Source organism: Streptomyces sp. PSU-S4-23, from assembly GCF_055632315.1.
In genome coordinates, this window is sequence record NZ_JBVMUU010000002.1 from 7,231,504 (window position 1) to 7,462,189 (window position 230,686).

Annotated in this window: 185 protein-coding genes and 6 pseudogenes (2 of these 191 running past the window's edge); 121 read left to right on the plus strand and 70 right to left on the minus strand. The window is 71.5% G+C overall.

The window, feature by feature from the left end; translation table 11 throughout:
* The 3 genes in view from ACZ79I_RS32805 to ACZ79I_RS32815 are tightly spaced (at most 11 nt apart) and all read left to right on the plus strand, a layout consistent with a single transcriptional unit that may run on beyond the window.
* On the plus strand, positions 1-405 hold the 3' end of the coding sequence (locus ACZ79I_RS32805; protein ID WP_471502271.1) for a glutamate ABC transporter substrate-binding protein. It extends 504 nt beyond the left edge of the window; the window shows 405 of its 909 coding nt (coding positions 505-909); its start codon lies off the left edge, out of view; the stop codon is at positions 403-405.
* A gap of 11 nt (positions 406-416) precedes the next feature.
* Positions 417-1,061, plus strand: a complete 645-nt coding sequence (locus ACZ79I_RS32810) for an amino acid ABC transporter permease (protein WP_471502273.1) — start codon at positions 417-419, stop codon at positions 1,059-1,061.
* Entirely contained in the window at positions 1,058-1,948 is an 891-nt protein-coding gene (locus ACZ79I_RS32815) for an amino acid ABC transporter permease (protein WP_471502275.1), read from the plus strand. Before ACZ79I_RS32810 ends, ACZ79I_RS32815 begins: the two co-directional genes overlap by 4 nt.
* A gap of 203 nt (positions 1,949-2,151) precedes the next feature.
* Here ACZ79I_RS32815 and ACZ79I_RS32820 read toward each other — a convergent pair whose 3' ends face one another.
* Positions 2,152-2,907 carry a hypothetical protein gene (locus ACZ79I_RS32820; RefSeq protein WP_471502277.1) on the minus strand — a complete coding sequence of 252 codons (756 nt, stop codon included), beginning with the start codon at positions 2,905-2,907 and terminating at the stop codon, positions 2,152-2,154.
* Positions 2,908-3,011: 104 nt separating this feature from the next.
* Between ACZ79I_RS32820 and ggt the strand changes: the two genes are divergently transcribed.
* Positions 3,012-4,808 (plus strand): gamma-glutamyltransferase, encoded by a 1,797-nt coding sequence (gene ggt, locus ACZ79I_RS32825; RefSeq protein ID WP_471502279.1) that lies wholly within the window; start codon positions 3,012-3,014, stop codon positions 4,806-4,808.
* A gap of 12 nt (positions 4,809-4,820) precedes the next feature.
* On the opposite strand, the gene ACZ79I_RS32830 is transcribed toward ggt, so the two are convergent.
* On the minus strand, positions 4,821-7,451 hold the full coding sequence (locus ACZ79I_RS32830) for an ATP-dependent Clp protease ATP-binding subunit (RefSeq protein WP_471502281.1): 2,631 nt from the start codon (positions 7,449-7,451) through the stop codon (positions 4,821-4,823).
* 374 nt (positions 7,452-7,825) lie between these two features.
* A complete protein-coding gene (gene map, locus ACZ79I_RS32835; RefSeq protein ID WP_471502283.1) occupies positions 7,826-8,611 on the minus strand; it encodes a type I methionyl aminopeptidase in 786 nt (261 codons plus the stop codon).
* A 73-nt stretch (positions 8,612-8,684) separates the two neighbouring features.
* On the opposite strand from map, the gene ACZ79I_RS32840 reads away from it, so the two are divergent.
* The 9 genes from ACZ79I_RS32840 (at position 8,685) to ACZ79I_RS32880 (ending at position 20,290) form a co-directional block, all read left to right on the plus strand.
* Positions 8,685-8,936 (plus strand): helix-turn-helix domain-containing protein, encoded by a 252-nt coding sequence (locus tag ACZ79I_RS32840; RefSeq protein WP_471502285.1) that lies wholly within the window; start codon positions 8,685-8,687, stop codon positions 8,934-8,936.
* A gap of 138 nt (positions 8,937-9,074) precedes the next feature.
* Positions 9,075-10,826, plus strand: coding sequence for a hypothetical protein (locus ACZ79I_RS32845; RefSeq protein WP_471502287.1), 1,752 nt, complete (start codon positions 9,075-9,077; stop codon positions 10,824-10,826).
* 185 nt (positions 10,827-11,011) lie between these two features.
* Complete coding sequence (locus ACZ79I_RS32850; RefSeq protein ID WP_471502289.1) at positions 11,012-11,854, plus strand: nitrilase-related carbon-nitrogen hydrolase; 843 nt, start codon at positions 11,012-11,014, stop codon at positions 11,852-11,854.
* Positions 11,851-13,137 (plus strand): aspartate aminotransferase family protein, encoded by a 1,287-nt coding sequence (locus ACZ79I_RS32855; RefSeq protein WP_471502291.1) that lies wholly within the window; start codon positions 11,851-11,853, stop codon positions 13,135-13,137. Before ACZ79I_RS32850 ends, ACZ79I_RS32855 begins: the two co-directional genes overlap by 4 nt.
* A gap of 149 nt (positions 13,138-13,286) precedes the next feature.
* Positions 13,287-14,846, plus strand: a complete 1,560-nt coding sequence (locus tag ACZ79I_RS32860) for a PucR family transcriptional regulator (protein WP_471502293.1) — start codon at positions 13,287-13,289, stop codon at positions 14,844-14,846.
* A 358-nt stretch (positions 14,847-15,204) separates the two neighbouring features.
* A complete protein-coding gene (locus ACZ79I_RS32865; protein WP_471502295.1) occupies positions 15,205-16,047 on the plus strand; it encodes a nitrilase-related carbon-nitrogen hydrolase in 843 nt (280 codons plus the stop codon).
* A 136-nt stretch (positions 16,048-16,183) separates the two neighbouring features.
* On the plus strand, positions 16,184-17,587 hold the full coding sequence (gene hydA / locus ACZ79I_RS32870) for a dihydropyrimidinase (protein WP_471502297.1): 1,404 nt from the start codon (positions 16,184-16,186) through the stop codon (positions 17,585-17,587).
* A 12-nt stretch (positions 17,588-17,599) separates the two neighbouring features.
* Positions 17,600-18,619 (plus strand): TIGR03842 family LLM class F420-dependent oxidoreductase, encoded by a 1,020-nt coding sequence (locus ACZ79I_RS32875; RefSeq protein WP_471502299.1) that lies wholly within the window; start codon positions 17,600-17,602, stop codon positions 18,617-18,619.
* A gap of 144 nt (positions 18,620-18,763) precedes the next feature.
* On the plus strand, positions 18,764-20,290 hold the full coding sequence (locus ACZ79I_RS32880) for an NCS1 family nucleobase:cation symporter-1 (RefSeq protein WP_471502301.1): 1,527 nt from the start codon (positions 18,764-18,766) through the stop codon (positions 20,288-20,290).
* Positions 20,291-20,312: 22 nt separating this feature from the next.
* On the opposite strand, the gene ACZ79I_RS32885 is transcribed toward ACZ79I_RS32880, so the two are convergent.
* Positions 20,313-21,005 carry a hypothetical protein gene (locus tag ACZ79I_RS32885; RefSeq protein ID WP_471502303.1) on the minus strand — a complete coding sequence of 231 codons (693 nt, stop codon included), beginning with the start codon at positions 21,003-21,005 and terminating at the stop codon, positions 20,313-20,315.
* A gap of 240 nt (positions 21,006-21,245) precedes the next feature.
* A complete protein-coding gene (locus ACZ79I_RS32890; protein WP_471502305.1) occupies positions 21,246-22,244 on the minus strand; it encodes a carboxymuconolactone decarboxylase family protein in 999 nt (332 codons plus the stop codon).
* A 166-nt stretch (positions 22,245-22,410) separates the two neighbouring features.
* Here ACZ79I_RS32890 and ACZ79I_RS32895 point away from each other — a divergent pair, with 166 nt between their 5' ends.
* Positions 22,411-23,526, plus strand: a complete 1,116-nt coding sequence (locus tag ACZ79I_RS32895) for a sensor histidine kinase (RefSeq protein ID WP_471502307.1) — start codon at positions 22,411-22,413, stop codon at positions 23,524-23,526.
* Positions 23,527-23,585: 59 nt separating this feature from the next.
* Entirely contained in the window at positions 23,586-24,212 is a 627-nt protein-coding gene (locus ACZ79I_RS32900) for a response regulator (RefSeq protein ID WP_471505350.1), read from the plus strand.
* A gap of 58 nt (positions 24,213-24,270) precedes the next feature.
* Here the strand turns inward: ACZ79I_RS32900 and ACZ79I_RS32905 are convergent, their stop codons facing one another.
* Entirely contained in the window at positions 24,271-24,570 is a 300-nt protein-coding gene (locus ACZ79I_RS32905) for a DUF6480 family protein (protein WP_471502309.1), read from the minus strand.
* A 230-nt stretch (positions 24,571-24,800) separates the two neighbouring features.
* Between ACZ79I_RS32905 and ACZ79I_RS32910 the strand changes: the two genes are divergently transcribed.
* The 4 genes from ACZ79I_RS32910 (at position 24,801) to ACZ79I_RS32925 (ending at position 29,659) form a co-directional block, all read left to right on the plus strand.
* Complete coding sequence (locus ACZ79I_RS32910) at positions 24,801-26,621, plus strand: gamma-glutamyltransferase family protein (protein ID WP_471502311.1); 1,821 nt, start codon at positions 24,801-24,803, stop codon at positions 26,619-26,621.
* 115 nt (positions 26,622-26,736) lie between these two features.
* Positions 26,737-27,582: an inositol monophosphatase family protein gene (locus tag ACZ79I_RS32915; protein ID WP_471502313.1), complete on the plus strand. Its 846-nt coding sequence runs from the start codon at positions 26,737-26,739 to the stop codon at positions 27,580-27,582.
* Between the two features lie 161 nt (positions 27,583-27,743).
* Positions 27,744-29,153 carry a phytoene desaturase family protein gene (locus ACZ79I_RS32920; protein ID WP_471502315.1) on the plus strand — a complete coding sequence of 470 codons (1,410 nt, stop codon included), beginning with the start codon at positions 27,744-27,746 and terminating at the stop codon, positions 29,151-29,153.
* The gene (locus ACZ79I_RS32925; protein WP_471502317.1) at positions 29,150-29,659 is read left to right on the plus strand and encodes an O-acetyl-ADP-ribose deacetylase; all 510 of its coding nucleotides are present in this window, start codon (positions 29,150-29,152) and stop codon (positions 29,657-29,659) included. The genes ACZ79I_RS32920 and ACZ79I_RS32925 overlap by 4 nt, the downstream gene beginning before the upstream one ends.
* A gap of 728 nt (positions 29,660-30,387) precedes the next feature.
* On the opposite strand, the gene ACZ79I_RS32930 is transcribed toward ACZ79I_RS32925, so the two are convergent.
* The gene (locus tag ACZ79I_RS32930) at positions 30,388-31,866 is read right to left on the minus strand and encodes a hypothetical protein (RefSeq protein ID WP_471502319.1); all 1,479 of its coding nucleotides are present in this window, start codon (positions 31,864-31,866) and stop codon (positions 30,388-30,390) included.
* A 101-nt stretch (positions 31,867-31,967) separates the two neighbouring features.
* Between ACZ79I_RS32930 and ACZ79I_RS32935 the strand changes: the two genes are divergently transcribed.
* The 9 genes from ACZ79I_RS32935 (at position 31,968) to ACZ79I_RS32975 (ending at position 41,702) form a co-directional block, all read left to right on the plus strand.
* Complete coding sequence (locus ACZ79I_RS32935; protein ID WP_471502321.1) at positions 31,968-33,716, plus strand: FHA domain-containing protein; 1,749 nt, start codon at positions 31,968-31,970, stop codon at positions 33,714-33,716.
* Positions 33,713-34,378: a serine/threonine-protein kinase gene (locus tag ACZ79I_RS32940; protein ID WP_471502323.1), complete on the plus strand. Its 666-nt coding sequence runs from the start codon at positions 33,713-33,715 to the stop codon at positions 34,376-34,378. Before ACZ79I_RS32935 ends, ACZ79I_RS32940 begins: the two co-directional genes overlap by 4 nt.
* Positions 34,309-35,346, plus strand: coding sequence for a serine/threonine-protein kinase (locus tag ACZ79I_RS32945; protein WP_471502325.1), 1,038 nt, complete (start codon positions 34,309-34,311; stop codon positions 35,344-35,346). The genes ACZ79I_RS32940 and ACZ79I_RS32945 overlap by 70 nt, the downstream gene beginning before the upstream one ends.
* 52 nt (positions 35,347-35,398) lie before the next feature.
* The gene (locus tag ACZ79I_RS32950) at positions 35,399-37,156 is read left to right on the plus strand and encodes a hypothetical protein (protein ID WP_471502327.1); all 1,758 of its coding nucleotides are present in this window, start codon (positions 35,399-35,401) and stop codon (positions 37,154-37,156) included.
* 107 nt (positions 37,157-37,263) lie between these two features.
* Positions 37,264-38,742, plus strand: a complete 1,479-nt coding sequence (locus tag ACZ79I_RS32955; RefSeq protein WP_471502329.1) for an AlkA N-terminal domain-containing protein — start codon at positions 37,264-37,266, stop codon at positions 38,740-38,742.
* Positions 38,743-38,751: 9 nt separating this feature from the next.
* A complete protein-coding gene (locus tag ACZ79I_RS32960) occupies positions 38,752-39,234 on the plus strand; it encodes a methylated-DNA--[protein]-cysteine S-methyltransferase (protein WP_471502331.1) in 483 nt (160 codons plus the stop codon).
* A gap of 369 nt (positions 39,235-39,603) precedes the next feature.
* The gene (locus tag ACZ79I_RS32965; protein ID WP_471502333.1) at positions 39,604-40,380 is read left to right on the plus strand and encodes a class I SAM-dependent methyltransferase; all 777 of its coding nucleotides are present in this window, start codon (positions 39,604-39,606) and stop codon (positions 40,378-40,380) included.
* Positions 40,381-40,485: 105 nt separating this feature from the next.
* Positions 40,486-41,190, plus strand: coding sequence for a pentapeptide repeat-containing protein (locus tag ACZ79I_RS32970; protein WP_471502335.1), 705 nt, complete (start codon positions 40,486-40,488; stop codon positions 41,188-41,190).
* A 2-nt stretch (positions 41,191-41,192) separates the two neighbouring features.
* Positions 41,193-41,702: a hypothetical protein gene (locus ACZ79I_RS32975; RefSeq protein WP_471502337.1), complete on the plus strand. Its 510-nt coding sequence runs from the start codon at positions 41,193-41,195 to the stop codon at positions 41,700-41,702.
* Positions 41,703-41,803: 101 nt separating this feature from the next.
* Here the strand turns inward: ACZ79I_RS32975 and ACZ79I_RS32980 are convergent, their stop codons facing one another.
* Both ACZ79I_RS32980 and ACZ79I_RS32985 read right to left on the minus strand, forming a co-directional pair.
* A complete protein-coding gene (locus ACZ79I_RS32980; protein WP_471502339.1) occupies positions 41,804-42,499 on the minus strand; it encodes an SIR2 family NAD-dependent protein deacylase in 696 nt (231 codons plus the stop codon).
* A gap of 1,224 nt (positions 42,500-43,723) precedes the next feature.
* Positions 43,724-43,963, minus strand: a pseudogene (locus ACZ79I_RS32985) (NAD-dependent deacetylase); the annotation flags it as partial.
* 322 nt (positions 43,964-44,285) lie between these two features.
* On the opposite strand from ACZ79I_RS32985, the gene ACZ79I_RS32990 reads away from it, so the two are divergent.
* The gene (locus tag ACZ79I_RS32990; protein WP_471502341.1) at positions 44,286-45,911 is read left to right on the plus strand and encodes a hypothetical protein; all 1,626 of its coding nucleotides are present in this window, start codon (positions 44,286-44,288) and stop codon (positions 45,909-45,911) included.
* Between the two features lie 305 nt (positions 45,912-46,216).
* On the opposite strand, the gene ACZ79I_RS32995 is transcribed toward ACZ79I_RS32990, so the two are convergent.
* On the minus strand, positions 46,217-47,644 hold the full coding sequence (locus ACZ79I_RS32995) for a hypothetical protein (RefSeq protein ID WP_471502343.1): 1,428 nt from the start codon (positions 47,642-47,644) through the stop codon (positions 46,217-46,219).
* A gap of 245 nt (positions 47,645-47,889) precedes the next feature.
* Here ACZ79I_RS32995 and ACZ79I_RS33000 point away from each other — a divergent pair, with 245 nt between their 5' ends.
* Positions 47,890-48,804: an aminoglycoside phosphotransferase family protein gene (locus ACZ79I_RS33000; RefSeq protein WP_471502345.1), complete on the plus strand. Its 915-nt coding sequence runs from the start codon at positions 47,890-47,892 to the stop codon at positions 48,802-48,804.
* Positions 48,805-48,807: 3 nt separating this feature from the next.
* On the opposite strand, the gene ACZ79I_RS33005 is transcribed toward ACZ79I_RS33000, so the two are convergent.
* Positions 48,808-50,187 (minus strand): sporulation protein, encoded by a 1,380-nt coding sequence (locus ACZ79I_RS33005; protein ID WP_471502347.1) that lies wholly within the window; start codon positions 50,185-50,187, stop codon positions 48,808-48,810.
* A 212-nt stretch (positions 50,188-50,399) separates the two neighbouring features.
* Here ACZ79I_RS33005 and ACZ79I_RS33010 point away from each other — a divergent pair, with 212 nt between their 5' ends.
* Positions 50,400-50,957 (plus strand): ATP-binding protein, encoded by a 558-nt coding sequence (locus ACZ79I_RS33010; RefSeq protein ID WP_471502349.1) that lies wholly within the window; start codon positions 50,400-50,402, stop codon positions 50,955-50,957.
* 314 nt (positions 50,958-51,271) lie between these two features.
* Entirely contained in the window at positions 51,272-51,577 is a 306-nt protein-coding gene (locus tag ACZ79I_RS33015) for a hypothetical protein (protein ID WP_471502351.1), read from the plus strand.
* Between the two features lie 410 nt (positions 51,578-51,987).
* On the opposite strand, the gene ACZ79I_RS33020 is transcribed toward ACZ79I_RS33015, so the two are convergent.
* The gene (locus ACZ79I_RS33020) at positions 51,988-52,767 is read right to left on the minus strand and encodes a GntR family transcriptional regulator (RefSeq protein WP_471502353.1); all 780 of its coding nucleotides are present in this window, start codon (positions 52,765-52,767) and stop codon (positions 51,988-51,990) included.
* Positions 52,768-52,935: 168 nt separating this feature from the next.
* Between ACZ79I_RS33020 and ACZ79I_RS33025 the strand changes: the two genes are divergently transcribed.
* The 4 genes and pseudogenes from ACZ79I_RS33025 to ACZ79I_RS33040 all read left to right on the plus strand — a co-directional run.
* Positions 52,936-53,283, plus strand: coding sequence for an SCO3933 family regulatory protein (locus ACZ79I_RS33025; RefSeq protein ID WP_471502355.1), 348 nt, complete (start codon positions 52,936-52,938; stop codon positions 53,281-53,283).
* The gene (locus ACZ79I_RS33030) at positions 53,283-54,584 is read left to right on the plus strand and encodes an FtsK/SpoIIIE domain-containing protein (protein ID WP_471505352.1); all 1,302 of its coding nucleotides are present in this window, start codon (positions 53,283-53,285) and stop codon (positions 54,582-54,584) included. Before ACZ79I_RS33025 ends, ACZ79I_RS33030 begins: the two co-directional genes overlap by 1 nt.
* Positions 54,581-54,778, plus strand: coding sequence for a hypothetical protein (locus tag ACZ79I_RS33035; protein WP_471502357.1), 198 nt, complete (start codon positions 54,581-54,583; stop codon positions 54,776-54,778). The genes ACZ79I_RS33030 and ACZ79I_RS33035 overlap by 4 nt, the downstream gene beginning before the upstream one ends.
* Before the next feature lie 300 nt (positions 54,779-55,078).
* Positions 55,079-55,495, plus strand: a pseudogene (locus ACZ79I_RS33040) (replication initiator); the annotation flags it as partial.
* Positions 55,496-55,878: 383 nt separating this feature from the next.
* Here ACZ79I_RS33040 and istB read toward each other — a convergent pair.
* From istB to ACZ79I_RS33055, 3 genes are all read right to left on the minus strand, one after another.
* Entirely contained in the window at positions 55,879-56,691 is an 813-nt protein-coding gene (istB, locus tag ACZ79I_RS33045) for an IS21-like element helper ATPase IstB (protein WP_471502359.1), read from the minus strand.
* Positions 56,688-58,322, minus strand: coding sequence for an IS21 family transposase (gene istA / locus ACZ79I_RS33050; RefSeq protein ID WP_471502361.1), 1,635 nt, complete (start codon positions 58,320-58,322; stop codon positions 56,688-56,690). Before istA ends, istB begins: the two co-directional genes overlap by 4 nt.
* 166 nt (positions 58,323-58,488) lie before the next feature.
* On the minus strand, positions 58,489-59,049 hold the full coding sequence (locus ACZ79I_RS33055) for a GNAT family N-acetyltransferase (protein ID WP_471502363.1): 561 nt from the start codon (positions 59,047-59,049) through the stop codon (positions 58,489-58,491).
* 23 nt (positions 59,050-59,072) lie between these two features.
* Between ACZ79I_RS33055 and ACZ79I_RS33060 the strand changes: the two genes are divergently transcribed.
* Positions 59,073-60,149, plus strand: coding sequence for a replication initiator (locus tag ACZ79I_RS33060; protein ID WP_471502365.1), 1,077 nt, complete (start codon positions 59,073-59,075; stop codon positions 60,147-60,149).
* A gap of 190 nt (positions 60,150-60,339) precedes the next feature.
* On the opposite strand, the gene ACZ79I_RS33065 is transcribed toward ACZ79I_RS33060, so the two are convergent.
* The gene (locus ACZ79I_RS33065; RefSeq protein WP_471502367.1) at positions 60,340-61,989 is read right to left on the minus strand and encodes a recombinase family protein; all 1,650 of its coding nucleotides are present in this window, start codon (positions 61,987-61,989) and stop codon (positions 60,340-60,342) included.
* A 171-nt stretch (positions 61,990-62,160) separates the two neighbouring features.
* Positions 62,161-62,652, minus strand: coding sequence for an NUDIX domain-containing protein (locus tag ACZ79I_RS33070; protein ID WP_471502369.1), 492 nt, complete (start codon positions 62,650-62,652; stop codon positions 62,161-62,163).
* Positions 62,653-62,832: 180 nt separating this feature from the next.
* Between ACZ79I_RS33070 and ACZ79I_RS33075 the strand changes: the two genes are divergently transcribed.
* Positions 62,833-63,051: a hypothetical protein gene (locus ACZ79I_RS33075; RefSeq protein WP_471502371.1), complete on the plus strand. Its 219-nt coding sequence runs from the start codon at positions 62,833-62,835 to the stop codon at positions 63,049-63,051.
* A gap of 219 nt (positions 63,052-63,270) precedes the next feature.
* Positions 63,271-63,414: a hypothetical protein gene (locus tag ACZ79I_RS33080; RefSeq protein ID WP_471502373.1), complete on the plus strand. Its 144-nt coding sequence runs from the start codon at positions 63,271-63,273 to the stop codon at positions 63,412-63,414.
* A gap of 247 nt (positions 63,415-63,661) precedes the next feature.
* Here the strand turns inward: ACZ79I_RS33080 and ACZ79I_RS33085 are convergent, their stop codons facing one another.
* From ACZ79I_RS33085 to ACZ79I_RS33105, 5 genes are read right to left on the minus strand one after another with little or no spacing between them, the layout of a single operon-like run.
* On the minus strand, positions 63,662-64,294 hold the full coding sequence (locus ACZ79I_RS33085; RefSeq protein WP_471502375.1) for a DUF6875 domain-containing protein: 633 nt from the start codon (positions 64,292-64,294) through the stop codon (positions 63,662-63,664).
* Positions 64,291-64,854, minus strand: a complete 564-nt coding sequence (locus ACZ79I_RS33090) for a hypothetical protein (RefSeq protein ID WP_471502377.1) — start codon at positions 64,852-64,854, stop codon at positions 64,291-64,293. Before ACZ79I_RS33090 ends, ACZ79I_RS33085 begins: the two co-directional genes overlap by 4 nt.
* 9 nt (positions 64,855-64,863) lie before the next feature.
* Positions 64,864-65,064, minus strand: coding sequence for an MbtH family protein (locus tag ACZ79I_RS33095; protein WP_043382691.1), 201 nt, complete (start codon positions 65,062-65,064; stop codon positions 64,864-64,866).
* Between the two features lie 45 nt (positions 65,065-65,109).
* Positions 65,110-65,346, minus strand: coding sequence for an acyl carrier protein (locus tag ACZ79I_RS33100; RefSeq protein ID WP_471502379.1), 237 nt, complete (start codon positions 65,344-65,346; stop codon positions 65,110-65,112).
* Positions 65,343-66,746: a class I adenylate-forming enzyme family protein gene (locus tag ACZ79I_RS33105; RefSeq protein ID WP_471502381.1), complete on the minus strand. Its 1,404-nt coding sequence runs from the start codon at positions 66,744-66,746 to the stop codon at positions 65,343-65,345. The genes ACZ79I_RS33100 and ACZ79I_RS33105 overlap by 4 nt, the downstream gene beginning before the upstream one ends.
* A gap of 617 nt (positions 66,747-67,363) precedes the next feature.
* On the opposite strand from ACZ79I_RS33105, the gene ACZ79I_RS33110 reads away from it, so the two are divergent.
* The 8 genes from ACZ79I_RS33110 to ACZ79I_RS33145 all read left to right on the plus strand — a co-directional run bounded on the left by ACZ79I_RS33110 (position 67,364) and on the right by ACZ79I_RS33145 (position 94,085).
* Positions 67,364-75,190, plus strand: a complete 7,827-nt coding sequence (locus tag ACZ79I_RS33110) for an amino acid adenylation domain-containing protein (RefSeq protein WP_471502383.1) — start codon at positions 67,364-67,366, stop codon at positions 75,188-75,190.
* Entirely contained in the window at positions 75,187-87,900 is a 12,714-nt protein-coding gene (locus ACZ79I_RS33115; RefSeq protein WP_471502385.1) for an amino acid adenylation domain-containing protein, read from the plus strand. Before ACZ79I_RS33110 ends, ACZ79I_RS33115 begins: the two co-directional genes overlap by 4 nt.
* A gap of 71 nt (positions 87,901-87,971) precedes the next feature.
* On the plus strand, positions 87,972-88,601 hold the full coding sequence (locus tag ACZ79I_RS33120) for a DUF6875 domain-containing protein (RefSeq protein WP_471502387.1): 630 nt from the start codon (positions 87,972-87,974) through the stop codon (positions 88,599-88,601).
* Positions 88,602-88,605: 4 nt separating this feature from the next.
* Entirely contained in the window at positions 88,606-89,499 is an 894-nt protein-coding gene (locus ACZ79I_RS33125; protein WP_471502389.1) for an alpha/beta hydrolase, read from the plus strand.
* The gene (locus ACZ79I_RS33130) at positions 89,496-90,338 is read left to right on the plus strand and encodes a tryptophan 2,3-dioxygenase (RefSeq protein ID WP_471502390.1); all 843 of its coding nucleotides are present in this window, start codon (positions 89,496-89,498) and stop codon (positions 90,336-90,338) included. Before ACZ79I_RS33125 ends, ACZ79I_RS33130 begins: the two co-directional genes overlap by 4 nt.
* 72 nt (positions 90,339-90,410) lie before the next feature.
* A complete protein-coding gene (locus ACZ79I_RS33135) occupies positions 90,411-91,673 on the plus strand; it encodes a kynureninase (RefSeq protein ID WP_471502391.1) in 1,263 nt (420 codons plus the stop codon).
* Positions 91,674-91,725: 52 nt separating this feature from the next.
* A complete protein-coding gene (gene acmL, locus ACZ79I_RS33140) occupies positions 91,726-92,766 on the plus strand; it encodes a 3-hydroxy-D-kynurenine methyltransferase AcmL (RefSeq protein WP_471502392.1) in 1,041 nt (346 codons plus the stop codon).
* 26 nt (positions 92,767-92,792) lie between these two features.
* A complete protein-coding gene (locus tag ACZ79I_RS33145) occupies positions 92,793-94,085 on the plus strand; it encodes a cytochrome P450 family protein (RefSeq protein WP_471502394.1) in 1,293 nt (430 codons plus the stop codon).
* A gap of 73 nt (positions 94,086-94,158) precedes the next feature.
* Here the strand turns inward: ACZ79I_RS33145 and ACZ79I_RS33150 are convergent, their stop codons facing one another.
* The 3 genes from ACZ79I_RS33150 to ACZ79I_RS33160 all read right to left on the minus strand — a co-directional run bounded on the left by ACZ79I_RS33150 (position 94,159) and on the right by ACZ79I_RS33160 (position 96,110).
* Positions 94,159-94,365, minus strand: coding sequence for a ferredoxin (locus tag ACZ79I_RS33150; protein WP_399370310.1), 207 nt, complete (start codon positions 94,363-94,365; stop codon positions 94,159-94,161).
* 28 nt (positions 94,366-94,393) lie between these two features.
* The gene (locus ACZ79I_RS33155; protein ID WP_471502396.1) at positions 94,394-95,041 is read right to left on the minus strand and encodes an LmbU family transcriptional regulator; all 648 of its coding nucleotides are present in this window, start codon (positions 95,039-95,041) and stop codon (positions 94,394-94,396) included.
* Between the two features lie 226 nt (positions 95,042-95,267).
* On the minus strand, positions 95,268-96,110 hold the full coding sequence (locus ACZ79I_RS33160; RefSeq protein ID WP_471502398.1) for a TetR/AcrR family transcriptional regulator C-terminal domain-containing protein: 843 nt from the start codon (positions 96,108-96,110) through the stop codon (positions 95,268-95,270).
* 115 nt (positions 96,111-96,225) lie between these two features.
* On the opposite strand from ACZ79I_RS33160, the gene ACZ79I_RS33165 reads away from it, so the two are divergent.
* From ACZ79I_RS33165 to ACZ79I_RS33180, 4 genes are all read left to right on the plus strand, one after another.
* On the plus strand, positions 96,226-97,110 hold the full coding sequence (locus tag ACZ79I_RS33165; protein WP_471502400.1) for a siderophore-interacting protein: 885 nt from the start codon (positions 96,226-96,228) through the stop codon (positions 97,108-97,110).
* Positions 97,111-97,189: 79 nt separating this feature from the next.
* Entirely contained in the window at positions 97,190-98,173 is a 984-nt protein-coding gene (locus ACZ79I_RS33170; protein WP_471502402.1) for an ATP-binding cassette domain-containing protein, read from the plus strand.
* Positions 98,163-98,930 (plus strand): ABC transporter permease, encoded by a 768-nt coding sequence (locus ACZ79I_RS33175; RefSeq protein WP_471502404.1) that lies wholly within the window; start codon positions 98,163-98,165, stop codon positions 98,928-98,930. The genes ACZ79I_RS33170 and ACZ79I_RS33175 overlap by 11 nt, the downstream gene beginning before the upstream one ends.
* An 86-nt stretch (positions 98,931-99,016) precedes the next feature.
* Positions 99,017-101,287, plus strand: coding sequence for an ATP-binding cassette domain-containing protein (locus ACZ79I_RS33180; protein WP_471502406.1), 2,271 nt, complete (start codon positions 99,017-99,019; stop codon positions 101,285-101,287).
* A 369-nt stretch (positions 101,288-101,656) separates the two neighbouring features.
* On the opposite strand, the pseudogene ACZ79I_RS33185 reads toward ACZ79I_RS33180, so the two are convergent.
* Positions 101,657-101,863, minus strand: a pseudogene (locus ACZ79I_RS33185) (IS256 family transposase); the annotation flags it as partial.
* 434 nt (positions 101,864-102,297) lie between these two features.
* Here ACZ79I_RS33185 and ACZ79I_RS33190 point away from each other — a divergent pair.
* The gene (locus ACZ79I_RS33190; RefSeq protein ID WP_471502408.1) at positions 102,298-103,473 is read left to right on the plus strand and encodes a glycerate kinase; all 1,176 of its coding nucleotides are present in this window, start codon (positions 102,298-102,300) and stop codon (positions 103,471-103,473) included.
* A 126-nt stretch (positions 103,474-103,599) separates the two neighbouring features.
* Here ACZ79I_RS33190 and pssA read toward each other — a convergent pair whose 3' ends face one another.
* From pssA to ACZ79I_RS33235, 9 genes are all read right to left on the minus strand, one after another.
* Positions 103,600-104,418 (minus strand): CDP-diacylglycerol--serine O-phosphatidyltransferase, encoded by an 819-nt coding sequence (gene pssA / locus ACZ79I_RS33195; RefSeq protein WP_471505354.1) that lies wholly within the window; start codon positions 104,416-104,418, stop codon positions 103,600-103,602.
* 22 nt (positions 104,419-104,440) lie between these two features.
* Positions 104,441-105,097, minus strand: a complete 657-nt coding sequence (locus tag ACZ79I_RS33200) for a phosphatidylserine decarboxylase (RefSeq protein ID WP_471502410.1) — start codon at positions 105,095-105,097, stop codon at positions 104,441-104,443.
* 170 nt (positions 105,098-105,267) lie between these two features.
* Positions 105,268-106,473 carry an acyl-CoA dehydrogenase family protein gene (locus ACZ79I_RS33205; protein WP_471502412.1) on the minus strand — a complete coding sequence of 402 codons (1,206 nt, stop codon included), beginning with the start codon at positions 106,471-106,473 and terminating at the stop codon, positions 105,268-105,270.
* Between the two features lie 2 nt (positions 106,474-106,475).
* Complete coding sequence (locus tag ACZ79I_RS33210; RefSeq protein ID WP_019757884.1) at positions 106,476-106,988, minus strand: MaoC family dehydratase; 513 nt, start codon at positions 106,986-106,988, stop codon at positions 106,476-106,478.
* A 4-nt stretch (positions 106,989-106,992) separates the two neighbouring features.
* Entirely contained in the window at positions 106,993-107,958 is a 966-nt protein-coding gene (locus ACZ79I_RS33215; RefSeq protein ID WP_471502414.1) for an HpcH/HpaI aldolase/citrate lyase family protein, read from the minus strand.
* Positions 107,955-109,982, minus strand: coding sequence for a protein meaA (locus ACZ79I_RS33220; protein WP_471502416.1), 2,028 nt, complete (start codon positions 109,980-109,982; stop codon positions 107,955-107,957). The genes ACZ79I_RS33215 and ACZ79I_RS33220 overlap by 4 nt, the downstream gene beginning before the upstream one ends.
* An 8-nt stretch (positions 109,983-109,990) precedes the next feature.
* On the minus strand, positions 109,991-111,328 hold the full coding sequence (ccrA, locus tag ACZ79I_RS33225; protein ID WP_471502418.1) for a crotonyl-CoA carboxylase/reductase: 1,338 nt from the start codon (positions 111,326-111,328) through the stop codon (positions 109,991-109,993).
* Between the two features lie 416 nt (positions 111,329-111,744).
* Positions 111,745-112,557 carry a TetR family transcriptional regulator gene (locus ACZ79I_RS33230; RefSeq protein ID WP_471502420.1) on the minus strand — a complete coding sequence of 271 codons (813 nt, stop codon included), beginning with the start codon at positions 112,555-112,557 and terminating at the stop codon, positions 111,745-111,747.
* A gap of 136 nt (positions 112,558-112,693) precedes the next feature.
* Positions 112,694-114,499 carry a 3-hydroxyacyl-CoA dehydrogenase family protein gene (locus ACZ79I_RS33235; protein ID WP_471502422.1) on the minus strand — a complete coding sequence of 602 codons (1,806 nt, stop codon included), beginning with the start codon at positions 114,497-114,499 and terminating at the stop codon, positions 112,694-112,696.
* Between the two features lie 389 nt (positions 114,500-114,888).
* Here ACZ79I_RS33235 and ACZ79I_RS33240 point away from each other — a divergent pair, with 389 nt between their 5' ends.
* Entirely contained in the window at positions 114,889-115,464 is a 576-nt protein-coding gene (locus tag ACZ79I_RS33240) for an adenylosuccinate lyase (RefSeq protein WP_471502424.1), read from the plus strand.
* A gap of 43 nt (positions 115,465-115,507) precedes the next feature.
* On the opposite strand, the gene ACZ79I_RS33245 is transcribed toward ACZ79I_RS33240, so the two are convergent.
* The 3 genes from ACZ79I_RS33245 to ACZ79I_RS33255 all read right to left on the minus strand — a co-directional run bounded on the left by ACZ79I_RS33245 (position 115,508) and on the right by ACZ79I_RS33255 (position 118,856).
* Positions 115,508-115,906: a RidA family protein gene (locus ACZ79I_RS33245; protein ID WP_471502426.1), complete on the minus strand. Its 399-nt coding sequence runs from the start codon at positions 115,904-115,906 to the stop codon at positions 115,508-115,510.
* Between the two features lie 46 nt (positions 115,907-115,952).
* Positions 115,953-117,557, minus strand: a complete 1,605-nt coding sequence (locus tag ACZ79I_RS33250) for an alpha/beta hydrolase (protein WP_471502428.1) — start codon at positions 117,555-117,557, stop codon at positions 115,953-115,955.
* Between the two features lie 171 nt (positions 117,558-117,728).
* Entirely contained in the window at positions 117,729-118,856 is a 1,128-nt protein-coding gene (locus ACZ79I_RS33255) for an Rv2578c family radical SAM protein (RefSeq protein ID WP_471502430.1), read from the minus strand.
* A 156-nt stretch (positions 118,857-119,012) separates the two neighbouring features.
* Here ACZ79I_RS33255 and ACZ79I_RS33260 point away from each other — a divergent pair, with 156 nt between their 5' ends.
* Complete coding sequence (locus ACZ79I_RS33260) at positions 119,013-119,963, plus strand: alpha/beta hydrolase (RefSeq protein WP_471502432.1); 951 nt, start codon at positions 119,013-119,015, stop codon at positions 119,961-119,963.
* Positions 119,964-119,997: 34 nt separating this feature from the next.
* On the opposite strand, the gene ACZ79I_RS33265 is transcribed toward ACZ79I_RS33260, so the two are convergent.
* Positions 119,998-120,444 carry a cupin domain-containing protein gene (locus ACZ79I_RS33265; RefSeq protein ID WP_471505356.1) on the minus strand — a complete coding sequence of 149 codons (447 nt, stop codon included), beginning with the start codon at positions 120,442-120,444 and terminating at the stop codon, positions 119,998-120,000.
* Between the two features lie 135 nt (positions 120,445-120,579).
* On the opposite strand from ACZ79I_RS33265, the gene fdxA reads away from it, so the two are divergent.
* The 5 genes from fdxA to ACZ79I_RS33290 all read left to right on the plus strand — a co-directional run bounded on the left by fdxA (position 120,580) and on the right by ACZ79I_RS33290 (position 127,088).
* Positions 120,580-120,903, plus strand: a complete 324-nt coding sequence (gene fdxA, locus ACZ79I_RS33270) for a ferredoxin (RefSeq protein WP_471502434.1) — start codon at positions 120,580-120,582, stop codon at positions 120,901-120,903.
* A 298-nt stretch (positions 120,904-121,201) separates the two neighbouring features.
* Positions 121,202-122,557, plus strand: coding sequence for a PP2C family protein-serine/threonine phosphatase (locus ACZ79I_RS33275; RefSeq protein ID WP_471502436.1), 1,356 nt, complete (start codon positions 121,202-121,204; stop codon positions 122,555-122,557).
* Positions 122,558-122,681: 124 nt separating this feature from the next.
* Positions 122,682-123,125, plus strand: coding sequence for an SRPBCC family protein (locus ACZ79I_RS33280; RefSeq protein WP_471502438.1), 444 nt, complete (start codon positions 122,682-122,684; stop codon positions 123,123-123,125).
* A gap of 280 nt (positions 123,126-123,405) precedes the next feature.
* Complete coding sequence (locus ACZ79I_RS33285) at positions 123,406-125,802, plus strand: MFS transporter (RefSeq protein WP_471502440.1); 2,397 nt, start codon at positions 123,406-123,408, stop codon at positions 125,800-125,802.
* Positions 125,803-125,933: 131 nt separating this feature from the next.
* Positions 125,934-127,088, plus strand: coding sequence for a Gfo/Idh/MocA family protein (locus ACZ79I_RS33290; RefSeq protein ID WP_471502442.1), 1,155 nt, complete (start codon positions 125,934-125,936; stop codon positions 127,086-127,088).
* A gap of 184 nt (positions 127,089-127,272) precedes the next feature.
* On the opposite strand, the gene iolD is transcribed toward ACZ79I_RS33290, so the two are convergent.
* From iolD to iolC, 3 genes are all read right to left on the minus strand, one after another.
* The gene (iolD, locus tag ACZ79I_RS33295; RefSeq protein WP_471502444.1) at positions 127,273-129,147 is read right to left on the minus strand and encodes a 3D-(3,5/4)-trihydroxycyclohexane-1,2-dione acylhydrolase (decyclizing); all 1,875 of its coding nucleotides are present in this window, start codon (positions 129,145-129,147) and stop codon (positions 127,273-127,275) included.
* Positions 129,148-129,696: 549 nt separating this feature from the next.
* The gene (locus ACZ79I_RS33300; protein ID WP_471502446.1) at positions 129,697-130,575 is read right to left on the minus strand and encodes a Cgl0159 family (beta/alpha)8-fold protein; all 879 of its coding nucleotides are present in this window, start codon (positions 130,573-130,575) and stop codon (positions 129,697-129,699) included.
* 63 nt (positions 130,576-130,638) lie between these two features.
* Positions 130,639-131,595, minus strand: coding sequence for a 5-dehydro-2-deoxygluconokinase (iolC, locus tag ACZ79I_RS33305; protein ID WP_471502448.1), 957 nt, complete (start codon positions 131,593-131,595; stop codon positions 130,639-130,641).
* A gap of 320 nt (positions 131,596-131,915) precedes the next feature.
* On the opposite strand from iolC, the gene ACZ79I_RS33310 reads away from it, so the two are divergent.
* The 16 genes from ACZ79I_RS33310 (at position 131,916) to ACZ79I_RS33385 (ending at position 149,353) form a co-directional block, all read left to right on the plus strand.
* Complete coding sequence (locus tag ACZ79I_RS33310; protein ID WP_471502450.1) at positions 131,916-132,938, plus strand: sugar ABC transporter substrate-binding protein; 1,023 nt, start codon at positions 131,916-131,918, stop codon at positions 132,936-132,938.
* Complete coding sequence (locus tag ACZ79I_RS33315) at positions 132,938-134,014, plus strand: ABC transporter permease (RefSeq protein WP_471505357.1); 1,077 nt, start codon at positions 132,938-132,940, stop codon at positions 134,012-134,014. The genes ACZ79I_RS33310 and ACZ79I_RS33315 overlap by 1 nt, the downstream gene beginning before the upstream one ends.
* A 6-nt stretch (positions 134,015-134,020) precedes the next feature.
* Positions 134,021-134,923 carry an ATP-binding cassette domain-containing protein gene (locus ACZ79I_RS33320; protein ID WP_471502452.1) on the plus strand — a complete coding sequence of 301 codons (903 nt, stop codon included), beginning with the start codon at positions 134,021-134,023 and terminating at the stop codon, positions 134,921-134,923.
* Between the two features lies 1 nt (position 134,924).
* The gene (locus tag ACZ79I_RS33325; RefSeq protein ID WP_471502454.1) at positions 134,925-135,827 is read left to right on the plus strand and encodes a sugar phosphate isomerase/epimerase family protein; all 903 of its coding nucleotides are present in this window, start codon (positions 134,925-134,927) and stop codon (positions 135,825-135,827) included.
* A 24-nt stretch (positions 135,828-135,851) separates the two neighbouring features.
* On the plus strand, positions 135,852-136,871 hold the full coding sequence (locus ACZ79I_RS33330) for a Gfo/Idh/MocA family protein (RefSeq protein ID WP_471502456.1): 1,020 nt from the start codon (positions 135,852-135,854) through the stop codon (positions 136,869-136,871).
* A 172-nt stretch (positions 136,872-137,043) separates the two neighbouring features.
* Positions 137,044-137,283: a hypothetical protein gene (locus ACZ79I_RS33335; RefSeq protein WP_471502458.1), complete on the plus strand. Its 240-nt coding sequence runs from the start codon at positions 137,044-137,046 to the stop codon at positions 137,281-137,283.
* Complete coding sequence (locus ACZ79I_RS33340; RefSeq protein WP_471502460.1) at positions 137,283-139,544, plus strand: heavy metal translocating P-type ATPase; 2,262 nt, start codon at positions 137,283-137,285, stop codon at positions 139,542-139,544. Before ACZ79I_RS33335 ends, ACZ79I_RS33340 begins: the two co-directional genes overlap by 1 nt.
* Positions 139,541-140,062 carry a copper chaperone PCu(A)C gene (locus ACZ79I_RS33345; protein ID WP_471502462.1) on the plus strand — a complete coding sequence of 174 codons (522 nt, stop codon included), beginning with the start codon at positions 139,541-139,543 and terminating at the stop codon, positions 140,060-140,062. The genes ACZ79I_RS33340 and ACZ79I_RS33345 overlap by 4 nt, the downstream gene beginning before the upstream one ends.
* A gap of 173 nt (positions 140,063-140,235) precedes the next feature.
* Entirely contained in the window at positions 140,236-140,919 is a 684-nt protein-coding gene (locus ACZ79I_RS33350; protein WP_471502464.1) for a hypothetical protein, read from the plus strand.
* 174 nt (positions 140,920-141,093) lie between these two features.
* Positions 141,094-141,753 (plus strand): sigma-70 family RNA polymerase sigma factor, encoded by a 660-nt coding sequence (locus tag ACZ79I_RS33355; protein ID WP_471502466.1) that lies wholly within the window; start codon positions 141,094-141,096, stop codon positions 141,751-141,753.
* A 267-nt stretch (positions 141,754-142,020) separates the two neighbouring features.
* Positions 142,021-143,100 carry an ABC transporter substrate-binding protein gene (locus ACZ79I_RS33360; RefSeq protein WP_471502468.1) on the plus strand — a complete coding sequence of 360 codons (1,080 nt, stop codon included), beginning with the start codon at positions 142,021-142,023 and terminating at the stop codon, positions 143,098-143,100.
* Positions 143,101-143,108: 8 nt separating this feature from the next.
* Positions 143,109-144,179, plus strand: a complete 1,071-nt coding sequence (locus ACZ79I_RS33365) for a FecCD family ABC transporter permease (protein ID WP_471505359.1) — start codon at positions 143,109-143,111, stop codon at positions 144,177-144,179.
* Positions 144,176-144,973 (plus strand): ABC transporter ATP-binding protein, encoded by a 798-nt coding sequence (locus ACZ79I_RS33370; RefSeq protein ID WP_471502470.1) that lies wholly within the window; start codon positions 144,176-144,178, stop codon positions 144,971-144,973. The genes ACZ79I_RS33365 and ACZ79I_RS33370 overlap by 4 nt, the downstream gene beginning before the upstream one ends.
* Before the next feature lie 469 nt (positions 144,974-145,442).
* Positions 145,443-146,852: an MFS transporter gene (locus tag ACZ79I_RS33375; protein WP_471502472.1), complete on the plus strand. Its 1,410-nt coding sequence runs from the start codon at positions 145,443-145,445 to the stop codon at positions 146,850-146,852.
* Positions 146,853-146,979: 127 nt separating this feature from the next.
* Positions 146,980-148,242: a cytochrome P450 family protein gene (locus tag ACZ79I_RS33380; protein WP_471502474.1), complete on the plus strand. Its 1,263-nt coding sequence runs from the start codon at positions 146,980-146,982 to the stop codon at positions 148,240-148,242.
* A gap of 178 nt (positions 148,243-148,420) precedes the next feature.
* Positions 148,421-149,353, plus strand: coding sequence for an L-tyrosine/L-tryptophan isonitrile synthase family protein (locus ACZ79I_RS33385; protein WP_471502476.1), 933 nt, complete (start codon positions 148,421-148,423; stop codon positions 149,351-149,353).
* A gap of 42 nt (positions 149,354-149,395) precedes the next feature.
* On the opposite strand, the gene ACZ79I_RS33390 is transcribed toward ACZ79I_RS33385, so the two are convergent.
* The 3 genes from ACZ79I_RS33390 to ACZ79I_RS33400 are packed head-to-tail and all read right to left on the minus strand — an operon-like array spanning position 149,396 to position 152,982.
* Positions 149,396-151,147, minus strand: a complete 1,752-nt coding sequence (locus tag ACZ79I_RS33390) for a CocE/NonD family hydrolase (protein WP_471502478.1) — start codon at positions 151,145-151,147, stop codon at positions 149,396-149,398.
* Positions 151,137-151,583 (minus strand): ester cyclase, encoded by a 447-nt coding sequence (locus ACZ79I_RS33395; RefSeq protein ID WP_471502480.1) that lies wholly within the window; start codon positions 151,581-151,583, stop codon positions 151,137-151,139. The genes ACZ79I_RS33390 and ACZ79I_RS33395 overlap by 11 nt, the downstream gene beginning before the upstream one ends.
* A gap of 16 nt (positions 151,584-151,599) precedes the next feature.
* Positions 151,600-152,982, minus strand: coding sequence for a flavin-containing monooxygenase (locus ACZ79I_RS33400; RefSeq protein WP_471502482.1), 1,383 nt, complete (start codon positions 152,980-152,982; stop codon positions 151,600-151,602).
* 390 nt (positions 152,983-153,372) lie between these two features.
* Here ACZ79I_RS33400 and ACZ79I_RS33405 point away from each other — a divergent pair, with 390 nt between their 5' ends.
* The 6 genes from ACZ79I_RS33405 to ACZ79I_RS33430 all read left to right on the plus strand — a co-directional run bounded on the left by ACZ79I_RS33405 (position 153,373) and on the right by ACZ79I_RS33430 (position 161,149).
* The gene (locus ACZ79I_RS33405) at positions 153,373-154,206 is read left to right on the plus strand and encodes a M55 family metallopeptidase (RefSeq protein ID WP_471502483.1); all 834 of its coding nucleotides are present in this window, start codon (positions 153,373-153,375) and stop codon (positions 154,204-154,206) included.
* Positions 154,199-155,503, plus strand: a complete 1,305-nt coding sequence (locus ACZ79I_RS33410) for a M20/M25/M40 family metallo-hydrolase (protein WP_471502485.1) — start codon at positions 154,199-154,201, stop codon at positions 155,501-155,503. The genes ACZ79I_RS33405 and ACZ79I_RS33410 overlap by 8 nt, the downstream gene beginning before the upstream one ends.
* Positions 155,504-155,520: 17 nt before the next feature.
* Entirely contained in the window at positions 155,521-157,485 is a 1,965-nt protein-coding gene (locus ACZ79I_RS33415; RefSeq protein WP_471502487.1) for a prolyl oligopeptidase family serine peptidase, read from the plus strand.
* Complete coding sequence (locus ACZ79I_RS33420; protein ID WP_471502489.1) at positions 157,482-158,405, plus strand: S66 peptidase family protein; 924 nt, start codon at positions 157,482-157,484, stop codon at positions 158,403-158,405. Before ACZ79I_RS33415 ends, ACZ79I_RS33420 begins: the two co-directional genes overlap by 4 nt.
* A gap of 108 nt (positions 158,406-158,513) precedes the next feature.
* Entirely contained in the window at positions 158,514-159,083 is a 570-nt protein-coding gene (locus ACZ79I_RS33425) for a GNAT family N-acetyltransferase (protein WP_471502491.1), read from the plus strand.
* 92 nt (positions 159,084-159,175) lie between these two features.
* Positions 159,176-161,149, plus strand: coding sequence for a DUF5107 domain-containing protein (locus ACZ79I_RS33430; RefSeq protein ID WP_471502493.1), 1,974 nt, complete (start codon positions 159,176-159,178; stop codon positions 161,147-161,149).
* A gap of 13 nt (positions 161,150-161,162) precedes the next feature.
* Here ACZ79I_RS33430 and ACZ79I_RS33435 read toward each other — a convergent pair whose 3' ends face one another.
* Entirely contained in the window at positions 161,163-161,489 is a 327-nt protein-coding gene (locus ACZ79I_RS33435; RefSeq protein ID WP_471505361.1) for a VOC family protein, read from the minus strand.
* A gap of 201 nt (positions 161,490-161,690) precedes the next feature.
* Between ACZ79I_RS33435 and ACZ79I_RS33440 the strand changes: the two genes are divergently transcribed.
* Positions 161,691-162,206: a phage holin family protein gene (locus ACZ79I_RS33440; RefSeq protein WP_471502495.1), complete on the plus strand. Its 516-nt coding sequence runs from the start codon at positions 161,691-161,693 to the stop codon at positions 162,204-162,206.
* 3 nt (positions 162,207-162,209) lie between these two features.
* Complete coding sequence (locus ACZ79I_RS33445; RefSeq protein WP_471502497.1) at positions 162,210-163,247, plus strand: SDR family oxidoreductase; 1,038 nt, start codon at positions 162,210-162,212, stop codon at positions 163,245-163,247.
* A 34-nt stretch (positions 163,248-163,281) separates the two neighbouring features.
* Here ACZ79I_RS33445 and ACZ79I_RS33450 read toward each other — a convergent pair whose 3' ends face one another.
* Entirely contained in the window at positions 163,282-164,238 is a 957-nt protein-coding gene (locus ACZ79I_RS33450; RefSeq protein ID WP_471502499.1) for a TIGR03557 family F420-dependent LLM class oxidoreductase, read from the minus strand.
* Between the two features lie 185 nt (positions 164,239-164,423).
* On the opposite strand from ACZ79I_RS33450, the gene ACZ79I_RS33455 reads away from it, so the two are divergent.
* From ACZ79I_RS33455 to ACZ79I_RS33510, 12 genes are all read left to right on the plus strand, one after another.
* Entirely contained in the window at positions 164,424-165,764 is a 1,341-nt protein-coding gene (locus tag ACZ79I_RS33455) for an NAD(P)/FAD-dependent oxidoreductase (protein ID WP_471502501.1), read from the plus strand.
* Positions 165,761-167,608, plus strand: coding sequence for a transketolase (locus ACZ79I_RS33460; RefSeq protein ID WP_471502503.1), 1,848 nt, complete (start codon positions 165,761-165,763; stop codon positions 167,606-167,608). The genes ACZ79I_RS33455 and ACZ79I_RS33460 overlap by 4 nt, the downstream gene beginning before the upstream one ends.
* A gap of 123 nt (positions 167,609-167,731) precedes the next feature.
* The gene (locus ACZ79I_RS33465) at positions 167,732-168,079 is read left to right on the plus strand and encodes a gas vesicle protein GvpO (RefSeq protein ID WP_471502505.1); all 348 of its coding nucleotides are present in this window, start codon (positions 167,732-167,734) and stop codon (positions 168,077-168,079) included.
* Between the two features lie 48 nt (positions 168,080-168,127).
* Positions 168,128-168,556: a gas vesicle structural protein GvpA gene (locus ACZ79I_RS33470; protein WP_471502507.1), complete on the plus strand. Its 429-nt coding sequence runs from the start codon at positions 168,128-168,130 to the stop codon at positions 168,554-168,556.
* A complete protein-coding gene (locus ACZ79I_RS33475; RefSeq protein ID WP_471502509.1) occupies positions 168,553-169,341 on the plus strand; it encodes a GvpL/GvpF family gas vesicle protein in 789 nt (262 codons plus the stop codon). The genes ACZ79I_RS33470 and ACZ79I_RS33475 overlap by 4 nt, the downstream gene beginning before the upstream one ends.
* A gap of 3 nt (positions 169,342-169,344) precedes the next feature.
* The gene (locus ACZ79I_RS33480) at positions 169,345-169,608 is read left to right on the plus strand and encodes a gas vesicle protein GvpG (protein ID WP_471502511.1); all 264 of its coding nucleotides are present in this window, start codon (positions 169,345-169,347) and stop codon (positions 169,606-169,608) included.
* Positions 169,605-170,249: a DNA primase gene (locus ACZ79I_RS33485; protein WP_471502513.1), complete on the plus strand. Its 645-nt coding sequence runs from the start codon at positions 169,605-169,607 to the stop codon at positions 170,247-170,249. The genes ACZ79I_RS33480 and ACZ79I_RS33485 overlap by 4 nt, the downstream gene beginning before the upstream one ends.
* Before the next feature lie 2 nt (positions 170,250-170,251).
* Positions 170,252-171,352 (plus strand): SRPBCC family protein, encoded by a 1,101-nt coding sequence (locus ACZ79I_RS33490; protein ID WP_471502515.1) that lies wholly within the window; start codon positions 170,252-170,254, stop codon positions 171,350-171,352.
* Positions 171,349-171,714 carry a gas vesicle protein gene (locus ACZ79I_RS33495; protein WP_471502517.1) on the plus strand — a complete coding sequence of 122 codons (366 nt, stop codon included), beginning with the start codon at positions 171,349-171,351 and terminating at the stop codon, positions 171,712-171,714. Before ACZ79I_RS33490 ends, ACZ79I_RS33495 begins: the two co-directional genes overlap by 4 nt.
* Positions 171,711-172,487, plus strand: a complete 777-nt coding sequence (locus tag ACZ79I_RS33500; protein WP_471502519.1) for a GvpL/GvpF family gas vesicle protein — start codon at positions 171,711-171,713, stop codon at positions 172,485-172,487. The genes ACZ79I_RS33495 and ACZ79I_RS33500 overlap by 4 nt, the downstream gene beginning before the upstream one ends.
* Complete coding sequence (locus ACZ79I_RS33505; RefSeq protein WP_471502521.1) at positions 172,484-172,678, plus strand: gas vesicle protein; 195 nt, start codon at positions 172,484-172,486, stop codon at positions 172,676-172,678. The genes ACZ79I_RS33500 and ACZ79I_RS33505 overlap by 4 nt, the downstream gene beginning before the upstream one ends.
* Positions 172,675-172,974 carry a gas vesicle protein K gene (locus tag ACZ79I_RS33510; RefSeq protein ID WP_471502523.1) on the plus strand — a complete coding sequence of 100 codons (300 nt, stop codon included), beginning with the start codon at positions 172,675-172,677 and terminating at the stop codon, positions 172,972-172,974. Before ACZ79I_RS33505 ends, ACZ79I_RS33510 begins: the two co-directional genes overlap by 4 nt.
* 262 nt (positions 172,975-173,236) lie before the next feature.
* Here the strand turns inward: ACZ79I_RS33510 and ACZ79I_RS33515 are convergent, their stop codons facing one another.
* Positions 173,237-176,377 carry a DNRLRE domain-containing protein gene (locus ACZ79I_RS33515; RefSeq protein WP_471502525.1) on the minus strand — a complete coding sequence of 1,047 codons (3,141 nt, stop codon included), beginning with the start codon at positions 176,375-176,377 and terminating at the stop codon, positions 173,237-173,239.
* Between the two features lie 551 nt (positions 176,378-176,928).
* Between ACZ79I_RS33515 and ACZ79I_RS33520 the strand changes: the two genes are divergently transcribed.
* The 4 genes and pseudogenes from ACZ79I_RS33520 (at position 176,929) to ACZ79I_RS33535 (ending at position 186,724) form a co-directional block, all read left to right on the plus strand.
* On the plus strand, positions 176,929-184,770 hold the full coding sequence (locus ACZ79I_RS33520; RefSeq protein WP_471502527.1) for a ricin-type beta-trefoil lectin domain protein: 7,842 nt from the start codon (positions 176,929-176,931) through the stop codon (positions 184,768-184,770).
* 155 nt (positions 184,771-184,925) lie between these two features.
* A complete protein-coding gene (locus ACZ79I_RS33525; protein ID WP_471502529.1) occupies positions 184,926-185,294 on the plus strand; it encodes a hypothetical protein in 369 nt (122 codons plus the stop codon).
* Between the two features lie 178 nt (positions 185,295-185,472).
* Positions 185,473-185,694 (plus strand): annotated as a pseudogene (locus ACZ79I_RS33530) (helix-turn-helix domain-containing protein); the annotation flags it as partial.
* A gap of 73 nt (positions 185,695-185,767) precedes the next feature.
* Positions 185,768-186,724 (plus strand): IS481 family transposase, encoded by a 957-nt coding sequence (locus ACZ79I_RS33535; RefSeq protein WP_471502531.1) that lies wholly within the window; start codon positions 185,768-185,770, stop codon positions 186,722-186,724.
* Positions 186,725-187,003: 279 nt separating this feature from the next.
* On the opposite strand, the gene ACZ79I_RS33540 is transcribed toward ACZ79I_RS33535, so the two are convergent.
* The 3 genes from ACZ79I_RS33540 to ACZ79I_RS33550 all read right to left on the minus strand — a co-directional run bounded on the left by ACZ79I_RS33540 (position 187,004) and on the right by ACZ79I_RS33550 (position 189,661).
* Positions 187,004-187,174, minus strand: coding sequence for a hydrophobic protein (locus ACZ79I_RS33540; RefSeq protein WP_471502533.1), 171 nt, complete (start codon positions 187,172-187,174; stop codon positions 187,004-187,006).
* Between the two features lie 42 nt (positions 187,175-187,216).
* Positions 187,217-188,032 carry a class I SAM-dependent methyltransferase gene (locus ACZ79I_RS33545; protein WP_471502535.1) on the minus strand — a complete coding sequence of 272 codons (816 nt, stop codon included), beginning with the start codon at positions 188,030-188,032 and terminating at the stop codon, positions 187,217-187,219.
* A gap of 138 nt (positions 188,033-188,170) precedes the next feature.
* Complete coding sequence (locus ACZ79I_RS33550) at positions 188,171-189,661, minus strand: phosphatase PAP2 family protein (protein ID WP_471502537.1); 1,491 nt, start codon at positions 189,659-189,661, stop codon at positions 188,171-188,173.
* Positions 189,662-189,720: 59 nt separating this feature from the next.
* Between ACZ79I_RS33550 and ACZ79I_RS33555 the strand changes: the two genes are divergently transcribed.
* Positions 189,721-190,026, plus strand: coding sequence for a hypothetical protein (locus ACZ79I_RS33555; protein ID WP_471502539.1), 306 nt, complete (start codon positions 189,721-189,723; stop codon positions 190,024-190,026).
* On the plus strand, positions 189,962-191,581 hold the full coding sequence (locus ACZ79I_RS33560; RefSeq protein WP_471502541.1) for an ABC-F family ATP-binding cassette domain-containing protein: 1,620 nt from the start codon (positions 189,962-189,964) through the stop codon (positions 191,579-191,581). Before ACZ79I_RS33555 ends, ACZ79I_RS33560 begins: the two co-directional genes overlap by 65 nt.
* A 17-nt stretch (positions 191,582-191,598) precedes the next feature.
* Here the strand turns inward: ACZ79I_RS33560 and ACZ79I_RS33565 are convergent, their stop codons facing one another.
* Positions 191,599-192,705 carry a baeRF2 domain-containing protein gene (locus ACZ79I_RS33565; protein WP_471502543.1) on the minus strand — a complete coding sequence of 369 codons (1,107 nt, stop codon included), beginning with the start codon at positions 192,703-192,705 and terminating at the stop codon, positions 191,599-191,601.
* A gap of 88 nt (positions 192,706-192,793) precedes the next feature.
* Between ACZ79I_RS33565 and ACZ79I_RS33570 the strand changes: the two genes are divergently transcribed.
* A complete protein-coding gene (locus tag ACZ79I_RS33570; RefSeq protein ID WP_471502545.1) occupies positions 192,794-193,057 on the plus strand; it encodes a DUF6158 family protein in 264 nt (87 codons plus the stop codon).
* A 95-nt stretch (positions 193,058-193,152) separates the two neighbouring features.
* Here ACZ79I_RS33570 and ACZ79I_RS33575 read toward each other — a convergent pair whose 3' ends face one another.
* The 4 genes from ACZ79I_RS33575 to ACZ79I_RS33590 form a co-directional block, all read right to left on the minus strand.
* Positions 193,153-193,692 (minus strand): type 1 glutamine amidotransferase domain-containing protein, encoded by a 540-nt coding sequence (locus ACZ79I_RS33575; RefSeq protein ID WP_471502547.1) that lies wholly within the window; start codon positions 193,690-193,692, stop codon positions 193,153-193,155.
* Positions 193,693-193,750: 58 nt separating this feature from the next.
* A complete protein-coding gene (locus tag ACZ79I_RS33580) occupies positions 193,751-194,191 on the minus strand; it encodes a CBS domain-containing protein (protein WP_471502549.1) in 441 nt (146 codons plus the stop codon).
* 39 nt (positions 194,192-194,230) lie between these two features.
* The gene (locus ACZ79I_RS33585) at positions 194,231-194,623 is read right to left on the minus strand and encodes a DUF2795 domain-containing protein (protein ID WP_471502551.1); all 393 of its coding nucleotides are present in this window, start codon (positions 194,621-194,623) and stop codon (positions 194,231-194,233) included.
* 78 nt (positions 194,624-194,701) lie between these two features.
* Positions 194,702-196,495 (minus strand): thiamine pyrophosphate-requiring protein, encoded by a 1,794-nt coding sequence (locus ACZ79I_RS33590; protein WP_471502553.1) that lies wholly within the window; start codon positions 196,493-196,495, stop codon positions 194,702-194,704.
* A gap of 316 nt (positions 196,496-196,811) precedes the next feature.
* Here ACZ79I_RS33590 and ACZ79I_RS33595 point away from each other — a divergent pair, with 316 nt between their 5' ends.
* Positions 196,812-197,606 (plus strand): RNA polymerase sigma factor SigF, encoded by a 795-nt coding sequence (locus ACZ79I_RS33595; RefSeq protein ID WP_471502555.1) that lies wholly within the window; start codon positions 196,812-196,814, stop codon positions 197,604-197,606.
* Here the strand turns inward: ACZ79I_RS33595 and ACZ79I_RS33600 are convergent.
* A complete protein-coding gene (locus tag ACZ79I_RS33600; protein WP_471502557.1) occupies positions 197,603-198,709 on the minus strand; it encodes a GAF domain-containing protein in 1,107 nt (368 codons plus the stop codon). The two genes, ACZ79I_RS33595 and ACZ79I_RS33600, sit on opposite strands and share 4 nt — an antisense overlap.
* A 109-nt stretch (positions 198,710-198,818) precedes the next feature.
* Here ACZ79I_RS33600 and ACZ79I_RS33605 point away from each other — a divergent pair, with 109 nt between their 5' ends.
* Positions 198,819-199,580: an ANTAR domain-containing response regulator gene (locus tag ACZ79I_RS33605; protein WP_471502559.1), complete on the plus strand. Its 762-nt coding sequence runs from the start codon at positions 198,819-198,821 to the stop codon at positions 199,578-199,580.
* Here the strand turns inward: ACZ79I_RS33605 and ACZ79I_RS33610 are convergent.
* Positions 199,557-200,678 carry a hypothetical protein gene (locus ACZ79I_RS33610; RefSeq protein WP_471502561.1) on the minus strand — a complete coding sequence of 374 codons (1,122 nt, stop codon included), beginning with the start codon at positions 200,676-200,678 and terminating at the stop codon, positions 199,557-199,559. The two genes, ACZ79I_RS33605 and ACZ79I_RS33610, sit on opposite strands and share 24 nt — an antisense overlap.
* 221 nt (positions 200,679-200,899) lie before the next feature.
* On the opposite strand from ACZ79I_RS33610, the gene ACZ79I_RS33615 reads away from it, so the two are divergent.
* Both ACZ79I_RS33615 and ACZ79I_RS33620 read left to right on the plus strand, forming a co-directional pair.
* Entirely contained in the window at positions 200,900-202,147 is a 1,248-nt protein-coding gene (locus ACZ79I_RS33615) for an aminotransferase class I/II-fold pyridoxal phosphate-dependent enzyme (protein ID WP_471502563.1), read from the plus strand.
* Positions 202,144-203,223, plus strand: coding sequence for an MBL fold metallo-hydrolase (locus tag ACZ79I_RS33620; RefSeq protein ID WP_471502565.1), 1,080 nt, complete (start codon positions 202,144-202,146; stop codon positions 203,221-203,223). The genes ACZ79I_RS33615 and ACZ79I_RS33620 overlap by 4 nt, the downstream gene beginning before the upstream one ends.
* A 14-nt stretch (positions 203,224-203,237) precedes the next feature.
* Here ACZ79I_RS33620 and ACZ79I_RS33625 read toward each other — a convergent pair whose 3' ends face one another.
* Both ACZ79I_RS33625 and ACZ79I_RS33630 read right to left on the minus strand, forming a co-directional pair.
* Complete coding sequence (locus ACZ79I_RS33625; protein ID WP_471502567.1) at positions 203,238-203,861, minus strand: DedA family protein; 624 nt, start codon at positions 203,859-203,861, stop codon at positions 203,238-203,240.
* Complete coding sequence (locus tag ACZ79I_RS33630) at positions 203,861-204,634, minus strand: MBL fold metallo-hydrolase (RefSeq protein ID WP_471502569.1); 774 nt, start codon at positions 204,632-204,634, stop codon at positions 203,861-203,863. The genes ACZ79I_RS33625 and ACZ79I_RS33630 overlap by 1 nt, the downstream gene beginning before the upstream one ends.
* An 83-nt stretch (positions 204,635-204,717) precedes the next feature.
* Between ACZ79I_RS33630 and ACZ79I_RS33635 the strand changes: the two genes are divergently transcribed.
* The 4 genes from ACZ79I_RS33635 (at position 204,718) to dnaK (ending at position 210,048) form a co-directional block, all read left to right on the plus strand.
* The gene (locus ACZ79I_RS33635) at positions 204,718-205,170 is read left to right on the plus strand and encodes a hypothetical protein (RefSeq protein WP_471502571.1); all 453 of its coding nucleotides are present in this window, start codon (positions 204,718-204,720) and stop codon (positions 205,168-205,170) included.
* Between the two features lie 160 nt (positions 205,171-205,330).
* Entirely contained in the window at positions 205,331-207,391 is a 2,061-nt protein-coding gene (locus ACZ79I_RS33640; protein ID WP_471502573.1) for an alkaline phosphatase family protein, read from the plus strand.
* 185 nt (positions 207,392-207,576) lie between these two features.
* Entirely contained in the window at positions 207,577-208,002 is a 426-nt protein-coding gene (locus tag ACZ79I_RS33645; protein WP_471502575.1) for an OsmC family protein, read from the plus strand.
* A gap of 171 nt (positions 208,003-208,173) precedes the next feature.
* Positions 208,174-210,048 (plus strand): molecular chaperone DnaK, encoded by a 1,875-nt coding sequence (gene dnaK / locus ACZ79I_RS33650; protein WP_471502577.1) that lies wholly within the window; start codon positions 208,174-208,176, stop codon positions 210,046-210,048.
* 95 nt (positions 210,049-210,143) lie between these two features.
* Here dnaK and ACZ79I_RS33655 read toward each other — a convergent pair whose 3' ends face one another.
* Together ACZ79I_RS33655 and ACZ79I_RS33660 are read right to left on the minus strand one after the other, a co-directional pair.
* Entirely contained in the window at positions 210,144-210,947 is an 804-nt protein-coding gene (locus tag ACZ79I_RS33655; protein WP_471502579.1) for an SAM-dependent methyltransferase, read from the minus strand.
* Positions 210,948-210,999: 52 nt separating this feature from the next.
* Entirely contained in the window at positions 211,000-211,863 is an 864-nt protein-coding gene (locus ACZ79I_RS33660) for a helix-turn-helix domain-containing protein (protein WP_471502581.1), read from the minus strand.
* 145 nt (positions 211,864-212,008) lie between these two features.
* Between ACZ79I_RS33660 and ACZ79I_RS33665 the strand changes: the two genes are divergently transcribed.
* Complete coding sequence (locus ACZ79I_RS33665) at positions 212,009-212,836, plus strand: hypothetical protein (RefSeq protein WP_471502583.1); 828 nt, start codon at positions 212,009-212,011, stop codon at positions 212,834-212,836.
* Here the strand turns inward: ACZ79I_RS33665 and ACZ79I_RS33670 are convergent.
* On the minus strand, positions 212,822-213,649 hold the full coding sequence (locus ACZ79I_RS33670) for a helix-turn-helix domain-containing protein (protein ID WP_471502585.1): 828 nt from the start codon (positions 213,647-213,649) through the stop codon (positions 212,822-212,824). The genes ACZ79I_RS33665 and ACZ79I_RS33670 overlap by 15 nt on opposite strands.
* 27 nt (positions 213,650-213,676) lie before the next feature.
* Here ACZ79I_RS33670 and ACZ79I_RS33675 point away from each other — a divergent pair, with 27 nt between their 5' ends.
* From ACZ79I_RS33675 to ACZ79I_RS33690, 4 genes are all read left to right on the plus strand, one after another.
* Positions 213,677-214,744, plus strand: coding sequence for an ADP-ribosylglycohydrolase family protein (locus tag ACZ79I_RS33675; RefSeq protein ID WP_471502587.1), 1,068 nt, complete (start codon positions 213,677-213,679; stop codon positions 214,742-214,744).
* An 88-nt stretch (positions 214,745-214,832) separates the two neighbouring features.
* Positions 214,833-215,135: a 4a-hydroxytetrahydrobiopterin dehydratase gene (locus ACZ79I_RS33680; protein ID WP_471502589.1), complete on the plus strand. Its 303-nt coding sequence runs from the start codon at positions 214,833-214,835 to the stop codon at positions 215,133-215,135.
* 11 nt (positions 215,136-215,146) lie between these two features.
* Positions 215,147-215,902, plus strand: a complete 756-nt coding sequence (locus tag ACZ79I_RS33685) for a class I SAM-dependent methyltransferase (RefSeq protein ID WP_471505363.1) — start codon at positions 215,147-215,149, stop codon at positions 215,900-215,902.
* A gap of 12 nt (positions 215,903-215,914) precedes the next feature.
* Positions 215,915-216,859, plus strand: a complete 945-nt coding sequence (locus ACZ79I_RS33690; RefSeq protein WP_471502591.1) for a helix-turn-helix transcriptional regulator — start codon at positions 215,915-215,917, stop codon at positions 216,857-216,859.
* Between the two features lie 70 nt (positions 216,860-216,929).
* Here the strand turns inward: ACZ79I_RS33690 and ACZ79I_RS33695 are convergent.
* Positions 216,930-217,718 (minus strand): annotated as a pseudogene (locus ACZ79I_RS33695) (glycoside hydrolase family 48 protein); the annotation flags it as partial.
* 407 nt (positions 217,719-218,125) lie between these two features.
* Between ACZ79I_RS33695 and ACZ79I_RS33700 the strand changes: the two are divergent.
* The 4 genes and pseudogenes from ACZ79I_RS33700 (at position 218,126) to ACZ79I_RS33715 (ending at position 222,831) form a co-directional block, all read left to right on the plus strand.
* Complete coding sequence (locus ACZ79I_RS33700; RefSeq protein ID WP_471502593.1) at positions 218,126-219,595, plus strand: cellulose binding domain-containing protein; 1,470 nt, start codon at positions 218,126-218,128, stop codon at positions 219,593-219,595.
* Positions 219,596-219,642: 47 nt separating this feature from the next.
* On the plus strand, positions 219,643-221,385 hold the full coding sequence (locus ACZ79I_RS33705; RefSeq protein ID WP_471502595.1) for a glycoside hydrolase family 6 protein: 1,743 nt from the start codon (positions 219,643-219,645) through the stop codon (positions 221,383-221,385).
* 153 nt (positions 221,386-221,538) lie between these two features.
* Positions 221,539-222,450, plus strand: coding sequence for a class I SAM-dependent methyltransferase (locus tag ACZ79I_RS33710; RefSeq protein WP_471502597.1), 912 nt, complete (start codon positions 221,539-221,541; stop codon positions 222,448-222,450).
* Positions 222,451-222,468: 18 nt separating this feature from the next.
* Positions 222,469-222,831, plus strand: a pseudogene (locus ACZ79I_RS33715) (SDR family NAD(P)-dependent oxidoreductase).
* A gap of 147 nt (positions 222,832-222,978) precedes the next feature.
* On the opposite strand, the gene ACZ79I_RS33720 reads toward ACZ79I_RS33715, so the two are convergent.
* The 3 genes from ACZ79I_RS33720 to ACZ79I_RS33730 form a co-directional block, all read right to left on the minus strand.
* Entirely contained in the window at positions 222,979-223,815 is an 837-nt protein-coding gene (locus ACZ79I_RS33720) for an aldo/keto reductase (protein WP_471502599.1), read from the minus strand.
* A 185-nt stretch (positions 223,816-224,000) separates the two neighbouring features.
* On the minus strand, positions 224,001-225,827 hold the full coding sequence (locus ACZ79I_RS33725) for an AMP-dependent synthetase/ligase (RefSeq protein WP_471502601.1): 1,827 nt from the start codon (positions 225,825-225,827) through the stop codon (positions 224,001-224,003).
* Positions 225,828-226,256: 429 nt separating this feature from the next.
* Positions 226,257-227,120 carry a LysR substrate-binding domain-containing protein gene (locus tag ACZ79I_RS33730; RefSeq protein ID WP_471502603.1) on the minus strand — a complete coding sequence of 288 codons (864 nt, stop codon included), beginning with the start codon at positions 227,118-227,120 and terminating at the stop codon, positions 226,257-226,259.
* A 133-nt stretch (positions 227,121-227,253) separates the two neighbouring features.
* Between ACZ79I_RS33730 and ACZ79I_RS33735 the strand changes: the two genes are divergently transcribed.
* Positions 227,254-228,294 carry a bile acid:sodium symporter family protein gene (locus ACZ79I_RS33735; protein ID WP_471502605.1) on the plus strand — a complete coding sequence of 347 codons (1,041 nt, stop codon included), beginning with the start codon at positions 227,254-227,256 and terminating at the stop codon, positions 228,292-228,294.
* Between the two features lie 148 nt (positions 228,295-228,442).
* Here ACZ79I_RS33735 and ACZ79I_RS33740 read toward each other — a convergent pair whose 3' ends face one another.
* Positions 228,443-228,634: a hypothetical protein gene (locus tag ACZ79I_RS33740; RefSeq protein WP_471502607.1), complete on the minus strand. Its 192-nt coding sequence runs from the start codon at positions 228,632-228,634 to the stop codon at positions 228,443-228,445.
* 56 nt (positions 228,635-228,690) lie between these two features.
* On the opposite strand from ACZ79I_RS33740, the gene ACZ79I_RS33745 reads away from it, so the two are divergent.
* Positions 228,691-229,218, plus strand: a complete 528-nt coding sequence (locus tag ACZ79I_RS33745) for an isochorismatase family protein (protein ID WP_471502609.1) — start codon at positions 228,691-228,693, stop codon at positions 229,216-229,218.
* Between the two features lie 239 nt (positions 229,219-229,457).
* Here the strand turns inward: ACZ79I_RS33745 and fdhD are convergent, their stop codons facing one another.
* Together fdhD and ACZ79I_RS33755 are read right to left on the minus strand one after the other, a co-directional pair.
* Positions 229,458-230,342: a formate dehydrogenase accessory sulfurtransferase FdhD gene (fdhD, locus tag ACZ79I_RS33750; protein ID WP_471502611.1), complete on the minus strand. Its 885-nt coding sequence runs from the start codon at positions 230,340-230,342 to the stop codon at positions 229,458-229,460.
* A 7-nt stretch (positions 230,343-230,349) separates the two neighbouring features.
* A protein-coding gene (locus ACZ79I_RS33755) for a 2Fe-2S iron-sulfur cluster-binding protein (protein WP_471502613.1) crosses the window boundary here: on the minus strand, positions 230,350-230,686 show its 3' end. It continues 524 nt past the right edge of the window; the window shows 337 of its 861 coding nt (coding positions 525-861); its start codon lies off the right edge, out of view; its stop codon occupies positions 230,350-230,352.

Consider the following 230,686-nt stretch of genomic DNA (forward strand, 5'->3'; position numbering starts at 1 on the left):
GACCTCGACGGCAAACGGGTCTGCTCGGCGGCCGGTTCGACCCCCTACCAGCGCATCCGGAAGGACTACCCGAAGGCGGTCCTCGTCGCGTACGACACCTACTCCGTCTGTGTCGACAATCTGCTCACCTACCAGGTCGACGCCGTCACCACCGACGACGCCATCCTCATCGGCTACGCGGCGAAGGTCCCCGACGAACTCCGCGTCGCCGGCAGGCCCTTCTCCAAGGAGCCGTACGGCATCGGCGTCCCGCGCGGCGACACCGCACTCCGGTTCGCCCTGGACGACGCCCTGCGGGCCCGCGAGAAGAACGGCGACTGGCGAAAGGCGTACGAGGCGACGCTCGGCCTGTCCGGCGTGCCCGCGCCCGCCCCGCCCGTGATCGACCGCTATCCGGCGAGCTGAGCGAGGTACCCGTGAACGTACTGACGGACAACTTCCCCACCTTCGCCGAGGGATTCCTCGGCACCGTCGAACTCACCGTCTACTCCTCCCTGCTGGCGCTCGCGCTCGGCTTCGTGACGGCCTCCTGCCGGGTCGCCCCCGTCCGCCCGCTCAGGGCGTTCGGCACCGCATGGGTGACGGTCCTGCGCAACACCCCCCTCACCCTGCTGTTCTTCGCGGTGCTGCTCGGACTGCCGCGCTTCGGTCTCGTGCTGCCCTTCCAGCTGTTCGCGGTGCTGGCGCTCGGCTGCTACACCTCGGCGTTCGTCTGCGAGGCGCTGCGCTCCGGCATCAACACCGTGCCCGCGGGACAGGGGGAGGCGGCCCGCAGCCTCGGCATGACCTTCGGGCAGACCCTCACACTGGTGGTCCTGCCGCAGGCGTTCCGCACGGTCGTCCCGCCGGTCGGGTCGATCCTGATCGCGCTGGTCAAGAACTCGGCGATCGCGGGGGCGTTCAGCGTCACGGAACTGCTCGGCACATACCGGACCCTCAGCGAGCTGGGGTACAACATCATCTGGACGTTCGTCTGGATCGCCGTCGGCTATCTGATCATCACCCTCGCCATCAGCGCGCTCTTCAATCTGATGGAACGCCACTGGGGAGTCGCCCGATGACCGCCTCCGGCGCCGAGGCCCCGGCCCTGTACGACATCCCGGGCCCCCGTGCCCGGCGACGGCACCGCGTCTACGGCACCCTGGCCACCGCCGCCCTCGCCGGGACGGCCGCCTGGGTCGTGTACCTGCTGCTGGCCACCGGCCAGTTCACCTACACGAAGTGGATGCCCTTCGAGTACCGGGGAGTCCAGGAGCTGCTGCTGCGGGGCCTCGGCAACACGCTCAAGGCGTTCGCGACGGCCGCGGTGCTGTCACTGGCCCTCGGCGGGCTGCTCGCCGCCGGACGGCTCTCCGACCATGCTCCGCTGCGGTGGACGTCCACGCTCGTCGTCGAGTTCTTCCGCGCCATGCCGCTGCTGGTGATGATCTTCTTCATCTTCGTGGCGCTCAAGGTGCAGCCCCTGCCCGCGCTGGTCGCCGGGCTCACCCTCTACAACGGCTCGGTGCTCGCCGAGGTCTTCCGCTCCGGCGTCAACTCCGTGGACCGCGGCCAGCGGGAGGCCGCCTACGCGCTGGGCATGCGCAAGACGCAGGTGATGTCGTACGTCCTCGTGCCCCAGGCCGTGCGGGCGATGCTGCCCGCCATCATCAGCCAGTTGGTGGTCGCCCTGAAGGACACCTCGCTCGGCTATTTGATCACATACGAGGAATTCCTCCACGCCGGGAAGCTCATCGCGTCGAACCTCGACTACGATTTGCCGTTCATCCCCGTGGTGATGGTGATCTCGCCGATCTACATCGGGATGTGCATGCTGCTCTCCTGGTTCGCCCGGTGGGTGTCCCGGTGGGAGCGGCACAGTCCCAAGACCGGGGCCGTGGACGTCGCGGCGGCCGAACCGGGGACGCTGCTGCCGGGCGAGGCTCCCCCCACGGGCCTGAGACCGTAGGGGAGAAGAGCGGCGGCTCACAGGGCCAGGCCCGGCCGGCCGCAGCCGGAGATCACTGCTCGCGCAGCGGAACGGACACGCAGGACGGTCGCCCGCCGGTGAGGAGAAGGTCAGCTGCGCGCCGGACGGGTTGTGCCCGGTACCCGGTACACCCGCCATGCCGATGTACCGCACCACCGGCCGCGGCCGGCCGCAGGCATCCCCTAGGAGGCGCGGTGGGAGGTGCGGGCGGCCGGCACCGGAGCGGGCGCCTGCGCGGCCCGGGTCACGTCCCCCACCAGCTCCACCACGTCCGGGCCGTACGCCTGCGAGTTGACGACCTTCAGCAGCAGCACGAAGGAGCCCGAGCCGTACTTGCGGTGCAGACGCTCGTGGTGGCGGGCCAGGTAGCGGGTCGCCGCCTGGTTGGTGATCGCGCGCTGGCCGCAGAAGAGGAAGACGGGCCGCGCACCGCGCCCCTGGTCCGCGGTGAGCCGGGCGAGGATCACGTACTCGGACGTCCCGGGCTCCAGCCGGTAACGCTCGCCGCCGATCTGGAACGCGGCGCGGTCCGGGCCGGGTTCGCTGTCGGTGTTGACCTGGACGCCGGGCAGCAGGGACTGCAGATGGGCCGCCATACGGCGGTTGGAGGAGGGGCCGCCGACACAGAACTCCGTGCGCTCGCCGAAGCCCTGCTGGGCCGCGTCGTGCGGCACGACCTGGGCCTTCGCGCCGCAGTCCTTGATGAGGGCGGAGAGCTCCAGCAGGGCGAACACGTCGTGGCGATGGACCGTCAGCTCCACGGCGCCCGCCTCGCGGTTGACCACCAGCAGCGACTCGGCGTTGTCCGGCAGGCCGAAGAATGCCTGCTTGCGGCGGAGTTTCCGCTTCCACAGATACGTACGGGCGAGCCAGCCGAGCGCGGCGCTGATACCGGCGGCGATCAGCCCGAGGACGATGTTGCGCACGTCGTCGTTCATGGGGGCGCATGGTAGCGGGCCGCCGCGCACCGGTGTTCGATGGGACTGACGGGACCATGGCCATGCGGTTACGCTGCGCGGACTGTCGTTGACTGGAGGTACGAATGCGTCGCCCTGTCACGCGGAATCTGGCGGTGCCGGCGGTCTTAGCCGCCGTGGTCTCGGTGGGAGCGGCGGCGCCGCCCCGGGCCACGTCCGCCCCGGAGAAGGTGCCCGTCGCCGTGGGGTACGGCGGCGCCGTGGCAAGCGTCGACGCGGACGCGTCGGCCGCCGGCATCGAGGTCCTCAGAAAGGGCGGCAACGCGGTGGACGCGGCCGTCGCCACGGCCGCCGCGCTCGGCGTCACCGAGCCCTACTCCGCGGGCATCGGCGGAGGCGGCTACTTCGTCTACTACGACGCCAAGACGCGTACGGTGCACACGATCGACGGCCGCGAGACGGCCCCGCTGACCGCAGACTCCCGGCTCTTCGTGGAGAACGGCAAGCCGCTCGCCTTCGCCGACGCCGTCAGCAGCGGGCTGAGCGTCGGCACCCCGGGCACGCCCGCCACCTGGCAGAAGGCGCTGGACACCTGGGGCACCAAACGCCTCGGCACGGTCCTGAAACCGGCCGAACGCATCGCGCGCGACGGCTTCACCGTGGACAGCACCTTCCGCTCGCAGACCGCGGCGAACGAGACCCGCTTCCGCTACTTCCCGGCCACGGCCCGGCTGTTCCTGCCGGGCGGCGCGCTCCCCGTCGTCGGCTCCACCTTCAAGAACCCCGACCTCGCCCGCACCTACCGGGAGCTGGGCAGCAAGGGCATGGGCGCCCTCTACCACGGCGACCTCGGCAAGGACATCGTCGCCACCGTCGACAAGCCGCCCGTGGACCCGGCGTCGGGCTGGAAGGCGCGCCCGGGCGGGCTGTCGGCGGCGGACCTCGCCGCATACCGGGCGAAGCTCCAGGCGCCCACGAAGATCTCGTACCGCGGTCTCGACGTGTACTCCATCGCGCCCTCGTCGTCCGGTGGCACCACGGTCGGTGAGGCGCTCAACATCCTGGAGGAAACGGATCTCTCCAAGGCGAGCGAGGCGCAGTACCTGCACCACTTCATCGAGGCGAGCCGTGTCGCGTTCGCGGACCGCGGGCGCTGGGTCGGCGACCCCGCCTTCGAGGACGTACCGACCAGGGAACTGCTGTCGCAGCCCTACGCCGACTCCCGAGCGTGCCTGATCAAGGACGACGCGGTGCTCACCAGCCCGCTCGCGCCCGGCGACCCGCGCCACCCGGCGGCCTGCGCGGCCGGAGGCACGGCGGCCCCGACGACGTACGAGGGCGAGAACACCACCCACCTCACGGTGGCCGACAAGTGGGGCAACGTCGTCTCCTACACGCTCACCATCGAGCAGACCGGAGGCAGCGGCATCACCGTCCCCGGCCGTGGTTTCCTCCTCAACAACGAGCTGACCGACTTCTCCTTCACCCCCGCCAACCCGGCCGTGCACGACCCCAACCTGCCCGGCCCGGGCAAGCGCCCGCGCTCCTCGATCTCGCCGACGATCGTGCTCGACCGGCACGGCAGGCCCGTCGTCGCCCTCGGCTCGCCCGGCGGCGCCAGCATCATCACGACCGTGCTGCAGACGCTGACCGAGTTCCTCGACCGGCGGCTGCCGCTCGTCGACGCGATCGCCGCGCCGCGCGCCAGCCAGCGCAACACCGCGCAGACGGAACTCGAACCGGGCCTGTACGACAGCGCCCTGCGCGCTCGGCTGGAGGCGATCGGGCACTCCTTCAAGGTGAACCCGGAGATCGGCGCGGCCACCGGTGTGCAGCGGCTGCCCGGCGGCAGGTGGCTGGCCGCCGCCGAGACGGTGCGCCGCGGCGGCGGTTCCGCGATGGTGGTGCAGCCGGCGCCGTAGTGGTCGCGCGGCTCACTCGGGGCGGGCGGCCTCGTCCCCGGCTCCTTCGGGGCGGGCCGGGGTGCCGCCCGGCGCCTTCGGGGCGGCACCCCCCTCACCCGCGGCCTTCGGGGCGGGCGGCTCCGCGCGGATGGTGAGTTCGCCGTCCTCGGTGTCCACCACGGCCAGGCCCCCGCGCCCGATCCGGCCGTCGAGCAGCAGCCGGGAGAGCCGGTTGTCGACCTCCCGCTGGATGGTGCGGCGCAGCGGCCGGGCGCCGTACTCCGGCTGGTAGCCGCGCTGCGCCAGCCAGTCGACGGCCCGCTCGGTGAACGTGACGGCGACGTCCTGGGCCTGCAGCCGGCGCCGGGTCCTGTCCAGCAGCAGGTCGGTGATGCGCCGCAGCTGGTCCGACGTCAGCTGGCGGAAGACGACGATCTCGTCGATGCGGTTCAGGAACTCGGGCCGGAAGTGCTCGCGCAGCGGACGCAGGATCTGCTCGCGCCGCGCCTCCTCGTCCGCCTCGGCGCCGCCCGCCCCGAACCCGATGCCGGCGCCGCGCCGGGTGATCGCCTCGGAGCCGAGGTTGCTGGTCATCACCACGACGGTGTTCGCGAAGTCCACGGTGCGGCCCTGGGCGTCGGTGAGCCGGCCGTCGTCGAGGACCTGCAGCAGGATGTTGAAGACATCCGGGTGCGCCTTCTCCACCTCGTCGAGCAGCAGCAGCGAGTACGGGTGGCGCCGCACCACCTCGGTGAGCTGGCCCGCCTCCTCGTGACCGACGTACCCGGGCGGGGCGCCCACGAGCCGGCTGACGGTGTGCCGCTCCTGGTACTCGCTCATGTCGAGCCGGACCATGCGCTCCTCGCTGCCGAACAGCGCCTCCGCGAGCGCACGCGCCAGCTCCGTCTTGCCGACGCCGGTCGGGCCGAGGAAGAGGAAGCTGCCGATCGGCCGGTCGGGACTGGACAGCCCGGCACGCGAGCGCAGCACCGCGTCGGCGACCGCGCTCACCGCCTCCTCCTGCCCGACGATCCGCTGGTGCAGATGCTCCTCCAGGCCGAGCAGCCGTTCCTTCTCCTCCTCGGTGAGCCGGCTGACCGGGATGCCGGTGAGCCGGGAGATGACCTCGGCGACGGCCTCGGCGGTGACCTCCAGGTGCTGCCCCTCGTCGGCCTCGCTCTCGCCGCTGGCCTGCTCGATCCGCTCCTTCAGTTCGGCGATGCGGTCGCGCAGCGCCGTGGCCTGCTCGTACTGCTCGTCCGCCACCGCCTGGTCCTTGTCCCGGGTCAGCCGCTCCATCTCGCGCTCCAGCGCCCGTACGTCCGTGCCCTTCGTCCGGGCGCGCAGCCGCACCCGGGCGCCGGCCTGGTCGATCAGGTCGATCGCCTTGTCGGGCAGATGGCGGTCGGTCAGATAGCGGTCGGACAGCTCCACGGCGGCCATCAGCGCCTCGTCGCTGTAGCGGACCTGGTGGTGGGCCTCGTAGCGGTCGCGCAGCCCGCGCAGGATCTCGACCGCGTCCGCGACGGACGGCTCCGGCACCAGGATCGGCTGGAAGCGTCGGGCCAGGGCCGCGTCCTTCTCGATCCGGCGGTACTCCTCCAGCGTGGTGGCGCCCACCACGTGCAGCTCGCCGCGGGCCAGGGCGGGCTTGAGGATGTTGCCCGCGTCCATGGACCCGCCCTCCGCGCCGCTGCCGCCGGCGCCGACGACGGTGTGCAGTTCGTCGATGAAGACGATGAGTTCGTCCGAGTGCGACCGGATCTCGCTCACGATGGTGGTGAGCCGTTCCTCGAAGTCGCCGCGGTAGCGGGTGCCGGCGACCACCCCGGCCATGTCCAGGGCGAACACCCGGCGGCCGAGGAGCACGTCGGGCACGTCGCCGTCGGCGATGCGCTGGGCGAGCCCCTCGACGATGGCGGTCTTGCCGACGCCCGCGTCGCCGATGAGGACCGGGTTGTTCTTGCCGCGGCGGGAGAGCACCTCGATGGTCTGCTCGATCTCCTCGTCCCGCCCGATCACCGGGTCGATACGGCCCTGGCGCGCCGTCTCGGTCAGATCGCGGCCGTACTTGTCCAGCGTGGGGGTGGAGGTGGGGCGACGCCGCTCCGGGCGCGCCTGCGTGGTGTCCCCGGGCTCCGGAGGCAGGGAGGAGCGGGTGAAGCGGGCGGAGTGGAGGATGTGCCCGGCGGCCGAGTCGGGGTTCGCGGCGAGGGCGCTGAGCACGTGCTCGGGGCCGATGTAGCCGGTGCCGCTCGTACGGGCCAGTTCGTGGGCGTCCAGCAGGGCGCGCTTGACCGCGGGCGTCAGGGACAGGGAGGTCGGCGGCTGCGCTGCTGCGGCGTCCTGCTGGACCGGCCCGGAGCGCTCGTCGATCTCCGTCGCCAGCGAGTCGGGATCCGCGCCGGCGCGGCTCAGCAGGCTTCTGGTCGGCTCGGTGGCGACCGCGGCGCGCAGCAGATGCTGGGTGTCCAGGTCACGGCTGCCGTGCTCGACGGCGTACCGCGCGGCACCGGCGACCAGTTGCCGGGCCGGCTCGCTCATCAGCCGGCCGAGGTCGATCTGCCGGGGACCGCGACGCTGTCCGCCGAAGATACGTGCGAAGAACTCTGCGAAGGGGTCCGAGCCGTAGCCCTGCGGACCCGTGAACCCGCTGGTCATGGCCATCCGTTCCGGCGTCCCGATGGGGGTCCCCTGTTCGAGCGAAGCCAAGAACGCAGGGAGCCCGGGACACGCTCGCTGGGTCGACGTGCCGGTGCCGGGTGCCCGGACCGGACCCGGTCACACCTCGGGGCGCTTCCGGCGCTGCACGTATCACGATGGCACGATCGCCCCCGGCGGGCACCTCCAGAATGGCCGGCCGGGCCGTGCACGGTCCTGCACGCCCGTACGGGGCACGCCGCACCGAGGCGCGCCTGCGCCCTGGCGAGGCACGCCGTGCGCCGTCTCAGCCTCCGTCTCCGCCTCCGACGGGGGTACGGCGTCACGGGGCACGGCGTCCCGGGACAGCCGGCGTCCCGGCGGCCCGGCGGCCCTCATCCCGTGCGGACCTCCGCGCGGGCCGTGAGGACGCGCGGTCCCGCATCCGTGATCGCCACCGTGTGTTCCACATGGGCCGCGCGGGAGCCGTCGTCCGTGCGGAGGGTCCAGCCGTCGGGGGCCGCGTGGTAGCCGTCGGTGCCGCCGCCGATGAGCATGGGCTCGATGGCCAGGACCATGCCGTGGCGCAGCGGCATGCCGCGGCCCGGGCGGCCCTCGTTGGGGACGGGCGGGTCCTCGTGCATGCGGCGGCCCACGCCGTGCCCGCCGAAGCCCTGCGGGATGCCGTACCCCGCGGCCCGGCACACCGCGCCGACCGCGTGTGCGACGTCCCCGATGCGGTTGCCGACCACGGCCGCCGCGATGCCCGCCGCCAGCGCCCGTTCCGCGGTGTCGACGAGCCGCAGGTCGGCGGGGCGCGGCACGCCCACCACGAAGCTGATCGCCGAGTCGCCCGCCCAGCCGCCCAGTTCGGCCCCGCAGTCGATGGAGACCAGGTCGCCGTCGCGCAGCCGGTAGGCGTCCGGGATGCCGTGCACGATCGCGTCGTTGACGGACGCGCAGACGACCGCCGGGAAGGGGGTCGGCGCGAAGGAGGGGCGGTAGCCCAGGAACGGCGAGGTGGCACCCGCGTCGCGCAGGACCCCGCGTGCCACCTCGTCGAGTTCGAGCAGGGAGACGCCCACGCGGGCGGCGTTCCGGACCGCGGTGAGGGCGCGGCCCACGACCTGGCCCGCGGTGTGCATCGCGTCGATCGATCGATCCGTCTTCAGTTCCACCATGCCAATTACTATACCGCTTCCACCCAATTACTATACCGGTCACGGAAGAGGGGTCCGGTATTAGAATGGGCGCATGGTGCGTACCCCGCTGACCCCCGAAGAGCGCGAACGCGGCGAGCGGCTCGGACGGTTGCTGCGCGAGGCGCGCGGTGGCCGCAGCATGGCGGAGGTGGCGGCGAGCGCCGGTCTGTCCGCCGAGACCCTGCGCAAGATCGAGACGGGGCGCGCGCCCACCCCGGCGTTCTTCACGGTCGCGGCGCTGGCGCGGGTGCTCGGGCTGTCCCTGGACGAACTCGCCGGGCTCTGCGTGCCGGTCGCGGCCTGAGCCGCGGGGGGCGCGCACGGCCCACGGACGCTCCCGTGGAGCGCTCCGCGTCCGGTCTGAAAACTCGCTGTAGCCCTTCCGTAACACGCCTGGTGTTTTCTACGGAACGGAGAACTCCAGTCGGGCGGGAGCTGGGCGATGGCTGTTGATCAACTCCCGGGTCGGGTGAGGGAGTTCGCGAGCTACCTGAACGGGCTGCTGACGCGGCTCGACCAGGGTGGCGGCTGGTGCGGGGTGTTCTGGCGGCGCGACCCGGACGGGATGCGGGCCTGCCTGGAGGGGCGGGAGGTACCGCCCTGGGACGTCGTGGAGGCGCTCCTGCAGGACCTCACCGCGGCATACGGCACCGCGGTGGCCGTGCAGGAGGCCGAGCGGGCGCGGGCGCTGCACGATGCCTCGCTCGCCGCGTACGACGCCCGGCCCGGCGGCCGGGACGCCCTCGGCGACCGGCTCGATGTGATGCTCCGCGAGCAGCGCTACGCGGCCGAGCGCCGGGCGGACCTCGGCCACCGGCTCGGGGCCGCGGCCGACCCGGCCGAGGCCGAGTCGCTCCGCCTCGACCTGGCCTGGGCCGAGGACGACCACGAACGTGCCACGGCCCGGTGCGCGGAACTCCGCCGCCGCATGGAAGCCCTCGACGGCCGCGCCCTGCGCACTCGGGCGCCGGGCGCTCCCGGCGCCGGGGACGGCCGGGCCGGGGAGGTGTTCCGGGCCGGGGCCCCGGTGGGCGCACCGGCCGGGGCCCCGGAGGGCACGCGGGCGGCCCCGGCCGGTGCGCCCGCCGGCCGCGGTGCGCCGCGGCCGCCGGACGGGGACACAGCGGCGGGGCACTCCCGCGACGGCGCCGGGTGGCCGCAGGACGCGCCGGCGGGCGGGCCCGCGGCACGCGACGGCGCGGCGTGGGCCGGCGCCCCGGCCGACGGCGGTTTCTTCGGGGCGCCGCAGCCGAGGGCCGGTGGGGCCGGCCACGCCACCGCCCCGCCGGGGGGACAGCACCGCGGCGGACGGCCCGGCAGCGACGCCCGGCGGCCCGGCGACCGTCCCGGGGACCCGTACGCCGACTCCGCGCCGCAGGCCGCCCGTTCCGCGCCGGACGCCCCCGCCGCCCCTGCCGTGGACGAACCCGCAGCCGCCGAGGGACCCACCCCGGTCCCCGACCCCCCGGCCAGGCAGCGCAGGCGCCGTCCCCGGGGCAGTGCCCGGTTCGCCGGGGTGATGGATGTGCAGGAGGCGCCCCCGAGGGCCCCGGCCGCCGCCGCTCCCGCCCCGAGTGGCCACGGCCCCCGTGGCGCGCGGTTCGCCGGGGCCGCCGCCACCGAGGCGGACCCGGCGAACCGGCCGCGCCGGGAGGCCCTCGGTGAGGGGGACCGGCGGATCATCGCCGAGACCGTCGCGGCCCTCACCCGGCTGCGCGCCCAGGGCCTCAGCGGCGAGGCCCACGCCCTGCTCGTCGAGGCCGTACACTGGCCCGCCGCCCGCTACCCGCTGCTGGCCGCCGAGCTGCACCGCGCGGGTCTCGGCGCCGACTGGGCCACCCTCCTGTGGGAGGCCGCATCGCTGCCCGCCGACCGCCTGGTCGCCGCCGCGGACGCGCTCACCGCCGTGGGCCGTGCCGAGGACGGCGAGCAGATGCTGCGCCAGGGCGTCGTACGGCCCGCGGGCGAGATCGGGGAAGCCGTGCTCGGCCTCGGCGCCGACGGCCGTCATCGCGAGGCCCGCGCCCTCCTCGACGCGTACGTCCGCATCCGTACGCCCGAGGAGGCGGCCCGCAGTGCCGCCGTGGACCCGCAGCGCCTCGTACCGCTGCTCCTGGAGGCCGCCCGCGGTGTCTCCGAGGAGCGGCGCTGGGACCTCGTCCACGCCCTGCGGGTCGCCGGATTCACCACGTGAGCGGCCCACCGACAATCCGACCACTCACCCGCAGGAGTGCGAAACATGATCGACTCCGCGGGTTGGCGACGATGGTCTTGGCAAGGCCGTCCCCGAGGCTTACGTTCAAGCCTCTGCAGTCGTGTCTACAGGCGTAGAGGCTCTCTGACGTCCCCACCAGGACAACAGGCAGAAGGAGCGGCACCATGGCCCACGTCGTACGCGCCGCGCTGGTCCAGGCGACCTGGACCGGTGACACCGAATCCATGATCGCCAAGCATGTGGAGCACGCCCGCGACGCGGCCGCGCAGGGCGCGCAGGTCATCGGATTCCAGGAAGTCTTCAACGCCCCCTACTTCTGCCAGGTCCAGGAACCCGAGCACTACCGCTGGGCCGAGCCCGTGCCCGGCGGTCCCACCATCACCCGGATGCGCGAACTGGCGCGTGAGACCGGCATGGTGATCGTCGTACCCGTCTTCGAGATCGAACAGTCCGGCCTCTACTACAACACCGCCGCCGTGATCGACGCCGACGGCACCGTCCTCGGCAAGTACCGCAAGCACCACATCCCGCAGCTCAAGGGCTTCTGGGAGAAGTACTACTTCAAACCGGGCAACCTCGGCTGGCCCGTCTTCGACACCGCGGCCGGCAAGGTCGCCGTGTACATCTGCTACGACCGCCACTTCCCGGAGGGCTGGCGGCAACTCGGCCTGGGCGGCGCCCAGCTGGTCTACAACCCGTCCGCCACCTCGCGCGGCCTGTCCGCCCACCTCTGGCAGCTGGAACAGCCCGCGGCCGCCGTCGCCAACGAGTACTTCGTCGCCGCGATCAACCGCGTCGGCCGGGAGGAGTACGGCGACAACGACTTCTACGGCACGAGCTACTTCGTCGACCCGCGTGGGCAGTTCGTAGGGGACGTCGCCAGCGACAAGGAGGAGGAACTCGTGGTCCGCGACCTCGACTTCGGCCTCATCGAAGAAGTGCGGCAGCAGTGGGCGTTCTACCGCGACCGCCGCCCCGACGCGTACGAAGGACTGGTGAAGCCGTGAGCGACCTGTACGCCCGTCACAAGGCCGTCCTGCCCGACTGGCTCGCCCTGTACTACGAGGAGCCGCTGGAGATCACCCACGGCGAGGGCCGCCACGTCTGGGACGCCGACGGGAAGAAGTACCTGGACTTCTTCGGCGGCATCCTCACCACGATGACCGCGCACGCGCTGCCCGAGGTCACCAAGGCGGTGACCGAGCAGGCCGGACGGATCCTGCACTCCTCGACCCTCTACCTCAACCGGCCGATGGTCGACCTCGCCGAGCAGATCGCCCGGTTGAGCGGCATCCCGGACGCCCGCGTGTTCTTCACCACCTCCGGCACCGAGGCCAACGACACCGCGCTGCTGCTGGCGACGACGTACCGGCGCAGCAACCAGATCCTCGCGATGCGCAACAGCTACCACGGCCGCTCGTTCAGCGCGGTCGGCATCACCGGCAACCGCGGCTGGTCGCCGACGTCCCTGTCGCCGCTGGGGACCCTCTACGTCCACGGCGGCGTCCGCACCCGCGGCCCGTTCGCGCACCTGAGCGACGCCGACTTCATCGCGGCCTGCGTCGAGGACCTCAAGGACCTGCTCGGGCACACACGCCCGCCGGCGGCCCTGATCGCCGAGCCCGTCCAGGGCGTCGGCGGCTTCACCTCGCCGCCCGACGGGCTGTACGCCGCCTTCCGCGAGGTGCTCCAGGAACACGGCATCCTGTGGATCTCCGACGAGGTGCAGACCGGCTGGGGCCGCACCGGCGACCACTTCTGGGGCTGGCAGGCACACGGTGCCTCCGGGCCTCCCGACATCCTCACCTTCGCCAAGGGCATCGGCAACGGCATGTCCATCGGCGGCGTCGTCGCCCGCCCCGAGATCATGAACTGCCTGGACGCCAACTCCATCTCGACGTTCGGCGGCACCCAGATCACCATGGCCGCCGGCCTCGCCAACCTCACCTACCTGCTGGAGCACGACCTCCAGGGCAACGCCCGGCGCGTGGGCAGGCTGCTCGGCGAACGGCTGCGGACCGCCGCCGCGCGGCTTCCGGGGGTGCGGGAGGTGCGCGGGCGCGGGCTGATGATCGGGGTCGAACTGGTGCGGCCCGGCACGGACGAGGCCGATCCGCAGGCGGCGGCGGCCGTGCTGGAGGCCGCCCGCGCGGACGGCCTGCTGATCGGCAAGGGGGGCGGGCACAACACCAGTGTGCTGCGCATCGCCCCGCCGCTCACGCTCACCGTCCCGGAGGCGGAGGAGGGCGCCGCGATCCTCGAACGTGCCCTCCGGACCGTCCACGAATGACCCACCCCGTCGGCCCCGTCGGCCCCTCGGCCCCCGACCCCTTCCCCTCGTCCGTCCCTTCGGCCGATCCGCCCACCGGTCGGTCAGCCCCTCGACAGCGCCGTCCATGAGGTGTCGTCCGTAAGAACCTGAGCAAGGGAACGTTCGCCATGAGCACCGCCTTGGAACCCGCCCTGTCGGTACGCCAAGTCCTCACACTGGACCGGGTGCTCGCCGGAGAGCCCGAGGTGGTGGCCGGTGCCGGTCACCTCGACCGCCCGGTGCGCTGGGTGCACGTCGCCGAGGCCGCCGACGTCGGTGTGATGCTCAGCGGTGGCGAGATGGTCCTCACCACCGGCGTCCTGCTCGCCGGCGACGAGGACAAGCAGGCCGAGTACATCCGGTCCCTGCACCGCGCGGAGGCCGCGGCCGTCGTCCTCGGACTCGGCCGCGCCTTCCCCACACCCCCCGATGTGATGCGCCGGGCCGCCGAACGCTGCGGGCTGCCCATGGTGGTGCTCCACCGCCCCTTCCCCTTCGCCGAACTGACCGAGGAGGTCCAGTCCCGGCTGGTGCGGCGGAAGTTCGCGGCCGTGAGCCTGTCGGAGTCCGTCCGCACGGCTCTGACGGGGCTCATCACCGCGGGCGCCCCGCTGCAGCGGCTGCTCGACGAGATCGCCGTGCACGCCGGCTGCCCGGTGATCCTCACCAACCTCGCCCACCGTGTGCTCGCCACGGCGGGGGAGCGGTCCGCGGTCGACGACGTGCTGCGCGACTGGGAACGGATCGCCCGGCAGGCCGGCGGAAGCGAGGGCGACGGCTGGGTCCGCGCCGAACTGGGCGCCTGCGGCGAGCGCTGGGGCCGGATCGTGCTGTGCGGCCACCGAGGCGACAGCCCCATCGGGCGGCTCCTCGCCGAGCGGGCGGCCGAGGCCCTGGTCCTGCACCGCATGCTCCACGGCTCGGTGCACTCCTGGGAGGAGCAGTCGGCGCAGAGCCTGCTGACGGACCTCGTCTCCGGCGTCGTACCGGCCCGCCAGCTCCTTCCGCGGGCGCGCGCGGCCGGGCTGCCCGTCAACCGCCGTACCTTCGTGCCCCTCGTCGTGGGCGAGGGCGAACCGGCCGCGCTCGACCGCGTCCTGCGCCTGCTCGGGCTTCCGGGACTGGTCGCCGAACTGGGCGACGGGGCCACCGCCGTGCTGCTCAGCCTCGCCCGCGACCAGGACGCCGAGGCGCTGACCGCGCACTTCGCGGCCCGGCTGCGCACGGAGTCGGGACGGTGCCAGGCGGTCGTCGCCGCTGCCGACGCGCGCGTCGCCTGGGAGGACGTGCCCGCCGGTCTGCGGGAGGCCCAGCACGTGGCCGACGCCGTCACCGAGCACTCGGCGGCGATGGACCTCCCGGCGGTCGTACGCCTCAGGGACGTCCATCTGCGCGGGCTGATCCGGCTGCTGCGCGACGACCCGCACGTCCAGTCCTTCGCCGAGCGGGAGCTCGACGGTCTGCTGCGCGGCCGCGACGCCGAGCACGATCTGCTGCCCGTGCTGCGGACCTATCTGGCCACCGGCCGCAACAAGTCGCGCACCGCCCAGCTCCACCACGTCAGCCGGCCCGCACTCTACCGCAGGCTGGAGGCCATCCAGGCCCGCCTCGGGGTCGACCTGGACGACTTCGAGCAGGCCGCCTCCGTGCACATCGCGCTGCTCGCCCACGACGCCCAACAGGGGTGAAACACCGTGGAGAAGAGCGGGAAACACACGCGCACGGGACGGGGTGACACGGTGGAACGCCGGGCGCCCGCAGACGTGACACGGTGCAACTCAAACCGTCCCGCCCGGCTTCCTAGGCTCCTGGGGCGAGCGCCGGAAGTCCCGTCTGCCCTGCGACGCCCTGCACGCACTCTCGCCGCACCGGGCGCAAGCCCAAGTACATCCAGTACGTGGGCTCGCGCCCGGCGCGCCGAGAGCACGCTCCCCCACTGCCTCAAGGGCGTGGGAGGTGCCCCCAGGACGCCGCAGGGCCCGTCCTTCGGCCGGACGACGGGATTTTTGGCGCTCGCCCCAGCACACCGAGCGACCGGAGGTCCCGATGAGCAGAGTGATCCGTGCGGCCGTCTTCCAGACCGCGTGGACGGGCGACAAGGAATCGATGATCCAGGTCCACGAGCGGGCGGCCCGCGACGCGGCCGCGCAGGGTGCTCAGGTGCTGTGCTTCCAGGAGCTGTTCTACGGACCGTACTTCTGCCAGGTCCAGGACCCGGCCTTCTACGAGTACGCCGAGCGGATTCCGGACGGCCCCGTCGTCAAGCGCTTCCAGGCGCTGGCGAAGGAGCTGGGCCTCGTGCTCGTGCTGCCCATGTACGAGGAGGAGCAGCCCGGCGTCCTCTACAACACGGCCGCGGTGATCGACGCCGACGGCTCCTACCTCGGCAAGTACCGCAAGACACACATCCCGCAGGTCAAGGGCTTCTGGGAGAAGTTCTACTTCCGCCCGGGCAACTCCGGCTGGCCCGTCTTCGACACGGCGGCCGGCAGGATCGGCGTGTACATCTGCTACGACCGGCACTTCCCGGAGGGCTGGCGGGCGCTGGGCCTCGCGGGCGCCGAGATCGTGTTCAACCCGTCGGCCACCTCGCGCGGTCTCTCCGGCTACCTGTGGCAGCTGGAGCAGCCGGCCGCGGCCGTCGCCAACGAGTACTTCATCGGCGCGATCAACCGCGTGGGCGTCGAGGAACTGGGCGACAACGACTTCTACGGGACCTCGTACTTCGTGGACCCCCAGGCGCAGTTCGTCGGCGAGGTGGCGAGCGACAAGGAGTCCGAGCTCGTCGTCCGCGACCTGGACATGGCCACGCTGCGGGAGGTGCGTGACCGGTGGCAGTTCTACCGCGACCGCGCGCCCGGCGCCTACACCCCGCTGACCGCGCCCTGACCCGGCGGCACCCGCGCCCCGACCCGGCGGCACCCGCGCCCCGGCCGGGGCGCGGGCGACCGAGCGGCAACAGACAACCGGCACCGTCCGACCGCACCCGGCGGAGCGTCCACGCAGGCAAGGGAGCAGAGGGAGCATGAGCAGCCGTACCGTCATCCGCGGTGGCCTCGTCGTCACCGCGTCCGACGAGATCCACGCCGACGTCCTGATCGAGGACGGCCGCATCGCCGCCCTCGCCGCGTCCGGCACCCCGGCCGCCGGGGCATGGACGGCCGAGCGCACCATCGACGCCACGGGCAGGTATGTGATCCCGGGCGGCGTCGACGCCCACACCCACATGGAGCTGCCGTTCGGCGGCACCTTCGCCTCCGACACCTTCGAGACCGGCACCCGGGCCGCCGCCTGGGGCGGCACGACCACGATCGTCGACTTCGCCGTGCAGAGCGTCGGCCACACCCTGCGCGAGGGACTGGACGCCTGGCACGCCAAGGCCGAGGGCAACTGCGCCGTCGACTACGCCTTCCACATGATCGTCTCCGATGTGAACCAGGAGACGCTCAAGGAGATGGACCTGCTGGTCGAGGAGGGCGTCACCTCCTTCAAGCAGTTCATGGCCTATCCGGGAGTCTTCTACAGCGACGACGGCCAGATCCTGCGCGCCATGCAGCGCTCCGCCGGCAACGGCGGCCTGATCATGATGCACGCCGAGAACGGCATCGCCATCGACGTGCTCGTCGAACAGGCGCTGGCCCGAGGCGAGACGGACCCGCGCCACCACGGCGAGGTCCGCAAGGCCCTGCTGGAGGCCGAGGCCACGCACCGCGCGATCCGGCTCGCCCAGGTCGCGGGCGCCCCCCTGTACGTCGTGCACGTCTCGGCGCAGGAAGCGGTCGCCGAGCTGGCCAGGGCACGCGACGAGGGCCTGCCCGTCTTCGGCGAGACCTGTCCCCAGTACCTGTTCCTGTCCACCGACAACCTCGCCGAGCCGGACTTCGAGGGTGCCAAGTACGTGTGCTCGACGCCGCTGCGGCCCAAGGAGCACCAGGCGGCCCTGTGGAAGGGCCTGCGCACCAACGACCTCCAGGTGGTCTCCACCGACCACTGCCCCTTCTGCTTCGTGGGCCAGAAGGAGCTGGGACGGGGCGACTTCTCCAAGATCCCCAACGGTCTGCCGGGCGTCGAGAACCGCATGGACCTGCTCCACCAGGCCGTCGTCGACGGGCACATCTCGCGCCGCCGCTGGATCGAGATCGCCTGCGCCACCCCGGCCCGGATGTTCGGCCTCTACCCGAAGAAGGGCACCATCGCCCCCGGCGCGGACGCCGACGTCGTCATCTACGACCCGCACGCCGAGCAGGTCATGTCCGCGAAGACGCACCACATGAACGTCGACTACTCGGCGTACGAGGGCAAGCGGACCACCGGCCGGGTCGAGACCGTCCTCTCGCGGGGCGAACCCGTCATCAGCGGGCGGGAGTTCACCGGACACGCCGGTCACGGCGTCTACACCCCCCGCTCCACCTGCCAGTACCTCGACTAGGAGTGGCGCACCATGGACTTCGGACTCGTCCTGCAGACCGACCCGCCGGCCTCGCGTGTCATCAGCCTGATGCAGCGGGCCGAGCGCAACGGCTTCCGCTACGGCTGGACCTTCGACTCGGCCGTGCTGTGGCAGGAACCGTTCGTGATCTACAGCCAGATCCTGGCGAACACCGAGCACCTGACGGTCGGCCCGATGGTGACGAACCCGGGGACCCGCACCTGGGAGGTCACCGCCTCCACCTTCGCCACGCTCAACGACATGTTCGGCAACCGCACGGTGTGCGGCATCGGCCGCGGTGACTCGGCGATGCGCGTCGCCGGCCGCAAGCCCAACACCCTGGCCCGCATCAGCGAGGCCATGAAGGTCATCCGGGCGCTGGGCCGCGGCGAGGAGGCCGACCTCGGCGGCACCGTGATCAGCTTTCCGTGGATCAGGCCCGGCGCCGAACTCCCGGTCTGGATGGCCGCGTACGGGCCCAAGGCCCTGAAGATGACCGGAGAGGAGGCCGACGGCTTCATCCTCCAGCTGTCCGACCTGTATCTGACCGAGTACATGGTCAAGGCCGTCAAGGACGCGGCCGCGGCCTCCGGGCGCGACCCGTCCGAGGTCACGATCTGCGTGGCCGCCCCCGCCTACGTCACCGAGGACGACTCGCCCGAGGCCCTCGCCCACGCGCGGGAGCAGTGCCGCTGGTTCGGCGGCATGGTCGGCAACCATGTGGCCGACCTCGTCGCCCGATACGGCGAGCACTCCTCCGCCGTCCCCGACGAACTGACCGACTACATCAAGGCCCGCGAGGGCTACGACTACGCCCACCACGGGCGCAGCGGCAACCCCGACACCGCGTTCGTGCCCGACTCGATCGTCGACCGGTTCTGTGTCATCGGCCCGGTCGAGAGGCACATCGAGAAACTGACCGCACTGCGCGATCTGGGCGTCGACCAGTTCGCCGTCTACGACATGCACGACGCGCAGGAAGCCGTCATCGACGCGTACGGAAGGGAGGTCATTCCCGCCGTCAACGGCTAGTGTCCCCAGGGCCTTCGGCCCGCCGCCCCTCCCGCTCGTCCCCTTCCCACCTCCCCGGGAAGGGGCCCAGGGCGCTTCTCGCGCACCCCCCATCGGCGCCGCCCCGCACGGCCTTTCCCGACCCACCTCATGATTGGCCTGCTCATGACCGACACCGCTCCCACGGCGATACCGCCGTCCGCCCAAGTCACCCTTCCCGACGGACGCGTGGAGATCGCCCCGGACTCCCCGCCGCCGAGTGGCCCGTACGCCAACGAGGACCTGCTTCCGGTCCCCGTCGGGAGGCGCACCTGGACCACGTACAACTTCTCCGCGCTGTGGGTCGGCATGGCCCACAACACGGCCTCCTGGACCCTCGCCTCCGGTCTGATCGCCGTCGGCATGGACTGGAAGCAGGCGGTGTTCACCATCGCCCTGGCCAATGTGATCGTGCTGGTCCCGATGCTGCTCACCGGGCACGCGGGACCCAAGTACGGCATCCCCTTCCCCGTCTTCGCCCGCGCCTCCTTCGGCGTGCGCGGCGCCAACCTGCCCGCCGTCGTGAGGGCGTTGGTGGCATGCGGCTGGTTCGGCATCCAGACCTGGATCGGCGGCGAGGCGATCTACTTCCTCGCCGGCAAGCTCATCGGCGACAGCTGGGCGAACGCGTCGAAGATCGGCGGCTACGCCTGGACGATGTGGCTGTCCTTCGCGATCTTCTGGGCGCTGCAGGTCGTCATCATCTACCGCGGCATGGAGACCATCCGCCGCTTCGAGAACTGGGCGGCGCCCTTCGTGCTCGTCGGCGCCTTCGTGATGCTGTGGTGGATGAGCGACAAGGCGGGCGGCCTCGGCCCGCTGTTCGACCAGCCGTCCAGGCTGGGCTGGGGCGGCGACTTCTGGAAGCTGTTCGCCCCCTCGCTCATGGGCATGATCGGCTTCTGGTCCACGCTGTCGCTGAACATCCCGGACTTCACCCGCTACGGCAGAAGCCAGAAGGCCCAGACCTGGGGCCAGTCGCTCGGCCTGCCGACCACGATGACCCTGTTCGCGTTCCTGTCGGTGCTGGTCACCTCGGGCTCGCAGGCCGTGTACGGCCAACCCGTCTGGGACCCGGTGCAGTTGGCCGCCAAGACGGACAACGAGGTCGGTCTGCTCTACGCCCTGGTGACCGTCCTCGTGGCGACCCTGTCCGTGAACATCGCGGCCAACATGGTCTCGCCGGCGTTCGACTTCTCCAACATCGCGCCCCGGCGCATCAGTTTCCGCGCCGGTGCCCTCGCCACCTGTGTCCTCGGCGTGCTGATCTTCCCGTGGAAGCTGTACTCCGACCCGCAGGGCTACATCTTCACCTGGCTCGGCCTGGTCGGCGGTCTGCTCGGCACGGTGGCCGGCATCCTCATCGCCGACTACTGGATCCTGCGCCGCACCCGGCTGGACCTGTCCGACCTGTACCGCACGGGCGGCCGCTACTGGTACGAGGGCGGCTGGAACTGGCGCGCCGTGGTGGCTTTCCTGGCGGGCGGCGTGCTGGCGATCGGCGGCGCGGACTTCCATCCGCTGATCGACGGCCGCCTGGTCCCCGCACTCAAGCCGCTCGCCGACTACGGCTGGGCGGTCGGCCTCGGCACCTCGATGCTGCTGTACGTACTGCTCATGCTGGCGCGCGGCCGGGAGGAGGCCACGGCCTGACCCGCACCGGGCGGGAGGACGGTCAGCTCGTCTTCTGACCGTCCTCCGGCGCGGCCAGCGCGGCCACCGCGTCCTTCGCGGCCTTGATGGCCCCCTTGTTGATCTCCTCCGTGGCGGGCGCCTTCTTCGTCTCGAAGTCGCTGCCGTTGTACGTGAGGGCCACCAGCGCGTTGGACGCGCGGACCAGCACGACCCCCTCACGCGTCTGCTGCTTGTCCTCGGTGCTGAGGTTCACCACGGAGTAGGCCGCGTCGCCGAGACCGGGCACCGTCCCTCCGCCGCTCTTCTCCGAGATGCGCTCCGCGTAGGACTTCTTCGCCTGCGCCTCCGATTCCATGATCTCGAAGGTCACGTCGAGCCACCGGTAGTCGTAGCCCTTGAGCGCGTTCCAGGAGCAGGTGCGCCGTACCGACCTGTCCGTGGAGGGGATCTCCTCGCCCGCCGGCTTGGCGCCCGGAACCAGCGACTTGATCGTCGCCGCGGGCAGGCTCGGGCACGGTGCGGGCGCGACGGCGTACTTCTTGGCCGCTGGGGACGCCCCGGGCGCGGAGGCACCGCCGGAGTCCCGGGCGCTCTGGGTGGAGTGCCCCGATGAGTGGTCGGTGGCCGGGGCCGCGGCGAGCGGCCCGGACGACAGGGCCCAGCCCGCGGAGGCGAGCACGGCGACCGGCAGCAGTCGCGCGGTCAGGGCGAGCGGCAGCGGAAGAGAATGCACGGCGCACTTCTCGTGGGGGGACGGTGCGGAGTGAGTCCACACTGCGGACGGGGACGCCAGTGTCACATGACTCTCTGTGGGGCGGAAGGGCGAACTCGCTCCGTGCCTGTGCGGTGACTGTGCATCATGCCGCCGCGGCCGCACCCGCCGTGCCCGGTTCGCTCGGCAGTGTCCCGATCGGTCCGGCACCGGATCCGCCGCAGCGCGGCAGCCGCCCCCGGCGGGAGCCGGCGGCTGCGCTCATCGCGACTCCCGGGCGGCCGGCAGGGGGAGCGCGGACTCGACGCGGTCGACGGCGGCGAAGGCGCCGTACGCGACCAGGCGCACCAGACACCGGTCGGTGCGGTCCGGCGCACGCCAGGCGGCCACGTCCTCATCGGCGATCCGGTACGGGGCGAGCGCCGCCAGCAGCGCGAGCCGGGCCCCGGGCCGGGAGCGGCCGGGCAGTTCTTCCCACGCGAGCGGCGGGTGCGCACCGTCCCATGTCCGGACGGCCTCCCGCACCAGGGCCCGGTCGGCCTCGTCGAGCAGGTCCCCGCCCGCCGAGGCGGCCGAGCGCAGCGCGGCGTAGGCGGGACCGACGGGTGTCCCGGCCGCCCAGGCCGGCCCCGGCCCGGGGCCGTCGAGCAGGGGCAGCGCCGCGCCGGGCACGGCACGCCGGCGCACGGTCCCGGCGATCGCCCGGCCGGCGATGCTCCGTACCGGCCGCAGCCGCTGCGCGTTTCCCGGCAGCAGCCGTTCGGTGACCAGGGCCGAGACGATCCGGTTGATGAAGTGGAAGGCGAACGCGGTGCCCAGATAGGCGGGGGCGTGCTCGCCCGGGAACGGGTAAGGCTCCAGCGGCGCGCCCGGGATCCGGGTGGTGCGGCCCCAGGCCAGGACGCGCGCGTGCTCCTCGCTCTGTGGCGCCACGCCACGGGCCAGGCGCTCGGCGAGCGCATGGTCGCCGGTGGCGTGCAGCAGCACGGTGTGCGCGTCCACGCAGAACGGGCACTTGTTGGCGATCGACACCCCGAGCGCCGCCAGCTCCCTGCCCGTGCGGCTGCCGGCTCCCGCGATCAGGGACTCGCGCATCAACGCCCAGGTGGGAGCGAGGATCTCGGGCGCGGAGGAGAGCACGACGAAGGTGGCCGGCCGGTCGATGCCGAAGTCCCGGGAGATCTGCCGGTAGACCTCGGCGACGCGGCCGGTGGCCGCCTTGGGCGGCAGGGGATCGGTGTAGCGGAATGCTGTGGTCATGGGAGGCAGCGTGCGCCTCGGCGGCGCGCGCGGTCGTCGTACCGCCGGAGGCAGTCGGGCTTACGGCAGAAGAAGCCGCCGGTGCGGGCACTACTGCGCGGGGAGTAGCCCGGGAGCCGTCCACAGGGCTGACGCCGGTGCCGGCACGGCGGTCTACTGTGCGGGCATGAGCGGGCTCCGGGTCACACGCACGCTTCTCGCCGACGCCGCCCTCGCGGTCGTGGTCGGCGCCCTCGTCGCGACCGCGGCCGCCTTCCGCCCGGCCACCACCGCCGTCGACTACGTGCTCGTCGCCCTGTCCGCGGCCGCCCTGGCGTGCTACCGCGCCGCCCCGCGCGCGGTGCTGGCCGCGACCACGGTGACCGGCACCGCGTACGTGCTGCACGCCCACCCGGGGCCGATCGCGGCGCTCCCCGTGCTGGGCGCCGTGCACACCGCGGCCCGCGCGGGGCACCGGGGCGTCGCGGCCGTGGCGGGCGGTGTGTTCCTCGCGGGGTACGTGGCGACGGGTCCGGCCGTCCAGGAGGCGGTGGAGCGGGCCGCGCTGCTCACGGGCTGGTTCCTGTGTGCGGTCGTCACGGGCCTGGCCGACCGCAACTGGCAGGCGTATCTGCGCCAGACCGAGCAGCGCGCCCTGGAGGCGGAGCGCACCCGGGAGGAGACGGCGCTGCGCCGCGCCGGTGAGGAACGTCTGCGCATCGCACGGGACTTGCACGACTCCCTCACGCACAGCATCTCGATCGTCAAGCTCCAGGCGGGCGTTGCCGTCCATCTCGCCCGCAAGCGCGGTCAGGAGGTGCCGCCCGCGCTGCTCGCCATCCAGGAGGCGAGCGGCGAGGCGATGCGGGAACTGCGCGCCACGCTGGACGTGCTGCGCACCGACGAGGGCGGCACCGGCACGCCCGCGCTGCTCGTCGAGCGGGCCCGCGCGGCGGGCCTGGCCGCCGAGTTGACGGTCACGGGGGACGAACGCCCGCTGCCGGCGGCCGTGGACCGCGCCGCGTACCGCATCGTCCAGGAGGCGCTGACGAACGCGGCGCGGCACGCCGGCCCCGCCAGGGTCACCGTCCATCTCGCCTACGGCCGTGAGACGTTGGCCGTCCGGGTCGACGACGACGGCTCCGCCTCCCCGTCGCGGCCGCCCACCCCCGGCACCGGACTGACCGGCATGCGCGAACGGGTCACCGCCCTGGGCGGCACCCTGCACGCCGCGCCCCGGGCGCAGGGCGGCTTCTCGGTGCGGGCCGCACTGCCGCTGGCGCCGGCGGAGGGGGCATCGTGAACGCGGCGGATGGACCGAGGGCCCGCATCAGGGTCGCGCTCGTCGACGACCAGGCCCTGATGCGCGCCGGCTTCCGGGCACTGCTGGACGCCGAGGACGGCATCGAGGTGGTGGGGGAGGCGGCCGACGGTGAGCGGGGGCTGGCGCTGGTGCGCGCGCAGGTGCCCGACATCGCGCTGATCGACGTGCAGATGCCGGTCATGACGGGTATCGAGGCGACCCGCCGGATAGCCGCCGACCCGGCGCTCGCGGCCGTCCGCGTGGTGATCCTCACCAACTACGGCCTGGACGAGTATGTCTTCGAGGCGCTGCGGGCCGGCGCCAGCGGGTTCCTGCTGAAGGACACCGAGCCCGCCGACCTGCTGCAGGCGATCGAGGTGGTCGCGCGCGGCGGGGCGCTGTTGTCGCCGTCCGTCACCCGCACCCTCATCGGAGAGTTCGTGGCCCGGCCCCCGGACCGGGCGACGGCACCGGGCCTGGAGACCCTGACGCCCCGCGAACGCGAGGTCACGGCGCTGGCCGCCCGCGGCCTGACGAACGAGGAGATCGCCGCGCACATGGTCATCAGTCCGTTCACGGCCAAGACGCACATCAGCCACGCCATGACCAAGCTGGGCGCCCGTGACCGTGCCCAGCTCGTGGTGTTCGCCTACGAGTCCGGCCTGGTGCGGGTGCGCACGACATGACCCCCGGGCGCCGGGCCGCCACCCGGCGCCCGGACCGGTCTCCCGGCCGCGGCACCGCTCACACCGCGAGCATCACCGCGAAGGCCAGGAAGAACGCGGCCACCAGCACCGTGAGGACGAGGATCGCGGTCAGCGGTGCCTTGGCCCAACCGCGTGTGCGGTCATAGCTCTGCTTCGGGGCGGCACCCGAGATGCAGCTCTCGCCGGGCGGGGTCTCGCCCGGCGGCACCCCGCCGGGCTCCACGCCCAGGGGCCGCGCCGGCTCGGGGCCGGGCGCGGCCCTGGGCTCCGGCTCGGGGGCGCGGTAGCGCACGTCCTGCGTGCCGCCCGCTTCCCTGTCCTGGTCCATGTGGTTCATACCCACTGAATACCCCCACTATGGGATATCACCCTCCTATTACTGAATGAACCGCATGAACCGCATGAACAGGCTGAACCGCATGAACAGGAGGAAAGCCATGAACAGGACGGCCCCCTCTTCACCGGAGGCGCCATGGTGGCCGCCGTCCCCGTCGCCGTACCGTGTTCGCGTCCCGTCCCCGCCCGGCAGCCAGGACAGACCGCCGCGCGCGACCATCGAGGTGAGAGATGCCGTTCACCACCCGGCCCACGCTCCAGGGCACCTTCGGCATGGTGTCCTCCACCCACTGGCTGGCCTCCCAGTCGGCGATGGCCGTGCTGGAGAGCGGCGGCAACGCGTACGACGCGGCCGTGGCGGGAGCCTTCGTCCTCCACGTAGTGGAGCCGCACCTGAACGGGCCCGCCGGTGAGGTCCCGATCCTCCTCGCCCCGGCGGGCGGCGAGGTGCGGGTGCTGTGCGGGCAGGGAGTCGCTCCCGCCGCGGCCACGATCGATCACTACCGGGGACTGGGTCTGGACCTCGTCCCCGGCACCGGGCCGCTCGCCGCGGCCGTGCCGGGCGCGTTCGACGCCTGGATGCTCCTGCTGCGCGACCACGGAACCAAGTCCCTCGCCGACGTCCTGGCCTACGCCATCGGCTACGCCGAACACGGGCACGCCCCCGTGGAGCGCGTCGGCGAGACCGTCGAGAGCGTGCGCCGGCTGTTCGAGACGGAGTGGGCGTCGTCGGCCGAGGTGTACCTGCCGGGCGGGCGGCCGCCGCGCCCCGGCGCGCTGCTGCGCAATCCCGCGCTGGCCGCCACCTGGAAGCGGCTGCTCGCCGAGGTGTCACAGGCGGGCGACCGGACGGCGCAGATCGAGGCGGCACGGGAGGTGTGGCGGTCCGGCTTCATCGCCGAGGCCCTGGTGCGCCAGGCGCGGCGGCCCACCATGGACACCAGCGGTGAGCGGCACGAGGGCACCCTGACGGCCGCAGACCTGGCGGGCTGGTCCGCCTCCTACGAGGCTCCGGCGACGTACGACTGGAACGGCTGGACCGTGTGCAAGGCGGGCCCCTGGAGCCAGGGCCCCGCCCTGCTGCAGCAGCTCGCACTGCTCCCGCCCGAGCTGCCGCCGTACGGCTCCGCGCAGTACGTCCACCTGCTGATCGAGGGCTGCAAGCTCGCCATGGCCGACCGCGAGGCGTGGTACGGCGACGCGGCCGACGTGCCGCTCGGGGAGCTGCTGTCGGACGCCTACAACGCCGAGCGGCGCGCCCTGATCGGCGACAAGGCGTCGTACGAGCTGCGGCCCGGGGCCCCCGGGGGCCGCGTTCCGCGCCTGAGCGAGTACGCGCGCGTGGTGGCCGGCGGCGAGCCGGGCTTCGATGCCCTGGGGGCCGGCGAGCCCACGGTGGCCCGTGCGACCGGGAGCGGGGAGCCGTCCGTGGCGGCGGACGGGAGCACCCGCGGCGACACCTGCCATCTGGACGTCGTCGACCGCTGGGGCAACATGGTCGCGGCCACGCCCAGCGGCGGCTGGCTGCAGTCCAACCCGGTGGTGCCCGAACTCGGCTTTCCGCTCGGCACCCGACTCCAGATGACCTGGCTGGACGAGGGCCTGCCCAACTCCCTGACACCCGGCCGCCGCCCTCGGACCACCCTCACCCCGTCGATCGCGCTGCGTGACGGGGAACCGGTACTCGCGTTCGGCACACCGGGCGGCGACCAGCAGGACCAGTGGCAGACGCACTTCTTCCTTGCGGCCGTGCTGCGCCCGCCGGTCCGTGGCGGCCTCGACCTCCAGGGCGCCGTCGACGCCCCGAACTGGCACAACGACGGTTTCCCGGGATCCTTCTACCCGCGCGGGATGCGCCCCGGCAGCGTCACCGTCGAGTCCCGCATGGACCCCGAGGTCGTCGAGGAACTGCGCCGCCGCGGCCATGACGTCACCGTCGGTGACCCCTGGTCCGAGGGGCGGCTGTGCGCGGTGGCCCGGGACCCGGAGACGGGTGTGCTGTCGGCGGCGGCGAATCCCCGCGGCATGCAGGGCTACGCGGTCGGCCGCTGAGCCCGGGCGCCGTGACGCCCCGTCCTCATGCCGATTCCACCCGTGTTCATGCCGATTCCACCCGCGGTACACCGGCTCGGCGAGGAATGTCAGGGGCGCGTGCTCTCATGGAGTCATGATCGAAGACATGGAAACCATCGAGGAGTTTCTCGCCCGCGGCACGTCCGACGTCGAGGAGGCCGTCCGCAGGGCAGCCGGCACGGAGATCATGCCGCGCTTCCGGCAGCTCGCCGCGCACGAGGTCGACGAGAAGAACGGCCCGCACGACCTGGTCACGGACGCCGACCGCAAGGCCGAGGCGTATCTGACCGAGGCGCTCGCCAAGATGCTGCCCGGCTCGGTCGTGGTGGGCGAGGAGGCGGTCCACGCCAATCCGGCGACCTACGACGCGATCCGGGGCGAGGCACCGGTCTGGATCATCGACCCGGTCGACGGCACCCGCCAGTTCGTCCACGGCGATCCCGGATTCTGCACGCTGGTGGCGCTCGCCCAGCGGGGCGTCGTGCACGCCTCGTGGATGTACGCGCCGGCCCTGGACCGGTTCGCCACGGCGACGCGGGGCGGGGGCGCGTTCCTCGACGGCGAGCGCCTGCGGTCCGGCTCGCCCGCGCCGGGCCGTGACCTGGAGGTGGCCACGTCCCACCCGTTCTACACGACGGACGAGCAGAAGCGCGCCCTCCTCGGCCTGCAGACGGAGGGCGTCCGCCCGCGCTCGTGCGGCTCGGCGGGCCTGGAGTACCTCCACATCGCGCAGGGCCGGCTGGACGCGACGGCCTTCTCATGGGAGGCGGCATGGGATCACGCGGCGGGACTCCTCCTGGTCGAGGAGGCGGGCGGCGCACACCTGACGCTGACGGGCGAACGGTTCCGCGTCACGGGCGGCAACGCCCTGCCGTTCACCGCCGCCCGGGACGAGGCCACGGCACGCCGGGTGGTGGAGCTGCTCTCCGACACCGTTTGATCCCGGGCCCGGGACACCGCCCGACCGGCGCGTACAAGACCGCCCGAGCGGGACCGTCGCTTCATCAGGAGGTGCCCCCGCGCCCCGCGGGGTGTCGGTCCACCGGCATATCCTGATCCTCAGTGGCCACCGGCTGACGAAGGAGTCCGAAGGTGCCGTCGATGCTCGATGCGGTCGTGGTGGGGGCGGGGCCCAACGGGCTGACGGCTGCCGTGGAGCTGGCCCGCCGCGGCTTCTCCGTGGCGGTCTTCGAGGCCCGCGACACCATCGGCGGAGGCGCTTGCACCGAGGAGCTGACGCTGCCCGGCTTCCGGCACGACCCGTGCTCCGCGGCGCACCCCCTCGGCATCAACTCGCCCGCGTTCAGGGCGCTGCCCCTGCAGCGCTACGGACTCGAGTGGCTGCACGCCGAACTGCCGATGGCGCATCCCTTCCCCGACGGCACGGCCGCCGTGCTGTCCCGGTCCGTGGCCGAGACGGCCGCCTCGTTCGGACCGCGCGACGCGGGGACGTACCGGCGGCTGGTGGAGCCCTTCCTGCACCGCTGGGACACGCTGGCCCGCGACTTCATGTCCCTGCCGCTCACGGCCCTCCCACGGGACCCGGTCACCCTGGCCCGCTTCGGCCTCGCCGGCCTGCCCCCGTCGACGTGGCTGATGCGCCGCTTCCGCGACGAGCGGGCGAAAACGCTGTTCTCCGGGCTCGTCGCCCATGTGATCGCACCGCTCGACGGGTTCGCCACCGGCGCGATCGGCCTGGTCTTCGCGCTGGCCGCGCACGCCCGCGGCTGGCCGGTGGCCCGCGGCGGCTCCCAGTCCGTCTCGGACGCCCTCGCCGCCTATCTCAAGGACCTCGGCGGCGCCCTGCACACCGACTACGAGGTCAAGCGTCTCGACGACCTGCCCCCGGCCCGCGCGTACGTCTTCGACACCTCGCCCACCGCCCTGGCCCGCATCGCGGGCTTCGGCAGGTACTACGAGGGCTACCGCTACGGCCCCGGAGTTTTCAAGATTGACTACGCCCTCGACGGCCCCGTGCCGTGGACCGCGGAGGAGGCGCGCGTCGCCGGCACCGTGCAGATCGGGGCGGACAGCGCGGAGATCGGCGCGGCCCTGCGCGCGGTGTCCAGAGAGGGGCGCGCGCCGGACAGGCCGTTCCTGATCACCGTGCAGCCCAGCGTCGCCGACCCCACCCGCGCCCCCGAGGGCAAGCAGGTCTTCTGGGTGTACGGCCATGTGCCGAACGGCTGGACCGGCGACCTCACCGACGCCATGGAACGCCAACTGGAGCGCTTCGCACCGGGTTTCCGCGACCGGGTCCTGGCCCGCGCCACCGCGGGCCCGCCCGAACTGGCCGCCCGCAACGCCAACTACGTCGGCGGTGACATCGCCTCCGGCGCGGCGTCCGGACTCCAGCTCCTCCTCCGTCCCAAGCTCTCCCTTTTCCCCTACGGCACCCCTCACCCTGCCGTCTTCATCTGCTCGTCGGCCACCCCGCCGGGGCCCGGCGTGCACGGCATGTCGGGCCACAACGCGGCGAAGGCCGTATGGCGCAGGCTGCGGCAGACATGACCACCATCACGCTCCTCCAGGGCGACATCACCCGGCAGAGCGCCGACGCGATCGTCAACGCGGCCAACTCCTCGCTGCTGGGCGGGGGAGGGGTGGACGGGGCGATCCACCGGCGCGGCGGCCCCGCGATCCTGGAGGACTGCCGCAGACTCCGTGCCTCTCGGTACGGCAAAGGGCTGCGGACGGGTCAGGCCGTCGCGACCACGGCGGGCGACCTGGACGCGCACTGGGTGATCCACACGGTGGGCCCGCGATTCTCCACCCAGGAGGACCGCTCGGCACTGCTGGCCTCGTGCTACCGGGAAGCCCTGCGCGTCGCCGACGAACTCGGCGCCCGCACGGTCGCGTTCCCGGCCGTCTCCGCCGGTATCTACGGCTGGCCGCTGGAGGACGCGGCCCGGATCGCGGTGGAGACGGTCAGGGCCGCGGCGACGGAGGTCGAGGAGGTCAGGTTCGTCCTCTTCGACGAACGGGCCTACGAGGCGTTCGCCGCGCAACTGGCCTGAAGCCCTGGCGTTCTGAAGCCCTGTCGGCCTGTCGGCCTGTCGGCCTGTCGGCCTGTCGGCCTGTCGGCCTGTCGGCCTGTCGGCCTGGCGGTCTGACGTCCTGGCGGCCCGGCGGTCTGAAGGGACCGCGTCCGACCGGCCGCCCCATAGCGTTGCCGACCATGGGATGGAGATCTCGGGGCAGGAAGAAGCCCGCTTCCCCCGCCGGCCGGGGGGACCTCGCGGAGTCCTACGTGCTGGGCCTGGTGGCACAGTGGCGCGAAGGGCTCAGCGGCCTGCGCCGGCAGCTCGCGGGCGACCGGGTCCAGGCGTCCGCGGCGCTGCTCACCGCGGACTGGCCGCGGCCGCGGACGGGGGGCTCCTACGCGCGGACGTACGCCGTCCTGGTGCACCCGGCTCAGCCGGGGACAGGTCTGGCCGTATTGCATCGGAGCGCGGGAGCCGGGGCCGGGCCGGCGACGCACCGCGAGGCGGAGACAGGCTGTTCAGCCCTTGCGCCGGTCGGGCCGCCCCCTCTATAACGATCCTGCAGGCTTCGGTGGGGATGGCCGGAAATGGCAGCCAGCCGCCGGCCAGGGGGGTCCTCAACTCCGCCGGGTTCAGCACCAGAACACGCAGACCGACGGAGACGTGAGGACATGACCGACAACGCCTTTCGCGATGCCATGACCCGCCTTGCGGTCGACCCGGCGTTCAGGGCCGAGCTCGACGGCGACACCGACGAGGTGTCACGAAGACTCGGGCTGACGCCCGAACAGGTGGCCGAACTCCGTGAGCTTCGTGTCGAATCCGGCACCGCCGCGGGGCCGGCCGCGCTCGACGCCAGGCTGTCCAAGTCGTCCCTTTTCTTCGGTGGCGCGGCCCACGCACTGGCCCACCACGATGTGTCCGCGGACCATGTGCCGGTCGATCACGCCCCGGTCGACCACGGCGCGCCGGACGCCGGGGCGCCGGACGCCGTTGCCCACGCTGCCGACCCCGGAGACTACCGGGGCCAGGGTGGTGCGCTGGACGGGGCGGCGTCCGACAGCCTCAGCCTGATCGGCCGGACGCTCGACGGCACGTCCCCGGGCAGCGGGCACGATGCGATGGGCGATCCCGGCGGCTCGGCTGACTTCGGCGCCTTCGGTTCGTTCGACGACGTGACCGCCTCGCCGGGCGGTACGGGACATGACGCCGCGGGGATCGCCGGGGCCTTTGGAGGAGAAGGCGGCCTCGACGGCGGGCCGGACGGCGGTTTCGGCGGCACCGGGGCCGACTTCGGTGGCTTCGGTGACGGAGGCGCGGACGGTTTCGGCGGCGGAGACGGCGGTCCCGGCGACTTCGGTGGGGGCGAAGGCGGTTTCGGCGGCTTCGGGGGTCCCGGTGGCGGCGCTGAAGGCGGCTTCGGGGGCTTCGGCGGCCTCGACGGCGGGGACGGCGGTTCCGGAGGCGGCTTCGGCGGTTCCGGAGGCGGCTTCGGCGGTTTCGGTGGGCACGGCGGCGAGGGCGGTTTCGGCGGCGGCGAGGGCGGTTTTGACGGCGGCGAGGGTGGTTTCGGCGGCGGGCACGGGGGCGACGCCGGTCACTTCGGCCATGGCGGCCTCTACGAGCGCGGCGAGGGCGGGGACGGCGGCGGCGAAGGCGGGGGTGGTGAAGGCGGCGGTGGTGAAGGCGGCGGTGGCGGCGACCAGGAGAACACCGGCCGGCGACCCGGCGGCGGTGGCGAAGGCGGGGGCGGCGAAGGCGGCAGCGGCGGTGGTGAAGGCGGGGGCGGTGACAGCGGCGGCGGTGACGAGGGTTCCGGTCACGGTCACGGCGGGTCGTCCGGCGGTGGTGAAGGCGGGGGCGACGGCGGTGGCGGTGGCGGTGACGAGGGTTCCGGCCACGGACACGGCGGCGGTTCCTCCGGTGGCGGTGAGGGCGGCGGCGAAGGCGGCGGTGGTGAGGGCGGTGACGGTGGCAGCCAGGAGAACACCGGTCGCCGGCCCGGCGGCGGTTCCTCCGGCGGCGGTGAGGGCGGCGGCGAAGGCGGCGGTGGTGAGGGCGGTGACGGTGGCAGCCAGGAGAACACCGGTCGCCGGCCCGGCGGCGGCTCCTCCGGTGGCGGCGAAGGCGGCGGCGACGGCGGTGGCGGTGAGGGCGGCGGTCGGGCAGACGTCCCCGGCGGTTTCGAGGCCACGCGCGGTGGAGTGACGACCCCCGGGACCGACGGTCTGCGCGGGCACCTGTCGCCCTCCGGCCCCGGCAGCGCAGCGTCCGGAGGCGGCCTCTCCGGCGGCGCGTTCACCAGCGGTGCCGGAGCAGGCTGAGCCGCATGCTGTGCCATGTGTGTCGCGTTCACGTACGGCGCGACTTCCCGTACTGCCTGCACTGCGGCACGCTCCGCCGCGGCGCGGCGCCGACGTCCTTCGCCGCGCCGCAACTGCGCGGCGTGGACGACCCCACCCTGCTCGTACCGCTGACGGGTCCGGTGACGACGCTGGGCCGGGGCGCGGACAACGACGTCGTCCTGGCCGACGGCAGCGTGTCGCGCCGGCATGCCCGGATCGTGCGCACCGAGGGGGGCTTCCGGATCGAGGACCTGGACTCGTTCAACGGCACGGCCGTCGGCGGTGTGGACCTGCACGGCGGTTCGGCGCGTCTCGCCGACGGCGCCCACCTGTCCGTCGGCGACGTCCGCCTGGTGTTCGAGCAGCCCCGCGATGCCCGGATCGGCTCGCGCACCGTGGTCGCCGGTACCCAGCTGACCCAACTGCCCGTCGCGCTCCAGGAAGAGGCGCCGGAGGCCGCCGGCCCCCTCACCGCGCGACCCCGCCGTCGCTCCGGGTGGGCGCTCAAGCAGGTGCCCACGGACCGTGGGGAACCCCACTGGGTGCTGAACAACACCCGCACCGGCGTCTATCTGCGGCTGGACGAGCGCGAGGTGTTCCTCTGGAACGCCGTGGACGGCGAGAACACCGTACGGGACCTGCTGTTCGCCTACGCGGACCGCTTCGGTGAGCTGGCGCTGCCGCGGATCGAGGCCGCGCTGGCGGCGTTCGCGGACGCGGGGCTGCTGCGCGGCCTGCCCGGCCGCCCCGGACAGGAGAAGACCACGGGCTGGCGGCGGGCCGGGCGGGCGCTGTACCGGGCCCTGCTGAGGCTGGAGGTGTCCGTACGGGGCCTCGACGGCGTCGTGACCCGCCTCTACGGCGCGTTCGGCTGGAGGTTCTTCACCCGGACCGGGGTGACACTCGTCTGGCTGTCCGTGGTCGGCGGCGTGGTCGCGTTCTTCACGGCGCAGCGGAGGCAGCACCTGCTGGACTTCGCCGGAGCCGGGGCCTGGGGCCCGGTGGCGCTGGCCGCGGGGTACGTCTCGGCCCTGGTGGTGCACGAGCTGACCCACGCCCTGGCCGTGAAGTCGTACGGCCGCAGGGTCCGGCGCGGCGGCTTCATGCTCATGATGGGGATGCCCTTCGCGTTCGTGGACACGAGCGACATGTGGTTCGGCACCCGCTGGTCGCGTGTCGTGGTGGCGCTGTCGGGTCCGGTCGCGACGGCGGCCCTGGCCGGCTGGTGCGCCGCGGGGGCGGCGTACCTTCCGGCCGGCCCGGCCTCGGCCGTCCTGTTCCATCTGGCCTTCGGGCTGTACCTGAACACCCTCTACAACTTCAATCCCCTGATGCCGCTGGACGGTTACCAGGCGCTGACCGACGCGCTGCGTGTGCCACGGCTGCGTGAGGAGGCGAGCGCCTACTTCCGCAGGGGTCTCTGGCAGGATCTGCGGGCGGGGCGCAGGCCGGGACCGCGCCAGACGGGCATGGCCGCCTACGGACTCGCGGTCGTCGTCGGGACGTACGGCTTCCTGGTCCTGGCCCTGCTGGCGTGGCGTTCCCGGCTGGGGGACCTGCTGCACGGGCGGGTGCCTCCGCCGTGGGACTCGGTGATCGTGGCGGTCGTGGTCGGCCTGGTGGCGTTCCCGGTGTGGGCCGGGCCGGTGCGGTGGCTGGTACGCCTCGTGCGACGGCGTCGCGGAGCCGACGGCGGCCCGGTGTCGCCCGCGGTGGCCGGCACCGCCGTGGAGGGCGCGGCATGACCCGTGGCGGCATGGCGGAAGGCGCGGACCGCGCCGGTGGACAGGACGGCGCGCAGGCCGGTGCGCGGGGTGACGGACAGTGGGCCGTCCCCGGGTACCTCGCCGTGCGTACGCTCGGCGAGGGCGCGGGCGGCCGCGTCGTACTGGCCCGGCACACGGCGACGGGCGTACCGGTCGCGGTCAAGTACCTCAGTGACCGTCTCCGCGGTGACCAGGAGTTCCTCGCCCGCTTCCGGGCCGAGGCCCGGCTGCTCGGCGACCTGCGGCACCCGTGTGTGGTGCGGCTGTACGAATACGTGGAGGCGCGGCGGGGCGCGGCGATCGTCATGGAGGCGGTGAACGGGGTCAGCCTCCGTGAACTGCTGCGCACGCGCGGCGCGACCGGCCCGGAGGCCGCCCTGGTCCTGCTGAAGGGCTCCTTGCTGGGGCTCGGCGCGGCCCACGCGGCCGGAGTGGTGCACCGCGACTACAAGCCGGAGAACGTGCTGGTCCGCGCCGACGGTTCCAGTGCCCTCGCCGACTTCGGCATCGCCGTACGCGCCGGCCGCGAGACGGAGGCCGCGGGCACGCCCGCCTACATGGCGCCCGAGCAGTGGCGGGGGAGCCCGCGGGACCGGCGGGCGACGTGTACGCCGCGGCGGCGGTGTTCTTCGAGTGCCTGACCGGCCGGCGGCCGTTCACCGGTGACGACGCGTCGGCGCTGCGACTTCAGCACCTGCGGGCCCCCGTCGCGCTGGACGACGTACCCGCCCCGGTACGCGGCCTGCTGCGCGAGGGCCTGGCCAAGGACCCGGCGGACCGGCCCGGGATCGAGGCGTTCCTGGCCGATCTCGAACGGGCCGCCACCGAGGGCTACGGCGTCGGCTGGGAGGAGCGCGGACGCCGACGGCTCGCCGAACTCGCCGCCCTGGCACCTCTGTTGTTCTCCTTCGCCACCACAGCGGCCGTCCACGAGTCCACCCGCGCGCTGACCCTGCTGGGCCGGCTGAAGCGTGGCGGCTGGAAGGCGGCTGCCGGGGCGGCCGCGCTGGCGGTGGTCGCCGGCGCGGTGACCTCCGCGACGGCCGGTGCGCACGACACCACGACGACGGTGGCCGGTTCAACACCGTCGGCGTCTTCCGGCGTGACCTCTTCCCCCTCGGCCTCGCCTTCACCCTCGTCGTCCGCCTCGCCCGGCACGGCCACGCCGACGGCCGGCGGATCCCCCTCCGGCACGGCCCCGGTGGGCCCCGCGCCGAGCGACTCGCCGGCCACGCCTTCCACGACCGGCGCACCGCCCTCCCCGACGGCGGCGGCCGTGACCCCGGTCGCGCCGACGCCGGGCACGGTGACCATCACCATCGACTCCTGGCGCCGGGGGCAGAACCCCGGCACGCTGGTCGCCGACGTCACCGTCCGCACCACCGGCACCGGCCCCCTGACGCTGACGGCGGACTTCTACGTCGGCACGCCCGCCAACCCCTACGGTTCCCGGACACAAACGCTGTCGGGCGGCACGCAGTACACCGCGAGCTTCGAGGCCGACTTCTCCAACCACCCGTGCGGGGGCACATGGGACGTCGCCCTCACGAGCAGTCCGCAGGCCGCGAACGGATCGCAGACGGCCTCCGCGGACGCGCCACCGTGCTGAGCGACCACGTCATCGGGGCGCCGGTACCGCGCACCAAGGAGAGCAGACCGACATGACGACAGCTGCCGCGGTCGCCGGACGACCTCTTTCGGTCTGGTCACGCGACACCCGTTGGGGCACCTGGTACGCCCTGTGCCCGAAGCCGGCCGGCGCACGGCCGCTCGGCGCACTGCGGATCGACCGCGCCCTGCTCACGCCGGAGGGCGCACGCGAGCGGCTGGCGGCCGCGGTGCTCGCCGTGGACGAACTCCGGCTGCCCGGTGTGCTGGGCACGGTCGACCTCGTCGCGGAGGCCGGGGAGGTGTGGCTGATCACCGCCCGCCCGCCCGCTCCCACGCTCGCCGACATCCTGTCCGCCGACGGACCGCGACCGGACGCGGGCAGCGTGGCGAGCGTCCTCAACGAGACCGCGCAGACACTGCTCGCCCTGCACGCGGCCGGACTGGCGCATGGATCACTCGCCGCGGACACCGTGGTACTCGCCCCGGACGGCACCGCCCTGCTCGCCGAGCCGGCGCTGGCCGGCACGCTGGGCGACGCGCGCGCGGCATCCGCCCGGCACGACGACATCGCGGCGTGGGCCGCGCTCGCCCGGACGCTCGGCGACGCCTGGGCGGTGGCCGGCACACCGGCGGCGGACCTGTTCGCCCGCTGCTCCGGCACCGCCGGGTCCGAGGGCCTGGCCGCCGCGCGGGCGGTGCTCGTCGCCGGGCGCGAGGCGCTCCCCGCGGGCTTCCTGCGGCGCACCGCGCTGCGCGCGGCGGCAGCCACCGCCTTCCCGGACATCGCCCCGCCACCGGTGGAGGACACGCGGCCGGCGACGAGCACCGCACCCGCCTCGCGGGCCTCCCTTCCGGCGCCGGCGCCGTCCCCGTCCGGAGCCCCGGCAACGCCCTCGTCCTCGGCTTCCGTCCCGTCCCCATCCTCGGGGCCGTCCCCGGCCCCGAAGCCCGAGGCCGCGGTCCTGGGCCGGACCGGTGATCCGGGAGGCTCTGCAGCCCCGGACGAGCAGGTCACCGTCGCAGACGGGCGGGTCCCGGTCGCCGGCGGGCAGGGCAGGGCAGAGGACCGACGGGTCCCGGTCGCCGGCGGGCAGGGCACCTCAGTGGACGGGCGGGTCACCGGTCCGGGCGAGCAAGTCACCGGCCCGGGGCGGCGCGACCGCGGCCCGGGTCCTGGCGCCCCGGACGAGCAGGCGACCGTCCTGGGCAGGCGAAACCGCACGTCCGACGCGATGCGCGCTCCGGCCTCAGACGGGGACAGAGGCCGGGACGGCGACGGCGACGGGGAGATCCTGCTGCGCTTCGGACCCGGTGTCCCCGTCGACGAGCAGGAGACCCTCCACGCCACGTGGCAGGAGGCCACCCAGGCAACCGGCAGCCGCCGCCGACGACGACGCCGACGCGCATGGTTCGGGGTGACCGTGATCCTTACGGCCATCGCCGTCGTCCTCTGGCTGTCGCTGCTGCGCCCGACCGCAGGACCGGCCGTCACGGCCGCCGTCGTACAGGCGCCCACCCGGCAGCTGCACTGCGGCCAGACCGCCGACGTCATCGGCGTCATGACCACCGACGGCCGCGCCGGCCCGGTGACCTACCGCTGGCTGCGCAGCGACGGCCACGACACCGGTGAGCTCACCTACACGGCCGGCCGCGGCGACCGGACGGCCACCGTGCACCTCCGCTGGACGGTCCGGGGCCCCGGCCGCTTCCGGGGCACCGCCCGCCTCCAGGTCCTGCGCCCGCGCGGTACCGGCCGCGCGAGCGCCCCGATCGAGGCGGAGGGAACCATCCGGTACTCCTGCCCCTGAGCGGCGGCGCCGGGAGGCCCGGCGGTGATCCCGGTAACGGCTGGTCCGGCCACGTACATGTCGCATTCCCGCCAGCCCGGCCCCCTCCCATGCCCGATGCTGGAGCCATGCGGAACGGGATGCACCACGACAGGGAGCGTTGCCTGAGAGCCGTCCGGTCCAAGGACGCGCGCTTCGACGGCTGGTTCTTCACGGCGGTCCTGACCACGCGGATCTACTGCCGGCCCAGCTGCCCGGCCGTGCCGCCGAAGCCGGAGAACATGACGTTCCACCCGAGCGCGGCCGCCTGCCAGCAGGCCGGGTTCCGGGCCTGCAAGCGCTGCCGCCCCGACACCAGTCCCGGCTCCCCCGAGTGGAACCAGCGCGCCGACCTCGTCGCCCGCGCCATGCGGCTCATCGCCGACGGCGTCGTCGACCGCGAGGGCGTGCCGGGTCTCGCCGCCCGTCTCGGATACAGCACCCGCCAGATCGAGCGCCAGCTGTTCACCGAACTCGGCGCCGGACCCCTCGCACTCGCCCGGGCCCAGCGCGCCCAGACCGCCCGGCTGCTCATCGAGACGACCGCGCTGCCGATGGCCGAGATCGCGTTCGCGGCCGGGTTCTCCTCGATCCGCACCTTCAACGAGACCGTCCGTGAGGTCTTCGCGCTCTCCCCGAGCGAACTGCGCGACCGCCTGCCGCGGACGACGGCGATCGCCCCGGGGGTCCTGAGCCTGCGGCTGCCGTTCCGCGCCCCGCTCAACCCCGACAACCTCTTCGGCCACCTCGCCGCGACCGCCGTACCCGGCGTGGAGGAGTGGCGGGACGGCGCGTACCGGCGCACGCTGCGGCTGCCGTTCGGCCACGGAATCGTGGCGCTGACCCCGCAGGCCGACCACATCGCCTGCCGTCTCACCCTCAGCGACCTGCGCGACCTGCCCGTCGCCATCAGCCGCTGCCGCCGCATGCTCGACCTGGACGCGGATCCGGTCGCGGTCGACGACCAACTGCGCACGGATCCGGTGCTCGCGCCCCTGGTCGACAAGGCCCCCGGGCGCCGGGTGCCGCGCACCGTCGACGAGGCCGAGTTCGCCGTACGGGCCGTTCTGGGCCAGCAGGTCTCCACGGCCGCCGCCCGCACCCACGCAGGCCGCCTTGTCACCGCCCACGGCGAACCGGTCCACGACCCCGAAGGCGGCCTCACCCACCTGTTCCCCGCGCCCGAGGCACTCGCGGTGCTCGACCCGGCGACGCTGGCGATGCCGCGCACCCGCCGCACCACGTTCGCCACACTCGTCAGCCGGCTCGCCGACGGATCACTTCACCTGGGCATCGAGAGCGACTGGGAGGACGCCCGCGCCCGGCTGCTGTCCCTGCCCGGCTTCGGCCCCTGGACGGTCGATGTGATCGCCATGCGCGCGCTCGGCGATCCCGACGCGTTCCTGCCGACCGACCTCGGCATCCGGCGTGCCGCACAGGAACTGGGACTGCCGTCCACCCCGGCCGCGCTCACGGCGCGCGCGGCGGCCTGGCGGCCGTGGCGGGCGTACGCGGTCCAGTACCTGTGGGCGGCGGACGGTCACCCGATCAACTTCCTTCCCGTGTGAGGACGTTCCATGAAGCAGCACACCGTGATCGACAGCCCGTACGGCCCCCTGACCCTGGTCGCCACGGACGGCGTCCTGTCCGGTCTCTACATGGTGGCCCAGCGTCACCGCCCGCCCGAGGAGACCTTCGGCGAGCGCGACGACACGCCCTTCGACGAGGCGGCCGAGCAGCTGGCGGCCTATTTCGCAGGTGAGTTGAAGGAGTTCACCCTGGAACTGCGCCTGCAGGGCACGCCCTTCCAGCGCAGCGTCTGGGAACAGTTGCGCCTGATCCCCTACGGCGAGACCCGCTCGTACGGCGAACTCGCCGACGCCCTGGGCAATCCGGGCGCCTCGCGCGCGGTCGGCCTCGCCAACGGCAAGAACCCGATCGGCATCATCGTGCCCTGCCACCGCGTGGTGGGCGCGAACGGCGGCCTGACGGGCTACGGCGGCGGCCTGGACCGCAAGAAGCGCCTGCTGGACTTCGAGAGCGGCACGGCCCTCTGCTGAGCGCCGTGAGGGCGAGCCGAACCACCCGGACGGCCGAAACGAAGCCCAGCCGGGCCGGACGGCGGACGGCGTGCGGGCTGACGCGAGAGGGGGCGCGGGTTCCGCGCCGGTCCGGATCGGCGCACGGCCTTCTCGTGTCCGTCTCACCGCCTCCTCCGCGCAGGGGACGACTTGCGCGTCGCCCTCCCGTGTTCCACGCTGCACACGTCGGCCCGCATCAGCCGATCGGCCGATGGGGGATCGTCCGAACCGCCTCGGGACCGCGGCCCGCCGAGCAGGATCTGCCGCCCATGCACCGGGGCCCGCATCAGGACCGTGGGGTGCGGCGGTCGGCCGCCGCGTCCGTGCCAGCCGGGAAGGAAGAACCGCGTGCCGGCCAAGAACGTCAGCGCCAACCGCGCCGCCCTCGGGCACCGCATCGCCTACGCCCTGCGCCACCCGGAGCGGGTGCCGCGCCACGCGGCCCGCGCCGCCCGGGACATGTGGCTGCGTCACCGCTCGCCGGACCACATCTCCTACTACCGCGCCGTGATGCGGTCCGACACCCGCGCCGACCCGGACGCCGCCGTCGGCAGCCGCAGCCGTGAGCGGTGGCTGGCACTGGGGGCGATGCAGTTCGACTACCTGCTCGGCCACGGTCTGCTCCCGCGGCACCGCATGCTGGAGATCGGCTGCGGCAATCTGCGCGGCGGCTGGCGGTTCATCCGCCACCTGGAGCCGGGGCACTACTACGGCATCGACATCTCGCCCGACATCCTCTTCGCCGCGCACGACACGATCGTGGAGATGGGGCTGCAGAAACGGCTCCCCACCCTGACTCCCGTACGGGACCTGACGCTGCGCTTCCTGCCGGACGCCCACTTCGACGTGGTGCATGCGCACAGCGTCTTCTCGCACTCGCCGCTGCCAGTCATCGAGGAGTGCCTGGCCAACGTCGGCCGGGTGCTCGCACCGGGCGGCTGGTTCGACTTCACCTTCGACCGCACCGAGGGCGAGGAACACCACGTGCTGCGGGAGGACTTCTACTACCGCACCGAAACACTCCTCGCCCTGGCCCGGAACCACGGCCTTGCGGCCCGCTTCATGGAGGACTGGGAGGAACTGCCCCACGGCCAGTCCAAGATCCGCGTCACCCGCTCCCCGTAGCGCCGGGAGGCCGCCGCCGAGCACCTTGTATGGTCACGCGCGTGCGGACGCGACCCGGCTCGCCCGGGGCGTACCGCAGAACGCGACCTTGACAGTAGGGGTGGTATGGCGGCAAGTGACGTGCAGGTCTGGACTGGAATCGTCGGAACCTTCGCCACGGTCGGGGTCAGTGTTCTCGGGGTGCTGAACTTCCAGCGGAAGCGGGACAGGTCTGCAGCGGTCGGGGCGGCATTCAAAGACGTGGTGGAGTCCCTGGCGTCGGACAACGCGACGCAACAGATGGCGGCGGCGATCCTGATGCGCCGGTTCTTCGACAACAATTCAGAACAGGGCGCGGGCCGGACGCCCTACGCGAATGAGGCTGTCGCGGTGATTGCCGGACTGCTGCGGGAATCCGAAACGGGCCGGATCCAGAAAGTCCTCGCCGACGGCCTGCGATACGCACCCTCGCTCTCGCAGGCGGACCTGCAGGGGTGCAACTTGGTGCGCGCCTACCTCGGCGTCAGGGAGGGCGACAGGAAGGTCGTCGATCTCGCGAACGCCGACCTCTTCGAAGCCGATCTGACAGGTGCCTCTTTGAGGGGAGTCACGGCACCCGGCGCGGTCTTCTACCGCGCAACGCTTGTGAACACGGTCCTGGCCGATGCGGTCCTGACCGGCGCTGATTTCCGGGAGACTCGGTTAGCCGGCGCCAACTTCGACGGGGCGGAGCTCGTCGGTGCGCAGTTCTCGGGGGCCTACGACATTCCCGCACACATAGTCCCCCTGCTGGATTCGAACGGAAAAGTAGTGAGCGAAGAACCTGCATGAAGATGAGTGACACCGGCTTCGCCCGCGTCTTCCTCGGTGCGCCGTCCATCCTCACTCCTGATCAGCAGACGAAGCTGGGGCAATGGGTGGCCTGGCTCGAGCGCCAGTCCTTCCGGGTCGTCCGGCTAGGGCGGGACAGCCATGGCGAAGATCCGTGGCGCACACTGCCCCGCCTGCTGTCGCATGTCGACGGCGTGGTGCTGCTCGGATTCAGGCAACTCGACGCACGGGAGTCCGTCTGGCGGCCGGACACCGAAGAGGAGGCGCCGTCGTCGAGTTGGTGGACTTCTCCCTGGCTGCAACTGGAGGCTGGGATGGCGGTGGCGTCGACGCTACCGGTCCTCGTCGCGCCCGAGGCCGGAGTGGAGGAGGGCGTGTTCAACCCGGACGTCTGGAAGGGGCAGGTCAGCGGAACGGAGCTGAGCACGCCGGGAACGGCGACCGGCGACTGGCTGGGCGCGGTCCAGAAGCGCTGGGAACGCCGCGAAGGATCGGCACCCGGCCCGGCCTGACGTGCAGCCCGCGGACCGGCGACGGCGTGCGGTCACGACGACGGCTCGGTGACCCGCACCACCGAAGCCCCCTGGACCAGTACGACGGCAGGCGGGACCGTTCAGGAACCGGTCTCGCGGAGACCGCGCAGCAGCCCGGGCAGGGCGGTGCCGATGGGTTCGCGGATCACCTCGTCGGCCAGGTCGTCGTACGGTGTCGGTTCGGCGTTGACGATGACCAGCCGCGCGCCGTGGTCGGCGGCCACGCCCGCGAGCCCGGCGGCGGGCTGGACCTGGAGGCTGCTGCCGACGGCGATGAACACGGTGCACGCCTTGGTGATGGCGACGGCCTCGCCGAGGACGACGGGGTCGAGCCGTTCGCCGAACATCACCGTGGCCGACTTGAGGATCCCGCCGCACTCCAGGCATGGCGGGTCGTCCTCGCCGGCCTCGACACGGGCGAGCGCGTCCTCCATGGGTCCGCGCCGATGACAGCGTGTGCAGACGACGCTGCGGACCGTGCCGTGCAGTTCGAGCACCTTGCGGGCGGGCATCCCGGCGAGCTGGTGCAGCCCGTCGACGTTCTGCGTGATCACGCGCACGGCCACCCCGGACTGCTCCAGCTCGGCCAGGGCCCGGTGCGCGGCGTTCGGCTCGGCCGTCAGCGCCCGGTTCTCGCGCCGCATCTGCCATGAGCGCCGCCGGATCTCCGGATCGTCCATGTAGTACTGGTACGTCACGAGCTTCTCGGCCTCGGGATCCCGGCGCCACAGACCGTTGGGCCCGCGGTAGTCGGGGATCCCGGAATCGCAAGGCATGGGTAGATGTAACACAGACTGAACGGCTGTGTTGGGCCATCCTGCGCGGGTTCGATTGGGGAGTCTCGTCCCGGTAGTATGGGAACAGGCTGAGTTGAGAGGAGGCGCCGTGAGTTACTACACCAACTCTGCGGCGCTGTGGCCTTGGTGTAGGTCCGAGGTGTGCCCGGAAGCAGCTGGTGTCATTCATCTCGGGCATGGAACTGCACTCTCGCCGGTTAACCAGCGGCTCCTCGGCGGCGCGTACGTAGCGATGGCGGAGCCCTTGACTTGCTCAGCCTCGCCTTCCGTGCCAGTGATCTCGGTGATCACGGTCGGGCCTCTAGAGCTTGACTTCATGCAGGCATCGCCGAACGGTGCGGTCACTCGCGGCTTTGAGGCAGTGCGAGCTGCTTCGGTTCTGCATGAACTTGCGCATGCTGAGGCAGCTTTTGACAACACCACGCCTGCGGCTGATGGAGCGGACGAGGCCGTTGGAACCGCGGGCTTGGGGAAGTCACACTTTTTCTTGCGGTTGATGGCGCGAATGGCGCGTACGGGGTTCATGCGTCCTCTGCACGACGCGGCGGAAGTCGACCGTATCGTGCAGTCTGTGTTCAAGGCGGTGTACTCGTCGTGGATCTCCCCTCTTGAGTACCTGATCCGGCAGTTCCGAGAAACCCTAGGGCTCAACCGTGCCAGTAGCAGGAATCTGCGTGCTGCGCTACTACTTGTCGTTGGGCTCCGCTGTCTCGTCTTTGCCCTGCACCGTGATCGGCTTAACGCCGTTGGCTCCAAGGGGCGGGTCTATCTCCGTACGGCCCTGACAGGGTCCGGTACGCGCAACGCACCACCGGTGGACCGTACGGTGCGGAGGTCCGGGACGACCGGGACCCGAAACCTGCCGCCTATGCAACTCGCAGCGTGATCATGAATTCCTAGGCTGCGCCCGGTCCGCAGCTGAAGGAATGGTCATGGCATTTTGGGGTGCCGTCGGGCGCATCCTGGCAGATCCGGGACCAGCGTGGCTGGTGCTGGGATTGCTCGCCTGCTTCTTCTTGGCACTGGCACTAGTTATTGGCTGGGCGGTCTCTGTTGCCCTGTTCCGTGCTGAGCGTAAGGACATCGTGGACGTCCTTGAGGCCGGGGCTAATTGGTGGCCGTGGCGCCCGCGGAATCGCAACCGTCGGCGCTGAATGAGCCCGGGTCCGTCCTAAACTGGACGGGCCCGGGTTGCTACGGATCTTAGGCGTAGCCGCTGCCACTCAGGGTGCGCAGCAATCTGGGAAGCGCGGTGCCGATCGGTTCGCGGATGATCTCGTCGGCCCGTTCGTCGTACGGCGTCGGCTCGGCGTTGACGATGACGAGCCGTGCCCCGTGGTCGGCGGCGACGCCGGCGAGTCCTGCGGCCGGCTGCATCTGGAGGCTGCTGCCCACGGCGAAGAACACCTGGCACGCCTTGCTGATGGCGACGGCCTCGCCGAGGGACGACAGGGTCGCTCGAGTTCGGAGTTGATTCGCGGGTGAGTCGTTTGCTTATGAGGTCGATCCACGCGATGTGGATTATGGCTTCGGCGCCAGCGAGCACAACGATCCCTTATCGCGATTACGGCATGTAACATCGCGCCGATAAACGATTAATACTGCACGAACAGTGATCGAGATGGCAGCTGCTATCGCTAATGCTATCCGACTGCCGCAAGAAGTGCGTAGTGTAGGTAAGGGCAGAGCTAGGACCTGACCGACACCGCCCTGTGCGCTGAGAAAAAGAATTGCCGACGATGGGCGTTTGCCTTATAATATCGGAATGGACTTGCAGCAAGAGGACGTTAGGCAGCGGTTTACCTCCCTTGAGCGGGGTGCGTGGACGATCGTTTGTGACAGCTGGCACGATGATGACGCCAACGGCGGCATCTATTGCGCCTTTGCGTTACCTTCGGAACGAGGGCGCATCCTGAGTGATCCTGGATGGGACATTCAGAAGAGTGATTTCGGCCCCGGTTTCTCGAAGTATCGTGAGAACGGCGAGTGGGTAGCTACCTACTTTCAGGGTGGGATGGACGACGGTATCGAGCCGTTGGTCCTTCTTCGTGAGTACCACGGTGTGGTGCCGTCAACGCTTGAGTTGACCCAGCATTTTCGGTTGTATCACAATCTTTACTGGGACGATTTGACGTCTCAGTTCATGCAGCCGCATGACGACGGAACCTCGTCGGTTGCAGTCAAAGTCACAGGTAAAAAGGTGGAAGTGCGAACAAAACTTCTGCGGCAGTTCCAGGCTGCACGGCAGCTTGACCTCATTCTCTATATCGACTCAGTTAGGTACGGCGCAGAGGGAGCTGCTGTGCCTGAGCATGCTGATTGGGTAGCTGATGACTTGCGCGCCGGCCTGTACTCGGGCGACGGCATCATGGGACGTGATTTCACGCGCTACCTGGGCACTCGAGTAGTATCGCCGCCGCCTGTCGAAAAATGTGGTATTTGGCCGTACGAGGAAGAGGATACTTATTTTCCGGAGTTCATCATCGGTACCGATGATGACGGTGACGAAGTGCGCCACACATGCAACCCGGAAGCATTGGCGAACTATTTTGGAGCCAACCCTGACGCGCCGCACTATTTGACGCCGGTTTTCTTCCGTCGTGAGGTTTTGCAGAAGTATTACGACAAGCCAGAGCTTTATGAGGTGGCTGACGGGTACCTTCGCTGCGCTTCTCTGTGGGGTGTCCAGATTGACAACAGCGCCGAAGATCACGTGATGGTTTTTCTTGGTGACCTGGGTCGTGACCTGCCTCGCCAGGAACGCGATTATTGGCGGAGCTTCAACGTTCCGGCAGATGGCCGCCCGAGCGAAACCCTTATCCGTCGGGCCTTCTTCGCTCAGTTCACTGAGCCAGCGGCAGAAGACCTGCTTGTGAGGGCCAACTACGTGACGTTTGGGCGCGCATGGAGTGAGCGCTATGGGTGGGAATTCTTCCGTAAGCCTGAGGAGGCGGATGCCGGACTTTTGCAGCGTCTGCGTCTTCCCTTGAACGACTCCCAGGCGGAATTTGAGTCAAGCATCCGGATCATGACTCAGCTTTTTGTTGACGCGATCAACGAGAAGCAACTCCAGGCGCAGTTGCCGGATAAGATCGAGAACGAGAAAGGTATTTCGAAGCTCGAACGTTGGCTGAAGCTGGCGGGCTACCCGCACGTCGAGCGGGATGTCCAGTTTCTCCGTAACCTGCAAGAGGTCAGATCCAAGGCTACGGCGCACCGGAAAAGCAAGGAGTATCAGAAGATGCTCACGAAGGTGTTCGGTGACCTTCGAGGACCGGCAGCTGTCAAAACGCTTTTTGTGTCCGCATTGGCATTGTTGACTGGTCTTAGCGAGTGGCTTGCTGCGGCGGATGCAGAGCAGCAGACAGATGAAAACGAGTCGACAGACTGACCCAAGCCCTGACATGTTCCGCCCATGGAGGACATAGAGCGGAGGTTGAACGCCACGCTGGCGCCTGAGTAGGTAGCTACCGCCCCGGTACGGGCGGGCTGCTTCCTGTCTGCGTACGAACTCATCGAGCCGAGATCATCGAGCGTTCATGAGTTCTTCTGGTGTGGCTTCAATGAGGAATTCCCCTGCGAACTTCTCGCTGAAGTGAGGGGCGTCACCCACCGCCCACCTGACACGTCCGAGGGGGACGTGTGCGGCTCAGGAAGAGGCGGCGTTGCTCGGTCTCGACGCTCCGGAACCGTGCGTCACAATCGACGCCTGCGACCGTTACTCCCGGCCGATTTTTTCACTGTGCGACGCCCCCTGGCGACCCTCTTGCTTTGAGGAAGGGGAGGGAGGAAAATCGGCCTTCCAGCCCATGGGACCGGTGCGGAGTTTCCTGCCCATCCTTGGTGAACCGGATTCTGATAAGAACCCTGATATCCGATTGAGTGCAGAATTAGAAGTGTCACATATTGGAGGGTTAGGTGCCAAACGTCCTGCACCAATCCTTCATGGCGATAAATCTGATCTTCCTGGGTCTTCGGGTGAATAAGGCGATTCCGGATACGCGTGATGGAAGTGGGTCCGTCGAGCGTTCCTCGTGCATATCTAGCCAACGCTGGCAGGGTGGCCGAATCAATGTCAGTCGAGATCCTCGCCCCTTGCAGCAGATAACGCAAACGATCCTCGGCGTACCGGTCATCATAGTCCCTGGCGGTCATCCTATTTTGGAGAACGAGTTTCTCCCACGCCAGATATTCCAATGCAGGTACCGCGGCCAGGATTCTCTGTTCTACGAACCCGGCCTCAACGGATTGAACGGCTAGCACCATCTGATATCGCGTCATTCCAGGTCGATCACGATCGGCGAATGCTGGAACTGCCCGCTTGATCAACTCGGTGAGGTCGCCATGATCCCCTCTGTACAGCCATGCGGTGCCGATCGACCTAACCGGGTCACAGATGGGGCTGTGCCAACACTCCCACACGGTTTCCCCACCCGCGTTGAAGCCAACGGGCAGAATCGGAGCAACCCAGCGGCCGAACGCGAATGAGAAACTGACGCGTAGACACTCGATCAAATCCTTCACCTGGGCGGTGCTGAAATCAGCGCCATTCTCCCGACGAATTTCCATGACATGCGTGAGCAGGAACAGATGCTCCCGCTTCGATTCCTCTATCGCCTTGGCGTAGTCCCGTCGGATGTCCAGCGTCAAGATCCACCCCTCAACGTCGACTCGCCAGCGTCCCGAAGATCGCCACCCCCCGGTGGTGCCTGAATAGTCAAGGCCAATCGGCCCATCAATCCGTGGAAGGTTCATCCAGTGAATGATAACGCGATTGAGAGTTGAATTGGGCTGCTTATATTCTGTGGAATCCACCCAACCTTCGGATACTGCTTCTCGGTTGGTTACTTTCCATTCCCGTTGCTTAGCTCCAACCTGCCATGAGTGACCGTCCCGCTCGAACCGCAAATCAACAACGTCTCGGTCGATCTTTGAGAGGTCTTCATTTTCGTGCTGAATCTTCCAGCGAACTTCCGGGCCAGGCTGACACTTCAGTTCGATGACACCTTGTCGGCTGCCTGACCATGCGCCATTAATAGGGCCGCCATAAAGGCAGATAGGGGTACCGGGCTCATTGAAGGAATACACCGGCTCAAGGGGTGTTTCGCACTGCGCTTGCTTCATGACAGTTACTTCCTGCGCTGGACTGAGCCGCCCGTAAGGCAGCCGATCAGGTTATCTGAGGCCCAGCCTGGCGGCAAGGCCCGGTTCATGCCTGGAGGCGCCGTTGACTTTGCGGCTGCCTACCGCCGCCCTCGTCTCGGCTCTCCCTTGTCGATACGGTCGTTGTCGTGTCTGGCGTGCGTCGGGTTGGTCACCCGTGGGCGTGCGCTGGTTGATCGCGCGCGACTAGGGGAGCTGGTACGGGCATGGCGGTTGACGCTGCTCGATCGGAAGAGGGGTTCACGTCGGCCAGGGCTTGGCGGGTGTTGGCTGCCGCGTGCCGGGCTGCGGGGCTCGATGACAGAGGCGCGGAGTTGATCCGGCTCGGGGAAAATGCGCTGTTTCGGCTGGCGTCGGTGCCGGTGGTCGTGCGCGTGGCGCGGGGGGAGGAGTGGCTTCCCAAGGCTCACAAGGAAGTTGCTGTCTCACGCTGGCTGACCAGTGAGGGGTTCCCCGCGACTCGGGCCGTTGAGGACCTGGAGCAACCGCTCCTGGTCGACGGTCATCCGGTGACCTTCTGGCATCTCATCCTCTTGAGTGACCGCAAGGCAACCTACGGGGAGTTGGGCGGCATCCTGCGGGATCTGCACTCCATGACCGTTCCGGCCGGCCTCGACCTTCCGGCGCAACAGCCGTTCGACAAGTCGGCGCTGCGGCTGGAGCGGGCGCAGATCCCGGCGGACGACAAAGCCTTCCTGCGGAAGCGGGAGCGGGAGCTCCGGGACAAGTTCGCTGAGTTGCGGTTCGAGTCGCCCAAGGGGCCGGTCCATGGGGATGCCCATGTGCAGAACCTCATGGTGAACCACCAGGGGCAAGTGATCCTGATCGACTTCGAGTACTTCTGCTTCGATCACCCTGAGTGGGATCTCATGGTCACTGCTGTCGAGCATCACAGCCTCAGGTGGCAGACGGATGAGCAGTACGGCGACTTCGTACGGGCCTATGGGCGGGACCTGTACGACTGGCCTGGGTACGACACCCTGCGGGGGCTGCAAGAGTTCGGCATGACGACGTGGCTGATGCAGAACATCCGGGAGGATGCGGCGACGGCGGAGGAGTACCGGCGGCGTATCGAGGGGCTGCGGCATGACAATGCCCCGCGGAATTGGCGGCCGTGGTAGCGGCTACTCGTCGTCGTCCAGGCGGGCGAGTGCGTCTGTCACCTTCTCGTTGAACGCCACGACTGCTGGGTTCGCTGCATGTGCGCTGACCTCCCGCTGGAAGTCGGTGACGTAGCGCTGGAAGCGGGAGGACTGAAGGGACTCGCCGCCTTCGACTGCCAGGCTGGCGGTGGTGACGGCGGCCTCCAGCTCGCCGTTCAGCAGCTGGCTCTGGGCCAGGACCATGCGGCAGAAACCGAGGGTGCGGGCGTACTTCGGGTCGGTGCTGTCCACGGCGCGCTGGGCCTGCTCAACCGCTTCCCGGCGCATCTTGAGATCGCGGAAGCAGTGGCAGAGTTCGCCCATGAGCTCGGCTTCGTCGAAGTAGCTAAGCCATGCCGGGTCTTCGGCTGTGTCGGCGTGCTCGAAGTGGCGTTCCGCCTCGTTCATGGCCCGGCCGGCCGCGATGCGATCGCCCGCGTTGGACAGGGCGCGGGCCTCCATGGCCGAGCAGCTCGCCATGGCGCGCGGGGTGGCCCGGCCCTTGGCGCCCTCGACTGCGGCACGGGCCAGCTGGATGGCCTGAGCGTGGTTTCCCAGGTAGTTGGCCTGGTGGCTGAGGTTGCCGAGGATGCGCGCGCCGAACATGCGGTCGTCGACGACCTGGGACAGGCGCAGCGTTGACGTGAGATAGCGGTGGGCAAGGCGGTGGTTGCCGACGTCGTACGCGGTCCACGCGAGTAACTGCGAGATCTCGGCGGCGGCGCCGAACAGCGCGTTGCCCACCTTCTCGCTGTAGCTCGCGCTCAGTAAGGGCAGTACCTCGTAGCGGAAGTAGTGGCGTAACGCCCGGTGGCCGTGGCCACCGCCGTACTTGAAGTCCAGCTGCATGAACGTGGCGGCGGCATCCCTGATCGCGCGCACGTCGCGCATGCCGACACGTTGCTGTGCGGGCCGGTCCACCTCGATTCCGTCGGGGCGGGAGATCATCCACGACAGCACGGCGGAGCTGAGGTCGGCGTCCGCGATGATCAGTCGGTCTGAAGTGGCGGAGTCGGCGCGCTCCTGGGCAAGTCCGTCAAGCACGGACAGGGCCTCGGGGACCGTGGTCGGGTAGCCGGTCGGTTCCGGGGCGCTCGCGCTCGTCCTGGTGTGGTCGAAGAATCCGAGATCGCCCGGGGTGACGCGGCGCCCGAGTTTGGCCGAGAGAACGTCGGCCATCATCGCTGCCGTCTCCGGCTTGATGCCTGCGCCGTCACGCCATCGCTGCACGGATACGTGCGTGGTTCCGAGGCTGATGCCGCGCTGAGCGGCGGCGTCCTGCATGCGCTTGGCCAGGCCCTTGTTCGTGACCTGCGCTTCGGCCATAACGGCGATCAGTTGCGCGTTCGGCTCTCGGCTCATGCTCCCCTGCCAGCCCGAGAATGACGGCGAGTGTTCATCGTGTCACAGCAGGATCGCTCTGGGGGGTTCATTGGTGAACCCCCTTTGCCTTTGCCGGTGTTCACGTGAACCCCCTGGTGAACGCTCCCGGTCAGGCGCACATCCCCGTGTACTGGCTTGCGTGATGCAAGCGGTGCCATGAACGGGCCGTACGGGGCCCGGAGAGGGACGTGATGAAGGCAAGTAGAGCTGAACACGTGGCGAGTGAGCTGGAAGCGTTCGCCCACTGGTTCGCGGCGCCGGATCCGTCGAAGTCTGGGCGCTTCCTGACGTTCACGCTGTACGCGGAGTCGCCGAACACGGCGCGTGTGGCGCGTGACATGGCGGCGGTGTTCCTGGCGGATGTGGGCGCGGCTCAGATCGTGGCTGACGCCCGGCTGGCCGTCTCGGAACTGGTCGGGAACGTGGTGAACCACGCGGTGCCGGAGCCGGGGCTGTCCCGGCCGGGCGGCGCTCGGCGCATCGACCTGACGTTCAAGGTCTGGCCGAAGTGGGCGTTCATCGGCGTTGCGGACGAGGACTCGTCGCCTCCTCTTCTCCCCCTGGGTGAGGCGTTCTCGCCCGGTCTCGCGGGGGAGCTGGTGGAAGCGGTCCTGCCGGACAGCGGCCGTGGGCTGCTGATCGTTCAGCGGCTGGCCTCGGCGGTCTGGTGGACGCCGGAGGAGCGGGGCGGCAAGACGGTCTGGTGCCGCTTCGACCTCGACGAGATGCGGGCCGACTCCTCGGCCTGACATGCCCCGGGCCGCCGTACACGGTTGCACTCCTACGCGATCAGGAGTGAGCGGCGGCCCGGTTACGGCTGGAGCCTGACCTCTTCGGCCAAGAGGCGCGGCCCCTCTCCGGGGCTCCCCGTTCACCTCCGGGTGAGGGGCCGCGCTTCACAACCCCATACCGAGACCGGGCCACCCCATCAGCCCTGGAAAGCGAAGGGTGGCCCGGCTGGGAACACGGCGGTTCCCGGTGCCTGATGGTACCGGGGCCGTCGTGCTGCATTTCGGCCCTGGTCCAAGGAAGTTGACGATCCGTTACCTAGATCAGGGCAGAGGTGGGCAAGGTGACTGGCTCGGATGAGAGCTGGCTGAGCGACAGTGTTGACGTGCCGGGCGCGGGCTCCGGTCTCTGGGTGTCCGGTGTCGACTACATCACGGGGTGGCGTGAGGCCAGGGAGGCTGCGGACCGTCTGAACCGGGCGCTCCTGGGCGCGGGCTTCGAGCTGTCCGCCGTGCGGGCCGTCGCCTCGACGAACGAGGACGGGCGCGGAGTCGTGCGGCTGGCGGCCTGGCCGGACGACGTCGACCGGCTGGCTCGGCTTCTGGAGGGGCACGCAGAGGGCCACGGTGGTGCGCTGTGAGTGGTCTTTTCGCTGGTGAGCGCCGCGCGTGGGCACGTCGCCGACCGCAGAGACTTTGGGCTGGAGCTGCCATGGGGCGAGTGAACAGGGGGCCTTACGCTCGCCCGGCGAATCGGGCAGGTGGTGCACCTGCCCGCGGTTGTGCCCGATTGGCCCCCTGTTCTTCGAGGCTCGCCCCATGGTGGCTGCCTAAAGTCTCGGAGGCCGTCGACCACCAGCCCACCACGCCCTGGCCCTCGACGGCCGGTCGTCGCCTGGACTCCTCGGGCGTGCTCCAGCGCGGGGCGTCCGGCGACCGGACGGGACCGGCGGCCACGCCGCACGCCCGGCCGGGGCGGCCGGGCGCCCCGGCGCGCCGCAGGCGCGCCCTTGAGGAAGTGAAGACTGTTTCGACCGATGCCGCCTGCCGGTCAGGCGCGGGCGCGTCGTGCGGGCTGTTTGTCGGCGGTGATCCGGTAGGCGAGTTCGGCGCGGTCGGCACCGACGCGGAGTTCTTCGAGGATCAGGGGCCGGTCGTCGGTGTCGTGGGTGACGCGGGCAAGGTGAAGGATCGGGGTCGCGTCCGGGAGTTGGAGCGTGGCGCGCTCGTCGGGCAGCGGCATGCGGGCGCGTACGGTCTCGGACCAGGTCAGCTTGTGGCCGTCGTCGGTGAGGAGACGGTAGAACGCTGCCGGACGCATGCCCGGCTCCTCGGCGAGTGCGGGAACGGCCTCGGCGACGGCGAAGGGGATCAGCGTGCGGTGCATCGCGCGGGTGCCCGTGCTCGGGTCGATCAGCAGCCGATCGCACCCGAACAGCGCTTCCTCCTCGCCGAGTTGGAGGAGTCGGCCGGTGGTCTTGGTGGTGTGGGTGCGGTAGGTGCTCGGTTCCTCGGCCTCCTGCCAGACGTCACCGTTGGGCATGACGAACTTGCCGTCGGCGGTGCGGCTGATGCGGCGCTCGATCGTGAGCGCGGGCTGGCCGTCGGAGCGTACGAAGCTGCCCTTGCCGTGCCGGACGTCGATCAGTCCTTCCGCGCGCAGTGCCGCGATGGCGTTGCGGACGGTGGGGCGGGACACCTGGTAGCGGTTCATGAGCTGGGCCTCGGACGGCAGCAGCGTGTCGGGGGCGAACTCGCCCGACAGGATCGCTTCGCGGATGGCGGCGGCCACCTGCTGGTAGAGGGCTCCGGGGCGCTGGATCTCCGACATCTCTGCATCTCCGACGGGTCGGGGTCGTAGGCACGTCGCACACGCGACATCACTCGTCAGCATAAGTAGTTGCACTCTCGCCGTACAGAGCTCCATAGTCGTCACTCGTTAGGACAAGTGACGTCGGAATATGTTCGGCGTCCTGAGTGGCCAAGGAGGCCAAGGAACATGCAGTCCATTCCCGTGGACACGGCGCGGCTGGGCGTACTGCGGTGCGCCATCGCGCCCGAAGCGAAGATCAGCAACTCCGAGACACAGGAGGTGAAGAGGGACCGGGAGGGCAATCCGGTCTGGACGGTGGCGGTCACCGTGCGGCAGGACAGGCGGCGTATCTCCGTGATCGAGATCGCCGTGAGCGGCCAGCCGCAGGGCATCGAGGAAGGGCAGATCGTCCGGGTGACCGGGCTGACGGCGTTCATGTGGTCGATGGGCGACCGGCACGGCGTCAGCTTCCGCGCCGACGCCATCACGCCCGTGCAGACGGGCCCCGCGCAGCGCAAGGGCGGTGACGCGTGATGGAGCCGTACCTCATCGCGTTCGCGCTGGCCGTGCTCGCGTGGATGCTCGTCGTCGGTGACCTGGTGCGGCGGCATCGTCCGGCCTGGCACTGGTACGTCGTCGGCTACCCGGTCACCGCGTGCCGGGTGCTGTTCACCTGGCGCCGGGTCGCCGTGCTCAACGACCTGGCGGTGTCCCGGCTCCCGGCCCGCACCCTGGTCGGGCACCTGATGGTCAAGGGTGATCCGGTGCGGCCGGCGGCTCCGCGGATCTCGTTCCCGCGCGCCACCCCCATGGGGCTGACCGTGATCGTGCGGTTGCACGCGGGCCAGACCCCGGCGACGTACATGCAGGCGGCCGATGCGCTGGTGCATGCGTGGAAGGTGCATGCGGTGCGGGTGACCTCGCCGGAACGCGGCCTGGTCCTGCTGACCGCGATGGCCAGTGATCCGCTTCAGCGGCCTGGGTTAGCCACCGCACCCGCCGAGCTGCTCTCGGCTCTGATCGGCGCGCTGGAGACCGGCGGGGCGTGGGTGATGAACCTGCGCCTGGTCCCGCACTGGCTCATCACCGGGGCCACCCGGTCGGGCAAGTCGACGCTGCTGGCCCGGCTGATCACCCAGCTCGCCCAACAACCCGTCGCCCTGATCGGCATCGACTGCAAGGGCGGCATGGAACTGGGCCTGTTCGCCGACCGGTTGAGCGCGCTGGCGACCTGCCGCAGGGAAGCGGTCGCCGTGCTCTCCGCACTCGTGGTCGACATACAGGACCGGATGAGCGCGTGCCGGTCGGCGGGAGTCCGCTCGATCTGGGAGCTCCCCGACAAACTCCGCCCGGTGCCGGTCGTCGTGATCGTCGACGAGATCGCGGAGCTGTACCTGTCAGACGGCACCCGCGACAGCAAGGCCGAGGCCGAACAGTGCTCCACGCTGCTGCTGCGCATAGGGCAGCTCGGCGCCGCGCTCGGCCTGCACCTGATCGTCGCCGGCCAACGCGTCGGCTCCGACCTCGGCCCCGGCGTCACCGCCCTGCGCGCCCAACTCGGCGGCCGCATCTGCCACCGGGTCAACGACCCCGGCACGGCAGAGATGACCCTCGGCGACCTCAACAAGGACGCCGTGGCCGTCGCCCAGTCGATCACAGCGGCGGAACGCGGCGTGGCCGTCTGCACCGGACCGGACGGCGGCTGGAGCCGCGCCCGCTCCCACCTCACCCCCACCGAAGAGGCCATGGCAACGGCCCGCAAGTACTCCGGCACGACCCCGGAACTGCCCCTCGTCGGCCGCGCGCTCGCCGCGCTGGAAGGAGAGACCAAGTGATCAGCGAAGGTACGGCGTTCACGTTCGCGGTGATCTTCGGGATCATCACCGTCCTCCTCATCCGCTCCCGCGACGTACGCGCCTGGGAAGCAGTCTGCGTCGGACTCTTCGGCCTCTACCTCGGCCAGACACCCGTGTTCTTCACCGTCCACGAACTCGTCACCTGGTTCATCAGCGGCTTCTCCCACACCTGAGCAGAGAGGACACCAACCATGCCCATGCCTCGCGTGAGGTGCCCCCACTGCAAGGGCGACGGAGCACGTAAGACCTGGACCGGACGACTGCGGCGCTGCCGCGTCTGCCGGGGCACCGGAACCATCCGCTGACCAAGCACCACTCCCAACCGACCCGCGAAGGGAGCGATCCCCCATGACTCACCGCGCACCACTCACCATCACCCGTGCCGCTGCGGCGGCCCACCTGGGAAGGTCACCCCCATCACCCCGGAGTTCACCCCGGCTGACAGGCGCGCCGTCCTCGACCGCGCGGCGCGCCTGCGTCAGCTCTCCGAATCAGACCGCGACGCAATCCACCTCGCCCAAGACCCCAACTTCGCCCGCTGGCTGGAGCAGATCACCGCGACAGGCGGCTGCGCCCACCCCATCCACCTCTCCGGCTCGACCACAACGCTCGACGCCACGACCGGCGAGATCCTCCACCACTACGACACCCGCACCGAACCCGGCGAACGGCTCCTCGTCCGCTGCCGCAACCGGCGCGCCACCATCTGTCCCGTATGTTCCCGCCTCCACGCCGGGGACACCTTCCACCTCGTCCGGTCGGGCCTCCTCGGAGGCAAGGGCATCCCGGCATCGGTCCGCAACCGGCCTCGCCTCTTCGTCACCCTGACCGCCCCATCCTTCGGCCCGGTACACCGCGCCGGCGAACTGTGCCGTCCTCGGCGGGCTGGCGGCATGTCTGTAAGCACTTGTTTTGGCTCCAGTGCACGGAGTTGTTTTGGCCCCAGCGGCGGGTCGCAGGGGGCGTGTGGCGGTGTGATTCACGCCCCTGTAGCAAGGTGATTTGGCCCCACTTCGATCGGGTGGTTCCGCTGGCCGGGGTGGGGGGTGTTGACGGTAGTTTTGAAGCCTCGGTGGACCTCCGCCAGCGCGCCCCCGACAGGTGCGTGGAGGGTTGCCGACCCGGCTCGACTCAGGTCGCGGACCGCCCGGTGACCGCGGCGACTGGACGAGAACGGGCGATGGTGCGGCCGGCACTGGGACACGACGGTCGGGCCCGAAACGGCTGCGGCCGGCCTCCCGCAAGGGAGGCCGGCCGCAGTTGTCGGTGCAGGTCAGCGACGGCGCTTCTTCTGACTCTGCGCGAACCGGTAGGACTGGGTGCCGGTCTCGACGATATGCGCGTTGAAGGTGACCCGGTCGACGATCGCCGTGCAGAGACGGGGATCGGTGAAGGTCTGCTTCCACTCCGAGAACGGAGCGTTCGAGGCGATCGCAATGGCCCGCCGTTCCTCCCGCTCGGTGAAGATCTGGAATAGTAGTTTGGCGCCGGCCTTGTCCAGGTCGAGGTAGCCGAATTCGTCCAGACAGAGCAGGTCAACGCGGCCGTAGCGTGCGATGGTACGGGTCAGCTTCTTCTCGTCCGCAGCTTCCGCGAGCTCGTTGACCAGGTTGACCGTGGTCGTGTAGCGGACGCGGAGACCGGCCTCGGCCATGGCCGTGCCGATCCCGATCAGCAGGTGGGACTTGCCGGTGCCGGAGTCGCCGATCAGGCAGAGCGGCTGTCCGGCCTTGACCCAGGACGGGTCCGACAGAGTGCCGACGATTTCCGGGGTGACGTTGGGGTTCTCCGCGTAGTCGAAGTCCTCCAGCCGCTTGGGTCGTGGGAAGTTGGCGTCCCTGACCAGCCGTTGCTTGCGCCGTTCCTCCCGCTCGCCGCACTCGGCTTCCAGCAGGTCGGCGAGGAAGTCTTTGTAGCTGGACCGCTGCCGCATGGCATCAGCGGCCATCTCCTGGACCCTGCTGCGGATCGTGGGCAGGTGCAGGGCCCGGCAGGCTTCGTCGATGGCCGTGTCCACGGCCTCCTCCGGTCCCATGTCCCGGCGGGGCGGAGGAACCAGGGCGGCCGTGGTGGCGGTCGTGCTCATGCGGTGCCTTTCGGTTGACGTGTCAGGAGCTGGTCGTAGTGGGCGACGGTCGGCAGCGGCCGGTTGTCCTCTGGTAGCTGGGCCCGGCGGGCCGTGAGCGAGACCACTCCGCTGGGTTCGGCCCAGGGCGGCGTCTCGCCCTCGTCGTCCAGGTCCTCAGGCGGTGGCGGGGCCAGCGCGGCGGCTCTGCGTGCCTCGACGGCCACCACGTCGGCGGTGATGGCGCCAGCCCGGATCGCGGCGGCCATGCCCTGCTCGACAGCTGTCGCGGGCATCCGCCGGTGCAGCAGCAGGACCTCGATCAGTGCCCTCGTCCCGGCCGCGTCGCCGTGGGCGGCCCGGGCTGCGGCCCAGAACGCTTCGTGGACTTCGGTGAACGAGCCGTTCTGCCGGGCGGTGACCAGCGCGGTCGAACCGGCCATCGCTCCGGGCTTGGCCAGGAGAATCTCCAGGTAGTGGTCGAGTTCGTCACGGAAGTCGCCCCGGCGGGTCAGCCTCGGGTGCCGGGCGACGACCTCCCGCCGTTCGAAGACGAGGAGTTCATTGCCCCGCAGCAGCACCCGCACGTTCTGGCCGATGAAGCGGGCCGGCACCGAGTAGTGGCACTGCCGAACGGTGATCCGGCTGCTCCGGTCGACCTTCGGCGTCATGGTGATACCGCACTCGAACTCCTCCAACGGCAGCGGCGCCAGCTGGTCCGCCTCGGTGAAGAAGTTGAAGCCGACAGTGGTCAGCCTGCCCGCGAGGATCCGTTCGTCCTCGCCCGCGTCGATCTCGGCGATCTTCGCGTTCAGCTCCTCCAGCGTGGCGACCTCGGGAACCGGGACCAGGTGGGTGCGACGGAAACGGCCGCCCTCGTGCTCGACCCCGCCCTTCTCGTGGGCGCCGTCCTCGCCAGGAATGCAGTAGAAGGCGTCGAAGCCGTAGTGGGCCCGGAAGGACACCCACCGCTCGGACTCGATGCGGCTGCGGCCGGTGCAGATGCGATTGACCGCCGGTTTCAGATTGTCGTAGCGGATGTGCTTGGTCGGCACTCCGCCCAGGACGTTGAACGCCTCGACGTGCCCTTCCATGAAGGACTCCTGGGCCTGCGAGGCATAGACGCGGTGGACGGCCTTGCCGGAATACGACAGTCGCAGCGTGAACAGGTGGCACTTGACGACCTGGCCCGCCAGGCGGACCCAGACGTCGGCGAAGTCGACCTCGGCTTCCTCCCCGGGCAGGTGGACCTGCGGGACCATGCCCGTCAGGTGCCGGCGGCCCTCCAGCACCTCAGCCTCGATCTGCGGGCGCCTGGCCAGCACGTAGTCGCAGACCGTGGAGTACGACACCAGGTCGAAGTCGCACTCCTGGGCAAGGCGCTGATGGATCCGGCGGGCTGTGTGCTTCTGCTTGCGCGGCGCACTCGCGTCTTCCCGCAGCATCGCGTCGATCCACGGCTTGGCCGGGTCCAAGACAGTGACCCGCGGTGCTGGCTTCTTCCGCGGCGGCGGAACAGCAGACAGAAGAGCCTGCCTCACCGTCCGGCGATGCACTCCGTACTTCTCCGCCAGAACCCGTTGCGACAGTTCCGGATCAAGACGCTTGTCCCTCCGGATCGCAGCGAACAGCTCCGTCCGCGACAAACCCATCCCGGCCTCCCGACATGACCGTGATCAAGCAACACGGCCTCCGACATGACCGTGATCGACGCACAAACCCTGCCGTCGCCGGGCGGACGGAGCAGCGCATTCACTCCAAAGAGGGCAGGTCGTCGGTAGGCTGCCGCAGCCTCACTCTGCTCCGGAGGCCCAGCGTTCACTCAAGTTCGCTCATCGAGTGCAGCTCCGCAAACTCGTCGGCAAGTATGCCCATGACGACGAGATCATGGTGTCGGCTGGCAAAGAACACGTGATCGCGCAGGCGCCCCTCCTCGGCGAAGCCAAGACGGCGATGCAGTGCCAGCGATGCCTCGTTGTGCGCGAAGATCCGCGCCTCGCACTTGTGGTAGCGCCGCTCGGCGAACATGAACCGCAGCAGCATCACCACGGCTTCTGCCGCGTAGCCCTTGCGCCGGCGCCCAGCACCCATCGTGATGCCGTACTCGAACCGCCCCGCCCGCGGATCTGCGTAGTGGGAGCCGACAGTCCCGACGATCTGCCCCGTGTCCACGGCTTCGACGGCCAACGTGAAGCAGTCACCATCGGACTTCGCGACGGCCTGTTCCTTCGCCCAGGCCCGGAACCCCTCGGCAGACCGAGGCGGATGCAGCAGGTCTCCCGACCGCTCCTCATCGACGGCGAAGCCCACGAACGCCGTCCAGTCCTCGGGCTCGATACCGCGCAGACGTACCCGCTTACCAGTCCAGAACGAAGTCATCCCCTATTCGATCACGCCGCCAGATGCGATGCACAGGCCCTCCTGACCCTGGCCTGAACTGCCTTGTCATACCGGTGGAGCCAGATCAACTTCGTACGTCATGGAGCCACGAAACGCTGGTGCGCTGGTGCCCAAAGAAGTGCTTACAAACAGGCGGCACCTGCGAGCACGGACGCCCCCTCGGCTGCGGCACGGTCCACAACCCGGACGATCGCCTCGTCGGCCAACCGCTGTGCCCCGACTGTTACGACTACACCGCCCACGTGCTCTGGCACGCACACGCCTCCAAGCTGTGGGACCGGTTCGTCATCGACGTACGACGCCGCCTCGCCACCTCCGCCGGCCTCGTACAGTCCCGCTTCGCCCAGTACGCCCGTCTCTCCTTCGCCCGCGTCGCGGAGTACCAGAAGCGTGCGGCCGTCCACGTACACGCTGTCGTCCGCCTCGACGGTCCGGCAGGCTCCGACGACGAACCCCCCGCCTGGGGCACCGCAGAACTACTCATCGCTGCCGTACGAGCATCCGCCCGGCGCGTCCAGGTCCACACCCCCTTCAGCCGCGCCGTCGGCGAACTGGCCCTCCGCTGGGGGTACCAGACCGATGTTCGTCCACTGCGAGCCGACGGAGACGGCCCCGACGATGACGCGGTCGCTGCGTACGTCGCGAAGTACGTCACCAAAGGGGCAAGCGAGACCGGAGTTGGCCTCGACCGTGTGCTGACTTCCTGGACTGACATCGAGATAGCTCCCGTCAGCGACCACGTCCGCACCCTCATGCGAGCTTGCTGGCGTCTTGGTGGCCTTCCCGAATACGAGGCTCTCCGCCTCCGCGCCTGGACCCACACCCTCGGATACCGGGGCCACATCCTCACCAAATCCCGCGCCTACTCCACCACCTACGCAGCACTCCGCGCCGAACGGGCCCACCACATGGGTCATACCGAGATGGCCGAAGTGATCACGGAAAGGAACTGGCGTTATGTCGGTTCCGGGCACACACCCGGTGCCGCACTCATCGCTGCCGGAATCGCCGACAACCTTGCTCAGTTGCGCGAAGTCACGCGGGAAAGTGCTCGGCAGTACGGGGAGGCGGACCACTGACGGCGGGACGTGAGAGCACAGAAGCCGCCGGGTGGGCGTGGGCCAGAGAACACGCGCAAAAGGCCCCCAAGTGGTCGGATACCCGGTGGCGGCAAGTGAATGCGATCCTCGGTCTTGAGGTGAGAACGGCTCGGGCCCGTTCCGGGAAGCGCACGCCGTAACGGGCCCAATGCTGACGCGAACGCGTCGGTCAATCCTCGCTCCGATAGATAGGCGTGAGCCGGTTCCAGACCGGACCACCAGGTCTGACCGCAGGACTGACCAGCACGGTCAAGAGTGTCTTTTCCACGTACGCGCGTTGCTCCACGAAGTCTAGGTCGTCCCACACTCGGCGTAGGTCGACCGGTCGTCCGGCAGCGTGCAGTACGCGGCGGCGCCACTCGTTCCGCTCGTTCACCAGTCGACGTTCTGTCGCCTCCGCCTTCGCCAGGAACGCGAAGAAGCGCTCTTTGCTGACGAGGCGCTGTTCCCGCTGCTCTGTCCAGTCGGCAATGTCCTCCCGGATTCGGGCAAGCTCCGCTTCGCCGTCCCACTCTTCGGGAATCGACGTCGCTTCTCGCTCCTGGGCCTCCTCCTCGTACTTGGCGATCACAAGCATCTTGAGCGCGCGGTCGGTCTCCGGTCCAGAGATACGGACCCCGCCGCATCCGTATCCGCTCCGCTTGTCGGGGCAGGTGTAGTAGAAGAACCCTTCCGGTTTGTTCCGGCTCGCTGGCGCCTTCATGGCGCGCAAGCGGCCTCCGCACCCGTTCTTGTCACACCGGAGAGTCCCTGTCCCCAGGTACTTCCGGGCGTTGTACGCGTCGCCGGGCTCAGGGGACTTGCCGATGACTTCGGTGACGGCCTCCCAATCGGCCACCGAGATGATGGGGTCCCACTGGCCCTTGACCGGGTCCCCGTCGTCATCGAGGACGGGCTCAACCCTGACGCTCTCGGTCCCGGTCTCCGGGTTGAACTCCCGAACTTTCCTTGAGCGGTAACCGCAGATCCGGGGGTTGCGGAGCACCTGTTTCACAGTCTCCTTGCTCCACTTGTTGCCACGCGTGGTGGGAATGCCCTGCTTGTTCCAGTCGGCTGCGATCGTCCTGGGGGACGCTCCGGTGAGGATGCGCTCGACGGCCTTGCGGAGTGCAGCGGCTTCCTTGAGATCAAGCCGCCGCTTGTCCTCCTTGTAGCCGAACGGGCGAGTGCTGCCCGTGGGGATTCCTGCCTGCTGCAACGCTTGGTGCTTGCGTCGAACTCGCCGGGCGGTGTCGGCACTCGATTTGTTGGCCACGGTCACCAGCAGACGCGCGACCGTCCGGCCGTTGTCGGTGAGAAGGTCGAGGGTGCCGGTGATGTCGATGATCGGGCGGCGGAAGTTCTCTACCACCTCGATGGCGTCTTCAAGATGCCGGTTGTCGCGGGTCAGACGATCGATGTCGTAGACGATCAGGCCGTCCAGCCGCTGGCCGTCTGGCGTCGTACCGCGCTTCAGATCGTCCAACGCCCCTTCGAACACAGGGCGTATCACGCGGTAGGAGACCGTTCCGTCCGGCTGTCGTACCCTTTTGCGCTTCCACGCCGACGTATCGGGCTCCTCGTACGTGTACACGTGCCGGCCGCCGCGGTTCTCGACGAACCGGCGGGCGTCCTTCTCCTGCTCTTCCCGGCTCTTGATGTCCCGGCCCGTGGCCGGACGCCACCTTGTCCCGCTGTCGGCTGGATGATCCGGCGTCCTCCCGGCAGACGACGCGGATAACTCCTCGTCCTCCGCTTCGAGGGAGAGCCGGACCAACACCGCCCAGTTCTGCCCCTTCAGGTCACCCCAGTGCGCCCGCTGTACCAGGTCATCGGTCATGAGGCGAGGTTACTTCTGCCAATGCTCTGTTCGGTGGAGATGCCGGCACCGCTCAGGACGGCGACGAGGGGCTTGGTCATGCGACCGAGGGTAGGCCGGGCGATCCGGGCGCGGCGAACGGATATCGGCCCCGGCCGGTGGCGGAGCCGCAGCCGTCCTGGTGCCTGGCCGTCAGCCGACCCGGTGGCCGTTCTCCAGCTCCGCGGTTCCCGTGCCCTCGGCAAGCGCGTCGAGTGCGGCCAGGACGCGCAGGCCCAGCTCGCCCGGCAGGTACCCGGTGAGTCCGTCGCGCGGCACGAACCGCCAGGACAGCAGTTCCTCCTCCTGCAGGCGGATCGCCTTGATGTCGTCCTCGGTGAGCACCCCGCCGTCGTACACATACGCCACCAGGGGCGGCCGCCCCACCCCGTGCACCCAGTCCACCGCGAGCAGCCGCCCGAGCTCGACGTCGAGTCCGATCTCCTCGGCGGTCTCCCGCCGGGCACCCTGCCGTGGCGTCTCCCCGTCGTCCGACTCGATCGTTCCGCCCGGAAGCGTCCAGCCGTCGCGGTAGTTGGGCTCGACGAGCAGCACCCGGCCCTCGGCGTCGCGGAAGAGCGCGGCGGCGCCGGCGATGATGCGGGGGAGGGAGGCGATGTAGGCGGCGAAGTCCGGAGTGGTCATTCAGGAAGCGTAACCAGCGGCCGGGGCACACCTGGCGGACACGATCTCCTGCGCCTCCCTCAGGCATTCGTGCGCCCCTCACGCTCCCAGGGCTGAAGGCATGACGGCCGGTTGTAGGTTCCGCGCGTGAGTGAACAGTGCGGGTACTTCCTGAACACTGCGGCCCGTCTCGAACGGCACGTGAAAAGCTTCGTAGACTCCCACCCGACGACCGAGGGCCGGAAGGTCTCCCAGAAGATCGCCCGCGATCTCAGCTTCCCCGCCGAGCGATGGAACGGTCCCTCCCAAGCCATGGACGACGAGGCCCGCTGGGCCACTGCCCGCCGACTGCTGCACGACGGCACTCTCAAACCTGAAGACCGCCTTGCCGGAATGCTGTTGCTCCTCTACGCCCAGTGACCCGCCGCCATCTCCCGGCTCACCGTTGACCACATCGAGGAGACCGACGGAGCCGTCCGCATCCGCCTCGGCGCCGTTCCGGTCGGGCTTCCCGCACCCGTCGCTGACCTGGCCCGACAGCAGGTCGAGGCCCGCCGCAGCCATGCCGTCCTCGCCCGGACGGACTCACCCCTGGTCTTCCCCGGCGGCCAGCCCGGCCGGCCGATCAGCGCCTGGGCCATGGGCGAACGGTTCCGCAAACTCGGCATCCGGCTCGCGGAAGCCCGCTCGACCGCCCTGTTCCAGCTCTCCACCGAGCTGCCCGCCGCCGTCCTCGCCCGCACCCTCGGCATCGACATCACCGTCGGACAACCAGGCTCGTGACCACCCCGTCCATTCAACGGCACTGTCACCCTCTGCGGCAGCCCGGTCGGTGTGGTGAACTGGCGGGTGCCTGACGCCGTTCGACGGCAGCACGTTGGGTGTCCGGGTCTTGGGGCAGCGTCGACGGCATGCTGACCCACAGGCAGTCGCTCCCAACGGCCCCGGACCGGTTTCGGGACATGTCTCGCCGGTGGGGGACTCCAACAGTGTCGGAGTCCCCCACCGGTGGCCAAGAGGTCGGCGGAATCTACGGCGGACCACCGTAAGCCTGCTCGGCCTCCTGGTAGCGCTCCACCAAGAGCGGGTCCATCACGGTGGACCCCGGTCCGAAGAACTTGCCGAACCGCTCCCGGTACTGCTGGAACCAGTGCGGTCGCTCGGACAGGAAGAAGACGTCGTGCAGGGCGATGGCGCGGATGGCGAACAGGGGCAAGGGGGCCTTGCTCACCGCGAAGCGGGGGTTGCGGGCGGCCGTCACCTCGCAGTTCTCGTGGAACTGGCCGATCATGAGCCCCTGTGCCACGAAGGTGTCCTTCACCTGGGCATGGGCCTGGTCGAGCAGTCCGGTGTCCTCGCTGCGCAGGTCGGGAAGTGCGACCACCATGGCCCGCAGCATGGGATTGCGGCCTTGCCAGGTCGTCAGCTCGTACTCTCGCAGACTGCTGCGGGCGATCTCCTCGATCAGCTCGAGGGTCGGCGCGTGGCCGGCCAACCGCAGGCGGATCTCCATCGTCCGGTTCTTGCGCGAGGGTGCCACGAAGGGACAGATGGGCCCCGTGCGGCCGATCTCCGGATGGCTCGCTGAGATGTACTCGGTCAGCCATTCCTCGACCGTCTCCAGCGCTAACGCGAAGTCGACCAGGGATGCCGTGGGCGTCATGACGCACCGGTCGGTTCGGTGACGCGGTCGACGGCGATGCGTGCGAGTCGCAGGATCTCCGACTCGTCCGGGACACGGGCGTTGACGAAGGTGAGAATGTCGTCCTTCGCGACGATCACCCAGGCGGTCTCGATGCGGAAGTGGTCGACGGTGGACAGCCACCGCACCAGAAAGCCGCCGTCTCCCAGCTCGACAGGCCCCAGGCCCACCCTCGAGATGTCGAGCTGCACGCCGTCGTTGAGTTCCATCCGGTACTGCGCGCAGGCGTGCACCGCGTCGAAGAGCTCCTGGTAGATCTGCCGGCAGGTCCCGTGGCCGAACTGGGCGACATGGTGGAACACCACCGATCCCACGACGTTCGTGAACAGCGCGGAGGCGTGGTGCATCGTCTCGGGATGCGTGCCGTGCGTGAGCATGTTGGTCAGGTCGACGATGGCCCGCCCCGACTCGTCGCCGGAGACGAAGGCGGGATCGTAGGCGGCGCTCGGCTCCTCGCCGTAGAACGACTCCTCGAGGTCCTCCTCCCGTAACAGCAGCTGCTGGAATGCGGCGTCGTCCATCGAGGTCTCCTATCGGCGCACGAGGCTCAGCGGGCGCATGTCGGTCCAGTGCTCCTCGACGTAGGCGAGGCAGGTCTGGCGGTCGCTCTGGCCGAGCGCGACCGTCCAGCCCGCGGGCACCTCGGCGAACGAGGGCCACAGCGAGTGCTGGCCCTCGTCGTTGACGAGCACCAGGAAGGTGCCGTCGGGGTTCTCGAAGGGGTTGCTCATCATCGCTCCCTGCGCATGCGCCGGATGGGGGGCCAGGTGTGCCGGTCAGTGCTCCTGCGCGACCCTGGTGACGTAGGTGTGGATGCCGTCGATCGAGGTGAACTGGGCCATGTCGTCGAACTGCGGGTCGATGACCACGCCGTGCCGCTCCTCCAGGACGTGCTGAAGGACCACCAGGGTGAAGGAGTCGATCACCAGCTCGGCGTCGTCGGTCAGTTCCTCGGGCGGCCTGAGTCCCGCGTTCTCGGTCAATATCGCCCTGAGGTCGTCTTTCGAGATCACCGGTCCCCCTGTGCCCGCGAGGGCGATTCCGACAGGACGCGTCCGTGCATCAGCGCACGGTCGCGGATCAGCTTCCCCATCGAGTTCCGCGGCAGCAGTCGCGTGACGTGGAACCTCTTGGGGACCTTGACGGGGCTCAGCCGCTCCCGGCACCAGACCGTCAACTCGTCCGCGCCGACGGCGGGGTCGGCGCCCACGAACGCCTCGATGACCTCTCCGTGCATCACGACGGCCTCCGTCACCCGGTCGTGGGCCAGGAGGACGTTCTCCACTTCCGTGAGGTCGACCTTCAGTCCGCCAATCACGGCCAGCGAGTCGGCCCGGCCGAGCATGCTGAGCACCCCGGTCGCAGGGTCCTGCCGGACCCGGTCGTAGGTCCGCAGCCAGCCGTCCGTGTAGCGGTTCGCGTGCTCGCCGTACAGATACGGCGAGTGGTCCATCCGCACATACAGCTCCTCGTCGACGACCTTGACCTCGGCCCCCGGCACCGGAAGCCCCAGCTGCGGAGGGACGGATGTGCCGGACAGGTCACCCGCGATCAGTCCGATCTCGGTCAGTCCGTAGACCGGGCTGATCGGCAGGCCGAAGCGTGCACGGAAGTCTTCGTAGGTCTCCTGCGGCACCCGCTCGCCGCCGGACACCGCAAGGCGCAGTGCGGGCAGTTGGGGCCGGCCGGGGACGCGGGACAGCAGGTCGTAGTGGACGGGCGTTCCGTAGACGGCGGTCGTCCGGGTTGCTGCCATGAGCCGTACGACCTCGGCCGGGCGCAGCGTCGGCGGGATGATCAGCGTCGCCCCGGACGCGAGGGCGTGCAGCACGCCGCTGACCAGGCCCATGTTGTGCATGACCGAGTTCAGCAACATCATCCGGTCGCCCGCGCCAGGGATTCCGGGGAGGGCGGCATGCCGGTCGATTTCGGCCAGCACGGAGTTGGCGGGGCGGCCGATCACCTTGGGCCGGCCGGACGAGCCCGAGGTGAACTGCACCAGTCGGATGCCGTCGACGGCGGGCCGGCCGTCCGGCAGCTGCCGGACCGTGAAGTCGGACTCCTGACGGAATCCGGCCACCGGCCCTCTGGCGCCGGACGCGGCAACGAGGTACTGCGGACGCACCAGTTGCGCCAGCGGTTCGTACTCGGCCGGTTTCAGCCGGAAGTCGACCAGAACCGCCTGCGCCCCACGGCTCCACAGGGCCAACAGAACCTGCATATAAGTGAAACTCGGCGTCATCCTCAGGAGAACCGAGCTACCTTCGCCGATTCCCTGGTTCCGGAAACGCTCCTCAAACTCGGCTACCGCACCGCGTAACTGTCCCCGGGTGACCGAAGCGCTCGAAACGGCCCACGGGTCGTCGTCCGCGCCACGGTTCAGCAGATGACTTACCCACTGCGTTTTTGCCATACGGGTTTCCTTTTGTGAAACAGCCTCGGGAAACGTGCGATCGGCATTTGTGGAAAGTGAAGCTAACACCGCCGAGATACGGCGGGCAAGAGCCCGTCGATCAAGGCGAACGCCCCGCGATCGACGCGCAGGTCCCTACGCCGGTCGCCGCACCGGCAGGGCGCAGCCCGCGGGAAAGGACTCCGTCCGGCGTGTGGCGAGCATCGGCCGCGCTCCGCCGCAAGGCGCGGGCGGTGGTCCTTCACCAGCCAATCCGGCAGTAGTTGGTCGCCAGGCCGCATCGGCGGGCACCGCGGCCGATGCCGGGCGTGCGCGCGGGTCCCGCCGCGTTGTCCCGCGTGTCCCGCCGGCGGGACACGGCCCGGACATGCACGTGGCATAGCCGATTGATCTCCTTGACCCTCCGGATCTCCCGGGGTTAGGTTCCCTCTGTCGCGTTTCCGGGCGGTTACTTCCGGCTCCTGTACACGCACGGCGATCCACGTCGCTCCGACAGAGCGGAGGCCGCCGTTTTACTTCTGTGCGATCGAATTGACGACGCGTTTTCCACGATATTGTGAGTTTTTCATTCCTGCCTCTCCGGCCGTCCGTGCGGGGGAATTATCGGAGGTGGAGACTTGTCCGTCAGTGCCGGCACCACACTGCCTATCACGGCTGCGCAACGCGAAATATGGATCGCCGAGCAGCGGCTGGGGAGAGGGAATCGCGTTTTCCGGGTGGGGGAGTACCTGGAGATCCACGGAGGCGTGGACCCGGAGCTGTTCGCGCAAGCCCTGAGACTCGTCGTCGCCGAGGCGGAGGCGCTGCACGTCCGCTTCGGCGAGGAACCCGGCGAGGTCCGGCAAGCCCTCCAGGAGCCTGCCGACTGGCCGCTCGCGGTCACCGACCTGAGCGCGGAGCCGGACCCCGAACAGGCCGCCCGCGACTGGATGGACACCGCGGTCGCCCGGCCCATGAACCTGACCGAGGACCCGCTGTTCGAGTACGCGCTCCTGAAGCTGAGCGCCGACCGCTTCTGGTGGTACCAGGGCTACCACCACGCCGTGATGGACGCCTTCGGGTCCTTGCTGATCACACGCCGGGTCGCCGACGTCTACACCGCACTCGCCGGAGGCGGCCCGGTGGGAGCGAGCCCGTTCGGCACGCTGTCCGACCTGATCACGGCCGAACAGGCTTACCAGGCATCGGAGCAATTCGCTCAGGACAGGGCGTACTGGACGGAACGCTTCGCCGACCGTCCGCAGTCGGCCGGAATCGTCGGCACGCCGTCGACCACGCCGGAGCGCTATCTCCGGCACACCACCGCATTGGAGCCGGCGGAACACACGGCACTGCGCGACGCGGCCCGCCGGGCCCGCGCCCCCTGGTCGCACCTGGTCATCGCCGCCGCGGCCCTCCACGTTCACCGGACGACCGGCACGGCCACCGTCGTCCTGGGCCTGCCGGTGACGGCCCGCCTCACCCAGGTGGAGCGCCGCACCCCCGGCACGGCCGCCAACGTCCTACCGCTCCGGCTCACGCTACGACCGGAGCTGACGCTCGGCGAACTCCTCGCCCAGATCGGCAGGCGCGTGCGCGAACTGGGCGGCCACCAGCGGTACCGGGCCGAGGACATCCAGCGCGACCTCGCACTGCCCGGCCGCCTGGGGACGTGGTACGCACCGGTCGTCAACGTCATGTCCTTCGACTACGCGATCACCTTCGCCGGACTGCCGACCACCGCGCACAACCTCTCCTCCGGCCTGGTGGGCGACTTCACCCTCGCCGTGTGGGACCGACGCGACGGCGCCGGGCCGGCCGTCGACGTGAACGCCCACCCCGAACTGTGCACGCACGACGAACTGGCCGTTCACCACCGGCGTCTGCGCACGGCCCTGCGAACCGTCACGGCAACGGATCCCTCCCGGCCGATCGGGCGGATCGATCTGCTCTCCGCGGAGGAGCGGGCGGCTGTGCTGGCGGTGCCTGCTGCTGTCGTGCCGTCGCGGGCGACGTTGCCGGAGTTGTTCGAGGCGCGTGTGGCGGCGGCACCGGGGGCTGCGGCGGTGGTGTGGGACGGGTCCACGCTGTCGTACGGGGAGCTGAATGAGCGGGCGAACCGGTTGGCTCATGAGCTGGTGGGCCGTGGTGTCGGTCCGGAGGACGTGGTGGCTCTGGCGCTGCCTCGGAGTGCGGACCTGGTGGTCGCCGTCCTGGCGGTGCTGAAGGCGGGTGCGGCCTACCTTCCTCTCGATCCGGCCTATCCGGCGGCTCGTGTGGCTCACATGGTCGCCGACGCCCGGCCGGCCCTGGTACTGACGGCGACCGAGCACCGTCCCTCGGCGGAGACGGCGACCAAGACGCCTGTGTTGCTGCTGGACACGCTCGACGTGACGGATCAGCCCTCAGACAACCCCGTCACCGCACTCGCGCCCGATCATCCCGCGTACGTCATCTACACCTCCGGCTCCACCGGCCGACCCAAAGGCGTCGTCGTCGCCCACCGCAACGTGGTGCGGCTCTTCGACGCCACCCGGCAGTGGTTCGGCTTCGGTCCCGACGACGTGTGGACGCTGTTCCACTCGTACGCCTTCGACTTCTCCGTTTGGGAGCTGTGGGGAGCGCTGCTGCACGGCGGCCGGCTGGTCGTGGTGCCCTACGAGGTCAGCAGGACGCCCGGCGCCTTCCTTGACCTGCTGGCCGATCACGGCGTCACCGTCCTCAACCAGACACCGTCGGCCTTCTATCAGTTGGCGCAGGCCGACGCCGACGCCTCCCCGCCGGGCCGCGGACTCGCCCTGCGCACCGTGGTGTTCGGCGGTGAGGCACTCCAACCGTCCCGCCTCGCCGACTGGTACCGGCGTCACCCCGACGAAACGCCGGCTCTGATCAACATGTACGGCATCACCGAGACCACGGTCCACGTGACGTACCAGACGCTGGCCCGGGAGCGAGCAACCGCGACGGCGGCCAGCGTCATCGGCGTCGGGATCCCCGACCTGCGGACGTATGTGCTCGGTCCTGGGCTGGAGTTGGTGGCGCCCGGCGTGGTGGGGGAGCTGTACGTCGCGGGGGCCGGTGTCGCCCGCGGCTATCTGGGCAGGCCCGGCCTGACGGCCGAGCGGTTCGTGGCGGACCCGTACGCGGCTGAGCCGGGCACGCGGATGTACCGCACCGGTGACCTGGTGCGGTGGAACCAGGACGGCGAGCTGGAGTTCGTCGGTCGCGCCGACCACCAGGTCAAGATCCGTGGCTTCCGCATCGAACCCGGCGAGATCGAGAACGTGCTGACCGACCACCCGGTGGTCGCCGAGGCGGCGGTGGTGGTCCGCGAGAAGCAGTCCGGCGATGCCCGCCTCATCGCCTACGTGGTGGCACGGGGAGCCCTCCGCGCCGGGGACGTACGGGAGTTCGCGCGGGGCCGACTGCCCGACTACATGCTGCCGGCCGCCGTCGTCGTACTGGACCGCATGCCGCTCACCGCCAACGGCAAGTTGGACAAGGCGGCACTCCCAGAGCCGGACTTCACCGTGCCCAGGTCGGGGCGGGAGGCGCGCACGCCGCAACAGCACATCGTGTGCGATCTGTTCGCGCAGGTTCTGGGGCTGCCCCGGGTCGGCGTGGACGACGACTTCTTCGACCTGGGCGGGCACTCGCTGCTGGCCACCCGTCTGATCGCCCAGATCCGTGCCGCGTTCGGCGTGGAGCTGGGGCTGCGTGCGCTGTTCGACGGGCCGACGCCGGCCGCGGTGGCGGCACTCCTCGACACCGCGGGACCCGCTCGGCCGCCCCTGGCAGCGCGGGAACGCCCGCCGGCCCTTCCCCTCTCGTCCGCCCAGCTGCGGCTGTGGTTCCTGCACAAGATGGAGGGGCCGAGCGCCACCTACAACATCCCCCTCGTCGTACGGCTGACCGGCACGGTGGACCGTGACGCGCTGCGCGCCGCCCTCGGCGACGTGGTGGGCCGGCACGAGAGCCTGCGGACGGTGTTCCCCGAGGCCGACGGCGCTCCGTACCAGCACGTCCTCGACAGTGCGAGCGTCGAGTTGCCCGCCACCCGCATCACCGAGACGGAGCTGCCGGACGCCCTGAAGTCAGCGGCCCGGTACGCCTTCGACCTGGCAGCCGAAATCCCCCTCCGCGCCGAGTTGTTCACGGTGTCCGAACACCGACACGCGCTGCTGCTCGTCCTGCATCACATCGCGGGTGACGGTTGGTCGTTGGGCCCGCTCGCCACCGACCTCACCCGTGCCTACACGGCGCGGGTGGAGGGGCGGGTGCCGGAGTGGCGTGCGTTGCCGGTGCAGTACGCGGACTACACGCTGTGGCAGAACGAGCTGCTGGGTGAGCAGGAGGATCCGGAGAGTCTGTTCGCGACGCAGATTGCTTACTGGACCGAGGCGTTGGCGGGTCTGCCCGATCAGCTGACGCTGCCTACGGACCGTCCGCGTCCGGCCGTGATGACGTATCGCGGCGATTACCTCACGGTCGATATCGACGCGGATCTGCACAGGCGGCTGTCGAATGTCGCGCGGGCGTCGGGTGCGAGTCTGTTCATGGTGTTGCAGGCGGGACTCGCGGCCTTGCTGACCCGACTGGGAGCTGGTGAGGACGTTCCGGTGGGCAGTCCGGTGGCCGGCCGCACCGACCAGGCGCTGGATGAGCTGATCGGGTTCTTCGTCAACACGCTGGTCCTGCGCACGGACACGTCCGGTGATCCGACGTTCGCCGAGCTGATCACGCGGGTGCGGGAGAGGAGCCTGGCCGCCTACGCGCACCAGGAGGTCCCCTTCGAGTACCTGGTCGAGCTCATCAACCCGACTCGGACCCTGTCGCACCATCCGCTGTTCCAGGTCATGCTCGCGCTCCAGAACGCGCCCGAGACCGAGCTCGAGCTTCCGGGGCTGCGAGCCGGGGTCGAGTTGGGCAGGACGGGTACGGCGAAGTTCGACCTGTTCTTCAGCCTTGCGGAGCAGCGCGGGGAGCGCGGCGAGCCACAAGGCCTCACCGGTGCCGTCGAGTACTCCAGCGACATCTACGACGCGCCCGCCGTCCAGGCCCTGTTCGACCGTTGGTTACGGCTGCTGGATGCGGCCGTGTCCGGTCCCGACCAGCCCCTCAACCACATCGACATCCTCACCCCCGACGAACTCCGGGGTGCCGTAGTCGACTTCAACGGCACGGCGCATGCCGTGCCGGATGCCTGCCTGGGCGAGCTGTTCGCACGACAGGTGGCGGAGACGCCCGATGCCCCGGCGGTCACCGACGGCGCCGCCACGCTCACGTACGCACAGCTCGACGCGCGTGCCAACCAATTCGCGCACGATGTGATCGGCAGGGGAGTGCGGCCCGGTGACGCGGTCGGCGTTCTTCTGGAGCGTTCGATCGAGACGGTCACCACGGTCCTCGGCCTGATGAAAGCCGGCGCCGTCTACGTACCTCTCGACGCCCGCTATCCGGCCGACCGCATCCGCCATGTCCTGGCCGACACCGGCGCGCGCTTGCTGATCACCGACGAACGGTCGGTTCCGGAATCAGGTGCCGAAGCCGTGGAGTTGCTCCACATCGAGTCTCCTCGGCCCTTCACGTCCGACCCTGGTGATCCCCGGGTGGGTGTGCGGTCGGAAGATGCTGCGTATGTGATGTACACCTCGGGTTCGACGGGTGCGCCCAAGGGGATCGTGGTGACGCATCGCAATGTCGCCACGCTGGCTCTGGACCCGCGTTTTGACCGCTCGGCGCACCAGCGGGTGCTGCTGCACTCGCCGGCCGCGTTCGACGCCTCCACCTACGAGCTGTGGGTGCCGCTGTTGGGCGGCGGGACCGTCGTCGTGGCCCCGGCCGGGGACCTGGACGTCCCTGCCCTGCACCACACGATCACCACCCAGCGTGTCACCGCGTTGTGGCTGACCAGTTCCCTGCTCAACGTGATCACCGACTACGCTGCGCAGGCGCTGTCGGGGGTACGACAGGTGTGGAGCGGCGGCGAGGCCGTCTCCGGGGCCACGGTGCAGCGCCTGCACGAGGCCTGCCCCGGGCTGACGGTCGTGGACGGGTACGGGCCGACGGAGACGACCACGTTCGCCACGCACCACCCCGTGCCGCGGCCCTACACCGGCGGTGCGACGGTGCCGATCGGCCGTCCGATGGCCAACACCCGTGTCTACGTCCTCGACGCACACCTGCGGCCGGTCCCGCCGCAGGTGACGGGCGAGCTGTACATCGCCGGGGCCGGCCTGGCCCGTGGTTATCTGAACAAGCCCGGTATGACGGCCGAGCGTTTCGTCGCCGATCCCTACGGTCCCGAGCCCGGTGATCGTATGTACCGCACCGGTGACCTCGTGCGTGCCAACGCCGAGGGGCATCTGGAGTACATGGGCCGCGCCGACCACCAGGTGAAGGTCCGCGGCTTCCGTGTCGAACCCGGCGAGATCGAGAACGTCCTGACGGGCCATCCGGCGATCGGCCAGGCCGCCGTGGTCGCCCACCACGACCAGCCCGGCAGCACCCGCCTGATCGCCTACGTCGTCCCCGACACCGACGAAACACCGGCAGACCTGCGTGAGTACGTGCGGCAGCGGCTGCCCGAGTACATGGCGCCGTCCACGTATGTCACCTTGGGCCGACTGCCGTTGACGGCCAACGGCAAGCTCGACCGGGCCGCGCTGCCCGAACCCGATCCGGGCGCGCGGGCGGATGTGCCGCGTCGTGAGCCGCGGACCGAGCGCGAGCGACTGCTGGGGACGCTGGTCGCGCAGGCCCTGGGCGTGGACAAGGTCGGGCCCGACGACGACTTCTTCGCGCTCGGCGGGGACAGCATCGTCTCGATCCGGCTGGTCAGCCTCGCTCGCTCGGCGGGTGTCGGACTCACGGTCCGGGACGTCTTCGAGCAGCGGACCGCGGCCGGACTGGCCGAGGTCGCCGATGAACTGGCCGTGTCGGCACCCGCCCCCGACGACTCCGGCGTGGGAGGGACGGAACCGACCCCGATCATGCGCTGGTTCGACGCGCGCGGCGGCGACATCGACGCGTTCCACCAGGCGATGCTGTTGGAGGTGCCGGCCGAGCTGCGCCAGGACCACCTCATCGCGGCCGTTCAGGCACTCGTGGACCACCACGACGCGCTGCGGTTGACCCGGACACCGAGCGGTCAGGGCAACGGGGCGTGGTCGCTGGAGGTGGGGCCTGTGGGGTCCGTGTCGGCCGCGGACCTGGTACACCGTGTCGAGACCGCCGGCGCCGCCGTCGACGCGACGCTGGTCCGCGCACAGGCGCAGGCGGTGTCCACCCGCCTGTCTGCCAAGCGTGGCCTTCTGGTTCAGATGGTCTGGTTCGACGCCGGACCGGCCGAACGGGGCAGGCTGCTGGTCGTCGTCAACCATCTCGTCGTCGACGGGGTGTCCTGGCGGATCCTGCTCCCCGATCTCATCGCCGCCTGCGAGGCCGTCGGGGGCGGTCGTCCCCCACGGCTGGACCCGGTGGGCACCTCCCTGCGCCGCTGGACGAGTCTGCTCACGGTCGAGGCCAGGCAGCCGGCCCGCACCGCCGAGGCGGCGCTGTGGAGCGAACTGCTCACCGCGGCCGACCCACCGCTGACCACCGGCCGGCTCGATGCCACGCGGGACACCGTGGGCCGCGCCCGCGGGCTCACCCTCTCCCTGCCGCCCGAGGTCACCACCCCGCTCCTGACGACCGTGCCCACGGCCTTCCACGCGAAGGCCGACGACGTTCTGCTCACCGCGCTCGCCCTGGCGGTCGCCCAGTGGCGCCGGACCCACGCACGAGGGCGGCACACGGCTCTCCTGGTGGACGTGGAGGGACACGGGCGCGAGGAGATCGTCGAGGCCACGGACCTCTCGCGCACCGTGGGGTGGTTCACCTCGCTGTATCCCGTCCGCGTCGACCCGGGCCCCCTGGCGTGGGAAGAGGTCGTCGACGGCGGGCCGTCGCTCGGACAGGCCCTGAAACGGGTCAAGGAACAGGTGCGCTCCCTGCCCGACCGGGGCATCGGCTACGGCCTGCTGCGGCACCTCAATCCGGAGACCGGGCCGGAGCTGGCCGGGCTCGCGGTACCGCAACTCGGATTCAACTACCTCGGCCGGTTCCCCTCGGCGGGCGCCCCGGTGGTCCCCGGTCGCCCGGAATGGACCGTGGCCGCCGAGACGGGCCTGCTGAGCGGCGCCGACCCGGCGACCGCCCTGGCGCATGGGCTCGAGGTGAACAGCATGGTCCGCGACGCCCCGGACGGGCCGGAACTGGAGGCGGTCTGGACCTGGGCGCCGGATCTCTGGACCGAACGGCACGTCCGAGCCCTGGCCGACCACTGGTTCCGAGCGATCCGCGGACTGGTCCGGCATGGCGAGCGCTCCGGCACCGGCGGCCACAGCCCCTCGGACTTCCCCCTGACCGAACTCAGCCAGTACGACATCGAGCAGCTCGAAGCAGCGTGGAGGGTGCAGAAATGACGTCGTCGGGCCTGGAAGACATCCTCCCCCTGTCCCCGATGCAGGAGGGGCTGCTGTTCCACTCCCGCTACGAGCAGGACGGCGCGGACGTCTACGCGGTGCAGCACGTCTTCGCCGTCGAGGGCGCCCTCGACGCGGCGCGGCTGCGGGCCGCCGTGCTCGCGCTCGTCCAACGGCACCCGAACCTGCGCGCCGGCTTCCGGCAGGTGGACTCCGGCCGGACCTTTCAACTGATACCACGTCAGGTCATCATTCCGTGGGACGAGTTCGACCTGTCGCTCCTTCCCGATGCCGACGCGGAGGGGGAGCTGGCCCGGCTCACCGCCAAGGAGCACGCCCGCCGGTTCGACCTGGCCGAGCCGCCCCTGCTGCGCTTCTCCCTGGTGCGCCTGGCCGCCGAACGCCACCGCCTCGTCATGACCACCCACCACATCCTGCTCGACGGCTGGTCGACGCCGCTGCTCGTGCGCGAGCTGACCGCGCTGTACGACAGCCAGGGCGACGCCACCATGCTGCCCCGAGTGGCCCCCTACCGGCAGTACCTGGGGTGGCTCGCGCAGCAGGACCAGCCGGCGGCGGAGGCCGCCTGGCGGGAGGCGCTCGGCGGACTCGAACAGCCGACGCTGCTCACCCCGGTGGATCCGGGCCGCCCCGGACTGATGCCGGAGCGGATCACGGTGGAGCTGGACGAGGACCGCACGGCAGCGCTGGCCGACTGGGCGCGCCGGCACGGCGTGACCCTGAACACCGTGCTCCAGGCCGCCTGGGGGCTGGTGCTGAGCCGGCGTACCGGCCACGACGACGTCGTGTTCGGGGCCGTCGTGGCAGGGCGAGACCCTCAACTGCCCGGCGCCGAGAGCATGGTGGGTCTGCTGATCAACATGGTGCCGGTGCGGGTGTCCCTGGACCCGGCGCAGTCACTGCTGACCACCGTTCAACAGGTGCAGGGCGCGCAGTCGCGGCTCACCGGGCACCACCAACTCGGGCTCGCCCGCATCCAGCAACTGGCCGGGCTGGGCGACCTCTTCGACACCTCCCTGGTCTTCGAGAACTACCCGTGGGACGAGCCCGGCGAGCGGCCGGAGACCGGGCCGCGGATCACCCCTGACCTGGGCCGCGGGCGGGACGCGACGCACTATCCACTGACCCTGATCGCCGCCCCTGGCCGCCGTCTGTACCTCCGCCTGGACTACCGCGACGACCTGTTCGACCGGGCGACGGCCGCCGGGTTCGTCGACCGGCTGATCCGGGTGCTCGGCCTCGTCGTCACGGATCCCTCCCGGCCGATCGGGCGGATCGATCTGCTCTCCGCGGAGGAGCGGGCGGCTGTGCTGGCGGTGCCTGCTGCTGTCGTGCCGTCGCGGGCGACGTTGCCGGAGTTGTTCGAGGCGCGTGTGGCGGCGGCACCGGGGGCTGCGGCGGTGGTGTGGGACGGGTCCACGCTGTCGTACGGGGAGCTGAATGAGCGGGCGAACCGGTTGGCTCATGAGCTGGTGGGTCGTGGTATCGGTCCGGAGGACGTGGTGGCTCTGGCGCTGCCTCGGAGTGCGGACCTGGTGGTCGCCGTCCTGGCGGTGCTGAAGGCGGGTGCGGCCTACCTTCCTCTCGATCCGGCCTATCCGGCGGCTCGTGTGGCTCACATGGTCGCCGACGCCCGGCCGGCCCTGGTACTGACGGCGACCGAGCACCGTCCCTCGGCGGAGACGGCGACCAAGACGCCTGTGTTGCTGCTGGACACGCTCGACGTGACGGATCAGCCCTCAGACAACCCCGTCACCGCACTCGCGCCCGATCATCCCGCGTACGTCATCTACACCTCCGGCTCCACCGGCCGACCCAAAGGCGTCGTCATGCCCGCGGGTGCGCTGGTGAACCTGGTGGAGTGGCACCACGAGGCGGTCGGCGGCGAACCCGGCACGAGGACCGCGCAGTTCACGGCCATCAGCTTCGACGTCTCCGCGCAGGAGATGCTGTCGGCTCTGATGTTCGGCAAGACCCTGGTGATTCCGGACGAGGACGTTCGGCGGGACGCGGCCCGGTTCGTCGAGTGGCTGGACGAGCACGAAGTGGAGGAACTGTTCGCGCCCAACCTCGTGCTGGAGGCAGTCGCCGAGGCGGCCGTCGAGCAGGGACGCGCCCTGCCCCGGCTGCGGACGATCGCGCAGGCCGGCGAGGCCCTGACGTTGAGCCGCGTCGTCCGCGAGTTCCAGACCTCGGCACCAGAGCGCGTGCTGCACAACCACTACGGCCCCACTGAGACCCACGTGGTCACGGCCCACACCCTGAGCGACGACCTCGACAGCTGGCCACTCACCGCGCCGATCGGCGGGCCCATCGCCAACATCCGCGCCTACGTGCTGGGTTCGGGGCTGGAGTTGGTGGCGCCCGGTGTGGTGGGGGAGCTGTACATCGCGGGATCCGGTGTCGCCCGTGGCTACTTGGGCAGGCCCGATATGACGGCCGAGCGGTTCGTGGCGGACCCGTACGCCCCTCAGCCCGGTGGGCGTATGTACCGCACCGGAGACCTGGTGCGGTGGAACCAGGACGGCGAGCTGGAGTTCGTCGGCCGCGCCGACCACCAACTCAAGATCCGCGGCTTCCGCATCGAACCCGGCGAGATCGAGAACGTCCTCACCGAGCACCCCCACATCACCCAGGCGGCCGTAGTCGCCCGCGAGGACCAGCCCGGCAGGACCCGGCTGGTGGCCTATGTGGTGGCTCGGGAGACCCTGCGGCCCGAGGAGACCAGGGAGTTTGCGCGCGAGCGGCTGCCCGAACACATGGTGCCCTCGGCCGTCGTACTCCTGGACGGCCTGCCGCTGACGGCCAACGGCAAGCTGGACCGGGCCGCCTTGCCCGCGCCGGACTTCGCGCCGACCGGACGGGAGGCACGTACGCCGCAGGAGCAGATCGTCTGTGATCTGTTCGCGCAGGTTCTGGGGCTGCCCCGGGTCGGCGTGGACGACGACTTCTTCGAGCTCGGCGGCCACTCGCTGCTGGCCACCCGTCTGATCGCCCGCATCCGGGCCGCCTTCAGCGTCGAGATCGGTCTGCGCACGCTCTTCGAGGCACGGACCGCGGGCGCGGTCGCGGCCCGGCTCGACACCGCCGGGCCCGCACGGCTCGCCCTGACCAAGCAGCGACTGCCCGACGCGGTGCCCCTGTCGTTCGCCCAGCGCCGGCTGTGGTTCCTGCACAAGATGCAGGGGCCGAGCGCCACCTACAACATCCCACTGACTCTGAGGCTGAGCGGCGAGTTGGACCGTGACGCGCTGCGTGCCGCTCTCGATGGCGTGGTGGGCCGGCACGAGAGTCTGCGGACGGTGTTCCCCGAGGCCGACGGCACCTCTTACCAGCACGTCCTCGACAGCGTGAGCGTGGAGCTGCCAGCCACCGACATCACCGAGACGGAGCTGCCGGACGCCCTGAAGTCAGCGGCCCGACACTCCTTCGACCTGGCGACCGAGATCCCCCTGCGTGCCGAGCTGTTCCGCCTCGCCCCCGACCGCCATGTCCTCGTCCTGGTCGTGCATCACATCGCGGGTGACGGGTGGTCGCTGGGCCCGCTCGCCACCGACCTCACGCGTGCCTACACGGCGCGGGTGGAGGGGCGGGTGCCGGAGTGGCGTGCGTTGCCGGTGCAGTACGCGGACTACACGCTGTGGCAGAACGAACTCCTCGGCGACCAGAACGACCCTGACAGCCTGTTCGCCACGCAGATCGACTACTGGACCGAGGCGTTGGCGGATCTACCTGATCAGCTGACCCTTCCCACGGACCGTCCGCGTCCGGCGGTGATGACCTACCGGGGTGACTACGTCACGGTCGACATCGACGCGGATCTGCACCGGCGGTTGGCCGATCTCGCGCGGGCGTCGGGTGCGAGTCTGTTCATGGTGCTGCAGGCGGGACTCGCGGGTCTGCTGACCCGGTTGGGTGCGGGTGAGGATGTTCCGGTGGGCAGTCCGGTGGCCGGCCGCACCGACCAGGCGCTCGATGAGCTGATCGGGTTCTTCGTCAACACGCTGGTCCTGCGCACGGACACATCCGGTGACCCGAGCTTCACCGAGCTGATCACCCGGGTGCGGGAGCGGAGCCTGGCCGCCTACGCGCACCAGGACGTCCCCTTCGAGTACCTGGTCGAGCTGCTCAATCCGACCCGTACCCTGTCGCATCATCCGCTGTTCCAGGTCATGCTCGCTCTGCAGAACGCGCCCGAGGCTAGTTTCCGGCTTCCCGGTCTGACGATCGACGTCGCTCCCGGACGGACCGGGACGGCGAAGTTCGACCTGTTCTTCAGCCTCGCCGAGCAGCGCGGTGCCCATGGTGAGCCGCAGGGTATCAGCGGTGCGATCGAGTACTCGAGCGACATCTACGACGCGCCCACAGTCCAGGCCTTGTTCGAGCGTTGGCTGCACTTCCTCGACATCGCCACCACCCACCCCGACCAGCCCCTCAACCACATCGACATCCTCACCCCCGACGAACACGGGCAGCTGCTCGGCACTTGGCTGGAGACCGAAACCGAGATCGGCGAGAAGCTGCTGCCGGTCCGCTTCGCCGAGCAGGCCGCCGCCACCCCTGACGCCGTGGCCCTGATCGCCGGGGACACCTCCCTGACCTACGTGGAACTGGACCGCCGCGCCAACCGCCTCGCGCACGTCCTGCTGCGCCGGGGCGCGGGTCCGGACCGGGTGGTCGCGCTGGCTCTGCCACGTTCGGCCGAGCTGGTGGTCGCCCTGTTGGCCGTGCTCAAGAGCGGCGCCGCGTACCTGCCGCTGGACCCGGACCACCCGGCCGGCCGCCTCGCCTACGTACTCGAGGACGCACGGCCCGCCCTGCTGCTCACCACGCTGTCGACGGACTCGCGGACGCCGAGCGGTGGTTCGGCGGAACGACTGGTGCTGGACTCCCCGGACGTACACGCCCTGCTGGCCGCCTGCCCCGACACTGACCCGGTCGAGACCGGCCACGCAGGGCCGCCGGCCCCCGAGGCCGCCGCGTACGTGATCTACACGTCCGGTTCGACCGGTCGCCCCAAGGGCGTGGTCGTCCCGCACGCGCCGCTGCTCAACTTCCTGGAAGCCATGCGGCGCAAGGTCCCGCTCCGGAAGGGGGAACGGCTGCTCGCGGTCACCACGGTGGCGTTCGACATCGCCGCGCTGGAGCTGTACCACCCGCTCCTGTCGGGCGCCACGGTCGTCCTCGCACCCAAGGAGGCCGTTCCTCAACCGTCCGCCGTGCTCGACCTGATCGCCCGGCACGGCGTCACGGTCATACAGGGCACTCCCTCGCTGTGGCAGCTCCTGGTGGCGCACGAGCCGGAGGCGCTGCGGGGCCTGCGCATCCTGGTCGGCGGCGAGGCGCTGCCCGCCCCGCTCGCCGAGTCGATGCGCACGCTCACCGACGACCTGACCAACCTGTATGGCCCCACCGAGACCACCATCTGGTCGACCGCCGCGGATCTGGCCGGCGGCGAGGGCGCACCGCCGATCGGCCGACCGATCGCCAACACGCGCACCTACGTGCTGGGTTCGGGGCTGGAGTTGGTGGCGCCCGGTGTGGTGGGCGAGCTGTACATCGCGGGATCCGGTGTGGCCCGCGGCTATCTGAACAAGCCCGGCTTGACGGCCGAGCGGTTCGTGGCGGACCAGTACGCTCCCGAGCCCGGTGCTCGTATGTACCGCACCGGTGACCTGGTGCGGTGGAACCAGGACGGCGAGCTGGAGTTCGTCGGGCGCGTCGACCACCAGATCAAGATCCGAGGCTTCCGCATCGAACTCGGCGAGATCGAGGAGGTCCTCACCGGCCACACAGACATCGCTCAGGCAGCCGTCGTCGTCCGCGAGGACCAGCCCGGTGACACCCGACTCGTCGCCTACGTCGTAGCCGACACCTCGGCGCGCGACCACGACGAGGCTGTGGAGCAAGACCAGCTCAGCGAGTGGCAGAGCCTGTACGACGCCGTGTACAACGCTGCGGAGCAGACGGCCTTCGGCGAGAACTTCGCCAGTTGGAACAGCAGTTACGACGGCCGGCCGATCCCGCTGCCCGAGATGCGGGAGTGGCGTGACACGACCGTCGACCGCATCCGGTCCCTACGGCCGCGCCGCGTCCTCGAAATCGGTGTCGGCACCGGCCTGCTCCTGGCCCGGCTGGCGCCCGAGTGCGAGGAGTACTGGGGCACCGACTTCTCCCGCACCGTCATCGACGAGCTTCGGCGGCACGTCGACGCCGATCCCGTCCTGGCCACGCGGGTACACCTCCGCACCCAGCCGGCCCACGACTTCGGCGACCTTCCGCAGGGGCACTTCGACACGATCGTGCTTAACTCCGTTGCCCAGTACTTCCCGAACGCCGGCTACCTGGAACAGGTCGTCCACCACGCGCTCCGCGCCCTCACCCCAGGTGGCGCCTTGTTCCTGGGCGACCTGCGCAATCCGCGGTTGCTGCGGACCTTCGCCTCCGGTGTGCAGGCGGCGCGTGCCGAGGACCCGAGCGACACGACCGCGATCCGCCGTGCCGTCGAGCAGAGCCTGGTCCTGGAGAAGGAACTCCTCGTCGACCCCGAGTACTTCAGCGCCCTCGCCCACCACGTCCCCGACCTGGCGGGCACCGACATCCAGCTCAAGCGCGGCACCGCCGACAACGAGCTCACCCGCTACCGCTACGACGCCACCCTCTACAAGACCGGCGTCACCGCCCACTCTCTCAACGACATCCCCACCCGCCCATGGCTCGCTCACGCCGACGCCCAAGCCGACCTCGCTGACCTGAGGCAGCAGTTGGCGGCCGAACGGCCCGCGGAACTTCGCCTGACCGGCGTCCCGAACCCCCGCCTCATCCACGAACTCGCCGTGCGACAGGCCCTCGAAGACGGCACACCCCTGCCCGACCGCCCCACCGCATCATCAACCGGACTCGAGGCCTTCCACGCCCTGGGCGACGAGCACGGCTACTGGACCGGCATCACCTGGAACACCCAGGACACCGACGCCGTGGACGTCGTCTTCGTCGACCGGAGCCGGCTGTCCGGCCGCGCCCCCGTCGGCACTTACGCCGCGCTCCCCACCAGCGCCTCCACCGCACCCCTGTCCACGTGGGCGACCAACCCCGCCGCCCGCCGCGGCACCGGTGCCCTGGTCACCAAGCTCCGTGAGCACACCCGCGACCATCTGCCCGACTACATGGTCCCGTCGGCCATCGTTCCCCTCGACCGGCTCCCCTTGACGGCAAACGGCAAGCTGGACCGGGTGGCCCTGCCCGCGCCGGAGTTCGCGTCGGCCGGGTCGGGACGCGGGGCGCGCACGCCGCAGGAGCAGATCGCGTGCGATCTGTTCGCGCAGGTGCTGGGTCTGCCGAGGGTCGGCGTCGACGACGACTTCTTCGACCTGGGCGGGCACTCGCTGCTGGCCACCCGGCTGATCGCTCAGATCCGTGTCGCGTTCGGCGTGGAGCTGCAACTGCGTGCGCTGTTCGAGGGTCCGACGCCGGCCGCGGTGGCGGCACTCCTGGACACCGCCGCCCCCGGACGCCTGGCCCTCACCGTCCGCCGGCGACCCGAGGTCATGCCGCTGTCCTTCGCCCAGCGCAGGCTGTGGTTCATCCACAAGATGGAGGGGCCGAGCGCCACCTACAACATCCCGCTGGCCCTGCGGCTGAGTGGTGAGTTGGACCGTGACGCGCTGCGGGCCGCTCTCGGTGACGTGGTGGCCCGGCACGAGAGTCTGCGGACGGTGTTCCCCGAGGCCGAGGGCGTCCCCTGCCAGCAGGTGCTGTCACCCGAGGCGGCCGTCCCGCACCTCGTCGTCCACCTCACGACCGAGGCCGAGCTGCCGGCCGCACTGAAGTCAGCCGCCCGCTACGCCTTCGACCTGGCAACCGAAACCCCGCTGCGCGCCGACCTCTTCGAACTCTCGGCGCAGGAGTACGTACTGCTGCTGGTCGTGCATCACATCGCGGGTGACGGGTGGTCGCTGGGCCCGCTCGCCACCGACCTCACGCGTGCCTACACGGCGCGGGTGGAGGGGCGGGTGCCGGAGTGGCGTGCGTTGCCGGTGCAGTACGCGGACTACACGCTGTGGCAGAACGAACTCCTCGGCGACCAGAACGACCCTGACAGCCTGTTCGCCACGCAGATCGACTACTGGACCGAGGCGTTGGCGGATCTACCTGATCAGCTGACCCTTCCCACGGACCGTCCGCGTCCGGCGGTGATGACCTACCGGGGTGACTACGTCACGGTCGACATCGACGCGGATCTGCACCGGCGGTTGGCCGATCTCGCGCGGGCGTCGGGTGCGAGTCTGTTCATGGTGCTGCAGGCGGGACTCGCGGGTCTGCTGACCCGGTTGGGTGCGGGTGAGGATGTTCCGGTGGGCAGTCCGGTGGCCGGCCGCACCGACCAGGCGCTCGATGAGCTGATCGGGTTCTTCGTCAACACGCTGGTCCTGCGCACGGACACATCCGGTGACCCGAGCTTCACCGAGCTGATCACCCGGGTGCGGGAGCGGAGCCTGGCCGCCTACGCGCACCAGGACGTCCCCTTCGAGTACCTGGTCGAGCTGCTCAATCCGACCCGTACCCTGTCGCATCATCCGCTGTTCCAGGTCATGCTCGCTCTGCAGAACGCGCCCGAGGCTAGTTTCCGGCTTCCCGGTCTAACGATCGACGTCGCTCCCGGACGGACCGGGACGGCGAAGTTCGACCTGTTCTTCAGCCTCGCCGAGCAGCGCGGTGCCCATGGTGAGCCGCAGGGTATTAGCGGTGCGATCGAGTACTCGAGCGACATCTACGACGCGCCCACAGTCCAGGCCTTGTTCGAGCGTTGGCTGCACTTCCTCGACATCGCCACCACCCACCCCGACCAGCCCCTCAACCACATCGACATCCTCACCCCCGACGAACTCCGGGGTGCCGTAGTCGACTTCAACGGCACGGCGCATGCCGTGCCGGATGCCTGCCTGGGCGAGCTGTTCGCACGACAGGTGGCGGAGACGCCCGATGCCCCGGCGGTCACCGACGGCGCCGCCACGCTCACGTACGCACAGCTCGACGCGCGTGCCAACCAATTCGCGCACGATGTGATCGGCAGGGGAGTGCGGCCCGGTGACGCGGTCGGCGTTCTTCTGGAGCGTTCGATCGAGACGGTCACCACGGTCCTCGGCCTGATGAAAGCCGGCGCCGTCTACGTACCTCTCGACGCCCGCTATCCGGCCGACCGCATCCGCCATGTCCTGGCCGACACCGGCGCGCGCTTGCTGATCACCGACGAACGGTCGGTTCCGGAATCAGGTGCCGAAGCCGTGGAGTTGCTCCACATCGAGTCTCCTCGGCCCTTCACGTCCGACCCTGGTGATCCCCGGGTGGGTGTGCGGTCGGAAGATGCTGCGTATGTGATGTACACCTCGGGTTCGACGGGTGCGCCCAAGGGGATCGTGGTGACGCATCGCAATGTCGCCACGCTGGCTCTGGACCCGCGTTTTGACCGCTCGGCGCACCAGCGGGTGCTGCTGCACTCGCCGGCCGCGTTCGACGCCTCCACCTACGAGCTGTGGGTGCCGCTGTTGGGCGGCGGGACCGTCGTCGTGGCCCCGGCCGGGGACCTGGACGTCCCTGCCCTGCACCACACGATCACCACCCAGCGTGTCACCGCGTTGTGGCTGACCAGTTCCCTGCTCAACGTGATCACCGACTACGCTGCGCAGGCGCTGTCGGGGGTACGACAGGTGTGGAGCGGCGGCGAGGCCGTCTCCGGGGCCACGGTGCAGCGCCTGCACGAGGCCTGCCCCGGGCTGACGGTCGTGGACGGGTACGGGCCGACGGAGACGACCACGTTCGCCACGCACCACCCCGTGCCGCGGCCCTACACCGGCGGTGCGACGGTGCCGATCGGCCGTCCGATGGCCAACACCCGTGTCTACGTCCTCGACGCACACCTGCGGCCGGTCCCGCCGCAGGTGACGGGCGAGCTGTACATCGCCGGGGCCGGCCTGGCCCGTGGTTATCTGAACAAGCCCGGTATGACGGCCGAGCGTTTCGTCGCCGATCCCTACGGTCCCGAGCCCGGTGATCGTATGTACCGCACCGGTGACCTCGTGCGTGCCAACGCCGAGGGGCATCTGGAGTACATGGGCCGCGCCGACCACCAGGTGAAGGTCCGCGGCTTCCGTGTCGAACCCGGCGAGATCGAGAACGTCCTGACGGGCCATCCGGCGATCGGCCAGGCCGCCGTGGTCGCCCACCACGACCAGCCCGGCAGCACCCGCCTGATCGCCTACGTCGTCCCCGACACCGACGGACCGACGGGGGACGAGGAGGAGCGGGACCAAATCGGCGAGTGGCGGGATCTCTACGACTCGCTGTACTCAGCGCCCGGTTCGACGCTGGGCGAGGACTTCTCCGGCTGGAACAGCAGTTACGACGGCGAGCCGATCCCGCTGCCCGAGATGCGGGAGTGGCGTGCGGCCACGCTCGAGCGGATCAGGGCGCTCCAGCCCGGCCGTGTCCTGGAGATCGGCGTCGGCACCGGTCTGCTGCTGTCCGGACTGGCGCCCGAGTGCGAGGAGTACTGGGGCACGGACTTCTCCCCGGTCGTCGTGGAGGAACTGCGGCGTCATGTCGACGCCGACCCCGAGCTGGCCCGGCGGGTCAGGCTCCGGGTCCAGGCCGCCCACGAGCACGGCGACTTTCCCCAGGGGCACTTCGACACGATCGTGCTCAACTCCGTTGCCCAGTACTTCCCGAACGGCGGATACCTGACGCAGGTCGTCGAGCAGGCCTTCCGCCTGCTCGCGCCCGGTGGCGCCTTGTTCCTGGGCGACCTGCGCAATCCGCGGTTGCTGCGGACCTTCGCCTCCGGTGTGCAGGCGGCGCGTGCCGAGGACCCGAGCGACACGACCGCGATCCGCCGTGCCGTCGAGCAGAGCCTGGTCCTGGAGAAGGAACTCCTCGTCGACCCCGAGTACTTCAGCGCCCTCGCCCACCACGTCCCCGACCTGGCGGGCACCGACATCCAGCTCAAGCGCGGAACCGCCCACAACGAACTCACCCGCTACCGCTACGACGCCACCCTCTACAAGACCGGCATCACCCCCCATTCCCTTGACGACGCCCCCACCCGACCCTGGACCCGTGACCCGGGTGCCCTCGCCGATCATCTGGGCAGCGCGCGGCCCGACCGGCTGCGCATCACCGGGGTACCCCACGCGCGCATCGCGGCCGACCTCGCCGCACAGCGCGCGCTCGAGTCCGGGACGGCACCGGACGTCCGGGACACGGCCGGCGTCGATCCGGAGGACCTGCACCGCCTGGGCGAGAAGTACGGCTACTGGACGGCGATCAGCTGGAACGGGCACGACCCTGCCGCCCTCGATCTCACGTACGTCAAGCGCGAACTGCTTGGCGAGGGGGTGCCCGTCGGTGCCTACGCGCCCACGGGCGCGGCCGGCCCCGGCACGCCGCTCTCCTCCTGGACCACCAGTCCGGCCACCGGCCGCAGCACCGGCGCCCTGCTCATGGCCGTACGGGAGCACCTGCGCCGTCGGCTGCCCGAGTACATGCGCCCCGCCGCCGTCGTTCCGCTCGACCGGCTGCCGCTCACCTCCAACGGCAAGCTCGACCGTGCCGCGCTGCCGACGCTCGAACCGGAGCGCGCCGACATCGGGCGGGCGCCGGCCACCCCGCAGGAGCAGGTGGTGTGCGAGCTGTTCGCGGAGGTCCTCGGCCGACCGGTGGTCGGTGTGAGCGAGGACTTCTTCGACCTGGGCGGGCACTCGCTGCTGGCCACCCGGCTGATGGCCCGGCTACGCGCGGCCTTCGGCGTCGAGCTGGGCGTGCGGAGCCTGTTCGAGGCGCCGACACCGGCGGGCATTGCGGCCCGGCTCGACGTCGACGACGCGGACGGCTCGTACGAGGTGATGCTGCCGCTGCGCACCGCGGGCAGCAGGCCGCCGCTGTTCTGTGTCCATCCGGGCGGAGGCATCAGCTGGTCGTACAGCGCGCTCATCAAGCACCTGGGGCCGCAGTACCCGCTGTACGGCATCCAGGCGCGAAGTCTGGCCCGGCCGGAACCCCGGCCCGCCAGCATCGAGGAGATGGCGGTGGACTACGCCGACCAGATCCAGAGGGTGCAGCCGCACGGACCGTACCACCTGGCCGGCTGGTCGTTCGGCGGGCTGTGCGCGCACGCGCTGGCCGCGGAGTTCCAGCGGCGCGGCGAACCGGTGGCGCTGGTCGCGGTGCTCGACGTGATCCCCGACTGGCAGGGCCTCACCCACGCCGACGTGCCCGCCCCGGACGACAGGGTGATGCTGCTCTACCACGTGGGTCTCGTCGACGACGGCAGTCACCACGACGACGAGGAGATGACCTTCGCCAAGGCGCGGGAGATCCTGCGCCGCCAGGGCAGTGTGCTGGCCAACCTGGAGGAGGACCGGCTCACGACGATCACCGAGATCTCGGCGAACAACACCCATCTGACCGTCGACTACCGGCCCGGCCCGATCGACGGAGACCTGCTGCTGATTGCCTGCTCGGAGGAGCAGGACCCGCCGGTGACCGCCGGGGCCTGGCAGCCGTACGTGCGCGGCTCCGTCGAGGCCCATGTGGTGCCCGGCGACCACGGGTCGATGCTGACCCGCCCGGACACGCTGGCCGAGATCGGCCGCATCCTCTCGGCCAAGCTCCACGACCTCACCGGCGACGAGTGACCTTCGCGGGCCGCCCACCAGGAATCCGCCGTCCGCTGTCCGCGAGGACCGACACCCGAGGACTGACACTGATGCTGACCGACGTGCTCTCCGTCGACGTGGCAAAGGCCCTGGCCGCCGTGGACGAATGGCTGAGCGAGTACATCCGCCGACCGCATGGCGAACTCGGACGCACCGGCCCGGTGTGCCCGTTCGTCGAACCCGCCCAGCGTGCCGGGGCGCTGGAGATCCGCGTCAGACTGGTCGGCCCCACCCCGATCCAGACCCTGATCGACGAGATCATCCGCTGCGGCCTCGACGAGTTCAGCGAGGTCGACTGGAAGTCCGGCAACCCGAATCTGCGCTCGCTGCTGCTCGTCCTGCCGGACCTGTCGGCCGAGCACCTGCACCTGTTGGACGCGGCGCACACCGCGCTGAAGCCGGAGAGTGTACGGCGGGGGTTGATGATCGCGCAGTTCCACGAGAAGTGCGAGGAGAAGGCCGCGCGCAATCCGGCGTTCGAGGTGAGCCACGCACCGGTGCCGATGATGGCGGTGCGGTCGATGGCGATCCACGACGTGCTGTTCCTGGCCGACCGGCGGGAGTGGTTCGAGGAGTACGCGAGCCGTTTCGGAGCCCGCTACCGCAGCGGGTCGCACGGCATCGACCCGCTGCTGACCGAGGTGTACGAGCGGGCCCGTGCCGCCGCTCCGGGGAGCTGAGCGCATGCGTGACGCACCGCCGGCCGGAGCTGCCGTGTACCGGGGCATGGACCAGACCACGCTGGACCGGCAGTACTCGCCGAGTTCCCGCGTGGCGAGCCTGGACGCCTACCTGTGCGAGTACGAGCGGCTGAGCGAGGCCGCCCGCCGGGCCCACCCGGTGCGGACCTCTCTCGCCTACGGCCCGCACCCGGCGGAGAGGCTCGACTACTTCCCCGGACCGGGAGCCGGGCGGGCGCCGCTGCTGGTGTTCGTGCACGGCGGGAACTGGCAGGCACTAGGCCGCGCCGAATCGGCCTTCCCGGTGCCGCCGTTGCTGGCCGCCGGCGCGGCGGTCGCGGTGATCGAGTACGGGCTGGCGCCGGACGTCGGCCTGGACGCCATGGCGGGCATGGTGCGCCGGGCCGTGGACTGGCTGCTGCGGCACGCGGACGGGCTCGGGTTCGCCCCGGACCGCCTCCATCTGTGCGGCACCTCGGCCGGTGCGCACCTGGCCGCCATGGCCCTGCTGCCCGATGCGTCGGCCTACCCGGACGTGTCCGGCCGGATCGCCGGGGCGGTGCTGCTCAGCGGCATGTACGACCTGGAGCCGGTGCGCCTGTCCTACGTCAACGACGCGCTGCGGCTGGACGATGCCGCGGCTCGCCGCAACAGCCCGATCCTTCGACTGCCGGCTCGGCTGCCCGAGACGGTGGTCGCCCGCGGCGGGAACGAGACCGAGGAGTACGTCCGTCAGCACGACCGGATGGTGACGGCGCTGCGCCCCCGGGCAGCGGTGACGGAGGTCGTCGCCGATCGGCGCGACCACTTCGACCTCCCCTACGACCTGGGCGTGCCGGGCACCGGGCTGGGCGACGCGGTCCTGGCGCAGATGGGACTGGAAGGAACGACCGTATGACCACCGAACAGACCACCCAGAGCCCCGCGTGCCCGCTGTCCGTCGGATCCCCGTCGGACACCACCCCGTACGCCCACTACGCGCGGATGGACGAGCTGCTGGCGTTGCAGCATCCGCTCAGCTCGGCCCGTACCGAGCCAGGGTTCATCATCATGAGCCAGGTCAAGGAGCTGCTGTTCAAGCTGCTGCACACCGAATTCAGCACAGCGCGCGACCAGTTGGCGGACGACCTGCTCGACGACGCGCTGTGGACGCTGCGCCGCGCCGCGCGGGTGCAGCAGGTGCTGCTGGTCTCGTGGGAGACGTTCTCCGTGCTGTCCCCGGTGGAGTTTGCCGAGTTCCGGGACGTCCTGGGGTCGGCCTCCGGCTTCCAGTCGGCCGGCTACCGGCGCCTGGAGTTCCTGCTCGGCCACAAGAACCCCGCGATGGCCGCGCCGCACCGGAACACGGCGGGCTACGACGCGGTGGTCGGCCAGCTGCACGAGCCGAGCCTGTACGACGCCGCGCTCGCGCTGCTGGCGCGCCGCGGGCTGCTCACGTCGGACGACTCCACGGACCGGGACGTCACCCGGCCGTACCGCGGCGGCGCGGAGGTCGAGGAGGCCTGGCGGTCGGTCTACCGGGACCCCGTCCGCCATCGCGACCTGCATCTGCTCGCCGAGGCGCTGATGGACACCGCCGACCAGTTCGCGCGCTGGCGCTACACCCACCTGGTGACCGTGCAGCGGATGCTGGGCGCCAAGCCCGGGACCGGTGGCACAGAGGGCGTGGCCTGGCTCGCCCGGATCAGTGAGCACCGCTTCTTCCCGGAACTGTGGTCGGTGCGCTCCACGCTCTGACCGGCGCCCATGGCCTCCCCGCGGACGGCGGGGACACGCGGACACGGACGACACGAGACAGAAGGAGGGCCGATGGTGAGCGGGATCCCGCGCACGGTGGCCGAGGAACTGGACGCGGCCGATCCGCTCGCCGCATTCCGCGAGCGGTTCGTCATCGCCGATCCGGAGCTGATCTACCTGGACGGCAACTCGCTGGGCCCGCTGCCCGCGGCCACGGCGGAGGTGCTGCGGGAGGTGGTCGAGGAGGGCTGGGGCGGGGGACTGGTGCGGTCGTGGCAGGGCTGGATCGACTGGGGCGCCCGGCTCGGCGACCGCCTCGCCGAGCACGTACTCGGCGCCGCACCCGGCGAGGTGGTGATCTCCGACTCCACGTCGGTCAACCTCTACAAGCTGGCCGCAGCCGCCCTGGACGCGGCACCGGGGCGCGGCACCGTCCTGATGGACGCCGAGGACTTCCCCACCAACCGGTACATCGTCCAGGGCCTGGCCGAACAGCGCGGGCTGCGGCTGGTGCGGCTGCCGTCCGAACTCGACGGCGGCCTCGATCTCGACGCGCTGCGCTCGGCACTGAACGGTGACGTCGCGCTGGTGGTGCTGTCCCTGGTGTCCTACCGAAGCGGCGCGCTGCTGGACATGGCGCAGGTGAACGACCTTGCCCACGCGGTCGGCGCGCGGGTGGTGTGGGACGTGTCGCACGCCGCCGGAGCCGTCCCCGTCGACCTGGCCGGCACCGGTGCGGAACTCGCCGTCGGCTGCACCTACAAGTACCTCAACGGCGGCCCGGGTTCACCCGCCTTCCTCTATGTGCGGCGCGACCTGCAGTCCCGGCTGCGGCAGCCGGTGTGGGGCTGGTACGGGCAGCGCGGGCAGTTCGAGATGGGGCCCGACTACGACCCGGTGCCGGGCATCGAGCGGTTCCTGGTGAGCACCCCGCCGCTGGTGTCGCTGGCGGCGATCGATCCCGCCCTCACCCTGGTCGAGGAGGCCGGCCTGGCACGGATCCGGGCCAAGGGGCTGCGGCTGGGCCGGCTGGCCGACGATCTGGCGGATGCCTGGCTCACTCCGCTGGACTTCCGGCCCGCCTCACCCCGCCCGCCGGAGCGGCGCGGTTCGCATCTGTCCCTGTACCACCCCGACGCCTGGCGGATCTGCCAGGCGCTGGCCGCGGACGCGAAGGTCGTCTGCGACTACCGGGTCCCGGACCGGCTGCGTATCGGTCTGTCCCCCCTGGTCACCCGGTTCGCCGACGTCTGGGACGCGTTGGCCCGTATTCGCGGCGTCGTGGCCGAGGGCGCCTACGCCTCCCGGCCCGCCGGCCTCGCCCGGGTGACCTGACCTCCGCCTCCCCGCTCACCACCCTCTCCACCTCAGCCGATTCGGAGTGCCCATGGCTCACGCATCCCCGCTCACCACCGACGGACTGGTACAGATCCTGTTCGGCTCCTCGGCCTTCCAGATGCTCCGCGCGGGCAGCGACCTGGGCCTGTTCACCCTGTTGCACCGGCGACCGGGCCTGACCCCGCCGGAGATCGGCCGGGAACTCGACCTGGAGGAGCGGCCGGTGCAGATCCTGCTGCTCGGCACCACCGCCCTCGGACTGACAGCGCGTCAGGGTGACGGCTACGAGAACGCCGACGTGCTGAACGGTCTCTTCGCGGAGGGCACCTGGGAGATCATCGAGGATCTCGTCGAGTACGAGGAGCGGATCGTCCGGCCCGCCGAGGTGGACTTCATCGCGTCGCTGCGCGAGAACACCAACGTCGGCCTGCGACGGATCAAGGGCACGGGGGAGGACCTCTACCACCGGCTGTCCGCGGACCCCGAGCTGGAGCAGTTGTTCTACCGCTGCATGCGGTCCTGGTCCCGGCTGTCCAACCCCGTGCTGGTCGAGAAGGCCGACCTCACCGGAGTACGGCGCGTGCTCGACGTGGGCGGCGGCGACGGCGTCAACGCCATCGCCCTCGCGCAGGCCAACCCCGGAGTGGAGTTCACCGTCCTGGACCTGCCCGGCACGGTGGAGATCGCCCGCAAGAAGATCGCCGAGCACGGCCTGTCCGACCGGATCTCCGTGCGAGCCGCGGACATCTTCGCCGACACCTACCCGACAGGCCACGACTGCGTGCTCTTCGCCAACCAGCTCGTGATCTGGTCGCCGCAGGAGAACATACGGCTGTTGCGCAAGGCGCACGCGGCGCTGCCGGACGGCGGGCGGGCGCTGGTGTTCAACGCCATGTCCGACGACAGCGGGGACGGCCCGCTGTACGCGGCCCTGGACAACGTGTACTTCGCGACGCTGCCGGCTGCCAGCAGCACGATCTACCGGTGGGGCCAGTACGAGGAGTGGTTCGCCGCGGCCGGGTTCGTGAAGCCCGAGCGGCTGCCCGGCGGCCGGTGGACGCCGCACGGCGTGATCAGCGCGGTCAAGTGACGCTCGAGCGAGTACCGGAGCCGACCATGTCTTCCACTTTCCAGGACGCCCCGCAGGCCGGCGGGGTAGCGGCGTGCCCCGCCGGCCCGCACATGATGGACCCCGACCTGCTCGCGGACCCCTTCGGCGGTTACGGCCGGCTGCGCGAGCGGGGCCCGGTCGTCCGCGGCCGGTTCGTGGACGGCACTCCGGTGTGGTTCGTGACCCGCTACGACGACGTCCGCGCCGTGCTGCGCGACCCACGGTTCGTCAACACCCCTTCCCACGTGCCCGGCGCACAGGGCGCGGATCCGCGTGAGGGGATGATGGAACTGCTCAAGGTCCCCGAGCACTTACGGATCTACCTGCTCGGATCCATCCTGGACAGCGACCCGCCGGACCATCCGCGGCTGCGCCGCCTGGTGACCCGGGCGTTCACGGCCCGCCGTATCCTCGATCTGCGTCCCGCCATCGAACAGATCGCCGACCGGCTGCTCGCCGAACTGCCCCACCGGGCGCAGGACGGAACGGTGGACCTGCTGGAGCACTACGCCTACCCCCTGTCGATCACGGTGATCTGCCGGCTCGTCGGGATCCCCGCGGTCGACCTCGAGCGGTGGCGGGAGTGGGGCGGGGACCTCGTGTCGATGCGGCCCGTACGCCTGCAGCACTCCTTTCCCGTGATGATCGACTACTGCCATCAACTGATCGAACAGCGTCGCGCCGCGCTCAGGGACGATCTGCTGAGCGAGCTGATCCGGGCGCAGGACGACGACGGCGGACGGCTCAGCGACACGGAGATGGTCACCATGGTGCTCACCCTGGTGCTGGCCGGCCATGAGACGAGCACGCATCTGATCGGCAACGGCACCGCGGCCCTGCTCACCCATCCCGACCAGCTGGCACGGCTCAGGGAGGACCCGGCGCTGCTCCCGAGAGCGCTGCACGAGCTGATGCGCTGGTGCGGCTCGGTGCAGGTGGCCCGACTGCGCTACGCCGTCGAGGACCTGGAGATAGCCGGCACGCGCATCGCCCGCGGTGACGCGGTCCAACCGGTGCTGGTCTCCGCCAACTTCGACCCACGGCACTACACCGACCCGGACCGGCTGCACCTGACACGTCAGCCGGACGGGCAGGCCGAGAACCACGTGGGCTTCGGCCACGGCATCCACTACTGCCTGGGTGCGACGCTGGCCCGGCAGGAGGGCGAGGTGGCGCTCGCCCGGCTGCTGGCCCGCTACCCGGGCCTCGCGCTCGCTGACGGCGATCCGGAGCACGACCGTGCCCGGCTGCCCGGCAGTTGGCGGCTGAACGCGTTGCGCCTGCGGCTCGGAGCATGATCCGACCGCAGCACTGAGGGCTCCACGGTCTGCACCGTGGAGCCCTCAGCCCTGGGGGGCGGGAGTTGTGCCGTCAGGCGTCAGGTGGGTCGTTCCCCACGGCGATGGCCTGGACGGGGCAGGACAGCGCGGCCTGGGTGACCTGCCGCGGGGTCGCAGTCTGCGCCCCGTCGGGTACGAGCGCGGCGTACCCGTCGTCGTCCTGGGTGAACACGGTGGGTGCCGTCAGGGTGCACTGCCCGGACCCGATACAGGTGCGGTGGTCGATGTGGATCTCCATTGGGGGCGGTCTCCGGTGGCCGGGGGCGTCAATGACCGAGCTCGTGCGCGGTGGCACGGTCGAGCGTCAGCAGGACCCACTCCTCGAAGTCCCGGTCTCCCCTCGATGCGGCCTCCCGCCAGCGCTGGACATGGTCACGGGGGGCGCTGATCCGGAGCTGGCTGGCCCGTGCGGGACTGGCCGGTCGGTTTCCTCTGCGGCGCTCCCGCAGCCGCAGTCGGAGCTGGTTCCGTGACCAGCCGTGCTGCTCCGCCTGGTCGAGCCAGGTATCGGCCTCCGCCGGCGGTAGGGCGGCGACCTCGGCGTGGTGGCCGAAGCTCAGCGTCTCGCGCCGACGCCAGAGCTCGAAGTGGCGTGCCACCCACGCGTAGTTGCGTAGCGTCTGGTAGTCGAGTCCCGCGGCCTGCACTCCGGTCTGGTAGCGGTCGGCGTAGCAGTCCTGGCCGTAGACGAGCCAGTCGCCCAGGCACCAGGCGGAGGAGTCGGCGATCTGGAAGATGTGCTGCCCGGCCTTCTCCCATCGGTCGTACGTGAGGCTGGTCGGTATCTTGAGGCCGACCCGGGTGGCGAAGATTCGTTCCTGCTTGCCTGGTCGGCGAGGGCGGGCCGCCTCGGTCGCTCGGCAGCCGACTGGTAATTGACGGTCACTCCGGTCGTACCTGGCGATGTGCTGCACCGGCTTTCTCCTGAAAACGGGGCGTGATGCATCTCACGCCATTCATCGCGCCCTCGAACCATCAAGGACGCAAACTCGAAAAACGGTAGTCACCTTCCGAGATACCGTCAATGAATGTTTCCGGCCGGAGATGGCCGATTGGGGTGCAATCGGCTTTGATACCGATCGCTTCGGGAGTGCGGCACGTGCCGAATCGTGCGGGCCCGCCCGGGCGCGCACGGCCCCGTCAGGGGGTGCCGGCCGAGGCGTGGAGCGTGCCGTCGGAGTTCGTCCGCACCGCCGCCTCGACGCCGTCGAGGATCAGGTCCAGGCCCACCCGGAACGTCTTCCTCGCCTCCTGCTCCATGTGTGACGCGGCGCCACCCGCCTCCGCCTCGGTCATGGCGGCGAGACTCGCGGTCGACTCCAGGGCCGCGAGGGCGGGGAAGCGTTCGGTGAAGTCCGGCGCGAACTCCGCCATCAGCGCGGACCGCTGCGCCCACCACTCCTCATCGGGCACCCCGGTCTCCGGCGCCGCCTGCCGGTGTTCCGTTGCGACCAGGGCCATAGCCCGCACGAACTGGAACAACACCGCGATGACCCGTCTGACGTGCAGGGGTTCCAGGCCGATTCCGCCCAGGATCCGCACCACCGTCTCCAGTCGCGCGTACTCGTTCGGCCCGAGTACGGGACGGGCCTGCGAGACCTGGAGCACCCAGGGGTGGCGCAGATAGAACGCCCAGGCGTCGTCGGCCCAGGCGGTGATCGCAGGGCGCCATCCCGCGCTCGTGTCGTACTCCGTGGGCAGTTCGGCCAGCACCCGGTCGTGCATGAGGTCGACCAGTTCGCTCTTGCTCGGCACGTACGTGTAGAGCGCCATGGCGGTCCGCCCGAACCGGGTCCCGACCGCCCGCATGGACAGGGCCGCCATTCCCTGTTCGTCCGCCACCGCGACACCCGCGGCCACGATCGTGTCCACGTCGAGTCCGGGTTTGGGACCGGGCTTGGGAGCAGGCCCACCCGATTCAGCCGATCGCCAGAGCAGGGACATGGATCGGCGGGCATCGCCCTGTCCGGCGAAAACAACCACCTTGCAACTCCTTACTGCATAAAGTAACCTCACCGGCACATCTCTTTACGCTGTAAGGATATCAGCTGGGCGTCCGCCCGCCCCAGTATGCCCGTACGTTCGTGGAAGGTTTTCGATGGCAGAGCTCCCCGTCACGTTCATCCAGGTCACCGACATCACACGCATCACACCGCGGATGGCCCGCGTGACGTTCGAGGCCGACCACCTCGACGACTCCGTCGGCCTGACCCCGGACCAGCAGCTCAAGCTCTGCTTCCCCCGGCCCGGCCAGGCGCGCCCCGTCCTGCCGGAGCAGAGCGACGACGCGACGGGCTGGTACCAGGCATTTCTGGCCATTCCGGAGGGCGAGCGGCCCTGGATGCGCAGCTTCACCCTCCGCCGGCGCGTGCCCGGGACGAACACTGTCGAGGTCGACTTCGTCCTGCACGGCGACAGCGGCCCGGCCAGTGCCTGGGCCGGCTCCGCCCGCCCAGGCGATTGGCTCGGCATGGTCGGCCCCTCCGCGCTCTACGCCGGACCGGTCTCCCTGACGGACTCGATCACCTCCGCCGACTGGCTGCTGCTCGCCGGCGACGAGACGGCACTGCCCGCCATCGGCACCCTGCTGGAGGCCCTGCCCGAGCGGACCCGCGCCCAGGTCTACATCGAGGTCGCCGAACGCGCCGAGCAGCAGACCTTCCGGACAGCGGGCGACGTCACGCTGCACTGGCTGCACCGCGACGGAACCCAGGCCGGCCGCAGCGAAGCCCTGATCGACGCCGTCCGCGGCGCCGAGTTCCCGCCCGGGCGCCCCTTCGCCTGGCTGGCCGGCGAGGCAGGCGTCGTCCGGACCCTGCGGCGCCACCTGGTCAACGACCGAGGGCTCGACAAGCGCGCGATTGACTTCAGCGGCTACTGGCGCGTCAAGCTCACCCAGGACGACGCCCCGACCGCCGACGACATGGCCGAGGCGCAGGAGCGCCTCGCCGAGTACCAGGCGGCGGCCGATGGCCAGTCCTGACGAGCCGCGCGCCGGAGCCGGCATCCCGGCCGGGCGCCGCGAGTCGGCCGGACGACTGCCGGGCCGAGAGAAGGATTTCATGATCGCAGTACGAGGACTCGCCCGCCGGTTCACCGTGCGCGGCCAAAGTGTCGAAGCGGTCAAAGGAATCGACTTCGACGTGGCGCCCGGGGAGGTGGTCGGGTTCCTCGGCCCCAACGGAGCGGGCAAGACCACGACCTTACGGATGCTCACGACCCTGCTGCGCCCCACCAGCGGAACCGGAACCGTGGCCGGCTGCGACCTGCTGACGGACCCCCAGGGCGTCCGGCGCAGGATCGGCTGCGTCCACCAGGGCGGCGCCACCTGGCCCGAGTCCAGGGTCGCCGAGGAGATCGAACTCCAGGCCCGGCTCTACGGCCTGTCCCGGTCCGAGGCCAGACGGCGCGGGGCCCTGCTCGCCGAGCGGCTCGACCTCGCCGGCCTGGACCAGCGCCCCGTCAAGACGCTCTCCGGCGGTCAGCGCCGCCGACTCGACATCGCTCTCGGACTGGTCCACGAACCGACGCTCGTCTTCCTCGACGAGCCCACCACCGGGCTCGATCCGCAGAGCCGGGCCAACCTCTGGGACCACGCCCGCCGCCTGCGCTCCGAGCAGGGCACGACCGTCTTCCTCACCACGCACTACCTCGACGAGGCGGACGCGCTGTGCGACCGGATCCTCGTCACCGACCACGGCACGATCGTCGCCGAGGGAACCCCCGACGCACTCAAGGACCGGGTCGCCGGCGACGCGATCACCATCGAGGTGACCGACCAGGTCGCGGAGGCGGCCGACATCGCCGGGCGGCTGACCGGCGCCACCGAGGTGAGCGTCGACGGCGACACGGTGCGCTTCCGGGTGCCCCGCGGCGACGCCGCCCTGCCGGAACTGCTGCGCACCCTCGACGGCCGGGGGATCACCATGGCCTCGGTCAAGGTCAACCGACCCACCCTCGACGACGTGTTCCTCAGCCTGACCGGACGCTCCCTGCGGGACGGCGACCCCGCGCCCCAGGCCAAGGAGGCCGCCCATGCTGCGTGACACCCAACTGATCTTCGTGCGGGACATGAAGCTCGCGCTGCGCAGCCCGACCTGGCTGCTCATCGGGATCATGCAGCCGCTCCTGTACCTGTTCCTCTTTGGGCCCCTCATGGTGTCCGTGGTCGACCACACCCCCGGTTTCCCGCCCGGCGGCGCCTGGGAGATCCTCACCCCGGCCCTCATCGTCCAGACGGCACTGTTCAGCGGCTCCTTCGCCGGGGTGGGACTGCTCACCGAGTACCGGGTCGGCGTCGTCGACCGCTTCCGCGGCACGCCCGCGAGCAGGGCCGCCCTGCTGTTCGGCAAGGTCCTGGCCCAGGCCGTGCAGGCCACCGCGCAGTCCGTACTGATCGTGCTGGTGACGCTGCTCGTCTTCGACCTCGACGCCTCACTGACCGGGCTGCTGCTCAGCCTGGCTATCGCCGCGGTCCTGGCCATCACGCTGTCCTCGGGATCGTACGCACTGGCGATGGTTCTCAAGAGCGAGGCCGCGTTCCCCGCGCTGATGAACGCCGTGCTCCTGCCGCTCCTTCTGCTGTCCGGGGTGCTGCTGCCGGTCTCCGAGCAACTGGCGCCCGGCTGGCTGTACAACCTGGCCCGGATCAACCCCCTGACCCACGTGGTCGACGCCGAACGCGCGGCGTTCCGGGGGGACATGAGCGCCACCGGGCTGCTGACCGGCTCCCTCGTGCTGCTGGTCATGGTCGTCCTCGCCCTGCTGTGGGGCACGCGGACCTTCCGCAAGGAGAACGCCTGACGGCACCGCCCGCAGGCCCACCCGAGACTGGGCTCCCCCTTACATCCCCCGGAGGGGGAGCCCACTTGCACCAGCAAGGAGCACACATGAGGACCGACGCCGTCAAGGTGACCGGTGCCAGGGAGAACAACCTCAAGAACGTCTCGCTTCGGATCCCGAGACAGCAACTGACAGTCTTCACCGGTGTCTCCGGCTCGGGCAAGTCGTCCCTGGTGTTCGACACCCTCGCGGCCGAGGCCCAGCGGCAGCTCAACGAGACCTTCAGCGCCTTCGTCCGGACCTTCCTGCCCGACCACGGGCGGCCGGACATGGACGCCGTCGAGAACATCTCAGCGACCGTCGTCATCGACCAGAAACGCCTGGGCGGCAACCCGCGCTCCACCGTCGGCACGGTCACCGACATCAACCCGCTGCTGCGTCTGCTGTTCTCCCGGGCCGGCGATCCCGCGGGCCTGCCACCGAGCGCGTTCTCCTTCAACGACCCCCAGGGCATGTGCCCCACCTGCGAGGGCCTCGGCACGACCGTCCGCCTCGACCTCGACGCGTTCCTCGACCGCACCAGGTCCCTGAACCAGGGCGCGCTGCTGCACCCGGACTTCTCCACCGACAGCTGGTACTGGCTGAGCTATGTGGAGTCCGGCCTGTTCGACAGCGACAAGCCGCTGGCCGACTTCACCGAGCGGGAATGGCAGCGGCTGCTGCACGGCGAACTGCCGGACAAGCTCCGCCTCCTCTGGCAGGGCAACACCCTCAACGTCCGTTACGAGGGCCTCGTCGACAAGTTCACCCGGCTCTACGTCAAGAAGCAGGACATGTCCGAGCGTGGTCGCCGGGTGTTCCAGCGGTTCGCCCGCACGGCCTCCTGCCCCGACTGCGACGGCACCCGCCTCGCGCCCGCCGCGCTGGCCACCCGGATCGGCGGCCACCACATCGCGGACCTCACCGCGATGGAGACCCAGCACCTCGCACACGTCCTGGGGGAGCTGGAGCTGCCGCGGGTGAAACCGGTCCTGGACGACCTGACCATCCGTCTGCACCGCCTGGTCGACATCGGACTCGGCTACCTGAGCCTGGACCGGGAGACCCGCACGCTCTCGGGCGGCGAGTCCCAGCGGATCAAGATGGTCCGGCATCTGTCCAGCAGTCTCACCGAGATGCTGTACGTGTTCGACGAGCCGAGCGTCGGCCTGCACCCCCGGGACGTGCGCCGGCTCAAGGAACTCCTCATCGCGTTGCGGGACAAGGGCAACACGGTGCTCGTGGTCGAGCACGACCCCGACGTCATGGCCATCGCGGACCATGTGGTCGACATGGGCCCGAAAGCCGGGACGCTCGGCGGCGAAGTGGTCTTCGAGGGCAGCTTCGACGCACTCACCCGTGCCGACACCCTCACCGGGCGCCACCTCCAGCACCGACTGCCTCTCAAGACCGAACCCCGGCGCGCCACCGGGACACTCACCGTCACCGACGCGACGAGCCACAACCTCAAGAACGTGACGGTCGGCTTCCCCACCGGCGTCCTGACGGTCGTCACCGGCGTGGCCGGATCGGGCAAGAGCACGCTGGTCAACGACGAGTTCCTCAGCCGGTACCCCGACGCGATCGTCATCGACCAGTCGGCGGTGACCACCAGCCGACGCTCCAACACCGCCACCTACACGGGCCTGATGGACCCGATCCGCAAACTGTTCGCCAACGCCAACAAGGTGAGCGCCTCCCTGTTCAGCGCCAACTCCAAGGGCGCATGCCCCAACTGCCAGGGGCTCGGCGTCCTCTACACCGACCTGGCGTTCATGGACACGCTGAAGTCGGTGTGCGAGGTCTGCCGAGGCCGCCGCTTCTCCGAGGACGTCCTCGGCCACCGCCTGCGGGGCAGGTCCATCAGCGACGTCCTGGAGATGACGACGGCCGAAGCGGCGGACTTTTTCACGGAGCCCAAGCTCCGCCCCGTCCTGCACGCCCTGAACGAGGTGGGGCTGGACTACCTTCGCCTCGGCCAGCCGCTCAGCACCCTGTCCGGCGGCGAGTGCCAGCGCCTCAAGCTCGCGGCCGACCTGCACCGCGTCGGAAGCGTCTACGTCATGGACGAACCCACCACGGGTCTGCACATGTCGGATGTCCACCGCCTCCTCGGCATCATCGAGCGCCTCGTCGACCAGGGCAACACCGTCATCGTCATCGAGCACAACCTCGACGTCGTCAGGAGCGCCGACTGGATCATCGACCTCGGCCCCGAAGGGGGCAGCGGCGGCGGACGAATCCTGTTCGAAGGAACTCCGGCCGATCTTCTGAAGACCACCGGCTCCCACACCGCCGCGCACCTCCGCCAGGACCTCTCGCATGCGGGCCGCGTCTGATCACCGGGGCCGTGGCGGCAACGTCGTGAGCCGACGTGCTCGTCGCGCCGGATGAGGCGGCTCGGGTGCAACCGATCTCCATGTCCGCCAACCCCCGACCCGCTCGCACCGCGTCGTTGTGAGCTGCGGTGAATACCTGTCGCTTGGCGATGCACCGCGGCGTCGATGACCTCGCCGTCTGCGGAGCTGGAGCCGCAGGAGGCTTTCCAGCCCCGAGCGGGTCCGGGGCATGGCGGTCACGCGGCTGGCCACTTGTCGGCGTACAAGTGAACGTGGCGCTGGCAAGATTTTCGTAGCCGGAGATCATCTCGGTGACGCGGTCGACCGGTCCGGGGGGTGTCAAGTTGACGGCTGATCTTGGTTGTCGAGTTATCGCTGGTCAGTGGGGGTCAAGCGGCCGTCGAAGGCGATCTGGAAGGCGTTCAGCGGCGCCTTCCAGCGCATCGTTCAGCGGCGCTGGCCCATGCCGGTCGGGTCCGGGCTCATCAGTGCCATGCAGACGCACTTCAACGCGGCACCCTATGACGGAAAACGGTCGCGAGCCCTCACGGCCTTGCGAATGCGGGCGTTCACGCTGCTTGATCACGTACAGTAGCCTCCATGGCGCCCCTTGTGAGGTGCATCATGATCGCGCGATTGATGGCTGGGGCCGAAAGTAGACCCCGGACGCCGGGACTCTCTTCTTGCGGAGTGACGGGAGCGACTCACCGTGTCCCTGACGACGCGCGGTTGGCATTCTGCCCCTTGAAGGTGATCCCTCGGCCAGGACCTGAGCTCTGGCCGATAGGACGGCGCTGCCGAAGCGGCAATACCCCGCCCGGTCGAGGCGTAGGGATTGTTCAGGCAGGCGCACCACGGGAATTGTTCAGCCTTCCAGACACTGCGCAGCGCGGTGTGTTCGTCGTGCTGCAGTTGTTCGGCGACTGGTGTTCCCTACACCGGTGCGGGCTCCGGTTAGGGTCACAGCGGCGCGACTGCCTTGACGTGCGCAAGGCGTGGAGAGCAAGGGGATGCAGGTGGCGGACGCTGCAGTGAACGACACCCGGCCGGCGCGGCGGGTGCGGCGGGTACTCATCGCCGCGGACAAGTTCAAGGGGTCGCTGACGGCCGTGCAGGTCGCCGCGCGGGTGACGAGGGGGCTGCGCCGAGTGGTGCCGGACCTCGAAGTCGAGGCGCTGCCCGTGGCCGACGGCGGGGACGGGACGGTGGACGCGGCGGTCGCGGCCGGGTTCGAGCGGCGTGAGGTACGGGTCGCGGGTCCCCTCGGCCAGGAGGTGACGGCGGCGTTCGCGCTGCGCGGTGACACCGCGGTCGTGGAGATGGCGGAGGCGAGCGGGCTGCAGCGGCTGCCCGCCGGGGTCTTCGCGCCGCTGACCGCGTCCACGTACGGAGCCGGGGAACTGCTGCGGGCGGCGCTGGACGCCGGGGCGCGGACGGTCGTGTTCGGGGTCGGGGGGAGCGCGACGACGGACGGGGGCGCGGGGATGCTGTCCGCGCTCGGGGCGCGCTTCCTCGACGGCCGGGGAGAGCCGGTGGCACCGGGCGGGGGCGGGCTGCCGGAACTCGCCCGCGCCGATCTGTCGGGCCTCGACCCGCGGCTGGCCTCGGTCGACCTGGTGCTGGCGAGCGACGTCGACAATCCGCTGACCGGGCCGGCGGGCGCGCCGGCCGTGTACGGGCCGCAGAAGGGTGCCTCGCCGGACGACGTGGCGACGCTGGACGCGGCGCTCGCCCACTACGCGAAGGTGCTGGAGGAGGCGGTCGGCCCCCGGGCGGCCCGGTACGCCGCGTCGCCCGGCGCCGGCGCCGCGGGCGGCATCGGGTACGGGGCGCTGATCCTCGGCGCGCGGTTCCGGCCCGGCATCGAGGTCATGCTGGACGTGCTGGGCTTCGCGCCGGCGCTGGAGCGGGCCTCACTGGTGATCACGGGCGAGGGCTCGCTGGACGAGCAGACACTGCACGGCAAGGCCCCGGCGGGCGTCGCCGCCGCCGCGCGGGCGGCCGGCAAGGAGGTGGTCGCGGTCTGCGGCCGCCTGGCCCTGCCGCCGGCGGCGCTGGGGCGGGCCGGTATCCGCCGGGCCTACCCGCTGACGGAGACGGAGCCCGACGTCGCGACGTGCATCGCGGAGGCCGGACCGATCCTCGAGCGGGTGGCGGAGCGGATCGCCCGGGACTTCCTGGTCTGACGCGACCGTTCCTTCCCTCCGTGGGGGCGGACGAAGGGCCCCGAACCGTCACGGTTCGGGGCCCTTCCCGTCGTATGGCCGTCCATGGCCATGGCCGCCGTACGGCCGCAGACGCCGTCACCGGCCCTACGGCAGCTGCGTCGCCCGTGCCTCGCGGCGGTTGTCCCGGAAGTTGTGGACACGGCGGGCCGTGGCGAACAGCGGGATCACCGCGCCCATGACCAGCTGCAGCGCACAGCCCGTCTGGAGGAGGAGCTGACCGCTGGGGGCGTCGAACGCCCATGCCGCCAGGAGGCCCATGGACAGGACGATCCAGGCCAGCATCGCGACCGCCAGGCGGCCCCGGGGCTTGGGGTACTCCACGCGGCTCACCATCAGCCACGCTGTGCCGAGGATCGCCAGCAGGGTGGCGAAGAACGGCAGCTCCAGCAGGACGATCGAGACCACCGTGAGCGCGCCGAAGGGCGAGGGCATGCCCTGGAACATGCCGTCCTTCATCGTCACGCACGAGAAGCGGGCCAGTCTCAGGACCACCGCGAGCAGCACCACGATCGCTCCGAGCGCGGCCACTCTCTGGTGCGCGTCGTCCGCGACCATGCCGTAGACCAGCACGAAGTACGCGGGCGCCAGGCCGAAGCTGATCAGGTCGGAGAGGTTGTCCAGCTCCGCGCCCATCGGGGAGGAGCGCAGCTTGCGGGCCACCAGGCCGTCGAACAGGTCGAAGACGGCCGCGCACAGCATGAGGATGACGGCCGTGGCCGCGCTGTGCCGGGCCATGCCGGTCGACTCGTCGTTGCCCGTCAGGTGCGGGATCAGAATTCCGGTGGTGGTGAAGTACACCGCCATGAAGCCGCATGTGGCGTTGCCGAGGGTGAGGGTGTCCGCTATCGAGAGGCGGAGCGAGAGAGGCATCTCCTCCTCGTCCACGTCGTCGGCCTCCGGCACCCAGTCGGAGTGGGTATCGGGATCAATCACGGTCAAGACGAGTCACCCCAGCCACGGTCTTCTGGCCGACCTCCACCGCGACGTCCACGCCCTCGGGCAGGTACAGGTCGACGCGCGAGCCGAAGCGGATCAGGCCGATGCGGTCGCCCTGCTCGACCTTGGTGCCCTGGGGAAGGTAGGGCACGATACGGCGGGCGACGGCGCCGGCGATCTGGATCATCTCGATGTCACCGAGTTCGGTGTCGAAGTGCCAGACGACGCGCTCGTTGTTCTCGCTCTCCTTGTTGAACGCGGGAACGAAGCCGCCCGGGATGTGCTCGACCGACGTCACCGTGCCGGCGAGCGGGGCACGGTTGACGTGCACGTTGAGCGGGCTCATGAAGATCGCGACGCGGGTGCGCCCGTCCTTCCACGGCATGATGCTCTGCACCACACCGTCGGCGGGCGAGATGACCCGGCCCCGGGTGATCTCGCGCTCGGGGTCGCGGAAGAACCACAGCATGCCCGCCGCCAGTGCGGTGGCGGGCACGGCCACGGCCTTGGCGGCGCCGGAGCGGCGCGCCCGGGCCAGGCTGAGGGCTGCGGTGGCAACGGTCGGGAGAAGCCACGGCGATGCTCCGCGCGCGAGGCGTACGCCGACTCGGCTGTCGCGTGGTGCAGAGGTTTGGCTGTGGGGCATGGATGACCTTCGTAGCGGATGATGCCGCGCTTCGACGGGGGACGGCGGCTTTCCGGCGATCGTACCGGTCATGGGCCGCAACTCGGCAAGCCAGGAAGCCGAGTCGGCGGCCGAAGAGTGTTGACGGGGTGTGATCTTCTTCGTGAAGAAAACACCCCGAACACGGGCACTTACCCCTGCAGTCGATACTCTTCGAGCAGCCGGCGACCGATGATCATTTTCTGGATTTCGGCGGTTCCTTCGCCGATGAGCAGCATCGGGGCCTCGCGGTAGAGGCGCTCGATCTCGTACTCCTTCGAGAAGCCGTAGCCGCCGTGGATCCGGAAGGCATCCTCCACGACCTCCTTGCAGTACTCGGAGGCGAGGTACTTCGCCATCCCTGCTTCGAGGTCGTTTCGTTCACCCGAGTCCTTTTTGCGCGCTGCATTCACCATCATGGCATGAGCGGCCTCGACCTTGGTAGCCATCTCGGCCAGCTTGAACTGGATGGCCTGGTGCTGGGCGATCGGCTTGCCGAAGGTGTGCCGCTGCTGGGCGTAGGAGACGCCCAGCTCGAAGGCGCGCTGAGCGACGCCGCAGCCACGCGCAGCGACGTTCACCCGGCCGACCTCGACGCCGTCCATCATCTGGTAGAAGCCGCGGCCGGTGACCCCGCCGAGCACCCGGTCGGCCGGAACGCGCAGGCCGTCCATGATGAGCTCGGTGGTGTCGACACCCTTGTAGCCCATCTTGTCGATCTTCCCGGGGATCGTGAGGCCGGGGCGGACCTCGCCGAAGCCGGGCTCCTTCTCCACCAGGAAGGTGGTCATCGACTTGTGGGGCGCCGTGCCCTCGGGGTGTCCTTCGTCACTTCGGACGAGAACGGCGACGAGCGAGGACGTGCCGCCGTTCGTCAGCCACATCTTCTGGCCGTTGAGGACGTACTCGTCGCCGTCCTTGACCGCCTTCGACGTGATGGCCGACACATCGGAGCCCAGCCCGGGCTCCGACATCGAGAAGGCGCCGCGGATCTCGCCCAGCGCCATCTTCGGCAGGAAGTGGTCCTTCTGCTCCTGCGTGCCGTGCTGCTTGAGCATGTACGCCACGATGAAGTGCGTGTTGATGATGCCGGAGACCGACATCCAGCCGCGGGCGATCTCCTCCACGCACAGCGCGTAGGTGAGGAGCGACTCGCCCAGGCCGCCGTACTCCTCGGGAATCATCAGGCCGAACAGGCCCAGCTCCTTGAGGCCGTCGACGATCTGCTGCGGGTACTCGTCGCGGTGCTCCAGTTCGGTCGCGACCGGGATGATCTCCTTGTCCACGAAGTCCCGGACCGTGGAGACGATCTCCTGCTGGACGTCCGTCAGACCGGCGGTCTGGGCGAGTCGTGCCATGGCTACTTCTCCTGCTGCTTCAGCTCCGGGCGGCCGGGCTGCTCGCCGCCGCGCTCCTTGATGTACGTCTCGGTGGGGACCATCACCTTGCGGCGGAACACGCACACCAGCGTGCCGTCCTGCTTGTAGCCCTTGGTCTCGACATAGACGATGCCGCGGTCGTTCTTCGACTTCGACGGCCACTTGTCGAGCACGGTCGTCTCGCCGTAGATCGTGTCGCCGTGGAAGGTCGGCGCCACGTGCTTGAGCGACTCGATCTCCAGGTTGGCGATCGCCTTGCCGGAGATGTCCGGCACGGACATGCCGAGCAGCAGCGAGTAGATGTAGTTGCCGACGACGACGTTCTTGCCGAAGTCCGTCGTCTTCTCCGCATAGTTCGTGTCCATGTGGAGCGGGTGGTGGTTCATGGTGAGGAGACAGAACAGGTGGTCGTCGTACTCCGTGACCGTCTTGCCCGGCCAGTGCTTGTACGTCGCCCCGACCTCGAACTCCTCGTAGGTGCGTCCGAACTGCATGGCCCTACGCCTCCGGGATCTCGAACGTGCTGGTGCGCTGCATGCCGGCGGCGCGGCCCTTGCCCGCGATGACCAGCGCCATCTTGCGGCTCGCCTCGTCGATCATCTCGTCGCCGAGCATCGCCGAGCCCTTCCTGCCGCCCGCCTCGGACGTGCAGTACTCGTACGCGTCCAGGATCAGCTCGGCGTGGTCGTAGTCCTCCTGGGAGGGCGAGAACACCTCGTTGGCGGCGTCCACCTGGCCCGGGTGCAGCACCCACTTGCCGTCGAAGCCGAGCGCGGCGGCACGCGCCGCGACCTCCCGGAAGCCGTCCACGTTGCGGATCTGCAGGTAGGGGCCGTCGATCGCCTGGAGGTTGTTGGCGCGGGCGGCCATGAGGATCTTCATCAGGATGTAGTGGTAGGCGTCCGCCGGGTAGCCGGGCGGCTGCTCGCCCACGACCAGCGACTTCATGTTGATCGACGCCATGAAGTCGGCCGGGCCGAAGATGATCGTCTCGATGCGCGGGGACGCCTGCGCGATCTCGTTGACGTTGTTGAGGCCCTGGGCGTTCTCGATCTGCGCCTCGATGCCGATGCGGCCGACCTCGAAGCCCATCGTCTTCTCGATCTGCGTCAGCAGCAGGTCGAGGGCGACCACCTGCTGGGCGTTCTGCACCTTCGGCAGCATGATGCAGTCGAGGTTCGGACCCGCGCCCTCGACGACCGTCACGACGTCACGGTACGTCCACTCGGTCGTCCAGTCGTTGACGCGTACGACCCTGGTCTTGCCGGTCCAGTCGCCCTCGTTGAGGAACTTCACGATGGTGTGGCGCGCCTCCGGCTTGGCCAGCGGGGCGCACGCGTCCTCCAGGTCGAGGAAGACCTGGTCGGCGGGGAGGCCCTGCGCCTTCTCCAGGAAGCGGGGGTTGCTCCCGGGGACCGCGAGGCAGGAGCGCCGCGGACGCAGGCGGTTGACGGGCGTAGTCATGCGGGGACCTCCAGGGGGTCGAGCTTGTTCGCGTTGCGGATCTCGTCGACGATACGGCCGATGATCCCGGTGATGTCGAAGTCCTTCGGGGTGAAGACCGCGGCCACTCCCGCGGCCCTGAGCTGCTCGGCGTCGCCGCTGGGGATGATCCCGCCGGCGATCACCGGGATGTCGGCCGCACCGGCCGCGCGCAGCCGCTCCAGCACGTCCGGCACCAGCTGGGAGTGGGAGCCGGAGAGGATCGAGAGGCCGACCGCGTGCACGTCCTCGGCGAGGGCCGCGTCCACGATCTGCTCCGGTGTCAGCCGGATGCCCTGGTAGACCACCTCGAACCCGGCGTCACGGGCGCGCACGGCGATCTGCTCGGCGCCGTTGGAGTGACCGTCGAGGCCGGGCTTGCCCACCAGGAAGCGGAGCTTGCCGACGCCGAGCTCCCGGGCGGTGGCGTCCACCTTGCGGCGCACCGCGGCGAGGGCCGTGCCCTCCTCGGCGGCCACGGCGACCGGCGCGGAGGAGACCCCGGTCGGCGCGCGGAACTCGCCGAACACCTCCCTGAGGGCCCCGGCCCACTCGCCGGTGGTGACCCCGGCGCGGGCGCACTCCAGGGTGGCCTCCATGAGGTTGTCGGTGCCCTTGGCCGCCTCCTTCAGCCGCTCCAGCGCCTTGCACGGGCGCGGGTGGTTGAAGGGCGGCTGGTAGCGGGTGTCGCGCCATTCCCGGAGCGCGGTGACGACGCGGGCCTCGACCGCCGGGTCGACGGTCTGGATCGCGGTGTCCAGGTCGGCCGTGAGCGGGTTGGGCTCGGTCGTCTCGAAGATGTTGACGCCGACGATCTTCTCCTGGCCGGACTCGATGCGGGCCCGGCGCTCCGCGTGCGAGGCGACGAGCTGCGACTTGAGGTAGCCGGACTCGACGGCGGCCATGGCGCCGCCCATCTCCTGGATGCGCTCGATCTCGGCGAACGACTCCTCGACGAGCTCGTTCACCTTGGCCTCGACGACCTTGGAGCCTTCGAAGATGTCGTCGTACTCCAGCAGGTCGCTCTCGTGCGCGAGCACCTGCTGGATGCGCAGCGACCACTGCTGGTCCCAGGGCCGGGGAAGACCTAGCGCCTCGTTCCAGGCCGGGAGCTGCACGGCCCGTGCGCGCGCGTCCTTCGACAGGGTCACGGCCAGCATCTCGAGCACGATCCGCTGGACGTTGTTCTCCGGCTGGGCCTCCGTCAGGCCCAGGGAGTTGACCTGGACGCCGTAGCGGAAGCGGCGGTGCTTGGGGTCCTCGATGCCGTAGCGCTCACGTGTGATCCGGTCCCAGATCCGGCCGAAGGCCCGCATCTTGCACATTTCCTCGACGAAGCGGACGCCCGCGTTCACGAAGAAGGAGATGCGGCCGACGACGTCGCCCATGCGCTCCTGCGGCACCTGCCCGCTGTCGCGCACCGCGTCGAGGACGGCGATCGCCGTCGACATCGCGTACGCGATCTCCTGCACCGGCGTGGCGCCCGCCTCCTGCAGGTGGTAGCTGCAGATGTTGATCGGGTTCCACTTGGGCATGTGGGAGACCGTGTAAGCGATCATGTCGGTCGTCAGCCGGAGCGAGGGCCCGGGCGGGAACACGTGCGTGCCGCGGGACAGGTACTCCTTGACGATGTCGTTCTGGGTCGTCCCCTGGAGCCTGGTGATGTCGGCGCCCTGCTCCTCGGCGACGACCTGGTAGAGCGCCAGCAGCCACATGGCGGTGGCGTTGATGGTCATCGACGTGTTCATCTGCTCCAGGGGTATGTCCTGGAACAGCCGGCGCATGTCACCGAGGTGTGTGACCGGGACCCCGACCCGGCCGACCTCGCCGCGGGCGAGGACGTGGTCGGGGTCGTAACCGGTCTGCGTCGGCAGGTCGAACGCCACCGACAGGCCGGTCTGGCCCTTGGCGAGGTTGCGCCGGTACAGCTCGTTGGACGCCTCGGCCGTGGAGTGACCGGCGTAGGTACGCATCAGCCACGGCCGGTCCTTCTGACGCTCACTCATGTGCGACCTCAGATGTTCCGGAAGCGGTTGATGGCGTCGATGTGCTTCGCGCGCATCTCCTCGTCGCGCACGCCCAGGCCCTCCTGGGGTGCGAGGCACAGCACGCCGACCTTGCCCTGGTGGAGGTTGCGGTGCACGTCGTAGGCGGCCTGGCCGGTCTCCTCCAGCGAGTAGACCTTGGACAGCGTCGGGTGGATCTTGCCCTTGGAGACGAGCCGGTTGGCCTCCCACGCCTCGCGGTAGTTGGCGAAGTGGGAGCCGACGATCCGCTTCAGGGACATCCACAGGTAGCGGTTGTCGTACTGGTGCTGGTAGCCCGAGGTGGAGGCGCAGGTCACGATCGTGCCGCCCTTCCTCGTGACGTACACCGAGGCGCCGAAGGTCTCACGGCCGGGGTGCTCGAAGACGATGTCCACGTCCTCGCCGCCCGTCAGCTCGCGGATGCGCTTGCCGAACCGCTTCCACTCCCTGGGGTCCTGGGTGTGCTCGTCCTTCCAGAACCGGTAGTCCTCGGCGTTGCGGTCGATGATCAGCTCGGCGCCCATCTTCCGGCAGATCTCGGCCTTCTGCTCGCTGGAGACGACACAGATCGGGGTGGCGCCGCCCGCGAGCGCGAACTGCGTGGCGTACGACCCGAGGCCGCCGCTCGCGCCCCAGATCAGCACGTTGTCGCCCTGCTTCATCTGGGCGCCGTTGCGGGAGACGAGCTGCCGGTAGGCGGTCGAGTTGACCAGGCCGGGGGCGGCGGCCTCCTCCCAGCTCAGGTGGCCCGGCTTGGGCATCAGCTGGTTGGACTTGACGAGCGCGATCTCGGCGAGGCCGCCGAAGTTGGTCTCGAAGCCCCAGATGCGCTGCTCGGGGTCGAGCATGGTGTCGTTGTGGCCGTCGGAGGACTCCAGCTCCACCGACAGGCAGTGCGCGACGACCTCGTCGCCCGGCTTCCAGGCGTTGACGCCCGGGCCGGTGCGCAGGACCACGCCCGCGAGGTCGGAGCCGATGATGTGGTACGGCAGGTCGTGGCGCTTGGTCAGCTCGGAGAGCTTTCCGTAGCGCTCCAGGAAGCCGAAGGTCGGCAGCGGTTCGAAGATCGACGTCCACACCGAGTTGTAGTTGACCGAGGAGGCCATGACGGCGACGAGGGCCTCGCCCGGTCCCAGCTCGGGCAGCGGGACGTCGTCGAGGTGCAGGGACTTGCGGGGGTCCTTGTCACGGGTGCTGAGCCCCGCGAACATCTCCGTCTCGTCCTTGTGCACGGTGACCGCGCGGTACGAGTCGGGGAGCGGCAGGGCGGCGAAGTCGGCGGACGTGGCCGTCCCCGACTGGATCGCGTCCAGGATGTCCTTCACGGTGGTGCCTCCGGCGAATGGCGTCTTGAGGGGAGACGCTGAGGGTTACGTCGGTGCTGCTGCTGGTGTGAGGGGTGCCGTCGGTTCGGCGGGGTGGTGCTGTGGCAGCGCTTTGTGGCGCGGAAGTTGCCTGTGACGCAGGCGTCCGGGCGCGCTCGCCGTGGCTTGCGGGGACAGCCGGCGTACGAGAGGTCTCTGCACGCCGGCCGCCCGGACCTCTTCACCGTATGGCACGGCGTGTCACTCGGCAAGGCACTGCGTGCCAGATGTTGCTCTCAGATGAAATCTTTACGTAACAGATGAGCGATGATCGATCAGACCCGCCGTCCGGGCCCATGGCAACGGGCCGGCGGCGGCACCAGGTGCCGCCGCCGGCCCGCTGTGGTGGCCGTGGCCACCCTGCCTCGCCCGACGGACTACGAGCGCTCCTTGAGCGCCTGCTCGATGACGCGCATCACCTCGTCGAGGGGAACGTCGGTCCTGGCCACCGTCACCAGCACCTCCCCCTGCGTGGTCGCGGAGGCCGGTGGCGTACGGGGGGCGGCCTCACGCCCGGCCCCGATGCCGTTGCCGAACGTCTTGCGGACGATCGCGAAGGCGTGGTCGAGCTGGGCCTCCACGTCACCCTGGCCGCCGGCCCGCAGCCAGCGCCGCAGGACGTGGTTGTGCGCGGTGACGACCGCCGACGCGGCGACCTCCGCGAGCAGCGGATCGTCGTTGGCGTCGTCGTCGTGCGCGTGCTCGTCGAAGTGACCGAGCAGGTAGCGGGTGAACAGGCGCTCGTAGCGGGCGACCGAGGCGATCTCCGCCTCGCGCAGCGTCGGTACCTCGCGTGTCAGCTTGTAGCGCTGTACGGAGATCTCCGGCCGGGCCGCGTACATCCGCATGACTTCCTTGATGCCGCGGCACACCGTGTCGAGCGGGTGCTCGTGCGCGGGCGCCGCGTCGAGCACCGCCTCGGCCCGGACCAGGGTGTCGTCGTGGTCCGGGAAGATCGCCTCCTCCTTGGAGCGGAAGTGACGGAAGAAGGTGCGCCGGGCCACTCCGGCGGCCGCCGCGATCTCGTCGACGGTGGTCGCCTCGTAGCCCTTGGTGGCGAACAGCTCCATCGCAGCGGCCGCCAGTTCTCGGCGCATCTTGAGCCGCTGGGCCGCGGCACGTGTGCCTGCGGCACTCTCCGGAGCGTCGGGCGTGGCTGGTGTACGGGAGGACTTGGCGGGCTGGGACATGACCCGAACGTACTGCATGTGCGCAGGGTGCTGCGCAGGTCCCGGGTTCCCCCCGCCCTGGGCGGGCGGGGGGTTGCCGGCGGGATCGAGCAGTCCGCCCCAGTCGGCCTCGCCTCGGAACCAGTCGCCGGGCCGGTCAGCGCTTGGCATATTCGCGGAAGCCGCGGCCGGTCTTGCGGCCGAGGCAGCCCGCGGCCACCAGGTGTTCCAGGAGCGGCGCGGGAGCCAGGCCGGGGTCGCGGAACTCGCGGTGCAGGACCTTCTCGATGGCGAGCGAGACATCGAGACCGACCACGTCGAGCAGTTCGAACGGCCCCATCGGGTAGCCGCCGCCCAGCTTCATCGCCGCGTCGATGTCGTCGAGCGACGCGTAGTGCTCCTGCACCATCTTGATCGCGTTGTTGAGGTACGGGAACAGCAGCGCGTTCACGATGAAACCTGCGCGGTCGCCGCAGTCGACCGGGTGCTTCCTGATCGACCCGCACAGTTCGCGGACCGTCGCGTGCACATCGTCCGCGGTCAGCACCGTACGGACCACCTCGACCAGCTTCATGGCCGGCGCCGGGTTGAAGAAGTGCATACCGATCACGTCCTGCGGGCGCGAGGTGGCGCGGGCGCAGGCGACGACCGGCAGCGAGGAGGTGGTGGTGGCGAGGATCGCGCCGGGCTTGCAGACCTTGTCGAAGGTGGCGAACAGCTGCTGCTTGACCTCCAGGTCCTCGGCGACCGCCTCCAGCGCCAGGTCGACGTCCGCGAAGTCGTCGTAGGAGCCCGTGGGCCGGATCCGGTCGAGCGTCTGCGCGGCCGCCTCGGCGGTCATCCGCCCCTTGTCCACCGAGCGCGCCAGCGACTTGCCGATCCGGGCCTTCGCGGCCTGGGCCTTCTCCTCGCTGCGGGCGGCGAGGACCACCTCGTAGCCGGCCTTGGCGAAGACCTCGACGATCCCGGACGCCATGGTGCCGGAACCGGCCACGCCGACCGAGCGGACCGTACGGCCGGGGACCAGGGAACCGCCCTCCAGGGGGGTCAGCGCGTCCCGCACGACGACCGGGCTGCCGGGCGCCTCGTACGTGTAGAAGCCGCGCCCCGACTTGCGGCCGGTCAGGCCCGCCTCGCTGAGCTGCTTGAGGATCGGCGCCGGGGCGTGCAGGCGGTCGTGGGAGGCGGCGTACATGGCCTCCAGGACCGTGCGGGCCGTGTCGATGCCGATCAGGTCGAGCAGGGCGAGCGGGCCCATGGGCAGCCCGCAGCCGAGCTTCATCGCGGCGTCGATGTCCTCGCGGGAGGCGTACTTGGCCTCGTACATCGCGGCGGCCTGGTTGAGGTAGCCGAACAGCAGCCCGTCGGCGACGAACCCGGGCCGGTCGCCGACCGCGACGGGCTCCTTGCCGAGGTCGAGGGCGAGGTTGGTGACCGCGCTCACGGCCGCGGGGGCCGTCAGCACGCACGAGACGACCTCGACCAGCTTCATGGCCGGCGCCGGGTTGAAGAAGTGCAGCCCGAGAACGCGCTCGGGGTGCGCCGAGTCGGCGGCGAGCCGGGTGACGGACAGGGCGTTGGTGCCGGTGGCGATGATGGTGTCCGGGCGCACGATGCCGTCGAGGTCCCGGAGGACCTGCTGCTTGATCTCGTACGACTCCGGGACGACCTCGATCACCAGGTCGGCGTCGGCGGCGGCCTGCAGATCGGTGAAGGTGCGGAAGCGGGCGAGGGTGTCGCCGCGCTCCTGCTCGGTCAGGCGCCCGCGGCTCACGGCGCGGGCGGTGGCCGAGTCCAGGGCGGCCACGGCCTGGGTGGCCGCCGCCTCGCTGATGTCGATGCCGACGACCTCACGACCGGCCCGGGCCAGCACTTCGGCGATGCCGGTGCCCATGGTGCCGAGGCCGACCACGGCTATGGTCTTGAGCGGGGACAGAGGGGTGTCGGACAGGGGAGTGGCCATCGCGGGACTCCTGGAATGAGGTGACGACTGAGGAGCGCGGCTGGATGCGCCGACAGGCGCACACAGTGCGGAGGGTGCGGGTGTGACCGGGCTGACGAGCGCACACGCCCGGGTGCCGTGGCCGGACGTGCACACGTCCGGAGCGGCGATCCGACCGGCCCTGTCCCGGAGCCGAGTCGTGCTGAGGTACACGATGTACCGAACCGACCAGCGCTCCCACCGCCGTGAGGCGTGGGAGGTGTTCCCGCGGTGGCTGCGTCACCAGGCCACTGCGAGCCGCGAGTGGGTAACTCGCTCGATTGAGCTTAACCTGTGGGTAACGAGCACGCCACCCCCCGACTTTGTGATCTGGGTCCCTGCGTCCGGGGTGCGCCCCTAGGCTCGGCTCCATGGACGAAGCGTGGCGATCGCTCACGGAGCGTTTACGGGACGAGGCCGCCGGGTCCCCGGTGTACGAGCGACTCGTGGTGGCGGACGGCGCCGACGAGCTGGCCGCTGCGCTGACCGAGCCCGGGCAGCCGCTGTGGGCGCGCGAGCTGGTCGCCTTCCGGCTCGGCGTCGCGGGGGACCGGCGTGCGTTCGAGGCGCTCGTCCTGCTGCTCAACCACCGTGACCCGCAGCGCTGCGCCTCGGCCGCGTACGCCCTGGCCCGGCTCGGCGACCCGCGCACGCCCCGCGCCGCGGCGGCCCTGGCCACCAACGAACTCCGCGTCGCCTACGCCCTCCATCCCGTGCGCCTGCTCGTCGAACTGCGCGCCCCCGAGGCCGTGCCCGCGCTGATCACCACGCTGCGGCGCAGACTGCGGCCGCACGATCCCTACCGAAGGGTCGCGCTCGCCTGTATCGAAGGGCTCGGCGCACTCGGGGACGCACGGGCGGGCCCCGTACTGAACGAGGCCCTCGCGCACCCGGCGCTGGCGGAGGCGGCGGTGCACGCCCTGGCCCGCATCCCCGGACAGCGGTGACCACCCGGCCGGCATCGACCCCGGCGGCCGGGCCCACCGCGTGTCATTCGGGCAGCAACGCGAACGCCTCTATCTCCATCAGGAACTGCGGGCCCACCAGCGCGGCCACCTGGACCGCCGACGAGGCCGGCAGGCGGTCCTCGGGTATGTGCTCCGCCCGGGCCGTGCGGATCGCCGGCATGTATGCCATGTCTGTGACGAAATAGGTCATTTTGATCACGTTGTCGAAGGTGGCCCCGGCGGCGGCCAGGCAGCGGCGCAGGTTCTCGAAGACCTGACGGGCCTGGGCCGCCGGGTCGCCCTCGCCGACGAGCTCGCCGTCCTCGTCCAGGGCCAGCTGGCCCGAGACGGCGGCGAAGCGCCCGGTACCGAGGACGACGTGTGTGTAGGCGGTGGCGGGGGTGACGCCGGCGGGGGCGGGAATCCTGGTCAGCTCGCTCATGGCTCCATGGTGGACCAGGGGTGTGACATCGCCTCGGACCGGCCGTTCAGCCGCGGGAACCCAGCAGCCCGTGCAGCGTCGAACCGCGCGCGGCGGCGGATTCCGCCTCGGTGGTCTGCGGCTTCGGATCGGGCAGCCTGGGGCACGTCGCATCGGTCTCACCGCTGCCGTGCGGCAGCGTGCCGTCGGCGAGGTACGCCGCCAGGTGGCCGTCCAGGCACGCGTTGCCGCTCAGTGTGACGCCGTGGTTGCCGCCGCCCTGTTCGACCACCAGCCGGGAGCCGCGCAGCAGGTGATGGACCGTCACGGCGCCCGAGTACGGTGTGGCGGCGTCGTCGGTCGCCTGGAACAGCAGGGCCGGTGGCAGCGCGTCGTTGGACACGTCCACCGGCCGCTTGAAGGCGGTGGGCCAGAACGCGCACGGCATGTTGTACCAGGCGTTGTTCCATGTCATGAACGGTGCCTTGGCGTACACGTCCCAGGTGTCCCTGCGCCACCGCACCCAGGCGCGTGGCCAGGAGGCGTCGCGGCACTGCACCGCGGTGTACACGCTGTAGCCGTTGTCCCCCGCGGAGTCGACCGCGCCCAGCTTGTCGTACGCCTCGACCAGCGGGGCGGCGTTCCCGTCGTTGGCGTAGGCCGCGAACGCCTTGGCGAGGTGCGGCCAGTAGCCGTTGTAGTAGCCGCCCGGCATGAAGGTGTCCTCCAGCTCGGAGGCGCCCACCTTCCCCTGGGCCGGATCCCGGGCCAGCGCCGCCCGCATCGCGTACCACTCGGCCTCGACCGCGGCCGGATCGGTGCCGAGCCGGTATGTGCCGTCGTGGCGGGACACCCACGCCAGGAACGCCCGGTGGCGGTCGTTGAACGCGTAGTCCTGCCGGATGTTGTCCTCGTACCAGACGCCTGTGGGGTCGACGACGGAGTCCAGCACCAGACGGTGCACCCGCTGCGGGAAGAGCTTCGCGTACACGGCCCCGAGGTAGGTGCCGTACGAGTAGCCGAAGTAGCTGACCTTCTCCGCGCCGAGCGACTGCCGGATCGCGTCCATGTCCCGCACGGCGCTGACCGTGTCGAGGTGCGGCAGCACGCTCGCGTACCGGGTGGCGCACGCGCGGGCGAACGACACGACGCGGGAGAGGTTGGCGCTCTCCAGCGCGGGGGTGCCGGGCACGGAGTCGGGCCGTACCGGGGCGAAGTAGCCGGGCTCGCAGTCCAGGGCGGGCGTGCTGCGGCCCACGCCGCGCGGGTCGAAGCCGATGACGTCGTACTGCGCCGCGACCGCCGCGGGCAGTGCGGAGGCGACGAATCCGGCGAGTTGCAGACCGCTGCCGCCGGGCCCGCCGGGATTGACCAGCAGCGGCCCCTGAGAGGTCTCCGCGGTGTGCGGGACACGTGAGAGTGCCAGTGTGATCTGCCGTCCGTGCGGGTGCGCGTAGTCGAGCGGCACCGTCAGGGCCGCGCACTGGAGCGCCGGGTAGTCGTCGGTGCCGCACTTCTTCCAGGCGAGCGGCGCTCCTTGTGCAATGTCAGCGGCGTCAGCGCTGTTCGCGGAGTCCGTGGCGCGCGGCGGGCTCGCGTCGGCCGGGACGGCGGTGAGCATTCCGGCCAGCACGACGGCGGTCCCGCACAGCGCTCCTGCGCGTCTTCTCATGGTCGGGGCTCCCAGGGCGGAAGGGATCGGACCCGGGTGCCGGGTCTTCGCCGCATCGTCCCGGAAAGTCCGCCCGGAACAACGTGTTCGGGCCGGAGTTGACCCGATTGGGCCGTGGGAAGCGCTCGGATGCGCGTCGCGTGGCGGCGCTGCGCATGCCGTCAGATGCTGTCAGAGGAGCGAGAGTTGGGTGGGCCCTGCCGCCACCGGCCCGGCCACCGCGGGCCCTGCCGCCACCGGCCCGGCCGCGGCCGCCGCAGGCCCGGCCGCCGCAGGCCCGGCCGCCGCAGGCCCGGGTGCCGTGGGCTCGGGCGCGTGCCGCCGGACCCTGCGCGGCAAGCCCGTGTGCGCGGGGCCGATGCCGTACTCCTGGGCCAGTTGGTGCACCTGGCCGGTGATCCGGCGCTGGTACCACTTCGGGGCGTAGGCGCCCTCCGCGTACAGCCGTTCGTAGCGTCGTACGAGATGGGGGTGGCGGCGCTCCAGCCAGGCCATGAACCACTCGCGGGCGCCCGGGCGCAGATGCAGCACCAGCGGGGTCACCGAAGTCGCCCCGGCCGCGGCGATCGCCCGTACGGTGTCGCGAAGTTGGGCGGGGTGGTCGCTGAGGAACGGGATGACCGGGGCCATCAGGACGCCGCAGCCGATGCCGTGTTCGTCCAGGGTGCCTACGACGTCCAGGCGGCGCTCCGGCGCCGGGGTGCCCGGTTCGACGGTGCGCCACAGCTCCTGGTCGACGAAGCCGACGGAGACGGAGACGGAGACGTCGGTGACCTCGGACGCCTGCTTCAGCAGGTCGAGGTCGCGCAGGACGAGCGTGCCCTTGGTGAGGATCGAGAACGGGTTCGCGTGGTCGCGCAGGGCCGTGATGATGCCCGGCATCAGCCGGTAGCGGCCCTCGGCCCGCTGGTAGCAGTCGACGTTGGTGCCCATGGCGATGTGCTCGCCGTGCCAGGTGCGCGAGGCGAGGTGGCGGCGCAGCAGCTCCGGGGCGTTGACCTTCACCACGATCTGGCTGTCGAAGCCCAGCCCCGTGTCGAGGTCCAGGTAGCTGTGCGTCTTGCGGGCGAAGCAGTACACGCACGCGTGCGTGCAGCCCCGGTAGGGGTTGACCGTCCACTCGAACGGCATGCGGGAGGCGCCCGGCACCCGGTTCACGATCGAGCGGGCCCGCACCTCGTGGAAGGTGATCCCCCGGAACTCCGGGGTGTCGAAGGTGCGGGTGGTCACCGCGTCCGCGTCGAACAGTGCGGCGTTGCGGACCGTGGCGGTGTTCTCGGTCAGATGGTCCCAGCGCATGGGCGCCTCCTCGGTAGCACTGGCCCACAGAATAGAACACGTGTTCCTTTGATCGCGACAGGGAATTCGATCGATCGTTCGAGCGTCGGGGTGTCCCGGCCGCCCTCGTCGGCGCGTCCCGCACCCGGGTGCCGCGGACTATGACATGACGGACGCATGCAGAAGCCGAAACCGCCGCAGACCCTGTCCGCCGGTGTGCGCCGCCTCACGCTGGAGGCCGCGGGCGTCACGCTGTCCTGTCTGCTCGCCGAGCCGCCCGACGCGGAACCGCGCGCCACCGTGCTGGCCGTGCACGGCGGCGGTATGACGGCGGGTTACTTCGACGGGCAGGCCCACCCCGATCTGTCCCTGCTCACGCTCGGCGCACGCCTCGGCTTCACGGTGCTCGCGGTGGACCGGCCCGGTTATGGTCTGTCCGCCCGGCAACTCCCCGACGGACAGACCCTCGCCGAACAGGCCGTGGTGCTTCAGGCGGCCATGGAGCGGTTCGCCGCGCGGCATGCCACCGGTGCCGGCTATGTCCTGCTGGCGCACTCCTACGGCGGCAAAGTCGCCCTGATGGCCGCCGCACGCGGTGCCGGGCCGCTCGCGGTGGACGTGTCGGGCTGCGGTCACCGCTACGACGCCGGGCCGGACGATCTGCGCCGGATCCGCGGCGGTGCGCACTGGGGGCGCAACTGGGGACCGCTGCGGCTGTATCCGCCGGAGACGTTCCGCGAGATCGGTGCCGTGGTGGCCCCCATGCCGGCCCGCGAGGCGAGCGAGATCCCCCACTGGACGGGGATCTTCGAGGAACTGGCGCCCCGCGTCCCCGCCCCCGTGCGGCTGACCTTCGCCGAGCACGAGGCGTGGTGGCTGCACGGGGAGCGGGACATCGCCGAGATCACCTCACTGCTCGCCTCGGCCCCCGTCGTCCGTGTCGAGCGGCAGCCGGGCGCGGGCCACAACATCAGCCTGGGGTGGGCGGCCCGCGCGTACCACCTGCGCGCCCTCGCCTTCTTCGAGGAGTGCCTCACCGGCCCGCGGTCACCGGCCGGTGACCGGACGGCTCACCGCCCCGATGCCGGGCCGGCGTCCGGGGAGGGCGTCCTCGCCCCGCCGGGCTGAGCTCCCGAGGGCTCAGCCGGTCTCCGGCTGCGGTTCAGTCGGTCCCCGACTGCGGGGGCCGCACGGCGGAACGGTCCAGGCGGCGGATCTGCATGCCGGGGCGGCGACGGTGGACGGTCAGGTAGGACAGGCCGCCCTCGCCCGCGCCCAGGCTGCGGGAGGAGCCGCGGGGCAGCCAGAACAGGGCCCCCTCCGCGAGGCGCTGCTGTCCTTGAGCGGTGTCGAGGACGCCGTCGCCGGCCACGACCAGCAGAAGGACGTCCAGGTCCGGCTCGGCGTGGGTGCCCACGCGCTGCCCGGGTGGCAGATGGATGAGGTTCGCGTCGAGCTGGCGTCCGTCCTCGGCCAGCTTCCACAGGGCTCCGGCCGGGTTGCCGGCCGGCTCGGTCAGGGCCCGGACGTCGCACAGGGGCAGCGGGGCCGGGGCGGCGGGACCGCTGCCCTCGGGCGGTTCGCCCGGGCCGGTCCCGGTGGCCCGCATGGGGGTCTCGGACGCTGTCACGGCTCTTTCCCTTCCCGTCTTCCCGCACCGGCGACCCCTATTATTACATGTAGTATTCGTAAAAAACCCCGCCCTGGGAGCACCCGCCCGACGGGCCGAGGGGAGGAGCGGACCGTGACGTATGTGATCGCGCAGCCATGTGTCGACGTGAAGGACCGGGCGTGCGTCGAGGAATGCCCTGTGGACTGCATCTACGAGGGGCAGCGGTCCTTGTACATCCATCCGGACGAATGCGTCGACTGCGGCGCGTGCGAGCCGGTCTGCCCCGTGGAGGCCATCTTCTACGAGGACGACGTGCCGGACGAGTGGACGGACTACACCCGGGCGAACGCGGAGTTCTTCGACGACCTCGGATCGCCCGGCGGCGCGGCCAAGCTGGGCGTGATCGAGCGCGACCACCCCCTGATCGCCGCGCTGCCGCCGCAGGGCGAGGGCTGATCGTCGGGGCGGCCCCGTCTCCGTCCCGGACCGCTTCGCGGACGGACGCCCCCTCGTCGCACCTCGCCGCATCCGGGTGCGATGAGGGGGCGCGTCGACGCGGTTGCGCGCCCACCGCCCACCGCCCACCACCTGCCGCTTGCCGCCGCGGAGCCCGGAACCCGGGCGGATCCGCCGCGCCCCCGGCCGCGGCGGCGTGCCGTGTGATCGCGCGCCTCCCGCCCGTCGTCGGCGTAGGGTGGCCGTGACGGAGGGGCGTGCGGCGGCATAGGCTCCCGATGTCCCGGGAGGTGCCCACATGCCGGATGATCCGCGGCGGCCGGAGGACGTGGCCGGGCGGGTGGTCGCCGCACTCAAGGAGGCCGAACGGCTGCCCGACGGCGCGTCACTGGAGGAACTGAGCGCCCAGGTACGGCAGTTGGCCCTTGGACAGCACCGTATGCGACGGCTGCTGGACGCGGTGGTGGCGATCAGCGCCGACATGGACAGCCGGGCCGTGCTGGAGCGCATCGTGGACGCGGCCACCGACCTCGTCGCCGCGCGCTACGGCGCCCTGGGCGTCCTCGGGGAGAACGGGGTGTTCGTCGACCTGCTCACCGTGGGCGTGGACGACGGCGAGCGGCTGAAGGCCGAATTGGGCCTCCCCCAGAGCCACGGCCTGCTGGGCAGCCTGATCACCCGGCGCAGGCCCCTGCGGGTCGACGACGTCACCGCCGACCCCCGCTCGGTCGGCTTCCCGGCCGGCCACCCGGTCATGCGGACGCTCCTGGGCGTTCCGCTGATGGTCCGCGGCACCGTGTACGGCAATCTCTACCTGGCGGACAAACACGACGGGACACCGTTCACCGACGACGACGAGGCCCTGCTGACCGCGCTGGCCAGCGCCGCGAGCGTCAGCATCGAGAACGCCCGTCTGTACGAGCGCGTCAAGCGTGCCGCCGAGCACTTCCAGCGCCGCATGCTGCCCGTCCTGCCCGACCTGCGGCCCATCGAGGTGGCGAGCCACTACCAGCCGGCCTCCGAACTGCCCCGGCTCGGCGGGGACTGGTACGACGCCCTGGTGCTGCCGGACGGTGCCGTCTGCGTGGTGATCGGGGACGTCACCGGTCACGACGTCGAGGTCGCGCCCGTCATGGGCCAGATCCGCAACATGCTGCGGGCTCTGGCCTACGACCGGGGCGGGCCGTCCGGTCTGATCGTCTCGAAACTCGACCGCGCCCTCACGATGTTCGACGAACCCCCCACGGCCACCTTGGTACTGGGCCGCATCGAGCACCGGGAGGGGGAGTACACCTTCCGCTGGAGCAACGCCGGGCACCCCCCGCCGCTGCTGATCGGCGCCGAGGGCACCGGCACCTACCTCGCCCCCACCCCCCACGGGATCCCCGTGGGGGTCGACCCCTCCGTGCCCAGGTCCGACCACGAGCACCCGCTCCCGCCGGGCAGCACCCTGCTGCTGTTCACCGACGGGCTGGTGGAGCGCCGCGGACAGGACATCGACGCGGGCCTGACCGCCCTGGCCGACGAGGCCGCCCGTCTCTCCACGGCACCCCCGAGCCGGCTGTGCGCGGAACTGGTCGCGGGGCACGGTCAGGTGTTCGACGACGATGTGGCCGTACTCGCCCTGCGCATCCCGGCCGGTCAGCAGGGGTGAGGGGCCGCGGCGCACGCCGTCGTGCGCGCCGTGGACCCCCGATGTGCCGGTCCCTCCATGACCGCGGTCCCGGGTGTGATGGGATGGCGCACACCCCATCACACGCACAAGGAAGAGGGAGGCCATGGCGCAGGTCGAGGCCACGACGGAGCGGGTCATCGCGGCGGAGGCGGACGACGTGTTCGACGCTCTCGCGGATTACAGCGGCACCCGCGGGAAGCTGCTGTCCGAGCGCTTCAGCGAGTACGAGGTGCGTGAGGGCGGCGACGGCGAGGGCACCGTCGTGCACTGGAAGCTCCAGGCCACCAGTAAGCGCGTGCGTGACTGCCTCATGGAGGTCAGCGAGCCGGCCGAGGGCGACCTCGTCGAGAAGGACCGCAACTCCTCCATGGTCACCACCTGGCGGGTCACCCCGGCCGGCGAGGGCAGTTGCCGCGTCGTCGTCACCACCGTCTGGAACGGCGCGGGCGGCATCGGCGGCTTCTTCGAGCGGACGTTCGCCCCCAAGGGCCTCGCCCGGATCTACGACGAGGTCCTCGCGAAGCTGGCCGCCGAGATGGAGAGGTAACCCCCGGGAGCACGGACCTGAGGCACTGTCACGGCTCCTCCCGCGCTCCGGGGGCGCGGAGCCCCTGCTCCGAGCCCCGGAGCGCACCTCGTCAGTCGTCCGGCTGATTCTCACGCTCACCGTTTCGAGTGGTTTTCCGTACGGCGCGGTTGTACGCCGTAGGGCTCCGACCGGCGCATACCTCCGCGTGGACCGGCCGCCGAGCGACTCGTCGCGCTTGCTCCCGGTTGTCGCGCAATGCGAGAAATGGGCGGCGCAGGCGCGACGAGGGGAGCGGTACGTGGGCGGGACGACTGTGGTGGACGTGGACAGCGAGCGGGTCGTGCCGCCCGTGGTCCCGGACACGCCCCAGCGGCCGGCCGGTACCGAGGAGCAGCCGGCGCTGACCCCCCGCCGGGTGCGTCTGGTCTTCGTGGGCCTCATGCTCGCGCTGCTGCTCGCCGCCCTCGAGCAGATGATCGTCGCGACCGCGCTCCCGAAGATCGTCGGTGAGCTCCACGGCCTGGACCGGATGTCCTGGGCGATCACCGCGTATCTGCTGACCTCCACCGTGGGACTGCCGGTCTACGGCAAGTGCGGTGACCTCTTCGGCCGCAAGGGCGTCTTCCAGTTCGCCATCGCCGTGTTCGTCATCGGCTCGGCGCTCGCCGGACGGGCGCAGACCATGGACCAGTTGATCGCCTTCCGGGCGGTCCAGGGCGTCGGCGCCGGCGGTCTCCTGATCGGCGTGCAGGCGATCATCGCGGACGTCGTGCCGCCCCGCGAACGCGGCCGGTACATGGGTGTGATCGGCGCCGTCTTCGGCCTCGCCTCCGTCGCCGGGCCGCTGCTCGGCGGCTACTTCACCGACCACCTCTCCTGGCGCTGGTGCTTCTACGTCAACGTGCCCTTCGGCCTGCTCACCCTGGCCGTCGTCGCCGTCGTGCTGAAACTGCCGAAGCCTTCCACGAAGGCCCGCCTCGACGTACTCGGCACCCTGCTGCTGGCCGCCGCGTCGGCCTGTCTGGTCCTGCTGACCAGCTGGGGCGGCTCCGAGTACGCCTGGGGCTCGCGCGTCATCCTGGGGCTGGGCGCCGGCGCGGCCCTCGCGAGTGCCCTCTTCCTCGTCGTCGAGCGGTTCGCGCCCGAACCCCTCATCCCCCTGCGCCTGTTCCGGGATCCGGTCTTCACCGTCACCGCCCTGGTGGGCCTGGTCATCGGTGTCGCACTGTTCGGCGCCGCCAGCTATCTCCCCACCTTCCTGCAGATGGTCGACGGGGCCAGCGCCACCGGGTCCGGGCTGCTGATGCTGCCGATGATGGCCGGGATCGTCGGGGCCTCGGTCGTCTCCGGGCAACTGGTCAGCCGCACCGGCCGCTACAAGGTGTTCCCGGTCCTCGGCAGCGCCCTGGCCGCCGTCGGGATGTGGCTGCTGTCCCGGCTCGGCATGGACACACCGCGGTTGCAGTACAGCGTGTGGATGGCCGTCCTCGGCGTCGGCATCGGTCTGGCGATGCCCGTCCTCATCCTCGCCGTGCAGAACTCCGTGCGCCCCGCCGACCTGGGCACCGCGACCAGCGCCAACACCTACTTCCGGCAGATCGGCGGCAGCGTGGGCGCCGCCGTCTTCGGCACCCTGTTCGCGGGCCGGCTCTCCGACGCGCTGGAGCGGCGGCTCCCCCGGCGAGCGGGTGCCGCCCTGCCCGACCCCGAGTCCATCACCCCGCAGCTCGTCCACACGCTGCCCCCGCCGCTGCGCGGCGCGTACATCGAGGCGTACGCCGACGCCATGCCGCGCATCTTCCTCTGGCTCGTGCCGGTGCTCGTCGCCGGCCTGCTCATCGCCTTCTTCCTCAAGGAGAAACCGCTGGTGTCCCACAACGCCCCCGTCGAGTCCCCGCTCACGGCCCAGATTCCGCAGGCGCGTTCGCCGTACCCCGCGGGGGTGCCCGTGTGCGGCACGGTCCAGCACCCCGACGGCACCGTCGTGCCCCGCGCCGCGCTCACCCTCATCGACGTCGCGGGGCAGCAGATCGGGCGGGGCGCGAGCGGCGAGGACGGCCGGTACGCCCTGTCCACCCCCGGATCCGGCGCGTACGTCCTGATCGCCGCGGCCGGCGGCCACCAGCCGCAGGCGGTCTCGGTGACCGTCGGGGAGCGCCCGGTGGAGCTGGACGTCGTGCTCGGCGGCGCCGGGCGGCTCGCGGGGAGCGTGCTGACGGCGGACGGCACGCCGGTGCGCGACGCCACCGTCACGCTCACCAACGTGCACGGAGAGGTGGTCGCCAGCACGCGCAGCGGGCGCGAGGGAGGCTACGTCATCACCGAACTCGTGGCCGGGGAGTACACCCTGGCCGCCAGCGCGCCCGCCTTCCGCCCGGCCGCCCTGCCCGTGACCGTGCAGGCCGCCCGCGAGACCCGGCAGGACGTCGAACTCGCGGGCGGCGCCGTGCTGCGCGGCATCGTGCGCGCCGGGGGCGGCCGGCCCGTCGAGGACGCGCGCGTGACGCTGCTGGACGCCGCGGGAAACGTCGTCGACACGCTCACCACGGGTTCCGACGGAACGTTCCGGTTCGTCGACCTGTCCTCCGGCGAGTACACCGTCATCGCGGCGGGATACCCCCCGGTTGCCACGGTGTTGCAGGTGGCGGGCGGCGGACGGACGGAACGGGACCTGCAACTCGGCCATGAGGACTGACCGGCGCGCGGCGGTCCCGGCGCCCGAGCTCCCGGGCCGCCGGCAGGGTGCCGACGCACGCGATGTCATGCGCGACCTCCGTGTGGGCAAGACACACCTGGACCCGCCCGGACAGCGGAGGAGAGTGCGTCATGGTGAGGACGCTCGGCGTCGCCGTCGTGGGATTCGGCTGGATGGGACGGGTGCACACCCAGGCGTACATCCGGCTGCCGCACCACTTTCCCGGGCTGGCCGTCCGCCCGGAGCTGGTGGCCGTCGCCGACGAGGTCCCCGGCCGGGCCGAGGAGGCCGCCGGCCGGTACGGGTTCGCCACGGCGGTCCGGGACTGGCGCGAGATCGCCGCCGACCCGCGCGTCGGGGCGGTAAGCATCGCCGCCCCGAACTTCCTGCACCGCGAGATCGGCGTCGCCATGGCCGAGGCGGGCAAGCACATCTGGATCGAGAAGCCCGTCGGCCTGACCTCCGAGGACGCCCGGGCGGTCGCCGACGCGGTCGCCGCGGCCGGCGTCCGCGGCACGGTGGGCTTCAACTACCGCAACGCGCCGGCCGTCGCCGCCGCCCGCGAGCTGATCGCATCGGGCGGGATCGGCGCGGTCACCCATGCCCGCATCCGTCTCCTCAGCGACTACGCCGCCCACCCCGAGTCCGCCCTGACCTGGCGGTACGAGCGCGAGCGCGGCGGCAGCGGAGTCCTCGGCGACCTCGCCTCCCACGGGGTGGACCTGGCCCGCTTCCTGCTGGGCGAGATCGAGTCGCTGGCCGCCGACACCGCCGTGTTCATCCCCGAGCGGGCGCGACCCGCCGGGGCCACGGCCGGCCACACCCGCGCGACGGGAGGCGAGCCCGGCCCGGTGGAGAACGAGGACTATGTGAACTGCCTGCTGCGCTTCGCCTGCGGCGCCCGAGGCGTCCTGGAGGCATGCCGGGTCTCGGTCGGCGAGCAGAACGCCTACGGCTTCGAGGTGCACGGCACCAGGGGCGCCGTCTTCTGGGACTTCCGCCGCATGGGCGAACTCGGCGTCAGCCGCGGCACCGCCTACCAGGACCAGCCCGTCAGCACCTGGCACGTCGGTCCCGGCCACGGCGAGTACGCCGCCTTCCAGCCCGGCTCGGCAGGCGGCATGAGCTATGACGACCTCAAGGTCATCGAGGCCCACCACTTCCTGCGCTCCGTCGCGGAGGGCACCGCTCACGGAGCCACCCTCGACGACGCCGTGCGCAGCGCCACCGCGCTGGACGCGATGAGCCGCTCCGCCGAGCGGCGCACCTGGGTGGACCTGGCCTGAGTCAGGGCCGCACGAGAAGCCGGGAAGCCGGAGGCCGGGGGCCGGAGGGGGTGCGCGAGGCGCGTGAGACATGCGCTGTGCGGCGTGACGCCGGCGCCCCGCGCGAGGCCGACGCCGTCGCCCACCGTCGCCCACCGGCCCGCCCGGGCCCGGCACACCGTGTCCGATCGCCGCCGGTGCGCGGTCAGAGATGGCGCCGGCGCCCGGAGACGTGCCGGTCGTACTTCTCCCGGGCGGTCCGGGCCGCCTCGCGGGAGGCGACCTCGGCGACGGGCACGTCCCACCAGGCCGCGGCGGGCGGGGCGGTGGGCGCCGGGTCGGTCTCGACATGGACGCAGGTCGGCCGGTCCGAGGCACGCGCCGCGGCGAGGGCGTCGCGCAGTTCCCGTACGGTCTTGGCGCGCATGACGTCCATGCCGAGGCTGGCGGCGTTGGCGGCCAGGTCCACCGGGAGCGGGGCACCGGTGAAGGAGCCGTCGGCGGCCCGGTAGCGGTAGGCGGTGCCGAAGCGCTCGCCGCCGGTCTCCTCGGACAGGCCGCCGATGGAGGCGTAGCCGTGGTTCTGGATGAGGACCAGGTTGACGGGCAGGCGCTCCTGGACCGCGGTGACGATCTCGGTGGGCATCATCAGATAGGTGCCGTCACCGACGAGCGACCACACCACGGCGCCGGGCGCGGCCTGCTGGACGCCGATGCCCGCCGGGATCTCGTAGCCCATGCAGGAGTAGCCGTACTCCAGGTGGTACTGGTGCGGCGAGCGGGCCCGCCACAGCTTGTGCAGGTCACCGGGCAGCGAGCCGGCCGCGTTGATCACCACGTCGTCGTCGCCCACGACCGCGTCCAGGGCGCCGAGGACCTGGGTCTGGGTGGGCGCCGCGTTCTCGTCGTCCGCGTGGAAGGCGGCCTCGACGACCCGCTCCCAGCGCTCCTTGCCCGCGCGGTACTCCGCCTCGTACGCCTCGCCGACGCGGTGGCCCGACAGGCCCTCGGTGAGCGCCTCAAGACCCGCCCGGGCGTCGGCCACCAGGGTGCGGGCGGCGAGCTTGTGGGCGTCGAAGGCGGTGATGTTGAGGTTGAGGAACCGCACGCCGGGGGCCTGGAACAGGGTGCCGGAGGCGGTGGTGAAGTCGCTGTGACGGGTGCCGACGCCGATGACCAGGTCCGCGGTGCGGGCGATCTCGTCGCAGACCGCGGTGCCGGTGTGGCCGATGCCGCCGAGGTCCGCCGGGTGGTCGTGGCGCAGCGAGCCCTTGCCCGCCTGGGTGGCGGCGACCGGGATGCCGGTGGCGTCGGCCAGGGCCCTGAGCGCCTCCTCGGCCGCGCTGTGGTGGACACCGCCGCCCGCCACGATCAGTGGCCGTCCGGCGGCGCGGACCGTGCGCACCGCCTCCGCCAGCTCCACCGGGTCGGGGGACGGCCGGCGCACGTGCCAGACCCGCTCGGCGAAGAACTCCTCCGGCCAGTCGTACGCCTCCGCCTGCACGTCCTGCGGCAGGGCGAGGGTGACCGCGCCGGTCTCGGCCGGGTCGCTGAGGACCCGCATGGCGCTCAGCGCGGACGGGATCAGCATCTCCGGGCGCGTGATCCGGTCGAAGTGGCGGGAGACCGGGCGCAGGGTGTCGTTGACGGAGACATCGGCCTCGACCGGGTGCTCCAGTTGCTGCAGCAGCGGGTCCGCGGGGCGTGTCGCGAAGTAGTCGCCGGGCAGCAGCAGCACCGGCAGGCGGTTGATCGTCGCGAGCGCGGCCCCCGTGACCAGGTTGGTGGCGCCGGGGCCGATGGAGGTGGTGACCGCCTGCGCGGACAGCCGGCCGCGCCGGCGCGCGTACCCGACGGCCGCGTGCACCATGGCCTGCTCGTTGCGGCCCTGGTGGAAGGGCATGGCGTCCTCGCCGGCCTCCAGCAGCGCCTGGCCGATGCCCGCGACGTTGCCGTGGCCGAAGATGCCCCAGGTGCCGGCGATCAGCCGGTGGCGTACGCCGTCGCGCTCCGTGTACTGCACGGACAGGAAACGCACCAGCGCCTGGGCGACGGTCAGGCGGTGAGTGGACTGGCTCATCGGGACCTCACTGGGACGGGGTGGTGGGGGGAGCGGGGGAAGGTGGGTCCGGGGCCGCGCGGGCCGGGCGTCGCGGATCCGCACGGGGGGCGTGCGCAGAGGCCGGGTGGGCCGGGGTGGCGCGCCCGGCCCCCGGGCTCGTGGGGTGTCCCTCGCCGTCGGCGCGGCCTGCGGGGCGGCTCCGGCTCGCGCGCCCCGCCGTGGAGCAGGGCACCGCCGTGGAGCAGCGCCCCGCCGTGGAGCAGCGCCCCGCCGTGGAGCAGCGCCCCGCCGTGGAGCAGCGCACCCCCGAGCGGTGCCCCGGCGCCCGTCGGAACGGGAGCCGCGGAGCGCGACGTGCGGGGCCCGGCAGCGCATGCGTGCCGTCGCTGTGACCGGTCGCCGACGGTGCCGGTGGCGGGCCGGCTCTTCGGCGGCGGTCCGGGCATCCTGGGCGGGAGCGCCCCGCCGGACGAGTCGGGTGCGATGTCCACGGCGTAGGCTCCCGGGGTGGACGTGGCGGCGGGAAGGCGGTGCGTGATGGTCATGGTGCCCTTCCGGGACGCGGTGTCACAGCAGGCCGACCGCGGTGTCCACCGCCGCCTCCACGCCGCCCTCGGCGGGATACAGCAGGGACCGGCCCACGACCATGCCCTGCACGGTGGGCAGGCGCAGCGCCTTGCGCCACCGCTCGTACGTGCCCTCCTGGTCCCTGCCGACCTCGCCGCCGAGGAGCACGGCCGGCAGCGTGGACGCCTCCAGCGCCTCGGCCATCTCGTCGGGGTCCTCGGTGACGGGCAGCTTGAGCCAGGTGTAGGCGGAGGTGCCGCCGAGGCCCGAGGCGATGGCGATCGACCGGGTGACGGCCTCGGCGCTCAGGTCGTTGCGCACCCGGCCCTCGACGCGGCGCGATATGAACGGTTCGACGAACAGCGGCAGCCGGCGCGCGGCCATGTCGTCGACGGCCCGTGCCGTGGCCTCCAGGGTCCGCAGGGAGCCCGGGTCGTCGTAGTCGATGCGCAGCAGCAGTTTCCCGGCGTCGAAGCGGAGCCGTTCGAGGTCCTCGGCGCGGTGGCCGGTGAAGCGGTCGTCCATCTCGAAGGACGCGCCCGCGAGGCCGCCGCGGTTCATGGACCCCATGACAACCTTGTCGTCCAGGACGCCGAGCAGCAGCAGGTCCTCCAGGATGTCGGCGGTGGCCAGCACCCCGTCCACGCCGGGCCGGGACAGCGCTGTGCACAGCCGCTCCAGCAGATCGGCGCGGTTGGCCATGGCCAGGCGGCGGTCGCCGACCCCGAGGGCGCCCCGCGCGGGGTGGTCGGCGGCCACGATCATGAGGCGGCCGCTGTCGCCGATCAGCGGGCGGCGGACCCGGCGGGCGGCGGCCTCGGCGATGGCCTCCGGATGCCGGGCGCGCACCGTGACGAGGTCCGGGATGCTGATGCTCACAACAGGCTCCGTTCAGGGGGTGGCGGCGGTCGGCCGCGGGCGGGGAGGGCCCCGGCGCGGCGGTCAGCCGCGGGCGAGGAGGCCGGCGACCTCGGGCTCGGTCGGCATCGCGGAGGAGCAGGCGAGCCGGGAGGCGACGAGCGCGCCCGCCGCGTTGGCGTACCGCACGGTCTTCTCCAGGGGCCAGCCGGACAGCAGCCCGTGGCAGAGCGAGCCGCCGAAGGCGTCCCCGGCGCCGAGCCCGTTCACCACCTCCACGGGCACGGGCGGCACCTCGGCCGCCGTACCGTCGCGGTGCACGGCGAGCACCCCCTTGGGGCCCTGCTTGACGACCGCCAGTTCCACCCCCGCGTCGAGCAGCGCCCGGGCGCAGGCCCACGGTTCGCGCACCCCGGTGGCGACCTCGCACTCGTCGAGGTTGCCGACGGCCACGGTGGCGTGGCGCAGCGCCTCGGCGTAGTGCGGCCGCGCCGCCCCGGGGTCCGCCCAGAACATGGGGCGCCAGTCGAGGTCGAAGACGGTGACGCCGGTCCTGTCCCGCGCCTTGAGGGCGGCGAGCGTGGCCGAGCGGCTGGGCTCCTCGCTCAGGCCGGTGCCGGTGATCCAGAAGATGCGCGCGGCGCGGATGGCGAAGAAGTCCAGCTCATCGGTGTGGATCTCGAGATCGGGCGCCTTGGGCCGGCGGTAGAAGTAGAGGGGGAAGTCGTCCGGCGGGAAGATCTCGCAGAAGGTGACCGGGGTCGGGTAGGCGTCCACCGGGGTGACGAACCGGTCGTCCACGCCGAACTCCCGCAGCGCCTGGTGCAGATAGGCGCCGAAGGGGTCGTTCCCGGTCCGGGTGATCACCGCGGTGCTCCGTCCGAGGCGCGCCGCCGCGACCGCGACGTTGGCCGCCGAGCCGCCGAGGAACTTCCCGAAGGATTCGACGCGCGCCAGCGGCACGCCCGTCTGCAGGGGGTATAGGTCGACTCCGATGCGTCCCATGGTGATCAGGTCGAAACGTCCGACGGGCTCAGGCATGCGCGTCGCTCCTCAGGCGGGGGGATGCGGGCGGCGGGCCGCCCGCACGGCGGGCATCCGGGCCCGGATGTCTCACAGGTGTAGGCCGCGGGACGACCCCCTGTCAAGACTTTGTACTTACATTCGGACCTGCTTCTGAAATGATGTCTTAACAAAGTATTGACAGCCGGGTGCGACAGGGGCTTGTATCCGGTCCCAGCGCAACCGCCGGTTCACCGGCACACGGCCCGGACCCCCGTGTCCGGGGCCCACGCGGGGCTCCCGGCCCGCGCCGCCCCATCCCGTTCCCTTCCCCGGTCGCACAGTGAGGTGCAGGACAGATGGACCGCACGTTTCAGCCCCGCCGTTCCCGCGGAGTCGCCCCACTCGTCGCGATAGCCGCGGCGTCCGCGCTGCTCGTCGCCGGCTGCTCCAGCAGCTCGGGCGGAAAGAAGGCGGACGAGGGCGGCTCCGGCGCCAGCGCCGGCAAGGCCGGCACTCCCCGTATGACGGTTGCGCTGGTCACCCACCAGGCGCCCGGCGACACCTTCTGGGACATCGTCCGCAAGGGAGCGGAGGCCGCCGCGGCGAAGGACAACATCAAGCTCGTCTACTCCAGCGACCCGAACGCGGGCAACCAGGCCAACTTCGTCCAGAACGCCGTCGACCAGAAGGTCGACGGCATCGCTATCACCCTCGCCAAGCCGGACGCCATGAAGGACGTGGTGGGCAAGGCGACGAAGGCGGGCATCCCGGTGGTCGGCCTGAACTCGGGCGTGAGCGACTGGAAGAAGCTGGGGCTGATGGAGTTCTTCGGGCAGGACGAGAGCGTGGCGGGGGAGGCGTTCGGAAAGCGGCTCAACGAACTCGGCGCCAAGAACACCGTCTGCGTGATCCAGGAACAGGGCAACATCGGACTCACCCAGCGCTGTGACGGCCTGAAGAAGACGTTCGGCGGCAAGACCCAGATCCTGTACGTCAACGGCACCGACATGCCGTCCGTGAAGTCGACGATCAGTGCCAAGCTCAAGCAGGACAGCTCCATCGACTACGTGGCCACGCTCGGCGCGCCGTACGCCCTGACCGCGGTGCAGTCGGTGTCCGACGCGGGCAGCAAGGCGAAGGTCGCCACCTTCGACCTCAACAAGGACCTGACCGCCGCCATCAAGAAGGGCGACATCCAGTTCGCCGTCGACCAGCAGCCCTATCTGCAGGGCTACCTCGCGATCGACTCCCTGTGGCTCTACAAGAACAACGGCAACTACAGCGGCGGCGGCGAGCAGCCGGTGCTGACCGGCCCGGCCTTCGTCGACAAGTCCAACGTCGACACCATCGCGGCCTTCGCCGCGAAGGGCACCAGGTGATCCCCATGACCCAGCAGGCTGCGCCGGCGGTGACCTCACCGCCGGCCTCCGGCCCCCGGGAGCGCGACGGGCGGACCGTGCGGCGCTCGCTCCCGCTGCGGCTGCTGGCCCGGCCCGAGGTCGGCGTCTTCCTCGGGGCCGTCGCGGTGTTCGTCTTCTTCTTCGCCATGGCGCCGGCGTTCCGCTCGGGCAGCGCGATGGCCACCGTCCTCTACCAGTCGTCCACCATCGGGATCATGGCGCTGCCCGTGGCCCTCCTGATGATCGGCGGCGAGTTCGACCTGTCGGCGGGCGTCGCCGTGATCACCTCGGCGCTCACCGCCAGCATGGTCAGCTACCAGCTCACCATGAACGTCTGGGTGGGTGTGGTCGTCGCGCTTGTGCTCTCGCTCGCCATCGGCGCCTTCAACGGCTGGATGATGGTGCGCACCGGTCTGCCCAGCTTCCTGGTCACCCTCGGCACCTTCCTCGGCCTGCAGGGCATCAACCTCGCGGTCACCAAGCTGATCACCCGCAACGTCGCCACCGACGACATCAGCGACATGGACGGCTTCGGCCAGGCCAAGGCGGTCTTCTCGTCGTCGTTCACCGTGGGCGGCGTGCAGTTCAAGGTCACGGTGCTGTGGTGGCTGGCCTTCGCGGCGCTGGCCACCTGGGTGCTGCTGCGCACCAGGTACGGCAACTGGGTCTTCGCCGTCGGCGGCAGCAAGGACAGCGCGCGGGCCGTCGGCGTACCCGTGAACTTCACCAAGATCTCGCTGTTCATGCTGGTCGGCTTCGGCGCCTGGTTCGTCGGCATGCACCAGCTGTTCGCCTTCAACACCGTGCAGTCCGGCGAGGGCGTCGGCCAGGAGCTCATCTACATCGCGGCGGCCGTCATCGGCGGCTGCCTGCTGACCGGCGGCTACGGCTCCGCGATCGGCCCGGTCTTCGGCGCCTTCATGTTCGGCATGGTGAGCCAGGGCATCGTCTACGCCGGCTGGAACCCCGACTGGTTCAAGGCGTTCCTCGGCGTGATGCTCCTCGGCGCCACCCTCATCAATCTGTGGGTCCGCCAGTCGGCGGCCCGGAGGTGATCACCCATGACCACCGCTGACCTCAGTGAGAACGACGGCGCCGCCGCCCCGTCCGACCCGGCCCCCGTCGTGGAGCTGCGCGGCGTGGGCAAGTCCTACGGCAACATCCGCGCCCTGCACGGCGTCGATCTCGCCGTCCACCCGGGCCGGGTCACCTGTGTCCTGGGCGACAACGGCGCCGGCAAGTCCACCCTGATCAAGATCATCTCCGGGCTGCACCAGCACACCGAGGGCGAGGTGCTCGTCGACGGCGAGCCGGTGCGCTTCACCACCCCGCGCGAGGCACTCGACCGCGGCATCGCCGCCGTCTACCAGGACCTGGCCACCGTCCCCCTCATGCCGGTGTGGCGCAACTTCTTCCTCGGCTCCGAGATGACCAAGGGGCCCTGGCCCGTCCGGCGCCTCGACATCGCCCGCATGAAGAAGACCGCGGACGGGGAACTGCGCAACATGGGCATCGTCCTCGACGACCTGGAACAGCCCGTCGGCACCCTCTCCGGCGGCCAGCGCCAGTGCGTCGCCATCGCCCGCGCCGTCTACTTCGGCGCCCGCGTCCTCATCCTGGACGAGCCCACCGCCGCGCTCGGCGTCAAGCAGTCCGGCGTCGTCCTCAAGTACATCGCCGCCGCCCGCGACCGCGGCCTCGGCGTCATCTTCATCACCCACAACCCCCACCACGCCTACATGGTCGGCGACCACTTCAGCGTCCTGCGCCTGGGCACCCTCGAACTGTCCGCCGCCCGCGACCGGATCGGCCTGGACGAGCTGACCAACCACATGGCCGGCGGTGCCGAACTCGCCGCCCTCAAGCACGAACTGGCACAGGTCCGCGGCGTCGACGTCGAGGGGCTCCCCGAGGAGAAGGACCTCCAGGCACCCGTGCCGGCGTCTCCCGAAGGGAACTCCTGACATGACCCCTGCCCTGGACCGCATCCGGGTCGGCTCGGCCCCGGACTCCTGGGGCGTCTGGTTCCCCGACGACCCGCAGCAGGTGCCCTGGGAACGCTTCCTGGACGAGGTCGCCGAGGCCGGCTACTCCTGGATCGAGCTCGGTCCGTACGGCTATCTGCCGACCGATCCGGCGCGGCTGACCGACGAGGTGGGCAGGCGGAACCTGAAGGTGTCCGCCGGTACCGTCTTCACCTCGCTGCACCGCGGACCGGCCGTGTGGGAGTCCACCTGGGAGCATGTGAGCCGGGTCGCCGCGCTCACCCGGGCCATGGGCGCCCGGCACCTGGTGGTCATCCCCTCCTTCTGGCGCGACGACAAGACCGCCGAGATCATCGAGCCGCCCGAGCTGACCGCGGAGCAGTGGACCCACCTCACCAAGGGCATGGAGCGGCTCGGCCACGAGGTCAGGGAGACCTACGGGCTGGACATCGTCGTCCACCCGCACGCCGACACCCACATCGACACCGAGGAGCACGTCGAGCGCTTCCTCGACGCCACCGACTCCGGCCTGGTCGGCCTCTGCCTGGACACCGGGCACTACGCCTACTGCGGCGGCGACAGCGTCAAGCTCATCGAGACCTACGGCGAGCGCATCGGCTACCTCCACCTCAAGCAGGTCGACCCGGAGATCCTCGCCGACGTCGTCCGGGGCGGGGTGCCCTTCGGGCCGGCCGTGCAGCGCGGTGTGATGTGCGAGCCCCCGGCCGGCGTTCCCGCCCTGGAGCCGGTCCTCGCCGCCGCCCAGGGCCTCGGCGTCGACCTGTTCGCCATCGTCGAGCAGGACATGTACCCCTGCCCGCCGGACCAGCCGCTGCCCATCGCCGTACGTACCCGGGCGTTCCTCCGCTCCTGCGGCGCCTGACCCCGGAAGGGACGACCACACAGCATGACTCAGCGTGGAACGCTCGGAGTCGCCGTCATCGGGACGGGCCGGATGGGCGCCGACCATGTGCGCCGCATCAGCCGGGTGACCAGCGGGGCACGGGTGGCCGCCGTCGTGGACGTCGACGCGGAACGGGCCAAGCGCGTCGCGGCCGGCGTCGAGGGCTGCACCGCCTACACCGAACCGGCCGCCGCGATGGCCGCCGACGACGTCGACGCCGTACTGATCGCCTCCCCGGGCCCCGCCCACGAGGCCGCCCTGCTCACGGCCTTCGAGCACGATCTGCCCGTGCTGTGCGAGAAGCCCCTCACCCCCGACGCGGCCTCGGCGCTCAGGGTCCTGGAGGCCGAGCGGAAACTGGGCCACCGGCGCGTCCAGGTCGGCTTCATGCGCCGCTACGACCCCGAGTACGTCGGGCTGAAGGCGCTGCTGGTCGGCGGTCGGCTGGGCCGGCCGCTCATGGTGCACAACCGCCACCGCAACGCGGCCAGCCCGCCCGGCTTCACCGACGCCATGCTCATCAACGACTCGGTCGTGCACGAGATGGACGTCACCCGCTGGCTGCTCGACCAGGAGATCACGGCGGTCACCGTGCTGCGTCCGGCGCCGTCCCCGAACGCCCCCGAGGGCCTGGCCGATCCGCAGTTCGTCGTCCTGGAGACCGAGGGCGGCGCACTCGCCGACGTCGAGATCTTCGTCAACTGCGGCTTCGGCTACCAGGTGCAGGCCGAGGTGGTCTGCGAGAGCGGCACCGCCCGCATCGGCGACGGACACGCCATGGTCACCACCATGGCCGGCCGCTGGGGCGGAACCGTCGCCCAGGACTTCGTGGAGCGCTTCGAGGAGGCGTACGACCGCGAGGTGCAGGCATGGGTCGACGCCACCCGGCGCGGCGAGGTCACCGGGCCGAGCGCCTGGGACGGCTACGCCGCGGCGGCCGTCTGCGAGGCGGGCGTCCGCGCCCAGTCGGAGGGCCGCCGTACGCGGGTCGACCTGATCGAACGTCCCGCGTTCTACGCCTGATCCGCCTGATCCGCCTGATCCGCCTGATCCCGCTGATTCGCCGGAGCACTGCGGGGCCCTGGTGACATGTGTCACAGGGCCGCTCCGGGAACTCGGCCCCCGTCCCGTCCGACTCCTGAAGCGGTACGGCTCGATCCGACCGACGCCGTACGAGGCGACCTGGAGACCCGGTATGGACGAGCCCCGACGAACCCCCTCCGGCGTGCCGGTGATGCTCCGGAGACTGGTGCCGCCGCCCGCGCTGGCCGGCTTCCTGCTGCTGCTGGCGCTCCTCTTCGCGGTGTCGTACGCCGTCGGTGCCGGCGCCGGCCCCGTGGCGCCCGGGATGCACGCCCCCAGTACCGGCGGAGACGTCGGCGACCATGGCGGCGACATGGGGGACATGGGGCACGGGCACGGGGGAGCCGGCTGATGGGCGGGGAGCCGGAGGCCGTCCTCGTGACCACCGACCTGACCGTCGGCGGGATGACCTGCGCGGCCTGTGTGACGCGCGTGGAGAAGAAGCTGGGCAGGCTGGACGGGGTCAGCGCCACCGTCAACCTGGCCACCGGGCTGGCCCGGGTGAGCCACCCCGCGAACCTGCGGCCCGAGGAACTGGTCGCGACGGTCGAGAAGGCCGGCTACACGGCCGCGCTTCCCGCACCTCCCCGGACCCGGGAGCGGCAGGACACCGACGGCGAGGCCCGCGATGACGCCCGGCGGGAGCGCGACCGGCTCCTGATCACGGCGCTGCTCGCGGTACCCGTGCTCGTGCTGTCGATGGTGCCGTCCCTGCAGTTCCGCAACTGGCAGTGGCTGTGCTTCGTGCTGGCCGCGCCGGTCGCCGTCTGGGGAGCCTGGCCCTTCCACGTGCGGGCGGTCCGGGGCCTGCGGCACTCGGCGGCGAGCATGGAGACACTGGTGTCGCTGGGCGTGGTCGCGTCCTTCTCCTGGTCGGCGTACGCGTTGTTCCTCGGCGGCGCGGGCGCGCCCGGGATGCGGATGCCGTTCAGCCTGCTCCCCTCCGCCTCCGACGGCGCCGCCCACGTGTACCTGGAGGCGGCCGTCAGCGTTCCGCTGTTCGTGCTGACCGGCCGCTTCCTGGAGGCACGGGCCCGGCGCGGCACCGGGGCGGCACTGCGGTCGCTGGCCCGGCTCGCCGCCAAGGAGGTGGCCGTCCGCGACGCCGGCGGGGAACGGCTCGTCCCGATCGAGCGGCTGGGCGTCGGCGAGGTCTTCGTCGTACGGCCCGGCGAGCGGGTGGCGACCGACGGCGAGGTGGTGAAGGGCAGCTCCGCCGTGGACCTGTCCCTGGTCACCGGGGAGAGCGAACCGGCCGAGGTCGGGCCGGGCTCGGCCGTGGTCGGCGGCGCCGTCAACGCGGGCGGCCTGCTGCTCGTACGGGCAACGGCCGTCGGCGCCGACACACAGCTCGCCCGGATCACCCGGCTGGTGACCGACGCGCAGGCCGGGAAGGCGAAGGCGCAGCGGCTCGCCGACTCGGTGGCCGGGGTGTTCGTCCCGGCGGTCCTGGCCCTGGCCGTCACCGCCCTCGGGTTCTGGCTGGGGGCCGGCGCCGACCCTCAGGCGGCCGTCACCGCGGCCGTGGCCGTCCTGGTCGTGGCGTGTCCGTGCGCGCTCGGGCTGGCGACGCCGACCGCGCTGCTGGCCGCCACCGGCCGCGGTGCCCAGCTCGGCGTCCTGGTGCGCGGCCCGCAGGCACTGGAGGGGCTGCAGCACATCGACACCGTCGTCCTCGACAAGACCGGCACGCTGACCTCGGGGCACATGACCGTCGCGCGGGTCACGCCCGTGCCCGGCGGGATCGGACGGGACGCCGCCCTGCGGCTGGCCGGGGCGGTCGAGCAGGGCTCGGAGCATCCGCTGGGCCGGGCGATCGCGGCCCATGCCCGGCGGGCGCGGCCCGAGCTGCCGCTGCCGGAGGTCAGCGGGTTCGGCGCGGTGCCGGGCCGGGGCGTCCGCGGCCGCGTCGAGGGCCGCCGCGTCGAGGTCGCCGCGCCGGACGGTGAGCTGCCCACGGCGCTGTCGGAGGCGCTGCCGGCGGCGGAGGCCGCCGCGCACACCACGGTCCTGGTGCGGGTGGACGGCGTGCCCGAGGCCCTGATCGAGGTCGGGGACGCCCTGCGGCCCGGCAGCTACCGTGCCGTGGACAGGCTGCGGCGCCTCGGTGTCCGGCCGGTGCTGGCCACCGGCGACCGGGAGGCACCCGCCAGGGCCGTCGCCGCGGCGCTCGGCATCGAGGAGGTGCACGCCCGCCGCACACCCGAGGACAAGGCCGCCCTCGTGCGCAGGCTGCGGGAGGACGGCCGCCGGGTCGCGGTCGTCGGCGACGGCGTGAACGACGCCGCGGCGCTGGCCGGGGCCGACCTCGGCATCGCCATGGGCAGCGGCACCGACGTGGCCATCGGCGCGGCCGACGTGACACTGGTGCGCGGCGACATCGAGGCGCTGGCGGACGCCGTGCTGCTCGCCCGGCGCGCGCTCGCCACGATCCGGACCAACCTGGTGTGGGCCTTCGGGTACAACGTCGTCACCGTGCCGCTCGCCCTGGTGGGACTGCTCAGCCCGATGCTCGCCGCCGCCGCGATGTCGGTCAGCTCGCTGCTGGTGGTCGGCAACAGCCTGCGGCTGCGCACCTGGCAGCCGTCGCCCGTCAGGAGGCGCACACGATGACCGGACAGCACCCCTGGCGCCCGTCCCGCCGCCGGCTCACCGACGCCCTGCTCGCCGCCCTCGCGCCCGTCGCCGTGTGCAGCGTCGCCCTGGGCGGCCTGACCACCTGGGTCGGCGCCGGTGAGGCGGGCAGCCCGGCCAGGATCGACGTCACGGCCGGCCGGGTCTTCCTGCCCTACGGGGACAGCACGGAGACCGCCGCGTTCTTCACCGTCTCCAACTCCGGCGGCGCGGACGACCGGCTGGTCGCCGTCACCTCGACGGCCGTCGGCGGGGACATCGCGCTCAGCGGCCACCGCATGACCCCGAGCGGGGCGGCCTACAAGGACCGGGTGGCCTCGGCCGCCGTCCCGGCAGGCGGCGAGTTGTCCATGGCTCCGCACGGCGTGGATGTGACGCTGCGGGCGGGATCCGGATGGCACACCGGCGACCTGGTGCCGTTCACGCTGCACTTCGAGCGCAGCGGCCGGATCAGGACGGTCGCCGTCGTGGTCCGCCCCGGCGAGCCCGGTTCGTGACGGCCGGTTCATGACGGCCGGTTCGTGACGGTCGGCTTGTGACGGTCGGCTTGTGACCGGGCCTCCGGCGGGGCGGTGACAGCGGGCGCCCTGACGGCCGCCGTGGGCGAATCCCGGCCGTTTCCGGACCCCGCGCACGACGCCCGGCGGGCGGGTGCGAGGATGAGAGCGCCATGAAAGCCGGGTGGTGTGCTCGCACGATTCGGGCCGCGATGTTCGCGGCCGTCTGCGTGCTGCTCGCCGCTCTGGGCCACGTCCTGATGTCGGGCAGCCATGTGCCCTGGTGGACACTGGCGGCCGGCCTCGGGATGACCGGCACCGTGGGCTGGGCCCTGGCCGGCCGTGAGCGCGGGCTACCGCTCGTCGTCTCCGTCGCGGTCGCCGCCCAGGCGGTGCTGCACTCGGCGTTCTCCCTCGGGCAGTCCGCGGACGCGGCCACGGGCACGGGCTCCATGCGCCACGACATGGGCGCGATGTCCATGGGCTCCATGGACATGGGCTCCACGGGGTCCCCGGGCTCCATGGACTCCATGGACATGGGCTCCCTGGGGTCCCTGGTCCACCTCGGGCACAGCATGGGCGGCTCGTCGTCGTCCGGCATGCTCGCCGCCCACCTGCTCGCCGCGCTGCTGTCGGGCCTGTGGCTGGCGTACGGGGAGCGGGCCGTGTTCCGCATCCTGAGGGCGGTCGCCGGATGGCTGGCCGCACCCCTGCGCCTGCTGCTCGCGCTGCCCGTGCCCGCCCACCGCCCGCGTCCGCGGGTACGGTGCCGCCGCGCCGCGCGGGCGCCGCGCCTTCTGCTCCTCGTCCACTCGATCATCTCCCGGGGTCCTCCCGCGGGGGCCGCTGTCGCCTGACGACAGCCGGCGTCCCGAGGCGGCCCCCTGTGCCCCTCGGGCCCGGCCGTACCCCCACACCCGCGGGACACCCGCGCGTGTCCCGTGCGGCCGGCTCCCCACTCACCGGGGTCGCGGACCCCCGCGCACTCGCGCCTGCCGGTCCGCACCCGGATGATCCGAGAAGGACACCAGGTGATCACCCCTGCCCTGCTCGCCCCGCGCGAGAACACCGAGAACACCGACAACGCGGAGAAGACCGGCGCATCCGAGAGAGCGGCGGCCGACGACTCGATCACCGCCTGGGCGCTCGCCGCCCGCGGCGGAGACCCTGACGCCGTGGAGCACTTCGTCCGCGCCCTGCACCGCGACGTCCAGCGCTATGTGGCCCACCTGTGCGGTGACCCCCAGGCCGTCGACGATCTGGCGCAGGACACGTTCCTGCGCGCGCTCGGCAGCCTGCACCGCTTCGAGGGCCGCTCCTCGGCCCGTGCCTGGCTGCTGTCCATCGCCCGCCGCGCGGTCATAGACAGCCACCGGTACGCGGCCGCCCGGCCACGGCTGTCCGACGTACCGGACTGGCAACTGGCCGTGGAGCGGGCCCAGCCCCACGGCCTGCCCGGCTTCGACGACGGCATCGCGCTGCTCGATCTGCTGGCCGCGCTGCCCGACGAACGACGGGAGGCGTTCGTCCTGACCCAGATGCTGGGCCTGCCGTACGCGGAGGCGGCCGAGCTGAGCGACTGCCCGGTGGGCACGGTGCGCTCCCGGGTGGCCCGCGCCCGGGCAAGCCTCATGGATCTGCTTGCGGAGGCGGAGGAACCGGATCAGGCGGTCGCCCTCGCGGCCGCCTGACGGCGCGGGTGCCTGACGGCGCGGCCGCCTGACGGCGGGGGCGCCGGCGGCCGCTCTCCCCACGGCTCTCTCGGCGCCCGCCCTCCCGGTGGGCGCCGGCGCCTCGGCCGCCGCGGGGAGAACCGGGCCCCGCGCTCGCCGGTTGACGTCCTGTCAGGTCACCGCGCCCAGTGCCCCGCGCACGGGAACCCTCGGCACCCTCGTCCCGACTACTGGTCGGGGTGACGGACGGTCACCCGCGAACCGAGTAGATCCTGGAGAGTTCCGATGCGTTCTCGTATGTGGAGCGGTACGACCGCCATAGCCCTGTTCGGCGTGCTCGCGGCGGGCTGCGGAGGCGGAGGGACCGGCACCGGGGACGACGGCGCGGGGAAGACCGGCACGTCCGCCTCCGGCGGATACCCCGTGACCGTCACCGACTGCATGGGCGCCGAGACCGCGTTCACCACCGCCCCGCGCAAGATCGTCACCAGCAACGCCTCCAGCCTGGAACTCCTGCTGCGGCTGGGCGCAGGCGACAAGGTCATCGGCACCGGCTTCCCGCCCGGCAAGGGCACGCTGCCCGGCGCGCTGGACGCGCAGGCGCAGAAGGTGGAGGTGCTCAGCCGGAGCGTGATTCCCAAGGAAAAGCTCCTCGGCTCGGGCGCGGACCTGTACATCGACACCTTCGCGTCCATGGGCGGCATGGGGGGCGGCGGCATGGGGGACGCGCCGACCGAGGCCGAGTTCAAGGCGGCCGGGATCAAGCACATCCACCTGAAGTCCACCGCCTGCGCGCCGACGGGCAAGAGCCCGGTCACCGACCTGTCCGGCGTCGAGGCCGACATCACCTCCCTCGGCGCGGTCACCGGAACCGGGGCCACGGCGAAGGAACTCGTCGCCGGCATGGAGAAGCAGGTCGCCGCCGTCCGCGAGGCGGTCGGTGACACGCCGCAGGGCGAGCGGCCGACGTACTTCTTCTTCGACTACGACGCCGGCACCAAGCAGCCCACCGTCGTCTGCAACCGGCAGATCGCCAACGCGGTGATCAGCCTGGCCGGCGCGCGCAACGTCTTCGCCGACTGCGACGGCGACCGCAAGCAGGTCGGCTGGGAGGACGTGATCGCCCGGAACCCGGACTGGATCCAGCTGGGCGTGCGCAACCGGGGCAGCGCGGCGGCGAACAAGAAGGCGTTCGACGAGGCGCAGAGGTGGCTGGAGACCAATGCGGCCACCAAGGGGCTGACGGCGGTGAAGAAGGGGCACCTGGTGCGCATCGGCTCGGAGCAGACCACCATCGCCGGGGTCGGGAACGCCGACACGGTCCGGAAGATCGCCGCGATCCTCTACCCCGGCAAGGTCAACTGATCGTGGTCCTGGCTCCGTTGCGGCGCGGCAGGGCGAAGAGGCACTCCGGGACGCGCGGCCTGCCCGCGGGGCCGTCGGCCCTGGTCCTGGGTGTGGCCCTGCTGGTGGCCCTCACGGCGGCGGTGTCCTGGGGATCCACGTCGATCCCGCCGGGCGACGTGTGGGGCGTGGTGGGGCGGCGGCTGTCCGGCGAGGCCCCACGGCCGGGCACCGACGACCTGATCGTCTGGCAACTGCGCGTCCCCCGCGCCCTGCTGGCGGCACTCGTCGGCGCGGGGCTCGGCGTCGTCGGCACGGCCGTACAGGCTCTCGTCCGCAACCCGCTGGCCGACCCGTACCTGCTGGGCATCTCCAGCGGCGCCTCACTCGCCGCCGTCGCCGCGCTCGTGCTCGGCCTCGGCGCGGGCGGGGCGCTGGGTCTGGGCCTTTCCGGGGCGGCGTTCGCGGGAGCGCTGGGCACGTTCGCGCTGGTGTGGGCCGTGGCCCGGCGCGGCGGGGGATTCGCGCCGCTGCGGCTGGTACTGGCCGGCGTGGCGATCGGGCAGTTCCTGTCCGGCTTCACCAGCTACCTCGTGCTCCAGGCCGGGGACGAGCAGCAGACCCACAGCGTGCTGTTCTGGCTCATGGGAAGCCTGAGCGGGGCGAGCTGGCAGCTGCTGGCCGTGCCGGCGGCCGCCGTTCCGGTCGCCCTGCTGTGGCTGCAGGCACGCGCCCGGGCGATGAACGCCCTGCTGATGGGTGACGAGACGGCGGCCGGGCTCGGCATCGACGTGACCCGGCTGCGCCGCGAACTGTTCACCGTGACCAGTGTGCTCACCGGCGTCCTGGTCGCCGTGTCGGGTGCGATCGCCTTCGTCGCCCTGATGGTGCCGCACGTCTGCCGCCTGGTCGTCGGCGGGGACCACCGCCGGCTGCTGCCCCTTTCCGCGCTGTCGGGGGCGGTACTGCTGGTCGTGGTCGACATCGTCTGCCGTACCGCCCTGGACACACAGGAGTTGCCGGTCGGCGTCGTCACCTCGCTCGTGGGGGCGCCGGCCCTGCTGTATCTGCTGGACCGGCGTCTGGAGAGCGGCCGTTGAGGATCGACATCGAGGACCTGCACGTCGCCTACGCCGGCCGCACGGTGGTGGCCGGTGCCCATCTGGTGGCGGCCGAGGGCGAGATCACCGGCCTGGTCGGCCCCAACGGCAGCGGCAAGTCCACCCTCCTGCGCACCGTCTACCGCCACCTCAGGCCCAGCGCGGGGCGGGTGCTGCTGGACGGCGCCGACCTGCGCGCTCTGAGCCCCACCGAGGCGGCCCGGCACGTGGCGGCGCTGCCGCAGGAGCGGGGCGGTGACTTCGAGTTGACCGTACGGGAGGTCGTCGCCATGGGACGTACGCCCTACAAGCGGGCGTTCGCGGGCGAGGACGACGCCGACCGGGACATCGTCGCCCGTGCCCTGGCCGACGTCGGCATGGACCGGCACGCCGGGCGGCGGTTCACGGCCCTGTCCGGCGGCGAACGCCAACGCGTCCTGCTGGCCCGCGCGTTCGCCCAGGACCCGGACGTCCTGGTGCTGGACGAGCCGACCAACCATCTCGACATCCGCCACCAGGTCGAGCTGCTCGCCCTGCTGCGCGCCAGGCGCCGTACGACGCTGGTGTCGCTGCACGACCTCAACGCCGCCGCCTCGGTGTGCGACCGGCTGCACGTCCTGCACGCCGGGACAGTGGTGGCCTCCGGCCCGCCGCGCGAGGTCCTCACGCCCGCGCTGGTGGCCGAGGTGTTCGGCGTACGGGCGACGGTGGTCGACCACCCCTTGACCGGTGACCCGCTGATCGCCTTCGACCACCAGGGCCCGGCCGGCACGGGGACGGCGGGGGACACTTGACGCCCTCACCTGCGTAAACGCAGGTGATTCCGGTCAGCACCGCTATGCGGTGCTCCCTCGGGTTCCTGCTTCACGGGCCTCTGCCACCCGAAGGTGGTCTTACCGGGCCTCCACAGGCCTGACTTCCCGCCCGTCCGGCGGTAGGTCCGCCAACTACGTTGTCGGACAAGGCGACTTTAGCAGTGGTGCTGCGGCCCTACGGGCCGCTGAGGCGAGGATGCCCTACACCTCCACCCTGAAGGGTGGAGCACTGGGCAAGTGTGCGGTAGCCGCACACCGGCGGATGACGAAGGGCCGTGCGGGACCCCGTGGAAGGGGCCCGCCCGGCCCTTTCCCGCACCACGGCACCGGCGGCGCGACGACTTTGACGTGGAGTCTGGGGCGTCCGGGAACTCACCCCCGGCGCCTGACGACTTGTGGGACGAGGCTGCCGACCGGCAGCCCGGCCGCGATGATGAGGGGCAGAAGGGTGACACACCACGGTCCCGGTTCGGAACCGCCCGGCCACATATCCGTCGGCGAGGACAGACCGCTGCTGGTGGCCGTCGCGGGCCTGCTGTCGTTCGTGGCGATGCTCGACATGAACATCGTGAACGTGGCCCTGGCGGACATCGCCGATGGTCTGCACGTGTCCGCCGCCACCGCCCAGTGGGCGGTGCTGGCCTATCAACTACCGGTCGTGGCCCTGCTGCTGCCCGTCGGCCGGTGGCTGGACGGCGTGGGGATGCGTTCCGCCGTACTGGTCTCGACCGCCGGCTTCGCACTGAGCAGCGCGCTGGCCGCCGCAGCTCCCTGGGCGGCCTGGCTGATCGCCGTCCGCCTGGTGCAGGGCGCGTTCGGGGCGGTGCTGTTCGTGCTGATGCCGGTCCTCGCGATCCGCTCGGTGCGGCCGGAGCGGCGCGCCCGGGCCTTGAGCGTGCCCGCGACCCTGGGGCCACTGGGCGCGGTGACCGGACCGGCCGTGGGCGGCCTGCTGCTCGACCACTGGGGCTGGCACTCCGTGTTCCTCGTCAAGATCCCGTTCTGTGTGCTCGCCCTGATCGTGGCCTGGCGGGCGATGCCACGGGACGGCGGGCTGAAATGGCCCGACCGGCGGGCTGCGGCGGACGCCCTGCTCGTGTCCTCGGGCACGGCGGTCGTGCTGCTGGCGCTGACCCTGGCGTCCGACGGCACACCGTGGCTGGTGCTCGCGCTCGCCGCGGTCCCGCCGCTGTGGTGGTGGCTGCGCGGACCGGGCGGTCGCCCGGTGACCGAGACCATGCGGGTCCCGGGACTGCTCCGGGCACACGGGTCGGTGCTCGCCCTCGCGGCCGGATTCGCCGCCATGCGGTACGTGGTCGCCCTGTACCTGCAGCGCGACGGCGGGTTCAGCGCCACCACGACCGGCCTGGCCCTCCTCGCCTTCCCGCTGGGCATGGTCCTGGCCGGGCCCCTCGGCGGGCGCCTCGCCGACCGGTACGGTGCCCGGCCGGTCGCGGCCGCCGGCGCCGCGCTCACCGCGGTCGGCCTCCTGCTGCTCGTCCCTTCGACGGCCGGCTGGTCGGCGACGGACGTGGCCTGGCGGCTGGCTCTGGCGGGCCTCGGCATGGGCCTGAACGGCGGGCCGACGCAAGCCCTGGTCATGACCACCGCCCCGCGTGACCGGACCGCGACCGTCGGGTCGACCGTCCAGCTCGCCCGCAACCTCGGCTTCACCCTCGGCCCCGCCCTGGCCACCGTCGCCCTGGGACCGACCGGTTCCGGCGCCGGCGTCCACGCAGGGCTCGCCCTGGCCGCCTGCGCGGCCGGTCTCGCCGTACCCCTGCTCGCCCTGCCCGGACGCCGGCCCGGCCCGGCGTCGGAGAAGACCATCGACACGGCGCCCGCCGTGCACCCCTGACGAGACGCCACCCTTACGCCGTCCGCGACGACCGGGCCGCCGCCTTCGCTTCCGAGGACTCGTCGGCCCCCTTCCCGTGGCCGGAACACCACCAGTCCGCCTCCCGCACTCTGAGGAGCCGTTCCGCATGACCCTCCACGAACCCGTGCCCGCCCCCGATCCTGACACCCTGCCGGACCCGGTCCCGCTCATCGGCTGCCCGTACAAGAGCAACCCCTACCCCCTCTACGAACGGATGCGCGAGGACGGTCCGGTCCACCGCGTCCTCTTCCCGAGCGGGGTGACCGCCTGGCTCGTCACGGGCTACGACGCGGCGCACGCCGCCCTCAACGACGAGCGGCTCGGCAAGAACCACGACCGGGGCAACGACCGCTGGCGCGCCCGCGCCTCGATCATGCCCGAACCCCAGCACTCCCAGCTCCAGGTCCACCTGCTGCACCAGGACCCGCCGCGCCACACCCGTATGCGGCGGTTCGTGACCGACGCCTTCACCCCCCGCCGGGTCGAGAGTCTGCGGCCCCGCTTCCAGGAACTGGCCGACAGCCTCGTCGACGCCCTGCCCGAGACCGGTCCCGCCGACCTCGTCGCCGGCTTCGCTGCCCTCTTCCCCTTCCAGGTGCTCGCCGAGGTCATCGGCCTGCCTGCCGAACTGGCCGTGCGCTTCGACCGGGACTGGGGCAAGGTCGTCCAGCCGGTCGGTCCCACCGACCCGGGACGGGCGCGGTACGAGGCACGGCTGCACGGACTGCAGAGCTACATAGCCGAGGTCGTGGCCCACAAACGCGCACACTGGGACGACGACCTGCTCAGTCGTCTCGTCACGGCCCGCGACCGCCGCGAACTGTCCCAGGAGGAGCTGGACTCGATGGTCTTCCAGCTCCTCGTCGCGGGCCAGGAACCGGTCACCAACCAGATCACCACCGCGCTGATCGCCCTGTTCCGGCACCCCGACCAGCTCGCCCGGCTGCGCGCCGAGCCCGGTCTGCTGCCGCGCGCGGTGGAGGAACTCCTGCGGTACGACGGCGCCTTCGAGCTCACCACCTGGCGCTTCTTCGACCAGGACAGCGACCTGTACGGCACCGAGGTTCCGGCGGGCGACTCCGTGATCGTCTCCCTGTCCGCCGCCAACCGGGACCCACGCCGCTTCCCCGGCCCGGACACCCTCGACCTCGAGCGCAGCCCCAACCCCCACCTGGCCTTCGGGCACGGCATCCACTTCTGCCCCGGGGCCGCCCTCGCGCGCGCCGAACTCGACGTCGCCCTCGGCACGCTGCTGGCGCGGCTGCCCGGCCTCCGCCTCGCCATCAGGGACGAGGACATCGAGTGGGTCCCGGCGGTCCTCGGCCGCGGCGCCGGCCGCCTCCCCGTCGGCTACGACCGGCGCCTCTGACCGGAGCCACCAGGCCGGCCGCCACGCCCGGCCGCCGCGCCCCGGCAGCGCCCCGCCCTCGAAGCGCCCCAGCCGAACCGACCCACCCCGAACCGGCCGACCGCGCCCGGCCCACCGCCGCGGCGTCATCCCGTCATGCCCTCAAGTCCCCACACCCCCTGTTTCCCGGAGGAACGACATGCCCTCGACGACCGCCCCGCACGACCTCCCCACGAGTGCCGGCGTCTCGATCCTGAACCTGCTGCTGCCCCACCACCGCACCACCGGACCCGCCCCCGCCTCCGCCGAGGCCTTCCCCCACCAACTGCGCAGGATCGACGACTTCGTGCGCGAGGGCCGGCCCGTCGTCTTCGCCCTGCCCGGTTTCCCCTGCAAGTCGCCCAACCCGGCCAAGGTCCTCGGCACCCTCCCCGACCAGGGCGAACGTCTCTCCCTCGGCTTCCTGAACAGCCTGTGCGAGGAGATCGCCGGGATATACGCGCCCGGCGCCCGCGTCATCGTCTGCTCCGACGGCCATGTCTTCGGCGACATCATCAACGTCCCCGACGCCGACATCGACGCCTACTCCGACGGCCTGCGAAGAATGATCGCCGAGGAGAACCTGGAGCACCTGTCCGTCTTCGACCTGCGCGACGTCCTCGGCGACATCCCGCACGACGCGAAGCGCGCCCACATCCACGACCGCCACGCGCCCGCCCTGGACGTGCTGCGGGAAGAAGTCCGCACAGGCGGCCAGCCCCTCGACCTCTACCGCGGCATCACCCGCTTCCTCGTCGAGGACACCGCCGGGTTCACCGGGACCCGCTCCGCCCTGCAACGCGAGTGCAGGCAGCGCGCCTACGGCGTCATCCAGCGCAGCCGCGCCTGGGGCGACGTGGTCGCCGAACACCATCCCCACGCAGTCCGCCTGTCGATCCACCCCCAGCCCCTCGGCTCGCCCAAGTTCGGCATCCGCCTCCTGGACGCGCCCGACGCCTGGACCACCCCGTGGCACTCGGCGGCCCTGCGCCGAACCGACGGCACCTGGACCCTCATGCCCCGCCACCAGGCGGCACGCCTCGGCCGTGAGGTCGAGCGGGACGGCAGGCCGAGCCACTTCGAGCAGGACTGACCACCCCGCGGGCGCGGTTGCCGACGGGCGATGCCCGCGGGATCAGCCGCCGGGCGGAAGCACGCCGAGCCGGACCGCCGAGGGCCGCCGCGGATCGTGGTGGATCTCCTGCTCCGCAGCCAGCAGACGGACGGCGCTCGCCGTCGGCTCGCCGGTGCCGGGGTTGCGGGCGAACCGGGGGTGGGCCCCGCTGGAGACCTGGAGCCGGATGCGGTGGCCGGCCCGGAACCGGCAGGCGGTCGGTGCGAGGTCGAGGGCGAGCGCGAGCACTCCGCCCGTATCGGCCTCACCGGCCGCACGGGAGCCGGGCCGCACCCGGATCAGCCCGTCGGTGATGTCCACCGACCGGCCGTCCGGGTGCACGTCGCAGAGCCGGGCGAAGAAATCGGTGTGCGCGAGCGTGGAGCGTACGTACAGCTCGGCCGAGACCTCACCGACGACGTCCAGGTCGGCCTCCAACGGGTCGGTGGTGAAGGTGAGTACGTCCGCGCGGGCCTCCAGCGCGCGGTTGTCCCGCGGTCCGCAGCCCGCGCCCGTCCAGGCGCCACCGACGGCCGGGGTGGGGTCCGCCGGATCGTAGCGGTAGCGGTCGGGGGCGCTCGGCGGCGGAGGGGAAGGGTCGAGCCGGCCACCCGGATGCAGGTACCAGCGTCGGGAGAGCGCCCGCGGCGGCCAGGCGCCGAAGCCGCGCCACTCCCCGGCGCCGAGCACGAACAGGCGCACCGGGTCCGGCTCAGCGGTGCCGTCGGCGGCCTCCCGGCCCGGTCCGGATACGGCCCTGCGCTCGGGTGCGGGCGCGGGTCCGGGCTCGGGCTCGGGCTCGGAAAAGACTCCGGCGAGCCAGTCCAGGGAGTCCGCCATGAAGGCCGGCCACCAGCGGCCGATCGCCGTGTGCGTCCACGGTCCGACGGTCAGCCGGGGCGCCGCGCCGCCGGCCCGCAGCAGCGCGTACTGCTGGAGCGTCTGCGGCAGGAAGGCGTCGTACCAGTTGCCCTGGAGCAGCACGGGAACGCCCGGGCGCCCTGTGAGCCCGGCGCTGTGGTCGGACGCGGACCAGTACGGATCGTCACCGGCCTCGTGCGCCAGCCAGGCGTCGAGGTGCGGGTGGTCGCGGCCCAGCGCCCGCGCGACGGCCGGGCCGAGCGGCAGCTCCCGGTAGGCGATCCGCCGCAGTCTCCGCTTCTCGCGCAGCTGGCGCAGGGTGTCCCGGACCGGTCCGCGCTTCGGGTGGCTGAGCATCGACGCCCAGCCGGCCATCGTGTCCAGGGCGAACGCGCCGCCCGGCCAGGTGACCCGCGCATACTCGTGCGGTCCCATCTGGACCACCATGCCGCGCAGTCCGGGCGGCGGGTCGTCCAGCAGCGCCCACTGCACATAGCCCAGGTAGCTGGCCCCGATGGTGGCGAACTCGCCCGGATACCAGTCCTGTCCGCTCATCCAGGAGGCGGTGTCCCGGCCGTCGGCGGCCTCCTGGACCCATGGTTCGAACGTCCCGCCCGAGCCGAAGGTTCCCCGGCAGCGCTGCACCAGCACCTGGTATCCGCGCTCGGCGTACAGCCGGCCGTACAGCACGCCGATGGGCAGGTCCCAGCCGTACGGGTTGCGCACCAGCAAGGTCGGCGGCCGGCCGCCGCCGGCCGGCGCGTAGTGGTCGGCGAGCAGGTCGACGCCGTCACGCATCGGCACCCGTATGCCCCTGGTGACCCGGACGTCCCGGGTGACGGCCGGCGGCAGCCGCATCAGCCGGCTCGCCACGCTCGCGGCGAGCGTGCCGCCCCTTCGCTCAGCCCGCACGGAACAGTCCCAGGGCGGCGAGCAGCCGGAGGTTCTCGGCGGCGCTCCACCACTCGGCGACCCGGCCCTGGTGGATCCGCAGGATGTCGATGCCCCGGTTGGCGACCGGTGTGCCGGGCGCGGCGGTGGCCTCGGGCAGCCCCCCGCGGTAGATGCCGGCGAACCGCCAGCCGCCGGTGACGTACGCCCCTTCGGCGACCGGGCCCACCTCGGTGGTGTAGGTCAGGTCCGCGATGCCGTGGACACCGCCGATCAGGGCGAGGGCGCCGTCGCGGTCGCCGATCAGGCTCGGGTCGATGCTGTCCGACAGCCTCGGCGAGTGGACGGTGATCCGCTCGGCGAGCAGTTCCCTGCCGACGGAGAGGTCGCCGTTCCACAGGGCGATCCACTTCTCCCAGATGCGGTGCGCCTCGGCCGGGGTGGGATCGATGGTCATGGTGACTCCTGGGTGCTCAGCGGGATCCGACCGGGCCCGGGCTGCGGTCGGGGTCGGGGGTGACGCCGGTGGTGGCACTGGTGCGGTGGGCAAGGGGCGCACCGCCGGCGGCGAGATGGTGGCGGCGGTCGCGCAGGAGCTGGCGCAGGTAGCGGTAGACGTCCAGTTCGACGGTGAGCCGCGGCGTCGCGGAGTAGCGCCGGCGCACCTTCCGGTCGTCGGCGGCGATCTCGGCCAGCATCGCCTCCCGGCCGGGCAGCCGGGTACGTCCCTCGATCAGATCGGCGGTCCATTCGGCCTGTGCCTCGGCGACGGGGGTGATGGCGCTCAGCGTCTTGGCGAAGCCGAGGAAGAACAGCCTTTCGTGACCCGGCATCACGATCCGGCGGAAGAGCCGCATCGGGCCTGCCATCACCGGGGTCGACTCCTGTGGCAGGAAAGGGAAGCTGAACTTGTAACCGGTGCACCAGACGATCGCGTCGAACTCCTCCACCGAGCCGTCGGTGAACCGCACCCGACGGCCGCCGTCGAAGCGCTCGATGCCCGGCCGCACCGCGATCCGGCCGGCCTTGACCGCCGGCAGGTAGCCCTCGCAGGTGGCGGGGTGGGTGCGCAGGGCGAGGTGACCCGGGGCCGCCAGGCCGTACCGGCTGATCCTGCCCTGCGTCACCCAGAGCATCGCGGTCAGCAGGAGGCTCTGCACCAAGGGCGGCACGTACGTGGCGAGCGGCAGGTTGGCCTTGTCGGCGGGCCTGCCGAAGAGGTACTTCGGGGTGATCCAGAAGCCGCGCCGGGCACTGGAGACCACCCGGTCGGCCACGGCCGACAGTTCGGTGGCGATGTCGCAGGCGGTGTTGCCGAATCCGACGACCAGCACCCGCCGGCCGCGCAGCGGGTCGGGCCTCTTGTAGTCCTTGCTGTGCAGCTGGGTGCCGGTGAACTCGCCCCGGTACGCGGGCTCCGGCCACTTCGGGTCCCAGTGGAAGCCGTTGGCGACCAGGACGTGGGAGTAGCGGTGGGTCTGTCCGTCGTCCAGTGTGACCTGGTATCCGGCGCCGTCCTCGACCACCCCGGTCACCGAGGTCCGGAAGCGGATGTGCCGGCGCAGGCCGAAGTGCTCGGTGTAGCGCTCCAGGTAGTCGAGCATCTGCGGATGCCCGGGGAACAGCGGATAGTCCCCGGGCATCGGGAACTTGGGGAAGCCGCTCATGTCCCGGGAGCTGTTCAGCTCGATGGAGTCGTAGACGGCGGAGGTGCCGCTGTCGTTGCAGAACCGCCACTGGCCACCGATGTCGGAGCCCTTCTCGTACACGTCGAACGGGACACCCCGCTCGCTGAGGACCTGCGCGGCCGCGAGCCCGCAGACCCCGGCCCCGATGACGCACACCCGCACGGACATCCGATCGCCCCCTCGCGAACCCCACTGGCCCGGGAAGTGTTCGCAAGCTGGCTAAAGACGCCCTTGTGTTCGGCCCCCCGGCGCCACTCGCGCCGGCCGGCTGCGCCCGGACTCCCCCCACCCGGACGCCGTTCCCCGCCTCCCGGGACGCCGAGCGCGCCCCCGCGTGTACCGCACGACCTTCGGCGCCGGTCCGTGAGACCGTGCGGTCCGGGCGGGTCGTGGCCGGGACCGCCGTCAATGAGACACTGCCCACTCGCGCGGGCCACCGGGCGCAGCGCGAAGTGCCGTACAGGGTAGGGATGCTGCCGAGAGCCGACGAGACCGATGCCGACGATGGATGTCACCGAGCCGTCCGGGCTCCCCGAGCCAGAGAGGACAGAACCGCGCATGAAGATCCTCATCAGCGCCGACATGGAGGGCGCCACCGGTGTCACCTGGCCCGCGGACGTGCTGCCCGGCACGCCGCAGTGGGAGCGGTGCCGGGCGATGTTCACCTCCGACGTGAACGCCGCCGTGCTGGGCTTCTTCGACGGCGGCGCCGACGAGGTGCTGATCAACGAGGCGCACTGGACCATGCGCAACCTGCTCCTCGAACGGCTGGACGAGCGGGCGCAGATGCTCACGGGCCGCCACAAGTCCCTCTCCATGGTGGAGGGCGTGCAGCACGGCGACGTGGACGGCATCGCGTTCGTCGGCTACCACGCCGGCGCCGGCATGGAGGGGGTGCTGGCGCACACCTACCTCGCCAACACCATCACCGCTGTCTGGCTGAACGACGTGCGTGCCAGCGAGGGACTGCTGAACGCGCACGTGGTCGCCGAGTACGGTGTGCCGGTGATCCTGGTCACCGGCGACGACGTCGCCTGCGAGGACGCGCTCGGGTACGCGCCCGAGGCGCTGAAGGTCGCCGTCAAGGACCACGTCTCGCGGTATGCGGCCGTGTGCCGCACCCCGGCCAGGACCGCCGCCGACATCCGCGCGGCGGCCAAGGAGGCGGCTTCCCTGGCGGTACGTCACAAGCCGGTGGCCGGCGGGCCGTTCACCGTGGCGCTGGAGTTCGACGCGGAGCACCTGGCGATGGCCGCCACCGTGGTGCCGGGTGCGGAGCGCGTCGGGGAACGCAAGGTGGCGTACACGAGCGGGACCATGTACGAGGCGATCCGTACCTTCAAGGCGGTCACCACGATCGTCTCGGCCGCGGTGGAGGAGCAGTATGGCTGACCGGCAGGCACTCGACGAGGTCGTGCGGTTCACCTCCGACCTCATCCGCATCGACACCACCAACCGCGGCGGCGGCGACTGCCGGGAGCGGCCCGCCGCCGAGTACGCGGCCGAGCGGCTGGCCGAGGCCGGCCTGCGGCCCACCCTGCTGGAACGCACCGGGGGCCGGACGAACGTCGTCGCCCGCATCGAGGGCACCGATCCCTCCGCCGGCGCGCTGCTCGTGCACGGGCACCTCGACGTGGTGCCCGCCGAGGCCGCCGACTGGAGCGTGCACCCGTTCTCCGGCGAGGTCCGGGACGGCGTCGTCTGGGGCCGGGGCGCGGTCGACATGAAGAACATGGACGCGATGATCCTCGCGGTCGTCCGGGACTGGGCGCGCACGGGCGTGCGACCGCGGCGCGACATCGTCATCGCGTTCACCGCCGACGAGGAGGCCAGCGCGGAGGACGGCTCCGGCTTCCTCGCGGACCGGCACGCGGACCTGTTCGAGGGGTGCACCGAAGGCATCAGCGAGTCCGGGGCGTTCACCTTCCACGACGGCAGCGGCCGGCAGATCTATCCGATCGCGGCGGGCGAGCGCGGCACCGGCTGGCTCAAGCTGACCGCGCGCGGCCGGGCGGGCCACGGCTCGAAGGTCAACCCCAGCAACGCGGTCACCCGGCTTGCCGCCGCCGTCGCCCGCATCGGCGCCCATGAATGGCCGCTCAGACTCACCCCGACCGTGCGCGCCGCGCTCACCGAACTCGCCGCGGTGTACGGCCTCAAGCCCGACCTCGACGACGTGGACGGGCTCATGGAGAAGCTCGGCCCGGCCGCCGCACTGGTCGAGCCGACCCTCCGGTGCAGCACCAACCCGACCATGCTGAACGCCGGGTACAAGGTCAACGTCATCCCCGGCGAGGCCGTCGCCCATGTCGACGGACGCTATCTGCCCGGAACCGAGGACGAGTTCCGCGCGACCCTCGACGAACTCACCGGGCCGGACGTGGAGTGGGAGTTCCACCATCGCGAGGTCGCCCTCCAGGCACCGGTGGACTCGCCGACCTTCGCCCTGATGGCGGACGCGGTACGGGAGTTCGCACCCGAAGGGCACGTGGTGCCGTTCTGCATGTCGGGCGGCACCGACGCCAAGCAGTTCTCGCGCCTCGGCATCACCGGATACGGGTTCGCGCCGCTGAAGCTGCCGGAGGGATTCGACTACGGGGCGCTGTTCCACGGCGTCGACGAACGTGTTCCGGTCGAGGCGCTGCACTTCGGCGTCCGCGTCCTCGACCGTTTTCTGCGCACGGCCTGACGGGGGGAGCGAAGGAGATGGCACAGACACTGGCGTACGGGGCGTGGCCCTCGCCCATCGGGGCGGAGCTGGCCGCCGCGCACGACGGACAGCCCGAATCGGTGGGCTTCGTGGGCGACGAGGTGTGGTGGACCGAGCCGCGCCCCACCGAGGGCGGCCGCCGCACGCTCGTACGGCGCACGGCCGACGGCGGCCAGGAGCCGGTGCTGCCCGCGCCGTGGAACGTGCGCAGCCGGGTCATCGAGTACGGCGGCCGGCCCTGGGCCGGGGTGATGCGCCCCGAAGGGCCGCTGGTGGTGTTCGTGAACTTCGCGGACCAGCGGCTGTACGCGTACGAGCCGGCGCTTCCCGGCGCCGAGCCGCGCCCGCTCACCCCCCTGTCACCGGTGGGCGGCGGACTGCGCTGGGTCGACCCGCAGGTGCGTGCGGAGCGCGGCGAGGTCTGGTGCGTCCTGGAGGAGTTCACCGGGGACGGGCCCTCGGACGTGCGGCGGGTCGCGGCCGCCGTACCGCTCGACGGCTCGGCGGCCCAGGACCGGGACGCGGTGCGCGAACTCACCGGCGAGCGGCACCGTTTCGTCACCGGTCCGCGCCTGTCGCCGGACGGGCGCCGCGCCTGCTGGCTCGCCTGGGACCATCCCCGCATGCCGTGGGACGGCACCGAGCTGATGGTCGCCGAGGTGGCCGGCGACGGCAGGCTCCGCGAGCCCCGCGCCGTCGCGGGCGGCCCCGAGGAGTCGATCGCCCAGGCGGAGTGGGCACCCGACGGCTCCCTGCTGTACGTCGGCGACCGCACCGGCTGGTGGAACCTCTACCGGGACGGCGTGCGCCTGTGCCCCCGCGAGGAGGAGTTCGGCGGCCCGCTGTGGAAGATCGGACTGCAGTGGTTCGCCCCCCTGGAGAACGGGCTGATCGCCGTCGTGCACGGCAAGGGCGCCGGGCTGCTCGGGATACTCGACCCGGACAGCGGCGGGGTCGTCGACACGGCGGGGCCCTGGACCGAGTTCGCCGCCACGCTCGCCGTGCACGGCAGCCGGATCATCGGCGTCGCCGCCAGTCCGCGCAGCGCGTACGAGGTCGTGGAGCTGGACGCCGGCACCGGCCGCGCCCGGGTGATCGGCGCCGCGCACGACGATCCCGTGGACCCCGCCTACTATCCCGAGCCCCAGATCCGCACCTTCACCGGCCCCGGGGGCCGCGAGGTCCACGCGCACATCTACCCCCCGCACCACCCCGACCACATCGCGCCGGACGACGAACTGCCGCCGTACGTCGTGTGGGCGCACGGCGGGCCCACCGGCCGCGCCCCGCTCGTCCTCGACCTGGAGATCGCCTACTTCACCTCGCGCGGCATCGGCGTCGCCGAGGTCGACTACGGCGGCTCGACCGGATACGGGCGCGAGTACCGGGACCGGCTGCGCGAGCAGTGGGGCGTCGTCGACGTGGAGGACTGCGCGGCCGTCGCCCTCGCCCTGGCCGAGGAGGGCACCGCGGACCGCGACCGGCTCGCGGTGCGCGGCGGCAGCGCGGGCGGCTGGACGGCGGCCGTGTCGCTCACCTCGACCGACGTGTACGCCTGCGGCACGATCATCTACCCCGTCCTGGACCTGAAGAGCTTCGGCTCGGGGGAGACCCACGACTTCGAGTCGCGGTATCTGGACACCCTGGTCGGGCCGTATTCCGAGGTGCCCGGACGGTACGCCGAGCGATCGCCCCTCGACCACGCCGACCGGATCACCGCCCCGTTCCTGCTGCTGCAGGGCCTCGACGACCCGATCTGCTCGCCCGCGCAGTGCGAGCGGTTCCTGGCCCGGTTCCAGGGGCGGCGGATCCCGCACGCCTACATCGCCTTCGAGGGCGAGGGGCACGGGTTCAGGCGGGCCGAGACCATGGTGCGGGCCCTGGAGGCCGAACTGTCCCTGTACGCGCAGGTCTTCGGGCTGAACCCGACCGGCATCCCCACCCTGGAGCTCGCCAAGTGAGACCCCTCGTACGGCCGCCACGCCTCGCCCCCGGCGCCCGCGTCGCCGTCGTCGCGCCCAGCGGGCCCGTGCGCGAGGAACGGCTCGCCGCCGGGCTCGACATCCTGCGCGGCTGGGACCTGGAGCCCGTGGTGGCGCCCCATGTGCTGGACCGGCACCCCGGTTTCCCCTACCTCGCGGGCACCGACGCCGACCGCGCCGCCGACTTCCAGGCCGCGTGGTGCGACCCGGACGTGGCCGCGGTGCTGTGCGCCCGCGGCGGGTACGGGGCGCAGCGCATGGTGGACCTGCTCGACTGGGAGGCGCTGCGGGCCGCCGGGCCCAAGGCGCTGGTCGGTTTCAGCGACATCACCGCGCTGCACGAGGCGGTCGCCGCCCGCCTGGGCCTGGTCACCCTGTACGGGCCGATGGTGTCGGCCCTCGACTTCCTCAAGAGCACGCGGGCGCAGCAGCACCTGAGGGCGACGCTGCTCGAACCGGAGTCCGTGCGCACCATCGCGTCCACGGGAGCGGCACTGGTCCCGGGCCGGGCCCGCGGCGTCACCCTCGGCGGCTGCCTGAGCATGCTCACGGCCGGCCTGGGCACACCCGACGCGCGGACCGGCGCCCGGGGCGGGCTGCTGGTGATCGAGGACGTCGGAGAGGACGTCTACCGGATCGACCGGGCCCTCACCCAGCTCCTGCGCTCCGGCCTGCTCGACGGGATCGCCGGGATCGTCCTCGGGTCGTGGGAGCGGTGCGGCCCCTACGAGCGGCTGCGGGAGCTGTTCACCGACCGGCTCGGCGGACTGGGGGTGCCGGTCGTGGAGGAGTTCGGCTTCGGCCACGGCGAGGGCGCGCTGACGATCCCGCTCGGTGCCGGCGCGGAACTGGACGCGGACGCGGGAACGCTGACGCTGGACGAGACGGCGCTCACGTAGCCCGATGACGATCCCCGGGACCAGGCCACGGCCGGGCGCAGGCCGGGCGCCGGCCGGGGCGCTCCTCGCGAGGCGGCGCGAGGACCCCGCGTGTCGTACGGTGGCCGCGTGACCGAGACCCGTGGGTATCTGACCGAAGGCCCCCGTGTGGGCATACGTCCCTTCGGCTACGACGACGGACCCGAGTTCACGGCCCGGGCGCGGGAGAGCAAGGACCTGCACCATCCATGGCTGTTCCCGCCGGCCGACGCGGAGACGTACGCCGTCTACGCGGGGCGGCTCATCGAGGACCCGGCCAGGGCCGGGTTCCTGGTGTGCGAGAGGGACAGCGGGGGCATCGCCGGATTCATCAACATCAACAACATCGTCCGCGGCGGCTTCCTGTGCGGAGCCCTCGGGTACGGCGCCTTCGCGCACGCCGCCGGGCGCGGCCTGATGACGGAGGCCCTGGGCCTTGTGGTGCGGTACGCGTTCGGGCCCATGGGGCTGCACCGGCTGGAGATCAATGTGCAGCCCGGCAACGCCGCCTCCATCGCCCTTGCCCGGCGCTGCGGCTTCCGCCTTGAGGGCTTCTCACCGGACATGATCTACATCGACGGCGCCTGGCGGGACCACGAGCGCTGGGCCATCACCGCCGAGATGGTCCCCGCTCAGGGCCCGGCGCCCGCCCGGGGATGAGCCGGAGGGGCCTACGGGCGTGAACTCCCAGGGCGCCTTTGCGGAATCCTGACCGGCGGGGCCCCTGGCCGGTTCCCCGGCGGCCGGGTTCCATGGTGATCGTGACGACGATCCGAAGTGACGTGGTGACGCTGCCCGCGGCGGCTCTGGGGCCTGACAATCCGCTGCCGCCGCTGCGCCTCCTCGACGAGGCGCACCGGCTCGACGAGCGCGACCGGGAGGAACTGCCCGGCGACATGGCCCGGCAGATCGGCTACGAGCCGCTGCGCAGCCTGCTCCCGGAGCGCGTCCGGGACGGATACGGCCGGCGGCGCACCCCCCGCGACACCGACGCCCTCGTCATCGAGAACGACCGGCTGCGCGTCACCGTCCTCCCCGGCCTCGGCGGGCGGATCGCGTCGCTGTTCCACCAGCCCTCCGGCCGCGAACTCCTCTACCGCAACCCGGTGTTCCAGCCCGCCTGCTTCGCGCTCAACGGGGCCTGGTTCTCCGGCGGCATCGAGTGGAACATCGGGGCGACGGGCCACACCGCCCTCTCGTGCTCGCCCCTGCACGCGGCCCGCGTCGCGGCACCCGACGGGGGCGACATGCTGCGCCTGTGGGAGTGGGAGCGGCTGCGCGACCTGCCGTTCCAGGTCGACCTCTGGCTGCCGGAGGGCTCCGACTTCCTGTACGTGGGCGTCCGCGTCCGCAATCCGCACGACAGGCCCGCGCCGGTGTACTGGTGGTCCAACATCGCGGTGCCGGAGGAGTGCCGGGTCCTCGCCCCGGCCGACGAGGCGTGGCACTTCTCCTACGAGCGCCGGCTGCGCCGGGTGCCGGTGCCGGTGCACGACGGCGTGGACCGAACCCACCCCCTCGACAGCACCTACCCCGCGGACTACTTCTACGAGGTTCCGGACGGGCGGCGCCGCTGGATCGCCGCACTCGGCGAGGACGGCCACGGCCTGGTGCAGACGTCCACCGACGTGCTGCGCGGGCGGAAACTGTTCGTATGGGGCTCGGGCCCGGGCGGGCGCCGCTGGCAGGAGTGGCTCACCGAACCGGGCACCGGCGGCTACTGCGAGATCCAGGCCGGCCTCGCCCGCACCCAGTTGGAGCACATACGGCTGGACGCCGAGAGCGAGGTGTCGTGGCTGGAGGCGTACGGGCCGCTGGACGCACCGCCCCAGGGGGAGTGGGCCGGCGTTCTGCGCGAGGCCGAGGTGCGGCTGGAGGCCGCCCTGCCACGCGCCCGGGTCGAGGCCGCGTACGAGGCGTGGAGGCCCTGTGCCGACGCCGAACCGGGGCACAGGCTCGCCATGGGTTCCGGCTGGGGCGCGCTCGAAGTGCTGCGCACCGGCCGCAAGCTGCCGGGCACGCCCTTCGAGGAGTCGACGCTCGGCGACGCGCAGGCGCCGTGGCGGGAGCTGCTGCGCTCGGGTTCCTTCCCCGCACCGCACAGGGCCGGGCCGCCCGGTGAGACGCTGGTCGCGCGGCCCTGGCGGGACATGCTGGAGACCGCGCCCGCACGACCGCTGACGGAGTATCACCTCGGTGTGGCCCAGTGGCATGCGGGCGACCGGGCGCAGGCGGTGCGCAGTTGGGAGCGCGCCCTGGAACCCGGGCCGTCCCGGTGGCCGTCGCTGCGCTGTCTCGGGGTCGCCGACCAGGAGGCCGGCAACCCCGAGCGCGCCGCGGACCGCTACGCCGACGCCTTCGACGACCTGTGCCGTCAGCGGCGCGACGCCGGGGAGACCTGGACGGCCGCCACCGCGGCGCTGGGGCGCGAGGCGATCGAGGCGCTGCTGGGTGTGGGCCGCGCCGCCGACGCGCGCGCCGTGTGGCAGCGGCTGCCTCCGGCGACACGTGAGCGCGGCCGCTTCCGGCTGATCGAGGCGCGGCTGCTGCTCGCGGAGGGCGACCGGGAGGGGGCCCGGGCCGTCTTCGACGCCGGGTTCGAGGTCGCGGACCTGCGGGAGGGCGCCGAGACGATCGGCGAGCTGTGGGCCCGGATCACCGGCGAGCCGCTGCCGGCGCGCTACGAGTTCCGGATGCGGCCCGCGGGCGAGGACCGGCCGGTGTGACGCCCCCGGGCCGTCAGGCGCTCGGCCGGCGGTCGACGTACTCGTACACCGAACCGTCCGGATGCATGGCGATCAGATTGCGGCCGGCCGGGGTCTCCACCGGCCCCGCCAGGACGCGGGCACCGGAGTCGGTGAGCACCTGGTGCGCCTCGTCGACGTCCGTCACCGCGATCGTCGCCGCGACCCTGCGCAGGATCTCCAGCTCGGACTCGGGCCCGCTCATCAGCAGGAAGCAGCCGACCGCGGCGACCGAGACGCCGCCGCGCTCGAAGCGCAGGGCGGGGCCGCCCGCCAGTCTCTCGTAGAACGGGACCGAAGCCTCCAGGTCGTCGACGCAGATCCTCCCCCACTCTCAACTTCGTTCGAGCGGGGGCACCCCCATCGTGGCTCCCAGAATGTCCATGCGCACGAGCCTAGTTGGGGCCGCCCGCGAAGGAGATCGTTTCGCGCGGATCCCGGGTCCGGCGGCCGGTTCGAGGGCGCGCCGCCCGTGAGGCGGCACCCGGCGTTACGGGCGCCGGGGCCCGGGTACCCGGCGGGAATGAAGCGCTTGGATCATCTGGAACACCTGGACAAGGAGCTGGTCGACGAGCTGGCGCAGGTGGCGCGCGAGGCCGTGCGCGACGAGCTGCGCGAGCAGACGCGCAGGCAGCGCCGCACGGCCGCGCTGTACGCCGCGTCCGGCGCCGCCGGCCTGTACGCGGGCGCCGCGGTGGCGCTCGCCCTCGGCCTGGCCCTGGCGCTGGGCCTGCCCGGCTGGGCCGCCGCGCTGATCACGGCGGCGGTGCTGGGCGCGGCCGCCTACCTGCTGCGCGGCGCGGCCCGCTCCGGCAGCGGGCACGGGTCCGCCGTGCGGGGCGCCGAGGGTCGTGCCGTGGCCGGGCCGCCGCCCACCGCGCCGCCGGGCGGCCCCGGCACACGCTACCCGCCGGTGCCGCCCGTGGCGCCCGGAGGCCCGGGGACGGGCGCGCCCGCGCCGGGCATCCCGGACGCCGCCGCGCCCGGATCCGCGGGGCCGGGACCCGACCCCGAAGCACCGCACCACCGGGCCCGGTGAGCGATGGCCAGGATGCTGTCGGGCGCCCTGACCAGGCGCCGCAGGGTTGTCGTGGTGACCGGGGCGAGCGGCGGAGTGGGCCGGGCCACGGCCCTGGCGTTCGCCTCCCGCGGCGACCGGGTCGGCCTGCTCGCCCGGGGCCGCGAGGGCCTGGCCGCGGCCGCGGACGAGGTGCAGCGTGCCGGCGGTGAGGCGCTCGTCGTCCCCGTCGACGTGGCGGACGCGAAGGCGGTCGAGGACGCGGCGCAACAGGTCGCCGACGCGTTCGGGAGAATCGACGTCTGGGTCAACAACGCGTTCGCCGGCGTCTTCTCACCGTTCACGGACATCTCACCGGACGAGTTCCGCCGGGTCACCGAAGTGACGTACCTGGGCTGTGTGTTCGGCACCCGGGCCGCGCTGCGGCACATGCTGCCCGCGAACCACGGGACCATCGTCCAGGTCGGCTCCGCGCTCGCGTACCGGGGGATCCCGCTGCAGTCCGCGTACTGCGGGGCCAAACACGCGATCCAGGGCTTCAACGAGTCCCTGCGGTGCGAGCTGCTGCACGAGGGGTCGCGGGTGCGCACCACCATGGTGCAGCTGCCCGCGGTCAACACCCCCCAGTTCGACTGGGTGCTGAGCCGGATCCCGGGCCGCGCGCGGCCGGTGGCCCCCGTCTACCAGCCGGAGCTGGCGGCGCGCGCGATCGTGCACGCGGCCGGGCACCCGAGGCGCCGGGAGTACTGGGTCGGAGGGTCCACCGCGGCCACGCTGATCGCCAACGCCGTGGCTCCCGGGCTGCTGGACCGCTACCTCGCCCGCAAGGGCTTCGACGCCCAGCGGGACGAGGGCGAACACAGCGCCACGGGGAACCTGTGGTCCCCCGCGGACGGCCCGCACGGCCACGACTTCGGGGCGCACGGCCGCTTCGACGCGGAGTCCCTGCCGGGGAGCGCGGAGGATTGGGTGTCCCGGAACCGGGGCCGGATCGGCGCGGGCCTGCTGGTGGGCGGGCTGGGCGCGGCGGTCACCGCCGCCGGAGTCCGCCGCCGGGGCTGACGCCGTGGCCGCTCGCGCGGCGCCACCGCGAGCGCTACCGCGGCAGCTGCGGCAGCACCTTCGTACGGTAGAAATCGAAGAACCCGCGCTGGTCCGGGCCGATCTGGGTCACGCAGACACGGTCGAAACCGGCGTCGGCGTACGCGGCCAGCGCGGCCACGTGCTCGTCCGCGTCGTCCCCGCACACCACGTTCTCCCGCACCATGTCCTCGGTGATCAGCGGCTGCACCTGCTCGAAGTGCTTCGGAGAGGGCAGCACCTGCCCCATCTCGCCCGGCAGCAGCACATTGGGCCACAGCCTCCGGAACGTACGGACGGCCTCGTCGCGGTCCGTGCCGTAGCAGACCTTCGTGCCGCCGCCGACCGGCTTGGCGCCGCCCCCGCCCTTGCGGAACCGCGTCACCATGGACTCGTGCGGCGTCATCGTGATGTAGCCGTCCGCGACCCTCGCCGCGAGTGAGGTCGCCGCCGGGCCGAAGCCGGAGACGTCGATCGGGACCGGTTCGTCCGGGACCGTGTACAGCCGGGCGTTCTCCACCGTGTAGTGGGTCCCCCGGTGGTTGACCTCCTCGCCGGTGAACAGCCGGCGCATCACCTGGATCGCCTCCTCCAGCATCTCCAGGCGCACATGCGCGGGCGGCCAGGCGTTCCCGAGGATGTGCTCGTTCAGCAGCTCGCCGGACCCGACGCCCAGCCGGAAACGGCCCGGCGCCATGACGGCGCAGGTCGCCGCGGCCTGGGCCACCACCGCCGGATGGAGACGGACGGTCGGGCAGGTCACCGCGGTCTCGATGGGCAGCGACACGGCCTGGGCGAGCGCCCCGATCACCGACCACACGAACGGGCTCTGCCCCTGTGCGTCGTTCCACGGGTGGTAGTGGTCCGAGATCCACAGCAGCTGGAATCCGGCCTGCTCGGCCATCCTCGCCTGTTCGACCAGATCCGCGGGACCGAACTCCTCGCACGCGAGGAAGTAGCCGTACTCGGTCATGGGGGGAACCTCCCGGACGGGGCTGCCGCACGGTCACCCGGCCGGGTAACCGCGGGGCGTGCGCGCGAAACGCCGGGGCGGGGCGTTTGGGCGCCCTGGCCAGGGGGACGCGGAAGGTCTCCACGGGTGGCGTCCGCGCGCCCGCCGGGCAGACGACGTACGTGTGACCACGCCGGAGGCGAATCGTGAGTCGACCCCGCATCCTGATCGTCGGAGCCGGTTTCGCCGGGTACCGGACGGCCCGCACCCTGTCCCGGCTCACCCGGGACCGGGCCGAGATCACGATCCTCAACCCCACGGACTACTTCCTGTACCTGCCCCTGCTGCCCCAGGTCGCCGCGGGCGTGCTGGAGCCGCGGCGCGTCACCGTCTCGCTCACCGGCACCCTGCGCCGTGTCCGCCTGGTGCTCGGCGAGGCGGACGGAGTCGACCTCGACGCACGCACCGTGCACTACCGCGACCCCGAGGGCCGCGGCGGCACGCTCCCCTACGACCGACTGGTGCTCGCCGTCGGCAGCGTCAACAAGCTGCTGCCGATCCCCGGCGTCTCCGAGCACGCGCACGGCTTCCGCGGACTGCCCGAGGCGCTGTACCTGCGCGACCACGTGACACGCCAGATGGAGATGGCCGCCGCGGCCGACGACCCCGGGAGCTGCTCCGCCCGCTGCACCTTCGTGGTGGTCGGCGCCGGCTACACCGGGACCGAGGTCGCCGCGCAGGGGAAGCTGTTCACCGACGCCCTCGTGCGCAAGCAGCCGCTGCGCGAGGGCATACGGCCCCGCTGGCTGCTGCTGGACATCGCGCCGCGCGTGCTGCCCGAGATGGACGAACGGCTGTCCCGCACCGCCGACCGGGTGCTGCGGCGGCGCGGTGTCGACGTGCGGATGGGAACCTCCGTGAAGGAGGCCACCCACCGCGGAGTCCTGCTGACCGACGGCGAGTTCATCGACACCCGCGCCCTGGTGTGGTGCGTCGGCGTCCGGCCCGATCCGCTCGTCGGGAGCCTCGGCCGGCCCCTGGAGCGCGGACGGCTGCTCGTCGACCCGTACCTCCAGGTGCCGGGCCATCCCGACGTGTTCGCCTGCGGGGACGCGGCCGCCGTACCCGACCTGGAGAAACCCGGACAGCACACCCCGATGACCGCACAGCACGCCTGGCGGCACGGCAGGATCGCCGCCCGCAACGTGGCGGCCTCCCTCGGCATCGGCTCCCGCCGCGCCTACCGCCACCGCGACCTGGGCTTCGTGGTGGACCTCGGCGGCGCGCAGGCGGCCGCCGATCCGCTCGGCGTCCACCTGCCCGGGCCGCTCGCCGCGGCCGCGGCCCGCGGCTACCACCTCGCAGCGATGCCCGGCAACCGGGTGCGGGTCGCCGCCGACTGGCTGCTGGACGCCGTACTGCCGCGCCAGGCCGTGCAGTTGGGACTGGTGCGTTCCTGGTCCGTGCCGCTGGACACGGCTTCCCCCGAACTGGCCCGTGTGCCCGGACCTCCCGATCCGTCGTCCGGCCCGGAGGAGAACCCATGAACACCCGTCACATCACCGATCTCGCCCGGCAGCTGCGCGTCGACAGCGTCCGCGCCGCCGCGGCCGCCGGATCCGGACACCCCACCTCCTCGATGTCCGCGGCGGACCTGATGGCCGTGCTGCTGGCAGGCCACCTCCGCTACGACTTCGAACGTCCCGCCCATCCCGCAGGCGACCGCTTCATCCTCTCCAAGGGGCACGCCTCACCCCTCCTCTACGCCGCCTACAAGGCCGCCGGAGCGATCAACGAGACCGAACTGCTCACCTTCCGCAAGCTCGGCAGCCGTCTGGAAGGGCACCCCACGCCCCGCCGGCTGCCCTGGGTGGAGACGGCCACCGGCTCGCTCGGCCAGGGGCTGCCCGTCGGTGTCGGCGTCGCCCTGGCCGGGAAACGGCTCGACCGGACCGGCTACCGCGTCTGGGTGCTGTGCGGCGACAGCGAGCTGGCCGAGGGATCGGTGTGGGAGGCCGCCGAGCACGCCGGATACGAGCACCTCGACAACCTGGTCGCCATCGTCGACGTCAACCGGCTCGGGCAGCGCGGACCCACCCGCCACGGCCATGACCTCGACGCGTACGCACGCCGCTTCAAGGCGTTCGACTGGCACACCGTCGAGGTCGACGGGCACGACGTCGAGGCCGTCGAGCGTGCCTACGCGGAGGCCGAGTCCACCGTCGGCCAGCCCACCGCGATCATCGCCCGCACCCTCAAGGGCAAGGGTGTCGCCGCGGTGGAGGACCGCGAGGGCCTGCACGGCAAGCCCCTGCCGGACGCCGAGGAGGCGATCGCGGAACTCGGCGGCGTACGGGACGTGCGCGTCGAGGTGCAGCCGCCGCCGGCGGCCCGCATGCTGCACACCGTGCAGGGCGGTCACCTGGAGCTGCCGCGCTACGACATCGGCGACGAGGCCGCCACCCGCGACGCCTACGGGCAGGCGCTCGCCGCGCTCGGGGCCGCCCGCGGCGACGTCGTCGTCCTCGACGGCGAGGTCGGCGACTCCACGCGCGCCGAATACTTCGCCAAGGAGCATCCCGACCGCTACTTCGAGTGCTACATCGCCGAACAGCAGATGGTCGCCGCCGCCGTCGGCATGGCCGCGCGCGGCTGGCTGCCGTACGCCTCGACGTTCGCCGCGTTCCTCACCCGCGCCCACGACTTCGTCCGCATGGCCTCGATCAGCGGCTCCGGCATCAACCTCGTCGGCTCCCACGCGGGCTGCGCCATCGGCCAGGACGGGCCCTCGCAGATGGGCCTGGAGGACCTCGCGATGTTCCGCGCGGTGCACGGGTCGACCGTCCTGTACCCGTGCGACGCCAACCAGACCGCCCGGCTCCTCGCCGCGACGGCGGGCCTGGAGGGCATCCGCTATCTGCGCACCACACGCGGGAAGACACCCGTCATCTACGGGCCGACCGAGGAGTTCCCGGTCGGCGGCAGCAAGGTGCTGCGCGCGTCCCCCGAGGACCGGCTCACCCTCGTCGCCGCCGGAGTCACCGTCCACGAGGCGCTGCGTGCCGCCGACGCCCTCGCCGCGCAGGGCATCCGGGTCCGGGTCGTCGACCTGTACTCGGTCAAGCCCGTCGACCGCGCCACCCTGCGCGAGGCCGCGGACCGCACCGGCTGTCTCCTCACCGTCGAGGACCACCGCGAGGAGGGAGGACTCGGCGACGCGGTCCTGGACGCCTTCCTCGACGGCCGCCCCGTTCCCCGCCTGGTGCGGCTCGCCGTCCGTACGATGCCGGGCTCGGCGACGCCCGCCGAGCAGCTGCACGCGGCGGGCATCGACGCCGAGTCGATCTCCGCCGCCGCCCGGCTGCTGGTCGAGCACGCCGTCGTGCCGTGACCGGAGGGAGCGACGTGCCGGCTACCCAGCGCAGTCGGCCGATCGCCGAGAGTGAACGGTCAGGCGAACCCGGCTTCGCGTGTTTGTGCGGGTGAGGCTGGGCACTCGGCGTACGAGGTCGCCATGACGAACACATCACGTACATCGCATTCACAGGACTCCCCCGAGCAGTCGGAGAACGGCGCGGCCGAGCGCCGGCCGAACTCGATGGAGGTGCTGCGCCGGGCGCGCGCCCAGTTCGAGGAGCTGACCGGCCTGACGCCCGAGTCCGTGTCGTCCTTCGAGCGCACTCAGGACGGCTGGGCACTGGACATCGAGGTCCTGGAGCTCGCCCGGATCCCCGACACGATGAGTTTGCTCGCGAGCTACGAGGTCGAGCTCACCTCCGACGGTGAGCTCACCGGATACCGGCGCGTCCGGCGCTACGAACGCGGGAGGGCCGACACGCATCGGCCGGGCGGTCACCAGTAGACCGCCCCCGCCCACATCACGAACGACAGACAAGGAGGAGCGGTCGACATGACCGTTGTCCCGGCACAGCAGGCCGTGGGAGGCGGCGGCTCCAGCGGACTGTACGACGTCTTGGAGCTCGTCCTCGACCGCGGGCTCGTCATCGACGCGTTCGTCCGGGTTTCCCTGGTCGGCATCGAGATTCTGAAGATCGACGTACGGGTCGTCGTCGCGAGCGTGGACACCTATCTGCGCTTCGCCGAGGCGTGCAACCGGCTCGATCTGGAGGCTGGTCCGCACAAGCCTCCGGGGCTTCCCGACATGGTCGGCGAGATCACCGAGTCCGGCGCGCGAGGCAAGTCGAAGGGCGCCCTCTCCGGCGCCGCGGAGACGATCTCCGACGCCTTCAAGCAGGCCCGTGAGGAGAGGCAGTCCGAGGAGCGGCCGCGGCCGCGCAGGACCTCGTCCGCCCGGCGCAGGGAGGAGGAGCAGGAATGAGCACCTACGTCTACGGCATCGCCTCGGCCTCGCACGCCTCGCTGCCCCAGGACATGGACGGGGTCGGTGACCCGCCCTGCCCGGTCAGGATCCTGAAGGCGGGTGAACTCGCGGCGATCGTCAGCGACGCCCCCGAAGGGCTGCGGCCCAAGCGCAGGGACCTGCTCGCCCACCAGAACGTGCTCAGCGCGGTGGGCGAGAACGGCTCCCTGCTGCCCATGCGCTTCGGCAGCGTGGCCCAGGACGACGACGCCGTCACCCAGGTGCTCAGCGAGCGCGCCGAGCACTACCTGGAGCGGCTGTCCGCCCTGGACGGCAGGGTCGAGTACAACCTCAAGGCCAGCCACGACCAGGACGCGGTGCTGCACCTGGTGATGGCCGACAACCCGGAGCTGCGCGCCCTCGCGGAGGCCACCCGGAAGGCGGGCGGCGGAAGTTACGACGACAGGCTGCGGCTGGGCGAGATGGTCGCCGGGGCCGTGCAGGGCCGTGAGGCGGAGGACGCCGCCGAACTCCAGCGCCGTCTGGAACCGGCCGCCGAGGCCGTCAGCGTGGGCCCCGAGTCCACCGGCTGGCTGGCCAACCTGTCCTTTCTGGTGCCCCGCGACTCCGCCGAGGAGTTCCTGGCGGTCGTGGAGGAGGTCCGCAAGGACCACCCGCACCTCGAACTGCGGCTCAACGGGCCGCTGCCGCCCTACAGCTTCGTCGAGCCCGGCCCGGCCGAGCCCGCCGTGACCACGACCGGCACGGCCACCACGACCGGCACGGGCACGGGTGAGGAGTGACCCATGGGACTGCTCACGGAGGTCGTGCTGCTGCCGTTCGCACCGGCGCGCGGCAGTCTCTGGGTGATCAGACAGGTGATGGCCGAGGCCGAACGACAGTACTACGACCCGGCGACCGTACGGGCCGAACTCGCCCTCCTGGAGCGTCGGCTCGAGGAGGGCGAGATCACGGACGAGGAGTTCGACCGCGAGGAGGACGTACTCCTGGACCGACTCGAGATCGGTCTGGGCGGTACATCGGGAACCGGCGACGGGACGACATCATGAACCGAACCGCACTCGGCCTCGCCGTAGGGGCCGGATACGTCCTCGGACGTACCAAGAAGATGAAGATCGCCCTCGCCCTGGGCTCGATGGTCGCAGGAAAGCGCGCGCAACTCGGCCCACGGGCGCTGGCGGACCTGGTCAACCAGCAGCTGCGGAACAACCCGCAGATCAAGGAGGTCGGCGACCAGCTGCGCCAGGATCTGCGCGGCGTGGGCAAGGCGGCCTCCGGTGCGCTGGTCGAGCGTCAGATCGAGGGTCTCGCCGGCCGGCTGCACGACCGCACCGAGCAGGCGCGGGGCCGGCTCTCCGGTGCCGTACCGAAGAAGCCCGACCTGTCCGGCGGCCGGGAGCGGCGCGAGGAGGGCCGGGCCGGTGAGGAGACCGAGGCGCCCGGCAAAGAGGTGACCCGGGACGAGGAGGCCCCGTCGGGCACCGGGGCCGGGGCCCGCAAGCGGCCCGCACGGAAGGCGCCCGCCCAGCAGGGCGCGGGCACGAAGCCCGCCGCCAAGAAGACCACGAAGGCCACCAAGAAGGCCCCCGGGAAGAAGGCCCCCGGGAAGAAGGCCCCCGCGAAGAAGACCGCCGCGAAGAGCGACGCGCGTCGCGCCGTCCGCGGGACGGCGGGGGAGAGGAGGCGGTGACGATGACCGACACCATCGGTTCCGCGACCGACAAGGCCAGGGGCGGACTCTCCCAGGTCGCCCGGAGCGAGGCGGTCGACCATCTGAAGTCGGAGCTGCAGGGCTATGCCGCCGTCCAGGCCGAGCGGATCTTCGCCGGTCTGGGGCGCAAGCTCGGCGAGACCACCGTCAAGCTCAACGACATCGCCGAGGGCAAGAGCCCCGGCTTCGCCGCACTCGCCCTGGAGGGCGGACGCAAGCTGGTCGAGGGCAAGAGTCCGCTGCGCGCCGTCATGGAGACGGGCATCGGCCGTGCCAAGGCCGGCGTCGGCGAGGCCCTCAAGAACATCACCGGCGGCGGGAAGAAGCGCAAGGGCAGAGGGGGCAGCAAGCCCACCGTCATCATCGAGTCCGTCGATGTCGGCGTGCCGGTGCGCACCGCCTACGACCAGTGGACCCAGTTCCAGGACTTCAGCACCTTCGCGAAGGGCGTCAAGAGCGCGAACCGCGCCGACGACGTCACCTCCGACTGGCAGCTGAAGGTGTTCTGGTCCAGCCGCAGCTGGAAGGCCCACACCACCGAGCAGGTGCCCGACGACCGGATCTCCTGGACGTCCGAGGGCGCCAAGGGCACCACCAAGGGCGTGGTCTCCTTCCACCCCCTCGGCGAGAACCTCACCCGCGTGCTGCTGGTGATGGAGTACTACCCCAGCGGCTTCTTCGAGAAGACCGGGAACATCTGGCGTGCTCAGGGCCGCAGGGCGCGGCTCGACCTCAAGAACTTCGCCCGCTTCATCACGCTGAAGGGCGAGGCGGAGGACAGCTGGCGCGGAGAGATCCGCGACGGCGAGGTCGTCCGTACCCATGAGGACGCACTCGCCGAGGAGGAGGAGACCGAGGAGGAGGCGCCCGAGGCCGAGGAGAACGGCGAGCCCGGCGAGGAGGAGCCCGAGGAGGAGTACGAGGACGAGGAGGAGCCGGAGGAAGACGAGGAGGACGAGGAGGAGGAAGACGAGGAGGAGCCTGAGGAGGAGTACGAGGACGAGGAAGAGCCGGAAGAGGAAGAAGAGGAATACGAAGGCGAGGAAGAGGACGAGCGGTCGGCCTCCGGGAGCCGGCGATGACGACGGCGAGCAGGCTGCCCGATCCCTACGGGGGACCCAGCAGCGGCTCCAATCTCGCCGACATCCTCGAACGGGTGCTCGACAAGGGCATCGTGATCGCCGGCGACATCCGGATCAACCTCCTCGACATCGAGCTGCTCACCGTCAAGCTGCGTCTGATCGTCGCCTCCGTCGACAAGGCGAAGGAGATGGGCATCGACTGGTGGGAGGACGACCCGGCGCTCTCGACCCGCGCCCGGCGCGACGAACTCTCCCGGGAGAACGCCGAGTTGCGCGCCCGTCTGGAGCGGCTGGAGGGCACCCGCGGCGAGGAGCAGCTCGAAGGCGCGCGGCCGGCGCGGCGCAGGAAGGAGTCACCGTGACGGCCCTCCGGTACGCCTACGCGGTCTGCCGTCCCCTCGCCGCCCCTCTCCAGGCGCAGTTGACCGGGGTGGCGGGCGCTCCCGCCGGGCAGCTGGAGCACCGGGGGCTCGTCGTCGTCCTCAGCAGGGTCCCGGCGGAGGACTTCGCCGAGGAGCCGCTCAAGGAGCACCTGGAGGACCTGGAGTGGCTGACCGCCACGGCCCGCGCCCACCAGAACGTCGTCGACGCGCTCACCGCCGTCACCACTCCGCTGCCGCTGCGGTTGGGCACGGTGTTCCAGGACGACAGCGGCGTCCGCGTGATGGTCGAGGAGCACGAGAAGGAGTTCCGGCACGCCCTGGACCGGCTGGACGGGCGCGTCGAATGGGGGGTCAAGGTCTACGCCGGCAACGGTGAAGAAGGACCGACGGAAAGCGCTGCGCCCACCGCGAGGCCCGCGTCCGGACGCGATTATCTCCGGCAACGTCGTAGGCGTACCGTGGCTCATGAGGAAATGTGGCAGAAGGCTGATGAATTCGCGCGCCGACTGCACGACGTGCTTTCCGCGCACGCCGAGGATTCCCGACTGCACGTCCCGCAGAGTGCCACGCTTTCCGGTGCCTCGGGGCGCAACGTGCTCAATGCGGCATATCTGGTGCCGCGGGCCCGTTCGGAGGAATTCGTGGAATTGGTGGACCGCACCGGGGACGACGCCCCGGGAATCCGGGTCGAGCTCACCGGCCCCTGGGCGCCCTACTCCTTCACCGGGCTGACGACGGAGGGAGCGGCGTGAGCGCCGTCGAACACCGGGAGATCGCACTGGTCGACCTGCTCGACCGGCTGCTGGCCGGCGGGGTCGTCATCACCGGTGACATCACCTTGCGGATCGCCGACGTCGACCTCGTCCGCATCGATCTGAACGCGCTGATCAGCTCGGTCAACGCCCAGGTCCCCTCGCCCTGGCCGGAGGCCACAGGACCATGACCGACAGGACGCCCGGCACGCCGCGCAACCGGCTGGACCTGGAGCCCGACACCGTCGAACGCGACCTGGTCAAGCTGGTGCTGACGGTCGTCGAACTGCTCCGCCAGCTGATGGAGCGGCAGGCGGTGCGCCGGTTCGACACGGGGGAGCTGACCGAGGAGCAGGAGGAACGGATCGGACTCACGCTGATGCTCCTGGAGGACCGCATGGCCGAGCTGCGGGACCGTTACGGACTGCGGCCCGAGGACCTCAATCTGGACCTCGGGCCGCTCGGACCGTTGCTTCCGCGCGACTGAGAGGTGGATCCCCGAGCCCGGATCGGCGGACCTGACGCTGAAGGGCAGCGTGAGCGGCAGCTTCACGCTCACCGACGCCGAGGGCACCGTCATCCCTGGCCTTCCTGGTCGCGGGGTTGTGGCGGGGTTGTGGCGGGGTTGTGCCGGGCGAGCCGGCGGCCGGTCACCGGCCGCCGACCGGTGACCGGAGGCGGGAACGGCCGGGCCCCGGTCACCCGCAGGGGGTGGCCGGGGCCCGGTGGGGAGCGTCACCGCGGCTGCGTCAGCCGAGGGCCTTGACCGTCCTCCAGTCCAAGGACAGGACGATCTTCACGGGTGCGTTCGTGTTGGTCCTGGACGGATAGTAGATCCGCATCTGGCCGTCGGTACCGAAGCGCGCCCAGAGGTCGGGGATGCCGTCCTGGTTGACATCGGGGATGCCCAGGACCGTAGACACGTTGGTGTCGGTCCAGTTGGTGCCGTAGGACACGTCCCCGTTGAGGGAGTTGGCGGCCAGCTTCAGCGATTCGAGGTCGACGCTGCCGCTGACGGAGCCGGGCTTGCCGTGGCGGACGTACATGGTGCCGGTGTCCATGTTGCGCCACAGCAGGTCGGGTGTGCCGTCGCCGTTGATGTCGGCGATGTTGACGATGTCCCGGCGGGCCCAGGCGGTGCCCTCCATCAGCGTCGCCGTCTGGAAGGTGGCGCCGGTGTAGCCGGACAGCGTCCAGAAGGCGGTGCCGGCCCGCAGGACGAGGTCGGGGAGCTTATCGCCGGTGATGTCGCCGACGGCCTTGATCTGGGTCCAGGTCGAGGGCGCCGGGGCGTTCGAGGGCAGCCGGACCTTCAGCCGCTGGTCGACGTCGAAGCTGCCGTAGCCGTCACCGGGGTAGAGCCAGAAGCCGCCGTCGGGGGTCACGGCGAACATGTCGGTGGAGCCGTCGCCGGGGTAGGTGTCCTGGAAATGGGTGATCAGCGCGGCCTTGCCGGTGGCCGGGTCGTACCAGTGGTTCGCCGGGTCCACGTGCTTGTTCGCGTCATAGGAGGCGGCCAGGCACGCGTACAGCTCGCCGCCCTCACTGCCGACGCAGTTGCGCAGGTTGCCGTTCGCATCCACGATCAGCAGGTCGGGCATGTTGTCACCGCCCGTGTCACCGGGGCCGTCGGCCTTGTCGCGCGGCGGGACGTAGAAGTTGTAGTCGGATCGGACGCTCTGGTTTCCGAACGCGTCGTAGGCGTACACGTTCAGCCAGTTGGGGCCGGCGTGCGCCGGGGCCATGTTCGGGACGGTGGCGACGCCGTTGGCGTCGGCGGTCACCTCGGTGGCGTTCAGGCCGTCGATGGTCCACTTGAACTTCGTTGCGCCCGGGGAGGTGAACGTGACCGAGCCCGTCAGGCCGAACTTGATGCTCGACCAGGTCTGGCCGTCGGAGGTGGCCCGTGGGAAGTCGGTGCTCTCGATCTCGGGCTGCGGCGGGGCGCTGGCGTCGATGGTGATCCGGCAGGGCTCGGTGCCGGGCGGGAAGTACGAGGAGACCAGGCCGCCGGAGTCCTCGGCGCGCACATCCCACGAGTAGGTGGTCTTGTCGTCCAGCGGGAAGGTGGTGGGGATGGTCAGCGTGGCGGTTCCGCTGGAGTTCGGGGTGACCAGGGTGCCGGACGGGACGGTGCCGCCGGTCGGCCAGAAGCGGAAGCGCAGCTTGCTGAGGTTGCCGTCGGGGTCCTTGGCGTTCGCCGACAGCACGATGTTGGTCTTGCCGACGGTCACGCCCGAGCCGCCGGGCGAGCAGGCGCCGCCGGGGGTGGACTTGCCGCCGGTGGGCTCGTACGGCTTGCGGTTGTAGACGACCTCCAGCGTGGCCGAGGTGGCCCCGAACTTGCGCCAGGTCTGGGTGTCGGACTCGCTGGTGGCGCGCATGCCGAAGGTGATGGTCGACCAGCCGTTGGTCGCGGCCTTCTGGGCGGCGGCCTTCACGTTGAACGCCTCGTACTCGTCGGGGCAGGAGCTGGAGGACCAGCCGTGCGCGAACGACTTGCGCTGCAGCTCGTCGGACCAGCTCGGCTGCTTGTTCCACGTCGTGCCCGAGGAGATGGAGCCGGTCAGCCAGAACTGGAACTCCTTGGCGGTGCAGGACCAGGAGTGGTTGTTGAGCACCTTGAAGGTCGCCGACGAGATCGTCGCGTCTCCCAGGTTGTCGTCGTACTTCATCCGCCAGAAGGAGCGGGCGGTGCCGCCGGTGTCGCTCTCGTGGCCGACGCGGGCGTCGGAGGTGCCGGAGCTGAAGTTGGTGCCGTCCCAGAAGCTGGTGTTCGGGTACGGCTTGTACGCCACCGTCCACGCCAGCCAGCCGCTGTTGAGCGTCGGGTCGACGAACACCGGGAAGCGGACGTTCTCGTCGGTGAACAGGCCGGTCTCGCCGACCCTCAGGTCGAGGCGGGCCGTGCCACTGCGGTCGCCGGCCAGCTCGATCGGCATCGGGGCGCTGTGGGCGCCGGGCTCGATGCCGCTCAGGCCGGACAGCTTCAGCACGTCGGCCGGTGTGGCGACCGAGGTGCGCGGCGTGCCCCGCCCCTCGGGGAGTTCGGGGTCACGGCCGCTGGAGTCCCAGGCGAACGGCGTGGGGATCGAGCCGAGTTCCTTGCCGGCCTTGTCCAGCACCAGGACACGGCCGGCGGCTCTGTCGTACCGGAACACGGCCGTCTGGGAGCGCAGCCCGTACGACACCGTCGCGAGGGCCTTGCTCTGCGCGGCCTTTCTGGTCTTGACGATGAGCAACTGCGCGAAGCCGCCCTCCTCGCGGGCGACCACGAGCAGGTCGACGTCCGGCAGTACTTCCGGGTAGAGGGCGCGGGGCCCGTCGAGCACCGGTTCGGGCAGCCTGCCGGGCCAGGTGTAGGCGACGGTGTGGCCGTCGATGTCCACCTCGGCCAGTACGGTGTCCTGCGCGGCCTGGCCGGCGGTCAGCGGCCGGCGCGCGTACGAGCGGTCGGCGCGGGCGGTGCTGCCCGGCGTACCGCTGGAAAACCGCACCGGGAGCGCGGGGTTGACCGGCCGGACGCCGAGACCGTCGGCGGTGTCGTCCGTGCGGCGCAGCCGGTTGTCGATCGGCGCCCACTTCCCCTCGGCGTTCTTCGCACGCTGCGGAAGGGCGGTGATCCGGGTGCGCAACTGTCCGTCCGGCCGGGCCCAGGTGAGGGAGGTGGCGGTGGTCGCCGTGTCGACGACGACCGGCTTTCCGGTGCGCCGGGCCTCGGCCGCGGCGGCGGACTCGTCGCGGGGGGCGGTCGCGGCCTGCCGCGCGCCGGTCGCCTTGTCGGCGCGCGGTGCTGACGGCCCATCAGGATGCCACCAGGGCAGCAGGGCAGTGGTCAGAGCGGCCAGGACCAGGCCCAGCGTGAGAGCCAGCCTGGTGCGCGTGCGCACGAAAGGACTGAGGTAACGAGGCGGCGCGGACACGGCGTCGGTCAACTCCCGTGTGGACCAGGCGGATGGGGACAGCACGGACAGCCCCGGTCGGCAGGCCGCGGGGCGTGGGCGCGCACACGATCACATGGTTTGCACATGCCGTCTACATATGAAGTCTTTATGAAGATGTGATGGAGCATTGGGGATCCCTTGACCATCCGTCATGCATGCCCGCACTTACGCCTTTTGACCACCTGTTGTGCGTGGGTGAGGCCGCGCTTTCACCATGTTTCACATGAGGTGATCAAAGCAGATGGTCTGATCACATATATCCCGTGATGTACATCACATGTTGTCTCGCCCGCTCCATCTTCCCGATCTTGAAGTGTGTGGCGCTCATGACAGAGAGTGCGGGCACGCATGCGCCTGGAGTGGCATGTGCTCTTTGTTCGCATCGCCTGGGGTGGGAGTCGACGACGCGTATGCGTGTTCAAAGTCCACTGGCATGGCTGGGACCAAGACGCCCGGCCAGGACGGAGTCGGAACGGCGGCGCCGGCGGCAGGGCCGCGTGGCGACCGTCCTGGTGCTGGTCTCGGCGCTGACGGTGACCAGCCTGAGCGCGCAGGCATGGGCGATCCCGGGCCCCGGTATGAGCCGCGAGGAGGTCAAGCTCCCCGACCTGCCGAAGGACACCGTGGTCCAAGGGGACGCGGAGGCCGAGAAGAACCTCACGACCGCACCCGAGGTGCCCGTCGACCCGTACGCGCCCGTCGCCGTCACCCCCTGGACCGGGAACAGCGGCACCGCGACCCTGACCTCGACCACCGCGCCGGGCACCACGGTGCCGGTCAGCAACGGCCTGCCGGTCGCGCTCGGCGTGCCCGTCGGCACCGACCCGGCCGCGATCGACGGTGACTGGACGGTCGCCCTGGCCGCGCCGACCGCGTCCCAGGACGCCGATGTCTCCGGCCTGATCATGCAGGTCACCCCGCCTGCCGACGCCGACCCGGCCGCGCAGGTCGCGATCGACGTCGACACCAGCGGCTTCGTCGACCTCTACGGCCCCCAGGCCGCCCGCCGCTTCGGTCTCGTCCTGCTGCCCGACTGCGTCCTGACCTCCCCCAACAGCGGTGACTGCGCCGCGGGCAGCGGTGTCCAGACCATGTCGGTGAAGACGGGTGCCCGCCATGCCGAGCGGCTGCGCAGCACGGTGCGGGAGGTGCCCGCGAAGAAGGCGCCCACCAGGTCCACCGCCGCGAAGAAGGCCAAGACCCGCACGATCCTGAGCGGTTACGTCCCGGTCGCCGACCTGCTGGACGGCACAGCCGGTTCGACGACGTCCGGCACCTCCGCGCGCACCGCCTCGTTCAGCGGCCAGGACGTCCTCCCGGCCGTCGACGCCTCCGGTCCGCAGGTCATCGGCGCCATGGACACCGGCGCCTCCGCGTCCGGCGACTACACCGCGACCCCACTGCTGTCCTCCGGCTCCTGGGCGGCCGGCTCCTCCTCCGGAGCCTTCACCTACTCCTACGACGTGCAGGTGCCGGAGACCGCCGGCGGCCTGATGCCCAAGGTGGCGCTGGGCTACTCCTCGCAGTCGGTCGACGGGCGCACCTCCGCAACCAACAACCAGGCATCCTGGATCGGCGACGGCTGGGACTACAACGCGGGCTCCATCACCCGCACCTACGCCAACTGCCGCGAGGACTCCAAGAAGTCCGGTTCGAACAACGCCACGCACCGCACCGCGGACCTGTGCTGGGGTTCGAACAACGCCACCCTGTCACTGGGCGGCATGACCACCGAGCTCGTGTGGGACGACACCCAGGGCAAGTGGTTCACCGCCAACGGCGACGGCTCCAGGGTCGAGCAGATCAAGGACCCGGCGACCGGCAACGGCGCCAAGGACGGCGAGTACTGGGTCGTCACCACCCGGGACGGCACCCGCTACCACTTCGGCCTGCACAAGCTGCCGGGCTGGAGCGACAACGGCACCGCGGCCGACGACCCGGTCACCGACTCCGTGCTGACCGTGCCGGTGTACGGCAACCACCCGGGCGAGCCCTGCTACAAGGCGGGCGACTGGCCCGGCTCGTGGTGCACCCAGGCATGGCGCTGGGGCCTCGACTACGTCGAGGACATCCACGGCAACGCCATGTCCCTGTGGTGGAAGAAGGAGCAGAACTACTACGCCCGCAACTTCGACTTCAAGGCGCCGGTCGTCTACGACCGCGGCGGCTGGCTCAGCCGCATCGACTACGGGCAGCGCAAGGACAGCGTCTTCTCCGCGACCGCCCCGGCCCGCGTCAGCTTCACGGTCGCCGAGCGCTGCTTCGACGAGGGAACGCTGACCTGCTCGGACGCCAACTTCACCGACAAGGACCCGGGCAAGTACCGCATCTGGTACGACACCCCGGCCGACCTGAACTGCGAGTCCGCCGCCACCTCCGGCCGCAAGTGCTGGAACCCCGGCCCGTCGTTCTGGACCCGCAAGCGCCTGACACAGATCCAGACCTCGGCGCAGCGCCGCACCGACACCAGTGCCCGCCAGGTCGTCGACCGGTACGTCCTCACACAGAGCTTCCCGGTCCTGAGGAGCGGCCCGAGCCTGAACACCGCTCTGTGGCTGGAGTCGGTCCAGCGCACCGGGTACGCCCGCAACGGCAGCACGGACGCGAGCGTCACCCTCAACCCGGTGCGCTTCGAGGCGAACGCGGAGGACATGCCCAACCGGGTCGTGCGGCCCGCCGACCCGCGCCCCGGCTTCTCCCGGCTGCGCATCGCACGCGTCATCAACGAGTACGGCGGCGAGACCGTCGTCACCTACAAGGCGCCCACCGGCGACTGCGCCACCGGCACCAACCTGCCCGGCAAGACCGACACCGCGGCGCTGAAGTCCAACACGCGCCTGTGCTACCCGATGTTCTGGAACCCCGACCCCGAGGTCGAGGACATCGACTGGTTCCACAAGTACGTGGTGGACTCCATCGAGGAACTCCCCAACGTCGACGGCGCGTTCGCCACCAAGACCGGCTACACGTACCAGAGCCCCGCCTGGCGGCTCGCCGAGGCGGAGTTCACCAAGAAGTCCACCCGCACCTACTCGCAGTTCGCCGGGTTCGAGCAGACCACGGTGATCACGGGCGTCGACGACCCGGCCATCGGCAGCAGGAAGTCCAAGTCCGTCACCCGCTACTTCCGCGGCATGGGCGACACCGTCCCGGTGACGGACATCACCGGCGCCGAGATCGCCAGGGACTCCGAGCCGTTCGCCGGCCGCATCGCCGAGGAACTCAGCTACGCGAGCGCGGACGCGGCGGACACGGACTGGCTCTCCCGCAGCGTCACCGTCCCGGCCGCCACCGAACTGGCCAGGCGCGACCGCGACGACGGCCTGAGCCCGCTGCGCGCCTGGCGCGTCACCGAGCCCGACGAGACCGCGTACACCAAGTCCTCCGGCACCAACAGCGACGACACCCGCACCCAGCGGACCGTCAGGACCCACACGACCTACGAGTCGACGTACGGTCTTCCCACCCTGGTGGAGTCGCTCGGCGACACCGGTAGGACCGGCGACGAGTCCTGCACCAAGCTGGAGTACCTCCACCACACCGGCAAGAACCTGATCGGCCTGACCAAGCAGGTCCTTCTCTCCCCGACCACCTGTGTGAACGCCGACTTCGCCGACCTGCCCACGCTCAGCGGCGCCACCCGCACCGCGTACGACGGCCAGGCCTACGGCACCGCGCTCGCCTCCACCACGCTCGGCGAGGCCACCGAGTCCTGGTCGCTGAACGGCGCCGGCACCGGCTTCCAGTCCGCCGGCACCAGCGAGTTCGACGCGGTCGGCCGTGTCGTCAAGCAGACCGACCCGGACGGCAAGTCCGGCACGATCACCTACGATCCGCCCACCGGGCAGGTCTTCAAGGTCACCCAGACGAACGCCCTCGGCCACACCCAGATCACCGAGCTGGAGCCGGGCCGTTCGACGACCCTTACCACCACGGACGCCAACGGGCACGTGAGCGAGGCGAAGTACGACCCGCTGGGCCGCCTGCTGGAGGCATGGGGCGCAGGCCGCACCCCGTCGCCCTCGTCCGTGCCGGACTTCCGGGCCGTCTACACGGTCCCGGTGTACGACCCGGCGAACCCGGACCGCAAGCCGCCGTACGTCACCACCTACACCCGCGGCCACGACGACCGGGTCGAGACCTCCGTCACCCTCTACGACGGCCTCGGCCGCGAGCGGCAGACGCAGGAGGAGGCCGACGGCAGCGCCGGCTACCTGATCACCGACACGCTGTACAACAGCTCCGGCGAGGTCTGGCAGACCAACAACGCCTACCTGACGGACGAGGCCAAGCCGGGTGAGCTGTTCACCCCGCTCGCGGACACGGCCGTCCCCAACATCACCCGCTACACCTACGACGGCCTCGGCCGCGTGACGGAGGAGACACCCGTCCTCAAGGTCGAGGACCCGCTGACCCACGAGGCCACCTCGCAGCCGGTCCCGGCACGGGCCACCCGCTACGAGTACGGCCAGGACTGGTCCAAGGTGATCAACCCGGAGGGAGCCTCCTCCTACCGGGTCTACACCGACGCGCTCGGCCGCACCTCCCGGGTCGACACGTTCAACCCGCAGGCGCCCGACGGCTTCACGTCGATGCGGTACTCGTACGACGCCGTCGGCCAGCTGGTGAAGGCGACCAACTCCGCCGACACCGCCCACCCGTGGACGTGGACGTATGACCACCGCGGCCGGACGCACACCGCCACCGACCCGGACACGGGCACGACGACGACCACGTACGACACGTTCGACCGCCCGCTGACCACGACCAACGCCCGTGGCGTCACGGTCTGGAACGGCTACGACGCGCTGTCGCGGCCGACGGAGCAGCGCCTGGACGACGCCACCGGCACCCTGCTGGCGCAGTTCGGCTACGACACGGCCCCCGGCGGCAAGGGCATGCCGGCCACCGCCACCCGCTACACCGACGGCGAGGCCTACACCCAGAGGGTCGACGGCTACACCGAGGACTACCAGCCGACCTCGACCACGCTCACCCTGCCGCTCCTGACGGCCAGCGCGTGGGGTCTGCAGCAGTCGTACACGTACGGCTACACGTACGACGACACGGGCCTGCTGGAGGAGGCGTCGCTGCCGGCGGTGGGCCGCTTCGACGCCGAGAAGCTCGTCGTCCGCTACAACAAGGACGGCAAGCCGCTCTCGATATCCGGCAAGGACTGGTACGGCGCGGAGACGGTGTACGACTCCTACGGCCAGGTCCTGCGCTCCACGCTCGGCGCGCAGCCGTACCGGGTGTGGACGCAGAACTCGTACGACGAGTCCAGCGGTGAGCTCAAGGACCAGTCGGTCTACCGCGAGCAGGCCGGCGACCAGAGCGTCGTCGGCGGCAACCTCGTCTCCAACCGGTCCTACACCTACGACCCGGCGGGCAACGTCACCTCGATCCAGGAGCACTCCACCGGGATCGCGGAGCGGCAGTGCTTCGCCTACGACCCGCTGGGCCAGTTGAAGACGGCCTGGACCTCGGCGGACCAGACCTCCTGCACCGGCCCGAAGAACGGCGACGGCACGCTCAACGTGGCGGCCGGCACGGACAACTCGGGCTACTGGCAGGAGTACGAGTACGACCTGCTCGGCAACCGCACCAAGCTGACCGAGAAGGACCTCACCGGCGCCACCGCCAAGGACGCCACGACCACCTACGCCTACGGCAAGGCCGACGGCACCCAGCCGCACACGCTGACCACGGTGTCCAAGACCTACACCACGCCGGCCGGCGCGCAGGTCACGGCCGAGGCGCAGCGCCTGTACGAGCTGACGGGTGAGACCAAGTCCGTCACCTCCCTCCAGAACGGCGACAAGCAGGAGCTGACCTGGACGTACGACGGCAAGGTCGACCGGATCAAGGGGCAGGGAGCGGGCGGGAAGACCCCGTACGTGGGCCTGGCGGACAAGTGCCTGGACCTGAAGTCGGGTCTGGCGGCCGCAGGTCAGCCGATGCAGCTGTACTCCTGCAACGGCACGGTGGCGCAGAGCTGGCGCTTCAGCCCGACGCCGGGGGCGACGCAGACCGACCCCGACCGGGGCACGCTGAACGTCTACGACACCTGGTGCCTGCAGCCCGCCGCGAACACGGCCGGCTCGGCGCTCCAGCTGCAGAAGTGCGACGGCTCGGCCGCCCAGGAGCTGCGGCGCAACACCTCCGGCCAGCTGACCCACATCGCCTCGGGCCTGTGCCTGGCGGTGCAGGGCGCCAACTCGGCGAACGCGACCCCGATCGTGCTGGCCGCATGTGACGCCACGAAGGCCGAGCAGCAGTGGGCGGCGCAGAACGACACCCGTCACATCTACGGGCCCGACGGCTCCACCCTGCTGACGATCAAGGGCAAGCAGGCCACGCTGCACCTGGGCGATGCCGAGGCCACGGTCGCGTCCGGCGGCGTCCTGATCAACACGCAGCGCACCTACTCGGTGCCCGGTGGCGCGGTGATGCGTTACGCCTACGGCACGGGCAGCGCGCAGCTGGTGGCGCTGGCCGGCGACCATCAGGGCAGCACGTTCGCCGAGGTCGGTCTCAAGGAGACCATGCCGGTGCGGATCCGCAAGCAGGATCCGTTCGGCAACCAGCGCGGCACGGACACGGTCGGGGAGAACGTCCAGAGCCACACCGGTTTCCTGGGCGCGACGCGGGACGACGCCTCCGGCTTCCAGCCACTGGGTGCCCGGTTGTACGACCCGGTGGTGGGCAGGTTCCTGTCCGCCGACCCGGTCCTCGACCTGAACGACGTCCTGCAGTCCAACGGCTACGCCTACGCGCACAACAACCCGGTGACGATGTCCGACCCGTCGGGCCTGTCCATCGCGCTGACCGCGTCGGAGCGGGCGGCGGCGCTGGCGGGCGCGGGTCTGTCGCCTGCGCAGGTGGCGCAGGCGCAGGCCATGATGGGCAAGTCGCTGACGTCGGTGATCCTCGCCGTCGCATGGGAGACGCTGAAGGACTTCATCGGCATCAACGACGCGATGGCCTGCTTCGGCGGTGACATGTGGTCCTGCGTGGGCATCGTGGTCGACGCGATCCCGTGGTCGAAGCTGGGCAAGATCCCGTCGGTGATCAAGGCGGTGAACCGCACGATCAAGGCGGTGGAGGCCTTCCGTGCGGCGAAGAAGGCGGCCGAGGTCGTCCTGAAGGCGGCGAAGGCGGCCGAGGCGGCGGCCCTGCGGGCGAAGAAGCTGGCGATCGAGCGGGCGAAGAAACTGGCCGCGCAGAGAGCCAAGAAGAGAGCGGCCGAGGCAGCCAAGAGAACATCCGACCGGGCGGTCAGCGCGTCGAAGAAGACGGGCAACTCGGCCCAGAAGCAGGCCCAGGCCAAGGCGGCCCCGAAGGTCTCGTCGCACAGCTCCGGCGGTGGCGGCAAGGGCGGCGGTGGCAGCGGTTCCAAGCCGGGCGGCTCGTCGGGTGGGTCCTCCAAGAGCAACGGCGGCTCCAGCGGAAGCGGGGGGTCGGGCAAGGCCGACGGCGACGGCGGTGGGACGTGCAACAGCTTCGTCCCGGGCACCAAGGTCCTCATGGCCGACGGCACCACGAAGCCGATCGAGAAGGTGAAGACCGGCGACAAGGTCGTCGCGACCGACCCGAAGACGGGCGAGCGGCGCGTCGAGACGGTCACGGCCGAGATCAAGGGCCAGGGCCTGAAGCACCTCGTCAAGGTCACGATCGACACCGACGGCAAGAAGGGCACCGAGACCGCCCAGGTCACCGCGACCGACGGCCACCCCTTCTGGGTCCCCGAACTGCGCGCCTGGATCAAGGCCACCGACCTGAAGGCCGGCCAGTGGCTGCAGACCAGCGCGGGCACCTACGTCCAGATCACCGCGATCGAACGCTGGACGGCCCAGGAAGCCGCTGTCAACAACCTCACCGTCGGTGACGTCCACACGTACTATGTGCTGGCGGGCGGCACGCCGGTCCTCGTACACAACTGCAACAGCGTCGCACTCGGATTGCGAGAGGAGGGAGATCTTCGGAACTTTGCCGACAGCAATGGGCATACGCACTTCCTCGACCAGTCGCGTGAAGACGCGCTCGCTTCTGTCAGAGAGGTTGCCCATGAACAGCCCTCTACACGGCTTCACATTGTCCTCGATGGGTTCCACATGGCTAACGGCAAGCCTGGAACTTTGCAGGACGTATTCGAAGATTTCTACAAAGAGGGACGAGTCGGCGGTAACTGGATCACGACTCAGCGTGAGATGAATATCGTTGGCGAGTCGGTCAGGCTCGGCAATAGATCATGGGATTCGATCACCTTCTGGCACGGAGGTGCGGACGTGACTGATCAGCTGAGGATGCCTGACTTCAGTGCCTTGCGTGGCGGATAGACGTTCGTCCCTCCAGGGGTCCCGGGGGTGAGATAGCGTATGCATCGCATCCTCGGGATCCTTGCTCGCCAAGTTGCCAGTGGCGGGAGGCAGCAGGTGGATGGCAGGTAGCGCATCTTCAGCATGGCGACTCGCCACGCTGCTCGCAAGAAGTGGTGGAGCTCATTATGGTGCTAGCCGGTTGGGATCGCGATTTCAAGGTCTGGGGCTACGCATTCAGCTACTCGCAGTTGCTCTTGCGGAGCACACCCAAATTCGATCAAGATCTGCGGGTCGACGTTCTGTTCTCCAACGTCAGGCACATGAACATTCCGACACGAATTTCTCGACTATCTATCGAGATTGTCGATTTTGAAGGTGAGCGCGAGCGGCTGGGGATTGACGAAGTTCCGGATGAACCGTTTAGTCTCTTTCTTGTGAATGGAGGGCCGTCTTACGTATTGGCGACCCAGTGCCAGTGGCATGAAGATCGCGAGTGGGTTGACGCGCCTTCACATTTTGGGCCGCTTCGCGGCGTTAGTTAGCTGATTGAAGGCTCTTGTCGTTTCCTTGGGAGCATGCAAGTCAATTTCCTTAATTTACCGAAAGCGGCTCTATCGGAATTGATTCTGGTGGGGCCGCTGTGGTGTCTGACGGCAGTAGTTGCCGCTGAGGCTGAAAGGGTAGGGTGACAGCGGGCGTTGGCGGTGCTACGCCCTGGTCATGAGGTATGCGGATGGCGGTCTGACCGCTGCGGGGCGGGCGAAGCGTGAGGTGGTGCGTTTCGAGGCCGCGGAGATGTTCGAGCAGGGGGTGCGGCCGCCGGAGGTGGCCCGCAGGTTACGGGTGTCGTGGAAGTCGGCGTACGCCTGGCACGCCGCCTGGCGCCGGGGCGGCAAAGCAGCTCTGGCGTCCAAGGGGGCCGGCGGCTTTCCGTGTCAGCTAAGCGATGACCAGGCAGATCTAAAACTGACGATCACCGTTGACACCTGGGTCTCCGATCACTACGGAGATCCACATGCCGAAGTCCATCCCCACCACCCCGCCGCTCGACCGTGAGGCCAAGCGGCGCCTGGCCGTCATACGCCACGTCGAAGAGGTCACCGGGAACGTCGCAATGTCCTGCCGCTACTTCGGGATCAGCCGGCAGGCGTACTACACCTGGTACCGCCGCTACCAGGCCGAGGGCTTCGAGGGCCTGCGCACCCGCTCCAAGGCACCGAAGACGTCCCCGAACGCGACCCACGTCGAGGTGGTCGGGAAGATCATCTACCTGCGGCAGAACTACCACTTCGGGCCCGAGAAGATCGCCTACCTCAAGCGGTACCACGACGTCACCATCAGCAAGTCCGGCGTCTGGCGCATCCTCGACCGCCTGGACATGGGCCGCCTGCCGGCCTCCCAGCGCTACAAGCGCCACGACCGCAGATGGAAGCGGTACGAGAAGCAGCTGCCCGGCCACCGCGTGCAGATCGACGTGAAGTTCATCGAGCCGCTCGCCTCGATGCCCCAGGGCCGCCGCGGCGGCCGCAACAAGTACTACCAGTTCACCGCCATCGACGACTGCACCCGCCTGCGCGTCCTGCGCATCTACCCGACGCTGAACCAGAACACCGCCATCCAGTTCCTCGACCACGTGCTGCAGCGCCTGCCGTTCCAGGTCGAAGTCATCCAGACCGACAACGGCGCCGAGTTCCAATCCGCCTTCCACTGGCACGTGCTCGACAAGGGCATCGCCCATACGTACATCAAGCCCCGAACACCGCGGCTGAACGGCAAGGTCGAACGCTCCCACCGCATCGACGCCGAGGAGTTCTACCGCCTCCTGGACGGCGTCATCATCGACGACGCCGAGGTCTTCAACGACAAGCTGCGCGAGTGGGAGGACTACTACAACTACCATCGCCCCCACGGCGGCCTCGGCGGCCAGACACCCTACGAACGCCTCAAGCAGAAGACCACGACCCAGGCGTAATCAGCGATCGTCAGTGGCACACCGGCCTTCCTGGTCGGCGCCCTTCCCCCTGCAGACAAGCGACGGTGGCTGCGGCCGCAGCGTCGATCTGGTCGTTCTTACGCCGTCCACCGCGGGAAGGTTCGCGCACCCGGCTGGTCGCTGCGGCAGGAGCATCGACGATGCTCTCACCGCGGGCGATGAGCCACTGGGCGAGATGCCGGCCCAGGCCGTGGGCGTTCCCCACCAACCGCCGGCGGTCAGGAAGCCGGCGGTGACGAAGGGCGGATCACCGGTCGGTCACCACCGGTACCAGCGGCCGCGACCTCCGGCCGCCGTCGTGCCGTGTACCAGGAAACCGAGCAGCCAGACGACCAGGACCGCAAGCGCGATCCACCACAGCACCTTCACGGCGAAACCGAAGCCGAAGAGAATCACGGCCAGCAGAAGAACCAGCAGGATCGGAATCATGATGTCAACCTCCTGTCTTCCGGGTTTCCCGAAAAGCAGGAATTAGACGTTCTTTCGGCAGAGAATCTCTCCGTGCAGTACGGAGAACCAGCCGTCCTCCTGCCGCCCCCACTCACGCCAGGCATCCGATGCGGACCGCAGCCCGTCGGTGGTCGCATGGCCACCCTCGGTGGCGCGGTCCGCGTACGCGGAGGCGAGCGTGCGGTCCGCCCACAGCCCGCTCCACCAGGCCCGCTCCTCGGCGGTGGCGAAGGTCCAGGTGCTGGAGGTGGCCGTGATGTCCCGCAGGCCCGCCCGCAGCGCCCATGACCTCAGGCGCCGCCCGGCGTCCGGCTCGCCGCCGTTGGCGCGGGCGACCCGGCGGTACAGGTCCAGCCAGCCGTCCAGGCCCTCGGACGCCGGGTACCAGGTCATCGCGCCGTAGTCGCCGTCACGGGCGGCGATGAACCCCCCGGGCCTGGTGACCCGGTGCATCTCGCGCAGTGCCTGCACCGGGTCACCCACGTGCTGGAGCACCTGATGGGCGTGGACCACGCAGAACGTGTCGTCCGGGTACGGGAGCGCATGCACGTCCGCGACCGCGAAGCCGACGTTGGTGAGCCCGCGGTCGGCGGCCGTGGCCCGGGCCTGCTCCAGGATCTCCGGCGCGCGGTCCACACCGGTCACATGCCCGTCGGGGACCAGCGCCGCCAGGTCCGCGGTGATGGTGCCCGGGCCGCAGCCGATGTCCAGGATCTTCATATGCGGCCTGATCGAGCCGAGGAGGTACGCCGCCGAGTTGGCGGCGGTGCGCCAGGTGTGCGAGCGCAGCACGGACTCGTGGTGGCCGTGCGTGTAGACGGCCGTCTCCTTCGGCATGACCTTCCTCTTTCTCCTCGTCCGGCCCCCGGCGTCACCGGGGGCGCTGCGCACCACCGTAGGCGTTCATGCCGGATAATGAGACCCGCGTCTCGCGATGCGAGCAGAAGGTAGGTCTGCTCGGTGGTGCTCCCGAGATCACCCGGTGGGGAGCGGGCGGTAGACGGTCAGTGCCTGCGGCAGCTTCTCGAACGTCACCTCCCCCTCGACGCGGGTGACTTCGCCGTCGTACGCGAGGAGTGTGCCCGGGGCCACACCGTCGAGGCGCAGGCGCCGCACACGGACCGCCGCGTGCGACGGGGAGCGGGACAACGGGCCCGCCAGGGCGGCGGCGAGCAGCCGGCCGGCGGGACGGCGGCCGCCGTGCACGACCCGCACATCGAGCTGTCCGTCGGCCAGGTCGTAGCGGCGGGCGGGGGCCAGCCCCATGCGGTGGTACAGGCCGTTGCCGGCGAACAGCAGCCACAGCGGGCGGGTGCTGCCGCCCACTTCGACGCGCAGCGGATGACGGTCGGCCCGCAGCACCCGCAGGGCGGCCAGCACACCGGCCGGCCAGCCGCCGATCCGGTGCGCCCAGCGCTCCCGCTCGCGCACCAGCTCCGGATACACCCCCAGGCTGCAGGTGTTGAGGAAGCAGCCGCGGGTCGCGCCCGCGGAGAAACGGCCCACGTCCACGCGGACCGCCTCGCCCCGCTGGAGGGCACCGACCGGCTCGCGGATGTCCTCGATGCCGAGGTCGAGCGCGAAGTGGTTGAGGGTGCCGCCCGGCAGGACGGCGAGCGGGAGGCCGTGGCGCAGGGCGACGTCCGCGGCCGCGTTCACCGTGCCGTCGCCGCCGCACACCCCGAGCACCCGGGCCCGGGCCGCCGCCTTCTCCAACTCGCCGGGCACCTCGGACGGTTCGCACTCGACGGTCTCGGCAGCGGGCAGGGCGTCCCGCAGCGCGCCCATGCGGTCCGCGGTCGCCGCGCCCTTGTTGACGACGACCACGAGTCCCGTTCCGTCGGGCAGCGCGGGCGCGTCCGCGTAGGGGAGGGCCGGCGGCAGCTGGCCTCGGGTCGGGACGAGACCGCGCACGGCGAAGGCGGCGCCCGCGCCCAGGGCCGCGCCCGCCAGGACGTCGCTCGGGAAGTGGACGCCCGTGTAGACGCGGGAGACACCGACGGCGGCGGCGAGGGGGGCGACCGCCGCGCCCCAGCCCCGCGACTCCAGGGCGACGCCCGTGGCGAAGGCGGCGGCCGAGGCGGCGTGACCCGACGGGAACGAGGTGGTGATCGGCTGGTGCTTGAGCCGGCGGACCAGCGGGACCGGGTCCAGGACCGGCCGGGGGCGGCGCACCGTGCGCTTGCCGAGGGTGTTGATGGTGGCGGAGGCGAGCGCGAGGGAGGCGACCCCCCGGACGGCGGCCCGGCGGGCACGAGGGGACCGGGTGGCGGTGAGGGCCGCAGCGGTGGCGAACCACAGGACGCCGTGGTTGGCGGCACGGCTCAGACGCGGCAGGAGCGGGCCCGCGCCGGGCCAGTGACGGGCCGCGATGGCCTCGAACAGACGGCAGTCGGACACGACCAGCCGGTCCCGGAGCGGGTGCCGGCCGGGCGGGCGGAGGGTGAGATCCACGTCTGGGGTCATGGGCTGCGGGTACCCCGCCTCGGGCGAACCGTGCGGGCCTCCGCCGCCTCGGGCGAACCGTGCGGGCCTCCGCCGCCTCGGGCGAACCGTGCGGGCCTCCGCCGCCTCGGGCGAACCGTGCGGGCCTCCGCCGCCTCGGGCGAACCGTGCGGGCCTCCGCCGCCTCGGGCGAGCCGTGTGGGTCTCCGTCGGGTCGGGTGCCGTGTGGGTCTCCGTCGGGCCGGGATCCGTGCGGGCCCCGCCATGGCGGGAGCGATAACCGTTTGCCCGGCTCCCGCGCGCCCGCCCACAATGCGCCCCATGGGACACCTCGAAGCCGCGCACCTCGAGTACCACCTCCCGGACGGCAGGGCGTTGCTCGGTGACGTGTCCTTCCGGGTCGCGGAGGGCGCCGTCGTCGCGCTCGTCGGCCCCAACGGCGCCGGGAAGACCACCCTGCTGCGGATCATCTCCGGCGAGCTCAAGCCGCACGGCGGCACCGTTACCACCAGCGGCGGGCTCGGCGTGATGCGGCAGTTCGTGGGGTCCGTACGGGACGAGACGACCGTACGCGACCTCCTCGTCTCCGTCGCGCCGCCCCGCATCCGCCAGGCCGCCCACGCCGTCGACGCCGCCGAGCACGCGGTCATGACCGTCGACGACGAGGCGGCCCAGCTGCGCTACGCCCAGGCCCTCGCCGACTGGGCCGAGGCGCGCGGCTACGAGGCCGAGACCCTGTGGGACATCTGCACCACGGCCGCACTCGGCGTCCCGTACGAGAAGGCCCAGTGGCGCCAGGTCCGCACCCTGTCCGGCGGCGAGCAGAAGAGGCTCGTCCTGGAGGCGCTGCTGCGCGGCACCGATGAGGTCCTGCTCCTCGACGAGCCCGACAACTATCTCGACGTCCCCGGGAAGCGATGGCTGGAGGAGCGGCTGCGGGAGACCCGCAAGACCGTGCTCTTCGTCTCCCACGACCGGGAGCTGCTCGCCCGCGCGGCGCAGAAGATAGTCAGTGTCGAACCGGGGCCGGCCGGCGCCGACGCCTGGGTGCACGGCGGAGGCTTCGCCACGTACCACGACGCCCGCCGTGAACGGTTCGCGCGCTTCGAGGAACTGCGCCGCCGCTGGGACGAGAGACACGCCCAGCTGCGCAAGCTCGTGCTGACCCTGCGTCAGGCCGCCGAGAACAACGCCGACATGGCTTCCCGCTACCGCGCCGCGCAGACCCGGCTGCGGAAGTTCGAGGAGGCCGGGCCGCCGCCCGAGCCGCCGCGCGAGCAGGACATCACCATGCGGCTCAAGGGCGGCCGCACCGGCGTACGGGCCGTCACCTGCAAGGGACTCGAACTCACCGGCCTCATGGCCCCCTTCGACCTGGAGGTCTTCTACGGCGAACGCGTCGCCGTCCTCGGCTCCAACGGATCCGGCAAGTCCCACTTCCTGCGCCTGCTCGCCGGTGACCACATCGCCCACACGGGGGAATGGAAGCTCGGCGCGCGCGTCGTGCCGGGCCACTTCGCCCAGACCCACGCCCACCCGGAACTGGAGGGGCGCACCCTGCTCGACATCCTGTGGAAGGAGCACTCCCAGGACCGCGGGGCCGCCATGTCCCGGCTGCGGCGCTACGAGCTCACGGGCCAGGCCGAGCAGCCCTTCGAACGGCTCTCCGGCGGCCAGCAGGCCCGGTTCCAGATCCTGCTCCTCGAACTGCAGGGGTCGACCGCGCTGTTGCTCGACGAGCCGACGGACAACCTGGACCTGGAGTCGGCGGAGGCCCTTCAGGAGGGACTGGAGACGTACCAGGGCACGGTCCTGTGCGTCACCCACGACCGATGGTTCGCCCGCGCGTTCGACCGCTGGCTCGTCTTCGGCGCCGACGGCCGCGTACGGGAGACGACGGGGCCGGTGTGGGACGAGGGGAGGGTGGAGCGGGCACGCTAGTGCCCCGGGCTCCCGCGCTATGGCCAGCGCAGCAACGCCCCCACCCCGCCCGCCGGCACCTCGTCCGCCGCGGCGTCCGTCACCGAGACGGCCGCCGCCCCCGTCGCCACCGCCGAGCGCAGCAGCGCGTCGTCCGCGCGGGCCGGCCGGGCGTGCCGCTCGCCCAGCGCCTCCAGGTCCGTGCGGCGCACCGCGACCCGGTCCGCCTCCGTGCCGATCCACACCTCACGGCCCGTGTCCGGTTCCTGCGGGAAGATCAGGAGCTCGCCGATCCGGTGTTCGCGTGCCGCCTCGACGACCGCGGGCACGCCCTCGACGGCGCCGGTGCGCCCCTGCCCGTCCGGCGCCCGCGCGGCCAGGAAGCGCTCCAGGTCCTCCGCGGCCCGGCGGTGCGCGTGCCCGGCGCGGATCCGTGCCACGTCCTCGTCCAGCAGCCGGCTGCCCAGACCGTGTGGCGCCTCGGCCACCTGGTCGCCCAGCCGGTGCGGCAGCCGCTCGTGCACGGCGCGCCGCTCGCGATCCCCGCCGACCAGGACGAGCAGGTCGGCGGAGGTCTCCTCCTGGCACACGGCGAGCGCGTCCGCGATCTCCGCCGCGTTGTGCTCCCAGGTGTTCTCCACCCGCAACTGGAAGTGCCGCACCGACCAGTCCGCGCCGCTCGTGCGGTGCACGGGCCACTGCCTTCCGGTGACCGACCCGGCGTCCCGGCCGCCCCACGCCCCGCGCAACTCGAACTCGGCGCCCTTGCGGTCGATGTACGCCACCACGCACACGGGGTCCTCACCCGTCAGATCCAGCAGCGGCGCGGTGTGCGGCAGCGGCGCCCAGTGGGCCGGGCCGTCCGGCGGCGCCGCGGTCAGCGGGGCGTCCAGGACGACCTCGCCCGCACGGGCGAACAGCGCCCTGCCGGGCGGCTCCGGCGACCGCGCCGGCTCCTGCACCGCGGCGCGCACGGCGTCGCACGTCGCCTCGTCCGCCCCGTGCCCTGCCAGCTCCCGGGCCAGGGCCTGGGCGGTCAGCGTGCGCTCGTGGGCCGTGGACTCGGTGTGCCGGGAGGTGCCGACGTATACGGAGGCCCAGGGGCCGGGATGTTCGTACAGTGGATGGAGAAAGGCGAGATCCATGGCTCCCTCCCGGATGCCGCTCGGGGTATTGCTTTCCGGGGCGGGTACCCGGACCGCAGCGAGCAATCACGACGAGCGGGGTGCCACCATGACCGGAGTCGACCCGGGCCGCCTGACCGACCAGCAGCTCATGAAGGAGCTGGAGACGATCCACCGCACGCGTCACGACACACTGCTGTACGGCTCGAACGACGCGCTGCGCGCGCACAACGGCCGCATGGCCCAGCTGGAGGGCGAGTATCTGCGCCGCCATCCGCGCCGCCTGATCGTGGCGGGCCGGACGCGTGACGGGGCCCGGGGACGGGGCCCGGCGATGCCCGAGCCGGGCGCCAGCGCGGAACCCGCCCGCTGAGCGCGCACACACCCGCCGGCCCGCCCCGGCGTCCTGGGACGCCGGGGCGGGCCGGGGCGGGCCGGCAGGTCGTTGTCCTACGCGTCCTACGCGTCCTACGCGTCCTGCCGGGCGAACTCCGTCAGGATCGCCTCGGTGAACGCCTTCAGATCGTCCGGCTTGCGGCTGGTGATCAGCTTGTTGGGCCCCACGTCGATGCGTACCTGTTCGTCCATCCAGGTGCCGCCCGCGTTGCGGATGTCCGTGCGCAGGCTCGGCCACGACGTCAGGGTCCTCCCGCGCACGACATCCGCCTCGATCAGCGTCCACGGCGCGTGGCAGATCGCGGCGACCGGGCGGCCGTGGGAGAAGAAGTCCCGGACGAACTCCACGGCCCGCCGGTCCAGCCGCAGGAAGTCCGGGTTGGCCACGCCGCCCGGCAGGACGAGCCCGTCGAAGGACTCGGCCCGCGCCTGGCCGACGACCTCGTCCACCGGGAAGGTGTCCGCCTTGTCCAGGTGGTGGAACGCCTGCACATGACCCGGTTTCGTCGACACCAGGACCGGCTCGTGACCGGCGTCGGACACCGCTTGCCAGGGTTCGGTGAGTTCGACCTGCTCGACGCCCTCGGGCGCGGTCAGGAAGGCGATACGCATGATGCTCACTGTCCTTTCTGCGGCTGTGTTCCCCGGCCCCCGTCACCCGTACGGCCCCTCACACCCGTGTGCCCCCGGTGCCGCCGCCCGGTGCCGCCCGGCTGATGTCGGCGAGGGCCGACGTGGGGTCCTGGGCGACCGCCAGGTCACCCAGGCTCACCACGCCGACCGGCCGCCCCCGCTCCACGACCGGCAGCCGGCGCACGGCGTGCCCGCGCATCAGCGAGACCGCCGTTGCCACGGGGTCGTCGGGGCCGACGACCACCGGGTCGCGGGTGCACACCGCCTGGGCGCTCACGGTCAGCGGGTCGGCGCCGTCCGCGACGGCCCGCAGCGCGATGTCACGGTCGGTGAGCACGCCGAGGACCCGCCCGTCATCGGCGACGAGGACGTCCCCGACATCCTGCGCGCGCATCAGCTGCGCCGCCTCGACGAGCGAGGCGTCCGGAGGGACCGCCACGACGCCCGGCGTCATGACCTCCCTGACGAAATCAGCCATGGCCTGGTCCTTTCCCGCCGTCGCGGCCGCGGACGGCGGCTAATCCTTCGGCGGGCCGCCCTGCGCCCGTACGACGGCCTCGGCGAGCTCCTGGGCGTTGGCGAAGCGCGCGGAGCGCGACAGCCGCCTCAGCGGCTCGACGAGCGCGTCCGGTGCGTACCTGCTGCGCAGTGCCTCGATCAGCTCGGACGGCCCCGCCGGGAACGCGGTACGGCCCAGGATCCGCGCCAGCTCGTAGCGCACATCGGCCACGGACCGCGCATCGGGCGGAACCACTGGACCGGCCCAGGCGGCGGGGTCGTCGTCGGCGGTCGGCTCCGGGTCGTACCACTCCTCGGTCCGGGTCGGGTGACCGGACCGCAGCAGCCCTTGCAGTTCGTGTTTCATCTCGTCGTCGCGGTGGACGTTCAGCCGGTCGCTGCCTCGTTGCATGACTCCCTCCAGATCTTCGGGGTCCCCCGCGTACCCGGTGGGCGGGGATCGACACGGGGACCCGGCGGATGGCCGGCCCTAGCCGCGGGAGCGCCCGGGCAGGAACTCCTGCACCTTCGCCTTGAAGCCCTGGCGGACCATGGAACCGCGGTCCGCGTCGCCCTTCAGGATCGAGGCCGCCGTGGACTCCATCTGCTGCCAGGTGGCGTGCGGCGGGATCGGCGGCACCGCCGGGTCCGTGAGGAACTCGACGACCGCCGGGCCGTCGGCGTCGAGGGCCGCGTGCCAGCCCGCCTCCACGTCCTCCGGCTTCTCCACCCGGATGCCGGTCAGCCCGAGGGAGCGGGCGAACGCCGCGTACTGCACGTCGGGGATCTCCTGGGAGGGCAGGAAGGAGGGAGCGCCCTCCATGGCCCGCATCTCCCACGTGACCTGGTTGAGGTCATGGTTGTTCCACACACCCACCACCAGCCGCGGATCCTCCCAGCGGTCCTGGTACTTCGCCGCCGTGATCAGCTCCGCGAGCCCGTTCATCTGCATCGCCCCGTCACCGACCAGCGCGATCGCCGGACGGTCCGGGTGGGCGAACTTCGCGCCGATCGCGTACGGCACCCCGCAGCCCATCGTCGCCAGGGTCCCCGACAGCGAGGCCCGCATCCCCGGCCGCATCGTCAGGTGCCGCGCGTACCAGTTCGCCACCGAGCCCGAGTCCGACGTCACGATCGCGTTGCCCGGCAGCAGCGGGTCCAGCGCCCGGGCCACGTACTCCGGGTTGATCGGGTCCGCGGACAGCTCCGCCCGCTTGCGGATCACGTCGCGCCAGCGCGCCACGTTCGCGCACACGGTCTCGTGCCACTCGCGCCCGCGGTCCCTGTCCAGCAGCGGGATCAGGCGCTGAAGGGTGGCCTTCGCGTCGCCGACGAGATTCACCTCGTACGGATAGCGCATCCCGACCATGTGCGGGTCGATGTCGATCTGCACGGCCCGCGCCTTGCCGAAGTCCGGCAGGAACTGGGTGTACGGGAACGAGGAACCGATCGTGAGCAGCGTGTCGCAGTCGCGCATCAGCTCGTAGGAGGGGCGCGTGCCCAGCAGGCCGATCGAGCCGGTCACGTACGGCAGTTCGTCGCTCAGCACGTCCTTGCCGAGCAGCGCCTTCGCCACGCCGGCGCCCAGCACCTCGGCGATCCGCTCCACTTCCGGCTGCGCCCCGGCCGCACCCTGGCCGATCAGGATCGCCGCCTTGTCGCCCGAGTTGAGGACCTCGGCGGCCCGCTCCAGCGACTGCGGCGTGGGCAGGGCCGTCCACGCGCTGCGGTCCAGGCTGGAGGGCACCATCTTGAAGGCGTGTGTCGGCGGTGAGTAGTCCAGCTCCTGCACGTCCCCGGGGATGATCACCGCGGTGGGCGCGCGGCGCGCGTACGCGGTGCGGATCGCGCGGTCCAGGACGTTGGGCAGCTGTTCGGGGACGTTCACCGTCTCCACGAAGTCCGAGGCCACGTCCTTGAACAGGGTGTGCAGATCCACCTCCTGCTGGTAGGAGCCGCCCATCGCCGTGCGGTGCGTCTGGCCGACGAGCGCGAGGACGGGGACGTGGTCGAGCTTGGCGTCGTACAGGCCGTTGAGCAGATGGATCGCACCGGGTCCCGACGTGGCCGCGCACACTCCGAGACGGCCGCTGAACTTCGCGTAACCGACCGCCTCGAAGGCCGCCATCTCCTCGTGCCGCGCCTGGAGGAAGCCCGGCCGGTCCTCGGCGCGCCCCCAGGCGGCGAGCAGGCCGTTGATCCCGTCGCCGGGATAGCCGAAGACGTGCTCCACACCCCATTCGCGCAGGCGCTCCAGGACATGGTCGGCGACCTTGGTGCTCATCGGGGACCTCCCGTGGGAAGAGGGGCGTGGGGATCGCCCCTGTCGAGTCACCCGGGCCGTGCGGGGAAAACCTGCCGTGACGCCCACGATGGTGCGGCCGGCCCGCGCCGGGCCGGTCGCGCGGCCGGACCGGGGACCTCGCCGGGCGTCCGGTGTTTGCGGCGCATGCCGGGGGGCAGGCGCTTCCTCAGTGCTTCGGACAGGAGGCACGTCCGTGGGAGCGGTGGATCCCTGCCACGGGTGTGCCCGTCCGCCCGGGTGCCCCCTCCCACGGTGACCGTCCCCCAAGGCACCAGCTAGGGAGTTGCGACGCACCATGCGAAACCGAGCGAGCGCGAAGCACCACCCCCACGACGACGCCCCTGACACCGCCGACGCCTTCCGCCGGCTCTCCGAGCTCCCCCCGGGCAGGGAGCGCGACACACTCCGCGACGAGATCGTCGAGGCATGGCTGCCCATGGCCGAACGGCTCGCGGGGCGCTTCCGCAGCCGCGGCGAGAGCTACGAGGACCTGCGTCAGGTGGCGGCGCTCGGCCTGGTCAAGGCCGTCGACCGGTACGATCCCGGGCGCGGCCACGCCTTCGAGAGCTACGCCGTCCCCACCGTCACCGGGGAGATCAAGCGCCACTTCCGCGACCACATGTGGACCCTGCACGTGCCGCGTCGCGTCCAGGACCTGCGCAACCGGGTGCGGTTCGCCCGCCAGGACCTCTCGCAGACGGTCTCGGGCCGCAGGCCCACCGTCGCCGAGATCGCCGAGCACGCGCGGATGAACGAGGAGGAGGTCCTGGTGGGCCTTGAGGCCCTGGAGAGCTTCACCGCGCTCTCACTCGACGCCGAACTGCCGGGCAGCGAGGACGGCTACTCGCTCGCCGACGCCCTCGGCCACCCCGACCCCGCGCTCGACACGGTCGTGGACCGCGAGGCCGTCAAGCCCAGGCTGCGGGCCCTGCCCGAGCGTGAGCGCGCGATCCTGTACATGCGGTTCTTCGACGACATGACCCAGAGCAGCATCGCCGAACGCCTCGGCATCTCCCAGATGCACGTCTCCCGCCTGATCAGCCGGTGCTGCAACCGGCTGCGCGACCAGGTGATGAGGGATGCCGCCTAGGCCGGCACCCCCATGGCCAGCGCGATGTGACGGGACATCATGTCCATCGCCTGGGCCTCCGCCATCGAGAACGCCAGCCGGGCCCCGCTGCGGAAGAGGGTGAGCACCCCGCACACGGTGCCCCCCGCGGTGAGCGGCACGCACAGCAGCGACGTCACGTTCGCGCGGACGAGGACCGGGGCGCCCGAGGCATCACGGCCGAAGGCGTCCGGGTCCTCGGGCCGCACATGCAGGGCCGTGGCGCCGCCGCGCGACGCCTCGGCGACGAGCGGGCACGAGGCCGGGTCCTGCGCGGCGAGCGCGGCCGCCTCCTCGCGACCGGGCCCCAGGACGGCGGCGCGGGTGAGATGCGCGGACCCCGCGTCGGCCACCACCCAGTCCGCGAAGCGCCCGTGCAGCACCCGGGCCGCCCGCTCCAGCACCGCGTCCGCGGGCGTGGTCAGCAGGGTCGTGGTCATCGTGTCCAGCAGGTCCATCAGCGCCGCGTGCCGGGTGGTCTCGGTCAGGCTCGGCACGCCCCCGGGAGTGTGCCGGCCGGCCGGTGCCCCGGTGTCCGCGGGCTGCAGCACGACCAGGACCGTCCGGCGCGGCTCGCCGCTGGGCCGCAGCGCGGTGAGCGTCGCACGGACCGGCGCGGCGGGATGCTGCTGGAGCCGGACGGTCAGGCTGCGATCGCCCTCGCCCCGTGCCACCGCCGCCGTCTGCGAACGGAAGGCGGCCCGGTCGGCGTGCGTCAGCAGCCCGGTCAGCGGGCGGCCCGTGGCGTAGCCGGCGCGCACCCCGGTGAAGGCGGTGGCCGCGAAGTTCAGCCGGCGCACCACCGTCTCGCGGTCCACGAGCACGACGGGCAGCGGAAGCCGCTGGAAGAGCGCCTTGAGCAGGTGCTGTTCCCTGCGCTCGCCGGAGTCGGCCGGGGCCGGGGCGTCCGTGGACAGCCGCTGATACCACGGCCACAACTGGCCGGCCACATGGTCGAGTTCGAATATCGCCGCATCCAGCACGGTGGGCAGGTCGCCCGCTGGGATGGACCGCGCCGCCTTGAGCTCGGCCACCCGGCGTACGAAATCCTCGAGTTCCTCGCCGAATTCCTCCGTCTGCGCCATGCGACGAACGTAACCCGGACGTGTGCCCCACCGGGGCTTCCGGCGGAACCCGCGCACGCTGTTTTGCGCGGGGGCGAGCGGGCAGGCGCTCGACGAGGAGGCGTGAGACATGCCGGAAACCGAAGGTCTCGGGCTGGGAACGGCGTCACCGGAGTCGGCCCTTCCGGGGCGGCGGCTGTCGCAGCTCGCGGAACAGGCCGCACGCTGCACCACCGACTGCTGCGGGGCCAGCAGCACGGTCGACGAGGGCGGCGCCGAGCGGCCCGCCGCGGTGACGCACCCCGATCTCGCCGCACTCGTCTCGGTCCAGCTCCGCTCCGGCGACGGGCCCATCCCCGCCGCACTGGAGTCCGGCGCCGCCGTCGACGCGCCGGACCTGCTGCGCGACGAGCGCTGGCCCGCGTACCGGGCGGTCGCGCTCGACGCCGGCGTACGCTCCTGCGTCACGATCCCCTTCCGGCGCTCCGGACTGACCGTCACCCTCAGCCTCTACAGCTTCCGGCCCGGCACCCTGGAGGACGCCCCGCGCGGTCCCGCCCGGGCGCTCGGCGACCTCGCCGCGAGCTGCATCGTGCGCGACCGCTCCTACCGTGCCGCGCTCACCGAGCTCGACCAGCTCGGCGCCGCACTGCGCTCGCGCCCCGTCGTCGACCAGGCGTGTGGGATCGTGATGCATGTCCTCGGCTGCGATGCCGACGCGGCCTTCGGCGTCCTGCGCCGCATCTCCCAGGGCACCAACCGGAAACTCTCCGACGTCGCCGCGGTCGTGGTGCAGCGGCGCGGCCGCGGCCTGGAGCGGGAGCTGGTCTCGCTGTCCGGCGGAGCGGCGGAGGAGCGGGTTCCCCCGTCACCCGCCCGGGGGCGCCGGTAGCGCGAATGGTGCAGGGCCGCGCGCGGACCGCGGCCGGGCGGGCTGAGATGGGTTGTCAGGGGCGCGATGACCGTGCCCCGCGGGAACCCGGCCGAAGGAGCCCCTCTCATGCGCTGCAGTGCCCGTGTCCTGTCCGCCGCCGCTCTGGCCGCAGCCGCGCTGGGCACGGTTGCCCCGCCCGCGTCCGCCGACCCCTCCGCCGACCCCGGCCCGCGCTGGGCCGCACCCGGAGACACCGTCGTCCGGGCGTCCTGCGACGCCGCCGGAGGCACCCCACCCGAGTCCATCCGCGCCACCTCCCGTGGCTTCGAAGGGGGCACGGCCCGGCTGCGCAGGACCGACGGCGGTGGCGCGGGCGCGACCGGTGCCGTGCACCGCGACACCGTCCGCCGCTGCCCGGCGGCCTCCGGAGGCGAGACGCCGTGGACCGCCTCCTTCACCGCGAGCCGGGACGACGGCGGGCGCGAAGGGGAGGACCAGGCGCGGCAGGAGGACGACGGTCAGGCGCGGCAGGAAGACGGCGGTCAGGCGCAGGGGCAGGGCGAAGGGCAGGGGCAGGGGCAGCAGCAGGGCGGCGGACAGGCGCAGGAGCAGGGCGGCGGACAGGCGCAGGGTCAGGGTGGCGGGGATCAGGGTGGGGTGCAGGGGCAGCAGCAGGGTGGTGGTCAGACGCAGGAGCAGGGTGGTGCGGGTCAGGGTGGGGTGCAGGGGCAAGGTCAGGGTCAGGGTGGCGGGGGTCAGGGTGGGGTGCAGGGGCAGCAGCAAGGTGGCGGTCAGGCCCAGGAGCAGGGTGGTGCGGGTCAGGGTGGGGTGCAGGGGCAAGGTCAGGGTCAGGGTGGGGTGCAGGGGCAGCAGCAGGGCGGCGGTCAGGCGCAGGGGCAGGGCGACGGTCAGGCGCAGGCGCAGGGGCAGGCGCAGGGGCAGGGGCAGCAGCAGGGCGGCGGAGGCCAGGGCGATCGGCCGGGGCAGCAGAAGGGCCAGGGGCAGCAGAAGGGCCAGGGGCAGGGGAAGAGCGAGGGCCAGGGGCAGGGGAAGGGGAAGGAGAGCGGGCAGGGCAAGGGGGAGCTGCCGCCCGTGGGAGCCCAGCACGGGGTGCATGCGGGGGAGGGCGGTTCCTTCACCGCATCCGTGCCGGCACTCGTCGTGGGAGGCGTGCTGATCGCGGGCGCGCTCGGCGCCGCGCTCCACCGGCTGTTCGCCAGGGGGCCCTCCGGCACCGGCTGACTCCGTGACCGGGGCCACCCGCCGGACGCCGATGGCGGGGCACGGTCCTGGGTACTCGGACGGTCACGGCACTCACGGACTGCTGCGGAGGCACCATGCTGCGGACGGATCCGGAGGGGCACGGCCCGGTCCGCTACGGTCCGCCCCTGCCCGGCCACGGACTGCCCCTCCTGCCGGGTCTGTCCGCCGCCCTGGCCGAGGCCGCGGACCGCGACGGAGCCGGCCCCTGCGGCGGCGCGCCCGCGCTGCTCGACGCGGCCTGCGGGTACTTCGGCCGGCGCGGACTGCCCTGCAGGCCCGGCGCGGTCACCGCGGCCCCCGGCGCCGGCGCGCTGCTCGTCGCGGTCACCGCCGCACTCGGCGGCGACGTGCTCGTCCCCCGGCCGTGCGCCGCCTGGTGGGCGCCCCAGGTCCGCGCGCTCGGCCGGTCCGTGTTCCACGTCGCGACACCGGCGGAGTGCGGCGGCGTCCCCGACCCGTACGCGCTGCTGGAGACCGTCCGCAGGATTCGCGCCGAGGGCGGCGAGCCGAGTCTGCTGGTGCTGTCGGTCGCCGACGATCCCACCGCCACCGTCGCGCCGCCCGAACTGGTGCACGAGACCGTCGAGGCGGCGGCCACCGAGGGGCTGCACCTGGTCAGCGACGAGACCTGGCGCGACACCCTGCACAGGCCGCACGACACGGTGCTGCTCAGCCCGGCCGAGATGCTCCCCGACCGGGTCGCCGTCGTCACCGACCTGGCGGGTCCCTTCCTGCCGGCCGGCTGGCCCGCCGCCGTCGCCCGCTTCCCGGCCACTGCTGACGGCGCCGGGCTGCGCGCCCGCGTCCTCGACGTGCTCACCGCGCTCGGTGCCCGGATCGCCGACCCGGTCGCCGCCGCGGCCGCGTACGCCCTCAACGAGCCCGCCGACGTGGCCCGGCGCCTGACCGAGGGTGTCGCGCTGCACGCGCGCGTGGCCGCCGCCGTACACCGTGCCGTCGTAGCCGCGGGCGCCCTCGCCCGGCCGCCGCAGGCCGGACGCCACCTCTACGCCGACCTCGACCCGCTGCGTGAGGCGCTCGGCGGGCATGGCGTCGGCGACGCACAGGAACTGGAGGACTTCCTCACCGCCCGGCTCGGCATGCCCGCACCCGGGGGCCACCGCTTCGGGGACGACCTGGCGGCGCTTCGCGTCCGCCTGTGCACCGGCCCCCTGCTCGGCGCCACCGCCGAGGAGCGAGCGCAGTGCCTTCTCTCACCCGCGCCGTTGGAACTGCCACACGTGCAACGCGCGTTGATCCTCTTGGGATCGGTCTTCGACGATCTACGCGACGACGCTCAGCGACGGGAGCCTCCTCGATGACGCAGCAGTCCGAGCCGACCACGAATGCCGCTCCGGCGACCCGGTACCCCGGAGACCCGGCGTCCACGTCCTTGCTGAGCGAGGCCCCCGGGCCGGCGACCCCGCTCCCGCCGCTCGCCGAGCCGCGTCCGCTCGGCGAGCGCCGTATCTGGCCGCGCTCCTTCGCGGACCGGCTGACCGCCCCCCTGCCCGGCCTCAAGGCGTTCGCCCGCTTCGCCCGCGAAGGAGCGGTGCGGCCCGGGCCCGAGGGCCTCAAGGACATCCCCCTGCTGCCGTACGAGCCCGGCCCCCTGCCGCGCGCCGGCACGCGCACCGTCGCCGTGTCCTGGGCGGGGCACGCCAGTTGGGTGGTGCGGATCGGCGGGCTGACCGTCCTCACCGATCCGGTCTGGTCCCGCCGGATCCTCGGCACGCCGCCCCGGATCACCCCCGCCGGCATCGCGTGGAGCGCCCTGCCGCACATCGACGCGGTCGTCATCAGCCACAACCACTACGACCACCTGGACGCCCCGACCCTGCGCCGGCTCCCGTCCGGCACACCGATGTTCGTACCGGCCGGGCTCGCCCCCTGGTTCCGGCGGCGCCGCTTCACCCGGGTCACCGAGCTGGACTGGTGGGAGGGCGCCGAACTGGGCGGGGTCCGCTTCGACTTCGTCCCCGCCCACCACTGGTCCAAGCGCACCCTCACCGACACCTGCCGGTCGCTGTGGGGCGGCTGGATGCTGACGGCACCCGACGGACGGTGCGTGTACTTCGCGGGCGACACGGGATACGGCCACTGGTTCGAGCGGATCGGCCGCCGCTACCCCGGAATCGACCTGGCGCTCATGCCGATCGGCGCGTACGACCCCCGCTGGTGGCTCAGCGACGTCCACTGCGATCCGGAGGAGGCGGTCCGGGCGACGGCCGACCTCGGCGCGCGGCGGATGGCGCCCATGCACTGGGGCACGTTCGTGCTGTCGGCGGAGCCGGTCCTGGAACCGCTGACGCGGGTGCGGGCCGCGTGGGAGGAGGCGGGGCTGGCCCGCGAGGACCTGTGGGACCTGCCGGTGGGCGCGTCACGCGTGCTGGAGTGAGCCGGGCCCCGCGCTCACGGGGTGGGGGTGCGGCGCATCCTGCGCCAGACACCGGGCGCCGCGCTGATCGCGAGCGCCAGCGCGACCGCCGCCAGCACGCCCTGCCACGGCTCCGGGAACAGGGCGCCGCCGAGGATGCCGATCAGCTGGTAGGTCAGGGCCCAGGCGAGGCAGGCCGGGGCGTCGCCGCGGACGAAGTGGCACAGCGGCATCCGGGCCATCAGACAGGCGAGCATCACCGGGATGCGGCCCGCCGGGACGAGCCGGGAGACGGTGAGCACCGCGATGCCGTGCTCGCCGAGCTTCGCCTGCGCCTGGGCCAGCCGGTCCTCGGGGGCGCGGTCGCGGATCGTCTCCAGCCAGCGGGAACCGTTCTTCGACCGCATCCCGCGCCGGCCCAGCCAGTACAGCGTGACGTCCCCCAGGAAGGCCGCGAGCGAGGCGATGAGGAAGACCAGCGTGAGCGCGAGCGGGGCGGTGTGGTGGAGGGCGACGACCGCCGCCGAACTGACCAGGGCACCGGTCGGCACGACCGGCACCAGGGCACCGATCAGCACCAGCAGGAACAGCGACGGATAGCCGACCGCCTGCTGGGTGGACTCCGGGGGCACGGCGGTGCTCGCGGCGCCGAGGAACATCACCGGGCTGCCTCCGGACGGACACTCTCGCCGTGGGAGAGCACATGCACCGTCACCTCGGGCGCGCGTTGCGCGGCGAGGCGCACGAATTCATCACCCGGCGCATGGAACTCATGGGGGCGCACGGCGTCCATGCCGATCGGCCAGTACGTGCCGTAGTGCACCGGCACCGCGCTGCGCGGCATCAGCCGGGCCAGCGCACGCGCCGCGCGCCCCGCGTCCAGATGCCCCTCCCCGAGGTACGGTCCCCAGCCGCCGACCGGCAGCAGTGCCACGTCGACCGGTCCGACCTCCTCGGCCATCGACTCGAACAGACCGGTGTCCCCGGCGAAGTACGTGCGCGCGGCACCCTCGACGACGAACCCGAGGGCCGGGGAACGGTGCGCCCCGAACGGCAGCCGGCGGCCGTCGTGCCGCGCCGGTACGACCCGTACGACCAGGTCACCGACCCGCACCCGGTCGCCGGGCAGTACCTCCGTGAGCCGCAGATGGCCGAGCCGGCGCAGCCCTGGCACCTGGCCCGGAGCGCCGCGCGGCACCAGGACCCGGGTGCCGGGCGTCAGCCGGGCCAGCGACGGCACATGCAGATGGTCGGCGTGCAGATGCGAGACGAGCGCGACGTCCGCGAGCGCCGCCTCGGCGGGCGGCGGGGCGCCGCGCCGCCGGCGCAGATGCGCGAGGCGGGGCGTGAACAGGGGGTCGGTCAGCACGCGCAGACCGGAGTCCTGGAGCGTGCAGGTGGCGTGGCCCCACCATGTGATCTCCACCGGCACTCCCTTGCCTCCTTCGTGCGACTCCCCCGAGCGTACGGGCAGGAGTAGGGTCGGCGGCGAAACCCTGAGGTGAGGGGGACTCCATGGGAGATGCGGACGGCGACTCCGGCACGCGCGGCGCCTCCGGCCGGCCCGGCGCGGTCCGGGTCACGGCGATCGCCAGCCTGACGCCGCTGGAGGAGCTGGAGGCGAACCCCTTCCTCGTCGACTCCCGGGGCCAGCACGCGATGTGCGCGCGCTGGGCGGCCGAGCGGGGGTACGTGGTGACACGGGAACTCCTCGTACGCGGCCTGCGCCCCGATCACAACGCCCTGTGGTCGGACGTGGAGGCGGGCCTGGTCGACCTGTTCGTCGCCCCCAGCCGGCGCGTCCTGGAGCTGGCCCTGGCCTCCGTGGACGAGTTCACCGCGGAGTGCGCGCGCCGGGGCGTCCGCGTCGAGACGGTCGGCCGCGCGGAACCCTCGTACGACGCCCAGATGAAGGCCCGGGTGCACCGCCGTCTGTCGATGCCGACGGCGGGCTACGACGGGCGATGACCCGGTGGCGGCCGCCGCGGACCGGGACGGGGCGGGGCTTCGGCGGTCCCGGGCGGTGTGACGCGGCCTCCCGGCCGGTGTGACAAGGTGGGGAGGGGCCCTCGGGGACCGACCGGGCCGGAACGTGAGGTGTGGTGTGGTGCGCCGGCGGTGGCGGAGCGTGCTCAGCGGGGTGTGGCGCAGCATCACCGTGTGGGCCGCGTCCACCGTCACGATGCTGGCCCTCGCCGCGGCCCTGCCCGACTTCCGGCTGGAGTCCGCGGGCGGCGACAGCGTGACCCGCGTCGCCGTGACCGCCGCGGTGGGCGCCGGGGTCTTCGGTCTGCTGTCCTCCTTGGTGTGGCCCCTGCTGGTGCGGTTGCTGCTGCTCGTGCCCGCGCTCGTCCTCGGGCTGCTCGTCTTCTTCCTCAACGGGTCCCTGCTGCTGGTCGCGCTCCGCATCAACCCCTCCGGGCGCGGCGAGGCGGCGCCCGAGACCGCCGTGGTGGTCGCCGCGGCGATGTCCGCGGTCGCCTCGGCGACCGGCGCCGCCCTGGCCGTACGGGACGACGACGCCTACCGCAGGCGGCTGTACCGGCTCGCCGACCGGCGCCGCGGACGCGCCGGTCAGAAGGCCGGGCCCGCCATCCCGGGCGCCCTCTTCGTCCAGCTCGACGGGGTGGGGCACGATGTGCTCCGGGCGGCCGTCGACAAGGGGATCATGCCCACCGTCGCCTCCTGGCTCGCCTCCCGCGACGGCCGCGGGCCCACGCACCGGCTCACCGCCTGGCGCACCGACTGGTCCAGCCAGACGGGCGCCAGCCAGCTCGGCATCCTGCACGGCTCCAACCACGATGTCCCGGCCTTCCGGTGGTACGAGAAGGAGCAGCGCGAGGTCGTCGTCTGCAACCGGCCGACGAGCGCCGCCGAACTGCAGCGCCGGGCCGTGGCGCGGACCGGTGACGGCGGACTCCTCACCGCGGACGGCGCGAGCCGCGGCAACCTCTTCAGCGGCGGCGCCGGCCAGCTGGCCCTGGTGCTGTCCGTCTCCGCGCGGCGCGGGAAGGAGAACCGCTCCCGCTCCGGTTACTTCGCGTACTTCAGCGACCCCGCCAACGCCGTCCGCACCGCCATGTCGTTCGTCGCCGACGCCGGCCGCGAGGTCGGGCAGTCGACCCTGGCACGCCTGAGGAAGCAGCGGCCCCGCGTCGGCCGCGGCGGCCTCTACCCCTTCGTCCGCGCCTTCGCCACCGTCGTCGAACGGGACGTCGTCGTCGCCGCGGTGATCGGCGACATGCTCGCCGGGCGCACCGCGGTCTACGCGGACCTGGTGGCGTACGACGAAGTGGCCCACCACTCGGGCCCGCACAGCCGCGACGCCGAGAAGGTCCTGCACCGGCTGGACCGCTCGCTGGCGCTGCTCGCGCAGGTCGCCGAGCACGCTCCGCGCCCGTACCGGATCGTCGTCCTGTCCGACCACGGCCAGAGCCCCGGCGAGACCTTCCAGGGCCGCTACGGCCTCAGCCTCGCCAATCTGGTGCGGGCCGGCTGCGGGCTGCCCGTGCCGCGCAGGGCGGAGCGCACCCACAGCGGAGCCGAGGCCCGCGCGGCGGTCCGGGCCGCACTGCACCGGCCCGTCGAGGAGAGCGGCGAGGAGCACCGTCCCGCACGCCGCTCCGAGCCCCTGGTGCTGGCCTCGGGCAACCTCGGGCTCATCTCCTTCCCGGACGTGCCGCACCGGATGAGCAAGGAGGAGATCGACCTGCGCCACCCCGCGCTGCTGTCGACGCTCGCCAACCACCCCGGCATCGGCTTCGTCCTGGTGCGCAGCGAGGAGCACGGCGGGGTGGTGCTCGGGGCGCACGGCGTGCAGATCCCGGTCGGCCGGCTCGCCGACGGGGCCGGACCGCTCGCCCCCTTCGGGCCCGGCGCCGCCGACGCCGTGCGCCGCACACACGCCTTCCCGCACGCCGCCGACATCATGGTCAACTCCTGGTGCGACCCCGTCCAGGGCGAAGTCCTCGCGTTCGAGGAGCAGATCGGCTCCCACGGCGGACTCGGCGGCGCCCAGGGGCGGCCGTTCCTGCTGTCGCCGGTGGCACTGTCCGACCCGGCCCCCGACGGTGCCGAACTCGTCGGCGCGGAGCGGCTCCACCATGTCTTCCGGCGCTGGCTGCGCGAGTGCGGCGGCCCCCGAGTACCGCTGACCGCGGGCGGGAACGAGGACGAACGCGCCGCCTGACGTGGCCGCGGCGCTCCCCGCGCGCCGCCCGAGAACCCGCCTGCCCGATTCCGCGGGGCGCCCGGCTTCCGTTCACCGCGCGCGGGCCGGTGTTCCGGGTGCGGTGAGCCGGGTGCCACGGGGCGATGTGTGATCGGATGGTGGGCACGGAACCCGGCAACGGGCCCCTACCGAAAGGAAGAACCGTGGCAACCACGCGCTCCGCACACACCGTCTGGGAAGGCAATCTGCTCGAGGGGAACGGCGTCGTCACGTTCGACTCCTCCGGCATCGGCGAGCAGCCGGTGTCGTGGCCGTCGCGCGCCGAGAAGGCGAACGGCAGGACCAGCCCCGAGGAGCTGATCGCCGCCGCCCACTCCAGCTGCTTCTCCATGGCGCTGTCGCACGGCCTGGCCGGCGCGGGTACCCCGCCCGCCAGGCTCGTCACCTCGGCCGACGTCACCTTCCAGCCGGGCGAGGGCATCACGGGCATCCACCTCACCGTCGAGGGCACGGTCCCCGGCGTCGACGAGGACACCTTCGTCGCCGCCGCCGAGGAGGCCAAGAAGAACTGCCCGGTCAGCCAGGCCCTGGCCGGTACCACGATCACGCTGTCGGCCAAGCTCGCCTGACCGTGGTCCGTCCTTCGGTGCCGCGCCCGTCGCGAGGGGGCGCGGCACCGCCGTTTCCGGGTACGCGAAAAGGACGGGGCGGAAGCCGCGTGGACCGATCGGGGCATTGACAAGGGGCCACTCAAGTTTTGTGATGGATTGCGGGAACCTCCCTGGCGGAAGGGGACAGCGATGGCACGTGCGGTCGGGATCGATCTCGGCACGACGAACTCGGTGGTGGCCGTTCTGGAGGGTGGTGAGCCCACCGTCGTCGCCAACGCCGAGGGGGCGCGGACCACCCCGTCGGTCGTGGCCTTCGCCAAGAACGGCGAGGTGCTCGTGGGCGAGGTCGCCAAGCGGCAGGCCGTGACGAACGTGGAGCGCACCGCGCGCTCGGTGAAGCGGCACATGGGCGACGCGAACTGGCGTTTCCCGGAGAAGGGGTCCATCGACGGCACCCGCTACCGGGCGCAGGAGCTGTCGGCCCGGGTCCTGCAGAAGCTGAAGCGGGACGCCGAGGCGTATCTGGGCGAGGACGTCACCGACGCGGTGATCACCGTGCCCGCGTACTTCGACGACGCCCAGCGGCAGGCCACCAAGGAGGCCGGGGAGATCGCGGGGCTGAAGGTCCTGCGGATCATCAACGAGCCGACGGCCGCGGCCCTCGCGTACGGGCTCGACCGCGGCGAGGAGCAGACGGTCCTCGTGTTCGACCTCGGCGGCGGCACCTTCGACGTGTCCCTCCTGGAGATCGGCGACGGCGTCATCGAGGTCAAGGCCACCAACGGCGACACCCACCTGGGCGGCGACGACTGGGACCAGCGGATCGTGGACCATCTCGCACAGCGCTTCAAGGGCCAGTACGGCATCGACCTCGGACACGACAAGATGGCGGTGCAGCGCCTGCGCGAGGCCGCCGAGAAGGCGAAGATCGAGCTGTCGAGCTCCTCCGAGACGACCGTCAACCTCCCCTACATCACCGCCTCCGCCGAGGGGCCGCTGCACCTCGACGAGAAGCTGACGCGCGCTCAGTTCCAGGAACTCACCGCCGATCTGCTCGACCGCTGCCGGACCCCCTTCCACCAGGCGGTCAAGGACGCGGGCGTGAAGGTCGCCGCGATCGACCACGTCATCCTCGTCGGCGGCTCGACCCGGATGCCCGCCGTCACCGATCTGGTCAGGGAACTGACCGGCAAGGACCCGCACAAGGGCGTCAACCCGGACGAGGTCGTGGCCGTGGGTGCGGCCCTCCAGGCCGGGGTCATCCGCGGCGACGTCAAGGACGTGCTGCTGCTCGACGTCACCCCGCTGTCGCTCGGCATCGAGACCAAGGGCGGCATCATGACCAAGCTCATCGAGCGCAACACGACCATCCCGACGCGGCGTTCGGAGATCTTCACCACCGCCGAGGACAACCAGCCGTCGGTGGGCATCCAGGTGTACCAGGGCGAGCGGGAGATCGCCGCGTACAACAAGAAGCTCGGCGTCTTCGACCTGACCGGGCTGCCGCCCGCACCGCGCGGGGTGCCGCAGATCGAGGTGGCCTTCGACATCGACGCGAACGGGATCATGCACGTCTCCGCGAAGGACCTGGCGACGGGCCGGGAACAGAAGATGACGGTCACCGGGGGCTCCGCGCTCCCCAAGGACGACATCGACCGGATGGTGCGCGACGCGGAACAGTACGCCGAGGAGGACCGCAGGCGCCGGGAGACCGCGGAGACCCGGAACCAGGCCGAACAACTCGTCTACCAGACCGAGAAGTTCGTACGGGAGAACGAGGACCGCATTCCGGCGGACACCAGGGGCGAGGTGACGGCCGCGGCCACCGAACTGAAGGAACTGCTGGGAGGCGAGCCCGACACGGCCGCGCTGCGGGCCGGCATCGAGAAGCTCGCCACCGTCAGCCAGAAGATGGGGCAGGCCATGTACGCCCAGGCCCAGCCGTCCGCCTCCGGCGGCCCGGGCGGCGAACAGGGCCCCGAAGAGGGCGGCCCCGGCGAGGAGGGCGTGGTGGACGCGGAGATCGTCGACGACGACAAGGACTCCAGGGGCGGGGCCGCCTGAGGGACCGGGCGGCGGAGGGACGGTCCCGCGCGCGAAGGGTCGGTCCCGCGCGCGGAGTGAAGGGCCCGCTCGCGGAGTGAGGGGCCCGCTCCGCTTCAGGACTTGCGCGCGACTCCCGCGTACACCGGCACGATGCCTTCCGCCTGGGCGGCCACGTCCTCCGGGTCCGGCCGCCACCCGGAGACGGGGATCACCCCGGGGCCCAGCAGCTCCAGCCCCTCGAAGAAGCGCCAGAACTCGGCGAGGGAGCGGGGGAAGAAGGGTGTGCCGCTCTGCCGGAACAGCCCGGCGGCCTTCTCGACCGCCTCGGGGTTCAGATCGGAGGTGACCTGCGACAGGACCAGACAGCTCCCGGGAGCGAGGGCCTCGACGTAGCGCGCGAGCAGACCGTGGACCTCGTCGCCGAGGTAGTGGGTCAGCGCGACCAGTGACAGCGCGACCGGCTGCCCGAAGTCGAGGGACTCGGCGGCCTGTCCGAGGATGGCCTCCGGGTCGCGGGCGTCCGCGTGGACGTAGTCGGTGGTGCCCTCCGCCGTGCCGTGCAGCAGCGCCTCGGCGTGCCGCAGCACGATCGGGTCGTTGTCGGCGTACACCACCCGCGCCCCGGGGTCCACCGCCTGCGCGACCTGGTGCAGGTTGGGCTCGGTGGGGATGCCCGTGCCGATGTCGAGGAACTGGCGCACGCCCTCCTCCGCCAGCGTCCGCGTGGCCCGTTGCATGAACCGGCGGTTGGCGCGCGCGCCGCGCCGTGCGGTCGGATCCGCGGCGAGGATCCTCCGGCCCAGCTCCTCGTCCACGGGGTAGTTGTCCTTGCCGCCCAGCCACCAGTCGTAGACCCGCGCGGGGTGGGGCCGGCCGGTGTCGACACGGGCGGGCGCTGCCTCACGTTCGGTGGTCATGCGGTTGCTCCTTGGGTGACGTGCCCGGGAAGGCGGGCGTGTTCCTGAAGGGTCAGAAGGCGTCGCGGTACTCCCGCAGGACCGCTCTCGTGCGCTGGACGGAGGCCGCCTTCGCGGACATGTGGTCCAGAACCTCCAGGTGCATGGCCACCTCGGCGCGCGAGTCGAGGTAGAGCGCGCCGGTCAGGTACTCGCTGTAGACCATGTCGGGCAGTTCCGGCTCCGCGAAGCGGAACAGCACGAACGGGGTGTAGGTGCCCGGGTGCGGGCCGGCGGCGTACTCCGCGACCTGAAGGGTGATCCTGGGGTTCTCGGTGGCATCAAGAAGCCGGTCGAGCTGCTCGCGCATCACCTCGGAGCGGATGCTCACCGGGCGCCGCAGCACCGTCTCGTCCATGATCACCCAGAGGTGGGGCGGGTTCTCCCGGGCGAGCAGCTTCTGCCGGGCCAGGCGCAGGGCCACGTGCCGCTCGATGTCCTGCGGGCGGGCGTGCCCGACGGTCCCGGCCTCCAGCACGGCGCGCGCGTACTCCTCGGTCTGCAGCAGCCCGGGCACGAAGTGCGGCTCGTACGACCGGATGATGCGGGCGGCGCCCTCCAGGCTCACATACAGACTGAACCAGTCGGGCAGCACGTCGTGGTAGCGCTGCCACCAGCCGGGCCGGTTGGCCTCCTCGGCGAGCCGGACGAAGGCGGCGACCTCCTCGTCGGACACACCGTACGTGGTGAGCAGCACCTGCACATACGGGATCTTCAGCGCGACCTCGGCGGTCTCCATGCGCCGCACGGTCGCCGGGGCGACGCGCAGCACCTGTGCCGCCTCCTCGCGCTTGAGCCCGGCGACCTCCCTCAGCTCCTGCAACCGCCGCCCGAGCACCACCTGGCCCACGGTGGGCGCAGGACGCCGCTCACTCACGCCACGCCTCCCCTACGCGCCGGACAACGTGAGCAGTGTGGCATGTTCCGGTGAAGGTCTCATGGGTTGAGGGTCCACAATGCTTCCGGGCGGCCGGGTCCGGGGGGCCTGCGGATGCCGGGGGAGACGGGGGAAGGGGCAGGACATGGCCAAGTCGGGGGCCGTGAAGCAGCGTGGGGAGGCATCCCTGGGGGCGGCGACGGGTCCGCCGGCCCGCCTGTGGGTCGTGCTGGGCCTGCTGGCCGCCGCGGGCCTGCTGGTCACGTCGGTCTGGTGGATGCCGTCGAGGGGAACGCCGCCGGGCTCGGGACCGCCGCAGACTCAGCAGACCTACGTCGAAGCCCTGGACGGCGCGCGCAGGACCCTGTTCAAGGGCCATGTCACCTACGACGACGTGCACCGACTGCACTTCGAGGCGGGCCGGGAGACCCGGTTCAGGGTCGTCGTCTCGGGCGGCCGGCCGGCACCGGACGACGGCAGGCCGGACTCCACGGTGTACGCCGGGGCCGACATCGGCGTCCGGCTCGCCTGCCACGGCGACGCCGGGTGCATGACCAACTCGTCGCGGCGGCAGCCCGTCCTGACCCCGAAGGACCGTGCCGAGTGGGTCTGGTGGATCACCCCGCACCGGGCGGGCACGGTGACCCTGAGCCTCACGGTCACCTCGTACTACCGCGACTCGGACGCCGTCCTGTTCGAGAAGCCGGTCGAACTGCAGGCGCAGGCCGCCGCCTCCCCCCGCGGCTTCTTCCCGTCCCTCTGGGACTGGCTCAGAGGGGGCTGGGGCGTGATCGTCGGCTTCATGACCGGTGTCGGAGCGATCTGGGGCACGGGGGCCCTGATCGCAGGAGCCGTGCGGCGCCGCCGCCGCGACGACGACCCGGCCCCCGGAGGGAGCGGCGACCCGGCGCCCGGAGGGAGCGACGACCCGGCCCCGAGTCGCAGCACTGATGGGACGTCACAAGCCCAGTGAACGAAGGTACTTCACCGTCGCCGGGTCGGCGGGCAGGAACGTCTCGATGGCCAGTTCCGCCACCGTCACGTCCATCGGCGTGTTGAAGGTGGCGATCGACGAGACGAACGACAGCACCCGGCCGTCGTGTTCGATCTGCATCGGCAGCGCGAAGTGGGGCACCGTGCCGTCCGGCCCGGGTCCGCTCCGGTCGGGTACCGGATACGCCGCCACCTCCTCGTACAGCGCGCGCAGGGCGGCCGAGCGCTGCAGCGCGATCTGCCGGTCCATCTGCGCCAGCAGATGGTCGCGCCACTCACGCAGATTGCGGATGCGCCCGGCCAGGCCCTCGGGATGCAGCGTGAGGCGCATCGCGTTCAGGGGCGGGGCGAGCAGATGGTCCGGGACGCCCTCCAGAAGCATCGTGATGCCGCGGTTCGCCGCCACCACGTCGTACCCGGCGTCCACCACCAGCGCCGGATAGGGCTCGTATCCCCGGATCAGCTGCTCCACGCCCGCCCGCAGTGCGTCCATCGACGGGTCGTCCAGCGGTGTCTCCCGATAGCGCGGGGCGTACCCGGCGGCCAGCAGCAGCGCGTTGCGCTCGCGGACCGGCACGTCCAGGTGCTCGGCGAGCCGCAGCACCATCTCCTCGCTCGGCCGCGACCGGCCCGTCTCGATGAAGCTGATGTGCCGCGCCGACGAGCCGGCCCGCAGCGCCAACTCCAGCTGGCTGACCCGTCGCCGCTCCCGCCACCCGCGCAGCAGCGGACCGACGGCCGGGCCGGGAGGGGCCGGTGACGAGGCGTCGGCGCCGGACGCGACAATGGTCATAGGACGACCGTAGTCGAGGAGTGGTACATGGACGACCGGCTCACCCCGTCCTGGGAGGCCACGGCGATCTACCGGGCCCGGGTGCGCGGCTGTCTCCTCGGGGGCGCCATCGGTGACGCCCTCGGGTATCCCGTCGAGTTCGCCTCCCTGGACCGTATCCGGGCCGCACACGGAGCCCAGGGCGTCAGCGGGCTGACGGCCGACGGCGAGGGCGTCGTGGGCCGGGTCACCGACGACACCCAGATGACCCTGTTCACCGCGGAGGGGCTCCTGCAGGCACACGAGCGGGAGCGGCACAAGGGCATCGGCGGCGGATGGTCCCGGCTGGTCCGGGACGCCTACGGCCGCTGGCTCGACACCCAGCGCCTGCCCGGCCCGCCCGCGGGGGCCCGTGACGGCCTCGCCGCACAGCCCTGGCTGTACGCGCGCCGCGCCCCCGGCAACGCCTGCCTGTCCGGACTCGCCCAGGACTTCGTCCCCGACCCGGGGGCCGCGCTGGGGCGGCCCGGGCCCGTCAACTCCGACTCCAAGGGCTGCGGAGCGGTCATGCGCTCGGCGCCCTTCGGCCTGACCCGGGCGAGCGCCGGCACCGCGTTCGCGATGGCCGCGCGCTGCGCCCAGACGACCCATGGCCACCCCACCGGCTACTACTCCGCGGGCGCCTTCGCCGCGATCGTGGCGCACCTCGTCGAGGGTGACTCCCTGGAGGGCGCCGTGCTGCGCGCGCAGCGGCTGCTGGCCCGCCACCCCGGGCACGAGGAGACCACGGCCGCGCTGGACCGCGCCCTCGGCCTGGCCGCCGAGGGCGCGCCGACGGCGGAGCGGGTCGAGACGCTCGGCGCGGGCTGGATCGCCGAGGAGGCGCTGGCCATCGCCGTGTACTGCGCCCTCGCCGAGCCGGACGTCCGCCGGGCCCTCCTGCTGTCCGTCAACCACTCCGGTGACAGCGACTCCACCGGCGCCATCTGCGGCAACCTCCTCGGCGCCCGGCACGGCGACCAGCGGCTGCCGCAGGAGTGGCTGCAGGCCGTCGAGGGGCGCGCCGCCATCGCCGTGGTGGCGGACGACCTCGCCGCGGAATGCGTACGACACTGACGGCACGGGCGCGCGTACGAAGCCGCGCCGAGGGGATGTGACAGGGTGGGCGGGCCCAACCCCCCGCGCCGCACGGAAGGAGCCGGTCATGCCCGTCGAACCGCTGTCGCAGGAGGAGGTCGAGGACCGGCTGGCGAAGCTGCCGGGCTGGTCGTTCGAGGGCGACCGGATCACCCGCTCCTACCGGCTCGGCTCGCATCTCGCGGCGACCGCGATGGTCGTGCACATCGCCCAGGTCCAGGAGGAGCTCGACCACCACTCCGACCTCACCCTCGGCTACAACACCGTCTCCCTGGCCGTGAGCACGCACAGCGCGGGCGGCGTCACCGAGCGGGACCTGGACCTGGCCCGCAGGGTGGAGGAGCTGGCGCCCGGGCACGGGGCGCAGTGAACGGGCGCACCATGCTCGACTACGACAAGGAGGCCGCGGCGTACGACGCGACCCGCGGGGGTGAACCCCGGGCGGCGGCGGCCGCGGACGCCGTGCTCGGGCTGATACCCGAGGGGGCGCGCCGACTGCTCGACGTCGCCTGCGGGACGGGGATCGTGACCCGGAGGCTCGCCGCGGGACGGCCCGGGCTGCGGGTGACCGGCACCGACCTGGCGTACGCGATGACACGCCGGGCCGCGGCCCGGCTGCCCTGCGCCGTCGTCCTCGCCGACAGCCGCCGGCTGCCGTTCCGCGACGGCACGTTCGACGCGGTCACGAGTATATGGCTGCTCCATCTCGTCGACGGTCCCGAGGCCGTGCGGGCCGTGCTGGCCGAGTGCGCCCGGGTGCTGAGGCCCGGCGGTGTCTACGTCACCACCGTCGACAAGGCCGCCGCCCACGACGTGGGCAGCGACATCGACGCCGTGCTCGCCCCGCGCCCGCGCCGGCCCGCCCGCGACGCCGCGGACACGGTCGCGGCCCACGCCGCCGCGTGCGGTCTGGTCCCGTCCGGGCAGGCGTGTTTCCCCGGTCTCGGCCAGGGCCGCACCCCCCGCGGCGCCGCCGCCGACCTGAGGCGCGGCTGGTTCACCACCCTGACGCCGGGCGCGCCGCTCACCGAGCGCATGGCGGCGGCCCTGGAGGCGCTTCCGGACCAGGACCGGGCGCGCCCCGACCCGGTGTTCGCCCTGCGGGCGTTCCGCAAGGAGCGCCCACCCCTTCCCTGACATCATGTGTCAGTGAAGTCCAGCCGGCTCGTCTCCATCCTCCTGCTGCTCCAGACCCGCGGCCGGATGACCGCCGCCCAGCTCGCAGGGGAGCTGGAGGTGTCCGTGCGCACGGTCTACCGGGACGTCGAGGCGCTGCACGCGGCGGGTGTCCCGCTGTACGGCGACGCCGGGCACGCCGGCGGTTACCGGCTCCTCGACGGCTACCGCACCCGCCTCACCGGGCTGACCGCGGGCGAGGCGGAGGCGCTGTTCCTGTCCGGCGCCCCGGGCCCCGCCGCCCAGTTGGGCCTCGGCGCCGTCCTGGCCGCCGCCCAGCTCAAGGTCCGCGCCGCGCTTCCGCCCGAACTGCGCGCGCACGCCGACCGCATCAGCGGCCGCTTCCACCTGGACGCCCCGGGCTGGTACGCGGACGCCGACGAGGCCCCCTGTCTCCCGGCCGTCGCCGACGCGGTCTGGCACAGCCGTGTGCTGCGCGTCCTGTACCGGCGCTGGCGCGAACCCACCGACGTGGAGCGCCGCCTGGAACCGTACGGGCTCGTGCTGAAGGCGGGCCGCTGGTACGTCGTCGCCGGACCCGGACCGCGCACCTTCCGCGTCGACCAGATCCTCGAACTCGCCGCCACCGGCGAGGAGTTCGTCCGGCCGGAGGACTTCGACCTGGCCGCGCACTGGGCGGCGTACCAGCGGGGCTTCCACGACCGGCTGTACCGGCGGGAGGCCGTCGTGCGGCTCGCCCCGGGAGCGAGCCTCACCGGTCCCGCGGCCCGTGCCGTGGAGAGCGGCGGCCGCACGGACGAGGAGGGCTGGACCGTGGCCACCGTCCCCATCGAGTCCGTCGAGCGCGCACACGACGAGTTCCTGCGCCTGGGCACGGCGATCGAGGTCCTGGGGCCGCCGGAACTGCGCGCCCGTGTCGCGGCGACCGTGACCGCCCTCGCGCGCGCCTACGCGTAGGGCCCGCCCACCGGGCGGACCCCTGTGCGGGTGGGGTCCGCCCGGCCCGGTACGCGGAGCGTTGGCGGGGCTATTCCAGGAGCTCCGCGTACGAGCCCATGGCGAGGGCGATGTCCGCCTGGGCCCAGAACCGGTGGTACGTGAAGGAGGGCGCGGCACCGCCCGCGAGGTACGCCTCGATCTTCGACCAGGCCGGGTCGTTCTTGTAGAAGGACCGCAGTGAGGCGAAGGTGGACGAGGAGGTGATGGAGTCGCCGTTCGGCATGGTGCCGCTCCAGCCGCTCGGCACGGAGACCGGGTCGTCGAAGCGGTTGTAGTCGGCGCGGGTCTCCGGGACGGCGATGCCGAGCCCGTCGCGGTAGTGGTCCCACATGCCGTCGAGCAGTGCCTTCGCCGTGGACTTGGCCGCCGTGTCACCGGACTTGGCACCGTAGTACATCAGCGTCTTGGCGTACGCGGCGGCCACTCCGACGTCGTTGGTGTAGTCGGCGACGGTGACGTGCAGTCCGCCGTTGGAGCCGGGACTCGACGGGTTCCAGGTGTCGGGCTGGCCCGACCAGTGGAGGGTGGAGGGGATCTGGTAGGTGCCGTCCGGGTTGACGGTGGTCTCGGACAGCGCCCAGTTCACCCACTTGTCGAGGATCGCCTTCGCCGTGGCGTTCCCCGTCTGCTGGTAGTACTCGGCGACCCGCTCCATCGACCACGCCTGGAAGCCGAACCACTGGTTGGACGGCGGGTCGTGGTAGACGGGCTGCCAGTCGTAGTACATGCCGTAGAAGGTGGACGTCCCGGCCGGGGGTGAGGCGTACCGGCCCTGCCAGCTGTTGGTCGCACCGCCCGCGATGGCGCCCTCAGTCGTCGGTCTTGTAGTCGACTGCACTGGGGCGCCGCCGCGTGTGCCGTGGCCGTGCCGCCCGCCGGCACGGCGAAGGGGAGCGCGAGGGCCGCCACTACGGCGGTCCGGAGCCGCCGCGCAGCGCGGCGTCTCCATCTGGGTGCCATGTGCTCATTCCTCCTTGCGGCTCGGAGAAGTGGGGGAGGAGCAACAAGCCTTGAACCAGTGGGAGCGCTCCCATATTGGGGAGGGGGGTGGGGGCGGTCAAGGTGTTTGAAGAGTCGAAAACGATGTGACGCGGGTAGAGCGGGCAAGGCCGTGACTCCTCTGGTCTTTCCCGTCACTTGGCGCTACCTTCACCTGCACCAGTGGGAGCGATTCCATCAGTCGGCGCGTCCGTCACGACGCGCCCGAGCTGCAAGGAGTCGCTCATGCGACACCCCCCTCGTTCAGCACTCTTACTCGTGGCCGGCGCGGTCGCCCTCGTGGGCACCGTGGTCGCGCCGGTCGTCACCGCGTCGGGCGCCGCTCCCGCGTGCACGGTGGACTACTCCGTCACCAGCCAGTGGGACGGCGGCTTCCAGGGTGCTGTAAAGATCACCAACAACGGTGCGGCCGTGAGCGGCTGGAGCATCGGCTTCGGCTTCGCGGGCGGCCAGCGGGTCACCCAGGGCTGGAACGCCACGTGGTCCCAGTCCGGTACGACGGTGACCGCGACCAACGAGAGCTGGAACGGTTCGCTGGCCACGGGCGCCAGCGTCAGCGCCGGGTTCATCGCCTCCTGGACGGGGAGCAACCCGGTGCCCACGTCGTTCACGCTCAACGGAACCGCGTGCAACGTCGACCCCGGGCCGGCGCCGCCCCCGACCCAGCCTCCCCCGGCGGGCACCGCACCGGCCCTGCACGTCTCGGGGAACAGGCTCGTGGACTCGGGCGGCACGACCCGCAGGCTGCTCGGAGTGAACCGCTCCGGCGGCGAGTTCATGTGCGTCCAGGGCCACGGCGTCTTCGACGGCCCGGTCGACGACGCGGCCGTCCAGGCGATCGCCGACTGGAAGGCCGACGCGGTCCGCATTCCGCTGAACGAGGAGTGCTGGCTGGGGCTCCCGAACATCAGTCCCGAGTACGCGGGCGCCAACTACATCGGCGCCGTCAGGGACCTGGTGGCCAGGGTCGAGGCGCACGGCATGACCCCGGTCCTCGACCTGCACTGGACCTACGGCCAGTACACCGGCAACTCCGCCGGCTGCTCCGACGTGCACGCCACCTGCCAGAAGCCGATGCCGGACGCTCAGTACACGCCGTCGTTCTGGGCATCGGTCGCGAGCACGTTCAAGGACGACCCGGCGGTGGCGTTCGACCTGTTCAACGAGCCCTACCCGGACCGGGCGACGACCACGACCGCCCAGGCGTGGCAGTGCTGGCGGGACGGCGGCAGCTGCCCCGGAATCGGCTACGAGGTCGCCGGCATGCAGGACCTGGTCGACGCGGTGCGCGGCACCGGCGCCACGAACGTGATCCTGGCGGGCGGCCTCGCGTACTCCAACGACCTGAGCCAGTGGCTGACGTACCGGCCCGACGACCCCGCGGGCAATCTCGTCGCCGCGTACCACGTCTACAACTTCAACGCCTGTGCGAACGAGAGCTGCTGGAACTCCACCCTCGCCCCGGTGGCGGCCCAGGTGCCGCTGGTCGCCGGGGAGGTCGGTGAGAACACCTGCTCGCACGGCTTCGTCGACCAGGTCATGAAGTGGTTCGACGACCGGGGGCTCTCGTATCTCGGCTGGACCTGGAACACCTGGGACTGCTCGTCCGGGCCGTCCCTGATCTCCGGTTACGACGGTACGCCCACGTCGTACGGCATCGGGCTGCGTGACCATCTGCGCGCCCTGAGCGGATGACTCCGCAACGGTCAACATCCCGTGGACAGAGAAGGAAACCCGCACTCATGAGTCGTACCAGAACAGCGATGTTCGCCGCGCTGGCGCTGGCCGCCGGGGCCTCCGGACCCGCGGCTGCCGCCGTCCCCTCGTCGGGCGCCGGGATCAGCGCCGTCCCCTGCACCGTCGCCTACACGGTGCAGAACCAGTGGGACACCGGCTTCACCGCCGCCGTCACCGTCACCAACAACGGTGCCGCCAAGAGCAGTTGGGCGGTGAAGTGGTCCTACGCCGGCAACCAGCAGGTCACCAGCGGCTGGAACGCGCGGATCAGCCAGAGCGGGGCCGAGGTCACCGCGGCCAACGAGACCTACAACGGCGCGCTCGCGACGGGCGGTTCGGTCAGTTTCGGGTTCAACGCCTCCTACAGCGGCACCAACGCGGTCCCGACGGCCTTCACCCTCGACGGCGTCACCTGCAACGTCGACGACGGCGGCAGCGGTGGCGGAGGCGGAGGCGGAGGCGGTGGCGGTGGCGGTGGCGGCACCGACCCGAGCGGCCGCGTCGACAACCCGTACGCCGGAGCCAAGATGTACGTGAACCCGGAGTGGTCCGCGAAGGCCGCCGCGGAGCCGGGTGGCAGCCGCGTCTCGAACCAGTCCACCGGCGTCTGGCTCGACCGCATCGCGGCGATCGACGGCGTGAACGGCGGCATGGGCCTGCGCGACCACCTGGACGCGGCCCTCGCCCAGAAGGGCAGCGGCGAAGAGGTCGTCCAGCTCGTCGTCTACGACCTGCCGGGACGCGACTGCGCGGCCCTGGCGTCCAACGGCGAACTCGGCCCGACGGAGATCGACAAGTACAAGACGCAGTTCATCGACCCGATCGCGGCGATCCTGGCCGACCCGAAGTACGCCCCACTGCGGATCGTCACCACGATCGAGATCGACTCGCTGCCGAACCTGGTCACCAACACCGGCAGCCGGGCCACGGCCACGCCCCAGTGCGACACGATGAAGGCCAACGGCAACTATGTGAAGGGCGTCGGCTACGCGCTCGCCACGCTCGGTGCGATCCCCAACGTCTACAACTACGTGGACGCCGGGCACCACGGCTGGCTGGGCTGGGACGACAACTTCGGCCCGTCGGCGGACCTGTTCAAGCAGGCGGCCACGAGCGAGGGCGCGACGGTCGACGACGTGGCGGGCTTCATCACCAACACGGCGAACTACAGCGCCCTCAAGGAGGAGAACTTCACGGTCGGCGACACCGTGAACGGCACCTCGGTGCGCCAGTCCAAGTGGGTCGACTGGAACCGGTACGTCGATGAGCTGTCGTACGCGCAGGCGTTCCGCGACAAGCTGGTCTCGGTCGGGTTCAACTCGGACATCGGGATGCTGATCGACACCTCCCGCAACGGCTGGGGCGGCTCCGCCCGGCCCTCCGGACCGGGCGCCACGACCAGCGTGGACACCTATGTCGACGGCGGCCGCTACGACCGGCGCATCCACATCGGCAACTGGTGCAACCAGGCGGGCGCCGGGCTCGGCGAGCGCCCGCAGGCGTCGCCGGCCGCCGGTATCGACGCCTACGTGTGGATGAAGCCGCCGGGTGAGTCCGACGGCTCCAGCACGGCCATCCCGAACGACGAGGGCAAGGGCTTCGACCGCATGTGCGACCCGACCTACACGGGCAACGCGCGCAACGGCAACAACATGTCGGGCGCGCTGCCGGACGCACCGCTGTCCGGGCACTGGTTCTCGGCGCAGTTCCAGCAGCTGATGGCGAACGCCTATCCGCCGCTGTCCTGACCCCGGCCTGAGGCGATCCGCGGGGCCCGGCCAGGGAGGGCCGGTCCCCGCGGATCGCGAACCGCCGTGGTTTTTGCCGCCCCGGCAACCGAAGTGGCCGGATCACGGGGCGTCGGCGCAGGCTGGCGGCATCGACAAGGGAGGCTGACCACCATGGCGCACGCACACCACGGTCATCGGGACCGCCAGGGCCACCACGGGCACCACGGGCACCACGACCACACCGACATCGACTGGGCCGTCATGGCCCCCGTGCTGGAGGCCCAGGCGGAGCTGTTCGCCCCCCTGTACGAGAAGGTCATGGCGTGGCTGGCCGAGGACATGCCGGAGCCCGGTCTGATCGTCGACACGGGCAGTGGGCCGGGCGTGATCTCCTGCTATTTCGCCGAGGCGTTCCCGGGCGCGCGCGTGGTCGCGGTGGACGGCTCCGCGCCACTGCTGGAGCGCGCCCGGGCCCGGGCCGCCCGTCTCGGCCTCGCCGACCGCTTCGATACCATCGCCGGTGACCTGCCGGAGGCCCTGGGCGGGCTGGACCACCCGGCCGGCCTGCTGTGGGCCGGCAACAGCCTGCACCACCTGGGCGACCAGCGGGCCGCCCTCGCCGCGTTCGCCGCACGGCTGGCACCCGGGGGCACCCTGGCCCTGCTGGAGGGCGGTCTGCCCGCGCGGTTCCTGCCGCGGGACATCGGCTTCGGGCGTCCGGGCCTGCAGGCGCGCCTCGACGCGGTGGAGGCGGAGTGGTTCACACGGATGCGGGCCGAGCTGCCCGGTGCCGTCACGGAGACCGAGGACTGGCCGGCGCTGCTGACCGCGGCCGGCCTGAAGCACACCGGCACCCGCAGCTTCCTGCTGGACCTGCCCGCCCCGGTCACGGACCGCGCCCGCGGCTACGTCGCCGCCTCCCTGACACGGCTGCGCGAGGCGCTCGCCGACGACCTCGGTCCCGACGACCGCACCACCCTCGACCGCCTCCTGGACCCCGAGGACGACGCGAGCGTGCACCGCCGGAAGGACGTGTTCGTCCTGAAGGCGCACACGGTGTACACGGCCGTCCGGCCCGTGTGAGACGCGCCGCCGCGGCACTTGACTTTCACCGGCGGGGGCAGCGGCATCGGCGCCGCCGTGGCACGGCGGCTGCTCGACGCGGGGCACCGGGTGGCCGTCACGGGACGCGGCGAGCAGCGGCTGCGCGGCGGAACTCGGCGACCCGGCCGGGCTGTTGACCATCACCGGGAACATGGCCGAGTACGACCAGGTGCGTGCCGCGTGACCCTGATCGCGCCCGGCCGTGTCGAGACGCCGTTCTGGGACGGCTACGGCAGCCTGCCGCCGGGGCATCTCCTCACCGCCGACCAGATCGCCGACTCGGTCGTCTGGGCGATCCGCCGGCCCGTGGGCGTCGACGTCAACACAGTGGTGGTACAGCCGCTCGGACAGCCCGACTGACGTCGGCGCCCGATACGGCATGCGCCGCGGCGGGAGGCCCGCCGGCGCTTCGGCCCCACCGCGGCCGGCGACGGCCCAGGACGACGACGGCCCGGCCGCGTGGAAGCGGGGCCGGGCCGTGGGCCGGGGCCGGCGGACGAGCCGGCGTCAGGCCATGTCGAACGTCGCCGGGTCGGGGCCGATGCGACGGTCCTCGTTGAGCGCGCTGATCGCCGCCATGTCCTCGGTGTCCAGGGAGAAGTCGAAGACCTGGATGTTCTCCCTGATCCGGGACGGGGTCACGGACTTGGGGATCACGATGGTGCCGAGCTGGAGGTGCCAGCGCAGCACGACCTGGGCGGGGGAGCGGCCGTGCTTCTGGGCGATGGCGACGATCGCCGGGACCTCCAGAAGGCCCTTGCCCTGGCCGAGCGGCGACCACGCCTCCGTCGCGATGCCCTGCTCCGCGTGGTATTCACGGGCCGCCGGCTGCTGCAGATGCGGATGCAGCTCGATCTGGTTCACCGCGGGGATGACCGACGTCGCGTCGATCAGGCGCTCCAGGTGCTCGGGAAGGAAGTTGGAGACGCCGATCGCCTTGGCGCGGCCGTCCGCGTGGATCTTCTCGAAGGCCTTGTACGTCTCGATGAACCTGCCACGGGACGGCAACGGCCAGTGGATCAGGTACAGATCCACGTACTCCAGGCCGAGCTTCGCCAGCGACGCGTCGAAGGCGCGCAGCGTGGAGTCGTACCCGTGGTCGCTGTTCCAGAGCTTGGTGGTGACGAAGAGGTCCTCGCGGGGGATGCCGGAGGCGGCCACCGCCTTGCCGACGCCCTCTTCGTTGCCGTAGATCGCCGCTGTGTCGATGCTGCGGTACCCGGCCTCCAGAGCGGTGGCGACGGCGCTCTCCGCCTCGCCGTCCGGCACCTGCCAGACGCCGAAGCCCAGCTGGGGCATCTCGACGCCGTTGTTCAGGATGATCGGGGGGACCTTGCTGCTCACGAGCTCTCGATCCTTCAGTCGTCGGGTGGGTACTCCCATCGTCAACGATCACGGTGCGACACGCATTCCTGACCGGCCGTTTCCCCGCGGAATCTCGACGCCGGGCGGACATTGGCCGGAAATGGTCCCGGCGGCGCCCGTCCACGCCGCGGACGGGGGCGGACGGGGGCGGCCCCGCACCGGTCTCAGGCCCGGTACAGCGCCTCCACCTCGGTCGCGTACGCGTTCTCGATCGCCTTGCGCTTCAGCTTCAGCGACGGCGTGAGCAGGCCGTGCTCCTCGGTGAACTGGTGGGCGAGGATACGGAACGTGCGGATCGACTCGGCCTGTGAGACAAGTGTGTTGGCGGCCACCACCGCCCGCCGCACCTCGGTCTCCAGATCCGGGTCGCGGACGAGCTGGGCCGGGGACATCTGCGGCTTGCCGCGCATCTGCAGCCAGTGCTCCACGGCCTCCGAGTCGAGCGTGACGAGCGCCGCCACGTACGGGCGGTCGTTGCCGACGACGATGCACTGCGCGACCAGGGGGTGGTCCCGTACCCGTTCCTCCAGCAGCCCGGGCGAGACGCTCTTGCCGCCGGAGGTCACCAGGATCTCCTTCTTGCGCCCGGTGATGGTGAGATAGCCGTCCTCGTCGAGGGAGCCCAGGTCGCCGGTGGCCAGCCAGCCGTCGTGCAGGGTCTCGTCGGTGGCCTTCGGGTTGTTGAGGTAGCCCTGGAAGATGTTGCCGCCGTGCAGCCAGATCTCGCCGTCGTCGGCGATGTGCACGGTCGTGCCGGGGATGGCCTGGCCGACGGTGCCGTACCGGGTGCGCTCGGGAGGGTTGGCGGTCGCGGCCGCCGTCGACTCCGTCAGCCCGTACCCCTCGTAGATCTGCACGCCGGCGCCCGCGAAGAACAGCCCGAGCCGGCGGTCCATCGCCGAACCCCCGGACATCGCGTGCCGTACCCGGCCGCCCATCGCGGCGCGGATCTTGGCGTACACGACCTTGTCGAAGAACTGGTGCTGCATGCGCAGGCCCGCGGACGGCCCGGGCCCGATGCCCCACGCCTTCGCCTCGACCGCGTCCGCGTACTTGACGGCGACCTCGACCGCCTTCTCGAACGGGCCGGAGCGGCCCTCCTTCTCGGCCTTGCGGCGGGCCGCGTTGAACACCTTCTCGAAGATGTACGGCACGGCGAGGAAGAACGTCGGCCTGAACGCGGCCAGGTCCGGCAGCAGGGCCGCCGCGTTCAACTGGGGCTGGTGGCCGAACTTGACCCTGCCGCGGATGGCCGCCACCTGCACCATCCGGCCGAAGACGTGGGCCAGCGGCAGGAACAGCAACGTGGCCGCCTCGTCGCCCTTCTTGGAGTGGAAGACCGGCTCCCAGCGCTCGATGACCGTGTCGGCCTCGAACATGAAGTTCCCGTGCGAGAGGACGCAGCCCTTGGGACGGCCCGTGGTGCCCGAGGTGTAGATCACCGTCGCGACCGAGTCCGGGGTGACCGCCTGCCGGTGCCGGTGCACCACCTCGTCGTCGATGTGGGCACCCGCGTCGTACAGCTTCTGGACGGCGCCCACGTCCAGCTGCCACAGCCGGTGCAGCTGCGGCAGCCGGTCGATGACCGTGGCGATCGTCATCGCGTGGTCCTCGTGCTCCACCATCGCGGCCGTGACCTGCGCGTCGTGCAGCATCCAGAAGACCTGCTCGGCCGAGGAGGTGGGGTAGACGGGTACCACCTGCGCGCCGATCGTCCACAGCGCGAAGTCGAAGAGCGTCCACTCGTAGCGCGTGCGGCACATGATCGCGACCCGGTCGCCGAAGCGGACCCCTTCGGCCAGCAGCCCCTTGGCGAGCGCCAGCACCTCGTCCCGGAACTCCGCGGCGGTCACATCCCGCCACCGGCCCTCCTCGTCCTTGCGGCCGAGGGCGACACGGAGCGGATCTTCCTGGGCATGCTCGAAGACGACGTCGGCCAGACCGCCCACCGGCGGCGTCGACGCCAACGGGGGGTTGGTGAACTCGCGCAATCCCGCTCCTTGTGGCGCTCCGCACAGCGCCGTGAAAGCTACCCCACCGGGCGGCCGGGCGGGAGGGGGGCGGAAACCGGGGCGCTGTCCGCAAATGCACAGGTCAGGTCCGGAAAACGCCCGCACAACGGAGAGGGATGGGCGTAAATCCCTACTGCTGCGTAGGTTCCGGCCCCGCAATCTCCACGGAATCTGTACGGTGCGATTACCGCGACAAGCGCTCTACCCGCGAGTAACACCGGTGGCGGTGCGCGTCGCCGGTCCCGTGCCAAGCGCTCCGCGGGATGTCCGGTGCATCACCTGCGGGTCCGATGGGGGCCCTGCTCGAACGTGGCCGAGAGCTTGGGGGAGGCTCGTCGCGCAGTACCCCGCGTCCCTTCGGGGCGCTGCCGAACCGCACCGAACCGCACCGGACTGCGCCGAGCCCGCTCAGCGGCGGTGCAGCCGGTCCCCGCCGGCAAGGATCGCCGCCGCCAGTGCCCGGGCCGCGTTGCGGGCCGGGCCGGGCCGCTGCCCGTGCACCAGGACGAAGTCGACCTCGCCCAGCTCCGGCAGGCCCGCCCGCTCGGGGATCCGCACCAGACCGGGCGGGACCAGACCGCGGGAGTGGACCATCACGCCGAGGCCGGCGCGGGCCGCCGCGACCAGGCCGTTGAGGCTGCCGCTCGTGCAGGCGATGCGCCAGGCGCGGCCCTGCCTCTCCAGGGCCTCCAGGGCGCGGGCACGGGTGATGCCCGGCGGTGGGTAGACGATCAGCGGCACCGGGCGCTCCGGGTCCAGTCGCAGCCGCTCCGCGCCGATCCACACCAGTCTGTCGTGCCAGACCAGTTCCCCGCGCGGGTCCTGGGGGCGCCGCTTGGCCAGCACCAGGTCGAGCCGGCCCGTGGCGAGCTGCTCGTGGAGCACGCCGGACAGCTCGACCGTCAGCTCCAGATCGACCTCGGGGTGGTCGTGGCGGAACCCCTCCAGGATCTCCGGAAGGCGGGTGGCGACGAAGTCCTCCGAGGCGCCGAACCTGAGCCGGCCCCGCAGGCGCGTGCCGGTGAAGAACGCTGTCGCCTGCTCGTGCACCTCCAGGATCCGGCGCGCGAAGCCGAGCATCGCCTCGCCGTCCTCGGTCAGCTCGACCGAGTGCGTGTCCCGGGAGAACAGCTGCCGCCCGGTCGCGTCCTCCAGGCGCCGCACATGCTGGCTGACCGTGGACTGGCGCAGCCCGAGCCGCCGGGCGGCCTGCGTGAAGCTCAGGGTCTGGGCGACCGCCAGAAACGTCCGCAGGTGGGAGGGGTCGTACACGCCGCCCAGGTTATCGCGGAACGCGATGGCAGTCAGAGCGGTATGCCGGATTCCCGATCGATCGGCGGAGGAGGACGATGGAGAGGGCACGAGCGTGTCCGGCACCGGACGTACAGCGAAGTAGTGGAGCACAGTGAAACGCCTGCAGTGGCCGCGTTGGATCCCCGTGGACCCGTACATCCTCCTGTTGCTGGGGACCGTGGGCGCAGCGGCCCTCCTCCCGGCGCGGGGCACGGCCGCCGATGTCGCGTCGGGCGCCTCCACCGCCGCGATCGCCCTCCTCTTCTTCCTGTACGGAGCCCGGCTCTCCACCCGGGAGGCCCTGACGGGGCTCAAGCACTGGCGGCTCCACGTCACGGTGCTGGCCTGCACGTTCGTGATCTTCCCGCTGCTGGGCGTGGCCGCCCGGGGCCTGGTGCCGGTGCTGCTGACGCACGACCTCTACACCGGCCTGCTCTTCCTCACCCTCGTCCCGTCGACCATCCAGTCCTCGATCGCCTTCACCTCGATCGCGCGCGGCAACGTGCCCGCCGCGATCTGCGCGGGATCCTTCTCCTCCCTCGTGGGCATCGTCGTCACCCCGCTGCTCGCGGCGGCGCTGCTCGGCAACAGCGGAGGCGGGTTCTCCGCGGACTCGCTCGTCAAGATCGTGCTGCAGCTGCTGGTGCCGTTCCTCGCGGGACAGGTGCTGCGGCGCTGGATCGGGAGCTTCATCACCCGGCACAAGAAGGTGCTCGGGCTGGTCGACCGCGGCTCGATCCTGCTGGTCGTCTACACGGCCTTCAGCGAGGGCATGGTCCGGGGCATCTGGCACCAGGTCAGCCCGCTCCGGCTGGGCGGCCTGCTCCTGGTCGAGGCGGTGGTGCTCGCGGTGATGCTCACGCTGACCTGGTACGGCGGCCGTGCGCTGGGCTTCGGCCGGGAGGACCGGATCGCCATCCAGTTCGCCGGCTCGAAGAAGTCCCTCGCCGCCGGGCTGCCCATGGCGAGCGTGCTGTTCGGCACGCACGCCTCGCTGGCCGTGCTTCCGCTGATGCTCTTCCACCAGATGCAGCTCATGGTCTGCGCGGTGATCGCCAAGCGCCGCTCCCGCGATCCGCAGCCGCGGCCGGCCACCTCCGGACCGGCCGCGGCCTCACGCACCGCGATCGGCACGGGGACCCGCTCCGGCTGAGGTCCGCCGCACCGCGGCACCCGTGGCGCCGAACCCCGCGTCCACCCGAGGGAGACCGCGAAAACCACCGGCGGCGGCGACGGCTCCCTCCGCGACGCACAGGAGGCGGCCCCTCGATGTGCGTCCCGGCCCGCAGGCACCGGTGACCTCAGCGGTCGGCGCCGCTCGCCCGCCCCCTGGGCAGCCACAGGACGGTGTCCCGCGCCGTCACCGGGGCACCGGTGCGCAGGGCGGCGGTGCGGCCGGCCTTCGATGCCTCGTGACAGAGGGCATACCACGTCCAACGTGCGGGCCACAGCCGGTACTTGGAGCGGCGTGGTGCCGCGCGCGAGCTGTTCACCGGCCTGTTGATCCGGATCGCGGGCACACAGGGCTGACGGAGGATAACGTTCCGTCATGACCGCACCCCTGGAGCTCGATCCCGCGCGCACCGCCCTTGTGCTCGTCGACCTGATGGACCGCGTCGTCGCCCTGCCACTGGAGCCCCGCAAGGGCACCGACGTCCTCGTCCCGGCGGAGGACCTGGCGCGCATGTTCCGCTCGGCCGGCGCACTCGTCGTCCTCGTCCGCGTCGAGCGCCCCGGAGTCCCCGAGCAGCCACCCGGCAGCGGACTGGTGGACGGACTGCTCACCGACGGCGATCTGGAGGTGGTGAAGCGGACACTCGGCGGCTTCCACGGCACGGGTCTGGATCAGCGCCTGCGGGAGCGCGGCGTCACCACCTTGGTGTTCGGAGGCATCGCCACCAACCTGGGCGTGGAGTCCACCGCCCGCGCCGCCTCCGACCTCGGCTACGACCTCGTCTTCGTCGAGGACGCCATGGCCGCGTTGACCGCGGCGGAGCACGAGGCGTCCGTGCGGCTGGACTTCCCGCGACTGGGATCGGTCGTGACCGCCTCCCAGGTGCGCCTCACGGCCCGCTGACGGACCGGCCGGTGCACCGGCGAACCTGACGGACCGGCGAACCGCTGACGGACCGGCCAACCGCTGACGGACCGGCCAACCGCTGACGGACCGGCCAACCGCTGACGGACCGGCCGACGAGGAGCGCCGCTGCTGCGGCCGGTCCCCGCCGGGGGCGGCCGGGACTGAGGCGGGGCCCCTGCGGCGCAGGGGGCGCTCCCCGCCGGTCGGGGCCCCGCCGCCGTGACGCGGGGGGCCGGTCAGCCTCGGGCGGCCGCGGTCCGCAGGGCGATGCGGTCCTCACCCGCGTACACGTTCATGGAGCTGCCCCGCAGGAAGCCCACCAGGGTCAGGCCGGTCTCCGCGGCCAGGTCCACGGCCAGCGACGAGGGCGCCGAGACCGCCGCCAGCACCGGGATGCCCGCCATCACGGCCTTCTGCGCCAGCTCGAAGGAGGCCCGGCCCGAGACCAGCAGGATCGTGCGGGACAGCGGCAGGTTCCCGTTCTGCAGGGCGCGGCCGACCAGCTTGTCGACCGCGTTGTGCCGGCCCACGTCCTCCCGGACGTCGAGCAGTTCGCCGCCCTCGGCGAACAGGGCCGCCGCGTGGAGCCCCCCGGTCCGGTCGAACACCTGCTGGGTCGCGCGCAGCCGGTCGGGGAGGCTCGCGAGCAAGTCAGGGTCCACCCGGACCGGGGGAGTATCGGTGATGGACCAGCGGGCCGTTGTCCGGACCGCGTCCAGGCTCGCCTTGCCGCACAGGCCGCAGGACGAGCTCGTGTAGACGTTGCGTTGCAGCGTGATGTCGGAGACCACCACGCCCGGCGCGGTGCTCACGTCGACCACGTTGTAGGTGTTCGAGCCTCCGGCGCCCTCCGCTGCGCCCGAGCGGGAGGCACCTCCACCCGTGGCGCCCGCGCAGTACACGATGTTCCGCAGTTCCCCCCGCTCGGCGAGCACTCCCTCGCTGACCAGGAACCCGGCGGCGAGCGCGAAGTCGTCGCCGGGGGTGCGCATGGTGATCGCGAGCGGCCTGCCGTTGAGTCTGATCTCCAGGGGTTCCTCGGCGACGAGCGTGTCGGGGCGGGTGGAGACCGCCCCGTTACGGATCCGGATCACCTTGCGTCGTTCCGTGACTCGTCCCATGTCCTGATCAGCCCCGGTTCTGTACGTGCTGGTAGCCGAAACGGCCCTTGATGCAGAGATTGCCGTGGGTCACCGGGTTGTCGTGCGGAGAGGTGACCTTGACGATCTCATTGTCCTGTACGTGCAGCGTGAGGTTGCAGCCCACGCCGCAGTACGCGCACACCGTGGTCGTCTGCGTCTGCGCCGACTCGTCCCAGGTACCCGCCGCGCGCATGTCGAACTCCGACTTGAACGACAGCGCGCCCGTCGGACAGACCTCGATGCAGTTGCCGCAGTACACGCACGCCGAGTCCGTGAGCGGCGCGTCGTGTTCCACGGCGATCCGGGCGTCGAAGCCGCGGCCG

What these genes read in the sequence shown, in the direction of transcription:
- ACZ79I_RS33430 (WP_471502493.1), top strand. Translation starts at nt 159,176, where the DNA reads ATGGTGATCGTGACGACGATCCGAAGTGACGTGGTGACGCTGCCCGCG.
- ACZ79I_RS32990 (WP_471502341.1), top strand. Translation starts at nt 44,286, where the DNA reads ATGGACTTGCAGCAAGAGGACGTTAGGCAGCGGTTTACCTCCCTTGAG.
- ACZ79I_RS32910 (WP_471502311.1), top strand. Translation starts at nt 24,801, where the DNA reads ATGCCGTTCACCACCCGGCCCACGCTCCAGGGCACCTTCGGCATGGTG.
- ggt (WP_471502279.1), top strand. Translation starts at nt 3,012, where the DNA reads ATGCGTCGCCCTGTCACGCGGAATCTGGCGGTGCCGGCGGTCTTAGCC.
- ACZ79I_RS33180 (WP_471502406.1), top strand. Translation starts at nt 99,017, where the DNA reads ATGAGGACCGACGCCGTCAAGGTGACCGGTGCCAGGGAGAACAACCTC.
- ACZ79I_RS33610 (WP_471502561.1), bottom strand. Translation starts at nt 200,678, where the DNA reads ATGCACCCCGTGCTGGGCTCCCACGGGCGGCAGCTCCCCCTTGCCCTG.
- ACZ79I_RS33675 (WP_471502587.1), top strand. Translation starts at nt 213,677, where the DNA reads ATGGACGACCGGCTCACCCCGTCCTGGGAGGCCACGGCGATCTACCGG.
- ACZ79I_RS33330 (WP_471502456.1), top strand. Translation starts at nt 135,852, where the DNA reads ATGACTCAGCGTGGAACGCTCGGAGTCGCCGTCATCGGGACGGGCCGG.
- ACZ79I_RS33490 (WP_471502515.1), top strand. Translation starts at nt 170,252, where the DNA reads ATGACCGACACCATCGGTTCCGCGACCGACAAGGCCAGGGGCGGACTC.
- ACZ79I_RS33545 (WP_471502535.1), bottom strand. Translation starts at nt 188,032, where the DNA reads ATGCCGAAGGAGACGGCCGTCTACACGCACGGCCACCACGAGTCCGTG.
- acmL (WP_471502392.1), top strand. Translation starts at nt 91,726, where the DNA reads ATGGCTCACGCATCCCCGCTCACCACCGACGGACTGGTACAGATCCTG.
- ACZ79I_RS33090 (WP_471502377.1), bottom strand. Translation starts at nt 64,854, where the DNA reads ATGGACGACGCCGCATTCCAGCAGCTGCTGTTACGGGAGGAGGACCTC.
- ACZ79I_RS33220 (WP_471502416.1), bottom strand. Translation starts at nt 109,982, where the DNA reads ATGAGTGAGCGTCAGAAGGACCGGCCGTGGCTGATGCGTACCTACGCC.
- ACZ79I_RS33165 (WP_471502400.1), top strand. Translation starts at nt 96,226, where the DNA reads ATGGCAGAGCTCCCCGTCACGTTCATCCAGGTCACCGACATCACACGC.
- ACZ79I_RS32915 (WP_471502313.1), top strand. Translation starts at nt 26,737, where the DNA reads ATGATCGAAGACATGGAAACCATCGAGGAGTTTCTCGCCCGCGGCACG.
- ACZ79I_RS33250 (WP_471502428.1), bottom strand. Translation starts at nt 117,557, where the DNA reads ATGAGAAGACGCGCAGGAGCGCTGTGCGGGACCGCCGTCGTGCTGGCC.
- ACZ79I_RS33320 (WP_471502452.1), top strand. Translation starts at nt 134,021, where the DNA reads ATGACCACCGCTGACCTCAGTGAGAACGACGGCGCCGCCGCCCCGTCC.
- ACZ79I_RS32850 (WP_471502289.1), top strand. Translation starts at nt 11,012, where the DNA reads ATGGCCCACGTCGTACGCGCCGCGCTGGTCCAGGCGACCTGGACCGGT.
- ACZ79I_RS33485 (WP_471502513.1), top strand. Translation starts at nt 169,605, where the DNA reads ATGAACCGAACCGCACTCGGCCTCGCCGTAGGGGCCGGATACGTCCTC.
- ACZ79I_RS32920 (WP_471502315.1), top strand. Translation starts at nt 27,744, where the DNA reads ATGCTCGATGCGGTCGTGGTGGGGGCGGGGCCCAACGGGCTGACGGCT.
- ACZ79I_RS33450 (WP_471502499.1), bottom strand. Translation starts at nt 164,238, where the DNA reads ATGACCGAGTACGGCTACTTCCTCGCGTGCGAGGAGTTCGGTCCCGCG.
- ACZ79I_RS33410 (WP_471502485.1), top strand. Translation starts at nt 154,199, where the DNA reads ATGGCTGACCGGCAGGCACTCGACGAGGTCGTGCGGTTCACCTCCGAC.
- ACZ79I_RS33070 (WP_471502369.1), bottom strand. Translation starts at nt 62,652, where the DNA reads ATGACCACTCCGGACTTCGCCGCCTACATCGCCTCCCTCCCCCGCATC.
- ACZ79I_RS33000 (WP_471502345.1), top strand. Translation starts at nt 47,890, where the DNA reads ATGGCGGTTGACGCTGCTCGATCGGAAGAGGGGTTCACGTCGGCCAGG.
- ACZ79I_RS33260 (WP_471502432.1), top strand. Translation starts at nt 119,013, where the DNA reads ATGCAGAAGCCGAAACCGCCGCAGACCCTGTCCGCCGGTGTGCGCCGC.
- ACZ79I_RS32865 (WP_471502295.1), top strand. Translation starts at nt 15,205, where the DNA reads ATGAGCAGAGTGATCCGTGCGGCCGTCTTCCAGACCGCGTGGACGGGC.
- hydA (WP_471502297.1), top strand. Translation starts at nt 16,184, where the DNA reads ATGAGCAGCCGTACCGTCATCCGCGGTGGCCTCGTCGTCACCGCGTCC.
- ACZ79I_RS33275 (WP_471502436.1), top strand. Translation starts at nt 121,202, where the DNA reads ATGCCGGATGATCCGCGGCGGCCGGAGGACGTGGCCGGGCGGGTGGTC.
- ACZ79I_RS33570 (WP_471502545.1), top strand. Translation starts at nt 192,794, where the DNA reads ATGACCGGAGTCGACCCGGGCCGCCTGACCGACCAGCAGCTCATGAAG.
- ACZ79I_RS32875 (WP_471502299.1), top strand. Translation starts at nt 17,600, where the DNA reads ATGGACTTCGGACTCGTCCTGCAGACCGACCCGCCGGCCTCGCGTGTC.
- ACZ79I_RS33150 (WP_399370310.1), bottom strand. Translation starts at nt 94,365, where the DNA reads ATGGAGATCCACATCGACCACCGCACCTGTATCGGGTCCGGGCAGTGC.
- ACZ79I_RS32880 (WP_471502301.1), top strand. Translation starts at nt 18,764, where the DNA reads ATGACCGACACCGCTCCCACGGCGATACCGCCGTCCGCCCAAGTCACC.
- ACZ79I_RS33635 (WP_471502571.1), top strand. Translation starts at nt 204,718, where the DNA reads ATGGGAGATGCGGACGGCGACTCCGGCACGCGCGGCGCCTCCGGCCGG.
- ACZ79I_RS33395 (WP_471502480.1), bottom strand. Translation starts at nt 151,583, where the DNA reads ATGACCATCGATCCCACCCCGGCCGAGGCGCACCGCATCTGGGAGAAG.
- ACZ79I_RS32840 (WP_471502285.1), top strand. Translation starts at nt 8,685, where the DNA reads ATGGTGCGTACCCCGCTGACCCCCGAAGAGCGCGAACGCGGCGAGCGG.
- ACZ79I_RS33280 (WP_471502438.1), top strand. Translation starts at nt 122,682, where the DNA reads ATGGCGCAGGTCGAGGCCACGACGGAGCGGGTCATCGCGGCGGAGGCG.
- ACZ79I_RS32955 (WP_471502329.1), top strand. Translation starts at nt 37,264, where the DNA reads ATGCGGAACGGGATGCACCACGACAGGGAGCGTTGCCTGAGAGCCGTC.
- ACZ79I_RS33605 (WP_471502559.1), top strand. Translation starts at nt 198,819, where the DNA reads ATGCCGGAAACCGAAGGTCTCGGGCTGGGAACGGCGTCACCGGAGTCG.
- ACZ79I_RS33145 (WP_471502394.1), top strand. Translation starts at nt 92,793, where the DNA reads ATGTCTTCCACTTTCCAGGACGCCCCGCAGGCCGGCGGGGTAGCGGCG.
- ACZ79I_RS32995 (WP_471502343.1), bottom strand. Translation starts at nt 47,644, where the DNA reads ATGAAGCAAGCGCAGTGCGAAACACCCCTTGAGCCGGTGTATTCCTTC.
- ACZ79I_RS33240 (WP_471502424.1), top strand. Translation starts at nt 114,889, where the DNA reads ATGGACGAAGCGTGGCGATCGCTCACGGAGCGTTTACGGGACGAGGCC.
- ACZ79I_RS32860 (WP_471502293.1), top strand. Translation starts at nt 13,287, where the DNA reads ATGAGCACCGCCTTGGAACCCGCCCTGTCGGTACGCCAAGTCCTCACA.
- ACZ79I_RS33560 (WP_471502541.1), top strand. Translation starts at nt 189,962, where the DNA reads ATGGGACACCTCGAAGCCGCGCACCTCGAGTACCACCTCCCGGACGGC.
- ACZ79I_RS32820 (WP_471502277.1), bottom strand. Translation starts at nt 2,907, where the DNA reads ATGAACGACGACGTGCGCAACATCGTCCTCGGGCTGATCGCCGCCGGT.
- ACZ79I_RS33025 (WP_471502355.1), top strand. Translation starts at nt 52,936, where the DNA reads ATGCAGTCCATTCCCGTGGACACGGCGCGGCTGGGCGTACTGCGGTGC.
- ACZ79I_RS33385 (WP_471502476.1), top strand. Translation starts at nt 148,421, where the DNA reads ATGCCCTCGACGACCGCCCCGCACGACCTCCCCACGAGTGCCGGCGTC.
- iolC (WP_471502448.1), bottom strand. Translation starts at nt 131,595, where the DNA reads ATGCCTGAGCCCGTCGGACGTTTCGACCTGATCACCATGGGACGCATC.
- ACZ79I_RS33265 (WP_471505356.1), bottom strand. Translation starts at nt 120,444, where the DNA reads ATGCGGGCCACCGGGACCGGCCCGGGCGAACCGCCCGAGGGCAGCGGT.
- iolD (WP_471502444.1), bottom strand. Translation starts at nt 129,147, where the DNA reads ATGAGCCAGTCCACTCACCGCCTGACCGTCGCCCAGGCGCTGGTGCGT.
- ACZ79I_RS33120 (WP_471502387.1), top strand. Translation starts at nt 87,972, where the DNA reads ATGCTGACCGACGTGCTCTCCGTCGACGTGGCAAAGGCCCTGGCCGCC.
- ACZ79I_RS32845 (WP_471502287.1), top strand. Translation starts at nt 9,075, where the DNA reads ATGGCTGTTGATCAACTCCCGGGTCGGGTGAGGGAGTTCGCGAGCTAC.
- map (WP_471502283.1), bottom strand. Translation starts at nt 8,611, where the DNA reads ATGGTGGAACTGAAGACGGATCGATCGATCGACGCGATGCACACCGCG.
- ACZ79I_RS33700 (WP_471502593.1), top strand. Translation starts at nt 218,126, where the DNA reads ATGCGACACCCCCCTCGTTCAGCACTCTTACTCGTGGCCGGCGCGGTC.
- ACZ79I_RS33445 (WP_471502497.1), top strand. Translation starts at nt 162,210, where the DNA reads ATGGCCAGGATGCTGTCGGGCGCCCTGACCAGGCGCCGCAGGGTTGTC.
- ACZ79I_RS33080 (WP_471502373.1), top strand. Translation starts at nt 63,271, where the DNA reads ATGGGCGAACGGTTCCGCAAACTCGGCATCCGGCTCGCGGAAGCCCGC.
- ACZ79I_RS33595 (WP_471502555.1), top strand. Translation starts at nt 196,812, where the DNA reads ATGCGAAACCGAGCGAGCGCGAAGCACCACCCCCACGACGACGCCCCT.
- ACZ79I_RS33460 (WP_471502503.1), top strand. Translation starts at nt 165,761, where the DNA reads ATGAACACCCGTCACATCACCGATCTCGCCCGGCAGCTGCGCGTCGAC.
- ACZ79I_RS33310 (WP_471502450.1), top strand. Translation starts at nt 131,916, where the DNA reads ATGGACCGCACGTTTCAGCCCCGCCGTTCCCGCGGAGTCGCCCCACTC.
- ACZ79I_RS33550 (WP_471502537.1), bottom strand. Translation starts at nt 189,661, where the DNA reads ATGACCCCAGACGTGGATCTCACCCTCCGCCCGCCCGGCCGGCACCCG.
- ACZ79I_RS33005 (WP_471502347.1), bottom strand. Translation starts at nt 50,187, where the DNA reads ATGAGCCGAGAGCCGAACGCGCAACTGATCGCCGTTATGGCCGAAGCG.
- ACZ79I_RS33105 (WP_471502381.1), bottom strand. Translation starts at nt 66,746, where the DNA reads ATGGCAAAAACGCAGTGGGTAAGTCATCTGCTGAACCGTGGCGCGGAC.
- ACZ79I_RS32815 (WP_471502275.1), top strand. Translation starts at nt 1,058, where the DNA reads ATGACCGCCTCCGGCGCCGAGGCCCCGGCCCTGTACGACATCCCGGGC.
- ACZ79I_RS33615 (WP_471502563.1), top strand. Translation starts at nt 200,900, where the DNA reads ATGCTGCGGACGGATCCGGAGGGGCACGGCCCGGTCCGCTACGGTCCG.
- ACZ79I_RS32980 (WP_471502339.1), bottom strand. Translation starts at nt 42,499, where the DNA reads ATGCCTTGCGATTCCGGGATCCCCGACTACCGCGGGCCCAACGGTCTG.
- dnaK (WP_471502577.1), top strand. Translation starts at nt 208,174, where the DNA reads ATGGCACGTGCGGTCGGGATCGATCTCGGCACGACGAACTCGGTGGTG.
- ACZ79I_RS33170 (WP_471502402.1), top strand. Translation starts at nt 97,190, where the DNA reads ATGATCGCAGTACGAGGACTCGCCCGCCGGTTCACCGTGCGCGGCCAA.
- ACZ79I_RS33130 (WP_471502390.1), top strand. Translation starts at nt 89,496, where the DNA reads ATGACCACCGAACAGACCACCCAGAGCCCCGCGTGCCCGCTGTCCGTC.
- ACZ79I_RS33235 (WP_471502422.1), bottom strand. Translation starts at nt 114,499, where the DNA reads ATGGCCACTCCCCTGTCCGACACCCCTCTGTCCCCGCTCAAGACCATA.
- istB (WP_471502359.1), bottom strand. Translation starts at nt 56,691, where the DNA reads ATGAGCACGACCGCCACCACGGCCGCCCTGGTTCCTCCGCCCCGCCGG.
- ACZ79I_RS33380 (WP_471502474.1), top strand. Translation starts at nt 146,980, where the DNA reads ATGACCCTCCACGAACCCGTGCCCGCCCCCGATCCTGACACCCTGCCG.
- ACZ79I_RS32960 (WP_471502331.1), top strand. Translation starts at nt 38,752, where the DNA reads ATGAAGCAGCACACCGTGATCGACAGCCCGTACGGCCCCCTGACCCTG.
- ACZ79I_RS33600 (WP_471502557.1), bottom strand. Translation starts at nt 198,709, where the DNA reads ATGGCGCAGACGGAGGAATTCGGCGAGGAACTCGAGGATTTCGTACGC.
- ACZ79I_RS33215 (WP_471502414.1), bottom strand. Translation starts at nt 107,958, where the DNA reads ATGACTACGCCCGTCAACCGCCTGCGTCCGCGGCGCTCCTGCCTCGCG.
- ACZ79I_RS33415 (WP_471502487.1), top strand. Translation starts at nt 155,521, where the DNA reads ATGGCACAGACACTGGCGTACGGGGCGTGGCCCTCGCCCATCGGGGCG.
- ACZ79I_RS33065 (WP_471502367.1), bottom strand. Translation starts at nt 61,989, where the DNA reads ATGACCGATGACCTGGTACAGCGGGCGCACTGGGGTGACCTGAAGGGG.
- ACZ79I_RS33665 (WP_471502583.1), top strand. Translation starts at nt 212,009, where the DNA reads ATGGCCAAGTCGGGGGCCGTGAAGCAGCGTGGGGAGGCATCCCTGGGG.
- ACZ79I_RS33625 (WP_471502567.1), bottom strand. Translation starts at nt 203,861, where the DNA reads ATGTTCCTCGGCGCCGCGAGCACCGCCGTGCCCCCGGAGTCCACCCAG.
- ACZ79I_RS33400 (WP_471502482.1), bottom strand. Translation starts at nt 152,982, where the DNA reads ATGTCCGTGCGGGTGTGCGTCATCGGGGCCGGGGTCTGCGGGCTCGCG.
- ACZ79I_RS33350 (WP_471502464.1), top strand. Translation starts at nt 140,236, where the DNA reads ATGAAAGCCGGGTGGTGTGCTCGCACGATTCGGGCCGCGATGTTCGCG.
- ACZ79I_RS32970 (WP_471502335.1), top strand. Translation starts at nt 40,486, where the DNA reads ATGGCGGCAAGTGACGTGCAGGTCTGGACTGGAATCGTCGGAACCTTC.
- ACZ79I_RS33540 (WP_471502533.1), bottom strand. Translation starts at nt 187,174, where the DNA reads ATGATTCCGATCCTGCTGGTTCTTCTGCTGGCCGTGATTCTCTTCGGC.
- ACZ79I_RS33055 (WP_471502363.1), bottom strand. Translation starts at nt 59,049, where the DNA reads ATGACTTCGTTCTGGACTGGTAAGCGGGTACGTCTGCGCGGTATCGAG.
- ACZ79I_RS33585 (WP_471502551.1), bottom strand. Translation starts at nt 194,623, where the DNA reads ATGCAACGAGGCAGCGACCGGCTGAACGTCCACCGCGACGACGAGATG.
- ACZ79I_RS33095 (WP_043382691.1), bottom strand. Translation starts at nt 65,064, where the DNA reads ATGAGCAACCCCTTCGAGAACCCCGACGGCACCTTCCTGGTGCTCGTC.
- ACZ79I_RS32830 (WP_471502281.1), bottom strand. Translation starts at nt 7,451, where the DNA reads ATGACCAGCGGGTTCACGGGTCCGCAGGGCTACGGCTCGGACCCCTTC.
- ACZ79I_RS32895 (WP_471502307.1), top strand. Translation starts at nt 22,411, where the DNA reads ATGAGCGGGCTCCGGGTCACACGCACGCTTCTCGCCGACGCCGCCCTC.
- ACZ79I_RS32975 (WP_471502337.1), top strand. Translation starts at nt 41,193, where the DNA reads ATGAGTGACACCGGCTTCGCCCGCGTCTTCCTCGGTGCGCCGTCCATC.
- ACZ79I_RS33030 (WP_471505352.1), top strand. Translation starts at nt 53,283, where the DNA reads ATGGAGCCGTACCTCATCGCGTTCGCGCTGGCCGTGCTCGCGTGGATG.
- ACZ79I_RS33335 (WP_471502458.1), top strand. Translation starts at nt 137,044, where the DNA reads ATGGACGAGCCCCGACGAACCCCCTCCGGCGTGCCGGTGATGCTCCGG.
- ACZ79I_RS33125 (WP_471502389.1), top strand. Translation starts at nt 88,606, where the DNA reads ATGCGTGACGCACCGCCGGCCGGAGCTGCCGTGTACCGGGGCATGGAC.
- ACZ79I_RS32950 (WP_471502327.1), top strand. Translation starts at nt 35,399, where the DNA reads ATGACGACAGCTGCCGCGGTCGCCGGACGACCTCTTTCGGTCTGGTCA.
- ACZ79I_RS33325 (WP_471502454.1), top strand. Translation starts at nt 134,925, where the DNA reads ATGACCCCTGCCCTGGACCGCATCCGGGTCGGCTCGGCCCCGGACTCC.
- ACZ79I_RS33245 (WP_471502426.1), bottom strand. Translation starts at nt 115,906, where the DNA reads ATGAGCGAGCTGACCAGGATTCCCGCCCCCGCCGGCGTCACCCCCGCC.
- ACZ79I_RS33655 (WP_471502579.1), bottom strand. Translation starts at nt 210,947, where the DNA reads ATGACCACCGAACGTGAGGCAGCGCCCGCCCGTGTCGACACCGGCCGG.
- ACZ79I_RS33360 (WP_471502468.1), top strand. Translation starts at nt 142,021, where the DNA reads ATGCGTTCTCGTATGTGGAGCGGTACGACCGCCATAGCCCTGTTCGGC.
- ACZ79I_RS33290 (WP_471502442.1), top strand. Translation starts at nt 125,934, where the DNA reads ATGGTGAGGACGCTCGGCGTCGCCGTCGTGGGATTCGGCTGGATGGGA.
- ACZ79I_RS33440 (WP_471502495.1), top strand. Translation starts at nt 161,691, where the DNA reads ATGAAGCGCTTGGATCATCTGGAACACCTGGACAAGGAGCTGGTCGAC.
- ACZ79I_RS33210 (WP_019757884.1), bottom strand. Translation starts at nt 106,988, where the DNA reads ATGCAGTTCGGACGCACCTACGAGGAGTTCGAGGTCGGGGCGACGTAC.
- ACZ79I_RS33685 (WP_471505363.1), top strand. Translation starts at nt 215,147, where the DNA reads ATGCTCGACTACGACAAGGAGGCCGCGGCGTACGACGCGACCCGCGGG.
- ACZ79I_RS33590 (WP_471502553.1), bottom strand. Translation starts at nt 196,495, where the DNA reads ATGAGCACCAAGGTCGCCGACCATGTCCTGGAGCGCCTGCGCGAATGG.
- ACZ79I_RS32890 (WP_471502305.1), bottom strand. Translation starts at nt 22,244, where the DNA reads ATGACCACAGCATTCCGCTACACCGATCCCCTGCCGCCCAAGGCGGCC.
- ACZ79I_RS33230 (WP_471502420.1), bottom strand. Translation starts at nt 112,557, where the DNA reads ATGTCCCAGCCCGCCAAGTCCTCCCGTACACCAGCCACGCCCGACGCT.
- ACZ79I_RS33200 (WP_471502410.1), bottom strand. Translation starts at nt 105,097, where the DNA reads ATGCCCCACAGCCAAACCTCTGCACCACGCGACAGCCGAGTCGGCGTA.
- ACZ79I_RS33405 (WP_471502483.1), top strand. Translation starts at nt 153,373, where the DNA reads ATGAAGATCCTCATCAGCGCCGACATGGAGGGCGCCACCGGTGTCACC.
- ACZ79I_RS33575 (WP_471502547.1), bottom strand. Translation starts at nt 193,692, where the DNA reads ATGCGTATCGCCTTCCTGACCGCGCCCGAGGGCGTCGAGCAGGTCGAA.
- ACZ79I_RS33580 (WP_471502549.1), bottom strand. Translation starts at nt 194,191, where the DNA reads ATGGCTGATTTCGTCAGGGAGGTCATGACGCCGGGCGTCGTGGCGGTC.
- ACZ79I_RS33745 (WP_471502609.1), top strand. Translation starts at nt 228,691, where the DNA reads ATGACCGCACCCCTGGAGCTCGATCCCGCGCGCACCGCCCTTGTGCTC.
- ACZ79I_RS33340 (WP_471502460.1), top strand. Translation starts at nt 137,283, where the DNA reads ATGGGCGGGGAGCCGGAGGCCGTCCTCGTGACCACCGACCTGACCGTC.
- ACZ79I_RS32940 (WP_471502323.1), top strand. Translation starts at nt 33,713, where the DNA reads ATGACCCGTGGCGGCATGGCGGAAGGCGCGGACCGCGCCGGTGGACAG.
- ACZ79I_RS33205 (WP_471502412.1), bottom strand. Translation starts at nt 106,473, where the DNA reads ATGGCACGACTCGCCCAGACCGCCGGTCTGACGGACGTCCAGCAGGAG.
- ACZ79I_RS33135 (WP_471502391.1), top strand. Translation starts at nt 90,411, where the DNA reads ATGGTGAGCGGGATCCCGCGCACGGTGGCCGAGGAACTGGACGCGGCC.
- ACZ79I_RS33115 (WP_471502385.1), top strand. Translation starts at nt 75,187, where the DNA reads ATGACGTCGTCGGGCCTGGAAGACATCCTCCCCCTGTCCCCGATGCAG.
- fdhD (WP_471502611.1), bottom strand. Translation starts at nt 230,342, where the DNA reads ATGGGACGAGTCACGGAACGACGCAAGGTGATCCGGATCCGTAACGGG.
- ACZ79I_RS33510 (WP_471502523.1), top strand. Translation starts at nt 172,675, where the DNA reads ATGACCGACAGGACGCCCGGCACGCCGCGCAACCGGCTGGACCTGGAG.
- ACZ79I_RS33470 (WP_471502507.1), top strand. Translation starts at nt 168,128, where the DNA reads ATGACCGTTGTCCCGGCACAGCAGGCCGTGGGAGGCGGCGGCTCCAGC.
- ACZ79I_RS33175 (WP_471502404.1), top strand. Translation starts at nt 98,163, where the DNA reads ATGCTGCGTGACACCCAACTGATCTTCGTGCGGGACATGAAGCTCGCG.
- ACZ79I_RS32905 (WP_471502309.1), bottom strand. Translation starts at nt 24,570, where the DNA reads ATGAACCACATGGACCAGGACAGGGAAGCGGGCGGCACGCAGGACGTG.
- ACZ79I_RS33565 (WP_471502543.1), bottom strand. Translation starts at nt 192,705, where the DNA reads ATGGATCTCGCCTTTCTCCATCCACTGTACGAACATCCCGGCCCCTGG.
- ACZ79I_RS33475 (WP_471502509.1), top strand. Translation starts at nt 168,553, where the DNA reads ATGAGCACCTACGTCTACGGCATCGCCTCGGCCTCGCACGCCTCGCTG.
- ACZ79I_RS33190 (WP_471502408.1), top strand. Translation starts at nt 102,298, where the DNA reads ATGCAGGTGGCGGACGCTGCAGTGAACGACACCCGGCCGGCGCGGCGG.
- istA (WP_471502361.1), bottom strand. Translation starts at nt 58,322, where the DNA reads ATGGGTTTGTCGCGGACGGAGCTGTTCGCTGCGATCCGGAGGGACAAG.
- ACZ79I_RS33710 (WP_471502597.1), top strand. Translation starts at nt 221,539, where the DNA reads ATGGCGCACGCACACCACGGTCATCGGGACCGCCAGGGCCACCACGGG.
- ACZ79I_RS33480 (WP_471502511.1), top strand. Translation starts at nt 169,345, where the DNA reads ATGGGACTGCTCACGGAGGTCGTGCTGCTGCCGTTCGCACCGGCGCGC.
- ACZ79I_RS33085 (WP_471502375.1), bottom strand. Translation starts at nt 64,294, where the DNA reads ATGACGCCCACGGCATCCCTGGTCGACTTCGCGTTAGCGCTGGAGACG.
- ACZ79I_RS33345 (WP_471502462.1), top strand. Translation starts at nt 139,541, where the DNA reads ATGACCGGACAGCACCCCTGGCGCCCGTCCCGCCGCCGGCTCACCGAC.
- ACZ79I_RS33705 (WP_471502595.1), top strand. Translation starts at nt 219,643, where the DNA reads ATGAGTCGTACCAGAACAGCGATGTTCGCCGCGCTGGCGCTGGCCGCC.
- ACZ79I_RS33465 (WP_471502505.1), top strand. Translation starts at nt 167,732, where the DNA reads ATGACGAACACATCACGTACATCGCATTCACAGGACTCCCCCGAGCAG.
- ACZ79I_RS33060 (WP_471502365.1), top strand. Translation starts at nt 59,073, where the DNA reads ATGCGATGCACAGGCCCTCCTGACCCTGGCCTGAACTGCCTTGTCATA.
- ACZ79I_RS32925 (WP_471502317.1), top strand. Translation starts at nt 29,150, where the DNA reads ATGACCACCATCACGCTCCTCCAGGGCGACATCACCCGGCAGAGCGCC.
- ACZ79I_RS33680 (WP_471502589.1), top strand. Translation starts at nt 214,833, where the DNA reads ATGCCCGTCGAACCGCTGTCGCAGGAGGAGGTCGAGGACCGGCTGGCG.
- ACZ79I_RS32900 (WP_471505350.1), top strand. Translation starts at nt 23,586, where the DNA reads ATGCGCGCCGGCTTCCGGGCACTGCTGGACGCCGAGGACGGCATCGAG.
- ACZ79I_RS33020 (WP_471502353.1), bottom strand. Translation starts at nt 52,767, where the DNA reads ATGTCGGAGATCCAGCGCCCCGGAGCCCTCTACCAGCAGGTGGCCGCC.
- ACZ79I_RS33010 (WP_471502349.1), top strand. Translation starts at nt 50,400, where the DNA reads ATGAAGGCAAGTAGAGCTGAACACGTGGCGAGTGAGCTGGAAGCGTTC.
- ACZ79I_RS33620 (WP_471502565.1), top strand. Translation starts at nt 202,144, where the DNA reads ATGACGCAGCAGTCCGAGCCGACCACGAATGCCGCTCCGGCGACCCGG.
- ACZ79I_RS33535 (WP_471502531.1), top strand. Translation starts at nt 185,768, where the DNA reads ATGCCGAAGTCCATCCCCACCACCCCGCCGCTCGACCGTGAGGCCAAG.
- ACZ79I_RS33670 (WP_471502585.1), bottom strand. Translation starts at nt 213,649, where the DNA reads ATGACCATTGTCGCGTCCGGCGCCGACGCCTCGTCACCGGCCCCTCCC.
- ACZ79I_RS33255 (WP_471502430.1), bottom strand. Translation starts at nt 118,856, where the DNA reads ATGCGCTGGGACCATCTGACCGAGAACACCGCCACGGTCCGCAACGCC.
- ACZ79I_RS33495 (WP_471502517.1), top strand. Translation starts at nt 171,349, where the DNA reads ATGACGACGGCGAGCAGGCTGCCCGATCCCTACGGGGGACCCAGCAGC.